General features: G+C 66.2%; 229 protein-coding genes, 5 tRNA genes, 1 other RNA gene and 3 pseudogenes (2 of these 238 only partly in view). 117 read left to right on the forward strand and 121 right to left on the reverse strand.

The genetic code is table 11. The annotated features are described in order from the left end of the window. Both NGM10_RS07140 and NGM10_RS07145 read right to left on the reverse strand, forming a co-directional pair. A protein-coding gene (locus tag NGM10_RS07140; protein WP_253483401.1) for a GNAT family N-acetyltransferase crosses the window boundary here: on the reverse strand, positions 1–276 show its 5' portion. It extends 249 nt beyond the left edge of the window; the window shows 276 of its 525 coding nt (coding positions 1–276); its start codon is at positions 274–276; its stop codon lies off the left edge, out of view. Next, positions 273–641 (reverse strand): universal stress protein, encoded by a 369-nt coding sequence (locus NGM10_RS07145; protein ID WP_253483403.1) that lies wholly within the window; start codon positions 639–641, stop codon positions 273–275. The genes NGM10_RS07140 and NGM10_RS07145 overlap by 4 nt, the downstream gene beginning before the upstream one ends. Before the next feature lie 106 nt (positions 642–747). Between NGM10_RS07145 and NGM10_RS07150 the strand changes: the two genes are divergently transcribed. Beyond that, entirely contained in the window at positions 748–1,488 is a 741-nt protein-coding gene (locus tag NGM10_RS07150; RefSeq protein ID WP_253483405.1) for a DUF5806 family protein, read from the forward strand. 81 nt (positions 1,489–1,569) lie between these two features. Here NGM10_RS07150 and NGM10_RS07155 read toward each other — a convergent pair whose 3' ends face one another. Then, complete coding sequence (locus NGM10_RS07155) at positions 1,570–2,142, reverse strand: DUF7529 family protein (protein ID WP_253483408.1); 573 nt, start codon at positions 2,140–2,142, stop codon at positions 1,570–1,572. 144 nt (positions 2,143–2,286) lie between these two features. Between NGM10_RS07155 and NGM10_RS07160 the strand changes: the two genes are divergently transcribed. The 6 genes from NGM10_RS07160 (at position 2,287) to NGM10_RS07185 (ending at position 10,021) form a co-directional block, all read left to right on the forward strand. Continuing rightward, positions 2,287–4,782 carry an ABC transporter ATP-binding protein gene (locus NGM10_RS07160; protein WP_253483411.1) on the forward strand — a complete coding sequence of 832 codons (2,496 nt, stop codon included), beginning with the start codon at positions 2,287–2,289 and terminating at the stop codon, positions 4,780–4,782. Positions 4,783–4,893: 111 nt separating this feature from the next. Continuing rightward, positions 4,894–6,630, forward strand: a complete 1,737-nt coding sequence (locus tag NGM10_RS07165) for an ABC transporter substrate-binding protein (RefSeq protein ID WP_253483414.1) — start codon at positions 4,894–4,896, stop codon at positions 6,628–6,630. Between the two features lie 68 nt (positions 6,631–6,698). Further along, positions 6,699–7,712, forward strand: a complete 1,014-nt coding sequence (locus NGM10_RS07170) for an ABC transporter permease (RefSeq protein ID WP_253483417.1) — start codon at positions 6,699–6,701, stop codon at positions 7,710–7,712. Then, entirely contained in the window at positions 7,709–8,674 is a 966-nt protein-coding gene (locus tag NGM10_RS07175) for an ABC transporter permease (RefSeq protein ID WP_253483420.1), read from the forward strand. The genes NGM10_RS07170 and NGM10_RS07175 overlap by 4 nt, the downstream gene beginning before the upstream one ends. A gap of 3 nt (positions 8,675–8,677) precedes the next feature. Next, positions 8,678–9,022 carry a DUF7268 family protein gene (locus tag NGM10_RS07180; RefSeq protein ID WP_253483423.1) on the forward strand — a complete coding sequence of 115 codons (345 nt, stop codon included), beginning with the start codon at positions 8,678–8,680 and terminating at the stop codon, positions 9,020–9,022. Between the two features lie 123 nt (positions 9,023–9,145). Continuing rightward, positions 9,146–10,021, forward strand: a complete 876-nt coding sequence (locus NGM10_RS07185; RefSeq protein ID WP_253483426.1) for a DUF8172 family protein — start codon at positions 9,146–9,148, stop codon at positions 10,019–10,021. 300 nt (positions 10,022–10,321) lie between these two features. Here the strand turns inward: NGM10_RS07185 and NGM10_RS07190 are convergent, their stop codons facing one another. Together NGM10_RS07190 and NGM10_RS07195 are read right to left on the reverse strand one after the other, a co-directional pair. Next, positions 10,322–11,599, reverse strand: a complete 1,278-nt coding sequence (locus NGM10_RS07190; RefSeq protein WP_253483429.1) for a dihydroorotase — start codon at positions 11,597–11,599, stop codon at positions 10,322–10,324. A gap of 358 nt (positions 11,600–11,957) precedes the next feature. After that, on the reverse strand, positions 11,958–12,641 hold the full coding sequence (locus NGM10_RS07195) for a lipoate--protein ligase family protein (protein ID WP_253483432.1): 684 nt from the start codon (positions 12,639–12,641) through the stop codon (positions 11,958–11,960). A 54-nt stretch (positions 12,642–12,695) separates the two neighbouring features. On the opposite strand from NGM10_RS07195, the gene NGM10_RS07200 reads away from it, so the two are divergent. The 4 genes from NGM10_RS07200 to NGM10_RS07215 all read left to right on the forward strand — a co-directional run bounded on the left by NGM10_RS07200 (position 12,696) and on the right by NGM10_RS07215 (position 16,329). After that, positions 12,696–13,640, forward strand: coding sequence for a DUF8155 domain-containing protein (locus tag NGM10_RS07200; protein WP_253483435.1), 945 nt, complete (start codon positions 12,696–12,698; stop codon positions 13,638–13,640). Positions 13,641–13,710: 70 nt separating this feature from the next. Continuing rightward, positions 13,711–14,508 carry a hypothetical protein gene (locus tag NGM10_RS07205; RefSeq protein WP_253483438.1) on the forward strand — a complete coding sequence of 266 codons (798 nt, stop codon included), beginning with the start codon at positions 13,711–13,713 and terminating at the stop codon, positions 14,506–14,508. 19 nt (positions 14,509–14,527) lie between these two features. Further along, positions 14,528–15,073: a PH domain-containing protein gene (locus tag NGM10_RS07210; RefSeq protein ID WP_253483441.1), complete on the forward strand. Its 546-nt coding sequence runs from the start codon at positions 14,528–14,530 to the stop codon at positions 15,071–15,073. Then, positions 15,070–16,329, forward strand: a complete 1,260-nt coding sequence (locus NGM10_RS07215) for an outer membrane protein assembly factor BamB family protein (RefSeq protein WP_253483444.1) — start codon at positions 15,070–15,072, stop codon at positions 16,327–16,329. Before NGM10_RS07210 ends, NGM10_RS07215 begins: the two co-directional genes overlap by 4 nt. Here NGM10_RS07215 and NGM10_RS07220 read toward each other — a convergent pair. After that, entirely contained in the window at positions 16,310–17,479 is a 1,170-nt protein-coding gene (locus NGM10_RS07220; RefSeq protein ID WP_253483447.1) for an outer membrane protein assembly factor BamB family protein, read from the reverse strand. The two genes, NGM10_RS07215 and NGM10_RS07220, sit on opposite strands and share 20 nt — an antisense overlap. A 108-nt stretch (positions 17,480–17,587) precedes the next feature. After that, positions 17,588–18,160 (reverse strand): cysteine hydrolase family protein, encoded by a 573-nt coding sequence (locus NGM10_RS07225; RefSeq protein ID WP_253483450.1) that lies wholly within the window; start codon positions 18,158–18,160, stop codon positions 17,588–17,590. A gap of 243 nt (positions 18,161–18,403) precedes the next feature. Between NGM10_RS07225 and NGM10_RS07230 the strand changes: the two genes are divergently transcribed. Continuing rightward, positions 18,404–19,924, forward strand: coding sequence for an Hvo_1808 family surface protein (locus tag NGM10_RS07230; protein WP_253483452.1), 1,521 nt, complete (start codon positions 18,404–18,406; stop codon positions 19,922–19,924). 170 nt (positions 19,925–20,094) lie between these two features. After that, the gene (locus NGM10_RS07235; protein WP_253483455.1) at positions 20,095–21,246 is read left to right on the forward strand and encodes a nicotinate phosphoribosyltransferase; all 1,152 of its coding nucleotides are present in this window, start codon (positions 20,095–20,097) and stop codon (positions 21,244–21,246) included. Between the two features lie 54 nt (positions 21,247–21,300). Here NGM10_RS07235 and NGM10_RS07240 read toward each other — a convergent pair whose 3' ends face one another. Further along, the gene (locus NGM10_RS07240) at positions 21,301–21,903 is read right to left on the reverse strand and encodes a TIGR00296 family protein (RefSeq protein ID WP_253483457.1); all 603 of its coding nucleotides are present in this window, start codon (positions 21,901–21,903) and stop codon (positions 21,301–21,303) included. Positions 21,904–22,099: 196 nt separating this feature from the next. On the opposite strand from NGM10_RS07240, the gene rnpB reads away from it, so the two are divergent. Beyond that, positions 22,100–22,527: RNase P RNA component (rnpB, locus tag NGM10_RS07245), an RNA gene on the forward strand. A 376-nt stretch (positions 22,528–22,903) separates the two neighbouring features. Further along, complete coding sequence (locus tag NGM10_RS07250; protein WP_253483458.1) at positions 22,904–25,441, forward strand: heavy metal translocating P-type ATPase; 2,538 nt, start codon at positions 22,904–22,906, stop codon at positions 25,439–25,441. A 49-nt stretch (positions 25,442–25,490) separates the two neighbouring features. Here NGM10_RS07250 and NGM10_RS07255 read toward each other — a convergent pair whose 3' ends face one another. From NGM10_RS07255 to NGM10_RS07285, 6 genes are all read right to left on the reverse strand, one after another. Then, entirely contained in the window at positions 25,491–25,676 is a 186-nt protein-coding gene (locus NGM10_RS07255; RefSeq protein ID WP_253483460.1) for a hypothetical protein, read from the reverse strand. Positions 25,677–25,717: 41 nt separating this feature from the next. Then, positions 25,718–26,206 (reverse strand): hypothetical protein, encoded by a 489-nt coding sequence (locus NGM10_RS07260; RefSeq protein ID WP_253483462.1) that lies wholly within the window; start codon positions 26,204–26,206, stop codon positions 25,718–25,720. 61 nt (positions 26,207–26,267) lie between these two features. Then, entirely contained in the window at positions 26,268–27,278 is a 1,011-nt protein-coding gene (locus NGM10_RS07265; RefSeq protein WP_253483464.1) for a histone deacetylase family protein, read from the reverse strand. Then, positions 27,275–27,706 (reverse strand): histone family protein, encoded by a 432-nt coding sequence (locus NGM10_RS18230; protein ID WP_303656593.1) that lies wholly within the window; start codon positions 27,704–27,706, stop codon positions 27,275–27,277. The genes NGM10_RS07265 and NGM10_RS18230 overlap by 4 nt, the downstream gene beginning before the upstream one ends. Positions 27,707–27,960: 254 nt before the next feature. Further along, on the reverse strand, positions 27,961–29,418 hold the full coding sequence (locus NGM10_RS07280) for a single-stranded DNA binding protein (protein WP_253483466.1): 1,458 nt from the start codon (positions 29,416–29,418) through the stop codon (positions 27,961–27,963). A 213-nt stretch (positions 29,419–29,631) separates the two neighbouring features. Continuing rightward, positions 29,632–30,108 (reverse strand): hypothetical protein, encoded by a 477-nt coding sequence (locus NGM10_RS07285; protein WP_253483468.1) that lies wholly within the window; start codon positions 30,106–30,108, stop codon positions 29,632–29,634. A 133-nt stretch (positions 30,109–30,241) separates the two neighbouring features. On the opposite strand from NGM10_RS07285, the gene NGM10_RS07290 reads away from it, so the two are divergent. Together NGM10_RS07290 and NGM10_RS07295 are read left to right on the forward strand one after the other, a co-directional pair. Then, a tRNA-Arg gene (locus tag NGM10_RS07290) sits at positions 30,242–30,314 on the forward strand. 1,452 nt (positions 30,315–31,766) lie between these two features. Next, positions 31,767–32,384 carry a DUF309 domain-containing protein gene (locus tag NGM10_RS07295; protein WP_253483471.1) on the forward strand — a complete coding sequence of 206 codons (618 nt, stop codon included), beginning with the start codon at positions 31,767–31,769 and terminating at the stop codon, positions 32,382–32,384. Positions 32,385–32,412: 28 nt separating this feature from the next. Here the strand turns inward: NGM10_RS07295 and azf are convergent, their stop codons facing one another. Together azf and NGM10_RS07305 are read right to left on the reverse strand one after the other, a co-directional pair. Next, complete coding sequence (azf, locus tag NGM10_RS07300) at positions 32,413–33,174, reverse strand: NAD-dependent glucose-6-phosphate dehydrogenase Azf (protein WP_253483474.1); 762 nt, start codon at positions 33,172–33,174, stop codon at positions 32,413–32,415. 59 nt (positions 33,175–33,233) lie between these two features. Further along, the gene (locus NGM10_RS07305) at positions 33,234–33,464 is read right to left on the reverse strand and encodes a DUF8151 family protein (protein WP_253483475.1); all 231 of its coding nucleotides are present in this window, start codon (positions 33,462–33,464) and stop codon (positions 33,234–33,236) included. A gap of 89 nt (positions 33,465–33,553) precedes the next feature. Here NGM10_RS07305 and NGM10_RS07310 point away from each other — a divergent pair, with 89 nt between their 5' ends. Both NGM10_RS07310 and NGM10_RS07315 read left to right on the forward strand, forming a co-directional pair. Then, complete coding sequence (locus NGM10_RS07310) at positions 33,554–33,781, forward strand: DUF7860 family protein (protein ID WP_253483477.1); 228 nt, start codon at positions 33,554–33,556, stop codon at positions 33,779–33,781. 147 nt (positions 33,782–33,928) lie between these two features. After that, on the forward strand, positions 33,929–34,495 hold the full coding sequence (locus tag NGM10_RS07315) for a metallophosphoesterase (protein ID WP_253483479.1): 567 nt from the start codon (positions 33,929–33,931) through the stop codon (positions 34,493–34,495). Positions 34,496–34,698: 203 nt separating this feature from the next. Here the strand turns inward: NGM10_RS07315 and NGM10_RS07320 are convergent, their stop codons facing one another. Beyond that, complete coding sequence (locus tag NGM10_RS07320) at positions 34,699–35,307, reverse strand: translation initiation factor IF-2 subunit beta (protein ID WP_253483481.1); 609 nt, start codon at positions 35,305–35,307, stop codon at positions 34,699–34,701. Positions 35,308–35,385: 78 nt separating this feature from the next. After that, the gene (locus NGM10_RS18180) at positions 35,386–35,511 is read right to left on the reverse strand and encodes a hypothetical protein (RefSeq protein ID WP_256504381.1); all 126 of its coding nucleotides are present in this window, start codon (positions 35,509–35,511) and stop codon (positions 35,386–35,388) included. Positions 35,512–35,612: 101 nt separating this feature from the next. Here NGM10_RS18180 and NGM10_RS07325 point away from each other — a divergent pair, with 101 nt between their 5' ends. Next, a complete protein-coding gene (locus tag NGM10_RS07325) occupies positions 35,613–35,966 on the forward strand; it encodes a dihydroneopterin aldolase family protein (RefSeq protein WP_253483483.1) in 354 nt (117 codons plus the stop codon). Between the two features lie 13 nt (positions 35,967–35,979). Here the strand turns inward: NGM10_RS07325 and NGM10_RS07330 are convergent, their stop codons facing one another. Further along, positions 35,980–36,384: a CBS domain-containing protein gene (locus NGM10_RS07330; RefSeq protein WP_253483485.1), complete on the reverse strand. Its 405-nt coding sequence runs from the start codon at positions 36,382–36,384 to the stop codon at positions 35,980–35,982. Between the two features lie 204 nt (positions 36,385–36,588). Between NGM10_RS07330 and NGM10_RS07335 the strand changes: the two genes are divergently transcribed. Next, on the forward strand, positions 36,589–37,062 hold the full coding sequence (locus NGM10_RS07335) for a DUF5790 family protein (RefSeq protein ID WP_253483487.1): 474 nt from the start codon (positions 36,589–36,591) through the stop codon (positions 37,060–37,062). Positions 37,063–37,535: 473 nt separating this feature from the next. On the opposite strand, the gene NGM10_RS07340 is transcribed toward NGM10_RS07335, so the two are convergent. After that, positions 37,536–38,285, reverse strand: coding sequence for a creatininase family protein (locus NGM10_RS07340; protein ID WP_253483489.1), 750 nt, complete (start codon positions 38,283–38,285; stop codon positions 37,536–37,538). Between the two features lie 84 nt (positions 38,286–38,369). Between NGM10_RS07340 and NGM10_RS07345 the strand changes: the two genes are divergently transcribed. Further along, positions 38,370–38,687, forward strand: a complete 318-nt coding sequence (locus NGM10_RS07345) for a DUF5789 family protein (RefSeq protein WP_253483492.1) — start codon at positions 38,370–38,372, stop codon at positions 38,685–38,687. A gap of 53 nt (positions 38,688–38,740) precedes the next feature. After that, positions 38,741–39,715 (forward strand): ornithine cyclodeaminase family protein, encoded by a 975-nt coding sequence (locus NGM10_RS07350; protein WP_253483495.1) that lies wholly within the window; start codon positions 38,741–38,743, stop codon positions 39,713–39,715. A 7-nt stretch (positions 39,716–39,722) separates the two neighbouring features. Here NGM10_RS07350 and NGM10_RS07355 read toward each other — a convergent pair whose 3' ends face one another. Beyond that, positions 39,723–41,183, reverse strand: coding sequence for an MATE family efflux transporter (locus NGM10_RS07355; RefSeq protein WP_253483498.1), 1,461 nt, complete (start codon positions 41,181–41,183; stop codon positions 39,723–39,725). A 188-nt stretch (positions 41,184–41,371) separates the two neighbouring features. Continuing rightward, positions 41,372–41,444, reverse strand: a tRNA-Arg gene (locus NGM10_RS07360). 323 nt (positions 41,445–41,767) lie between these two features. On the opposite strand from NGM10_RS07360, the gene NGM10_RS07365 reads away from it, so the two are divergent. Further along, positions 41,768–42,223, forward strand: coding sequence for an RDD family protein (locus NGM10_RS07365; RefSeq protein ID WP_253483501.1), 456 nt, complete (start codon positions 41,768–41,770; stop codon positions 42,221–42,223). A gap of 163 nt (positions 42,224–42,386) precedes the next feature. On the opposite strand, the gene NGM10_RS07370 is transcribed toward NGM10_RS07365, so the two are convergent. Then, positions 42,387–42,581: a cold-shock protein gene (locus tag NGM10_RS07370; RefSeq protein ID WP_253483503.1), complete on the reverse strand. Its 195-nt coding sequence runs from the start codon at positions 42,579–42,581 to the stop codon at positions 42,387–42,389. A gap of 348 nt (positions 42,582–42,929) precedes the next feature. Then, positions 42,930–43,003 (reverse strand) — tRNA-Val (locus NGM10_RS07375). A 92-nt stretch (positions 43,004–43,095) separates the two neighbouring features. Between NGM10_RS07375 and NGM10_RS07380 the strand changes: the two genes are divergently transcribed. Together NGM10_RS07380 and NGM10_RS07385 are read left to right on the forward strand one after the other, a co-directional pair. Further along, positions 43,096–43,365 (forward strand): DUF7538 family protein, encoded by a 270-nt coding sequence (locus NGM10_RS07380; protein WP_253483506.1) that lies wholly within the window; start codon positions 43,096–43,098, stop codon positions 43,363–43,365. A 165-nt stretch (positions 43,366–43,530) separates the two neighbouring features. Continuing rightward, entirely contained in the window at positions 43,531–45,489 is a 1,959-nt protein-coding gene (locus NGM10_RS07385) for an ABC transporter ATP-binding protein (RefSeq protein ID WP_253483508.1), read from the forward strand. A 637-nt stretch (positions 45,490–46,126) separates the two neighbouring features. Here the strand turns inward: NGM10_RS07385 and NGM10_RS07390 are convergent. The 3 genes from NGM10_RS07390 to NGM10_RS07400 all read right to left on the reverse strand — a co-directional run bounded on the left by NGM10_RS07390 (position 46,127) and on the right by NGM10_RS07400 (position 49,046). Continuing rightward, positions 46,127–46,528 carry a hypothetical protein gene (locus tag NGM10_RS07390; protein WP_253483511.1) on the reverse strand — a complete coding sequence of 134 codons (402 nt, stop codon included), beginning with the start codon at positions 46,526–46,528 and terminating at the stop codon, positions 46,127–46,129. 83 nt (positions 46,529–46,611) lie between these two features. Beyond that, complete coding sequence (gene otsB, locus NGM10_RS07395) at positions 46,612–47,496, reverse strand: trehalose-phosphatase (RefSeq protein WP_253483514.1); 885 nt, start codon at positions 47,494–47,496, stop codon at positions 46,612–46,614. Between the two features lie 26 nt (positions 47,497–47,522). Beyond that, entirely contained in the window at positions 47,523–49,046 is a 1,524-nt protein-coding gene (locus tag NGM10_RS07400) for an alpha,alpha-trehalose-phosphate synthase (UDP-forming) (protein WP_253483517.1), read from the reverse strand. 368 nt (positions 49,047–49,414) lie between these two features. On the opposite strand from NGM10_RS07400, the gene NGM10_RS07405 reads away from it, so the two are divergent. Continuing rightward, positions 49,415–49,672: a hypothetical protein gene (locus NGM10_RS07405; protein WP_253483520.1), complete on the forward strand. Its 258-nt coding sequence runs from the start codon at positions 49,415–49,417 to the stop codon at positions 49,670–49,672. On the opposite strand, the gene NGM10_RS07410 is transcribed toward NGM10_RS07405, so the two are convergent. Beyond that, on the reverse strand, positions 49,669–50,679 hold the full coding sequence (locus NGM10_RS07410) for a hypothetical protein (RefSeq protein ID WP_253483522.1): 1,011 nt from the start codon (positions 50,677–50,679) through the stop codon (positions 49,669–49,671). The two genes, NGM10_RS07405 and NGM10_RS07410, sit on opposite strands and share 4 nt — an antisense overlap. A 170-nt stretch (positions 50,680–50,849) precedes the next feature. Between NGM10_RS07410 and trpB the strand changes: the two genes are divergently transcribed. After that, the gene (trpB, locus tag NGM10_RS07415) at positions 50,850–52,010 is read left to right on the forward strand and encodes a tryptophan synthase subunit beta (protein ID WP_253483525.1); all 1,161 of its coding nucleotides are present in this window, start codon (positions 50,850–50,852) and stop codon (positions 52,008–52,010) included. Between the two features lie 16 nt (positions 52,011–52,026). On the opposite strand, the gene NGM10_RS07420 is transcribed toward trpB, so the two are convergent. The 3 genes from NGM10_RS07420 to NGM10_RS07430 form a co-directional block, all read right to left on the reverse strand. Further along, on the reverse strand, positions 52,027–52,311 hold the full coding sequence (locus NGM10_RS07420) for a hypothetical protein (RefSeq protein WP_253483528.1): 285 nt from the start codon (positions 52,309–52,311) through the stop codon (positions 52,027–52,029). A gap of 313 nt (positions 52,312–52,624) precedes the next feature. Further along, positions 52,625–52,774 (reverse strand): hypothetical protein, encoded by a 150-nt coding sequence (locus tag NGM10_RS07425; protein WP_253483531.1) that lies wholly within the window; start codon positions 52,772–52,774, stop codon positions 52,625–52,627. 111 nt (positions 52,775–52,885) lie between these two features. Beyond that, a complete protein-coding gene (locus NGM10_RS07430) occupies positions 52,886–53,380 on the reverse strand; it encodes a deoxyuridine 5'-triphosphate nucleotidohydrolase (RefSeq protein ID WP_253483534.1) in 495 nt (164 codons plus the stop codon). Positions 53,381–53,546: 166 nt separating this feature from the next. On the opposite strand from NGM10_RS07430, the gene NGM10_RS07435 reads away from it, so the two are divergent. The 6 genes from NGM10_RS07435 (at position 53,547) to NGM10_RS07460 (ending at position 60,803) form a co-directional block, all read left to right on the forward strand. Continuing rightward, positions 53,547–55,523: an aconitate hydratase gene (locus tag NGM10_RS07435; protein WP_253483537.1), complete on the forward strand. Its 1,977-nt coding sequence runs from the start codon at positions 53,547–53,549 to the stop codon at positions 55,521–55,523. Between the two features lie 288 nt (positions 55,524–55,811). After that, positions 55,812–56,309, forward strand: a complete 498-nt coding sequence (rimI, locus tag NGM10_RS07440) for a ribosomal protein S18-alanine N-acetyltransferase (RefSeq protein WP_253483539.1) — start codon at positions 55,812–55,814, stop codon at positions 56,307–56,309. 75 nt (positions 56,310–56,384) lie between these two features. Continuing rightward, complete coding sequence (locus NGM10_RS07445; RefSeq protein WP_253483542.1) at positions 56,385–56,831, forward strand: DUF5810 domain-containing protein; 447 nt, start codon at positions 56,385–56,387, stop codon at positions 56,829–56,831. A 123-nt stretch (positions 56,832–56,954) separates the two neighbouring features. Further along, a complete protein-coding gene (locus NGM10_RS07450; RefSeq protein ID WP_253483544.1) occupies positions 56,955–57,365 on the forward strand; it encodes a DUF5809 family protein in 411 nt (136 codons plus the stop codon). Between the two features lie 118 nt (positions 57,366–57,483). After that, positions 57,484–58,074 carry a DUF7474 family protein gene (locus NGM10_RS07455; protein WP_253483547.1) on the forward strand — a complete coding sequence of 197 codons (591 nt, stop codon included), beginning with the start codon at positions 57,484–57,486 and terminating at the stop codon, positions 58,072–58,074. 185 nt (positions 58,075–58,259) lie between these two features. Beyond that, positions 58,260–60,803, forward strand: a complete 2,544-nt coding sequence (locus NGM10_RS07460; protein WP_253483549.1) for an efflux RND transporter permease subunit — start codon at positions 58,260–58,262, stop codon at positions 60,801–60,803. Between the two features lie 35 nt (positions 60,804–60,838). Here the strand turns inward: NGM10_RS07460 and NGM10_RS07465 are convergent, their stop codons facing one another. After that, complete coding sequence (locus NGM10_RS07465) at positions 60,839–61,660, reverse strand: hypothetical protein (protein WP_253483551.1); 822 nt, start codon at positions 61,658–61,660, stop codon at positions 60,839–60,841. A 310-nt stretch (positions 61,661–61,970) separates the two neighbouring features. Beyond that, entirely contained in the window at positions 61,971–62,714 is a 744-nt protein-coding gene (locus tag NGM10_RS07470; protein ID WP_253483553.1) for a DNA polymerase sliding clamp, read from the reverse strand. 178 nt (positions 62,715–62,892) lie between these two features. Here NGM10_RS07470 and NGM10_RS07475 point away from each other — a divergent pair, with 178 nt between their 5' ends. Beyond that, positions 62,893–63,651, forward strand: a complete 759-nt coding sequence (locus tag NGM10_RS07475; protein ID WP_253483555.1) for a 23S rRNA (uridine(2552)-2'-O)-methyltransferase — start codon at positions 62,893–62,895, stop codon at positions 63,649–63,651. A gap of 3 nt (positions 63,652–63,654) precedes the next feature. Here the strand turns inward: NGM10_RS07475 and NGM10_RS07480 are convergent, their stop codons facing one another. From NGM10_RS07480 to NGM10_RS07500, 5 genes are all read right to left on the reverse strand, one after another. Next, positions 63,655–63,861, reverse strand: coding sequence for a DUF8132 family protein (locus NGM10_RS07480; RefSeq protein WP_253483557.1), 207 nt, complete (start codon positions 63,859–63,861; stop codon positions 63,655–63,657). A 64-nt stretch (positions 63,862–63,925) separates the two neighbouring features. Next, complete coding sequence (locus NGM10_RS07485) at positions 63,926–64,690, reverse strand: DUF7537 family lipoprotein (protein ID WP_253483559.1); 765 nt, start codon at positions 64,688–64,690, stop codon at positions 63,926–63,928. A gap of 79 nt (positions 64,691–64,769) precedes the next feature. Continuing rightward, positions 64,770–65,498: a queuosine precursor transporter gene (locus NGM10_RS07490; protein WP_253483561.1), complete on the reverse strand. Its 729-nt coding sequence runs from the start codon at positions 65,496–65,498 to the stop codon at positions 64,770–64,772. Between the two features lie 14 nt (positions 65,499–65,512). Further along, the gene (locus NGM10_RS07495; protein ID WP_253483564.1) at positions 65,513–65,686 is read right to left on the reverse strand and encodes a ribbon-helix-helix domain-containing protein; all 174 of its coding nucleotides are present in this window, start codon (positions 65,684–65,686) and stop codon (positions 65,513–65,515) included. A 254-nt stretch (positions 65,687–65,940) separates the two neighbouring features. Next, entirely contained in the window at positions 65,941–68,160 is a 2,220-nt protein-coding gene (locus NGM10_RS07500) for a twin-arginine translocase subunit TatC (RefSeq protein ID WP_253483567.1), read from the reverse strand. Positions 68,161–68,253: 93 nt separating this feature from the next. On the opposite strand from NGM10_RS07500, the gene tatC reads away from it, so the two are divergent. Beyond that, positions 68,254–69,099, forward strand: coding sequence for a twin-arginine translocase subunit TatC (gene tatC / locus NGM10_RS07505; protein ID WP_303656608.1), 846 nt, complete (start codon positions 68,254–68,256; stop codon positions 69,097–69,099). 282 nt (positions 69,100–69,381) lie between these two features. Here the strand turns inward: tatC and larE are convergent, their stop codons facing one another. Continuing rightward, complete coding sequence (gene larE, locus NGM10_RS07510) at positions 69,382–70,266, reverse strand: ATP-dependent sacrificial sulfur transferase LarE (protein ID WP_253483570.1); 885 nt, start codon at positions 70,264–70,266, stop codon at positions 69,382–69,384. 58 nt (positions 70,267–70,324) lie between these two features. After that, positions 70,325–70,663 (reverse strand): winged helix-turn-helix domain-containing protein, encoded by a 339-nt coding sequence (locus tag NGM10_RS07515; RefSeq protein WP_253483572.1) that lies wholly within the window; start codon positions 70,661–70,663, stop codon positions 70,325–70,327. A gap of 136 nt (positions 70,664–70,799) precedes the next feature. Here NGM10_RS07515 and NGM10_RS07520 point away from each other — a divergent pair, with 136 nt between their 5' ends. The 3 genes from NGM10_RS07520 (at position 70,800) to NGM10_RS07530 (ending at position 74,760) form a co-directional block, all read left to right on the forward strand. Continuing rightward, positions 70,800–71,084, forward strand: coding sequence for a hypothetical protein (locus NGM10_RS07520; RefSeq protein WP_253483575.1), 285 nt, complete (start codon positions 70,800–70,802; stop codon positions 71,082–71,084). Positions 71,085–71,163: 79 nt separating this feature from the next. Beyond that, entirely contained in the window at positions 71,164–73,149 is a 1,986-nt protein-coding gene (locus NGM10_RS07525; RefSeq protein ID WP_253483577.1) for a MutS-related protein, read from the forward strand. 477 nt (positions 73,150–73,626) lie between these two features. Further along, on the forward strand, positions 73,627–74,760 hold the full coding sequence (locus tag NGM10_RS07530; protein WP_253483579.1) for an ORC1-type DNA replication protein: 1,134 nt from the start codon (positions 73,627–73,629) through the stop codon (positions 74,758–74,760). A 23-nt stretch (positions 74,761–74,783) separates the two neighbouring features. On the opposite strand, the gene NGM10_RS07535 is transcribed toward NGM10_RS07530, so the two are convergent. From NGM10_RS07535 to NGM10_RS07545, 3 genes are all read right to left on the reverse strand, one after another. Continuing rightward, positions 74,784–75,740 (reverse strand): hypothetical protein, encoded by a 957-nt coding sequence (locus NGM10_RS07535; RefSeq protein ID WP_253483582.1) that lies wholly within the window; start codon positions 75,738–75,740, stop codon positions 74,784–74,786. Positions 75,741–76,069: 329 nt separating this feature from the next. Further along, the gene (locus NGM10_RS07540; protein WP_253483584.1) at positions 76,070–77,311 is read right to left on the reverse strand and encodes an ABC transporter permease; all 1,242 of its coding nucleotides are present in this window, start codon (positions 77,309–77,311) and stop codon (positions 76,070–76,072) included. Continuing rightward, entirely contained in the window at positions 77,311–78,069 is a 759-nt protein-coding gene (locus tag NGM10_RS07545) for an ABC transporter ATP-binding protein (protein WP_253483587.1), read from the reverse strand. Before NGM10_RS07545 ends, NGM10_RS07540 begins: the two co-directional genes overlap by 1 nt. Positions 78,070–78,183: 114 nt before the next feature. Between NGM10_RS07545 and rpiA the strand changes: the two genes are divergently transcribed. Next, a complete protein-coding gene (gene rpiA / locus NGM10_RS07550) occupies positions 78,184–78,870 on the forward strand; it encodes a ribose-5-phosphate isomerase RpiA (RefSeq protein WP_253483590.1) in 687 nt (228 codons plus the stop codon). 86 nt (positions 78,871–78,956) lie between these two features. Here the strand turns inward: rpiA and NGM10_RS07555 are convergent, their stop codons facing one another. Next, on the reverse strand, positions 78,957–79,124 hold the full coding sequence (locus tag NGM10_RS07555) for a DUF1931 family protein (RefSeq protein WP_135823380.1): 168 nt from the start codon (positions 79,122–79,124) through the stop codon (positions 78,957–78,959). Between the two features lie 180 nt (positions 79,125–79,304). Between NGM10_RS07555 and larB the strand changes: the two genes are divergently transcribed. The 3 genes from larB to NGM10_RS07570 all read left to right on the forward strand — a co-directional run bounded on the left by larB (position 79,305) and on the right by NGM10_RS07570 (position 80,742). Continuing rightward, positions 79,305–80,072: a nickel pincer cofactor biosynthesis protein LarB gene (larB, locus tag NGM10_RS07560; RefSeq protein ID WP_253483592.1), complete on the forward strand. Its 768-nt coding sequence runs from the start codon at positions 79,305–79,307 to the stop codon at positions 80,070–80,072. 183 nt (positions 80,073–80,255) lie between these two features. Next, positions 80,256–80,411: a DUF7563 family protein gene (locus NGM10_RS07565; protein WP_253483595.1), complete on the forward strand. Its 156-nt coding sequence runs from the start codon at positions 80,256–80,258 to the stop codon at positions 80,409–80,411. Between the two features lie 61 nt (positions 80,412–80,472). Next, the gene (locus NGM10_RS07570) at positions 80,473–80,742 is read left to right on the forward strand and encodes a GIY-YIG nuclease family protein (RefSeq protein ID WP_253483597.1); all 270 of its coding nucleotides are present in this window, start codon (positions 80,473–80,475) and stop codon (positions 80,740–80,742) included. A 19-nt stretch (positions 80,743–80,761) separates the two neighbouring features. Here NGM10_RS07570 and NGM10_RS07575 read toward each other — a convergent pair whose 3' ends face one another. Both NGM10_RS07575 and NGM10_RS07580 read right to left on the reverse strand, forming a co-directional pair. After that, positions 80,762–81,352 carry an NADPH-dependent FMN reductase gene (locus NGM10_RS07575; protein ID WP_253483600.1) on the reverse strand — a complete coding sequence of 197 codons (591 nt, stop codon included), beginning with the start codon at positions 81,350–81,352 and terminating at the stop codon, positions 80,762–80,764. A 110-nt stretch (positions 81,353–81,462) separates the two neighbouring features. Beyond that, positions 81,463–82,083, reverse strand: a complete 621-nt coding sequence (locus tag NGM10_RS07580; RefSeq protein WP_253483603.1) for a twin-arginine translocation signal domain-containing protein — start codon at positions 82,081–82,083, stop codon at positions 81,463–81,465. A 257-nt stretch (positions 82,084–82,340) separates the two neighbouring features. On the opposite strand from NGM10_RS07580, the gene NGM10_RS07585 reads away from it, so the two are divergent. Continuing rightward, positions 82,341–83,723, forward strand: a complete 1,383-nt coding sequence (locus NGM10_RS07585; protein WP_253483606.1) for a phosphoglucomutase/phosphomannomutase family protein — start codon at positions 82,341–82,343, stop codon at positions 83,721–83,723. A gap of 284 nt (positions 83,724–84,007) precedes the next feature. Here NGM10_RS07585 and NGM10_RS07590 read toward each other — a convergent pair whose 3' ends face one another. The 6 genes and pseudogenes from NGM10_RS07590 to NGM10_RS07615 form a co-directional block, all read right to left on the reverse strand. After that, on the reverse strand, positions 84,008–84,622 hold the full coding sequence (locus NGM10_RS07590) for a hypothetical protein (RefSeq protein WP_253483608.1): 615 nt from the start codon (positions 84,620–84,622) through the stop codon (positions 84,008–84,010). A gap of 58 nt (positions 84,623–84,680) precedes the next feature. Next, entirely contained in the window at positions 84,681–84,881 is a 201-nt protein-coding gene (locus tag NGM10_RS07595) for a hypothetical protein (RefSeq protein WP_253483611.1), read from the reverse strand. A 25-nt stretch (positions 84,882–84,906) separates the two neighbouring features. Then, positions 84,907–85,449 (reverse strand): GNAT family N-acetyltransferase, encoded by a 543-nt coding sequence (locus tag NGM10_RS07600; protein WP_253483614.1) that lies wholly within the window; start codon positions 85,447–85,449, stop codon positions 84,907–84,909. Further along, entirely contained in the window at positions 85,446–86,102 is a 657-nt protein-coding gene (locus NGM10_RS07605; protein WP_253483783.1) for a peroxiredoxin family protein, read from the reverse strand. The genes NGM10_RS07600 and NGM10_RS07605 overlap by 4 nt, the downstream gene beginning before the upstream one ends. Beyond that, a pseudogene (gene samp2, locus NGM10_RS07610) lies at positions 86,079–86,273 on the reverse strand (ubiquitin-like small modifier protein SAMP2); the annotation flags it as partial. The gene NGM10_RS07605 and the pseudogene samp2, both read right to left, overlap by 24 nt. 223 nt (positions 86,274–86,496) lie before the next feature. After that, positions 86,497–87,552: a bactofilin family protein gene (locus tag NGM10_RS07615; protein ID WP_253483617.1), complete on the reverse strand. Its 1,056-nt coding sequence runs from the start codon at positions 87,550–87,552 to the stop codon at positions 86,497–86,499. A 174-nt stretch (positions 87,553–87,726) separates the two neighbouring features. Here NGM10_RS07615 and NGM10_RS07620 point away from each other — a divergent pair, with 174 nt between their 5' ends. The 4 genes from NGM10_RS07620 to NGM10_RS07635 all read left to right on the forward strand — a co-directional run bounded on the left by NGM10_RS07620 (position 87,727) and on the right by NGM10_RS07635 (position 93,271). After that, a complete protein-coding gene (locus NGM10_RS07620) occupies positions 87,727–88,740 on the forward strand; it encodes a replication factor C small subunit (protein ID WP_253483620.1) in 1,014 nt (337 codons plus the stop codon). A gap of 188 nt (positions 88,741–88,928) precedes the next feature. Then, on the forward strand, positions 88,929–89,075 hold the full coding sequence (locus NGM10_RS07625) for a hypothetical protein (RefSeq protein WP_253483623.1): 147 nt from the start codon (positions 88,929–88,931) through the stop codon (positions 89,073–89,075). Between the two features lie 275 nt (positions 89,076–89,350). After that, positions 89,351–92,140 carry an alanine--tRNA ligase gene (gene alaS / locus NGM10_RS07630; RefSeq protein ID WP_253483625.1) on the forward strand — a complete coding sequence of 930 codons (2,790 nt, stop codon included), beginning with the start codon at positions 89,351–89,353 and terminating at the stop codon, positions 92,138–92,140. Positions 92,141–92,302: 162 nt separating this feature from the next. Beyond that, positions 92,303–93,271: a methyl-accepting chemotaxis protein gene (locus NGM10_RS07635; RefSeq protein ID WP_368408652.1), complete on the forward strand. Its 969-nt coding sequence runs from the start codon at positions 92,303–92,305 to the stop codon at positions 93,269–93,271. A gap of 3 nt (positions 93,272–93,274) precedes the next feature. Here the strand turns inward: NGM10_RS07635 and NGM10_RS07640 are convergent, their stop codons facing one another. Together NGM10_RS07640 and NGM10_RS07645 are read right to left on the reverse strand one after the other, a co-directional pair. Next, positions 93,275–94,342 (reverse strand): YhjD/YihY/BrkB family envelope integrity protein, encoded by a 1,068-nt coding sequence (locus NGM10_RS07640; protein WP_253483628.1) that lies wholly within the window; start codon positions 94,340–94,342, stop codon positions 93,275–93,277. Between the two features lie 72 nt (positions 94,343–94,414). After that, positions 94,415–95,584 (reverse strand): HD domain-containing protein, encoded by a 1,170-nt coding sequence (locus tag NGM10_RS07645; RefSeq protein WP_253483631.1) that lies wholly within the window; start codon positions 95,582–95,584, stop codon positions 94,415–94,417. A 93-nt stretch (positions 95,585–95,677) separates the two neighbouring features. On the opposite strand from NGM10_RS07645, the gene NGM10_RS07650 reads away from it, so the two are divergent. Continuing rightward, positions 95,678–96,478: an alpha/beta fold hydrolase gene (locus tag NGM10_RS07650; protein ID WP_253483635.1), complete on the forward strand. Its 801-nt coding sequence runs from the start codon at positions 95,678–95,680 to the stop codon at positions 96,476–96,478. 83 nt (positions 96,479–96,561) lie between these two features. Next, positions 96,562–97,338, forward strand: a complete 777-nt coding sequence (locus NGM10_RS07655) for a DUF7847 domain-containing protein (protein ID WP_253483638.1) — start codon at positions 96,562–96,564, stop codon at positions 97,336–97,338. 20 nt (positions 97,339–97,358) lie between these two features. Here NGM10_RS07655 and NGM10_RS07660 read toward each other — a convergent pair whose 3' ends face one another. Beyond that, positions 97,359–97,499: a hypothetical protein gene (locus NGM10_RS07660; protein ID WP_253483641.1), complete on the reverse strand. Its 141-nt coding sequence runs from the start codon at positions 97,497–97,499 to the stop codon at positions 97,359–97,361. Positions 97,500–97,582: 83 nt separating this feature from the next. Between NGM10_RS07660 and NGM10_RS07665 the strand changes: the two genes are divergently transcribed. The 4 genes from NGM10_RS07665 (at position 97,583) to NGM10_RS07680 (ending at position 101,740) form a co-directional block, all read left to right on the forward strand. Then, positions 97,583–99,067, forward strand: coding sequence for a class I adenylate-forming enzyme family protein (locus tag NGM10_RS07665; RefSeq protein ID WP_253483644.1), 1,485 nt, complete (start codon positions 97,583–97,585; stop codon positions 99,065–99,067). A 92-nt stretch (positions 99,068–99,159) separates the two neighbouring features. Then, positions 99,160–99,876, forward strand: a complete 717-nt coding sequence (locus tag NGM10_RS07670) for a type 1 glutamine amidotransferase (RefSeq protein ID WP_253483647.1) — start codon at positions 99,160–99,162, stop codon at positions 99,874–99,876. Positions 99,877–100,006: 130 nt separating this feature from the next. Next, positions 100,007–100,426, forward strand: coding sequence for a DUF7344 domain-containing protein (locus NGM10_RS07675; protein ID WP_253483650.1), 420 nt, complete (start codon positions 100,007–100,009; stop codon positions 100,424–100,426). A 102-nt stretch (positions 100,427–100,528) separates the two neighbouring features. Next, positions 100,529–101,740: an acyl-CoA dehydrogenase family protein gene (locus tag NGM10_RS07680; RefSeq protein ID WP_253483653.1), complete on the forward strand. Its 1,212-nt coding sequence runs from the start codon at positions 100,529–100,531 to the stop codon at positions 101,738–101,740. A gap of 95 nt (positions 101,741–101,835) precedes the next feature. Here NGM10_RS07680 and NGM10_RS07685 read toward each other — a convergent pair whose 3' ends face one another. Further along, positions 101,836–102,222, reverse strand: coding sequence for a thiol-disulfide oxidoreductase DCC family protein (locus NGM10_RS07685; protein WP_253483655.1), 387 nt, complete (start codon positions 102,220–102,222; stop codon positions 101,836–101,838). 161 nt (positions 102,223–102,383) lie between these two features. Further along, positions 102,384–103,175 (reverse strand): aldo/keto reductase, encoded by a 792-nt coding sequence (locus NGM10_RS07690; RefSeq protein ID WP_253483657.1) that lies wholly within the window; start codon positions 103,173–103,175, stop codon positions 102,384–102,386. 180 nt (positions 103,176–103,355) lie between these two features. On the opposite strand from NGM10_RS07690, the gene NGM10_RS07695 reads away from it, so the two are divergent. After that, positions 103,356–105,473: an acetate--CoA ligase family protein gene (locus tag NGM10_RS07695; protein WP_253483659.1), complete on the forward strand. Its 2,118-nt coding sequence runs from the start codon at positions 103,356–103,358 to the stop codon at positions 105,471–105,473. A gap of 148 nt (positions 105,474–105,621) precedes the next feature. On the opposite strand, the gene NGM10_RS07700 is transcribed toward NGM10_RS07695, so the two are convergent. The 9 genes and pseudogenes from NGM10_RS07700 to NGM10_RS07740 all read right to left on the reverse strand — a co-directional run bounded on the left by NGM10_RS07700 (position 105,622) and on the right by NGM10_RS07740 (position 117,034). After that, on the reverse strand, positions 105,622–106,482 hold the full coding sequence (locus NGM10_RS07700; RefSeq protein ID WP_253483662.1) for an HpcH/HpaI aldolase/citrate lyase family protein: 861 nt from the start codon (positions 106,480–106,482) through the stop codon (positions 105,622–105,624). Then, positions 106,479–108,527, reverse strand: a complete 2,049-nt coding sequence (locus NGM10_RS07705) for a dipeptide ABC transporter ATP-binding protein (RefSeq protein WP_253483664.1) — start codon at positions 108,525–108,527, stop codon at positions 106,479–106,481. Before NGM10_RS07705 ends, NGM10_RS07700 begins: the two co-directional genes overlap by 4 nt. Next, on the reverse strand, positions 108,524–109,438 hold the full coding sequence (locus NGM10_RS07710) for an ABC transporter permease (protein ID WP_253483667.1): 915 nt from the start codon (positions 109,436–109,438) through the stop codon (positions 108,524–108,526). Before NGM10_RS07710 ends, NGM10_RS07705 begins: the two co-directional genes overlap by 4 nt. Then, positions 109,438–110,424: an ABC transporter permease gene (locus NGM10_RS07715; protein ID WP_253483670.1), complete on the reverse strand. Its 987-nt coding sequence runs from the start codon at positions 110,422–110,424 to the stop codon at positions 109,438–109,440. The genes NGM10_RS07710 and NGM10_RS07715 overlap by 1 nt, the downstream gene beginning before the upstream one ends. 76 nt (positions 110,425–110,500) lie before the next feature. Next, positions 110,501–112,330, reverse strand: a complete 1,830-nt coding sequence (locus NGM10_RS07720; RefSeq protein ID WP_253483673.1) for an ABC transporter substrate-binding protein — start codon at positions 112,328–112,330, stop codon at positions 110,501–110,503. Positions 112,331–113,367: 1,037 nt separating this feature from the next. Continuing rightward, positions 113,368–113,460 (reverse strand): annotated as a pseudogene (locus NGM10_RS07725) (IS6 family transposase); the annotation flags it as partial. 4 nt (positions 113,461–113,464) lie between these two features. Then, on the reverse strand, positions 113,465–114,664 hold the full coding sequence (locus tag NGM10_RS07730; RefSeq protein WP_497007321.1) for a hypothetical protein: 1,200 nt from the start codon (positions 114,662–114,664) through the stop codon (positions 113,465–113,467). 237 nt (positions 114,665–114,901) lie between these two features. Continuing rightward, positions 114,902–115,582 carry a hypothetical protein gene (locus NGM10_RS07735; protein WP_253483678.1) on the reverse strand — a complete coding sequence of 227 codons (681 nt, stop codon included), beginning with the start codon at positions 115,580–115,582 and terminating at the stop codon, positions 114,902–114,904. Positions 115,583–115,825: 243 nt separating this feature from the next. Next, a complete protein-coding gene (locus tag NGM10_RS07740) occupies positions 115,826–117,034 on the reverse strand; it encodes an MFS transporter (RefSeq protein WP_253483680.1) in 1,209 nt (402 codons plus the stop codon). A 109-nt stretch (positions 117,035–117,143) separates the two neighbouring features. Here NGM10_RS07740 and NGM10_RS07745 point away from each other — a divergent pair, with 109 nt between their 5' ends. After that, complete coding sequence (locus tag NGM10_RS07745) at positions 117,144–117,401, forward strand: hypothetical protein (protein ID WP_253483682.1); 258 nt, start codon at positions 117,144–117,146, stop codon at positions 117,399–117,401. On the opposite strand, the gene NGM10_RS07750 is transcribed toward NGM10_RS07745, so the two are convergent. Further along, entirely contained in the window at positions 117,398–117,865 is a 468-nt protein-coding gene (locus NGM10_RS07750; protein WP_253483684.1) for a cupin domain-containing protein, read from the reverse strand. The genes NGM10_RS07745 and NGM10_RS07750 overlap by 4 nt on opposite strands. Positions 117,866–118,072: 207 nt before the next feature. Between NGM10_RS07750 and NGM10_RS07755 the strand changes: the two genes are divergently transcribed. Continuing rightward, positions 118,073–118,393, forward strand: a complete 321-nt coding sequence (locus tag NGM10_RS07755) for a 4Fe-4S dicluster domain-containing protein (protein ID WP_253483686.1) — start codon at positions 118,073–118,075, stop codon at positions 118,391–118,393. A 37-nt stretch (positions 118,394–118,430) separates the two neighbouring features. On the opposite strand, the gene NGM10_RS07760 is transcribed toward NGM10_RS07755, so the two are convergent. Both NGM10_RS07760 and NGM10_RS07765 read right to left on the reverse strand, forming a co-directional pair. Continuing rightward, the gene (locus NGM10_RS07760; protein ID WP_253483688.1) at positions 118,431–118,595 is read right to left on the reverse strand and encodes a DUF6757 family protein; all 165 of its coding nucleotides are present in this window, start codon (positions 118,593–118,595) and stop codon (positions 118,431–118,433) included. Positions 118,596–118,694: 99 nt separating this feature from the next. Further along, complete coding sequence (locus NGM10_RS07765) at positions 118,695–119,483, reverse strand: PHP domain-containing protein (protein WP_253483690.1); 789 nt, start codon at positions 119,481–119,483, stop codon at positions 118,695–118,697. 124 nt (positions 119,484–119,607) lie between these two features. On the opposite strand from NGM10_RS07765, the gene NGM10_RS07770 reads away from it, so the two are divergent. Then, positions 119,608–119,892: a DUF5789 family protein gene (locus NGM10_RS07770; protein ID WP_253483692.1), complete on the forward strand. Its 285-nt coding sequence runs from the start codon at positions 119,608–119,610 to the stop codon at positions 119,890–119,892. 36 nt (positions 119,893–119,928) lie between these two features. Here the strand turns inward: NGM10_RS07770 and NGM10_RS07775 are convergent, their stop codons facing one another. Further along, positions 119,929–120,939 (reverse strand): DUF5784 family protein, encoded by a 1,011-nt coding sequence (locus NGM10_RS07775; protein ID WP_253483694.1) that lies wholly within the window; start codon positions 120,937–120,939, stop codon positions 119,929–119,931. Positions 120,940–121,111: 172 nt separating this feature from the next. Between NGM10_RS07775 and NGM10_RS07780 the strand changes: the two genes are divergently transcribed. Continuing rightward, a complete protein-coding gene (locus tag NGM10_RS07780) occupies positions 121,112–121,288 on the forward strand; it encodes a DUF5786 family protein (protein WP_253483786.1) in 177 nt (58 codons plus the stop codon). Between the two features lie 34 nt (positions 121,289–121,322). Here NGM10_RS07780 and NGM10_RS07785 read toward each other — a convergent pair whose 3' ends face one another. Beyond that, positions 121,323–122,234 carry a YkgJ family cysteine cluster protein gene (locus NGM10_RS07785; protein ID WP_253483697.1) on the reverse strand — a complete coding sequence of 304 codons (912 nt, stop codon included), beginning with the start codon at positions 122,232–122,234 and terminating at the stop codon, positions 121,323–121,325. A 264-nt stretch (positions 122,235–122,498) separates the two neighbouring features. Then, a complete protein-coding gene (locus NGM10_RS07790; protein ID WP_253483700.1) occupies positions 122,499–122,825 on the reverse strand; it encodes a HalOD1 output domain-containing protein in 327 nt (108 codons plus the stop codon). Between the two features lie 113 nt (positions 122,826–122,938). Between NGM10_RS07790 and NGM10_RS07795 the strand changes: the two genes are divergently transcribed. After that, positions 122,939–123,139 (forward strand): DUF7561 family protein, encoded by a 201-nt coding sequence (locus tag NGM10_RS07795; protein WP_253483701.1) that lies wholly within the window; start codon positions 122,939–122,941, stop codon positions 123,137–123,139. Between the two features lie 170 nt (positions 123,140–123,309). Here NGM10_RS07795 and NGM10_RS07800 read toward each other — a convergent pair whose 3' ends face one another. Further along, the gene (locus NGM10_RS07800; RefSeq protein ID WP_253483703.1) at positions 123,310–124,209 is read right to left on the reverse strand and encodes a hypothetical protein; all 900 of its coding nucleotides are present in this window, start codon (positions 124,207–124,209) and stop codon (positions 123,310–123,312) included. Between the two features lie 114 nt (positions 124,210–124,323). Between NGM10_RS07800 and NGM10_RS07805 the strand changes: the two genes are divergently transcribed. The 3 genes from NGM10_RS07805 to NGM10_RS07815 all read left to right on the forward strand — a co-directional run bounded on the left by NGM10_RS07805 (position 124,324) and on the right by NGM10_RS07815 (position 127,606). Then, positions 124,324–126,162, forward strand: a complete 1,839-nt coding sequence (locus NGM10_RS07805; protein WP_253483705.1) for a helicase C-terminal domain-containing protein — start codon at positions 124,324–124,326, stop codon at positions 126,160–126,162. 140 nt (positions 126,163–126,302) lie between these two features. Next, complete coding sequence (locus NGM10_RS07810; RefSeq protein ID WP_253483708.1) at positions 126,303–126,521, forward strand: hypothetical protein; 219 nt, start codon at positions 126,303–126,305, stop codon at positions 126,519–126,521. 221 nt (positions 126,522–126,742) lie between these two features. Next, entirely contained in the window at positions 126,743–127,606 is an 864-nt protein-coding gene (locus NGM10_RS07815) for a cupredoxin domain-containing protein (protein WP_253483711.1), read from the forward strand. Positions 127,607–127,797: 191 nt separating this feature from the next. Here the strand turns inward: NGM10_RS07815 and NGM10_RS07820 are convergent, their stop codons facing one another. From NGM10_RS07820 to NGM10_RS07840, 5 genes are all read right to left on the reverse strand, one after another. Beyond that, positions 127,798–128,841, reverse strand: a complete 1,044-nt coding sequence (locus NGM10_RS07820) for a class I SAM-dependent methyltransferase (RefSeq protein ID WP_253483714.1) — start codon at positions 128,839–128,841, stop codon at positions 127,798–127,800. Continuing rightward, positions 128,838–129,962, reverse strand: coding sequence for a 60S ribosomal export protein NMD3 (locus tag NGM10_RS07825; protein ID WP_253483715.1), 1,125 nt, complete (start codon positions 129,960–129,962; stop codon positions 128,838–128,840). The genes NGM10_RS07820 and NGM10_RS07825 overlap by 4 nt, the downstream gene beginning before the upstream one ends. Positions 129,963–130,026: 64 nt before the next feature. Next, positions 130,027–130,731, reverse strand: coding sequence for a hypothetical protein (locus NGM10_RS07830; protein WP_253483718.1), 705 nt, complete (start codon positions 130,729–130,731; stop codon positions 130,027–130,029). Between the two features lie 123 nt (positions 130,732–130,854). Continuing rightward, positions 130,855–132,177, reverse strand: a complete 1,323-nt coding sequence (locus NGM10_RS07835) for an aminotransferase family protein (protein WP_253483721.1) — start codon at positions 132,175–132,177, stop codon at positions 130,855–130,857. 135 nt (positions 132,178–132,312) lie between these two features. Then, entirely contained in the window at positions 132,313–133,053 is a 741-nt protein-coding gene (locus tag NGM10_RS07840; RefSeq protein ID WP_253476847.1) for a CPBP family intramembrane glutamic endopeptidase, read from the reverse strand. A gap of 135 nt (positions 133,054–133,188) precedes the next feature. On the opposite strand from NGM10_RS07840, the gene htpX reads away from it, so the two are divergent. Beyond that, positions 133,189–134,061, forward strand: coding sequence for a zinc metalloprotease HtpX (gene htpX, locus NGM10_RS07845; RefSeq protein ID WP_253476848.1), 873 nt, complete (start codon positions 133,189–133,191; stop codon positions 134,059–134,061). Between the two features lie 24 nt (positions 134,062–134,085). Here htpX and NGM10_RS07850 read toward each other — a convergent pair whose 3' ends face one another. Then, positions 134,086–134,424: a DsrE family protein gene (locus tag NGM10_RS07850; protein ID WP_253476850.1), complete on the reverse strand. Its 339-nt coding sequence runs from the start codon at positions 134,422–134,424 to the stop codon at positions 134,086–134,088. Positions 134,425–134,828: 404 nt separating this feature from the next. Between NGM10_RS07850 and pspAB the strand changes: the two genes are divergently transcribed. The 4 genes from pspAB to NGM10_RS07870 all read left to right on the forward strand — a co-directional run bounded on the left by pspAB (position 134,829) and on the right by NGM10_RS07870 (position 138,212). Further along, positions 134,829–135,434: a PspA-associated protein PspAB gene (pspAB, locus tag NGM10_RS07855; RefSeq protein ID WP_253476852.1), complete on the forward strand. Its 606-nt coding sequence runs from the start codon at positions 134,829–134,831 to the stop codon at positions 135,432–135,434. A gap of 139 nt (positions 135,435–135,573) precedes the next feature. Then, complete coding sequence (gene radA, locus NGM10_RS07860; protein ID WP_253476854.1) at positions 135,574–136,608, forward strand: DNA repair and recombination protein RadA; 1,035 nt, start codon at positions 135,574–135,576, stop codon at positions 136,606–136,608. A gap of 170 nt (positions 136,609–136,778) precedes the next feature. Continuing rightward, entirely contained in the window at positions 136,779–137,774 is a 996-nt protein-coding gene (locus tag NGM10_RS07865; protein WP_253476855.1) for an AI-2E family transporter, read from the forward strand. A gap of 60 nt (positions 137,775–137,834) precedes the next feature. Next, positions 137,835–138,212, forward strand: coding sequence for a DUF8147 domain-containing protein (locus NGM10_RS07870; RefSeq protein ID WP_253476856.1), 378 nt, complete (start codon positions 137,835–137,837; stop codon positions 138,210–138,212). A gap of 36 nt (positions 138,213–138,248) precedes the next feature. On the opposite strand, the gene sufU is transcribed toward NGM10_RS07870, so the two are convergent. Beyond that, complete coding sequence (gene sufU / locus NGM10_RS07875; RefSeq protein WP_253476857.1) at positions 138,249–138,671, reverse strand: Fe-S cluster assembly sulfur transfer protein SufU; 423 nt, start codon at positions 138,669–138,671, stop codon at positions 138,249–138,251. 258 nt (positions 138,672–138,929) lie between these two features. On the opposite strand from sufU, the gene NGM10_RS07880 reads away from it, so the two are divergent. Continuing rightward, complete coding sequence (locus tag NGM10_RS07880; protein WP_253476858.1) at positions 138,930–139,958, forward strand: M48 family metalloprotease; 1,029 nt, start codon at positions 138,930–138,932, stop codon at positions 139,956–139,958. Further along, positions 139,955–141,064: an outer membrane protein assembly factor BamB family protein gene (locus NGM10_RS07885; RefSeq protein ID WP_253476860.1), complete on the forward strand. Its 1,110-nt coding sequence runs from the start codon at positions 139,955–139,957 to the stop codon at positions 141,062–141,064. Before NGM10_RS07880 ends, NGM10_RS07885 begins: the two co-directional genes overlap by 4 nt. A 10-nt stretch (positions 141,065–141,074) precedes the next feature. Here the strand turns inward: NGM10_RS07885 and NGM10_RS07890 are convergent, their stop codons facing one another. From NGM10_RS07890 to NGM10_RS07900, 3 genes are all read right to left on the reverse strand, one after another. Then, entirely contained in the window at positions 141,075–141,521 is a 447-nt protein-coding gene (locus tag NGM10_RS07890; protein WP_253476863.1) for a hypothetical protein, read from the reverse strand. Positions 141,522–141,611: 90 nt separating this feature from the next. Further along, positions 141,612–142,244, reverse strand: coding sequence for an HD domain-containing protein (locus NGM10_RS07895; protein ID WP_253476866.1), 633 nt, complete (start codon positions 142,242–142,244; stop codon positions 141,612–141,614). Positions 142,245–142,284: 40 nt separating this feature from the next. Next, the gene (locus NGM10_RS07900; protein ID WP_253476869.1) at positions 142,285–143,532 is read right to left on the reverse strand and encodes an aminotransferase class V-fold PLP-dependent enzyme; all 1,248 of its coding nucleotides are present in this window, start codon (positions 143,530–143,532) and stop codon (positions 142,285–142,287) included. A 202-nt stretch (positions 143,533–143,734) separates the two neighbouring features. On the opposite strand from NGM10_RS07900, the gene NGM10_RS07905 reads away from it, so the two are divergent. Continuing rightward, the gene (locus tag NGM10_RS07905) at positions 143,735–143,917 is read left to right on the forward strand and encodes a hypothetical protein (RefSeq protein ID WP_253476872.1); all 183 of its coding nucleotides are present in this window, start codon (positions 143,735–143,737) and stop codon (positions 143,915–143,917) included. Positions 143,918–143,939: 22 nt separating this feature from the next. Here NGM10_RS07905 and NGM10_RS07910 read toward each other — a convergent pair whose 3' ends face one another. Together NGM10_RS07910 and NGM10_RS07915 are read right to left on the reverse strand one after the other, a co-directional pair. Continuing rightward, positions 143,940–144,230, reverse strand: coding sequence for a DUF424 domain-containing protein (locus NGM10_RS07910; protein ID WP_253483788.1), 291 nt, complete (start codon positions 144,228–144,230; stop codon positions 143,940–143,942). Positions 144,231–144,232: 2 nt separating this feature from the next. Further along, a pseudogene (locus NGM10_RS07915) lies at positions 144,233–145,018 on the reverse strand (tetratricopeptide repeat protein); the annotation flags it as partial. 117 nt (positions 145,019–145,135) lie between these two features. Between NGM10_RS07915 and NGM10_RS07920 the strand changes: the two are divergent. The 9 genes from NGM10_RS07920 to NGM10_RS07960 all read left to right on the forward strand — a co-directional run bounded on the left by NGM10_RS07920 (position 145,136) and on the right by NGM10_RS07960 (position 149,956). Beyond that, complete coding sequence (locus NGM10_RS07920) at positions 145,136–145,297, forward strand: hypothetical protein (protein ID WP_253476878.1); 162 nt, start codon at positions 145,136–145,138, stop codon at positions 145,295–145,297. Between the two features lie 81 nt (positions 145,298–145,378). Further along, positions 145,379–145,786, forward strand: coding sequence for a hypothetical protein (locus NGM10_RS07925; RefSeq protein WP_253476881.1), 408 nt, complete (start codon positions 145,379–145,381; stop codon positions 145,784–145,786). Between the two features lie 45 nt (positions 145,787–145,831). Beyond that, positions 145,832–146,389 carry an RNA 2',3'-cyclic phosphodiesterase gene (gene thpR, locus NGM10_RS07930; RefSeq protein ID WP_253476884.1) on the forward strand — a complete coding sequence of 186 codons (558 nt, stop codon included), beginning with the start codon at positions 145,832–145,834 and terminating at the stop codon, positions 146,387–146,389. Continuing rightward, the gene (locus NGM10_RS07935) at positions 146,386–147,039 is read left to right on the forward strand and encodes an arsinothricin resistance N-acetyltransferase ArsN1 family B (RefSeq protein ID WP_253476887.1); all 654 of its coding nucleotides are present in this window, start codon (positions 146,386–146,388) and stop codon (positions 147,037–147,039) included. Before thpR ends, NGM10_RS07935 begins: the two co-directional genes overlap by 4 nt. A 61-nt stretch (positions 147,040–147,100) precedes the next feature. After that, positions 147,101–147,253, forward strand: a complete 153-nt coding sequence (locus NGM10_RS07940) for a 50S ribosomal protein L39e (RefSeq protein ID WP_128476843.1) — start codon at positions 147,101–147,103, stop codon at positions 147,251–147,253. Further along, positions 147,253–147,531: a 50S ribosomal protein L31e gene (locus tag NGM10_RS07945; RefSeq protein WP_253476890.1), complete on the forward strand. Its 279-nt coding sequence runs from the start codon at positions 147,253–147,255 to the stop codon at positions 147,529–147,531. The genes NGM10_RS07940 and NGM10_RS07945 overlap by 1 nt, the downstream gene beginning before the upstream one ends. Positions 147,532–147,535: 4 nt before the next feature. Next, positions 147,536–148,201, forward strand: coding sequence for a translation initiation factor IF-6 (locus tag NGM10_RS07950; RefSeq protein ID WP_253476894.1), 666 nt, complete (start codon positions 147,536–147,538; stop codon positions 148,199–148,201). An 88-nt stretch (positions 148,202–148,289) separates the two neighbouring features. Next, positions 148,290–149,273, forward strand: a complete 984-nt coding sequence (locus NGM10_RS07955; protein WP_253476897.1) for a hypothetical protein — start codon at positions 148,290–148,292, stop codon at positions 149,271–149,273. Between the two features lie 2 nt (positions 149,274–149,275). Beyond that, the gene (locus NGM10_RS07960) at positions 149,276–149,956 is read left to right on the forward strand and encodes a hypothetical protein (RefSeq protein ID WP_253476900.1); all 681 of its coding nucleotides are present in this window, start codon (positions 149,276–149,278) and stop codon (positions 149,954–149,956) included. Positions 149,957–150,012: 56 nt separating this feature from the next. Here NGM10_RS07960 and NGM10_RS07965 read toward each other — a convergent pair whose 3' ends face one another. The 3 genes from NGM10_RS07965 to NGM10_RS07975 are packed head-to-tail and all read right to left on the reverse strand — an operon-like array spanning position 150,013 to position 152,068. Further along, positions 150,013–150,471, reverse strand: a complete 459-nt coding sequence (locus NGM10_RS07965) for a low molecular weight phosphatase family protein (protein WP_253476904.1) — start codon at positions 150,469–150,471, stop codon at positions 150,013–150,015. A gap of 21 nt (positions 150,472–150,492) precedes the next feature. Then, entirely contained in the window at positions 150,493–151,677 is a 1,185-nt protein-coding gene (gene arsB / locus NGM10_RS07970; RefSeq protein WP_368408615.1) for an ACR3 family arsenite efflux transporter, read from the reverse strand. After that, positions 151,670–152,068 (reverse strand): ArsR/SmtB family transcription factor, encoded by a 399-nt coding sequence (locus NGM10_RS07975; protein ID WP_253476908.1) that lies wholly within the window; start codon positions 152,066–152,068, stop codon positions 151,670–151,672. Before NGM10_RS07975 ends, arsB begins: the two co-directional genes overlap by 8 nt. A 335-nt stretch (positions 152,069–152,403) precedes the next feature. Between NGM10_RS07975 and rpl18a the strand changes: the two genes are divergently transcribed. From rpl18a to ftsY, 3 genes are read left to right on the forward strand one after another with little or no spacing between them, the layout of a single operon-like run. Next, positions 152,404–152,580 carry a 50S ribosomal protein L18Ae gene (gene rpl18a / locus NGM10_RS07980; RefSeq protein WP_253476913.1) on the forward strand — a complete coding sequence of 59 codons (177 nt, stop codon included), beginning with the start codon at positions 152,404–152,406 and terminating at the stop codon, positions 152,578–152,580. Further along, complete coding sequence (pfdA, locus tag NGM10_RS07985) at positions 152,580–153,038, forward strand: prefoldin subunit alpha (protein WP_368408660.1); 459 nt, start codon at positions 152,580–152,582, stop codon at positions 153,036–153,038. The genes rpl18a and pfdA overlap by 1 nt, the downstream gene beginning before the upstream one ends. Positions 153,039–153,044: 6 nt before the next feature. Further along, positions 153,045–154,142 (forward strand): signal recognition particle-docking protein FtsY, encoded by a 1,098-nt coding sequence (ftsY, locus tag NGM10_RS07990; RefSeq protein WP_253476920.1) that lies wholly within the window; start codon positions 153,045–153,047, stop codon positions 154,140–154,142. A gap of 14 nt (positions 154,143–154,156) precedes the next feature. On the opposite strand, the gene NGM10_RS07995 is transcribed toward ftsY, so the two are convergent. Together NGM10_RS07995 and NGM10_RS08000 are read right to left on the reverse strand one after the other, a co-directional pair. Beyond that, positions 154,157–154,546 carry an OsmC family protein gene (locus NGM10_RS07995; RefSeq protein ID WP_253476925.1) on the reverse strand — a complete coding sequence of 130 codons (390 nt, stop codon included), beginning with the start codon at positions 154,544–154,546 and terminating at the stop codon, positions 154,157–154,159. Between the two features lie 153 nt (positions 154,547–154,699). Beyond that, positions 154,700–154,975 (reverse strand): hypothetical protein, encoded by a 276-nt coding sequence (locus NGM10_RS08000; RefSeq protein WP_253476928.1) that lies wholly within the window; start codon positions 154,973–154,975, stop codon positions 154,700–154,702. Positions 154,976–155,759: 784 nt separating this feature from the next. Here NGM10_RS08000 and NGM10_RS08005 point away from each other — a divergent pair. The 3 genes from NGM10_RS08005 to NGM10_RS08015 all read left to right on the forward strand — a co-directional run bounded on the left by NGM10_RS08005 (position 155,760) and on the right by NGM10_RS08015 (position 158,378). Next, complete coding sequence (locus NGM10_RS08005; RefSeq protein WP_253476932.1) at positions 155,760–157,148, forward strand: signal recognition particle protein Srp54; 1,389 nt, start codon at positions 155,760–155,762, stop codon at positions 157,146–157,148. An 81-nt stretch (positions 157,149–157,229) separates the two neighbouring features. Continuing rightward, the gene (locus NGM10_RS08010) at positions 157,230–157,808 is read left to right on the forward strand and encodes a magnesium transporter (protein WP_253476935.1); all 579 of its coding nucleotides are present in this window, start codon (positions 157,230–157,232) and stop codon (positions 157,806–157,808) included. Beyond that, entirely contained in the window at positions 157,809–158,378 is a 570-nt protein-coding gene (locus tag NGM10_RS08015; protein WP_253476939.1) for a magnesium transporter, read from the forward strand. Between the two features lie 10 nt (positions 158,379–158,388). Here the strand turns inward: NGM10_RS08015 and kynU are convergent, their stop codons facing one another. Further along, a complete protein-coding gene (kynU, locus tag NGM10_RS08020) occupies positions 158,389–159,678 on the reverse strand; it encodes a kynureninase (protein WP_253476943.1) in 1,290 nt (429 codons plus the stop codon). A 60-nt stretch (positions 159,679–159,738) separates the two neighbouring features. On the opposite strand from kynU, the gene lipP1 reads away from it, so the two are divergent. Beyond that, the gene (lipP1, locus tag NGM10_RS08025; protein WP_253476947.1) at positions 159,739–160,722 is read left to right on the forward strand and encodes a LipP1 family hormone-sensitive lipase; all 984 of its coding nucleotides are present in this window, start codon (positions 159,739–159,741) and stop codon (positions 160,720–160,722) included. On the opposite strand, the gene NGM10_RS08030 is transcribed toward lipP1, so the two are convergent. Next, on the reverse strand, positions 160,723–161,172 hold the full coding sequence (locus NGM10_RS08030) for an RNA-binding domain-containing protein (RefSeq protein ID WP_253476950.1): 450 nt from the start codon (positions 161,170–161,172) through the stop codon (positions 160,723–160,725). Then, complete coding sequence (locus NGM10_RS08035) at positions 161,169–161,738, reverse strand: AAA family ATPase (protein ID WP_253476954.1); 570 nt, start codon at positions 161,736–161,738, stop codon at positions 161,169–161,171. The genes NGM10_RS08030 and NGM10_RS08035 overlap by 4 nt, the downstream gene beginning before the upstream one ends. Before the next feature lie 121 nt (positions 161,739–161,859). Here NGM10_RS08035 and NGM10_RS08040 point away from each other — a divergent pair. From NGM10_RS08040 to NGM10_RS08050, 3 genes are all read left to right on the forward strand, one after another. Beyond that, a tRNA-Arg gene (locus NGM10_RS08040) sits at positions 161,860–161,989 on the forward strand. A gap of 372 nt (positions 161,990–162,361) precedes the next feature. Continuing rightward, on the forward strand, positions 162,362–164,251 hold the full coding sequence (locus NGM10_RS08045) for an ATP-binding protein (RefSeq protein WP_253476957.1): 1,890 nt from the start codon (positions 162,362–162,364) through the stop codon (positions 164,249–164,251). Between the two features lie 313 nt (positions 164,252–164,564). Continuing rightward, entirely contained in the window at positions 164,565–164,738 is a 174-nt protein-coding gene (locus NGM10_RS08050) for a hypothetical protein (RefSeq protein WP_253476960.1), read from the forward strand. Between the two features lie 9 nt (positions 164,739–164,747). Here NGM10_RS08050 and NGM10_RS08055 read toward each other — a convergent pair whose 3' ends face one another. Together NGM10_RS08055 and NGM10_RS08060 are read right to left on the reverse strand one after the other, a co-directional pair. After that, positions 164,748–164,897, reverse strand: coding sequence for a hypothetical protein (locus NGM10_RS08055; RefSeq protein WP_253476962.1), 150 nt, complete (start codon positions 164,895–164,897; stop codon positions 164,748–164,750). Between the two features lie 311 nt (positions 164,898–165,208). Further along, entirely contained in the window at positions 165,209–166,303 is a 1,095-nt protein-coding gene (locus NGM10_RS08060; RefSeq protein WP_253476964.1) for an aminopeptidase, read from the reverse strand. Between the two features lie 108 nt (positions 166,304–166,411). Here NGM10_RS08060 and NGM10_RS08065 point away from each other — a divergent pair, with 108 nt between their 5' ends. Next, positions 166,412–167,434 (forward strand): threonine aldolase family protein, encoded by a 1,023-nt coding sequence (locus NGM10_RS08065; protein WP_253476968.1) that lies wholly within the window; start codon positions 166,412–166,414, stop codon positions 167,432–167,434. Positions 167,435–167,446: 12 nt separating this feature from the next. Here the strand turns inward: NGM10_RS08065 and NGM10_RS18185 are convergent, their stop codons facing one another. Next, positions 167,447–167,581 (reverse strand): DUF7859 family protein, encoded by a 135-nt coding sequence (locus NGM10_RS18185; RefSeq protein WP_256504078.1) that lies wholly within the window; start codon positions 167,579–167,581, stop codon positions 167,447–167,449. Between the two features lie 95 nt (positions 167,582–167,676). On the opposite strand from NGM10_RS18185, the gene NGM10_RS08070 reads away from it, so the two are divergent. Beyond that, positions 167,677–168,312: an ArsR/SmtB family transcription factor gene (locus tag NGM10_RS08070; protein ID WP_253476971.1), complete on the forward strand. Its 636-nt coding sequence runs from the start codon at positions 167,677–167,679 to the stop codon at positions 168,310–168,312. Positions 168,313–168,568: 256 nt separating this feature from the next. Here the strand turns inward: NGM10_RS08070 and NGM10_RS08075 are convergent, their stop codons facing one another. Further along, the gene (locus tag NGM10_RS08075) at positions 168,569–169,084 is read right to left on the reverse strand and encodes a metallophosphoesterase (protein ID WP_253476974.1); all 516 of its coding nucleotides are present in this window, start codon (positions 169,082–169,084) and stop codon (positions 168,569–168,571) included. A 141-nt stretch (positions 169,085–169,225) separates the two neighbouring features. Between NGM10_RS08075 and NGM10_RS08080 the strand changes: the two genes are divergently transcribed. Then, entirely contained in the window at positions 169,226–170,206 is a 981-nt protein-coding gene (locus NGM10_RS08080; protein WP_253476978.1) for a cation diffusion facilitator family transporter, read from the forward strand. 19 nt (positions 170,207–170,225) lie between these two features. Here the strand turns inward: NGM10_RS08080 and NGM10_RS08085 are convergent, their stop codons facing one another. Continuing rightward, positions 170,226–170,885: a helix-turn-helix domain-containing protein gene (locus NGM10_RS08085; protein ID WP_253476981.1), complete on the reverse strand. Its 660-nt coding sequence runs from the start codon at positions 170,883–170,885 to the stop codon at positions 170,226–170,228. A 93-nt stretch (positions 170,886–170,978) separates the two neighbouring features. Here NGM10_RS08085 and NGM10_RS08090 point away from each other — a divergent pair, with 93 nt between their 5' ends. Beyond that, the gene (locus NGM10_RS08090) at positions 170,979–172,331 is read left to right on the forward strand and encodes a cytochrome P450 (RefSeq protein WP_253476985.1); all 1,353 of its coding nucleotides are present in this window, start codon (positions 170,979–170,981) and stop codon (positions 172,329–172,331) included. A 27-nt stretch (positions 172,332–172,358) separates the two neighbouring features. On the opposite strand, the gene NGM10_RS08095 is transcribed toward NGM10_RS08090, so the two are convergent. Beyond that, positions 172,359–172,700, reverse strand: coding sequence for a winged helix-turn-helix domain-containing protein (locus NGM10_RS08095; protein WP_253476988.1), 342 nt, complete (start codon positions 172,698–172,700; stop codon positions 172,359–172,361). Between the two features lie 118 nt (positions 172,701–172,818). On the opposite strand from NGM10_RS08095, the gene NGM10_RS08100 reads away from it, so the two are divergent. From NGM10_RS08100 to NGM10_RS08110, 3 genes are all read left to right on the forward strand, one after another. Further along, positions 172,819–173,097: a hypothetical protein gene (locus NGM10_RS08100; RefSeq protein ID WP_253476992.1), complete on the forward strand. Its 279-nt coding sequence runs from the start codon at positions 172,819–172,821 to the stop codon at positions 173,095–173,097. A 63-nt stretch (positions 173,098–173,160) separates the two neighbouring features. Next, on the forward strand, positions 173,161–175,341 hold the full coding sequence (locus NGM10_RS08105) for an ATP-dependent DNA helicase (protein ID WP_253476995.1): 2,181 nt from the start codon (positions 173,161–173,163) through the stop codon (positions 175,339–175,341). Positions 175,342–175,614: 273 nt separating this feature from the next. After that, complete coding sequence (locus NGM10_RS08110) at positions 175,615–177,039, forward strand: amidohydrolase family protein (protein ID WP_253476998.1); 1,425 nt, start codon at positions 175,615–175,617, stop codon at positions 177,037–177,039. Between the two features lie 22 nt (positions 177,040–177,061). Here the strand turns inward: NGM10_RS08110 and NGM10_RS08115 are convergent, their stop codons facing one another. The 5 genes from NGM10_RS08115 to NGM10_RS08135 all read right to left on the reverse strand — a co-directional run bounded on the left by NGM10_RS08115 (position 177,062) and on the right by NGM10_RS08135 (position 182,869). After that, complete coding sequence (locus NGM10_RS08115) at positions 177,062–177,583, reverse strand: NUDIX domain-containing protein (RefSeq protein ID WP_253477001.1); 522 nt, start codon at positions 177,581–177,583, stop codon at positions 177,062–177,064. Continuing rightward, positions 177,580–178,707, reverse strand: a complete 1,128-nt coding sequence (locus tag NGM10_RS08120) for a pyridoxal-phosphate dependent enzyme (RefSeq protein WP_253477004.1) — start codon at positions 178,705–178,707, stop codon at positions 177,580–177,582. The genes NGM10_RS08115 and NGM10_RS08120 overlap by 4 nt, the downstream gene beginning before the upstream one ends. 1 nt (position 178,708) lies before the next feature. Beyond that, a complete protein-coding gene (locus tag NGM10_RS08125; RefSeq protein ID WP_253477007.1) occupies positions 178,709–179,665 on the reverse strand; it encodes a succinylglutamate desuccinylase/aspartoacylase family protein in 957 nt (318 codons plus the stop codon). Between the two features lie 115 nt (positions 179,666–179,780). After that, positions 179,781–180,458 carry a DUF7504 family protein gene (locus NGM10_RS08130; RefSeq protein WP_253477010.1) on the reverse strand — a complete coding sequence of 226 codons (678 nt, stop codon included), beginning with the start codon at positions 180,456–180,458 and terminating at the stop codon, positions 179,781–179,783. A gap of 368 nt (positions 180,459–180,826) precedes the next feature. Next, positions 180,827–182,869, reverse strand: coding sequence for a hypothetical protein (locus NGM10_RS08135; protein WP_253477013.1), 2,043 nt, complete (start codon positions 182,867–182,869; stop codon positions 180,827–180,829). Between the two features lie 113 nt (positions 182,870–182,982). Between NGM10_RS08135 and NGM10_RS08140 the strand changes: the two genes are divergently transcribed. The 3 genes from NGM10_RS08140 (at position 182,983) to NGM10_RS08150 (ending at position 185,760) form a co-directional block, all read left to right on the forward strand. Then, positions 182,983–184,314 carry an MFS transporter gene (locus NGM10_RS08140; protein ID WP_253477016.1) on the forward strand — a complete coding sequence of 444 codons (1,332 nt, stop codon included), beginning with the start codon at positions 182,983–182,985 and terminating at the stop codon, positions 184,312–184,314. Positions 184,315–184,413: 99 nt separating this feature from the next. After that, positions 184,414–185,091: a hypothetical protein gene (locus tag NGM10_RS08145; protein WP_253477019.1), complete on the forward strand. Its 678-nt coding sequence runs from the start codon at positions 184,414–184,416 to the stop codon at positions 185,089–185,091. A gap of 405 nt (positions 185,092–185,496) precedes the next feature. Next, on the forward strand, positions 185,497–185,760 hold the full coding sequence (locus tag NGM10_RS08150; protein ID WP_368408616.1) for a DUF7536 family protein: 264 nt from the start codon (positions 185,497–185,499) through the stop codon (positions 185,758–185,760). On the opposite strand, the gene NGM10_RS08155 is transcribed toward NGM10_RS08150, so the two are convergent. Further along, positions 185,757–186,977 (reverse strand): potassium channel family protein, encoded by a 1,221-nt coding sequence (locus tag NGM10_RS08155; RefSeq protein WP_253477023.1) that lies wholly within the window; start codon positions 186,975–186,977, stop codon positions 185,757–185,759. The two genes, NGM10_RS08150 and NGM10_RS08155, sit on opposite strands and share 4 nt — an antisense overlap. 154 nt (positions 186,978–187,131) lie before the next feature. On the opposite strand from NGM10_RS08155, the gene citZ reads away from it, so the two are divergent. From citZ to NGM10_RS08170, 3 genes are all read left to right on the forward strand, one after another. Then, a complete protein-coding gene (citZ, locus tag NGM10_RS08160) occupies positions 187,132–188,271 on the forward strand; it encodes a citrate synthase (RefSeq protein WP_253477026.1) in 1,140 nt (379 codons plus the stop codon). A gap of 178 nt (positions 188,272–188,449) precedes the next feature. Further along, on the forward strand, positions 188,450–189,520 hold the full coding sequence (locus NGM10_RS08165) for a nitroreductase family protein (RefSeq protein ID WP_253477028.1): 1,071 nt from the start codon (positions 188,450–188,452) through the stop codon (positions 189,518–189,520). Next, a complete protein-coding gene (locus NGM10_RS08170) occupies positions 189,517–190,596 on the forward strand; it encodes a SagB family peptide dehydrogenase (RefSeq protein WP_253477030.1) in 1,080 nt (359 codons plus the stop codon). The genes NGM10_RS08165 and NGM10_RS08170 overlap by 4 nt, the downstream gene beginning before the upstream one ends. A gap of 274 nt (positions 190,597–190,870) precedes the next feature. Here NGM10_RS08170 and NGM10_RS08175 read toward each other — a convergent pair whose 3' ends face one another. Both NGM10_RS08175 and NGM10_RS08180 read right to left on the reverse strand, forming a co-directional pair. After that, complete coding sequence (locus tag NGM10_RS08175; RefSeq protein ID WP_253477032.1) at positions 190,871–192,259, reverse strand: MATE family efflux transporter; 1,389 nt, start codon at positions 192,257–192,259, stop codon at positions 190,871–190,873. Positions 192,260–192,387: 128 nt separating this feature from the next. After that, complete coding sequence (locus tag NGM10_RS08180) at positions 192,388–193,698, reverse strand: MATE family efflux transporter (protein WP_253483794.1); 1,311 nt, start codon at positions 193,696–193,698, stop codon at positions 192,388–192,390. 195 nt (positions 193,699–193,893) lie between these two features. Here NGM10_RS08180 and NGM10_RS08185 point away from each other — a divergent pair, with 195 nt between their 5' ends. From NGM10_RS08185 to NGM10_RS08220, 8 genes are all read left to right on the forward strand, one after another. Further along, positions 193,894–194,181, forward strand: a complete 288-nt coding sequence (locus NGM10_RS08185) for a gamma-glutamylcyclotransferase family protein (protein ID WP_253477034.1) — start codon at positions 193,894–193,896, stop codon at positions 194,179–194,181. 263 nt (positions 194,182–194,444) lie between these two features. Further along, positions 194,445–195,656, forward strand: a complete 1,212-nt coding sequence (ilvA, locus tag NGM10_RS08190; protein ID WP_253477036.1) for a threonine ammonia-lyase — start codon at positions 194,445–194,447, stop codon at positions 195,654–195,656. A gap of 45 nt (positions 195,657–195,701) precedes the next feature. Next, complete coding sequence (locus NGM10_RS08195) at positions 195,702–196,082, forward strand: Rid family detoxifying hydrolase (protein ID WP_253477038.1); 381 nt, start codon at positions 195,702–195,704, stop codon at positions 196,080–196,082. Position 196,083: 1 nt separating this feature from the next. Beyond that, a complete protein-coding gene (locus NGM10_RS08200) occupies positions 196,084–196,290 on the forward strand; it encodes a DUF7981 family protein (RefSeq protein WP_253477040.1) in 207 nt (68 codons plus the stop codon). A 27-nt stretch (positions 196,291–196,317) separates the two neighbouring features. Further along, positions 196,318–196,399 (forward strand) — tRNA-Ser (locus tag NGM10_RS08205). A gap of 441 nt (positions 196,400–196,840) precedes the next feature. Next, complete coding sequence (locus NGM10_RS08210; RefSeq protein WP_253477043.1) at positions 196,841–197,119, forward strand: hypothetical protein; 279 nt, start codon at positions 196,841–196,843, stop codon at positions 197,117–197,119. A gap of 292 nt (positions 197,120–197,411) precedes the next feature. Further along, positions 197,412–199,049 carry a thermosome subunit beta gene (gene thsB / locus NGM10_RS08215; protein ID WP_368408617.1) on the forward strand — a complete coding sequence of 546 codons (1,638 nt, stop codon included), beginning with the start codon at positions 197,412–197,414 and terminating at the stop codon, positions 199,047–199,049. A 258-nt stretch (positions 199,050–199,307) separates the two neighbouring features. Then, positions 199,308–200,303, forward strand: a complete 996-nt coding sequence (locus tag NGM10_RS08220) for an ornithine cyclodeaminase family protein (RefSeq protein WP_253477046.1) — start codon at positions 199,308–199,310, stop codon at positions 200,301–200,303. A gap of 118 nt (positions 200,304–200,421) precedes the next feature. On the opposite strand, the gene NGM10_RS08225 is transcribed toward NGM10_RS08220, so the two are convergent. After that, positions 200,422–200,697, reverse strand: coding sequence for a DUF7535 family protein (locus tag NGM10_RS08225; RefSeq protein ID WP_253477049.1), 276 nt, complete (start codon positions 200,695–200,697; stop codon positions 200,422–200,424). Here NGM10_RS08225 and NGM10_RS08230 point away from each other — a divergent pair. Continuing rightward, the gene (locus NGM10_RS08230; protein WP_253477052.1) at positions 200,696–201,271 is read left to right on the forward strand and encodes a hypothetical protein; all 576 of its coding nucleotides are present in this window, start codon (positions 200,696–200,698) and stop codon (positions 201,269–201,271) included. The genes NGM10_RS08225 and NGM10_RS08230 overlap by 2 nt on opposite strands. A gap of 61 nt (positions 201,272–201,332) precedes the next feature. Here NGM10_RS08230 and NGM10_RS08235 read toward each other — a convergent pair whose 3' ends face one another. Beyond that, positions 201,333–202,613, reverse strand: a complete 1,281-nt coding sequence (locus NGM10_RS08235) for a carboxylate--amine ligase (protein ID WP_253477055.1) — start codon at positions 202,611–202,613, stop codon at positions 201,333–201,335. A gap of 259 nt (positions 202,614–202,872) precedes the next feature. On the opposite strand from NGM10_RS08235, the gene leuS reads away from it, so the two are divergent. Together leuS and NGM10_RS08245 are read left to right on the forward strand one after the other, a co-directional pair. Further along, positions 202,873–205,542, forward strand: a complete 2,670-nt coding sequence (leuS, locus tag NGM10_RS08240; protein WP_253477058.1) for a leucine--tRNA ligase — start codon at positions 202,873–202,875, stop codon at positions 205,540–205,542. A 26-nt stretch (positions 205,543–205,568) separates the two neighbouring features. After that, positions 205,569–206,036 (forward strand): hypothetical protein, encoded by a 468-nt coding sequence (locus NGM10_RS08245; protein WP_253477060.1) that lies wholly within the window; start codon positions 205,569–205,571, stop codon positions 206,034–206,036. Between the two features lie 5 nt (positions 206,037–206,041). Here NGM10_RS08245 and NGM10_RS08250 read toward each other — a convergent pair whose 3' ends face one another. The 6 genes from NGM10_RS08250 to lpdA form a co-directional block, all read right to left on the reverse strand. After that, a complete protein-coding gene (locus NGM10_RS08250; protein ID WP_253477063.1) occupies positions 206,042–206,518 on the reverse strand; it encodes a hypothetical protein in 477 nt (158 codons plus the stop codon). A gap of 111 nt (positions 206,519–206,629) precedes the next feature. After that, entirely contained in the window at positions 206,630–207,082 is a 453-nt protein-coding gene (locus NGM10_RS08255; RefSeq protein ID WP_253477066.1) for a peroxiredoxin, read from the reverse strand. 37 nt (positions 207,083–207,119) lie between these two features. Then, complete coding sequence (locus NGM10_RS08260) at positions 207,120–207,578, reverse strand: Hsp20/alpha crystallin family protein (protein ID WP_253477071.1); 459 nt, start codon at positions 207,576–207,578, stop codon at positions 207,120–207,122. 67 nt (positions 207,579–207,645) lie between these two features. Then, on the reverse strand, positions 207,646–208,452 hold the full coding sequence (gene pheA / locus NGM10_RS08265) for a prephenate dehydratase (RefSeq protein WP_253477074.1): 807 nt from the start codon (positions 208,450–208,452) through the stop codon (positions 207,646–207,648). Between the two features lie 125 nt (positions 208,453–208,577). Continuing rightward, positions 208,578–208,970 (reverse strand): type II toxin-antitoxin system VapC family toxin, encoded by a 393-nt coding sequence (locus tag NGM10_RS08270; protein WP_256504382.1) that lies wholly within the window; start codon positions 208,968–208,970, stop codon positions 208,578–208,580. Positions 208,971–209,296: 326 nt separating this feature from the next. Next, positions 209,297–210,721 (reverse strand): dihydrolipoyl dehydrogenase, encoded by a 1,425-nt coding sequence (gene lpdA / locus NGM10_RS08275; protein ID WP_253477082.1) that lies wholly within the window; start codon positions 210,719–210,721, stop codon positions 209,297–209,299. Positions 210,722–210,979: 258 nt separating this feature from the next. On the opposite strand from lpdA, the gene NGM10_RS08280 reads away from it, so the two are divergent. From NGM10_RS08280 to NGM10_RS08290, 3 genes are all read left to right on the forward strand, one after another. After that, complete coding sequence (locus NGM10_RS08280) at positions 210,980–211,891, forward strand: ABC transporter ATP-binding protein (protein ID WP_253477085.1); 912 nt, start codon at positions 210,980–210,982, stop codon at positions 211,889–211,891. After that, positions 211,888–212,733: an ABC transporter permease gene (locus tag NGM10_RS08285; protein WP_253477088.1), complete on the forward strand. Its 846-nt coding sequence runs from the start codon at positions 211,888–211,890 to the stop codon at positions 212,731–212,733. Before NGM10_RS08280 ends, NGM10_RS08285 begins: the two co-directional genes overlap by 4 nt. Positions 212,734–212,878: 145 nt before the next feature. After that, a complete protein-coding gene (locus tag NGM10_RS08290) occupies positions 212,879–213,280 on the forward strand; it encodes a hypothetical protein (RefSeq protein WP_253477090.1) in 402 nt (133 codons plus the stop codon). 95 nt (positions 213,281–213,375) lie between these two features. On the opposite strand, the gene ilvA (NGM10_RS08295) is transcribed toward NGM10_RS08290, so the two are convergent. The 6 genes from ilvA (NGM10_RS08295) to pdhA all read right to left on the reverse strand — a co-directional run. After that, the gene (gene ilvA / locus NGM10_RS08295) at positions 213,376–214,593 is read right to left on the reverse strand and encodes a threonine ammonia-lyase (protein WP_253477093.1); all 1,218 of its coding nucleotides are present in this window, start codon (positions 214,591–214,593) and stop codon (positions 213,376–213,378) included. 76 nt (positions 214,594–214,669) lie between these two features. Continuing rightward, positions 214,670–216,055 (reverse strand): FAD-binding oxidoreductase, encoded by a 1,386-nt coding sequence (locus NGM10_RS08300; protein ID WP_253477096.1) that lies wholly within the window; start codon positions 216,053–216,055, stop codon positions 214,670–214,672. A gap of 285 nt (positions 216,056–216,340) precedes the next feature. Further along, positions 216,341–216,655, reverse strand: a complete 315-nt coding sequence (locus NGM10_RS08305) for a DUF7979 domain-containing protein (protein ID WP_253477099.1) — start codon at positions 216,653–216,655, stop codon at positions 216,341–216,343. Positions 216,656–216,805: 150 nt separating this feature from the next. Continuing rightward, the gene (locus tag NGM10_RS08310) at positions 216,806–218,350 is read right to left on the reverse strand and encodes a dihydrolipoamide acetyltransferase family protein (protein ID WP_253477102.1); all 1,545 of its coding nucleotides are present in this window, start codon (positions 218,348–218,350) and stop codon (positions 216,806–216,808) included. A 3-nt stretch (positions 218,351–218,353) separates the two neighbouring features. Continuing rightward, positions 218,354–219,355: an alpha-ketoacid dehydrogenase subunit beta gene (locus NGM10_RS08315; RefSeq protein WP_253477105.1), complete on the reverse strand. Its 1,002-nt coding sequence runs from the start codon at positions 219,353–219,355 to the stop codon at positions 218,354–218,356. A 3-nt stretch (positions 219,356–219,358) separates the two neighbouring features. Continuing rightward, a protein-coding gene (gene pdhA / locus NGM10_RS08320) for a pyruvate dehydrogenase (acetyl-transferring) E1 component subunit alpha (protein ID WP_253477108.1) crosses the window boundary here: on the reverse strand, positions 219,359–219,795 show its end. 673 nt of this gene lie beyond the right edge of the window; only the last 437 of its 1,110 coding nucleotides appear in the window; its start codon lies beyond the right edge, outside the window; it ends in the stop codon at positions 219,359–219,361.

Below are 219,795 nucleotides of genomic sequence, written 5' to 3' on the forward strand. Positions count from 1 at the left end.
GTGGCCGACCGCGCGGTCGCCGTGCCACGCGACCACGTTCAGGCCGTCGAGCAGGGCCTCGAACCACTCGCGGACCCGCGACTCGGTCGCCGGGGGGATGCCCTGCGCGCGGTCGGCCGAGTCGAAGTCGACGTACATCTCCACGACCGCCTCGAAGTCGTCATCCTCGTAGGGTCGAATCTCTATCTCCCGGCCCTCCCCGTCGGCGAACGAGACGGGCGGCTCCGGGAGGGGCCCGGCCCGCTCGTCGGGGTAGCGTCGCTCGCTCCGGCTCATCGTACCAGCGTCACGGTGACCGGGGAGTTCAACAGGACGAACTCCGCGATGTGGCCGAGCTTGATCTTGCCCATCGGACTCCGCTGGCCGCCGCCGAGCACGAGCTGGTCGAACCCCTCGCGCTCGGCGAGGTCGACCAGTTCGCTGCCGGGGTCGCCCGGCAGGCGACGGACCTCGGCCGAGAACCCCGCGTCGTCGAGGGTCTCGCGCACGCGGTCCTCCACGTCGTCCGGGTCGCGGTCGCTCTCGGGATTTTCGAGGACGGCGACCGTGAGGTCGTCGCCCGCGGCCTTCGCACGGTCTACGGTCTTCTCTAAGGCGTGCAACGAGTCGTCGCTCCCGCCGATTCCGAGTAGCACGTTCATACGACACCCAACCGGGCCATCCGTGAAAACAGTTGTGCGGGCGACCGAAGCGTGGGAATCGCCGCCAGACGATACGCTTTTCCACCCCGAACCGTAACCCCGATTCATGGCAGACGACCCGTCGCGTCCGCCCGAGAACGACCATCAGGACGCAGAGCGCGAGGCTCCCGAATCCACCGACACCGATTCGGAAGCCGAGTCCGACTCGCCCGAAGCGGATTCCTCCGGCGACGAGACGGTCGAGGAGGCCACCGAATCCGACGAGGGAGACACCGGCCCCGACGAGGAGTCGGTTCCGGAGGACGTGCGCAAGTACGAGCGGTTCCAGAAGATGGACGGCGCGCAGTACGACCGGGTCAACGAGTTCCTCCGGGACCGGACCTACATCACCGCCCGCGAGTGGGCCATCGCCCGGCTCTGTGCCGACTTCCGGACCGAGACGGGCGTCGAGATGACCAAGATCGGCGAGAACCTCCCCGAACTCGTCCCGTTCATGACCGACACCTACACCCCGCAGGCGGTCAATCAGGCCCGGTCGTCGTTCGAGGACAAGGTCCGGCAGGCCGGGGCGACCTTCCTCTACGGCGCGATGTCCGGCTTCTTCACGGCCGAGGAGCTCGACGACATGATGTACGAGGTGACCGAGGTCGCGAAGTTCCTGCTCGAAGTCGAGGGCGTAGACCTCTCGGTCGACGAGGAGCTCGAGGCCGAGGACCGCATCTCGGGCGTGATGCGCGAGGTCCGGTCGGCGAGCGAACAGCTACGCCACGACGAACTGGAGTGCCCGAACTGCGGCACCGAGTTGGAAGCCACGGACGCCGAGACGGCGGTCGAGTCCGACGACTGAGACGCCGTCTCGTCGAACTGGCCTTTTTCGTCGGTCGGGCTCTTCTCGGTCGAGCAGGTCTTTTGCGTCGCTCCGGCTGTCTCACTCCTCGGAGGTCGGCGGCGCGAACGGTTCGGGGTCCTCGTGGGTGAACTCGATGCGGTCGTTCTTGAGCGTCCGGAGGTACGTCCGCATCTCTCCGGCGCGCTCGGCGGCCTCCAGCATCTCGCTGGCGTCCTCGGCGTCGTAGTACGCGGGGTAGAGGACCGCGACCTGTTCGGTCGCGTCCTCCATCGCGACGACGAGGAGCACCAGTCCGTCGGCCATCGCGGTGAACGCCTCGTAGGAGCCGAACGCGACCTCGCCAGCGAGCAGGTCCTCGACCGCCTCGAACTCGTCGCCGGGCACGAGCACGTCGAGGCCGAACCGGTCGTCGTCCCCGTCGGGCGTGCGCGTCGTCACGTCGCCCGGGTGGAGCTGGAGCGTCTCCCAGCCGTCGGCCTCGTACTCGGCCGCGGTCGCCTCCATGTCGGCGACGACCTCGTCCCAGAACTCCATCGCCCGGAGGTTCGCGCCGGGCAGTTCGGTGGACTGTTCGAAGGCGGCCGCGGGGTCGTCGGCGTCCTCGAACGACCCCTCGGGCGCTCCGTCGGGGTCGTCGGCGTCCTCGCTCATGGTTTACGCGCAGTCCTTGCGTGGCAAAAAGCTTCGCACTCGCGCCGGAAGCGACGACTCGGGCGGCGGCGCTCGGGGAGCGAGCGCGCGTGCGAGTTTCAGTAGAAAGGTATTTGCCCGCCGACCGACCACATTCGCGTAATTGTGAGTGACTTGCTATCAATATCGGATTTGCGGACGCAGTTCAACACCGAGCGCGGTGTCGTCGAGGCCGTCGACGACTTCGACCTCACCATCGAGGAGGGTGAGACGGTCGGACTGGTCGGCGAGTCCGGGTCGGGCAAGAGCGTCAGCGCGCTGTCGCTGCTCCAGCTCGTCGACGACCCCGGCGAGATACGGAGCGGGAGCGCGGAGTTCTACCACGAGGAGGTGACCGCCGACTTCGCCGACCGCTACCCCGGCGGTGTCGGGGAGTTCGTCTTCCCCGACGAGGGGTACGTCGACCTCCTGTCGGCCCCCGAGAACGCGATGCGCGAGATTCGGGGCGGCGAGGTGAGCATGATCTTCCAGGACCCGATGACCTCGCTCAACCCCGCGCTGACGGTTGGCGAGCAGGTCGCAGAGAGCCTCCGGCTCCACCAGTACGGCGGCCGGAAGAAGGACTCGTGGTGGAACGCGCTCCGGGAGATAACGCCGAAGCTCGGCGGCAAGGAGGTCGACGAGGCGGTGCTCGCCGACACGGTCGACATGCTCGAACAGGTCGGCATCCCCGAACCCGACTCGCGGGTCGAGGAGTACCCCCACGAGTTCTCGGGCGGGATGCGCCAGCGCGTCCTCATCGCCATCGCGCTGGCGTGTCACCCCAAGCTCCTCATCGCCGACGAGCCGACGACCGCGCTCGACGTGACCATTCAGGCCCAGATTCTCGACCTCATCAACGACCTGCAGGATGACCTCGGGACCTCGGTGCTGATGATCACCCACGACCTGGGCGTGGTGGCCGAGACCTGCGACCGAGTGGCCGTGATGTACGCGGGCGACATCGTGGAGGTCGGCCCGGTCGACGAGATATTCCACAATCCGTCCCATCCCTACACCTACACCCTGCTGGAGTCCATCCCGGACGAGGACAAAGAGCGGCTGACCCCCATCGAGGGGAGCGTCCCCGACCTCATCGACATGCACGAGGGGTGTCACTTCGCGCCGCGGTGTCCGTGGGAACAGCCCGAGTGTACGGGCAACGAGATTCCGAACCTTCAGCACGGCCCCGACGACGCCGACCACCGCGCGAAGTGCGTCCTCGAGGACTTCGACGAGAGCGAATACGGCGAAGACCGCGAGGGCATCGACACCGGCGACCACGAGACGGGCGAGAAGCTCCTGTCGGTCGACGGGATGAAAAAGCACTTCTCGCGGGCCGACGGCCTGCTCGACGAGCTTCTGGCCGACGAGGTAGAGAGCGTCAAGGCGGTCGACGGCGTGAGCTTCGACATCTACGAGGGCGAGACGGTCGGGCTGGTCGGCGAGTCGGGATGCGGCAAGTCGACCGCGGGCCGGACCCTCCTCCACCTCGAAGAGCCGACCGACGGAACCATCGTGTTCCAGGGCACCGACCTCTCGGAACTGGACCGCGAGGACCTGCGCGACAAGCGCAAGGACATGCAGATGATCTTCCAGGACCCGCTGTCGAGCCTCGACCCGCGGATGACGGTCGGCCAAACCATCATGGAGCCCCTGAAGATCCACGACCTGCCCGAACAGCCCCCCGAGGGCGACACCTCGCGCAAGCAACAGCGCAGGGACAGGGTCATCGAACTGATGGAGGCCGTGGGACTCGAACCCGGCCAGTACGACCGCTACCCCCACGAGATATCGGGCGGTCAGCGCCAGCGCGTGGGCATCGCCCGCGCGCTGGCGGTCGACCCCGACTTCATCGTCGCCGACGAGCCGGTGTCGGCCCTCGACGTGAGCGTGCAGGCCCAGATACTGAACCTTCTAGAGGACCTCCAGAACGAGTTCGGGCTGACCTACCTGTTCATCGCCCACGACCTCTCGGTCGTCCGGCACATCTCCGACCGCATCGCGGTGATGTACCTCGGCGAAATCGTGGAGGTCGCCGACACCGACGACCTGTTCGCCGACCCCAAGCACCCCTACACGCGAGCGCTGCTGTCGGCGATTCCCGAACCAGACCCGCGGGCCGACACCGACGACCGCATCATCCTCGAAGGCGACGTGCCCTCGCCCATCGACCCGCCGTCCGGGTGTCACTTCCGGACGCGGTGTCCCGAGATCATCCCGCCCGAGGGGGTGGACATAGAGCAGGACGCCTTCCGCTCGGTGATGGACTACCGCGAGCGCGTCGAGGACCGCGCCATCAACCTCGACTCGGCGTGGGAGGAGGCCGCCGGGGGCGGACCCGCCGACGCCGAGACCGCGACGGCCGCCGACGGAGGCCGTCCTCAGGCCTCGACGGAGGCGTTCGAGGCCGTCCTCTGGGACCGCCTGTTCGAGGTCGAACCCACGGGCGAACCCCGCGAGGTCGTCTCCGAGTCGTTCGACCACCTCGCCGAGGGCGACTGGGAGGCCGCCGAGTCGCTCCTTCGCGAGCGCTTCGAGAGCGTCTGCGAGACGACCAACCCCGTGTTGGGCGACGACGCTCATCCCGCGGCGTGTCACCTCTACGACCAGCCGAGCTGAGGCGTCCGGACCGCGCGACTCGCGGAAACGCTACTCAATATCCGAGTACCGATTTATATCCCAGTCAGTAAGTTCGGCACTCTTATATGGGAGGTCGGTGGATAATGGTCTATGGCGCCAAGTGACAGGCTTAATCGGCGTAGTTTCTTGAAGGCTGCTGGCGGTGCGACCGCGGCGGTCACGCTCGCCGGGTGTACCGGCGACGAAGAACAGGACACGACGACGACCGAGGCGACCGAGGAGACCACCGAGGAGACCGAAACCGAGGCGGGGACCACCGAAGAGCAGGAAGAGGACGGTGGCGACGGAACGCTGCTCACCTACGCTCGCGGTTCGGACTCGTCGTCGCTCGACCCGCAGGCGACCACGTCCGGCGAGGACGCCAAGGTCATGAATCAGGTCTACGACCGGCTCATCCACTTCGAGCCCGGCGAGTCGTCGCTCGTGGCGGGTCTCGCCGAGGACTACAGCCTCGAGGGGACGACCGCGACCCTCCAGCTGCGTGAGGGGGCTACCTTCCACAACGGCGACGAGTTCACCGCCGACGACTTCATCGCGACCTACGACCGGTTCCTCGACGAGGACTACGAGTACTTCGTCGGAACCGAGAACCAGTCCATCTACGGGGACTACCTGCTGGGCGTCGTCGAGAGCGTCGAGAAGGACGGCGACTACACGCTCACGATGGAACTCGGCGAAGAGTACGCGCCGTTCCTCGCCAACCTCGCGGTGTTCGCGCTCGCGGTCCTGCCCCAGTCGGAGATCGAGAGCGAGACCGAGTTCAGCGACAACCCGGTCGGTACCGGACCGTTCGCGTTCGAGGACTGGAACACCAGCGACCAGCAGATCCGGCTGAGCGCGAACGACGACTACTGGGGCGAGACGCCCAACGTCGACGAGGTCGTGTTCACGGCCATCAGCGAGAACACCTCCCGCGCCCAGACGCTGTTGTCGGGCGGCGCAGACATCATCGACGGCATCGGCGCGCAGTCGGCGCAGGTCATCGACGGCGACGACAGCGCCTCCCTCGAGAAGGTGCCCGGCCTGAACATCGGGTACATGGCGTTCAACATGGCCCGCGTCGAGGCGTTCCGCGACAAGCAGGTCCGACAGGCCATCAGCCACGCCATCGACACCCAGGCCATCGTCGAGAACATCTACCGCGGTCAGGCGACCCAGGCCAGCCAGCCCCTCCCGCCGGGCGTGCTGGGACGCGACGACGACATCGACCCCTACGAGTACGACACCGAGAAGGCCCAGAGCCTGCTCGAAGAGGCCGGGTACGGCGACGGCTTCGAGTTCGAACTCGCGACGATGACGAACCCGCGCCCGTACTTCGCCTCGCCGGTCCAGACCGCCCAGACGGTTAAGTCGAACCTGAGCGAGATCGGCATCGAGATGTCCATCGACCAGCAGTCCTCGTGGGACTCGTATCTCACCTACATCGACGAGGGCAAGCACGACGCGTGTTTCATCGGCTGGATCAGCGACAACGGCGACCCGGACAACTTCTTCTCGCCGTTGCTCCACCCCAGCATCTCGACCGACGAGGTGCCCGACGACCAGGACTGGGCGGCCGCCGACGTGAGCGACGACTACAACACCGGCAACTACGCCCGGTGGGCCAACACGGAGTTCATGGATGCCGTCGACGAGGGCAAGACCACGTACGAGGAGGGGACCCGCGAGGAGCTCTACCTCGAGGCCTCCCAGATCGCACACGAGGAGGCCCCGTGGGTCTTCATCACCCACACCGAGGAGCTCCGCGGCGTCAACAACCGAATCCAGAACTTCACCATCGCGCCCATCAGCGGTCCGTACCTCAACCTCGTCTCGATTGACGAGTGATATCGGGCCACAGGACGCCACCGCGGTAACGAGCCTTTTTTCATCCCTGCGTGTTATTCTCCGAGCGAATGATTTCCAAGCGGTTCGTTATCAAACGACTCCTGCTGCTCGTCCCGGTGCTGTTCGGGGTGGCGACGTTCGTGTTCGCCATCCTCCACCTCTCGCCGGGCGACCCCGCGCGAGTCATCGCGGGCCAGCGGGCGTCACAGGAGTTCGTCAACCAGATACGGACGGAACTCGGGCTGAACGACCCCATCTGGGTGCAGTACGGCCGGTTCCTGCTGGAGGCCGCCCAGTTCGACTTCGGCGAGTCCTACCAAGTCCAGCAGGGAACGCCCATCACCGAGATACTCCGTGCCCGGCTCCCGGTCACGCTGGAGATGGCGGTGTACGGCCAGCTGTTCGGCATCCTGATGGGCATCCCGACCGGACTGCTGGCGGCGATCAAGCAGGACTCGCTGAGCGACCACCTCACGCGGGTCGGCGCGCTGACCGGTATCAGCATCCCCATCTACTGGAGCGGTCCCCTGCTCATCCTGCTGTTCGCGCAGATGCTCGGGATGCTCCCGGCGAGCGGTCGCATCGCCTCCGAGTACAGCGTCGACCTCGTCACGGGGATGATAACCATCGACACACTGATCAGCGGCAACTTCGCGGCGTTCCAGTCGGCGGTCAGGCACATGCTCCTGCCGTCGCTGGTCATCGGCATCTACTCGATGGCGCTCATCTCGCGGATGATGCGGTCGTCGATGCTGGAGGTCATCCGTCAGGACTACATGCGGACCGCCCGCGCGAAGGGCCAGGGCGCGCGGATCACCGTGATGAAACACGGCTTCCGCAACGCCCTCATCCCGGTCGTGACCGTCATCGGCATCCAGTTCGGGAGCCTGCTCGGCGGGGCGGTCCTGACCGAGACGGTGTTCGGCATCGGCGGTATCGGCACGCTACTGGTGCAGGCGATACAGGTCGGTGACTACCCGGTGGTCCAGGGGACCGTCCTGACGTTCGCGTTCCTGTTCACGCTGGTGAATCTGGGCGTCGACATCACCTACTCGTACCTCGACCCGAGGATCGAACAATGAGCACGCAAACAGAAACCGAAATCGAGGACGTGGGCGACCGCGGCATCGTCGCCAGACTCCGCGCCTCCCCGTTCCTCTCCGAACTGCTGTCGAACCGACTCGCCCTGATGGGGCTGGCCCTCATCTTCGGGATAACCGCTATCGGACTCTACGCCCGGCTGTTCCTCGACCTCTCGGCGATCACGACCAGCCAGATGGGCACGAATCCCAACCTCGCGCCCCCGAGCTGGTGGGGGCAGAAGGAGACCCAGATAATCACCGACTACGGGACGTGGGCCTACCCGATGGGGACCGACGTTCAGTCTCGGGACCTCTTCCCACGGGTGATGTACGGCGCGTGGCTCGCGATGAAGTACGGCACCATCACGGTCGCGGCCTCGACGGTTCTCGGCGTCGGACTGGGCATCATGGCCGCGTACTACGACGACATCACCGACAACGTCATCATGCGGACGATGGACGTGTTGCTCGCGTTCCCGAGCCTCCTGCTCGCGCTCGCGCTGGTCGCCATCTTCGGCACCGGCCTCTGGAAGGTCGTCATCGCGCTCACGCTGGTCTACACCCCGCGGTTCGCCCGCGTCGTTCGCGGCGCGGCGCTCAAGGTGCTCGAAGACGAGTACATCGAGGCCACCGAGGCGCTCGGCGCGAAGGACCCGCGCGTGCTGGTTCGCCACATCCTGCCCAACTGCCTCGCGCCCATCACGGTCCAGTCGACGCTCAACTTCGGTCTCGCCATCATCGACATCGCCGCGCTCTCGTTCCTCGGGTTCGGCGCGCAGGCCGGGACCCCCTCGTGGGGCCTGATGCTCTCGAACGGCGTGAGCGACGGTCTGCTCACCGGCGACTGGTGGTGGTCGTTCTTCCCCGGCCTGTTCCTCGCCATCACCGTCCTCGGGTTCAATCTGCTCGGCGACGGGATGCGCGACGCGCTCGACCCGCGGATGCGCGAGACGGTCGACTGACCGATGGACCTCCGCGAGCGCGCCCGACTCCTCGGGCGCGCGGTCCTGCTGGGCCTCGCCCTCGGCGCGGTCGGCGTTCCCGTCGCAGTCCTCGCGGGCGAGACGCTCCGGAGCGCCAGCGCGACGGTGTTCGCGCTCGGCGCGTTAGTGTTCGGCTTCGCCCTGCTGGGGTGGTCGGGGTCGGTGTTCGCTGGCGAGGCCGTCGAGAACATGCAGGAGTACATGGACGCCGGGACTAACTGGACGGAGGCCGACTCCCGGCAGGCGATGGCAATTCTGGGGAGCGTCGGGTTCGGCGGGATGGTCGGGTCGAGTCTGGCGACGGCGGTCGTGGGAACCGTGGTGTAGTCGGGGCACTACCCGGACAGTAAGACTTCGAGCCGATCCGTAGCGGTCTCTGACTCGTTAACGTTCGGCTATACTCGAGATATAAATGATATAAGCGAGGGGATAAGATGTAAGTACTAACAGATGGCGAACGTATACTACCACTACCCCGACGATAAGCAGTTCTCCTTGGATTTCGTTAACCCAAATCCGGGAAAGATCGTCGAGCGAATCGTTAATTATGACGGTGACGTTGCCGTCAAAGTGTTAGAATACGACCTGGACCAGCATTTCTACGTTGTATATACGACCCGTGTTGGTGGCGGTGCAGTGAAGGATCTCGAACTAGATTTGAGGGAGAGCATCGAGTCGATGGGTCAGGATAACGGGACGATTGTCTCCCGACTCCTCGAAATCTACGAATCTCTTATCGAGGAAAATGAAAATGAAGAAGGTGTACCGGTCGAGGCCTACAAGGACATCGGCATCGACGAGCTTCCAGATGCCCTCGATCGGACAGATTGGGATGAAACGGCGACTGAAGTTGCAGGCCGATTAGCTTCGAATCTTATATTGAAGCATGCGTTGCCGAACGCCAACCACCGGACTGCTGTCGCTATGATACAGTTCTATCTTCGTCGTGTCGATTCCGACTTCTCGATGCCGAAAACAGCTGTCGAAATCGAACCTGAGGTCTACGACTGGCGTGAGTGGGTGAACAGCTATATCAACGAATCCAAACGTCTGTTGACGATCAGACGGAAGAACGTGAAGTTCAAATACGTTCGTGAACTCGGAGGTACGACGTTAGTCCGAAAACACGATGTCCGTATCCCCCTTTCAGCCTACGAACTGGACATGCCGCCGAGTAGAGCAAAAAAGAGATACACAGAAAAGCACGAACGACTCTGGATAGAATTCGTCGAAGAGGCGGTCGAACGAGCCGGTAAACCGGAACTCAAAGAGCGCGCGGGAGTAACCAAGCCGGAATTTGCGGAGGAAATCCGTAGTCTCGACTGACTATTAATCCTGCAACGTGGCGACTGTTCGCCCGGTTTCCTCTGCTTCTTCACTCCGGGACATCCCGTACGTCGCCAAGGCCATATCGACAGTTTCACCGAGATTCATCGTAGTGGTTGTATTAATACCGGTACTAGTGCTGGTACTGGTATTGGTTTTGATATCGATACTGATACTGGTATCGATATTGGCTGTATTCATATCTAGTTCGCCATAGGTATAAACTCTTTTTCCTCGGATGCGATACTTCTGTAATACTCGTGTTAACTATATCCCGGATTTCGACACTATCGGGACCGATTATCCTCGGACGTTCTCGCCCACGGGGTCGCCGAACTCGCCGGAATCGTAGACCACGTTCCCGCGGACCATCGTGAGTTCGGGGAACACCCCGCGCATTCCCTCGAACGGCGTCCAGTCGCACTTCGAGTGGAGGTCCGCACCGCGAATCTCCCGCGAGGAATCGGGGTCGACCAGCACGAGGTCGGCCATCAGGCCCTCCTCGACGGCCCCCTTTCGCGTGAGTCCGAAGATGTCTGCGGGGTTGGCCGCGGTCAGGTCCCGGACGCGCTCGTAGCTCAGGGTCCCCTTCCGGGCTTCTTCGAGCAGGAGCGCGAGCATGGTCTCGACGCCGGGGACGCCGCTCGGGGCGTCCCAGATGCCCGCCGCTTTCTCCTCGCGGGTGTGGGGCGCGTGGTCGGTCGCCACGATGTCGACGGTGCCGTCGGCGACGCGCTCGAAGAGGGCCGCGCGGCGCTCCTCGCTCCTGAGGGGCGGGTTCATCCGGCCGAAGGTGCCCAGTTCGTCGTAGTCCTCCCGCGAGAGCAACAGGTGATGGGGCGTGACCTCGCAGGTCGCGCCGCCCGCCTTCGCGGCGTCGACCCCCTCGGGCGTGCTGGTGTGGGCGACGTGGATGTCGGCGTCGGCCGCCGCGCCGACCTCGACCGCGCGCTCGACCGCCGCGGCCTCGGCCTCGGCGGTCCGGTAGGCGCTCCACGCGTCGTAGTCGTCGTCCGCGCGCGCTCTGGCGGCCTCCGAGAACAGGTCGGCGTCCTCGGCGTGGACCGTGACGACCCGGTACTCGTCGGTCGCGCGCTCGACCGCCTCCCCGAAGAGGTCCTCCTCGATTCCCATCTCGCCGGTCGAGTCGGCGAGGAACACCTCCCCGAGCGCCAGCACGGGCCGGTCGAACAGCTCGTCGGGGTCCCACTCGGGCGTGACCCCGCCGTTGATTCCGTAGTCGACGTACGACGCCTCGGCGAGGGCGGCCTTCTCGTCGAAGCTCTCGCCGTCGACGGTCGGCGGGTCGGTGTTGGGCATGTCGACGACCGTGGTCACGCCGCCCGCCGCCGCAGACCTGCTCCCGGTCTCCCACGTCTCCTTGTGGTCGAACCCCGGCTGGCGGAAGTGGACGTGGGCGTCTATCGCGCCCGGCAGGAGCAGTTTTCCGGAGGCGTCGATGTCCCGGCCCGACTCGGTGAGCGTCGAGCCGACGGCGGCGATGCGGCCCGCTGACGTGTCGATTCGTACGTCCCGCTGGCGGCCGTCGGCGAGCGTGGCGTTCCGGATGGTGAGCATCTCTCGTCGGTGGGTTCGGGGGTGGGCGTCCTAAGCCTCTCGGTTCTACGACTCGGCGTTCGTCGTGAGGTTTCCGGTTTCTCAACACGAATTAGGACTGCCGGAGTCGAGAACCGCCAGAAAGCCCCCGCCCGCTCGCGGTCGCTCTGCGGGATATTTCGTCGGCGCTCGCTTCGCTCGCGCCTCGAAATAGTGGCCCGCAGAGACGACTAAATGAACGCGAGCGGGCGGCCCCTTTCATTCCCGTGAGCGAAGCGAACGGGAAGTCGAAAGACAAGCAGAGCGCAGTCTTTCGGAAGTCCCACCCCATGGATTGGTTCACCGGCCGAAACGTCGGTCGCCTCAGGCGTCGGAGCCGTCAGTGCTCGCCGACTGCGACGATGTCGGTCTCGCGGTCGCCAACGAGCAGTCGCTCGACGGTCCGGGCGACCTCCTCGGGGTCGTCGGACCCGCCGCCGCGCGCGACGCTCCCGACCGAACCGGGGTCGAAGGGCACGTCGAGCGCGGCGTACACCGGGTCGAGGACGCTCGCTATCTCCTGGTGGTCGCAGACCACGACCACGCCCGAGACGAGGGCGGCGTTCTTCCGGACGCGCTGGGCGATGCCGACGACCTTCCCCTCGTGCTGAAGCGAGTAATCGCCAGCACAGAAGCTCGCCTCGGGTTCGCCCCGGCGTGCGGGCACCCCGAGCTTCCAGAGGGCGCGCTGGACCGCCCGGGTCGTCTCGTCGTAGCGGGCGTCCATCCCGACCCGCATGTCCTCAAGGGGGACCGCCCGCGCGAACGCGACGGTGTTGCCGGTGTACGCGACCGCTCGCCCCCCGACCGACCGCTCGACCGGGTCGAAATCGCTGGCGCGGGCGACTCGCCGAGCGACGTCGTAGTTCTGGGCGCTCGAATCCCGCCGCCCGAACGCGAGCTGGCGGTGGGGTCGCCACGCCCGGACCGCCGACTCGCCGGTCGCGGCGGTCTGTTCGAGCATCGCGGCGGTGGTGTCGCGGTCGGCGTCGGGCGTGGCCGCCCGCCCGCGGAGGACGCGCATGCTCGGGCCTTGCATCCGGAGTACCTAAACCCTCCGGGGTTCGAGGGGAAGGCGATGGTCGTCGTCGCCGAGGGGGTACTCGACCTGTACCCCCGCTTCTCGCTGTACAACTCGCCCTACGTCGCCCACGACGAGGGGTGCGCAATCGACCTGTATCCCCAGTCCGAGGCCGACCGGAATTCGACCGAGCGCGCCACCGCCGCGCCGAGTCCGGTCGCTGGCGAGGTTATCGCCACCCGGACCGTCTCCGCGCCGCCGAAGCCCTACGCCGTCGACCACGACCACCTCGTCGTGGTCGACACGGGCGAGCACCTCGCCCGGATGCTCCACGTCGACCCGGGCGTCGAACCCGGCGACGAGGTGGCGGTCGGCGACTCGCTCGGCGAGATGGTCCGGTCGGGCTTCTTCGCGCCGTGGGTCGACAACCACATTCATCTGGGGTTCCGCGAACGGGACGCGAATCCCTTCCGGGCGTCGGGGTCGCTCCCGGTCGAGGTCGGGGTCGAACCGATTCCGGTCGCGTGGGACGGCCGCGGGACGGTGGTCGAGCGGGCCGACACCTACGTCGTCCTCGACTCGCCCGACCACCCCGCGCCGGGCGAGCGGTTCGCGGGCGTCGCGTGCGACGAGGGGGGTGTCTCGGCGAGCGAAGCGAGCCGAGGCTCGTCGGGCGAGGCGACCGAGTCCGACGGTGTGCTCGACGGGGGACTGGCCCACTACGAGGGCGGCGGCGTTCTCGGTGCTGGTGGTTTCGGTTCCGGAGCGAGCGACGCGAGCGAGACCGCGGCGGTCGCCGCGGTCTCGCTCGCGGGCCAGCGCGTCGGGACCGCCGAGGGACGGACGGTCGCGTGGGACGACGTGACCGTGCTGGCGAACGGGACGCCGATAACTGGCGTCTCGCTGTTCTGCTCGCGCCGGGCGGGATTCGGCGTGAAACTGGTGTGTCCCGACGCGGGGTTCGAGGTGGGCGAGGAAGTCGAGGTGCGTTTCGAGGGGTAGACTCCCCCGGCGTGTCCGGGACCTCTTTGAAAAATTTTATATTGTGTTCCCGACGGTTGCTAACCGTAGCATGTCACGGACGGTTAACGTGGTCTCCGGACTGTACGACGCGGTGTTCCGACCGGCGTCGCTCGTCGAGGCACGCACCGTCCGCGAGCGACAGGGCTCCGTGTTGAATCAGCTCCGGCAGTTCCGACAACTGGTGGTCGTCTACGTCGTCAATCTCGCGGCGTACGCCGGGCCACTCACCGTCGCGGGCTTCGGCCGACAGAACGTCCCCGCGATGCCACCGTGGTTCGAGGGCGCGCTGGCCGGGCTCGGTACGCCCGAGACGTGGGAGCTCCTGTACGCGTTCGCCCAGAACTCGCTGTTCCTGTTGGCCGCGACGGCGCTGACGTTGGTGAGCGTTCACGTTTCGATGGTGTTGACGTTCCAGTCGAGCGGTGTCCTCCGGTCGGCGTACGCGGTTATCTACAGCACGAGCGCGTACCTCGCCGGAATCTTCACCGTGGTCTGGTATCTCTCGACCACACCGGGCGTGACTGCGGCCCGAACCCTCGTCATCGATCTCCAGAAGACGTTCATCTACGCGGTCATCGACTGGTTCGGTGCGGACCTCGGACTCCCCGGCGGGCGACCCGGTGCCCTCGAATTCGGTCAGCTCACCCCACACGGGCAGTCGGTCCTGGCGGTTCTCGCCGTTCTGGTCGCGTACTACCTCTACTCGCTGTACCTCGGCGCGCGAATCAACCACGGGGCGAGCCGGATCGACGGACTGCTCGTGGTCATCGCGGTGGCCCTCTCACCGGTCGTCTACATCGCAGCGTCGATACTCACGTACACCGTCTCGACCGTTCCCGCACCGTGACGCCTTCCACTTCGACACTATGAGTGCCCAAACACCCGACACGCCGGACGAAGACGCACCGACCGACGCAGAGAGCGACGCGACGACGCCGGAGTCGGAGCAGAAGCCGGTCTCGACACCGATACGGACGCACCCGACCATTCGGCCGACGCTGATATGGCTCGGCGTCGTGGCGGTACTCGGGGGCGGAGTCATCGCCGCCATCTGGACCAACACCGATCTTGTCGGCGGTCCGGACGTGGCGAACGTCGTGATTCAGGCCGTAGGACTGCTGACGCTACTGGGCGTCCTCCGGTTCATGACCCGGGTGTACGTGCTCCGCCAGACCAAGTACGTCGTCGACGAGGACACCATCTCGCGCCAGTACGAACTGTTCTTCCGGACGTGGCGACGCACGGTCCCCGTCTCGAAGGTCCGGAGCCACGAACTACGCCAGAGCAGGGTCCAGAAGTTGCTCGGCTACGGGACCATCTCGCTGAATCAGGGGCTGGGTGCCATCGAACTGGAGAACGTCACGAGCCCGCACTCGTTGTACGACGACGTCAGTACCTTAGTCGAGCAATGAGCGACGACTCGGTGTCCCGAGACGGTTCTCGCGTCGTCCCTCGTCGCAACGTCCTCGCGACGGTCGGCTCGCTCGTCGCTTCCTCGGGGTGTCTCCGGCTGACGGCGACCGGGGAGGGAACGACCACTCGGGAGACCCAGTCGGACGACGACACCACGACCGACGAGGGCGCGCCGACCGACACCGAGCAGCCCGACTCGACGACCGAGACGACCGAGAGGACCGAGACGACCCCGGAGTGGGACGTCGAGTTGGACGGCCAGTGGAGCCAGCACTTCGAACCCGGCGAGTACGTCATCGACGGCGACGTGCTGTACGTCGCCGACCGCGACCAGACGAGCGATCTGGGACTGCTCGCGCTGAACGTCGGCGATGGCTCCGAGCGCTGGACGGTCTCGGCACCGTACGCGACGCGGTCGCTCTCGCTGGCTGGCCAGACCCTCTACGCTGGCGTGGGACAGAGAACCGAAAGTGACGGCGCGCTGTACGCCGTCGACGCCGAATCGGGGTCCGCAGAGTCCGTCTTCGACGCCGACCAGTCGCCGACGGTCGGCCCGCCGCTGACCACCGCCGACACCGTGGTCTTCGGGACCACCTACCACGACGAAGGCGAGGACCGCCTCTACGGCCTCTCGCGGGACGGGTACGACGTCTCGTGGTCGTCGAGCGTCGAGGACGGCTACTACACCGGCGGCGTCCTCGCGGACGGCACCGCCTACCTCGGCGGGTTCGACTACCAGTTCGGAGCGCTCGACCCCGAGACCGGCGAGTGGGCGTGGCAGGAGAACTGGCAACTCGCACCCGACACCGACCCCGTGTTCCGAGACGGGTCGCTGTTCTTCGTCGACACCGACCGCGGGCTCGTCCGCCTCGACCCCGAGACCGGCGAGAGCGAGTGGTCCTACGAGGTCGAGCGGGAGACGAACGTCGTCTCGCACGTCTCGGGACCCGTGTTCGACGGCGACGTCGTCTACCTCACGGTCGGCCCGAACGTCCACGCCGTCGAGGTCGGCGGTGACGGTCTGTGGTCGGTCGAACTCCCCGAACCGGTTCGGTACTCGCCAGCAGTCGTCGGGGACGTGGTGTGGGTCGCCACGCAGGACACCGATGTCCTCCACGGTCTCGACGTCGAGACCGGCGAGACGGTGTACCGCGAGCAACTGCCCGCCCGGACCGAGCGGACGGTCGCCGCTGGCGACCGATTGCTCACGTTCCTCGACGACCGGGTGTTGGCGTTCACTGTGTCTCGACCGTGAACGCCTCGACGCCCCGGTCGTGTTCGACGTAGAGGACATCGCCGGAACCGGCGAGCCACTTGCCCTCACCGTCGAGTTCCGTCTCGAACAGCACCTCCTCGTGGGTCGGTTCGACCGCGAGGAGTCGGTTCTCGACCGTGAGAATCCAGACGTAGCCCGCGTGGAACTCCGGCGGAGTCGTGACGTAGGCGTCCTCGCCGGTGTCGACCAGCTTCCGACCGTTCGACCCGTCCGGCTCGACCGCGTAGAGGCCGTCCCAGCCGCCGACGTACAGCGTCCCGTCGGCCAGCGTCGGCGCGGTGTGGAGGTCGCCGTTCTCGAAGTTCCACTCCTCTATTCCGCTGGCGACGTCGAGCGCACGGAGCCCCTCGTGGGCCGTGAGATACGCGATGCCGTCTTCGACGAGCGGACGCCCGCTAATCCCCCAGTCCGTCGAGATGCCCTCCGAACCGTCGTCGAGGGAGTAGGTCGCGAAGTGGTTTGCGTAGCCGACGAACGCGGTTCCGTCGACGATGGTGATGCCGTCGACGCTGTCCTCGGAGAACTGGCTCGCGTCCCACCGCCCTTCGAGGCTCTCGCGGTCGAGCGCGAACAGGATCGGTCCCTCGCGGTCGGACGAAGTCCCGTAGACGCCCGCGAGGACTGCTTCGTCGCCGACAGCCACCGACCGGAGCGAACGGTCGACCTCGGTGCGCTCGCGGACCGCTCCGTCGCCGTCGACCGTCGAGACGACGCCGGTCTCCTCGTCGTCGGCCGCCGCGCCGACAGCGACCACGCCGTCGTCGGTCGGCGCGATTGCCCTGACCGCCGAGTCGGTGGTCGCGGTCCATCGCTCGTCGCCGGACTCGGGGTCGAGCGCGGTCACGCCGGACCCCGTCCCGACGTACAGCACGTCCTCGCCCATCGCGGTAGTCGACGGTCGGTCCGACCACAGCCACGTCGACTCGGCAGAGACGACCTCCGGCGAGTCGCTCGTCGTCGTTTCGCCCGAGTCGTCGTCGGTTGGTCCGGTCGTCTCCGAGTCGTCGACGTTCTCTGTCCCGGTTCCGTCGGCGGTTTCGGTCCCGGTTTCGTCGCCGGTTTCGGTCAGGCGGAGACAGCCGCCGAGTGCCGATAGGCCGGTCACGGCGAGCAGTCGTCTTCGGCGCATCTGATTCGGGATTCAAACCCTCTATAAGTATATCTACTGGTTCCCGAAACGAACGCGCCGGACGGAGACCGACCGAAGCGGACGGAGAGCGAGGCGAGTTCGCCAGCGCTATTCGAACCGGACCTCGTCCGTCGTCGTCACCTCGCCGAACAGCCAGTCGGCGTGTTCGACCGCGTACTCCCTGTGGTCGGCCTCGATGTAGCCGACGGCGTCTTCGAGTAGCACCGGCCGGTAGTCCCGGAGTCCGGCGCTACCCGCGGTGTGGAGGACGCAGACGTTCGCCAGCGTCCCGCAAATGAGGAGGTCGTCTATCCCGTGGGCGTCCAGATGCCCTTCGAGGTCGGTCCGGTAGAAGGCGTCGTACGTGTGCTTCTCGACGACGTGGTCCTCCTCGCGGACGTCGAGGTCGTCGTGGAGTTTCGCGTCCCACGAGCCTTCGAGGACGTGTTCGCCCCACCGTGCGAACTCGTCGTAGTAGTGGTTGCCCTCGAACTGCTCGGGCGGGTGAACGTCCCGGGTGTAGACGACTCGCGCGCCCGCCTCGCGGGCGCGCGAGACCGCGTCGGTCACGTCGGCCAGCGCGTCCTCGCTGGCCGGGGCGTACAGGCTACCGTCGGGGTGACAGAAGCCGTTCTGCATGTCCACGACTACGACCGCGGTCGAGTCGGGTTCGAAGTGCATACGCGACGATAGGGGCGCGCGGCGAGAAAACGCTTTCCCGGACGGTTCGGACGCGGGGGTCGGCAGTTTGGGCCAGCAGGCCTCGGCGGTCTCGGACGAGTGGGCCTCCGGTCTCGGTGGACTCGACCCTCGGGAAGTCGGTCCCTCGGCCCCGCGCGAGTGCGGGGCCGAGGGGCGAGTCGAAAGCGCTCGGGTTTCTTTCAAGAGGTTTTTCATGTAGTAGTCCTACGTAAGCGTATAGGAATGCGTACGAGTCTCACAATTGCGGTCGTTCTGATGCTCGTCCTCGCGGGGTGCGCGCAGGCCCCCGGTTCGAGTACGACGACCGAAACGACTCAGCCAGCGACCGACGAACAGGAGACCGACGACGGTAGCGACGGGGACGGCGATTCGGGCACCGACGAGCGCGAGATAATCAAGCCCGCCGACCCCGAACAGGACGCGCTCGGGTGGGAGGACGGCTACTGGTACAACGAGACCATCAACGTCACTCCCGAGGACGGTCTGAACGAGTCCGAACTCGACAAGGTCGTCGCGCGGTCGATGGCTCGGGTCGAGCGGGTCCGCGGGCTGGAGTTCGACGAGCGCGTGCCGGTCGAGATTCAGACCCGCGAGGAGTTCCGGGCCGAGCAGGGCAACCGCTCGATGTCTCCCGACAGGCGGGTCTTCGACAACACGAAGTTCGAGTCGCTGTTCATGATCGGTGAGGACACAGACTCCATCGCGGTCCAGAACAGCAACTCAGGGTCGGCCATCGGGGGCTTCTACAGCCCGAGCGAGGAGAAGATCGTCGTGGTCTCCGAGAACGCCACCACTCCGCAGCTGAACGAGATCACCCTCTCTCAGGAGCTGTTCCACGCCCTTCAGGACCAGAAGTACGACCTCACGTCGTTCAATCAGTCCACCCGCGAACTTCACAACGCCAAGGACGGCGTCATCGAGGGCGACGGCAACTACGTCGACTACCTCTACGAACGGCGTTGCACGCAGGAGTGGGGCGGCGACTGCCTGACCCCCCAGTCCCAGCCCGGACAGGGCGACGGACTCGCCAACATGGGTCCGTACCTGCTGAAGTTCCAGCCGTACAGCGACGGTCCGGCGTTCGTCGAGGAGGTCTACGAGGAGGGCGGCTGGGAGGCCGTCAACGCCCTCTACGAGGACCCGCCCGAATCGACCGAGCAGGTCATCCACCCCGACAAGTACGGCGAGGACGACCCCGCGGAGTTCTCGGTCCCCGACCGCTCGGGCGACGGGTGGGAGCGGATGACCTTCGACGGGCGGCCGAACTACGCGAGCGTCGGGGAAGCGGGCATCTTCTCGATGTTCATGTACCCCTACTACGACAGCGAGGGTCAGACCCAGATCGTCCCCGCACAGGAGTTCTTCAACATCAACGAGTCGACGGGCGAACTCCGGAGCTTCGACCCGCTGAACTACGAGAGCGACTACTCCGAGGGCTGGGACGGCGACAAGCTGGTCGTCTACACCAGCGACACCACCGAGCAGAACGAGACGGGCTACGTCTGGAAGTCGGTCTGGGACTCCGAGGCCGACGCCGAGGAGTTCGTCGAGGGCTACCGGGAGGTCCTCGACTACAACGACGCGACCGAGGTCGACGGCCGCGAGAACACCTGGCGCATCGAGGGCGAGGCGTTCGGCGACGCGTTCTACGTCCATCAGGACGGCGACACCGTCGTGGTCGTGAACGCGCCGACGGTCGAGGACCTCCCGGGAGTCTGGGAGGACGCCCCGGCCGAGGAGTAGTCGTTTCGAGTATCCGAAGAGTAAGCCTTCGAGTATTCGAGGAGTGAGCGCTTGGAGTATCCGAGGAGGTCGCGTTCGCGACCTCCTCGGGAGCCGACCGCCGGAAACGGGACCTTTTTCGCTCCGGCCGAGGTATCGCCGCACATGAACGTCCTCAGGAGGCGGTGGCGATGAGCGACCGGTTCGACATCGTGTCGGAGGAGGCGATCCGCGACGGGACCGCCACCGACGCGTACTTCCTCCGGACCGAGGAGACGCTGGAAGCCGCCGACCGCAACCCCCGCGTCGTGGTCGAGGTGACCCGCGACCAGTTCCCGACCGGCGAGTTCGACGTGCTGGCGGGCGTGAAGGACGCCGCCCGCCTGCTCGACGGGCTCGACGTCGACGTCGACGCCATCGAGGAGGGTCGGCTGTTCGACGGCGGCCCCGTGATGCGAATCGAGGGGCCGTATCTGGAGTTCGCCCGGTACGAGACCTCGCTTCTGGGCTTTCTCTCGCACGCCAGCGGCGTCGCCACCCGGGCGCTCGAAGCCCGGCGGGCCGCGCCCGAGTCGAGCATTCTGAGCTTCGGCGCGCGCCACGTCCACCCGGCCATCGCGGGGATGGTCGAGCGCTCGGCGCTGGTCGGCGGCCTCGACGGCTTCTCGCATGTCGCGGCGGGCGAGATACTCGGCAAGGAGGCAAGCGGCACGATGCCCCACGCGCTAGTCATGGCCTTCGGCGACCAGGAGGCCGCGTGGGAGGCCTTCGACGAGGCGGTCGGTCCGGAGGTCCCGCGGATCGCCATCTGTGACACCTTCACCGACGAGGCCGACGAGAGCCTCCGGGCGGCCGAGGCGCTCGGCGACGCCCTCGACGGGGTGCGAATCGACACGACCGGCTCCCGGCGAGGCGACTTCAGACACATCGTCCGGGAGGTCCGGTGGGAACTCGACGCCCGGGGCTACGACGACGTGGAGATATTCGCCAGCGGCGGGCTCGGTCCGACCGAGTTGCGTGAACTCCGGGACGTGGCCGACGGGTTCGGCGTCGGCGGCTACGTCAGCAACGCCGACCCCCTGGACTTCGCGCTCGACATCGTGGAGGTAGACGGCCAGGCCGTCTCGAAACGCGGGAAGCTCTCGGGCGTGAAGGAGGTGTTCCGGACGCCCGACGGCGGCCACCACATCGGGCTGGCCGACAGGGCCGACCCCGAGGATGGCGAGCGACTACTGAAGCCACTCGTCCGCGACGGCGAGGTCGTCCGGGAGTTCGACGTCGACGAGGCGGCCGAGCGCGCGCGCGAGGACGCCGACGCCGTCGGCTTCCGGGAAGAGAGCTGAGAGCCGTCTGCTCGGAGGCGTCGAATTCGGAGGAATTAGCGCAGTAACGGCGGCCTAAATCTCTTCGACCGTGCCTTCGGGTTCGCGCTCGCGGAACACCTGTCCGTCGAACAGCGTGACCGTCACGTCGTCGTCCTCCCACGCGCCCCGGGGGAGTCCGGCCTTCCGACAGGTGCGGTCGAGGTACTCGAAGACGTTCCAGTCGTTCTCGCAGGGGAGCGTCGGGTACATCCACGCCTGCTCGCCCCGCCCCTCGACGGCGACGCCGTGGGTGCCGAGTTCGATGTCCTCGACGGGGTCGTCGCTGAGGTTCGTGTCTCGAACGACGCACACCGAAATCTCGAGGTTCGGGAGTTCGGCCGCCTCGACCTCCGAGCCACAGGAGTCGTCGCTGGCGGCGCTGATGGCCGAGTCGACGATGAGGTGTCCGAGTTGGTCGGTCCCCTCGTACGCTCCGTCGCAGCCTCGGAGTCGGCCGCGCCCGCGCGTGGACGCGAGTCGGACGAAGACGCCGGTCCGTGCGTAGAACGCCTCGCGCATGCTTCCGGGCTGTTCCCGCTGGCCGTTGATAACGTAGGATTCGACGGACTCGCGTGCGAGTTCGACGGCGCGCGTGCCATCCTCGTAGGAGAGAGTGACTGCCTGGGCCTGTGCCATACAGGAAACCCGTAGGAGGGGAAGCATCTTCAAGCCTTCCCTTCAATACTAAACACGGTAATGTCCCACTACGTTTCACATGGGAAGCGTTAGCAGGCGGTAACGAGGCGTTAGACCGGGGCTACGCGCGCTTCTCGGCGACCGCCGCGTTCCGCGCACCGAACCCCTTAAACGGGGTCAGGCCCTAGGGAGACACGGCAGAGGGAGCCGAGTTCCCGCGAGCCCGCAGGCGTCGCCTGCGGGCGCGTGAGGAAAGTCCCCCCACCGTCCGGGCGGGCGACCGGGCGCAAGCCCGGAGCGGGAGACCGCTGGCTCTGGAACAGAAACGAGACCCCTCCACCCGACCGATGAGGTGCGCGAACCCCGAGGTAACGAGGGGGAGTCGACCCACCGAGGGCAACGTTCCGACGACGTCGGAACGCAACGCGAGGCGGTGTAACCGCCGACCCGAGGCGTGCTGGCGACGCCAGCACGCAGACGGTGGAGAATGGATGGAACGGCGAATCCTCGCCGGTGCAAGTCCGCGCCGTGCGATGCGCGAGCATCGCTCTGGTAGCCCGGACGTTGGCGCGGACGCTCAGCCGAATACTCGGACGAACAGAAGGGGGCTTACTCCCCTCAGCCGTTTTCGCGCTACAGTACGGCGACGAGGAGCGCCAGCGCCGCCAGCAACTCGACGGTGAGGACAGTGATAGCGGCCCCGATCTTCAGCGTGTCAGTTTCCATTCCCGGTTCGATGGTGCTCATCTCGTCTTCCGCTTGGCCGGGGCTCCCAATAAGTCGGACACAACGTTAGCGACCGTTTTCCGTTTCGACCGATACGCAACGCAATGAACGCTCGTGAACGGTGTCTCGGTATCGGAAATGTGACATTGAAACGGAACGAACTCGGGCGAAGCGAGTATTGATAACTTTCCCGGACCTAGTTATGAATGATCGCCATCTCACGCCGCCGGATTGGTAGTAGAGTTAATAACCCGCGGGCGACTAGTTCGAACCGATGACGACTGACGAGCGCGCGGAGAGGGTCAGGCTCTCGGTCCCCGAGATGGACTGTCCCTCCTGCGCGAAGAAGGTCACCGCGAGCGTCGAGCGCCTCGACGGCGTCGAGGAGACCGACGCCGCGCCGACGACGGGCACGCTCGTCGTGACCTACGACGCCGAGGAGACCGACCCCGCGGCGGTGCGCGAGCGCGTGACCGCGGCGGGGTACGCGGTCGAAGACGACGCCGAGACCGGCGGGACCGTCCGGCTCTCGGTCCCCGAGATGGACTGCCCCTCGTGCGCCGGGAAGGTCGAGAACGCCCTCGACGGCGTGCCCGGCGTCGAGTCGTTCGAGACCCACCCCGCGACCGGCGAGGTGGTCGCGACCGGCGGGGCCGACCCCGAGACCCTCTCGGCGGCGGTCGAGGGCGCGGGCTACGAGGTGGCCGATGCGTCGGGCGACGGCGGCGGTCCCGACGTCGCCGACCCGAGTTCGGTCTGGACGAGCCCCCGCGGCCTGAAGACGTGGGCCGGGGCCGCCCTCATGCTCGCGGGGATGGCCATGGAGTTCGCGTTCGCGGGCGCGAACGCGACGCTGTTCGAGGCGCTCGGCCGGGAGTTCCACGTCTCGGCCGTCCTCCTGCTGGCGGCGGCCGGGGTCGCCGGACAGCCCATCGTCCGGAGCGGCTACTACTCCGCGCGGAACCTGAGCCTCGACATCGACCTGCTGATGGGCACGGGCGTCGTGAGCGCCATCGCGGTCGGTCTCTACGTCGAGGCGGCCACCCTCGCGGTGCTGTACAGCGTCGCCGAACTGTTAGAGCGGTTCTCGATGGACCGCGCGCGCGACTCGGTCCGGGAACTGATGGACCTCTCGCCCGACACCGCGACGGTCCGAAGGGAGAGCGAGGCGCAACGCGCCTCGACAGCGAGCGGGGAACAGCGTGACCCGCGAGCGCGCGAGGAGACCGTCCCGGTCGAGGAGGTCGCGGTCGGCGAGACCGTAATCGTCCGGCCCGGCGAGAAGATACCGGTCGACGGCGAGGTCCGCGAGGGCGAGAGCGCGGTGAATCAGGCCCCCATCACCGGCGAGAGCGTTCCCGTCGACAAGACGCCCGGCTCGGAGGTGTACGCCGGGACGGTCAACGAGGAGGGCTACCTCGAAGTCGAGGCGACCGCCGAGTCCGACGAGACCACCCTCTCGCAGGTTGTCGAACTCGTGGGCGACGCCCAGCGCGACCGGACCGACCGCGAGCAGTTCATCGAGCGGTTCGCGGCCTACTACACGCCCATCATCGTCGCGGGCGCGGTCCTGACCGCGTTCGGACCGCCCCTGCTGTTCGGCGAACCCTTCCGCGTGTGGTTCGTCCGGGGACTGACCCTGCTCGTCGTGGCGTGTCCCTGCGCGTTCGTCATCTCGACGCCGGTGTCGGTGGTGTCGGGCGTGACCAGCGCGGCGCGAAACGGCGTCCTCGTGAAGGGCGGCCCCTACCTCGAATCGATGGGGTCGGTCGAGGCGGTCGCGTTCGACAAGACCGGCACGCTCACCGAGGGCAACCTCGCGGTGACCGACGTGGTCGCGCTCGGCGGCACCGCCGAGCGCGACCTCCTGCGGTGTGCCCACGACCTCGAACGCCGGAGCGAACACCCCATCGCGAAGGCCATCGTCGAGCACGCCCACGAGGTGGCCGACCCCCACGAGGGCGGCGAGGACCGACCCGTCGAGAACTTCGAGAGCCTCACGGGCAAGGGCGTCCGAGCCGACATCGACGGCGTGACCCACTACGCGGGCAAGCCCGCGCTGTTCGAGGAACTGGGCTTCGACCTCGAACACGTCCACCTCTCGACCGACGGGGGAGAGGTGACCGAGGTCGCCGAGAGCAAGTGCGCCGACCGCGAGGACTGTCTGGACCTGCTCGCCGACGTGGTGCCCCGGTTCCAGCGCGAGGGCAAGACCGTGGTCCTCGTGGGGACCGACGAGGAACTGGAGGGCGTCCTCGCGGTCGCCGACGAGGTCCGCGAGGAGGCCGCGACCGCGGTCGAGCGCCTGCAGGCCCGCGGCCTGACCTGCGTCATGCTCACCGGCGACAACGAGGGCACCGCCCGCGCGGTCGCCGAGGAGGTCGGCGTCGATTCGTTCCGCGCGGAACTCCTGCCCGAGCAGAAGGTCGAGGCGGTCGAGCGGCTCACCGACGAACACGAGTCGGTCGCGATGGTCGGTGACGGGGTCAACGACGCCCCCGCGATGGCGGCCGCGACCGTGGGCGTGGCGATGGGCGCGGCCGGGACCGACGCCGCCATCGAGACCGCCGACATCGCGCTGCTGGGCGACGACCTCCTGAAGGTGCCGTATCTCTACCGGCTCTCCCGGAAGGCCAACAGCGTCATCCGCCAGAACATCTGGTCGAGCCTCGCGGTCAAGGCGGTGCTGGCCGCGGGCGCGCCGCTCGGACTGGTGTCGGTCGCGGCCGCCATCGTGGTCGGCGACATGGGGATGAGCCTCGCGGTGACGAGCAACGCGATGCGGCTGGCGGGAGTGAAGCCCGAGGAGTAGCCCTCGCCTCGCTCATACTTCGTCAGCAGTAATACGGAGAATCGGTCGGTTAGCCTTCGATAGTCGCTTCCTCGGAGGCGTCATCGCTCTTCTCGGGAGCGGAATCGAGACCGGCAACCTCGCGACGCCGCTTCAGTTCCTCTACAGTAATCCCCCGACGCCTTGCCACGGATTCGAGAACCTCGTCTCGGCTGAGATGGACGTTCTCCGGCGGGTCCACGACGTGGCGGCTCATACCCATAATTGGGCGATCTCTCCAAAGAAACTTTCGGTCAGCTATACTATCGACGATGGTGGGCGTAGCCCGATTTCTCGCGGGTCGAATTCCGCGACACCGCCCCGGTGAACTTCGAGGAGATACGCTCGCCTCGCCCCGTCCTCGAAGACGTCTCGGCAGTACTCCATCGTCGCGTGAATGCGTTCCGACGGCGGATATCGTTCGGTCAACGCTTCGTAATCGACGCCCGCGGGTGGTGTTGCGAGCCAAACTTTCTCCTTCTCGCCGTTCGGGTACACGTCGATGTGAAATCCGTCTCCAGCCGCCGGATTCCACTCGAAAGCGCTGTGCCCGTTGTGGTCGAATCGGGCTACGTCTTCGAGTACGAGCGTGCCATCGTCTCTCTGATACGCTACTCGTTGAAGCCGAACCGTGAACGCGGTTGGACGGTCCCAATCGTCGACTCCGTAGTAACAGTAGAGGAGTTCGTCAGCCGTCCCCGCCGTAGAAGGGAAGACTCGCGGGTCGTCGAAGGCGATATCCACCATTCGACTATTTCGTCACACAGGCCAATAAAAAGTATATTGGAGTCCCGGCTGGCCGTCCGAGCTACTCGAACACCGGATGCGTCGCCCGGACCTCCTCGATCAACTCCACCACGCCCTCGTCGGCGTCCCCGTCGGGGGTCACCGGGCGCTTGCCGTCGAAGGTCTCGTGGACCTCCGCGACGCTCTCGGCCAGCGTGTCCAGCCCGTAGCCGCCTTCGAGGACGAACCCGAGCGCGGCGTCGATGTCGTCGGCGAGGTCCCGCACGCGCGCGGTCAACATCCCGTAACCGTCGGTCGAGACCCGCATCCGGGAGATGGGGTCGTGGCGGTGGGCGTCGAACCCCGCGCTCACGAGCAGTAGGTCCGGGTCGAACTCGCGAGTCGCTGGCGCGACGAGGTCGTCGAAGGCGTCCCGATACTCGGGGTCGCCCGCGCCCGCCGGGAGCGGGACGTTGAGGGTCGTTCCCTCGCCCGGGCCCTCGCCGGTCTCCTCGATGTCACCGGTGCCCGGATACAGGCCCTGCTCGTGGGTCGAGGCGTAGAACACGTCGTCGGCGTCGTAGAAGATGTCCTGCGTGCCGTTGCCGTGGTGGACGTCCCAGTCGAAGACCGCGACCCGCGAGACCTCGCGCTCGGCGATGGCGCTACGGGCCGCGACCGCGACGTTGTTGAAGAAGCAAAAGCCCATCGCGTCGTCGAAGACCGCGTGGTGACCCGGCGGCCGCCCGAGCGAGAAGGGCGTCTCGCGGCCGTCGGCACCGTCGAGCGCGGTCTCGGCCGCCCACTCGGCGAGCCCCGCCGAGCGCAGGGCGGCGTCCCACGTCGCCTCGACCGCGACGGTGTCGGGGTCCCAGTTGCCGCCGCCCGACTCGCAGAACTCCCGGAACTCCGCGACGTAGTCGGCGTCGTGGACCGCCTCGACCGCGTCGGGGACCGCTGGGTCGGCCTCGACGTACTCGACGCCGTGCTTGCGCGCGAGTCCCTCTCGGATGGCCCGCAGGCGGTCGGGGTTCTCGGGGTGGCGCCCGCCGGTGTCGTGGGCGAGACACTCCTCGCTGTAGCCGAACTTCATTCGAACAGTTTGAAGTACGTCTCGATGTCCTCGGCCTTAACGGTTCGCCGGTCGGCGTGGCGCGCGAGGATGGCCGCAGCGCGGGCGACGTTGTCGGCGTAGTCTTCGAGGATGTCGGCCAGCGCGATGCGGGCGTCCATCGCCACGCGGTAGTCGTCGGCGATGTCGAGGCGCGCGATGCGGTCGACCGGCGCGACCGGGAGTTCGAGGTCGGTCTTGTCGACGACCTGCTCGACGCCGAAGTCGCCGCTCATCAGGGTCTTGCGCCCGTCGGCGCTCGCCTGCTCGGCGGCGTCGACCGCGAGTTCGGCTCCGTGGCGCTGGATGCGCCGGGCCAACTCCTCGGCGGCGTCGGCGCTGACCCGGAGGTCCCCCGCGTTCCGTCGGATGATGGTATCGACAGGTGCAAACGGCAGCTCGACGCTCATACCCAAATCCGGGAATCTCGCTCCCTTAGTTCTTTCCGTAGCGGTTTTGCGGCCGCCTGCGGCGTTTTCGATCCGCCAGCAGGCCGAAACGTCTCGCACGACTATCCCGCGAGATGGGAGAACACGAGCGAGACCCCACGAGGGCGAGCGAAAAGGGAGAGGCCGACGAGCAGAACCCCGACAACCACCGCGACGAGGAGCCGTTCCGGAGCTAGCGGGGGCGTTCGGACCGGAGCCTCCGTTTCGTCGCGCGCTCAGAACACGTCTTCTGCGTCGAGGGTGCCGTCGCGGAGCTGGCCGCGCGCGGTGACCTTCTCGCCGAGGGTCACGTCTGCGCTCGCCTCGACGCTGACCGTCTGCTCGCCGTCGTCGAGGATGATGGGGTCGCCCGCCTGGACGACGGTTCCCGTGAACTCCACGAACTCGGCGGCGTCGGCCTCGTCGGCGCTCGCGCCGTTCGCGCTCGCACCACCGGCGTCGGCGCTCCCGGCGTCACCCGCCGCCGAGTCTCCGTCGCCGCCGAACGAGTCGAGGCCGGTGGTACCGGTCTCGGCGTCGGCGCTCGAACCGCCGCTCCGAGTTCCGCCCGCGGGCGCGTCGGCCTCGCCGAGGACCGTCACGGTGGACTGCCAGCCAGCCGAGCCCTCGATGTCGTCCTCCCAGCCGTCCTGAATCTCGACGTCGGCCAACTGGACCTCGTCGCCCGGTGCGACCTCGGTGTCGGCCTTCTCGCCCCAGAGCGCGACCCGGAGGTCGCCGGTCTCGTCCTGAACCCGGATGTTCCGGACCTGCCCCTCCGAGCCGTCGTCGCGGTCGAAGGTGCGCTTGGGGTCGGTAGAGCGCACGACGCCGCCGATGTCGACCTGATCGCCGATGTCGAGGTCGGCGATGTCGGCGGTCTCGGGGACGTACTCGATGTCCTCCTCGATCTCCTCGACCGCGCCGCGGTTGCCGACGTGGAGTTCGAGGTCGCCGTCGCGCTCGCGGACGTAGCCGTCGACGACCTCCACGGAGACCCCGGCGTCGAGTTCGTCGGCGCGGTCGGCCTTCTCGTCCCAGAGGGTGACCCGGACCCGACCCGTGGGGTCGCCCACCTTGAGGTTCGAGACCTTCCCCTCCGAGCCGTCGTCGCGCGAGAACGTCCGGATGGAGTCGGTGTCGAGCACCTTCCCGCGGAGGTTCACGTCCGAGAGCCCCAGCGAGAGGTCCTCGACCCGGTAGGTGTCTCGAATCTGGATGTCGATGTCGGCCTCGTCGTCGGGTTCGGCCTTGTCGACGTTGACCTCGACGCCGTTGTACCCCTCCTTGGGTCGGCCCGCGATGCGGAGGTCCTCGCCGACTTCGAGTTCCTCCTCGGCGGCGTCGGCCTGCTTGTCCCAGAAGGTGATGCGGATGGAGCCGGTCTCGTCGGCGACCTCGACGTTGAGCACGCGGCCGTCCTCGCGCTCGTCGTCGTCGCGCTCGAAGGTCCGCACGTCGCCGATGCCGACGACCTTCGCGAGGAACTTGACCTCCTCCATGCCGGGTTCGACGTCGGCGACGCTGTCGACCTCGCCCCCTTCCTCGTCGAGCTCGTGGGCGATGAGCATCGCGGCCGTCTCCTCGTCGGCCAGCCCGCCCATCTGTGCGACTTTCTCCTCGACCGCCTCGCGGAATTCCTCCAGGGAGACCTCAGCGTCGAGGTCGGCGTGAACGTCCTCTATCGCGCCCATAATCGTATTAGCGAGCAGGGGTGGCCCGCGCTTAAGCATTGTCTTTGCCGGAAGTGACGGCTCGGGTCGTCGGTATCGGGCGCGTCGGGTGGTTTCGACGCAACGCTCGGTCGGCGCGTCGGCGCGGCGGTGGGCCCGCGTTCCGGGTGGAGTCGTCGGGGGGTCACGCCCCGAGTTGGTCCCGGCTTCGGATATAAGGGTTCGGGCTGGTCCTCACTCGGGGTCGGCCTCGGCGACGGTCGTCGACTCGTCCATCGCCTCGTGGGTGACCGTCACCGACTCGGGGAGGCCGCCCTCGAACTCGAAGGTCGCCTCGTAGTCGATCTCCGCGATGCAGTCGGCGCACGCTTCGTCCTCGCCCCGGTCCTCGACGCTCTCGACCGTCAGTTCGAGCAGTCCGGACGCGGGGTCGTAGCCAGCGTCGGCGAGTCGCGCGACGTGGCAGGCGTTCGACCCCGGGATGGTCCCGGTGACGACGACGGATTCGTCCTCGAACTCGACCGTGGCCTCGTTGGTCTCCGAGCCGCATCCCGCGTCGGTCATCTCGAAGGAGTCGTCGGCCAGTGTCGGTCGGCTCTCGGTCTCCTCGTCGTCGCCCGGAACGTCGTCGGTGTAGCGGCTGAGACAGCCGCCGAGCGATGCGATTCCGAGGAGTGCGCCGGTTCGTGTGAGCAGCCCGCGTCGGTTCATACGTGTGGGAACGGAGCCCTCTTTCATAGGTTTCATGGATGGAAAAATGACCGTTTGAGTTATCGTGCGCCCGCTTGCCAGTGGACACTAAGACCGTAACCCCTATTAGTGGAACCGGCCAACGTAGAGTTGAGTCCTGGTAGGGTAGTGGACTATCCTATTGGCTTGCGGAGCCAGTGACCGGAGTTCAAATCTCCGTCAGGACGTTTTCGCGGCGCAACAACGACGAGCGAAGCGAGGAGTCTGCGCCGCGAAGCTCCATCGCGGAGATTTGAGCAGACGAGTCGCACGCCCGGAACGGCCCGCAGGGCCGCACGCCCGGACCGTCTCGGCGAGTTCAAATCTCCGTCAGGACGTTTTCACGGAACCGACCCGCGAGAGCCGTCTACGGCTCTCGCACGGTGTGGAGTGAAAACTCCACTGCGGAGATTTGAGCAGGGAAGTCGCACGCCCGGAAGCGCAACGAAGTGAGCATCCCGGAACGTCTTCACGAGTTCAAATCTCCGTCAGGACGTTTTCACGGAACCGACCCGCGAGAGCCGTCTACGGCTCTCGCACGGTGTGGAGTGAAAACTCCACTGCGGAGATTTGAGCAGGGAAGTCGCACGCCCGGAAGCGCAACGAAGTGAGCATCCCGGAACGTCTTCACGAGTTCAAATCTCCGTCAGGACGTTTTCGCGGCGCAACGACGACGAGCGAAGCGAGGAGTCTGCGCCGCGAAGCTCCATCGCGGAGATTTGAGCAGACGAGTCGCACGCCCGGAACGGCCCGCAGGGCCGCACGCCCGGACCGTCTCGGCGAGTTCAAATCTCCGTCAGGACGTTTTCGCGGAGCAAGGCCGCGAGAACCCTCTGTGGTTCTCGCACGACTGCGGAGTGAAAACACCACTGCGGAGATTTGAGCAGACGAGTCGCACGCCCGGAACGGCCCGCAGGGCCGCACGCCCGGACCGTCTCGGCGAGTTCAAATCTCCGTCAGGACGTTTTCATGGAACCGACCCGCGAGAGCTATCTCGACGGCTAGAACGACGAGGACGACGAGGACAGCGACGGGACCCGGACCTCGTTTCTCCGGCGCGTACCGCTCGCACGTCACCGATGAGACCGCGCGGCACCGCAACGGCCACACGCCTCCCCAGCCGATTCCCTCGTTCGCGCCTCCGGCGCGTCACTCGGTCATCCCTCGCGCGCTGGTGGCGCGGCTCAAACCACGAGCCGCGCCAGCGCGCGCCGGAAGACAAACCGCGTCTTCCGAGCCTGCGGTCGCACCGTCGGACCTGCGGTCCGACGAGCCTGCACTCGCTTCGCTCGCGCAGACGCCGGGTGGAAGGGTCCACCGGAAACCGGCCGGTGGGAGAGTCAATCGGGCGGGACTGAAAGGGGCCGCCCGCTCGCGTACAGTTTAGTCGCCTCTGCGGGCAACTATTCGCGGGCCGGACGGTGGTCACGCGAGCGAAGCGAGGGTGACCTCGAAGGAGCATCGCTCCTTCGGTGCGGAGAGGCCCGCGAATATCCCGCAGAGCGACCGCGAGCGGGCGGGGGCTTTCGGGGACTTCGGCCACGAATCGTGGTGATGTGACGAGCGCCCGCGAAATCTCTCGGTGGGTTCGTCTTTCGTAGTCCCGAAGACACTTCGCCACGAGCATCCAAGACGAACCCATGAGAGACCACCTCCGGGCGGGAATCGCGGTCTACAACGCCGGGGAGTACCACGCGGCCCACGACGCGTGGGAGGCGTTCTGGCTCGACCTCGAATCCGGGACCGACGACGAGCGGTTCCTCCACGGTCTCATCCAGTTCACCGCGGCGGTCTACCACGCCGCGAACGCGAACTGGGAGGGCGCGCGCGGACTCGCCGAGAGCGGCGCGGGCTACCTCGCCGACCTCCCGGCCGACCACCGCGGGGTGAACGTCGGCGCGGTCCGGGCGTACCTCCGGGCGGTCGCCGCCGACCCCGAGCACGTCGAGCGCGCTGGCCCGCCGAGGCTGACCCACGAAGGGACGGCGATTATGCCCGAGGACCTGCGATTCGACGCGGCCGCAATCGCGGCCGGGATTCTGGCCGAGGAGTACGGCTACGACGAGGAAGTGATCGAGCGAGGAGCCGAGTACGCCCGCGCCGACCTCGATTCGGGGCGGGCGAACAGCGAGTTCGTGACCTTCGTGATGGACTTCGCGAGGGACGCCGCGAACAGGGGCATCATCTTCCAGCGCCTGCGCCAGCACGTCGAGAAGCGCCGCGCGCGCGAGACCGACGTGGACGGCCTGTTCGAGTGAGTACTCGTATCGTGACCTGTCCGACGGCTTACTCCTCGACTCGGGCGTCGGCGAACTCCGCGGAGTTGTCCTGTGGGTCGTAGCCCAGTACCTCCCTCGCGCGCTCGATGGAGTAGTACTTGCGGTCGTTGTCGGAGATGCCGTAGACGATCTCGTAGTCGTAGTCGGCCTGCAGGCATCGGTCGAAGAGGTGGGCGCAGTCGCGGTGGGAGAGCCACATCGCCTGTCCGCGCTCGTAGCCCTTCGGCGGGTGACTCTTGGTGAGGTTGCCGATGCGGACGCAGACCACGCTGAGGTCGTGGGCGTCGTGGTAGTACCGACCCAGAATCTCGCCGCTGGCCTTGCTCACGCCGTAGAGATTGCTCGGGCGGGGGAGTTCGGTGCCGTCGAGCAGGAAGTCGTCGTGGGGCCGGTAGATGTCGGGTTTGCGCTCGTCGGTCTCGAACGACCCGACCGCGTGGTTCGAGGAGGCGAACGCGAACTTCTCGACGCCCGCGTCGACGGCCGCCTCCAGTAGCTTCTGGGTGCCGTCGATGTTGTTGGTCAGGACGCTGTTCCACGGGGCTTCGGGTCGGGGGTCGCCCGCGAGGTGAACAATCGCGCCGATGCCCTCGACCGCGTCGGCGAGCGCCTCCTCGTCGGTGATGTCGGCGGCCACGAAGTCGTGGTCGGTGTCGCGGGTCGGAGGGTCGCGGTCGAGCAGTCGCCAGTCGTACTTCTCGGAAAGGTCCGAGAGGATGGCCTGCCCGACGCGGCCCTCCGCGCCCGTCAGCAGGACTGGGTCGTCCATTCACGTAGAGGGACGGATGGGGGCGATAAGTAAGGTGCGATTCGTCCGAGCGCTCGACCTCAGGACTCCCGGAGTGGGACCAGTTTCTCCCGACCGAGGTTCGCGGCGAACCCCAGCGCGACCACTCCCATGAACGCGAACCAGCCAGCGAGCATCGTCTCCCCGCCGAGGAACTGCTGGACGCCGTTGTACTCCGCGAGGAGACCGATACCGGAGAGCGCCAGCGTTCCGACGGCGTAGACCGCCACCGCGAGTGTCTGACTGGCGAGTTCGAAGAGGCCTTCGAGCATTGGTACGGCGAACGAACCGACCGAACATGTACCTTTCGCGTACCCAGCAGTCAGAAACCCTTTTCGGGGCTCCAGTCGAACCCCGCGACATGGGACGATACGGAGACGTGAACTACGCGTTCTGGACCAAGTACGGGTTCGCCGCGAGCGTGGCGATGCTCGCGCTCGGTGCAGGGGCAGAATTCACAGCGACGGCCATGAACGTCTCGCTCCCGGCGTGGGAACACACCCTGTTCGTGGACATGGAGATACTGGGGATTCTCGGGATGTTGCTGTTCCCGTTCGTGTTCGGTATCGCACTGCCGCTGACCGAGTAGCGAACGCAACCGAGAGAACGGCCGGATATCGTCTTCAGCGGTCACACGTCCGATAGTCCCGGCATCGACGTGACCAAAACGCGTGGGCTGGTGTCTTTTCGCGTATCTCCGAAACGTTTCTTTCGGCCCGAGACGCAACACGACCAGATGGTCCGATATCTCATCTCCGACTTCCATCTCGACCACGGGAATATCATCGACTACTGCGACCGACCGTTCGATTCGGTCGAGGAGATGAACGAGGCGTTAGTCGAGTCCTGGAACGCCGTCGTGGACTCGGGCGACGAAGTGCTGTACGGCGGCGACCTCACCATCCGAACGTCCGCCGGGGCCCTGTTGGACTGGCTCGACGAACTGAACGGTGAGATCGTCTTCCTGCTGGGCAACCACGACGGTACGGTGCTGGAGGGGCTGGACCGGGTCCGGTTCGTCGAGGAGTTCCGGTTCGAGCACCGAGGGGTCCCGTTCCACGCCGTCCACGACCCGGCAGACGGCCCCTCGAACCCGAAGGGGTGGTTGCTCCACGGCCACCATCACAACAACTGGCCGGAGCGATTCCCCCTCGTCGACCACGATACTCGACGCGTCAACTTCTCGGCCGAACTGCTGGACTACCGCCCGCTGGCGACCGACAGACTGGTCGACTACCTGGCCTGCGGCGAGCGGTTCCCCGACAGAGCCGCCGCCGAGCGTGCACTGGAAGCCGCCGACTGAGCCGCCCCGAATCGGCCGGTATTGTCGAGGGCTCCATCGTCGCACTGTTTTCCGTTTCCGACTCGCGTCTCCGGGCGACAGGGACGCACTCCAGCGGTCGAGCCGCGGGCTCACGAACGTCCACCCACGCCACTGCGAAATCCGGAGAGCAGGTCGACCCGATTAGAGAACAGGGGACGACCCGTTTCGAGAGCAGGTCGAGTTCAGGCGAGTCGCGCGAACGCGAGGTTGCCGCTGATGTTCTTGATGTAGATTTGCACCACGTCGCCCTCCTGCGCGCCGGGGACGAAGATGGTGTACTTGCCCTTCTCGGCGACGCCGTCGCCCTTTCGGCCGGTGCCGGTGATCTTGACCTCGTAGGTGTTGCCCTCCTCGACCGCGTCGCGGTTCTGGGTCTGGGTCTGGGTCGAGCGCTTGGTGACGGGCCGGAACGCCCCGCAGGCGTCACACCGGAGCATCAGATTGCGGTTCTCGCGCACGAGGCGGGTGTCGGGCAGGCCGCACTCCGAGCAGAGCACGAACTCCTCGACGTAGCTCTCGATGGCGGCGTCGAAGTCCGACCCGGAGAAGGTCCCGTTGTACCGGGCGCGGCCGTCCTCCAGTTTGCCGTTCGTGCCGAGTTCGCGCTGGAGCGCGCTGTGGATGTGTTCGGTGTCGCGTCCGAGCGCGTCGGCGATGTCGCTCAGGTTGGTGAGTCGGGTGAACGCGCCGTCCTTCTGGGCCTGTGCGTCGGGATAGCTGAATCGCTCGTCGTGGCCCTCGAAGTCGGGAGTCTCGTCCATCGCGCGGTCGAGGCTTGCCGTGTAGTCCATAGGCGAACGAGGTGGCCGACACTAAAAGGTATTCCGTGTCGGTCCGAGACACCCCCGAGAGCGAATCGGTCGTCGAGCCTACTCCTCTTCGACGCGAAGGAGCTGGAGCGCTTGTCGGACGTGGAAGTCCTTCTGTTCGGCGTCTTCGGCGTCTAACGCTTCGCGGAGGTGGTGGACCGCCTCCGCGCTCCCGTTCGAATCCATTGTCGAATCGACTTCACTATCCGTTAAAAAAGTTGGTGTGCGCGTCGGTCGCCGACGAGCGAAAGCGCAGACTCTTAGCCTCCCCGCCGCGTTCTGCGACCATGGAACCGACGGATCGAGACGCCGCCTGCTTCGAGGCGGGCATCAAGTTCGGCGCGCTCTACCACCAGTTCGCGGGCACGCCGGTCAGCCCCCGAAACGCTGCGAGCCTCGAAACCGCGATGGAGGAGGCCATCGAGAACCAGCCGTTCTGCGAGTCCGTGACCGTGGATATCCTGACCGAGGAGCTGGAGGCCGAAATCCAGCAGGGGTACACCGAACTCTCGGGCCACCTCATGGAGGTCGAGGTCGTGGTCGAGCGCGACGGCGTCGAGGTCGTCACTCGGATGGAGATGGACGAGGGATACCCGCTGATGCGGGTCGAATCCGTCCGGGTGGCCGACTCGCGGGAGTAGTCGGCGGGGCCGATTACGAGGGACTGGGCGTCCGGACCGTCGAGAGGTACGCCGCGAGGTCGGTCGTCGAGAGCATTCCGACGACGTTGTCCTCGTCGTCGACGACCGGGAGGTGGTGGAAGCCGCGTTCGAGCAACAGGTCGGCCACGTCGCGGATGGACTCGTTGGCGGTCGTGGTGACCACGTCGGTGGTCATGTACGTCTCGACGGTGGCGTCGGACGCCCACCGCTGTTCGGCCGCGACGTGGACGAAGTCGGTCGCGGTGAGGATGCCTCGGAGTTGGCCGTCGCCGTCGGTCACGACCACGGAGCCGATGCCCTCGTCGAGCATGGTCTCGGCCGCGACGTGGGCCTGCGTGTCGGGACTCACGGTCTCGACGGGCGAGGACATGAGTCGGCCGACGAAGATGTCTTCCATGTCCGCTACTTCTCACCGAGCTGTGATAAATGTTGTCGCGTTCCCTCGGGCGGTTTTTCGGGTGGAGCGGGGTCGGGCGCGAGAGCGGAGGCGGGCGTCCGGGTCGTCGCTTTCGGTTTCGTTCGAGATTCCCGCAGTGCGTCCGGGGGTTTCACTTCCGGTTTCGGGCGTGGTTTTAAACCCGATGGGGACGAATCCGAAAGTATGAGCCAATCGACACTCGACGAGGACGAGCTGTTCGGCGAGGCCGCAAACGAGGTCCGCGAGGACGTGGAGGCCAGCCTCGGAGAGGCCGCGGCGGCGCTCCCCGACGCCGACGACATCTGGGACGTGGACGCCGACAACACCCTCGGCGCGCTCAACGCGCTCCGGTCGGCGCTCGACACGGGCGACGCCGAGGAGCACCTCCGGGACGCCAAGAAGTGGTACACGATGGGCGAGCGCGCCGACGCCTTCGAGGACGCCGCCGACCTCGAAGCCGAGATCGAGCGCATCGAGGGAGCCATCGAGGACGTGGCCGACGCCAAGGAGCAGGTGGGCGACCTGACGAGCACGATTCCGGGGCTGAAGAACGCGCTGGAGGAGCTTCACGCCGAGGACGAGGACGAGGAGGAAGCGGAAGACGACGAGGACGGCGAGGACGGCGAGGACGAGGAAGCAGAAGCCGCCGAGGCGTGACGACGACGCTCGGCTGACTCCGTCGGCACCGAAGGCTCTGGCGTGTCGACGATGGAGAACGCCCCTGCACGCTCGCTAGAAATCGCTGGAAAAAGCGGTCTGGAAGACAGGTCCTCGAAAGCCCCTGCGCGCTCGCGGTCGCTGTGCGGGATATTTCGTCGGCGCTCGCTTCGCTCGCGCCTCGAAATAATGGCCCGCACAGACGACCACGGCCTCCGGCCGCGAGCGCGCAGGCCCTTTCAGTCCGACCGACAGCACTGCGCCGCGACCGCGGGCCACACCCTCCCCAACCGACTGCGGTCCTCGGTCGGTCGCTCCCTTCGGTCGCGCCTTCCCTGCGGTCCTCGTCCCTCGCGCGCTGATGGCGCGACCTCAAACCGCGAGGTCGCGCCGGAAGACAAACCGCGTCTTCCGAGCAATCGCGCCGTCGGCGCGATGACGCCAGCGCGCGCCGACGGTGGAAGGCCGGGACGTTACTTGTGCGCCGGACGGCTCACGTCGCGCTCCTCGACCGCGGCGAGGAGCTTCGCGAGCGCCGCGGCCGCGAGTTCGAGCAGTCGCTCGCCGCGGTCGGCGTCGCCGTCGCCGGGGTCGCCGACCACTCCGTTCCCGGTGAACTCAGCCGAGTCGAACGCGAGGTTGGCGTGGCTGACCCACTCGCCCCACCCGTTGCTCGCCCCCTCGCGGGCGTCCTCGATTCGGTCCTCCCGGATCAGTTCCGGCGCGATTTCGCGGAGGAGCGCGGTTTCGAGGGGTCCCCCGTGGCCCATGTCGTCGCCGTGCTCGCCGACCGCCTCGAACCACGTAAACGGGACGGCGTAGGCGTCGTCCTTCCGGGTGACGGTCCCCGCGACCTCCCGGAGGGCGGCCACGTTGCCGCCGTGGCCGTTGACGAGGACCACCCGGTCCCAGCCGTGGTGGGCGAGGCTCGCGACCGTCTCGCGGACGTAGCGCCGGAAGGTGTCCTCGCCGACCCACAGCGTGCCGGTGAACTGGCGGTGCTCCTCGGCGACCCCGACCGGAATCGCGGGCGCGACGACCACCTGGCCGTCGCGGGCGTCCTCGTACGCCCGCGCGCCAGCCTCCGCGACGGCTTCCGCTGTTCGCACGTCGGTCCCGAGCGGCGCGTGCGGGCCGTGCTGTTCGGTGCTCCCGACCGGGAGGACCGCGAGGTCGGTCTCCGCGGCGTCGGCGTCGGTCCACGTCGCGTCGAAGAGGTCCATACTCGCCGTGAGGACCGGTTCGGACTTGTAGCCGGGGGATTCGGGGCCACCGGCCTTATTCGAGTCGGTGGCGTACCCTCGCGCATGAGCGAATCCGGCGACGACAGCCGCGAACTCGGCATCGAATTCGGCGACCTCGAGGACGACCTCGAAGGCGAGGACTACCCCGTCTCGGCCGACGAGCTCCTCGACCGCTACGGCGACCGGGAGGTCGGGATGTCCGACGGAACCCAGTCGTTCCGCGAGGTGCTGGTGACCGGCGGCGACGAGGAGTTCGAGTCGGCCGACGAGGTCAAACAGACCGTCCTCAACCGGGTCGGCGGCGAGGCCGTGGGACGGCAGGGCTACTCCGACCGCGGGACGGGGAGCGCCGAGGGCGAGGAGAGCGACGAGTCGTTCTAGTCGTCCGACGTTCGCGGGACAAACCCTAACGACCTCGGGCGCGAACCGCCGGTATGGTTCGCGTCCTCTCGGATTCGGCGGTCGCAGACTGTCTCGCGCTCGACGACCTCCTCCCGGTCGTCCGCGAGGCGTTCGTCAGGCAGGGCCGGGGGGAGGTCGAACGACCCGACCGGCCGCACTTCCCGGTCGGGGCGGGGCTCGACGGACCCGACCCCGCGGGAACCGGACTCGTAATGGCCGCCTACGTCCACGGCGCGGCCCACTACGCGACGAAGCTGGTCGGGGTCCACGAGGGCAACGCCGAGCGCGGTCTGCCGACCGTCAACGCCCAGATCGCGCTGACCGAGGCCGACACCGGGCTCCCCGCCGCCTACCTGGCGGGCACCCGAATCACCAACGCCCGGACCGGCTGTATCGGCGGGCTGGCGGCGGCCGAACTCGCCGCCGGTCCCGTGACGCTCGGACTCCTCGGCGCTGGCACGCAGGCGCGCTGGCAGGCCCGCGCCGTCGCGGCCGCGACCGACCTCGACTCGATACGGGTCTTCTCGCCGAGCGACTCCAAGCGCGAGTGCGCCGCCGACCTCCGGGCGGAGCTGGGAGTCGCCGCAAGCGCGGTCGACTCGCCGGAGGACGCCGTCTCGGGCGCGAACGTGGTGGTCACCGCGACCACGAGCACCGAACCGGTCTTTCCCGGGTCGGCGCTCGACCCCGGAACGCTCGTCGTGGCGGTCGGGGCCTACACCGCCGAGATGCGGGAACTCGACCACACCACCTTCGACCGGGCGAGCCGCGTCTTCGCCGACGTGCCCGAGGAGGTCGCCGAAATCGGCGACCTCCTCGGGGCCGAGGTCGACGCCGACGAACTGGTGTCGCTGTCGAGCGTCTTGGAGGGGGACGCGGGGAGAAGCTCCGCCGAGGAGATTCTGATCGTCGAGAGCGTGGGGTCGGCGGTGCTGGACGCCGCGGCGGCCGAACACGTCTTCGAGCGAGCAGAGGAACGGGGAATCGGGACCGAGGTGTCGCTGTAGTCGGCGGTCACTTCCCCTCGGACGCGCCGGGGTCGGGTTCGGCGGTCGACTCACCGGCCCCTGCCGGTGAGTCGGCCCCCTCGTCGATGACCGTCTCCTTCCACGTCCCGCGGGTGAACCACGCCACGGCCGCGATAGCGCCGAGAATGTTGCCAAGCGCCATCCCGACCCAGATGCCGGTCGGTCCCCAGTCGGCGACGAACGCCAGATAGAGGACCGCGGGGACGCGGCCGATCCACAGCGCGACCATCGAGAACGCCATCGCGGTCTTGGTGTTGCCCGCGCCGCGGTAGGCCCCGAGCATCACCTGCAGGACCGCCATGAACCCGAACTCGACCGAGCGGATGCGGAGGTACTCCGCGCCGTGCTCGATGGTCCGAGCGGCGGCGTCGGTCCCCGTCGCCATGAACACCGAGACGATGGGTTCGGGGAACAGCGCGGCGACGACCGCGACGCCGACCATCACGCTCGCGCCGACCTTGGTGGCGAGCCACACCGCGCGCTCGGCGCGGTCGGCCTTGTGCGCGCCGAGGTTCTGTCCGACCATCGTGTTGGTGGCCCGGCCGAGTCCCATCGCGGGCAGGAACACGAGCGACGCGAGCCGGTTCCCGAGTCCGTACGCCGAGACGACCGGCGGCGCGAACTGGACCACCATCGCGGTCAGGGTTATCATCGCGAGCGCGCTCATCGACTGCTCGATGGTCGAGGGGACGCCGATGCGGACGATGTCCCGGATGTACCCGAGGTCGGGGACGAGGTATCCCACCCGCACGTCGGGTCCGGCGCGGGCGACGAACAGGACGTAAAAGCCCAGCAGGCTGGCGACGCCCCGCGAGAAGATAGTCGCCAGCGCCGCGCCCTCGATGCCCATGTGGGGGAACGGTCCCCAGCCGAAGATGAGGAAGGGGTCGAGCACGACGTTGAGCGCGACGCTCACCAGCATCACGCGCATCGGGGTCCGGGTGTCGCCGTAGCCTCTCATCAGCGCCGAGAACACGAAGAAGCCGAACAGGAACGGCAGACCGAGGAAGAACACCTCCATGTAGTCGGCCGCGAGCGGGATGACCTGCACCGTGGTCTGACCCTGACTCGGGAGCGCCGAGAGCATCGGCTCGGTGGCGACGTAGCCGAGGGCGCTCAACAGGACCGCGAGGACCGTGACGAACATCAGAATCTGGCCCGCGACCATCCCCGCCGAGCCCTCGCTCTTCGCGCCGGTGTACTGGGCGACCAAAATGGCCCCCGCGGTGGTGAACCCGCCCGCGATGGAGATGAGCAGGAAGATGAGCGGAAACGCGAGGCTGATGGCTCCGACCGCGTCGGCCGACAGCCGACCCAGCCAGAACGTGTCGGCGATGTTGTACGCGACCTGCAGGAGCTGGATGATCACGATGGGCCACGCCAGCCGGAACATCGGTCGGACCAACCCGCCTTCGGTTATCGAGTCGTCGGGGGTCGCGGGGTCCATTGTGTTTCGAAACGAAGGGAATTGATTTGAAGATTGTGTGTTCGAGGGAGGACGAGTCGCTACTCATCGGTAAATCGTCGACGAGATGCTAAATATGTCTTTGAATATTGGTACCATAGCGCAAGAGGGGCCGTCCAATTCGGCGGGACGCGAGTAACGGAACTGCTACGGGTCGCTCGCGGAAATCACGGGCGGCATGGGATTTGAACCCATGACCTCTTGGTCCGGAACCAAGCGTTCTGTCCGCTGAACTAGCCGCCCTCACTCGTTCGTACTCGACTCGCGGGCTTAACCCTTGTGAAACGCGCAACCCATCGCCCGTCGGCGAGTTCATGTTACGAGGCGAAGTCCCGAGGGTGCGACGTTCGCCGACCGCCCCGGGATGGAGGAGGTGGGCGACATCCTCCACGAGAACCTCGAAGACGGAGAGGAGACGCTGGAGCGACTGAAAGGCCTCACCGAGAGCTACGATTACGAATAGACCGCGGCGGACTGAAGCAACACGTCTCCGGACTATTTTCGCGTCGCTAATCGCTCTTTTGTCGATATATTTTTATAGTTTAGATTTTTCAGGATTCATATCGATGGAACGACATCCCACACCGAACGTCGACGAGTACGCTGGCGTTCTCGACAATCGAATAGAAGCGCTGCTGATAGACGGACTGCTGGTCGCGCTCGTCGCGGGCGCTCTCGGTTACGTCGGGGGGACGCTCGCGGTGGACGGACCGCTGGGCGGTCTCGGCGGTGCGATCCTCGCGCTCCAGTTCGGGACACCCATCGGACTCATCGTCTATCACACGGCGTTCGAGGGCTACTACGGCCAAACGGTCGGCAAGCGTCTCCGGGGCATCGTGGTCGTGAAGCGGGACGGTTCTCCCGTCACATGGACCGCCGCCGTCATCCGGAACTTCCTCCGCATCGTGGACATGCTCCCGATTTTCTACATCGTCGGCGTCGTCGTCGCGTACGTCACCGACGACCGCCAGCGCGTCGGCGACCTCGCTGGCCGGACGGTCGTCGTCCACACGCAGAACTGAGAGCGTAGCCGACTCGGTCGGATTCTCACTGCCCGCGGACTCGGCAGTGACTCCCGAAGTAGCGCGAACGGAGCCATCGCCGAGAATCGCCGTCGGTGTCACTACCGGAGTAGCTTCACGGAAAAACGCACTCTACACCGCCGTCAGGCGGCGTCGTACGCAATTAGACTCGCGTGACGTTCGTCGCGCGCGGACCCTTGGGGGCCTGTTCGATACTAAACTCTACGTCCGTTCCCTCTTCGAGGTCCGGGCCGCCGACATCTTCCATGTGGAAGAACACGTCGTCGTCCTCGTCGTCCGTCGAGATGAAACCGTAGCCGCCTGTGTCGTTGAAGAAATCAACGTTACCTTCTGCCATTGCGAATAGACAGATGTCCGTTACACGGATAAGCCTTTGCAATTTGTTATCCGAAATCGGATTTTGGTGGTCAAACGTCCTTGTAAGACAGGGAAAAGTATTCAAATGTGTCCGGTTGGTCGCGTCGATAGCGAATCGTAGCTAGATTCGTCGGTTTTCTCCGAGAGTCTGTCCGTATCGGCAGTTGCCAGCAGAGGAGACTTGCTCACCGCGATGGCGGTCGATTGCACTGCGGCGAGCACCGCGTAGCGTGTGCTCGCCGCAGTACTCGGCGCGAAATACGGTGGTTCGGGCGAATTCTCACCGGAGCGACGGTCCTGTCGCTCACGGATTGCTCGCGGCAGGAAGTGGGTTCGGGCGGATTCGAACCACCGACTTCGGCCTTGTAAAGGCCGCGTCATAACCAACTAGACCACGAACCCGGTATCGAAACCAAGCCGCTCGCCGGAAATAACTGTTACCTTCTCGGGTCGCATCCGTAACCCCTACCACACCCGCCCTCGACCACTCACGCATGGACGAACGCGTCGAGGCGCTCGTCGAGCAGGACGGTTGGCAAGCCGAGGGGTTCGCGGCCCGCGTCCATTACAAGGGCGGAGACGACTACTACAGCATCGAGTACTACGCTCCGAGCGACTGCGTGATCTACTGGAAGGTGAAAGGCGACGGTGAGACCGCGGTGCCAGTCGGCCGCGACACCGTCCCCGGCCCGCTTCGGGACCGGATACGGCAGGATTTGGTCGAAGCCGACATCGACCCCGAGATAGAGTCCCGGTCGCTGTAGCGCTACAGTCGAACGCTTTTCCCGTGCCACTCACCCCCAAACAGCCGGTAGCGATAAGTCCGACCTCTCCGTCTTTTCTCCCCCGGTGTCGAGCATCGAGGGAGTTACCAGAGTGTTTCGATTCGAAGGAAACATTTTCAAACGGCGAACCATTTCGGAGTGATAATGAGTTTCACAGAGGAAGAAGACGACCCGTTCGAGGAACAACGGGAGAACGCGGAGAATCCGATGAAACGGTTGTTCCTCGAATACGGTGCCAAGAACAAGCTGGCGTTCTTCACGGGGGTCGTCGCGAGCATATTCGCACGGATACTCAACCTCCTGCCGCCCATCATCCTCGGCGTCGCCATCGACGCCCTCTTCGCCGAGGGCGAGGGCGTCGAGTACGCGGTCGCGCTCTCGAACCAGATTCCGGTCCTGTCGGTGGACCTCGCGACGCGGCTCTCGCCCGCGGGGCAGACCGATCAGTTCTGGTTCTCGGTCGCGCTCATCGCGGGCGCGTTCGGCATCGGCGCGGCGTTCCACTGGGCGCGCAACTGGGGGTGGAACTCGTTCGCCCAGAACATCCAGCACGACGTGCGGACCGACACCTACGACAAGATGCAGCGGCTGAACATGGACTTCTTCGCCGACAAGCAGACCGGCGAGATGATGTCCATCCTCAGCAACGACGTGAACCGACTGGAGCGGTTCCTCAACGACGGGATGAACTCCGGGTTCCGGCTCGGCGTGATGGTGGTCGCCATCGCGGTCATCCTGTTCAGCATGAACTGGCAGCTCGCGCTGGTGTCGATGGTGCCGGTGCCGCTCATTGCCGTCTTCACGTACAAGTTCGTCGAGATAATCCAGCCCAAGTACGCCGACGTGCGCTCTACGGTCGGCAAGGTCAACTCCAGACTGGAGAACAACCTCGGCGGAATCCAGGTCATCAAGACGAGCAACACCGAGAGCTACGAGTCCGACCGCGTCGAGGACGTCTCCGACGAGTACTTCGGGGCGAACTGGGGGGCTATCGTCACCCGCATCAAGTTCTTCCCGTCGCTCCAGATACTCTCGGGGCTGGGGTTCGCGCTGACGTTCGTCGTCGGCGGTCTGTGGGTGTTCAACGGGGAAGCGCCGTGGATATTCACGGGCGAACTCAGCCGCGGTGAGTTCGTCGTCTTCATCCTGCTGACCCAGCGGTTCATCTGGCCGATGGCCCAGTTCGGCTCCATCATCAACATGTACCAGCGCGCGTACGCCTCCAGCGCCCGCATCTTCGGGCTGATGGACGAGCCGAGCCGCATCACCGAAGACCCCGACGCCGAGGAACTGGTCGTCGAGGACGGCGAGGTCGTCTACGACGACGTGACCTTCGGCTACGACGACGAGGAGACCATCGTCGAGGACATCGGCTTCGAGGTCGAGGGCGGCGACACCCTCGCGCTGGTCGGCCCCACGGGCGCGGGCAAGTCCACGGTCCTCAAACTCCTGCTCCGGATGTACGACGTCGACGAGGGAGCCATCCGGATCGACGACACCGACCTCCGGGACGTGAGCCTGCCGAGCCTCCGCCAGTCCATCGGCTACGTGAGTCAGGACACGTTCATGTTCTACGGCACGGTCGCCGAGAACATCGCGTACGGGAGCTTCGACGCCGACCACGAGGACATCGTCGAGGCCGCGAAGGCCGCCGAGGCCCACGAGTTCATCACGAACCTCCCGGAGGGCTACGACACGGAGGTCGGCGAGCGCGGCGTGAAGCTCTCGGGCGGACAGCGCCAGCGCATCTCCATCGCCCGCGCGGTCCTCAAGGACCCCGAAATCCTCGTGCTCGACGAGGCGACCAGCGACGTGGACACCGAGACGGAGATGCTCATCCAGCGGAGCCTCGACGACCTCACCGCCGACCGGACCACGTTCGCCATCGCCCACCGGCTCTCGACCATCAAGGACGCCGACAAGATAGTCGTGCTCGAAGACGGCCGCATCGTCGAGCGGGGGACCCACGACGAACTCCTCGACGAGGACGGCCTCTACGCCCACCTCTGGGGCGTTCAGGCCGGTGAGATAGACGAACTCCCCAAGGAGTTCGTCGAGCGCGCGGCGAAGCGGACCGCCCGGACCGACGCCACCGACGACTGAGCGGCCTCACCGACGGCTGACCGACGCCACCGACGACGCCGACTGCTGGCCCACGGGTGGCGCGGTCGAGGTACGGTCGGGGCGCGCGCCGTGCGCGCGCCCCGACCGCACCGCGAGAGCGACCGGGCCGCGTTCACCGCCCTGCGGACTACTTCCGCCGGTATCGGTCGCCGCTCTTGTCCACCTGGAACCGGCGTTGCTGGTCGAACTCGCGGTCCATCTGGCGCTCGTACTCGCGCTGGCCGCGCTCGCTCTCGCTCGACTGACGGCGACCCCGGTTCCAGTCGCGCGGGCCGCCGTACCGCGGGGGCTCGTCTCGCCAACCGTCGTCGGCCTCGACGCCTTCGTCCTCCCGGTCGGCCCCCCAGTTCGCGTCGTCCCCCCACTCCGAGGGCTCCCGTAGCGGTCGGGTCCGCTTGGGCGGGGCTTCGGACTCCGGCCCGAGCGTCGCTCGGGCCGGAGTCCGGGCGGAGGCGTTCCGGTCGAGTTCCCGGGCGTTCGGGCGAGTCGGCCGACTTCCGTGGCGGTTCCCCTTCCGGGGGTTCCGCTCCCTGCTCTCGACGCGAGGTCTGGTCCGGCGGTTGCTCCGCCGGGGGAGACTCAGGGTGGCGCTCCGAGTCAGGCGGTCTGCCCTGCCCTAGAGCGTCCTGCGGCGGCGGGGATTCGTCCGACCCCTGCGGCGGTGCGCCCGACCCTCGGTCCGGTCGGTCGGGCGCTCGGGCATTCGGCGGTCGGGAGCCGTATCGACGCCCGGCCCGCTGGCCCGGCGGCCGACCCCCGAGCCGTACCGGCGGCCCGTCGGCGGGCGCTCGCCTCCGCCCGCGCTCCCGGCCGGGTGGTTCGTTTCGCTCTCTCGCCACGACCGACCTCGCGCGTCGGCGTCCTCCCGGCCGCCGTTCCTGTAGGTCCGGTCGTCGGCCACAGCGCCGGGACCGGGCGCGGATTCGCCCTCGCTCTCGTCTCCAGACTCGCGCTGGCTCTCGTTGCCCGAATCGCCCTGCCGTCGCTCCTCGTCGGTGTCTCGGTCGTCGCTCGCCATGCGCGGGAGTTGACCGATTCGACGCATAAACCGAACCGACCGTTCACACCGTTCCGGCGACCCCGGGCGGATTCAACGCGGCGTTACCTCCCTCCGGGCGAGGCCGTCTCGGGGTCGCGCCGGAGGAACGCGACGCCGTAGGCGGAGAGCCACGACAGCACCGCCCGGACCCCCTCGGGGTCGGCGACCCGATAGGGCGCGTCGGTCGCGGGGTCGTCGCCGACCTTGACGCCCAGACCACGGTCGGTGAGGACGCCGAACGCCGCCTCGTCGGTGGTGTCGTCGCCGACGTAGACGGGAAGCCACCGCTCGTCGTCGGGGACGAGTCGGGCGGCGAGCCATCCGACCGCCTCGCCCTTGTCCCACTCGACCGCGGGCCGGAGTTCGAGCACGTCCTTGCCGGTGGTCAGGCGCACCTCGTCGCGGTCGGCCGCCAGCGTCTCGACCGCTCGCTCGACCGCGGGCACGTCCTCGTCGGCGACGAGTCGATGATGGACCGTCGCGGAGACGCCCTTGTCCTCGACGATGACGCCGTCCACGTCGGCGAGTCGCTCGCCGAGTCGGTCGCAGAGCGCCGAGATGGTCTCCTCGACCTCGCGGGCGGTCGGGTGGACCTCGGACTCCTCGCCGGTGCGCAACTCCAGTCCGTGGTTGCCCGCGTACGAGATATCGGAGAGGCCGACTCGCTCGCGCACGTCGGCCAGTTCGCGACCGCTGACGACCGCGACCTCCGCGTCGGGAAGGTCGGCCAGCGCGGAGACGACCTCGCGGGTCTCCTCGGGCAGGGTCGCCTCGTCCGGTCGGCGCTCGATGTCGGCGAGGGTGCCGTCGAAGTCGAGTGCGACCAGCAGGCCGTCGTGGGCGAGGAGCTCCTCGACCAGCGCGTAGAGGTGGTCGCGTATCGGCGGCGGAGCCTCGGACTCGGCGGTGGGTCGAGTCTCGGACCGTTCGGTGGGCCGGTCGGTCATGATGGGTGGATGGTCGAATCGATTCCTCAGGTGGTTCCGGCGTGGACGGTGTGGCGACCCCGCTCTATCGCGGCGGCGGTCTCGAACGTCGATTCGAGCCACGCGTACACGTCCTCGGCGTGGACCACCCGCTGGAGGTCGGCCATCCGGTGGAGACGCTCGTCCTCCGACAGCGAGAGCGCCTCGTCGATGCCGTCGGCCACGCCGTCGAGGTCGCGGGGGTGGACCGCGACCGCTCGGTCGCCGAGTTGCTCGCTCGCGCCCGTGAGTTCGCTCAGCACGAGCACGCCCGGGTCGCGGGTCTGGGCCGCGACGTACTCCTTGGCGACGAGGTTCATGCCGTCGCGGACCGGCGTGACCAGTCCGACGTCGGCCTCCCGGTAGAGCGCGGCGAGTCCGGGCTTCGGGAGGTGGTCGGTGAGCTGGACCACCGGGGTCCAGTCGTCGGTGCCGAAGCGGTCGTTGATTCGGTCTATCGCGGCGTCCACGCGCTCTTGGAGGGTTCGGTAGGCCTCGATGCCGCTCCGGCTCTCGATGCCCTTCTGGACGTAGGTCAGTTCGCCCCGATACTCGGGGCGCTCCTCCCAGAGGCGTTCGAGCGCGGCGAGGCGCTCCTCGATGCCCTTGGTGTAGTCGAGGCGCTCGACCCCGAGCGCGACGCGGATGTCGCCGTCGTCGAGGCCGTGTTTCGCCCCGAACTCGCGCCAGAACTCGTCGGCGGCGTCGCCGTCGGCGAGTTCGGCCTGCTCGGCGGCGTCGATGCCGAGCGGGAGCGCCCGGACGAAGGTGCGCTCGCCCCGATGGGCGACGCTCCGACTCCCGCGGTCGACGCGGGCGTCGGTCGCGGCCTCCACGCAGTCGAGGAAGTTCCGACAGTACTCCTCGGTGTGAAAGCCCACGAGGTCGTTGGCCAGCAGGCCGTCGAGCAACTGCTCGTACTGCGGAAGAGCGTGGAACGCGTCCCACGACGGCCACGGGATGTGCCAGAAGTGCGCGAGGAAGGCGTCGGGCCGCGCCGCGCGCACGTCGCGCGGCGCGAGCGCGAGGTGGTAGTCTTGGAACCACACCACGGGGTCGCGGCCGGTCGAGTCGAGGACGGCGTCGGCGAACTCCGAATTAGTCTCGCGGTAGCTCTGCCAGAACTCGGGGTCCGGATTCATCTTCGCGGTGTCGAGGTGGCACAGCGGCCACAGCATCTGGTTGCTGTACCCGGCGTAGTAGCCCTCGACCTGCGCGTCGTCGAGCCACACCCGACGGAGGTCGTAGGACGGGTCCTCCGGCGGGACCGAGACGGTGTCGTCCGGTCCGACCACTTCGCGGTCGGCGTCGCCGTCGCCCCACGCGACCCACGTCCCCGCGACGGTCTGCATCACGGGGTCGAGCGCGGCGGTGAGTCCCCCGGCCGGGCGGTCGACCGCGATCTCCCCGTCCTCGCGGTCGTGGCTGTACGGTTCGCGGTTCGATACGACCACCAGCTCGCGGTCCTCACAGAGCGCGGCGACGGTCTCGGCGGCCGATTCGGCTGTCGCCCCTGTCGTGTCTGAACTCATCTGAAGTCGGTCCTCCCGCGGCGGGTCCCCGCCCGCCGTCGGTGAATCTCTACCAGTTCCTTTGCGGAGTGTCCGGGATAACGTAGTCGTCCGTTCAGAATCGTTCGAGAGTTGAAACGATTTCCTGCCGGGATTACTAGGATTCTACCCAACAGTAATCGGTGCTTGATTCGCGGAATCCGGTGGTTGTTACACTCGAACGATGGTATCGGTGTCTGTGAGGATGACGGTCGACTTACGAGGCGACGACCACTCCTATCGAAGAAGCAGGCTCTGCTCCGAAATCGGAAATGGCGGGAGGTAGGGAGAGCCTGAGAGTCGAGCCTATGAGAAGATTTATTACTTCCTTAGCGGATATGGTAGATACCATGCTGAAAACGGAGCCTGCGCTGTACGAGGTGGTGGGACGCAAGAACAACCACCTCTGGCTGGAGGTTCTGGAAGGGGGCGACCAAGGGATTCGAGTTTCCGTCCCGGTTCACAATTCGGAATACGGAGAGAACCTCCAAGCGCAGGTCCTACGGCTGTCTGTCGGTGATGTCCGCAGGTTCGTCCTCGAAAGCGAGGACGAGGGGCGACCTGACTGGCGTATCTGCGAAATCGAAGGACCTCCCGTTCCCGCTTAATCGGTTCCGTCGCTTTCGCTGTCGGTACTATTCGGGTCCTGTGTGCCGGTGTCGCCCGGATTTTCGCCAGAGCAGTGAAGCGAATCGGTTTCAAGCGTCGTGTGTAGATTCCCGGAGATAGCGAGTTCCGTCCCTTCCCCGAGAGAGACCGTGTTCCCCTCACTACCGATTGCGACCGCGTAGTCTGCGAACAGATATTCGATATAGTCCTCCTCGGTCGATTCGAACAGAAGCCAGAAAACGACGACTCCGGCAACGGCGACAACCGCGAGATGCCAGACGGGCGTCCAGTAGTCGAAGTAGGCGGGTCTCGCGTATTCTACTCCGAACGGAGCAACAGGGTCGCCGGGGATTAGGAAGGTATCCACTACTATCGCAATCCCGACCAGAACGAGAGAGTACCACGACGCGAGCCACATGCCGCGATGGAAGTTTCGAATCGCTTGGATGCGGGTCGCTCTCGACGGTGAGCGAGCATCGTCGACCCTGCTCGACATCACATGGTACAGGACGCTGTACGACTCCGTACGGAACGGGATTTCGTGGGTATCGACGAGATGCGTCCAGATTCGGTTCGCCAAGATGCGGTCATCCAACTGTTCACCCCTCCGAGGACGCCACCACCCACAGAGCGGACCGACGAACGGGTGAGACATCCGCCACGCCAACTCGCAGATGTCTCGTCCGTCATTCACGTCTTCCTCGCAGTCATCGTCGTCGGTGCTCTCGGAACCGTCGTCCTCTCGTTGCAGGGACGGGAGGTCCTCGACGCTATCCATCGTTTCGTCGAAATTCTCGCGTCGGCCGACGGCTTTGGACGCGTACGGTTGCAGAATCGCGCCGACGGAAAACGCGATGGCGGTGAAAAGACCGTATTCTCCGAGGTTGCCGGGAATCGGCGGTGAGTGGAGGAAACCCATCGTAACGACAAGCGCGATGACTCCCGGGACGATGTTCCCGAGTAAGTCGTACGCAGTCAATCCGCGGAAGTATCGGCCCACCGGCATACCAAGGAGTCGCCTCGCGACTCCGATTATTCTTTCCATACCATTTTTGCATCAACTTACGGCCGCGCCGCGGCGATGAACCGGGTATTATTCCTCATTATCGCTGTCCTACAATACCCGCCGACGAACACACTCGCACATTTATATTCCCCAAGTACCATTCCGAAATCATGGCAGACGAGTCCGAGTTCGGCGACTTCGGCGGTCGTCACGTTCCCGAACCCCTCGAAGAACCCCTCGAACGACTGGCACAGGCGTTCGACGAGATTCACGACACCGACCGCTTCCGCGAGCGATTCCGGGGGTGCCTCCGGGACTTCGCGGGGCGGCCGACCCCCCTCTTCCACGCCGAGCGGCTCTCGGCGGAGTTCGGCGCGCAGGTCTACCTCAAGCGCGAGGACCTGCTCCACGGTGGCGCGCACAAGATCAACAACTGCCTCGGACAGGCCCTGTTGGCCGACGAGGCGGGCAAGACCCGGCTCATCGCCGAGACCGGCGCGGGCCAGCACGGCGTCGCCACCGCGATGGTGGGCGCGCTGCTGGACATCGACACCGAGATCTACATGGGCAGGAAGGACGCCGAGCGCCAGCGGATGAACGTCTTCCGGATGCGTCTGATGGGCGCGGAGGTCAACGAGGTCACCCGCGGCGGCGAGGGACTCGCCGACGCGGTCGACGCCGCGCTGGAGGACTTCGCGGCGAACGTCGAGGACACCCACTACCTCGTGGGGTCGGTGGTCGGCCCCGACCCCTTCCCGCGGATGGTCCGGGAGTTCCAGTCGGTCATCGGTCGGGAGGCCCGCGACCAGATACGCGAGCGGGCCGGGAAACTGCCCGACGCCGCGGTCGCGTGCGTCGGCGGCGGGTCGAACGCCATCGGCCTGTTCGACGCCTTCCGGGACGACGACGTGGACTTCTACGGCGCGGAGGGCGGCGGCGAGGGGAAGGGCTCGGGCAGGCACGCCGCCCCGCTCTCGGCCGGGACGGAGGGCGTCAAACACGGGATGAAGACCCGCGTCATCGGCGACGACACCGAAGTACACTCGGTGTCGGCCGGGCTGGACTACCCCGCGGTCGGCCCCGAACACGCGATGTTCCGGGCGGTCGGGCGCTGTGAGTACCGCGCCGTCGAGGACGACGCCGCGCTGGAGGCGTTCCGCACCCTGAGCGAGACAGAGGGCATCATCCCCGCGCTCGAATCCAGCCACGCGGTCGCGCTGGCGAAGGAGGTCGCAGAGGGGATGGACGACGAGGACGTGATTCTGGTGAACCTCAGCGGTCGGGGCGACAAGGACATGGCGCAGGCCGCCGAGCTGTTCGACCTCGGGTAGTCCGCGAACGGCCCGGTCACGAGATGTCGTCCGAGCGGTGGGGCGTCCGCGAGGGGAGGACGTTTACGTCTTCGTTCCACGCGAGATTCGCGAGTTTTCCGTCGAGCGAGACGACGTACGTCGTTTCCGAGGCGCGCTCTTGGTTCAACTTCGCCGCGTCGAGGACGAGCGTCCCCTCGTGGAACTTGAAATCGATGGACTCCCACGTTCGATAAAGGTCTTTGACGCCGCTGGCGATTGCCTTCTCTCCCGAACCGTGATTCGTCCGGTTCCACGGATGCGCTCCGTGCAGGACGTACATCTTGGACTCGACGATATCAGTCCAAAATCGGAGTACAGTCGAAGCGTCCTTTTTGCTCCGGACCGACCCGAGAGCCTCCGCGAGAACGTGGGAAGTAGTAAAAACGCCAGCATTTCGTCGGTTCGCTACTCCGAAGACGTAATCGACGACAGGTCGTTGTTTCGGCCGGATGTTCGTGTAGAGCGCGAGGAGCGCCTCCTTCCCGAACGCGAAGTTGACGGGACCCGTTTCGTGAGGGACGAGATCGGATTCGGAGTGGCGCTCCAGTGCTTTCGCTGGTCGACGGTTGCGTGGACGCGACATGAGCGAGAGTTTACTCCGACTCGTCCGTCCCTATCCGCTCGGAATCGTAACGTAGGCCCTCCTCGTCCGAACCGAGTCGGTCGAATTCGAACGTGCTTTCCGGCGTCGAGTCGATGTACTTCCGAACCGCCTCGCTGTGGTCCGATGAATTCTCCGTCATCCCTGAATCCTCCTGACACGCAAGCGTTGTCCGTTCTAATATAAAAACGTCGGGTCGACAACTCCGTGACATCGTATCGGACGAGCGAAAAACCCCGAATCCGGAGCTGACTCAGAACTCGTCGAGGCCGACGTTCTCGCCCTGATACGACCCGGCGTAGGTGCCGTCGTGGTCGGCCTCCGCGAGGACGAGCTGGGCGATTCGCGCGCCCTCCTCGATCTCGACGTCGTGGTGGACTTCGAGCAGGCCCTCGCCCTTGCCCTCGTAGCCCGCGTCCCAGACCGCGGTGTTCAGCATGCAGGAGTTGCGCAGGAGCGACGACCGGGGGTAGATGTAACCGACGTGGCCCTCGGGAATCCGGACGGTCTCGGCGTACTGGACGACGTAGCCGCCCGCGGTCAGGTAGTAGGTCGCAGGGACGTTGTCTCCGACCTGCTCGGATTCGACTTCCTGGCGCGCGCCGATTTCCTTGCCGTCGCGCGCGATGCGGCCGGGTTCGCGTTGCTCGTACACCCCCGCGAGCGTGAGGTCCACGCCGTTGGGCTGTATCTGTTCGTCGGTCGTCTCCCCGACGTGTTCGGCGACGAAGGTGCCGCTCTTGAACATGTTCGTCGGGTGCCGCCCGCGACATATATCGGTGCCGGACTCACGTCGGCGTGGCAAGCGGTCGCGATTCCCGAAAGAATTGCCGTCCGGCGTGCGGATTTACAACCGCTGTCATGAACGGAAACACGCGGGATTTATACGCGAGGAGAGCCGATATCGGGACGATATGGGACAAACGCTAACGGAGAAAATCCTCGATGACCACCTCGTCGAGGGTGAACTCGAAACCGGCGAGGAGATCGGAATCGAGATCGACCAGGTCCTCACGCAGGACACCACGGGGACGCTCGTCTGGCTCCAGTTCGAGGCGCTCGACCTCGAGAACGTCCAGACCGAGCTGGCGGCCCAGTACTGTGACCACCAGACCTACCAGTTCGACTTCAAGAACACCGACGACCACCGCTTCCTGCGCTCGGCGGCGGGCACCTTCGGCGCGCACTTCTCGCGGCCGGGTAACGGCATCTGTCACAACGTCCACAAGGAGAACTTCGCCGCGCCCGGCAAGACGATGCTCGGGAGCGACTCCCACACGCCGACCCCCGGCGGGCTGGGCGAACTCGCCATCGGTTCGGGCGGTCTCGACGTCGCGGTCGCCATGGGCGGCGGCCCGTACTACATCGAGATGCCCGAGGTCGTAAACGTCCGGCTCGAAGGCGAACTCCCCGAGTGGGCGACCGCCAAGGACGTCATCCTCGAGCTTCTCCGACGCCTCTCCGTGAAGGGCGGCGTCGGCAAGGTCCTAGAGTACACGGGACCGGGCGTCGAGAGCCTCACCGTCCCCGAGCGGACCACCATCACCAACATGGGGACCGAGCTCGGCGCGACGACCTCCATCTTCCCGACCGACGAGGAGACCCGCGACTACCTCTCGCGACTCGACCGCGAGGACGAGTTCGTCGAACTCGGTCCCGACGAGGACGCCGAGTACGACGACGAGATCGTCGTCGACCTCTCGGAGATCGAGCCGCTCATCGCCGAGCCGTCGATGCCCGACAAGGTCGTCCCGGTACGCGAGGTCGCGGGCACCGAGGTCGATCAGGTCATCATCGGCTCGTGCACCAACGGCGCGTACGAGGACATCCTCCCCGCAGCGAAGATGCTGGAGGGCCGCGACATCAACAGGACGACCGACATGATCGTCGCGCCCGGTAGCAAGCAGGCCTCCGAGATGCTCGCCCGCGAGGGCTGGGTCGCCGAGATGATGGCGGCCGGAGTCAACTTCTCGGAAGCGACCTGCGGTGCCTGCATCGGCATCGGTCACGTCCCGGCCAGCGACTCCGTCTCGCTCCGGACCTTCAACCGCAACTTCGAGGGCCGGTCGGGCATCGAGGACGACAACGTCTACCTCTGCTCGCCCGAGGTCGCCACCGCGGCCGCCCTCAAGGGCGAGATCGTGGACCCGCGGGACCTCGCCGACGAACTCGGCGACTTGGAGGACCCCGGACTCGAGCTTCCCGACCAGTACATCGGGAGCAACGTCGACCTCATCAGCCCCGACGAGGCCCCCGACGACGAGCTCATCAAGGGCCCGAACATCGGCGACGTGCCGCTGAAGGACCCGCTCGGAGCCGACATCGAAGGCCCGGCCCTGCTGAAGATGGAGGACAACATCACCACCGACCACATCATCCCGGCGACCTCCGACATCCTCAAGTTCCGGTCGAACATCCCGAAGCTCTCGGAGTTCACCCTCTCGCGCGTCGACCAGGACTTCGCCGACCGCGCGCTGGAGGCCGACGGCGGCTTCCTCGTCGCTGGCGAGAACTACGGACAGGGTAGCTCCCGCGAGCACGCCGCGCTGTGCCCGATGTACCTCGGCGTGCAGGGCGTCCTCGCCCAGAGCTTCGCCCGCATCCACAAGGCGAACCTGTTCAACTTCGGTCTCGTCCCGCTCGAAATCGACGAGGAGACCTACGAGAAGATAGAGCAGGGCGACGACGTCGAAATCGTCGACGACGTGGCCGAAGCGGTTCGCTCCGGGAAGGAGGAGCTCACGATTCGCGTGAACGGCGACTGGGAGGCCACCGCGCACCTCGACGCCTCCGAGCGCGAGCGCGAGATTCTGGCCGACGGCGGCAAGCTCCCCCACACGAAGAAGCAGGCAGAAGGCGGCAGTTCCGGCGCGACGCCCGCCGACGACTGACGTTCTCGCCGATCTTTCGTTCTTTTTCGCGTCTCCGTGAGCAACCGTTGTACCGTGGTGCCCGACGTTCTCCGGGCGCATCAGCGAAGCAAGCCGCGAGCCATCGGCTCGCGGCTTGCTGAGTACAGGAACGGGGCGTCATCAAAGGTGGGGGTGGGTGGGGAGATTTCGGGAGCTTGCACCTCCGGCCGGAGAGTGCAGTTACTTCTATCGATTCAGGTTACTAAAGAATTACGGGTTCGGGGTCGGGCATGACACTCATAAGGGTCGGGCGCAAACCCCCGGACAGTGTCATCGACTACCGTGGGGGACGAAGACGACGTGCAGGTCCGGCAGGCAGTCCAGGCCGACCTGCTCGCGGTGCTTCGCATCGAGCGCGCCTCCTTCCCCCAGCCGTGGCCGTTCTCGGCGTTCGAGCGCTACCTCGGCGAACCCGGCTTTCTGGTGGCGGTCGAGGCTCCCGGCGACTCGGGCGGGACCGAGAGCGTCGTGGGCTACGTCGTCGCCGACCTCGTCCCGAACCACGGACAGCCGCTGGGTCACGTCAAGGACATCGCGGTCCACCCCGAGTGTCGCGGCCGCGGGGTGGGCCGGACCCTGCTCGACAGCGCGCTGACCGCCTTGGAGGGCCGCGGTGCTCGGAGCGTGAAGCTCGAAGTCCGGGCGGGAAACGACCCCGCGCTCGCGCTGTACGAGGAGTTCGGGTTCGAACACCTCCGGACCGTGCCCCGGTACTACGACGACGGCGAGGACGCGCTCATCATGGTCGTGGGCGTGGGCGAGTAGGTGTTCGCACCGGGGTCGACGAGGACGCGCGAGTCGAGCGTGGCGCTTTTCGGTCACTGGGACCTACCTCCGGGCATGGGATACGCCTGTCCGGTCTGCGGGACGCCACAGTCCGACGCCGAGCACCTCGCCAACCACCTCGCGTTCACGGCGATGCTGGGCGACGACGACCACGAGGAGTGGCTCGACGACCACGCGCCCGGATGGAGCGACGAGGGGGAGGCCGAACTCGCCGACCGCGTCGCCGACTACGCCGACGAGGAGGAGTTCCCGCAGGTCTTCGAGGACACGACGCCCCACGACCACGGGCACGGCGACGAACCCCGCGGGGGCGACCTCTTCGAGGACGAACTCGAACGCGCGAACACGCGGGGTCGGGGGTCGATGGCTGGCGGCGCTGGCGGGAGTGGTGGCGGCGCAGACGCGGGCGCGCTCGACCCCGAAGCCCGGCGGATTCTACAGGAGGCCCGCGAGATGACCGAGGAGATGCTCGACGACGGGGACGAGTGCGACGAGGAGTGAGACCGACGAGCGACCAGCGGCTTTCTGGGATGTCTCCTCGTCGGTGATTCTGCTGCTGGCTGTCCGGGGTCGTGTCCAGTCGAGGACGAAAGCGAGTAGTCCCCGGCCTCCGAACCCCCGCGCATGGAGACCCACGGATTCCTCGCGCCCGAGACCGACGAGGCGGCCGAGCGACGCTACGAGGCGGTCGGTCCCGCGGCTCAGACGGTCGTCAAGGAGTCGGCGAAGGCGATGGCGTTCGACGCCGACGAGTACGACGAGCGTGTCACCTCCGAGGTGGTCGAGACCGCTCGCGACGCCCTGTTCGCGTCGCTGCTCGAAGTCCGGACCGCGAGCCGCGAGGAGTACGACGAGTGGCTGGCCGACCGCGACCGCGAGGTCATCGAACGCGGGAGCGAGAACGTCTCGCGGGTCGCGTGGCACGACGCGCCCGACGACACCGTGGTCGCCGCGACCTACGAGAACGAGACCGACGCCGCGGTCGCGACCCTCCGGCGACAGGCGTTCGGGAGCGTCTACCGGGACCTGCTGTAGCCCACCGCGAATCCGACGGATTCGCGGTGGGCGTCGCTCCGTCGCGGTGAGCCTCGTTGCCGACCAGTCGCGAACCCAATCCGACACGCTTTGATACCCGGTGCGCGAATTCACGCGCGTGCCGCGGTTCGAGTACCCCTGCCCCGACTGTCGAACGACGAGCAACCTCCACGGCCCCGACTGCCGGTTCGAGGGCGAGGCGTGGTCCGACATCGAGAAGGCCTACACCGACGTGGTCGCGGTCCTCTCGGGCGGCCCCCGAGGGCCCGACGACCTGCGGGAGGCGGTCGACGGCGGGTGGGACGCGCTCCACCAGTCGGCGCTCGAACGCCTGCGCCACGAACAGCGCGTGATGGAGACCGAAAGCGGAGCGCTCGAACTGCTGACCGCCGAGCAGTACAAGGAACACGTCACCGACCCGACCGTCGAACCCATCAAGACCGTCGCCGAGAAGGGGTCGGTGCCGGGTGCCCACGACAACGCGGTCTTCGCCATGATCGCGTGGTACGAGATGGTCGGCCTCTCGTGGGACGAGACCCGCGAGCGCGTGGTCGAGTGGCTCAGGGACACCGGGACGTGGACCCGCGGGGGGTTCGAGGAGTCCTCGCCCGAGGAACTCGTGACCAAGAAGCGCCACGTCTACGAGGCCGGATACGGGTGGAAAGAGAAGGCCGAGGCCGCGAAGGCGGTCATCGACCGGAGCCTGTGAGGTCGGCGACCGGGGCGACCACCGGTCAGGGGCAGTTGCAGACTCTGCAACTGTGGTGGTCCGTTTTTTAAGTCGGGTATCGTCGTCCCGAGCGTCGGGCGTACAACGCGCGAATCCGTCGCGAACGACCCACCTGACGGCTCGCTGGCGACGGCGAGCCTCATCACTCGAATCCCACCCACACAATGGCACGAGACATACCGAATCGGTTCGTCGAGTTCGTAACGACACACAACCGCATCGTCGTCGTGGCGATGTTGCTTCTGACCGCGGTCGTCGCCGGTGGCGTCACCCAGCTGGACCTCCAGAGCTCGGGCGACGCCGACAGCGACGCGTTCGGCGACACCGAGGTCGCACAGAAATCCGAGTACATCAGCGAGCACTACACCCAACGGGAGGACGACCCGGGGAACACGACGACCGCGTCGGTGTACGTCCGCGAGGAGGACGGAAACGTCCTCTCGAAGCGGTCGCTTCTCGAATCCCTGCGGTACCAGCGGGAGGTCCGCGACAACGAATCCGTGAACGCGGCGCTCGCGAGCGAAGACGGCGCTGTCGGCGTCTCGAACGTGATTGCAAAGCGCGCGGCGGGTGACCCGGCCGCCGACCTCGACGCCCAGATCGAGGCGCTCGACGCGGCGAGCGACGACGAGGTCGAGCGACTCGTCTCGGAGACGCTCGCAGAGGGGTCGGCGGCGCTCGGACTGCTACCCGACAGCTACGAGCCGGGGAGCACGACCGCGGAGAGTCGCCGGATCACCTTCGAGTTCGAGGCCGCGGACACCGAGAGCGGCGTCGCCCAACCCCCGGCCGACGCACAGCGGGCGCTGTACGAAGCGGCGTCCGACCGCGGCGGTGAGGGCGACGGCGGCGACTACTTCACGCTGGGGGAGTTCGCCTCGGCGTCGTACTACGAACAGCAGAGCACCGACACAATCGAACTAATTTTGCCCGCCGCACTCCTGTTCATCCTCGGCGCGCTCGGATTCGCGTACCGCGACCTCGCCGACGTCGTCGTCGGGTTCGTCGGGGTCGTCGTCTCGGTGCTGTGGATGTTCGGAATCCTGGGGTGGCTGGAGATTCCCGCCGGGATGACTCTCATCATCGGCCCGGTCCTGATAACGGGGCTCAGCATCGACTACGGGCTTCACGTTTTCATGCGATACCGCGAGCAACGCGGAGCCGACGAGGGCGTCGGCGCGCCGATGACCCGCGCGGTCTCGTCGGTCGGCGTCGCGTTCGTCCTCGTGACCGTCACCGCGGCGGTCGGGTTCCTCTCGAACCTCGCGAACCCCTTCGGGATGATCCGGGACCTCGGCGTGGGCATCACGCTCGGGGTCGTCTCGGCGCTGGTGGTGTTCACCACGCTGGTCCCCGCGCTGAAGGTGAGCGTCGACGGTCTGCTCGAACGGGTCGGGTTCGACCGCCGGAAGTCGCCGCTCGGGACCGGGCGGTACCTCCGGCCGGTGCTCGGCGCGGGCGTCGACGCCGCGCGGAAGGCCGCGCCCCTCGTCATCGTCGTCGCGCTCGTCGCCGGAGCGGGCGGTGCGGTGGCGTGGACCGACATCGACCGCCAGGGCTACCAGACCTCCTCGGAGGTCGCGGAGTGGAAGACCGAACTCCCCGGACCGCTGGCGTGGGAAGCGACCGACGACCCGTACTATCGGAACCAGCAGTACGTCGAGGACGCCTACCAGTCGACCGACCGAAACCAGCGCACGACCACGGTACTGGTCGAGGGAGACGTGACCGACCCCTCGGCGCTCGACCGCGTCGCCGACGGCGTCGACGACGCGCAGGACAGCGACGCGGTGTTCCGGCGGGGCGAGCGCGCCGAGGTCGTCTCGCCGCTGTCGGTCATGGAGTCGGTCGCCGCCGAGGACGAGCGGTTCGCCGGGACGTTCCGCGACGCCGACACCGACGGCGACGGCGTTCCCGACCGGGACCTCGAAGCGGTGTACGGGGCGCTCTACGAGGCGGCCCCCGAGCGGGCCGGGCGGGTGGTCGAACGCCGGGACGGCGAGTACCGGTCGCTGCGATTGCTCGTCCCGGTCGAGCAGGGACTCGAAGTCGACGAGCGCGCGACCGCGATGCACGGCGTCGCGGGGACCGTCGAGGGCGGGCCCCTGACCGCGACTGCGGTCGGGCAGGCGACGTTCTCGAACGCCGAACTCGGCCAGTTGGCCGACGGCATCTTCCGGACGATGCTACTCGCGCTGGTCGCCGTCGCGGTCGTCCTCGCGGTCGGCTTCCGACTCACGGAGGGGAGCGCGACGCTCGGCGCGCTCACCGCGGTTCCCATCGCGCTGGTCGTCGGCCTCGTCCTCGGCGGGATGTACCTCACGGGGACGCCCATCACGTTCGTGACCGCGCTGTTGATGAGCCTCGTCGTCGGTCTCGGCGTCGACTACAACATCCACGTCAGCGACCGGTTCGCGCAGGAACTCGACCGGGGTCGCGACCCCGTCGCCGCCCTCCGGACCGCGGTGACCCGGACCGGCGGTGCCCTGCTCGGCAGCACGCTGACCTCCGGGGGCGCGTTCGCCACGCTCCTACTCCACGTCAGCCCCCAGATCCGCGGGTTCGGGATGCTGGTGGTGCTTGGGCTGTCGCTGTCGTTCGTCGTGAGCGTGTTCGTCCTCCCGAGCATGCTCCTCGCGTGGAGTCGGCGCGTCGGCGTGGCGTCGATGACCGGCCGTCAGGGGGTGGACGCGACCCCCGACGACTGATCGAGCGCCTCGCGAGGTCGCCTCGGCTCGGTCGTTTACCAGCAGTTCGAAGCCGACGCCTGTGACTCGTTGACTCGGAGTAGGGTGTCGCCGTCGTCCTCGGTGTCGGTCTTCCACTTGTACGTCGCGTCGCTGACACTCACGCTGACGGAGGCCGGATACCCGATAGAGATGCCGGTTATCTCTATCGACTCCCACAGGTGCGTGTACGAGCCCTGGATGCGTCGCTCCTCCTCGGTGTAGTCGCCGACAGTCTCGAGGTCGACCGCGAAGAAGTGGTTGTAGTCCTCTTCGTCGTCCAGCATAATCCCGTAATCGTCGACGTCGAACGCGATGCCCGGACCCTCGGACACGGAGCCATCGTGGTAGGAGACGTACTCGCTACTGTAGGTCGTCTCCGAGATGGTGTAGGATTCGAGGTCCCAGCCGTCGGTCCAGCCGAGACCGCTTATGTCCATCGGGTCGGCACCCCCGTCAAAACTACCCCAGTCGTACGTCCACGACTGTTGGGCGGTGTACGTGCCGTCTCCCGAGCAGTCGATGAACAGCGACAGCGTGATGTCGAGGTCGGCCTTGTCGAAGGATTCGGTACCGACCTCTCCAGACGTCGGAATCTGGTAGGTGACCCGGTCGTAAGTGGTGTTGAATCCGCGGTTCCGCAGGAACTCGTGCTGTCGTTCGACGCTACCAGTGGCTTGGAGCACGTCGTGGGACTGCTCGATGATCGCCTCCCTGTCTCGGCCGCTACGGCCACTGACCGCGCCCGAGAACACACCTGCGCCCGCGAGGCCCGCACCGGCCGTTCGAAGTACCGTTCGTCGATTGATGCTGTCTTCGGAGTCTTCGAAACCAGTCATAGGTTCATATAAAATTTAGAGCTGTTTAGTGTTAAATTATTCTGAAGGAACTAGATATAATTATCTATCGGTGAGTATCTGCGGACGTGCCGGGACGTGTCCCCCCGCTCTGGACCGTCGGCGCCCGCCGGTCCGGCCGTGATGTGGCTCCCCCGACGCGCGACGCGGTCAGTATACCCGGTGCGAACCGACGGCATCGAGCCGTTCGACTCCGGAAAGCCCAGTGGTCGAAAGCCGCGCACGAAGGCACGGAGAAATCAGGAGAACTCCCGTGTAGACCGGGTCGGTACTTGCCGCGACGAGCGCGAGGTCAGTCGCTCTGAATCCGCGGGGCCAGCATGAAGGTGACGTTGCCCTGTCCCTCCGCGATGTCGAAGTGGAGCTTGACGGGGAACTCCTCGCCGAGGTCGACGGTGACCTCGGCGTTGCTCGGGATGGCCTTGTTCATGTCCTTGAGGTAGTCGAGGCTGAACAGCGACCGGGCCGGACCCGCCGTGAGGTCGATGAGGTCCTCGCGGTCGAGTTCGAGGCGCACGTCGTCGGTGTCGCCCTCGGCCTCCACGATGAACGTCTCCTCGTCGGCGTCGACCGCCAGCGCGATGTGGTCGCTGACCATGTCGGCTGCCGTGACCGAGCGGTCGATGTCCGAGCCCTCGACCACGATCTCGGCAGGGAGGTCGAGTTCGGGGATGTCGGGCTCCTGTCGGATGGAGTCGGGGTCGATGAGCGCGAGGGTGTACTCCAGCCCGTCGATCTGGATGTGGAGCTTGCGGGTCTCCTCGTCGAGTTCGAGGTGGACCGGCTGGTCGCCGCTCGCCATCCCGGCGATGTCGTCGAGTCGGTCGAGGTTCACGCCGATGATACCGCCGTCGGCCTCGTAGGACTCGAACGCTTCCGCGGAGAGTTCCAGATCGACCATCCCGACGTTCGCCGGGTCTACCGCCCGGATGGCGAGGCCGTCCTCTTCGAGGTGGATCTTACACTCGTCCACCAGCACGCTCACGGAATCGATGGTGTCCCGGAGCGTGTCGGCGCTCACGATAGCCTTAAACATCTTGCCGACTGCTACGAACCCCCGGCATAAAAAACACCCGTTCGGGCGCGCACGCGAGCGAGCGCGTGGAATGAATCATTACCGTTCCCGCGAGCCCGGTTTCGTATCCCGCCCCGCGAGCATTCGCCACGCTTACCCGCGGTGGCGACCTATGGCCCCCAACGACCGAATCGGAACCATGGCAGGGAAAGACCACTACTACAACAAGTCCAAGCAGGAGGGCTACCGCTCGCGCGCCGCCTACAAACTCAAGCAACTCGACCGCGAGGAGAACCTCCTCCACGAGGGCAAGACGGTCGTGGACCTCGGGGCGGCCCCCGGCGGCTGGCTACAGGTCGCCGCCGAGGAGGTCGGCGACGAGGGGCTCGTCGTCGGGGTGGACCTCCAGCGCATCGACCCCGTGGAAGGGGTGGAAACGGTCCGGGGCGACATGACCGACGAGTCGACGAAGGAGGTGGTCCGCGAACTCGCGGGCGACTCGGTCGACGTGGTCGTCTCCGACATGGCCCCGAACATGACCGGCGAGTACAGCGTCGACCACGCCCGGTCGGTCCACCTCGCCCGCCAGGCGTTCGAGACCGCCCTCGACGTGCTCGACTCGGGCGGCGACCTCGTCGTGAAGGTGTTCGAGGGGCCGGACCTCGACGACCTCCGCGAGGAGGTCGACGAGGAGTTCCAGTACGTCCGCACCATGAGCCCCGACGCCTCGCGGGACTCCTCCTCGGAGGTGTACCTCGTCGCGAAGGGTCGGCTGACCGCGCCCGTCGGCGAGGGCGACGAACTGGAAGTCGAGATCGTCGACGAGGGCTCGGAGGGCGACGGCGTCGCCAAGGTCGAGAACTACACCCTGTTCGTGTCGGGGGTCGAGGAGGGCGACACCGTGACGGTCGTGGTCACCGAGATAAAGCCGCGGTTCGGGTTCGCGAAGCCGGTCTGAGGCTCAGAGCCTCGCGCCGATTCCCGCCCACCGGACGAGCCCCCGGAAGAACACGACGATTCCCACGAGGAACGCGGTCAGCGCCGCGAGCATCGCAGTCGGTTCGAGCGCCGGACCGCCGAGGAACGGGCCGCGGACCAGCATCCAGCCGCCCAAGAGGGTGACGCCGAGGCCGAACAGCGCCACGAGACCGCCGAGTAGTTTGAGCATCGTGCGACCCACTGGAATCCGCCGGGAAAACGCTTGTGGCCGGTCGTATCGGCCGATTGACCGCTCAGTTCTCGGAGGAGTTGCGCGCCTCGTCGAGCCACGACGGCTCTTCGACCGTCGTTCCGTTCACGTCCGAGACGTCCATCGAGAGCGAGACGTTCGCGGTCTGGTCGTCCTGCGCGCTCTCGACGGTCACGTCGAGATCGTGGATGACGCCGCGCTCGTCGACGAGCATGGTGGCGTCGTACCCGCGAATCTCCGCCCCCTCGGGCGCGGAGACGTTGCTCCCGTCGGCCCGGAGTTCGATTAGCGTCGTGCCGTCGACCTCGCGGACGTCGGTCGGGGTGAAGTTCGCCCCGGCGCTCGCGCCGAACTGCTCGACGTACGCCGCGCCCGAGTACGACGAGGGGACCATCCCCATCCCGTCGGAGGTCCGCTCGGAGTCGTCGTAGACCGTCCGGTTGTCGGCGGTCACTCGGGTGTACTGGCGGTCCTCGGTCAGGTACATCGAGGTCCGGCGGTCGCCCATCGAGGCGTTCGCGCGGACGCGGTCGCGGTCGTCGGTCACCGCGGTGTCGATGGCGACCGACTGCTCGCCCGCCGACCCGTTCTGGGTCATCTCGACCGCGAGCGCGAAGCTGCTCTCGTTCAGCGCCTCGGCGTGGCCGTCGGCGAGCGTCGAGAGGTCGGTTCCGTTCTCCGAGACGCCGTCGGGGTAGGTCACGTCGTCTTCGGTCGGTTCGTCGGTACCGCCGGGGAGGGTTCCGGTGCATCCGGCCAGCGCGACCAGACAGCACACCGCTATCAGCAGGAGGGCGTTTCGTCGCATGTACGCCCTCGAATCACGGGAGGGCAAAAGAGGTGTCGGAGTCGACGACGGACCCGCGCGGGGGGGCGGTCGCCCCGGGTCAGTCGGCGCTCTGGGGTGCGGGCGCGACGTGGCCCCGACTCCGGAGGTAGCCCACGACCGCGTAGACGAAGGGCGTATCGGCGACTGCGATGAGGAGCTTGAGGAGGTACTGGCCCACCGCGAGACCGGCGAGCGCGCCGAACGCCTGCGGGTCGCCCCCGAGGAGCGCGGGCATGACCCAGAACCCGACGCCCACGAAGATGGCGGTGTCGAGCAGTTGGCTGGTCGCGGTCGAACCCACGTTCCGGACCCAGAGGTGCGCGCCGTCGGTGTACTCGCGGATGCGGTGGAAGACGAACACGTCCCAGTTCTGGCTCACGAGGTACGCCAACAGGCTGGCGACCACGATATCGGTGCTCGCACCCAGCACAGACTCGAACGTCGCGGGGTCCACGTCGCTGAACGGCGCGGCGGGCGCGGCGATGGTCGACCACACCAGCGCGAGCAGCACGAAGTTCATGGCGAACCCGACGGTGACCATCTTGACCGCCTCGCGGGGGCCGTACAGCTCCGAGTAGCAGTCCGACGCGAAGAAGGTGAGCGCGTACGCCAGCGCCGCGCCGGGCATCGCCAGCGAGTCCCCGACGAGCGGCAACGAGACGGGGAGGGAGAACGCCAGTAGCTTCGAGGCGGTCAGCTGTGCGGTCACCAGCGCGGTGACGAACAGCCCGATGATGGCGATGCGGCCGGTGGGGAAGGCCTCGACCTCCCGGTGGTAGTCGGTCATCTCGGAGTCCCCCGTCAGTCGTCCTCCAGTCGCCCGTGGCGCTCGTCTATCTCGTCCAAAACGTCGAGCATCTTGCGGACCGACGCCCGGATGGCCTCGCTCCGATTCACGAACTTCCCGTCGTCGCCGACGTGCTCGTCGAGGTCGGCCAGAAGCTCGTCGGGCACTTCCACGCTTATCTTGCTCATACTCGGGTATTATCGCCCGGTCTTTTAAAGTATTCGAGCGGCGTGCGGGCTGTCGCCGAGCGCTGGCCGAAACGCGCCGCCAGACGGCGGCGCGTTTCGGCGGTCGGGGTCACGTTCGGGTCCAGTGGATTTCAGTACAAACCAGTATGGTTCAGTACAAACCAGTATGGTTCAGTACAAATCGGTATCTCGGTTCAGAAGTCCGTGTAACGCCGGTTTGGAATCGACGGTCGGGGGAGCCGAGCGGAGCCGCGCTACCGCCGCCCGCCGAGCGTCACGACCCACAGCGTCCCGAGCCCGAACAGGTAGGCCGCAGAGAGCGGGATGGCGATGAGGAACATCGTGTAGAGGCTGTCGGGGGTCAGGAGCCCTGCGGCCGCGAAGATGGCGATGGTGACCTCCCGCCACTTGTTCTTCATCGTCTCGAACGAGAGGATGTCGCCCCAGTGGAACAGCCACATCGTGAGCGGCACGTCGGCGAGCAGGCCGATGCCCGCGGTGGTGAAGAACACGAGCCAGAAGAAGTTGCTGACCCGGTAGGAGATTATCATCTCGGCGCGAACGGCGTCGGCGACCAGCCACGAGATGACGCTGGGCGCGACGAACGCGTAGCCGAGCGCGCTCCCGCCGAGCAGGCCGAGCGCGATGGTGCCGCCCCAGACGCCGAACACCCGGCGGTCGCCCGCGGCGAGTCCGCGCTCCTTCATCGCGGGCCAGGCCCAGTAGAGCAGGACCGGCAGGACCGCGACCCCAGCGAGCAGGGTCGATATCTTGACCTCGAAGATGAGCGCCTCGACGGGGTGCAACACCACGATGTCGAGAATCTCCTCGCCCGACCCGGGTTCGGGCCGGACCTCGGCGGGAAGCCGCCGGAGGAAGTCCTCGCGGATGTCGCCGATGCCGCCCATGTAGAGGAACGTGAACACCGAGGCGAGCACGGCCATGAAGATGCCGACCAGCCAGAACATCTTCGAGGTGAGGCTGTCGAGGATGAACCGGATGTCGTAGTACCACCCGCCGATGTCCTCCTCGGTGGTCTCCTCGTCGGTGAAGGCGTCGGCCATGCCCGCGGCGGTGCTCTGGACCGGGTTGTCCGACCGCTCGGGTTCGCGGGGGAAGGTCGCCTCCTCGGTGTCGGCGTCGTCTTCACCCTCGTCGGCTTCGGCCGCCTCGGCGTCCTCGTCCTCGTCGGGATTGAACTCGTCCCAGCGGTCGAGGATGACCTGAGCCTTCTCGCCGTCGTCGTCGTCCATCGCCTGCCGGGCGTGGTCGACGGCCTCGGCCTCGGACATCTCCTCGAAGACCTGCGGCGGGGCCGCCCGGACGCCGCCCGCGTCGAGGCCGTCGAGGTCGATGTCCCCGGGCGACCGACCGCGTCCGGGTTCGGGACCCGTTCCGATCTCGTTGAGCGCGCGGAGGACGTAGTAGGCCACCGCCACCACGAGGGTCAGGACCGCGGCTCCCGCGGCGACCGCGAGGACCGACTGCCCCCGCGGAAGCCCGACCACCGACTCGACCGGCGGAAGCCGGTACGCGGCCGGGAGGCTACCGTTGACGGCCTCGCGCGCCCCGCCGGTCAGGACCATCCGGACGGCGAGGAACGCGAGGACGGGCGCGCCCGCGATTCGAATCCAGTCGTCCCTGAGGACTCCGGCGACGCTCACCCGCTCGCCCGCACGCTTGAGCGTCACCACGACCTTCGTGAGATAGAGGCTGAACGCGTAGAGGAGGATGAGCGGCGTCGCCCACATCAGCTGGGTGAACGGGTCGGGCGGCGACGCGAGCGCGCCGAACACGAAGATGCCCATGATGGCGTAGCGCCACTTGTCGCGGAACGTCTCGTAGGGCACGATACCCGTGTACCCGAGGCCGCTCATCGCGAGCGGGAGCTCCGCGGCGAGGCCGAACGACAGCGAGAGAAAGAGGATGAACTCGGTCCACTTGACGATGGAGTAGTTGGTCTGGAACCCGGCGGTCAGCGCGTTGTCGGCGAGGAACTGGAACATCAGCGGGAAGAAGACCGCGTAGCCGTAGATGACGCCGCCGACGAACAGCCCGAGCGCCAGCGCGACGAGGACCGCTATCTTCCAGCGAGCGATGGGGGCGTCGGGATACCAGTGCTTGTTCCGGAACTCGTGGCGAGCGTAGTAGAGCAGAACCGGAAGCGCGACGAGGACGCCCGCGACGACGCCGATCTTGGCCTGTAACAGGATGACGTCGAACGGCGTGACCGCGACGATGGTGATGCTCTCGGCGATGTCGGGCGACATCTGGGCCGTGGTGACGTCCTTGAGGTACGGCCACCCGACCCCCCGGAGCGCGTAGAAACAGCCCAAGAATCCAATCAAGAAGACTATGAAGACCTTGCGGAGGTGGTCCTGCGCCGTCGAGAGCATCGCGCCGATGGTTTCGCGACCGCTGTTGACGGCGCGGGCAGTGTCCTCGTCGACGATGCTACTTCCAGTTCCGGACATTCCTTGCGAGTGGTAGCTGTGTCTCGGTTATCAATCTTCTCGTCCCTCCAAGAGAAGAAAGCCTATAATGGCGGCGGCGCTTAGCACGACTGAATGGCTGACGAAACGGAGGCGACGGCGGGAGCGGGGAATCTCTCGCCCGCGACCGACGACGCCGCGGTCGACCAGCCCCCGGAACCGGTGAGCGACCGCGAGCGCGAGGTCCCCGAAGAGCCGCTCGAAGACGAGGAGATGCCGCTGACCGAGCACATCGAGGAGATGATAAAGCGGCTCGCGGTCGTCATCGCCGTCGCGGGGGTCGTCACCGCCATCGCGCTTCCGGTCACCGAGGAGGTCATCAACCACCTCTGGTACAACGTCATCCCCATCGACCAGGTCGGCGAGGACGGCCGCCCGCGCATCTACCACCCGCTCGCGCTGGTGCTGACCAAGCTGAAGGTCGCGAGCCTCGCGGGCGTCATCATCGCGCTCCCCGTCTTCGTCTACGAGACGTACCTGTTCATGCGCCCCGGGCTCTACCCCCACGAGCGCCGGTACTACCTCGCGGCGGTACCGACCAGCCTCGTGCTGGCGTTCGTGGGCGTGAGCTTCGCGTACTTCCTCGTCCTTCCCGCCATCTTCACCTACTTCGTCTACTACACGCAGGACGTGGCCATCACGGCGTTCGGGCTGACGAAGACGTTCAACCTCATCCTGATGCTGATGGGGTACCTCGCGGTCGTGTTCCAGATTCCGCTGTTCATAATGCTCGCCATCATGATGGGCCTGACCACCCGCCAGTGGCTCGCCGACCGCCGACTCCTGTTCTGGGGCGGGTTCCTCGGCATCTCGTTCCTGTTCACCCCCGACCCGACCGGGATGGCACCCATCCTCGTCACCGTGACGATGATACTCCTGTTCGAGGGCACCCTCCTCCTGCTGAAGTGGACGGGCAACTGACCCGAACGCCGCCCGTTCCTCTCTCGTCCCCCTCGGCACGCACACCGACGGACCGTTCCGTCGAGCAACGGCGAATTTCTCGCGGCGTAATCGGTGGATAACTAAGGGGGAGGAGCACCTACGACGTGATAGCGTTCGCGCCTGCCACTTAGCTCGCGTGCCAGCAGCTACGAACCGCAGTTCGCGTGCCAGCAAACTGCCACCCTGGGTGCGAACGCCCGTGCCACTTTCTACGAGCGAGCGACCGTCTCGCGAGCGGAGCGAGCGAGACCCCGAAAGTCGCTACTCCGCGGTCGGGTAGTCGGTCGCGAAAACGTCCTCCACGAGCGGTTCGTCCGTCTCGTCGGCGTTCGCCTCCTCGCCCTCGGGGCTGACGCTTCCCGTCCGATACCCGTCGAGGTCGAGCGTGACGTGGTCGAACCCGAGGTCGGTCAGGCGGTCGCGGGCCGCCGCCGCGAAGTCGGGGTTCAGGGCGGCCTCCAGTTCGTCGGCCCCGACCTCGATGCGGGCGAGACCGTCGTGGTCCCGGACGCGGAACTGCGAGAACCCCCACTCCCGGAGGAGCGCCTCGGCGCGCTCGACGCGAGTGAGTTTCTGCTCGGTGACTTCGAGTCCGGTGGGAATCCGCGAGGAGAGACACGCCATCGAGGGCTTGTCGGCGACCGAGAGGTCGTAGCCGTCGGCGAGTTCGCGGACCTCCGACTTCGAGATGTCGTGAGCCAGCAGGGGCGAGTAGGCGTCGAGTTCGTCCACCGCCCGGAGCCCCGGCCGGTGGCCGCAGTCGGCGTCGCTGGCGTTCGTACCGTCGCAGACGACCGAGTAGCCCAGTCGCTCGGCGGTCTCGAACATCTTCCCCAGCCGCATGGTCCGACAGTGGTAACACCGGTCGCCGTCGTTGGCGACGAACTTCGGGTCGTCGAGTTCGGAGAACTCGACGACCTCGTGGCGGATGCCGATCTCGTCGGCGACCCGCCTCGCGTCGTCCAGTTCCGCCGCCGGGAGCGTCTCGCTCTTGGCGGTACACGCCACCGCGTCGTCGCCCAGCGCGTCGCGGGCCAGCGCCGCGACGACGCTCGAATCCACCCCGCCCGAGAACGCGACGACGACGCCGTCGCGCTCGGCGAGGTCCTCGCGGACCGCCTGCGCTTTCTCCTCGACTGTGGCCATGTCCGGGTGCTTGGGGCTTCCGGGAGAAAAGCGCGTTGACCTGCGCGGCGGGAAACGGCTACTCGGACTCGGGGATATGGTCGAGCAGGTCCCACTCGAACTGCGCGAGATCCTCGGCCGCAGGGTTGTCGCGGTTTATCTGGTACATCTGGCTGTTGCCGACCGTACGGGTCTCCTCGACCAGACCGTAGGCCACGAGGTCGTCGATGTGTTCGTAGAAGGTACTGCGGTCGATGCCCGCGAGCCGGGAGATGTCGGTGGGATTGAGATCGCGGTTGTTCTCGCCGAGTAGCACCGTTAGAATCTTCACCTTCGCGTGCGGCACGAGGACGTCGGTCAAGACGGTATCCTCCGCGGCGGCCTCATTGGTTCCATCTTTCGCTTTCGGGGCGCTCATCCTGTCGGATAGATTCACCCCGATGACTTAAAGACTGTGGTTAATATACTATTGTTAGTTGGTTTGTAATACGCGATACTGTTGTTTTATTCCGATAGATATAAACGGCGAGTTTGAGTCAATTGTACCTACGCAGATGAGCGACGAGGAGACGGAATTACGGATTAAAATTGTCAGGAAACTCGCGCGTAAGCGGGTGGTCGGAAGTCACAAGAAGCAGGTGGATACCGTCAAAAACTGGGTTACCTCCGACGAACAAGGGCGAGCGGAGGAACAAATCCGCGAGATGATTCGAGATTCGGAAGCGCCGCTCGAAGGCTACGGCGGTAGCCGAGACAACGTCAGACTGACGAGTATCGAGGACGCGAAAGCGTACATCGAGGACCGTGGCGGCGAACTTCCGTGGGGTCTCCGCGACTGACTCCCGCCCGCGACATCGCACTCAGAGCACGTACCACTCCGCGAATATTTTTAAGCGCGGGATGGGTACTACGGCGCGAATGGAGTTGGAGGCGATACCCGGCGTCGGGTCGAAGACGGCCGACGCGCTCTCGCAACTGGACGACCCCGAATCCGCGCTGGCGGCGGGCGACGTGGCGGAGCTCGCCAGCGCGCCCGGCATCACCGAGGGGCGAGCCGCGAGCATCGCGCGGGCGGCGGTCCGCGAGCGCCACGACGACCCCGGCGGCTTCCTCGCGACCGACCGCGCCGACGAACTCTACCGCGACGTGCTCGGCCTGCTGAAGGACCGGACCGTCACGAGCTACGGCGAGAAGCGCCTCGAAACTCTCTATCCCAGCGGGGCGGCCTCCCGCATCGAGGAGGTTCGGGAGTTCACCGAGCGCGCGCTTGCGCGCGACCCCGACGAGGCGGTGCTCGACGCCCTCGCCGACGTCGAACCCCTCGCCGAGCCCCGGAACGTGACGGTCCGCGACAGGTGTCTGGCGACCGCCGACGCCGAGCGCTACACCGAGGCCCAGCAGGCGATTCCCGAGATGAGCGTCGAGGTGGTAGAGGACGCCCGGGACCTCGCCGACCTCGCCCGCGGGTACTCGACCGTGGTCGCGCTCGACGAGGAGTTCGCGGGCGTGAGCGTCGACGGCGACGTTCGCGTCGAACCCGACGCGCTGGAGCGTCCGGCCGAAATCGTGCCCGAGCGACCCCTCGCCTTCTTCGCGGCGAATCGCGACAGTCTGCGGGCCGCCGCGCGGGTCCACCGCCGGGCGGGCATCGACCCGCCGCTCGACCTCGACGCGCTCGAATCCGCGCTGGAGCGCGTGGATTCGGACGGCACCGTGGTCGGCGACGACGAACTCGACCGACTGGCCCGCGCCATCGACGACCTCGACGCCGCGGTCTCGACCGCCGAGAGCGTCGCCAACGACCACCTCCGGGACGCCATCGAGGAGCGCGACGTGACCGTCGAGGGGTCGGACCTGCTGTCGCTGGTCGAGCAGGGCGCGGGGGTCGATTCCCTGCTCTCCCGGGAGCTGAGCGACGAGTACGCCGCCGCCGTCGCCGCCGCGCGCGAGGAGCTCGTCGAGTCGCTCGACCTCGACGCGGGCGAGGCCGAGGTCGCGCGCCGGGCGTTCCCCGAAGAGCCGACCTTCCCGGTCGAGCGCGAGGAGGAGGCCGTCTCGCGGCTCCGCGAGGACCTCGTCGCCGCCAAGGACCGACGGGCCGCCCGCCGGAAGCGCGAACTCGCCGCCGACCTCGCCGAGAGCCGCGGGGCCGCCGAAAAGCTGGTCCGGACCGCGCTCGAACTCGACGTGGAGCTGGCCATCGCGCGGTTCGCCGAGGACTTCGACTGCGCGATACCGGAGTTCGCGGGCGAGGAGTCGGCGGCGTCCGGATTCGAGATACGGGGCGGGCGCTCGCCCCTGCTCGACGTCGACTTCGCCGACGTGGAGCCGGTCGACTACGGCGTCTCGGACGTGGCACTGCTCTCGGGGGTCAACAGCGGCGGGAAGACCTCGACCCTCGACCTCGTTGCGGTGGTGGTGATTCTGGCCCACATGGGCCTGCCCGTCCCCGCCGAGGAGGCCCGACTGGAGCGGTTCGGCGAACTCCACTACCACGCCAAGACGCAGGGCACCCTCGACGCGGGCGCGTTCGAGTCCACCCTCCGGGAGTTCGCGGAGCTGACGGGAGGCGGGGGCGACAGACTCGTGCTGGTCGACGAACTGGAGAGCATCACCGAACCCGGCGCGAGCGCCAAGATAATCGCGGGCATCCTCGAAGAGCTACGCGGCAAGGACGTGACCGGCGTGTTCGTCTCCCACCTCGCGGCCGAGATTCGGGAGATGGCCGACTACGACGTGCCCGTCGACGGCATCGAGGCGAAGGGACTGGAGGACGGGGAGTTAGTCGTGAATCGGTCGCCCGTCAAGGACCACCTCGCGCGCTCGACGCCGGAGTTGATCGTCGAGAAGCTGGCTGGAGATTCGGACGGGGAGTTCTACGACCGACTGCTGGAGAAATTCTAGCGGCGCGTCGGAGTGGCCGGAATTCCCGGTATTTTCGGGACGATTGGAGCGAACACGGAGCTAGCTACCGCCGGTACCACGGAGTACCGCATCCGCACCGCACGGCACCGCTACCGCAGACCTCGACCCTCCCCAGCCTCTTGCGTTGCTCAGTCGCTTCGCTCCCTGCGCTACCCGTCCACCGTCAGAGCTTCGCTCTGACGAGCCCTCGTTCGCTCCGCTCACGAGGACCTCGCGCGTGCTGGCGCGGCGCGAGAGCTCTCGCGCCGCGCCAGCACGCGCCGAGGGGTCGGACGGGGCCCTCAACAGTCGGAGGTGGAACGCCTCGTCACCGGAGAGGTCGGGCATCTGGTAGTCGGAACGTCGAAGCCGAACCGAACCGACCGAGAGACCCCGAATCGCCGGTTCGAACGCCTCTCCCCCCTAATATTTTCGCCTGCCGAAAGGTTAAGTAGCTGGGACAGCGAGGTGAAAGTGATGGCAGACGACCCCGAGGAGGGTATGCTCTCGTGGGACGAGTCCGTGTTCCGCGACGAACACGTCTTCGAGATTGACTACGTCCCCGAGACGTTCGCCCACCGGGAGAGCCAGATGCAGAACCTCAAGTACGCGCTCCGCCCGGCCGCCCGGGGGTCGCGGCCGCTGAACGTCATCTCGCGCGGCCCGCCCGGCACCGGCAAGACCACCGCGGTCCAGAAGCTGTTCGGCGAGCTGTCGGCCCAGACCGACGTGCGGACGGTCCGAGTCAACTGTCAGGTCGACTCGACGCGCTACTCGGTGTTTTCGCGGGTGTTCGAGGGCATCTTCGAGTACGAACCCCCCTCCTCGGGCATCTCGTTCAAGAAGCTGTTCCGCCAGATAACCGAGAAGCTGGTCGATGACGACGAGGTGCTGGTGGTCGCGCTCGACGACGTGAACTACCTCTTCTACGAGGGCGAGGCCTCCGACACCCTCTACTCGCTTCTGCGGGCCCACGAGGCCCACAGCGGCGCGAAGATCGGCGTCATCGTGGTCTCCTCGGACCTCAACCTCGACGTCATCGAGGAGCTCGACGGCCGAGTCCAGAGCGTGTTCCGGCCGGAGGAGGTGTACTTCCCGGTGTACGACCCCGAGGAGATCGTCGACATCCTCGGCGAGCGCGTCGACCGGGGGTTCCACGAGGGCGTCGTCTCCGCGGATATCCTCGACAGGGTCGCGGAACTCACCGCCGAGAGCGGCGACCTCCGGGTCGGCATCGACCTGCTCCGGCGCGCGGGCCTGAACGCCGAGATGCGCGCCAGCCGGACCGTGAGCATGGAGGACGTCGAGCAGGCCTACGAGAAGTCGAAGTACGTCCACCTCAGCCACAGCCTCCGGGCGCTCAACGACAGCGAGATAGAACTGCTGGAGGTCATCGCCGAACACGACGGCGAGCGCGCGGGCGAGGTGTACGACGCCTTCCACGACCGGACCGGGCTTGGCTACACCCGCTACTCCGAGATAATCAACAAGCTCGACCAGCTAGACATCATCGACGCGACTTACACCAACGTCGAGGGCAGAGGGCGGTCCCGCCAGCTGTCGTTGCGGTACGAACCCGACGCCGTGCTGAACCGGCTCGAAGGGAAGTAGGGCCAGATTCCGGCGCGTAGCGTTCAGGCGCTCTGGCGTAGCATCTGGACCAGTTCGGCGAGCGTCCCGGAGCTACCGAAGTCCTCGACCACGGATTCGCCGTCCCGGGTGACGCTCTCCATCGTGGCCTCGTATCTCGTGTTTCGCATCGCCTCGACCGTGTTGGCGACCGTGACGCCCGAGTCGGCCATCGTCGTGCCGACGGCGTCGAGGGTCAGCGCGCCCTTGGCGGCCAGCCGTCGCATGCGCTCGAAGGCGGCGCGATGGGGTTCGCCGCCCTCCTCGGGCGGCCGGAAGGTCGTGTTCAGGTTCTCGAAGGTGAGCGTTCCCCCCGACCCCTCGATGGTCCCGCCGTCGGACGTGACCGACAGCCCGTTCGAGAACGGTTCGGCCACCACCTCCTCGGCGGTCACGACGACGCCGCCCCGCTGGAGCGCCACGGTGTCGAACTGGGCCGCTCCGAGTTCGACCTCCTCGCCCGTCGCGAACGCGGCCCAGTTCGCGGGGGTGACGTCCCCGACCGTTCCGGTCGCGGTGACCTCCTCGACCAGCGTCCCCGTGTCGGTGGAGACAGTCCCGATTCGGACACCCATCGGAGTACTCGGGTCCACCTCCGCAGCGGCGAGCCCCGAGAGGAGCGGCGACAGCGACCGCTCGTCGTACGACGCCGCCATCGCGTCCCGGACCGCCGCGAAGGTCTCGGCGCTGACGTTCTCGACCGCGACGACAGCGCCGCTGAGCGCCACTTCGCGGCTTCCGTTCGAGAAGACCCACTCGCGCCCCTCGAACACCGCGGCACCCTCGTCGTAGTAGAACGACGCGCTTCCGATATAGAGACTTACGCCGCCCAACTCCAGCGTCGCGTCCTCTAGCGTGATGGGGTCGGTCTGGGCGGTCGCGTCGGTGTCTGCGCTCGACAGGCCGGGGACGCCAGCGAGCGAAATCGTTGCGGTCGCGAGTAGCATTTCTCGGCGCTTCATGGTTCTCACGACGGATTGTATACTGTTGCTTGGATAAATCGGAGATACCGTTTGAACCGTTCAGGCGTATAATCCGGGCCTGTGACGGCCGTAACGGGGGTTCGAGTTGCGGGGACGACTCGCCCGCACCGAGTCGACGCCCGGCCGCCGCCGGTCGATAAGGTAGAGTTATATCGACCGGTCGGCGGCGTAAGCGCGCTTACGCCGCCGACCGGCGCGGTGCGAAGTCTCAGGGGAGCGGCGCGGCGCGGAGTCTCGGCCGACCGGCGCGAAGTCTCGGCAGGGCGGCGCGGAGTCCCGGGTGACTCGTGAGGGGCGAACCCACGGAGTCACTCGTAGCGCAACGCGTCGATGGGGTCGGTCCGGGCGGCGTTCCACGCCGGGTACAGCCCCGACACCGCGCCGACCGCCATCCCCACGCCCACCGCGATGGCGAACCACTCCAGCGGGAAGACCAGTTCGAGCCCGATGTACTCGGCGGCCGCGTACGCCCCGAGGATGCCGACCGGAGTCCCGACGATGGCCCCGAGCGCGCCCAGCATGACCGCCTCCAGCAGGAACAGCTGGAGCACGTCGCGCTTCTGCGCGCCGACCGCCTTCATGATGCCGATTTCCCGGGTGCGCTCGGTGACCGAGACCAGCATGATGTTGGCGATGCCGATGGAGCCGACGACGAGCGAGATGACCGCGATCCCGGTCACGAAGTTGGTGAGAGTGGTCAGCAGCTCTTCGAGTCGGTCGACGAGGTCCTGGTCGGTCTCGACCGAGAACGCGTAGTCGCCGGGCGCGAGCGTCGCGGCGTCCGAGCGGTTGGTGAGGTACGCCCGGGTCGACGCCTGAACGTCCGAGACCGCGCCGAAGTCCTCGGCGACGATGGTCACGGTCGGGTAGACGCGCTGGGACCGGCCGGTCTCGGGGCTCTCGATGGTGGTGTCGTAGAACGGGTCGGTCGGCACGAACACCAGCGGCTGGGAGTCCAGCCCCTCGAAGGGGCCGCCCGACGTCGAGGCGTTGAGCAGGCCGACGACCGTCGCGTTCACCGACTCCCCGGACGCGAGTCGGACGGTGACCTCGTCGCCGACGGTCGCCTGCGTCTCGAACAGCCTCGCGGCGCGCTCGTTCAGCACGACCTCGCGCTGGCCCGGCTCGAAGCCGCGCCCGGCGACGAACTCGCCGGAGTCGAAGTACTCCGGTGAGGTGGCGATCACCTGACGCTGGGCGACCGTGTCGCCGCCCGACGAGACCGCAGCGGTGGGTACCACCCCCCGCGGGACGACCGCCGAGACGCCCGGTAGGTCTCGGAGTTCGGCGAGGTCGCGCTCGGTGAACACCGGCTGTGCGCCCGCGCCCGGCGCGCCGTCCTCGCCCTCGGGGCCCGCCCAGACGTAGACGTTGGGCGTGCGCTCGCCGCCGACCTGCCCGAGCACGTCGGCCCGGAGGCTGGTCCCGAGCGTGACGAAGGTGATGACCGCCGCGACGCCGATGACGACCCCGAGCGTGGTCAGCGTCGACCGGAGCTTGTGACTCCGGATGGCGCGCCCGCTGAGCCGCAGGCTCTCGAAGAGGTCCATCAGACGGTGTCGGTCTCGACCCGCCGGGGCGATTCGATCTCCTCTACGTCCTCTATCGTGCCGTCGAGGACGTGGATGACGCGCTGGGCGTGTTCGGCGATGTGGCGCTCGTGGGTCACCATCAGGACGGTGTGGCCGTCGTCGTGGAGGCGCTGGAACAGCCCCATGATCTGGCGGCCCGTCTCGCTGTCCAAGTTCCCGGTCGGCTCGTCGGCGAGGATGATGGCGGGGTCGGTCACCAGTGCGCGGGCGATGGCGACCCGCTGGCGCTGGCCGCCCGAGAGTTCGTTCGGGCGGTGGCCGGTCCGGTTGCCGAGTCCGACGTCGTCGAGGCGCTCCTCGGCTATCTCGCGCCGGTCGCTCCGCGAGACGCCCTGGAAGACCAGCGGGAGCGCGACGTTCTCTGCGGCGGTCAGCTTGGGCATGAGGTTGAACGTCTGGAAGACGAAACCGATCTCGTCGCCCCGGACTCGCGTCCGCTCGCGGTCCGAGAGGCCGGTGACCTCCGTGCCGTTGACGAACACCTCGCCGTCGGTCGCGGTGTCGAGACACCCGATGAGATTGAGGAGGGTGGACTTGCCCGACCCGCTCGGCCCCATCACGGCGGTGTACGACCCTCGGGGAATCGAGAGCGAGACGCCGTCGAGCGCGTGGACGGGCTCGCCCAGAAGGTAGGTCTTGCGCACGTCGCGGAGCGCCACGGCGTCCTCGCGGTCGGTCGACGCGTCGGACTCGGCGTCCGAGTGGCTGGCGGCCATTGTCTCACGCAGTACGCCCGGCACCGCAAAAACGGTGTTGCCCGTTGCGGGCGGAAACGGACCGTTGTCGCCAGTTCGGTCAGGCTTTTCACGCAGGACGACGGAGGCCCGACCATGAAGACGACCGGCGGAAGCGAACGGGCGAAGCGCGCGGCGGGCGAGAGCGCCGCCGACGCGGTCGAGGACGGTGCGGTGGTCGGTCTCGGGACCGGGTCGACCGCGGCCCACGCCATCCGAGCCATCGGGCGGGCGGTCGACAGCGGCCTCGACGTGCGCGGGGTTCCGACCTCCTTCCAGTCGCGAGAGCTCGCCAAGGAGGCCGGGATTCCGCTGGTCGGCCTCGACGAGGTCGACGGGATAGACCTCGCCATCGACGGGGCCGACCAGTTCTCGGGCCCGCACCTCGTGAAGGGCGGCGGCGCTGCCCACGCCCGCGAGAAGATCGTGGACGCGACGGCCGACCGACTGCTCGTGGTCGCCGACCCGAGCAAGGCCGCCAGACAGTTGGACCACCCGGTGCCCATCGAGGTGCTCCCGGACGCGCGGACGACCGTCGCAGACGAGGTCCGCGCGCTGGGCGGCGCGCCCACCCTCCGGTCGGCCGAGCGCAAGGACGGTCCGGTCGTGACCGACAACGGCAACCTCGTCCTCGACTGCGAGTTCGGCGGAATCGACCGACCGGCCGAACTCGCCGACGACCTCTCGGCGCTCCCCGGTGCGGTCGAACACGGACTGTTCGTCGGGATGGCCGACGAGGTCCACGTCGGGAGCGACGACGGCGTCGAAGTCACTCGGTTCTGACCGCGCGGGGAGCACCCGGTCGCCGGTTCGAGCCAAGCCCGCGGCTACGCGGCGTTGCGCTCGATAAAAGGGAAGTCAGTCCCGGTTTACAGGTCGCGGGGCTGGACGGTCTTTCGGTCGTTGGCCTCGGCGCGGCGGGCGGCCTCGTCGAGGAGCTCGTCGACGCGCTCGTCGAGGGCGTCGTAGAAGTCCGACGCCACGTTCTTGTCGTCCAGTGCGTCCTTGACAGCGGCTTTGACGATGAGGTCTGCCATACGACTTGGTCTTTCCGCGCACCCCTAATAAAGCTTCTCAAATTACCGGATGAACCCCGGCAAGTAGCGCGGTTCACCGTCATCTACGTAGGTAGCCAAAACTTATAAATAATAGTGGGTCGTTTGGCTGCGGCTACCCGGGTCGCAGGATACGAGTACGTAGAGCCCACAGCACCCGACATGCGCGAACTACTCGAAGCGGTCGCCGCGGGAGAGGTGAGCGTCGCGGAGGCCGAATCCCGTCTCTCGGGGTACGCGACCGGTGACGCCGGGCGATTCGACGCCGCACGAGAGACCCGACGGGGCGTCCCCGAGGCCATCCTGGGCGACGCCAAGACCCCCGCGGAGGTCGCGTCGCTCGCGACCACCGCGGTCGAGACCACCGGCCGGGCCATCGCGACCCGGACCGACGCCGACCAGCAGACCGCGGTCCGCGAGCGACTCGCCGAGGACCACCCTGACGCCGGGGTGACGGTCCACGGCCGCTCGGGCGCGGTGGTGGCCCACGCCGACGACTTCGAGCCCCCCGACGTGGACGCGACGGTCGGCGTGGTCACCGCGGGGACCAGCGACGCGGTCCCGGCGGGCGAGGCCGCGGTCCTCGCCCGGGAGATGGGCGCGACGGTCGAGCGCGTCGACGACGTCGGCGTGGCCGCGCTGACCCGCATCGTCGACCAGCTCGACCGCCTCCGTGAGGCCGACGTGCTGGTCGTCGCCGCGGGCCGGGAGGGGGCGCTCCCGACGGTGGTCGCGGGGCTGGTGAACGCGCCCGTCATCGGCCTACCGGTCTCGACGGGGTACGGACACGGCGGCGAGGGCGAGGCCGCGCTGTCGGGGATGCTCCAGTCCTGCACCGTGCTGTCGGCGGTCAACGTCGACGCGGGGTTCGTCGCGGGCGCGCAGGCCGGGCTCGTCGCCCGGGCCGTGGGGGACGCGCGAGAAGGGTAGTCCCGAAGTTCTCCCGTCACAGCCCGGATTACCGCCGAGACGGCGGCAGTTTCCGTGCGACTGACCCGGGCATTACCGAAACAAATCTTCTGTCTTCGGAAAATTGGAATCGATTTTGGGAAGCATTTTTGGTTGTGTAGGACAAACTTTTGGACGCTGGCAGTATCCCTGTCAGCTGTCAACATGCCAGAGTGTGACCACTGTGGTGCGCACGTTTCGGAGCGATTCGCGCGGGTGTTCGCCGACGCCGAGGGGCGGATTCGGGCCTGTCCGGCCTGCTCGGCCAACGCCGGAATCGCCGAGGTTGCGCGCCAGCGCTCCAGAGAAGCGAGAGTATAGCCCACCGAACCGGGGCGGGAACCGAAAGGGCGAAACGACCACCACACGAACCCTGTCGCCCGTGACCGACCACTGGGCGTACGTGATCGAGTGCGACGACGGCAGTTTCTACACCGGCTACACGACCGACCTTGAGCGGCGAGTCCGCGAACACGACCGCGGCGAGGGCGCGAAGTACACCCGCGGGCGCACCCCGGTCGAACTCGTCCACGCCGAGCGGTTCGGCTCGAAGTCGGCGGCGATGTCCCGCGAGTACGAGATAAAACAGCTCTCGCGTGTCCAGAAGGAGCGGTTGGTCGCCGACGAGAGCGAGCGAGCGGCCGACGACTGACCGGTCGCTCGGCGACCGGTCAGTCGTCGGCCGCGGTCTCCTCGGCCTCGGCCTCGACACCCCCGGCGGTCACCTCGGGGTCGATGAAGGCGTACTTCGTGGCCTGCTCGCCGAGTTTCCGAACGCGCGCTTCGATGTCCTCGTCGACGACCTCGTCGCCCGCTATCTTGTCGCTGGCGTTCCTGATGCCGACCTGATGGGGGAGCACCCACGCGTGGACCCCGCGGGCGGTCACGCGCATGTGGTCGAGCGTGCTCCCGAACGACCCGCCGCCCGCCGAGACCAGCAGGCCGACCGTGGTGTCCTCGTACTCGTCCCACCCGCAGTAGTCGTGGACGTTGCGGAACGCCGCGGAGTACGACCCGTGGTAGACCGGACTCCCCCAGAGGACCGAATCGGCCTCTCGAATCTCGCGCTTGAGTTCGGTCGCGGCCTCGGGTTCGGGGTCGTCGGGGTCGAACACGGGGAGGTCGTACTCGCGGACGTCGAGGAGTTCGGTCTCGGCCCCGCGTTCCGCCGCGGCGTCGAGCGCGTGGCGGAGGGCGATTCGGGTGTAACTGCCGTCGCGCATGCTCCCCGCGAGCGCGACGACCGTGGGCGTGGGGCTCATCTTGGAGAGTCGTAGGTGACGGGCGAGCAAAACCCTTTCCGGAACCCGATTTTTGTAATAAATTCGATATCCCGCGTGGTCGCACCGTCCCGGCGCGAGGAGGGTCGGCGTCAGAACGGGTCGTCAGTCACGCTCGGCGCGCTCGCGTTCGCGGCAGTTTCGTTCGTGGCGGTCTCGTTCGCGGTGGTTCCGTCGCCGCCGCCGGTCTGCCACCAGTCCTCGTTCTCGAGGATCTGATCTTCCTCGTCCTCAGGGACGGGACTGGCCTCGACCTCGGTGAGACGCGGATTGTCGCCGAAGGGGGTCCACTCTCGCTCCATCTCGAACAGTTGCGGTTGGTCGCTGTCGTCGTCGGCGTCGGTCACGAATCCGAGGTCGCCGTCGTACTCACCGATTTCGGCGTCCTCCGCCACGAACAGCGGGACGGTCTCGTCGGTGTTGAGCCACCGAATCATCCGCGTGTTGTAGTCCGAGAACCAACTGTCGTTCACGTCGCCGTAGTTGGGCGTCCACTCCACGACGTCCGAGACGAACGTGAACCGGGCCTGCGGATGAAAGTTGTCGACGAAGATGAGCGCCTTCCAGTTGTCGTCGAGGTCGAGGTCCTGTGCGGCCCCGACACCGGTTCCGAGCGCGCTCGCACCGACGGTCGCCACCGCGCTCTTCTTCAGGAACGAACGTCGCGTCTCGTCGTCGACCAGTCGCTGTCTCGTGTCGTTGTCTCGTGTCATAATCAGGTCCTCCGCGGCGGATGTAACCCACGGACTCTGAAAAGGCGCGCGACCGTTCACGGAACCCACGGGGCGTAATTCGGGCATTCGCTCGAACACGTCGGTCGGTTCGGGGCACCCCGGGTATCGTAAGCCGAGCGAGAAATGCGGGAATCGACCGCTAGGCCGTTTCACGTTCGGCCACGTCGTTCCGTTTCGTTCCGTTCGCGAGACCCGTTCGCGGTGGTTTTTTTGGGACCGCGGGAGAGAGTCACCACATGGAGACGCCGATTTCGTTCGGAACCGACGGCTGGCGAGCGACGCTGGACGAGTTCACCGCCCCTCGCGTCCGGATGGTCGGACAGGCGGTCGCCGACTACCTCCGAGAGGTCGAAGACCGCGACGGTGGCACCGTCGCGGTCGGCTACGACGCCCGCGAGACCTCGCGGGGGTTCGCCGAGGAACTGTGTCGCGTGCTGGCCGCCAACGGCTTCGACGCCCTGATTCCGCCCCGGGACTGCCCGACGCCACTCGCGGTCTGGACCGTCGCCGACCGCGACCTCGCTGGCGCACTCGTGGTGTCGGCCAGCCACAACCCCCCGAACTACAACGGCGTGAAGTTCTTCCCCCACGACGCCGCGCCCGCCCTGCCCGAGGTCACCGACGAGATAATGGCCCGCATCGGCGAACCCCGCGCGCTCCCCGACGACGAGCAGGGGAGCGTCCGCGAGGAGGACCTGCTCGAACCCTACGCCGAGCACCTGTTCGACCTCGTCGATGCCGACTTGGACGGTCTCGAAGTCGTCTACGACGCGATGCACGGGTCGGGCCGGGGATTCACCGACGAACTCCTCGAACGCGCCGGGGCCGACGTCGAGCGCCTGCGCTGCGAGCAGGACCCCGAGTTCGGCGGCACCAACCCCGAACCGAGCCCCGAGAACCTGCAGGGCCTCGTGGACGCGGTACGGGAGGGCGACGCCGACCTCGGCATCGCCAACGACGGCGACGCCGACCGCATCGCGCTCGTCACGCCCGAGCGGGGCTTCCTCGACGAGAACCTCTTCTTCGCGGCGACCTACGACTACCTGCTCGAAGACGACTCGGGTCCGGCGGTCCGGACCGTCTCGACCACCTTCCTCGTCGACCGCGTGGCCGAGGCCCACGGCGAGGAGGTCGTCGAGACCGCGGTCGGCTACAAGTGGGTCGCCGAGGCGATGGGCGACCACGACGCGCTCGTCGGCGGCGAGGAGTCCGGCGGCTTCTCCATCCGGGGCCACAACCGCGAGAAGGACGGCGTGCTGATGGCGCTACTCGCGGGGGCGGTCGAGAGCGAGCGCTCCTACGACGACCGAGTCGACGCCCTGCTCGCGGAGTTCGGCGAAATCCACCAGAGTAAGGTGAGCGTGGACTGTCCCGACGACCGCAAGGAGGGCGTCCTCTCGGACCTCGAAGCACGGCTCCCCGACGAGGTGGCGGGCGAGCACGTCGAGAACGTCAACACCACCGACGGATTCAAGATTCTGCTCGAAGACGGGTCGTGGTTGCTGGTCCGGCCCAGCGGCACGGAACCCAAGATGCGGGTGTACGCGGAGGCGGCGAGCGCCGAGCGCGTCGAGGAACTGCTCGATGCGGGTCGGGGGCTGGTCGAGCCGCTGGTCTAGCCTCCGTATTTACCGCCCTCTCTGTACGGTCTTCGCTAACCGGATACTGGATTGGAGGAGAAACCGCGAACGGAACCGGAATTATCGGTCGAAAACGCGCGCTAAGAGGGCCGACCAGTCCGGACGATTCGTCCGGACACGGCCTTCCGACTCTTTCACTTCCTCCCGGTGGCGTTCGGCCTCAGACATATGTACAGATACGTATTTGGCGGACATATAACTTTGGTTCGCTCCCGACGGGGTCTCGCGCCGTGCGGAAAATCATGTGGCGCGTAACGCTATGTTTAGGATTTGACGACGGCAACGAAGAGCGAGAAACAGACTCCGACGAGACATCCGATAGCGAATGTGACTCCGAGAATCGCGTAGAAATCGAACGTTCGATTACTGATGAAAGACACGCCGCTACCAGTCACGGAGACGACGGAGAGCACTAGCAAAGCCTGCGAAATGGAAAGGAGCGCCTTGTCCTTATTGAGTCTCGTATCGTTTCGGTCGATGTAGTTCGGATAGGTCTGTGCGAACGTAGAGAGCATTTCTTTCCGTCCGAACGTGGCCTGCTTGTTGATGTCCGAGACTTCGACTTCGGTCTCTATCTTAGTGTGGTAAATGGTCGCAAAAGCCGCGAACACGCTCAAAATTCCGAACAGGAGTCCCGCGTAGGTCAGGGGATTGTCGAGCGTTCCGAGAGCGGTTTGGTCGCGTTGACGGGCGATATAGTAGGTGATTGCGGCGGCCACTCCGGAAAACGTGAACGCTACTCGAAGCAACGACATCGCTTTCCTGTCGATATGTTCCGCTTCACTCACCTGTTCTGCGAGGGTCTCGTTCAGTTTTTCGTGCGTGAGCCGTAGCGAGTACAGAGAGTCATCGGCCGTCAGATGTTCGTCGTCGCTCACGATCTATTTATTACGTTCGTGATTGCGTATATAACCGTTCGCACTCGGGATTAGCGCTCTACTCCTCGGTCCCGAAGTCCAGCACGCCGCCCGGGTTCGCGTAGTAGACGTACGCCAGCGCCGCGCCGAGCGCCATCAGCAGGACGCCCAGCAGGTCGCCGAGGTCGGCGGCGAACCCGTCGGCGAACGTGACGTACCCGATGGCGAGCACGAATCCCGACCAGATGACCGCGAGTCGGTTGCGTCGCTTCTGCTCCATGGTCGGACTTCGGACACCGAGCGGTTCAGCCTTCGGTTTCGAGGACGCCCCGGAGTCGGTCGCTCTCCTCGCCTCCGACCGGAGCCACCTCGAACCCAAGCGACTCGTAGAAGGGCCGGACGTTCGGGTCGAACTCGGCGGTGAGTCGGGGGTGGCGCTCGGCGGCCGTTCGGACCAGTTCGGCACCGATTCCCCGCCCGCGCCGGGAGCGTCGAACCGCCACGGCGTCGACGCGCGCGTCGACGCCGCGGCGGTCCGAGTCGCGGGTCCGACCGAGAGGGACCAGCACGAGCGCGCCGAGAATCGGGGCGTCGCGTCGGTCCTGCCCGGCGTCCTCGTCGCCTCGCGGTTCCACCGCTCGGCGTTCCGAGGCGTCTCCGCGAGCGACGCTCGCGGCGGCTCGGGAGTGCTCGTCTCTCCCGGCGCTTCGCGCCTCGCTCGCGACCAGCGCGTCCCCCGCCGCTATCCGCTCGGAGAGGTCCTCGCCGACTTCCAGCATCGCGGCGTCCAGCACCCGACGAATCCCGAGTCGGTCGCCGGGTGTCGCCTCGCGGACTCGAACGCTCATTCGTCGGCGAGCATCCGGTCGACCATCGCCAGCACGTCGTCGACCGAAGGCCGGTCGCCGGGCGAGTCGCCGCGGTGGACCGCGTACAGTTGCGGGTCGTCGCGTACGTCGAGAATCGCGACCTGCGGCATCCGGCCCGCGAGGTCGATGCGCTTGCCGAGCGCCCCGAACCGCACCGGCTGGCCGTACCGGTCGGCGACGCGCGTGTCCTCGTCTGCAACGAGGGCGAAGGGGAGGTGATACTTCTCCTGCCACTTCTCGGCTTTCGCCTTCGACTCGGGCAGGACCGAGACGACCGCGGCGTGTCTGTCGCGGAACTCGTCGTAGCGGTCGGCGACCGCTTGGACCTGCTCGCGGCAGTTCCGACAGTGGTAGTCGCGCTGGAAGAACAGGACGACCGCGTCGTTTCGGGGCGTCGTCTCGCGGCGCGGCGCGGGCCGACCGACGCCGTCGGTCGGCCCCGCCGCGAGGTCGGCCAGCGAGAGCGGGTCCGGGCCGGTCCCCGCGTTCGGGAGTTCGAAGTCGAGGTCCGAGACCCCCAGCGCGTCCCGCTCGCGGTCGAACTCGGGCACGGGTCCGGTGTCGGCCTCGTCGCCCGCCGCGAGGCCGGTTCCCGCTTCGTCGTCGCTACCGCCCTTGATGAGTCGAAGCACTTTGACGTGGTCGGTCTCGACCGGCTGGTCCTCGGGCACCGGTCGGCCCTCGACCATCACAGACACCTCGTGGGGGCTGAGGCCCACCTCCGCGAGGAGGTCGGCGTAGGTCGGGTCCTCGACTTCGAGGTCGTGGCTCCCCTCGCCGACGACCTCGACGGTCACGTTCATGGGAGTTGGTTTCGGCGCGCGGGTGGTAAGCGTGTCGGGGATTTCTCGGATTCGTCAAGACGGGGGAATTGGAGGGACGTGGCCGGTCAGAAGGCCCTCGTTCGCACTGAAACTGGAACGGCGGAGTCAGCAACAGCCAGAAAGCCCCCGCCCGGAGGACGATTCACCGGCCGTGTCGTGGCGGTTGGTCAGTCGGCACGAAATCCACCAAGTACGCCCCGGGCTACGGCATATCGGAGCCGGTCGGCGCGCCGGTCCGGCGCGCCGACCGGCGATTCCGGTACCGGTTCCGGATGCCCAGCGCGAGCGCGCCGAGGCCGACGAGCAGGACGAGGAAGCTGACCAGACCGCCGAGGAAGGGGACGCGACCGACGAGGGCGACGCCCACCACCCCGACGACGAGCGCGAGCCACCGGCTCCCGGCGTCGGCCAGCGAGACGAGCCACGTCCCGACCGCGAACGAGCCGTACACGGTCCCCAGCCAGAGCGCCACCGCGTACAGCAACGCGCCGAACAGCGACAGCGGGATGCCGACGATGGTGATGGCGAGCAGGACGAGCGCGACCGGGACGGCCACGAACAGCAGGAGTCCGACTCCCCCGGTGCGGACCGGGTCGTCGACGGCGCGCGCCGCGAGGTCGTCGGAGAACGCGGGGAACACGAGCAGGACGACCGCGCCGAGCAGGAGGTTGACCAGCACGCCGTACGCCCAGCCGAGCCACCCCGGGACGACGGGCCCCGTGACGCCGACCTCCAGGTCGTCGCTCTCGCGAACCTCGCCGCCGACGCTCGCGCCCTCCGCGAGGTCGAGATCGCCGCCGTACACGAGGTCGCCCCCGACGCTCGCGGTGGACGCGACGGTGACGGTCCCCGCCCCGAGGCGGGCGTCTTCGCCGACCTCGCCTTCGAGGGCGACGTTGCCCGCGGCAGCCTCCAGTTCCCCGCCGACTCGCGCTCCGTCTTCGAGGAAGACGTTCCCGCCGACCGCGTTGGCGTCGCCCGTCACGGTCCCGTTGAGTCGGACGTTGCCAGCGAACCCGTCGAAGTCGCCGCCGACCTCGCCGTCGACGCGGACGTTTCCGGCGAAGACCGTCAGGTCGCCCTCGACCGTCCCGCGAATCACGGCGGTCCCCGCGAAAATCGTCAGGTCGTCCTCGACGGTCTCGTCGGCCTCGACAACGACGGTGCCGCCCGTCCGGGTCTCCTCGGCCGCGACCGGCGCGGGCACGGCCGCGAGCAACAGGACCGCGACGAGGAGGAGGGCGAAGGCTCGTTTCATACCGCACGTATCGACAGTTCGATAGAAAACGATTTCGCCGGTATCGCCGCTTACTTCGAGTAAGCGCGTCTTATACGGGCCGTAACTTCGATTCCGGGGTCCGAGGACCGTCGCCGTCGCTCCTCGCCGGGGGACCTCGCGGGCTTTAAGACCGGCAAGCGCCTCGTGTGTCACATGAGCGAGGTCGAGAGCGAGGCCGAAGACGAGGCCGACGAGGCACCCGACGCGCCCGAGCCGGGACGACAGGAGGTCTGGATAGAGAAGTACCGCCCCCAGACCTTGGACGAGGTGGCGGGCCACGACGACATCACCGCGCGCCTGAAGCGCTACGTCGAGCGCGACGACCTGCCCCACCTGCTGTTCTCGGGGCCGGCGGGCGTCGGGAAGACGACCTCCGCCACGGCCATCGCCAAGGAACTCTACGGCGACGACTGGGAGGGGAACTTCCTCGAACTCAACGCATCCGACCAGCGCGGCATCGACGTGGTCCGGGACCGCATCAAGAACTTCGCGCGGTCGTCGTTCGGGGGCCACGACTACCGAATCATCTTCCTCGACGAGGCCGACTCCCTCACGAGCGACGCCCAGTCAGCGTTGCGCCGGACGATGGAGCAGTTCTCCGCGAACACGCGGTTCATCCTGTCGTGCAACTACTCCTCGAAGATCATCGACCCCATCCAGTCGCGCTGCGCGACCTTCCGGTTCGGCCCCATCGACGACGAGGGCGTGGCCGACCAGATTCGGAAGATCGCGGCCGAGGAGGACATCGAGACCACCGAGGACGGCATCGACGCGCTCGTCTACGCCGCCGACGGCGACATGCGCAAGGCCATCAACGCCCTGCAGGCCGCCGCGGTGATGGGCGAGGTCGTCGACGAGGAGGCGGTCTACACCATCACCAGCACGGCCCGTCCCGAGGAGATCGAGGAGATGGTGCGCCACGCGTTCGACGGCGACTTCAGCAAGGCCCGCTCGGTCCTCGACGACCTGCTCACTAACAAGGGGATGGCGGGCGGCGACATCATCGACCAGCTCCACCGTTCTGTCTGGGAGTTCGACCTCGACGACGAGGCCGCGGTCCGGCTGATGGACCGCGTGGGCGAGGTGGATTACCGCATCACCGAGGGCGCGAACGAGCGCGTCCAGCTGGAGGCCCTGCTGGCGTCGCTGTCGCTCGAAGACCGTTAGCCCGCGGCTTCCCGCGAGCAATCGGGCGTTTCGTCGGCGGTCGGATTCGCGAGAGCAGTCGGCGGCGCGAAAACCCCGCGTTGTACCGTAAAACGGTCCGAAACGGCCGCCCCGCTTATACCTCCGTCTCCCGTATCTGGGCCAGAGTTACTATGGGACGCTATCCGCGAGAGGCCCGGGACGCGCGCATGAAGTGTATCGAGTGCAACGCGCCCGTGGTCGAGACGGTCGAGGGGTCGTACGCCTGCGTGAGTTGCGGGTCGTCGCCGATCAGTTCGCGGTCCGGGGAGAGTCGGCCGACGACCGAGGACGCCGTCACGACGGCCGACGACTGAGGACGGTTTCTACCCCGCGGTCGCCGCGAGCGACTCGGTCGCTCGCGGCGACCGCAACGAGACGGAGCGGACTCGATACCGAGGCGGAGACCGACCCGACGCCGAGGCGGAGACCGACCCGACGCCGAGGCGGAGACCGACCCGACGCCGAGCCAAATTCGACTCGATACCGAGACGAAGACCGACTCGACACCGAGCTGCAACCGGGTTGGGCGCATCGCGCCCAACCCGGTTGCGGAACTGTTTTACGCTCTCGTTGGCGAAATACGAACAATATGAGCGAACTCGAGGAGGAGTACCGCCTCGATTATTTCGAGGACAACGACTTCGTCCGAAAGGAGTGCTCCGAGTGCGGAGTCCACTTCTGGACGCGCGACCTCGACCGGGAGACCTGCGGGGAACCCCCGTGCGAGGAGTACGGCTTCATCGACAACCCGGGGTTCGACGAGGAGTACAGCTTAGAGGAGATGCGCGAGGCGTTCCTCTCGTTCTTCGAGGAGAACGACCACGAGCGCATCGACCCCTACCCCGTCGCGGCGAACCGGTGGCGCGACGACGTGCTGCTCACGCAGGCGTCCATCTACGACTTCCAGCCGCTGGTCACCTCCGGGGAGACCCCGCCGCCCGCCAACCCCCTGACCATCAGCCAGCCCTGCATCCGGATGCAGGACATCGACAACGTGGGCAAGACGGGCCGCCACACCATGGCGTTCGAGATGATGGCCCACCACGCGTTCAACGCCCGCGAGGACCTCGAAGACCCCGACGAGTACGCCTATCAGGGCGAGGTCTACTGGAAGGACGAGACGGTCGAGTACTGCGACGAGTTCTTCGAGTCGATGGGCGCGGACATCGAGGAGATCACCTACATCGAGGACCCGTGGGTCGGCGGCGGAAACGCCGGGCCCGCCATCGAGGTCATCTACCGCGGCGCGGAACTCGCCACGCTTGTCTTCATGTCGATGGAGCAGGACCCCGACGGCGAGTACGAGATGAAAGACGGCAACCGCTACTCGAAGATGGACACCTACATCGTCGACACCGGGTACGGGCTGGAGCGCTGGACGTGGATGTCCCAGGGCACCCCGACCGTCTACGAGGCCATCTATCCCGAGATGATCTCGTTCCTCAAGGAGAACGCTGGCATCGACCACACCGACGAGGAGGCCGAACTCGTCCATCGGGCCTCGAAGCTCGCGGGCCACATGGACATCGACGAGGCCGAGGACATGGAGGCCGCCCGCGACAACATCGCCGACCAGCTCGGCGTCTCGACGCCCGAACTGGAGTCCCTGCTCGAACCCCTCGAAGACATCTACGCCATCGCCGACCACTGCCGGACGCTGGCGTACATGCTCGGCGACGGCATCGTGCCCTCGAACGTCGGTACGGGGTATCTCGCCCGGATGGTCCTGCGCCGGACCAAGCGCCTCTGCGACAACGTCGGCGTGGACGCGCCACTTGACGAACTCGTGGACATGCAGGCCGACCGACTGGGCTACCAGAACCGCGACACGGTTCGGGACATCGTCCGGACCGAGGTCGAGAAGTACCGCGAGACGCTCGAACAGGGCGGTCGCCGGGTCGAGCGCCTCGCCAAGGAGTACGCCGAGAAGGGTCAGCCGATTCCGACCGACGAGCTGGTCGAGCTGTACGATTCGCACGGCATCCAGCCCGACATGGTCGAGGAGATAGCGGGCGACTTCGGCACCGAGGTCGAGGTCCCCGACGACTTCTACAGCCTCGTGGCCGGACGCCACGACGGCGGGCAGGCCTTCGAGGAAGAGACCGACGAGGACGAGCGACTCGCCGACCTGCCGAAGACCGACCGCCACTACTACGAGGACCAGTACGGCACCGACTTCGAGGCGGTCGTCCTCGACGTGTTCGAGCGCGACGAGGAGGGCGAGGCGGTCTACGACGTGGTGCTCGACCAGACGATGTTTTATCCCGAGGGCGGCGGCCAGCCCTCCGACCGCGGGACGCTCTCGACCGACGACAGGAGCGTGCAGGTCCGTGACGTCCAGATTCGGGACGGCGTCATCCTCCACCGCACCGACGACGAGGTCGACAAGGGCGACATCGTCCGCGGGAAGATAGACGCCGAGCGCCGCCGTCGGCTGATGCGCCACCACACCGCGACCCACATCGTGGTCCACGCCGCCCGCGAGGTGCTGGGCGACCACGTCCGGCAGGCGGGCGCACAGAAGGGCATCGATAGCTCGCGCATCGACGTGCGCCACTACGAGCGCATCGACCGCGAGACCAGAAACGAGATCGAGATGGTCGCAAACGAGCTCGTGATGGAGAACACGTCGGTCCAGCAGGAGTGGCCCAACCGCCACGAGGCCGAGGAGGAGTACGGCTTCGACCTCTATCAGGGCGGCATCCCGGCCGGGACCAACATCCGGCTCATCCACGTCGCCGAGGACGTGCAGGCCTGCGGCGGGACCCACGTCCGGCGCACGGGCGACGTCGGCACCATCAAGATACTGAACACCGAGCGCGTTCAGGACGGCGTCGAGCGCATCACGTTCGCGGCGGGCGAGGCCGCGGTCGAGGCGGGCCAGCGCACCGAGGCCGCGCTGGCCGACGCCGCCGAGGTGCTGGACGTCTCGCCCGACGAGGTGCCCGAGACCGCCGAGCGGTTCTTCGAGGAGTGGAAGGACCGGGGCAAGCAGATCGAGGACCTCAAAGAACAGCTCGCCGCCGCCCGCGCCTCCGGCGGGGGCGGCGGCGAGGAGGTCGCGGTCGGCGACGCCACCGCAGTAATCCAGCGCATAGACGCCGACATGGACGAGCTCCGCGCGACCGCCAACGCGCTCGCCGACGAGGGCAAAATCGCCGTCATCGGGAGCGGGGCCGACGGCGCGCAGTTCGTCGTCGCGGTCCCCGACGGCGTCTCGGTCAACGCCGGGGAGGTCGTCGGCGAACTCGCCGCGAGGGTCGGCGGCGGCGGGGGCGGTCCGCCGGACTTCGCGCAGGGCGGCGGTCCCGACGCCGACAAACTGGACGAGGCGCTGGAGGACGCTCCGGACGTGCTGAAGCAGGTCCGGAACGCGTAGCGACGACACCGACGTACCGCCCGACCGACGGGGGAGACCGGGCTGTTGTGACGGTCGGGCGGAAGGTGTCGGGCAACGAGCCCGGCGGAGGGCGTTCGCCACGCCGTTCGGAGAGTGCGCCGATACCTGACTAGTCATGTGCCGGTCTCTTCACCGGTGGGTGTGAACGGTACCGACGTGAGCAAGCAGGAATTACGCAGAACCCGAGACCACGACCGGACCGACCGGGGCGCAGACGACGATTTCGACGCCGAAATCGACGAGAACGGTGAGTACGGCGACGAGGCCGCGAACGAGGTCAAGACCTCGCTCGTGGAACTCCACGACTCCTCGAAGGAGATATCGGGTCAGACCCACGAGATAACCGACCTCGCTCGCGAGCAGTCCACCGGGATGGCGCAGGTGGCCGAGGAGGTCTCGGACCTCAGCGCGGCGGTCGAGGAGATCGCGTCCTCGACCGAGGAGGTGTCCTCGGCGGGCAGACAGGCCCGAAAGCGGGCCGAGGACGGCCAAGAGTCGGCCGAGCGCGCGGTCGAGACGATGGAGGCCATCCGAGAGGCCGCCGAGAGCGTGGCCGAGGATGTTCAGACCATCCGCGAGAGCGTCGCCGAGATCGACGACATCGTCGAAGTCATCGACGGCATCGCCGAGCAGACCAACCTCCTCGCGCTCAACGCGAACATCGAGGCCGCCCGCGCGGGCGAGGCGGGCGACGGTTTCGCGGTCGTCGCCGACGAGATCAAGACGCTCGCCGAGGAGTCCCGACAGCAGGCCAGCGAGATAGAGGCGAAGGTCGGCGGCATCCAAGACGACACCGAGACCGCGGTCGAGAGCCTCGAGGACGGCACCGACCAGATAGACGAGGGCATCGACACCGTCGGCGAGGCGGTCGAGAGCCTCGACGAAATCTCGGGCGCGGTCACGGAGGTCAGTCACGGTATCGAGGAGGTCGCGACTGCGACCGACCAGCAGGCCGCCAGCACCGAGGAGGTCGCCAGCATGGTGGACCAGACCGCCGCGAACGCCGAGGAGATCGCCGACCGGACCGACGAGATCGCCGGGGAGATAGACGACCAGACCGACGAGATACGCGAGATCAACCGGGCGGTCGAAGACCTCGTCGAGGAGTGAGCGTCACCGCCCGAACAGCCACCGCTTCGCCCGGGTCCACACCGGCCAGCGACGCCCCCGGAGTCGCCGGGCCAGTCGGGCGTTCTCGCGCTTGAGTCGCTCGTTCTCCTCGTCGAGCGACTCGACGCGCTCGCGGAGGCGGCGGTTCTCGGCGTCGAGTTCCTCGTGGGCACGAGCGAGTTCGTCGTAGGCGCGAGCGAGTTCGGCGCGCTCGCGGTCGACGCGTTCGCGGCCCGCCCGCTCGCGGTCGGCGCGGGCCGCAGACGCCGCGGGACTGGCGGGCCGGTCGTCGGTCCGGCCCGCCAGTACGACGTTCACCACCGCGCCCAGCAGGAGGACGAGACTGCTGAAGTACAGCCACACCACCACGAGGAGGGCGCTCCCGAGCGCGCCGTACGCCTCGAACCGCGCGGAGTAGACGACGTAGCTCTGGAACGCCGACTGGAGGAGCGCCCACGCCACCGCCGCGAGGAGCACGCCGGGGACCACCTCCCGCACCGACAGGTCCACGTCGGGGAAGACGTAGTAGATGGGGAAGAACGCCACCGCGAGTCCCGCCACGACGAACAGGGGGCTGAACGCTCGCCCGTACGGCAGGTCGGGAAACAGGGTGAGCGCGACGCTCGCGGCGGTCACGACCCCGACCGCGACCGCCAGCGCGAACACCACGACCAGTCCCTCCCGAATCTGCACGACCACCGACTCCTCGACGTCGGTGCCGTAGAGGTCGGCGAAGGTGACGTTCAGCCCGCGGAATATCTTGAACAGCCCCCACACCAGTGTCGCGCCCCCGAGGATGGACACCCGGGTCCGGGCCTCGTCGTCGGTGAGCGATTCGGCCAGCACCGCCTGCGCTCGCGGCGTGAGCACCGAGTCGGTGAGTTCGACGAGGGTGGCGGTGAGCGTCGCGCTGTCGACCACCGAGAGCGCGAAGACGAGGAGGACCAGCAGCGGGAGCAGCGAGATGAACGCGTGGTACGCGATGCTGGCCGCCATCAACGAGACGTCGTGTGCGCGTATCTCGCGGGCGACGGCCCGACCGAACCGCCAGAAACGGCCCCGAACCCCCATTAGAGCGTATCACGGCGTCGAGGCCCAAAACGTCTCCGCTCGTTCCCACTCGTCGGGGCGTCTCTCCCGTCTCTATTCGTCGAAATCCAGACCGAGGACGCGCTCTGCGGCCGCGCCGACCTCCGGAACCCTCTCCTCGGGGGCGTACACGCCGAGTCGCCACTGCGCGCGGCCCGCCGCGCGCAGGCCCTCGACCAGCGGCGACTCGTCGGCGAGTCGCCGCACCTCGCCGTCGACGACCACGCGGGTCGAGGACTCGGGCATGCCGGGTTCGCCGGGCGTGTCCACGAGGACCTGCTCGGGAGCGACGCCCGCCGCGTCAGCTATGTCGCGCTCGAACGCCCGGACGCTCGCGTGGTCGGCGGTGACGACCGACTCGGGCACCGAACCGAGGTCGGTCCAGACTGCGCGCTTGTAGAGGTCCCGGCGTTCGAGTCTGCGGGCGGTGTCGGCGGTCGCCTCGCAGTCGCGCAGGGCCCCGAGCAGGCGGTCGTCGGTCATCCGGGCGAACGCCTCGGCGTCGAGGTCGGTCGAGTCGAGGAGGCGCTCGCCCGCGCGTTCGAGCATCGCGCCCGCGATGCGCGAGACGTGGTGGCGATAGACCGTCGCGTTCATCAGCGCGCGAGCGACCAGCGTGCTCTCGGCGGTGTGGACGTTTCCCGAAGAGAGCACGAGTTCGCCGTCGCGGAACCGGAGCGCCGCGAGCAGTCGGGAGTGGTCGATGGTGCCGTAGGGCACGCCGGTGTGGTGGGCGTCGCGCACGAGGTAGTCCATCCGGTCGACGTCGAGTTCGCCCGCGACCAGCTGGCCGAGCTTCCCCTCCCCCGCCACGAGGTCTGCGACCTCGCCGGGGTCGAGCCCGTGAGATTCGAGAACGTCGGCGATGGGTCCGTCGGCGAGCAGGTCGTCCACGTCGTCGTGGTGCCTGCCGAGCCTGCGCTCGATGATGCCCTCCGTCTGGTGGCCGTAGGGACCGTGGCCCACGTCGTGGAGCAGGGCGGCCGCCCGGACCGCCTTCGCGCGGTGGGCCTCGATTCCGAGGCTGTCGCACGCCTCGCGCGCGAGGTGGTAGACCCCGAGGCTGTGCTCGAACCGGGTGTGGTTGGCCGACGGGTAGACCAGCCGGACCGTGCTGAGCTGTTTGACGTGGCGCAACCGCTGGAGGGCGGGCAGGTCGACCAGGTCTCGCGCGAGGTCGCAGACGGGGATGTGGTCGTGGACGCTGTCCTTGATGGCTTCCATGACACCGCGTTGACCCACCCGCGACAAAAATCGTCCGTCTCCGGGTCGCTCGGGAACGAACGACTCAAACGCCGCCGCGCCCAACCGCCGGTCATGCCGACAGCCGACAACGACGGCGTCGCCGTCGAGTACGAGGTCGCCGAGTCCGGGGACCCCGACGCCGAGACGGTCGTCCTGCTCGCCGACGCGGGCTACGGCCCGTGGCTCTGGAGCTGGCAGTACCCCGCGCTCGCCGGACCCTACCGCGTCGTGGTGCCCAGCCCCCGCGGAACCGGCGGCTCCGAGGACCCCGGAACGTACGCCGTCGCCGAGCAGGCGGCCGACCTCGACGCCGTCCTCGCCGACTGCAACGCGCGGAAGGCTCACCTCGTCGGCGCGGGACTCGGCGGGATGGTCGCGCTCCGGTACGCGCTGGACTTCTCTCGCGCGCGGAGCCTGACCCTGCTCGGGACCTCGGCGGGCGGCCCGCGAGCCGACCCCGTCCCCGACGACGTGCGCGAGCGCCTGCTCGTCGGGAACGACGACCCCGAGGCCCTCCGGCGGTCGCTCGAACCGGTCGCGAGCGAGGAGCTACTGGAGACCGACGACCTCGTCGAGCGAATCGTGGCGTGGCGGCGCGCCGAGGACGCCGACCGGGAGGCCCGGCGGGGTCACCTCGACGCGATGGCGGCCTTCGACGCCAGCGACGACCTCTACGAGGTCACGATTCCGGCGCTCGTGATGCACGGCCGCGAGGACCGGGTGGTCCCGGTCGAGGACGGCCGCCTGCTCGCGGAGGGACTTCCGAAGGGCGAGTTCCGCGAGTTCCCCGGCGGACACCTCTTCTTCGTCGAGCGCTCGAAGGAGGTCAACGACGCGCTCGTGGGCTTTCTGGAGGAGCACGGCGAGGAGTGAGCGGGAGGGCGAGTGGAGCAGGGGGACCGACGCCGAGATTATGTTCGGATGGATTTATAAGTCTTCAGAGGCGTGATGCTGTCATGTCTCTCCAACTCGGACGAGCAATCGTAGACGGGAGCACGCGGGTCTTCACCCGGGCCGGTGCGATGCTCCTCGTGGGTCTGGTCGCGCTCCAGTTCCTCGTACAGAGTTCGGTCAACACGGTCGTCGCCGGGCTCTTTCCCCCCGAGGCGGCGGGCGAACTGAACCAGATGCTCGGGCTGACGCTCCCCGTCCCGGGGAGCGTCGCTGGCGGCCTGTTCGTCCTCGCGCTCGTGCTCACCTCGGCGTACTACGTGGTGCTCGCCCGGGCGTTCGTCCGACCGACGAGCGAGCAATCCGCGCTCCCCGCCGACCTCTACACCCGCCGAATCGGGCGCGCGACGCTCTCGCAGGTCGTCGGCGGAATCTTCGTCGGGTTCGCCGTCGGGGTCGGACTGGCGTTTCTCATCCTGCCCGGGCTGTTCCTGAGCGTCTGCTTCCTGTTCTTCGGCTTCGCGGTCGCCGTCGAGGACCGCGGCATCCTCGACGCGCTCAGGCGGAGCTGGGGCCTCTCGCGAGGCAACCGATTGAAACTCGCGGTCCTCGTGGTCCTGACGGGGGTCGTGGGCGCCGTCATCGGCGTCACGGGGTCGGTGTTCGACATGGCGAACTCGCCGGTCGTCGGTGAGGCTCTCGTGAACGTACTCGGTAGCGTCCTGTACGTCTTCCTCTACGGGGTCATCGCGGCCGCATACCTCCAAGTCCGGGAGGACTCCGAGGGGTTCGACGGCCCGGAGACGACCGGGACGCCCGACGACGCGTTCGTCGCCGAGTAGGTCCCGCGCCTCGCCGTCGGCTACACCCCGAGGAATCGCAGGAAGAGCCCGACGAGCAGAAGCGCTCCCCCGGTAATCGACCCGACGAACGGCGGCAGGACCGGAATCGGAATCACGACCAACAGCAGGCCGACCGCGACGACCTTCGTGGAGAGTCTCATACCTCCCCTTCGCTCGCCTCGCGGAAAGTAGCATCGCCGGACCCGCAACAACGCCTACGTCGGGGCGCGTCGAACCCCCGGTCATGACGCTCTCGCTCGAACGCCGGGCCGACCTCTGGGGGGACAGGACGGCGGTCGTGGACGCGGGCGACGACCGGCGGGTGAGCTACGCCGACCTCGACCGACTGGCCGACCGGTTCGCGGGGGCGCTCGCCGACCGCGGGGTCGGCGAGCGCGACGCGGTGGCGGTCGTCTCGCGCAACCGGGTCGAGCTGCTGGCCCTGCTGTTCGCGGCCCGGCGACTCGGGGCCGCGCTCGCGCCGGTTTCCCACCGACTGACGCCCGCGACCGTCGAGGGACCCCTCGACGTCGTCGACCCCGCGCTTGTGGTCCACGAACCCGCCCAGCGCGACCTGATTCGGGAGGTCGGAGACGAGGACGCCCGCTCGTTCGGCGAACTCCGGGCCGAGGCCGAAGGCGAGCCGAAGGGCTACGAGCGGGTCGACACCGACCCCGAACGCTCGCTGTTGTATCTCCACACGAAAGGAAGGGCCGACGTGAGAGGGGACGACTCGGACCCGGACCAGGTGACCGCCGAGCGCGTCGTGGACCTCCCCGAGCGCGCGGTCGAGTGGAACTGCATCACCGCGGTCGCGGCGTGGGGTCTCGGCAGGGGCGACTGCGCGCCGACGCTGCTGCCCCTCTCGGACACCGACGGTCTCCACCGACTCGTGCTCCCCCTGCTGTACGTCGGCGGCCGGGTCGTCGTCCTGCGGGCGTTCGACCCCGAGCGCGCGCTCGGGGTCGTCGAGGACCGCGGGGCGACCCACCTCTTCGCGGGGGCGACCGAGTACCGCGAACTGGTCGCCGACGGGGCGTTCGAGCGGACCGACTTCGGGGGTGTCGAGTGGTTCGGAACGCGGTCCCCGCTCCCGACCGACGCCCGCGAGGCGCTGGCCGACCGGGCACCGGTCGTCCGCGCCTACGGCCGGGTCGAGACCGGGCCGAACGACCTCTACCTCCCGGCCGAGCGAGCGAGCGCGAGCGCCGACCCCGACCGCGTCGGGCGACCGTTCCCCGACTGCGAGGCCCGGATCGTCGGCGACGCCGACGCGACCGTCCCGGAGGGCGAGGTCGGCGGCCTCGAACTCCGCGGGCCGGTGACCGCCCGCGGCTACGTCGACGGCGAGACCTTCGGGGAGTGGGTGCCGACCGGCGACCTCGCGTACCGCGAGGGCGGCGACTACCACGTCCTCGGACCGACCGCGGAGGCCGCCGAGGGCGAGGGGGAGCGAATCCACCCCCGGACGGTCGAGCGCGCGCTGGAGGCCCACGAGGGCGTGACCGAGGCCGGGGCCGTGGTGGACTCAGAGGGAGCGCTCGCGGCGGTCGTCGGCGACGCCGACCCCGGCGAACTCCGGGCGTTCGTCGCCGACCGGCTCCCCGAGCGGGCGGTTCCCCGCGAGATATCGGTCGTGGAGTCGTTGCCGCGCCGGGCGACCGGCGAACCCGACCGGGCGGAGATTCGACGGCAGTTGGGCGGGGAAGAGCGGTTCGAGACCGAGTGAGTCCCGGACCGGAGTTTGCCAGCGGTCCGGAGTACCGGCAGAACTCCCCGTAGCGGAACCTCTTTTGTCCGAGAGGTGCATCGTAGCGCACGATGAGTCGACTTCGCATCGCGTTCATCAACGCCGCCCACGAGGGCGAGTCCACCCGGCGGAACTTCCGGCGGGAGCTGGACGCCGACCTCGTGGAGTTCGACGCGACCGGCGGCGACCTGCCCGAGACCCTCGAATACGACGGGGTCGTCATCTCCGGGTCGCGCTCGTCGGTCTACTGGGACGAGGAGTGGATACCGCCGACCAAGGAGTGGGTCGGCGAGGCCGTCGGGGCGGGACTCCCCTGTCTGGGCGTCTGTTGGGGCCACCAGCTCCTCGCCGACGTGCTCGGCGGCGATGTCCGGGACATGGGCGAGTACGAGATCGGCTACCGCGAAGTCGAGCACACCGGCGACTCGCAGCTGTTCGAGGGAATCGACGAGCGGTTCACCGTGTTCACGACTCACTCGGACGCCGTGGTCGAACTTCCGCCCGACGCGACGGAAATCGCGTCGAACGACTACTCCAACCACGGGTTCCGGAAGGGCCACGTCTTCGGCGTGCAGTTCCACCCCGAGTACGACATGGCGACCGCCGAGGAGGTCACGAAGGGCAAGGACCTGCCCGACGAGCGGCTCCGAAAGGTGCTCGACGGCATCCACGACGAGAACTACGGGAGGGCCTGCGAGGCCAAGACCCTCTTCGAGAACTTCTGTGACTACGCTCGCGAGGTCCGAGACGCCGACACCGAGTTCGAAGCCGACGCGACCCCGGCCTGACCCGACGCACCCGCGCCGTCCTTCCGTCCTCGGACCCCGGTTCTGTCTCGCGATTCGGTCGAGACGGGGTTTAAACACCATTACCAGTGAACCAGCAAGCACACCCCCCTTCGCGACTTACGGTAGGGAAATGAAAGACGGAATCGCAGACGGGAGCGGGGAGTCGGACGGTCAACGCACCGTTACCCCGCACCAACCGAACGCGAACGCTTCGCCGCTGTCCCAAGACAACGTCTTCGATGCGCTGGCATCGAGACGGAGCAGGTACGTCCTCACGTTCCTGCGGGAGGCCGACGAGCCCGTCGACATGGAGGACCTCGTCGAGACCGTCGCGACGTGGGAGACCGGCAAGCCCATCGACCTCGTCTCGAAGGAGCACTGCGAGCGGGTGTTCACCTCGCTTCGCCACTCGCAGTTGCCGAAGCTCTCGATGATGGGGATGGTGGAGTACGACGAGGACGACGACGTTGTCGTTCGGGGTCCCCACGCCGAGCAGGTCGACGCGTACCTCGATATCGCGACGAGCAGGGACGACAACGTCGAGCTGTAGTCGGGCCCGAATCCCACCGCTCTCCCGACCGCAGGTGCCACGCACCGGCAGAGCGGTACGCGAGTAGGAGCGTTTTTCACGGTCGGGGTCCCACCGTCACCCATGCTCGATTACGTTTCGCTGGAGGAGGACCTCGGCGAGGAAGAGCGGATGATCCGAGACACCGCTCGGCGATTCGTCGAGGAGGAGGTCAAACCCGACGTGGGCGACCACTGGATCGAGGGGACCTTCCCGACCGACCTCATCCCCGAGATGGGCGAGATGGGGTTCTACGCGCCCAACCTCGACGGGTACGGCCTGCCGAACGTCAGCGAGAAGGCCTACGGCCTGCTGATGCAGGAACTGGAAGCCGGTGACTCCGGCCTGCGCTCGATGGCGAGCGTTCAGGGCGCGCTCGTGATGTACCCCATCTACGCCTACGGCTCCGAGGCCCAGAAAGAGCGGTGGCTCCCCGGCCTCGGCACCGGCGAGCTCGTCGGCTGTTTCGGCCTCACCGAGCCCGAACACGGCTCGAACCCTTCGGGGATGGAGACCTACGCGGAGAAGCGCGAGGCGCGGAGCGCCTCGGAACGGAGCGGTACCACCGCGGAGAAGGAGGGCGACGAGTACGTCCTCAACGGCTCGAAGACGTGGATCACCAACTCCCCCATCTCGGACGTGGCGGTCGTGTGGGCCCGCGACCGCTCGGCCGAAGGGAATCCGGTCCGGGGGTTCCTCGTCGAGACCGACAGGGACGGCGTCAGTACCAACAAGATAGACGAGAAGCTCTCGCTCCGGGCGTCCATCACGGGCGAGATCGGCCTGAACAACGTCTACGTCCCCGAGGACGCCGTCCTGCCGGGCGTCGAGGGGATGAAGGGCCCGCTGTCGTGTCTCACGCAGGCCCGCTACGGCATCGCGTGGGGCGCGGTCGGCGCGGCCCGCGACGCCTTCGAGACCGCCCGCGAGTACGCCACCGAGCGCGACCAGTTCGGCGGCCCCATCGGACGCTTCCAGCTCCAGCAGGAGAAGCTCGCGGAGATGGCGACCCAGATAACCACGAGCCAACTGCTCGCCCACCGACTCGCCGACCTCAAGGAGCGCGGGGACCTCCGACCGCAGCACGTCTCGATGGCCAAGCGCAACAACGTCCGGATGGCCCGCGACCAGTCGCGCATCGCCCGCGAGATGCTCGGGGGCAACGGCATCACCGCCGACTACTCGCCGATGCGCCACATGGCGAACATGGAGACGGTGTACACCTACGAGGGCACCCACGACATCCACACGCTGATTCTGGGCGAGGACCTCACCGGAATCCCCGCCTACGAGTGACCCGATAGGGTCCGAGTAAAGCGGGGATTCCGGTGAGCGACCGGAATCGCGGCGTGCGAGTGACCCGATAGAGTCCGAGTGGGACCGCAATCCCGTCAGCGACGAAGCCGACCGCTACGCACCAGTTTCCCGAACCACGCGCGGTGGTCGGCGACCCACCGGTACAGCGGGTCGCGGACGCGCTCGCTCGCCGGAATCCGGCGGAACGCGCGGGCCGCGAGCGCGACCGGCGAGTCGAGCCGAACGAGTATCTCCTCGGTCGCCTCGCCGCAGGAGTAGACGCCCTCGTCGGTCAGGAGGTGGGCGCACTCCCGGTAGCCGTCGGGAAGTCGAGCGCGCTCGGCGTCCGAGAGTTCCGAGAACCCCAGCACGTCGAACTCCCCGCGGCGGTCGGCGAACGCGACGCTCCACGCGCAGAAGCCGCAGTCGTCGTCGTAGACGATGACGGGCAGAGAGTCGGACTCGGGTTCGGAGTTCGACACGGGCGAGCAATGGGTCCCCAGCCGATTAAATCGCGGGGGAATCGCGCGTCGAATCCGGCCGTCGGCCGGATTCGACGCGGAGCTATCGGGTCCGGGCAGGGCGATGGGGTCCGGGCAGGGCGATGGGGTCCGGGCAGGGCGGTGGGGTCCGGACCACCCCGTCAGTTCCACGCCGCGCCGTCGGGGTCGACGAGGCGCTCGCGGTCCTCGATTGCGTCGATTCGCGCGACCTCCTCGGCGGTGAGGTCGGGCGCGTCGAGGTTCGCCCGGAGGTGCTCGCGGCCCGTGGCCTTCGGAATCGGGACGACGCCCTCGCGCTGGGAGAGCCACGCGAGGCTGACCGCCTCGGGCGTGGTGTCGTGGGTCTCGGCGACGTCGGCCAGCGCGTCCACGCGCCCGGCTTCGCCCTGCATCAGGGGCGCGTAGGCGACGAGGGTGATGTCGCGCTCGCGGCAGTAGTCGAGCAGGTCGTCCTGCGGAAGGAGGGGGTGGCACTCGACCTGATTCGCGACGATGGGCGCGTCGAGAATCTCGCGGGCCTCTTCGAGCAGTTCGACCGTGAAGTTGCTCACCCCGACGTGGCGGGTCACGCCCGCCTCGCGGAGGTCGTCGAAGGCCGGAAGCGTCTCCTCGGGGTCGTAGGCCCGCATCGGCCAGTGGACGTAGAAGAGGTCGACCGCTTCGACGCCGAGTCGGTCGAGGCTCTCGCGGGCGGTCGTCGCCACGTCGTCGGGCGCGAGGTTGGTCGGGTGGACCTTCGTGGCGAGGAACACGTCCTCGCGCGGGACCTCGCTGGTCGCGATGCCCTCGCCGACGGCCGCCTCGTTGTCGTACATCTGGGCCGTGTCGAGGTGTCGGTAGCCGAGTTCGAGCGCGGTCCGGACGCTCTCGGCGCACTGGTCGGGGTCGTCGTTCCCGGAGGTGCCGAGGCCGGGACTCGGGATGGTCGTCATGGTCGTGACGTGTTCGGGCGGGCGGAAAAAGCTACGCGCGTCGGCAAGCGAAGCGGCGAGGGCGCGAGCGGGGAGGCCGGACGGATGTCGACTACGAACACGCCCCGTATAGAAGAACGGAAACCGGCATCACATGTGTCCGATAGCGGGATTTATGCGCCGGTCACGAGTGGGTGTCCCATGGGAGATTCCGTACCACTCGACCCGCTGTTTTCGCCCGACTCCATCGCGGTCGTCGGCGCGAGTCCCGACTCGTTCTACTCGGCGAACCTCATCGACAACCTCCTCGACTACGGCTTCGACGGGGAGTTCTACCCGGTCAATCCCAGCAGGGACGAGGCGTGGGGACGGACGTGCTACGACTCCATCGAAGAGGTGCCCGAGACGGTCGACCTCGTCGTCGTGAGCGTTCCGCGCGAGTACGCCGTCGGCGTGGTCCGCGAGGCGGGCGAACTCGGCGTCCCGGCCGCGCTCGTCATCACCGCGGGGTTCGCCGAGGCCGACGAGGAAGGCGAGCGCCTCCAGTCGGAACTCGCGGCGGTCGCCGACGAGGAGGACATCCGGGTCTGCGGACCCAACTGCATCGGACTGGCGAACGCGGTCGACAGCACCGTGCTGACGAGCACCTGCTCGCGACCGCCGGAACCGGGCTCCATCGGACTGGTCAGCCAGTCGGGCGCGCTGGCGTTCACCACCTTCTTCGAGCGCGCGGCCGACGAGGACGTAGACTTCGCGTACCTCGCCTCGACCGGCAACGAGGCCGACCTCACGGTGAGCGACTACGTCGAGTACATGGCCGACCAGCCCGAGGTCGAGGTCATCTGCGCGTACGTCGAGGGGCTGGCCGACCCCGACCGGTTCATGACGGTCGTCGACCGCGCGGTCCGAGAGGGGACCCCCGTGTTGACAATCAAGATCGGCCAGTCCGAGACCGCCGAGGCCGCGACGCTCTCGCACACCGGGTCGCTGACCGGCGACGACGCCGCGTGGAACGGCGCGTTCGCCCAGACCGGCGTCGAGCGCGTCCCGGACATCCCCGACCTGCTGGGACGCGCGAGCGTCCATCAGGCGTTCGACCCGCCCGCGTCGAACCGGGTCGCAATCGCCTCGACGAGCGGCGGGCTGGCGAGCCTGCTCGCCGACATGGCGGCCGAGCGCGGCCTCGAACTCCCCGACATCGACGGCGAGACCGAGCGCGCGCTCGTCGAACACGACGACCTGCTCACCTTCGGCGAGATGCACAACCCCGCCGACATCCGCGGCTACGGCGCCGACGTGTTGCCCGACATCGCCGAGGTGCTGTTCGCCGACGACAGCTTCGACGCCTACGTCTTCGCGCTCGGACTGTCGGCGGTCGACGAGCGGGCCGACCGCATCGTCCCCGACGTGCTGGAGGTCGCCGAGGGGACCGACGACCCGGTGGTGTTCCTGTGGACCGGCCGCAAGGAGCCCGACGAACCGACCGACGGCCTCCCCTACGAGCGCGTCCGGGAGGAGATTCCGCTGTTCTACGACCCCGAGCGCTGCATGGACGCGCTCGCCTCGCTCGTGGACTTCGGCGAGGTCAGAGACCGGGTGAGCGAAAAGCCCTCGCGCTCGGAACTCCGGTCGCGGACTCGCGTCGAGGAGCCGCCGGAACTTCCCCCGGGCGGGGTGCTGGGCTGGTCGGACGCCGAGTCGCTGCTCGACGAGTACGGCATCGAACCGGTCGAGACCCGACTCGCGACCGACGCCGACGAGGCGGCGGCCATCGCCGCCGAGGTCGGCTTCCCGGTCGCGATGAAGGTCGATTCGCCCGACCTGCCCCACCGGACCGAGGCGGGTGCGGTCGAGACGGGCATCGACGGGGAGGCGGCCGCCCGCGAGGCGTTCGAGCGAATCGTCGGGAACGCCCGCGAGTACGCGCCGGACGCCGCAATCGCGGGCGTCCTCGTCCAAGAGCAGGTCGAGGGCGGCGTCGAGGCGCTGGTCGGGGCCTCGACCGACGAGGTGTTCGGGCCGCTCGTGACCGTCGCGCCGGGCGGGACGCTGGTCGAACTGCTCGACGACCGCGCGGTCCGAGTTCCCCCGATATCCGGCGACGACGCACGGGAGGCCGTCGAGGCGACGAAGCTCGCGGCGCTCCTCGCGGAGCGCCGCGACGGCCCGCCCATCCCCGTCGAGCCGCTGGCCGACCTCCTCGAACGCGTCGGCGACCTCGTGGTCGAGAACCCCGAGGTGCGGGAGGTCGACCTCAACCCCGTCATCGTCCGGGAGGACGGCGCGGCCGTCGTTGACGTGCTCGTCAGGACCGAGTAGCGGGCGTCCCGCTCGGCGGCGGTCGGCGGAACCGCCGACCGCCGCGTCGGGCGTCGGGAAGAACGACGGGTGAGGAAAAATTAGGGGTGGGAAAAAGCGGTGGGAAGAAGGGGTGGGAAAAAGCGGAAACCGAAAGCGAGTACCGCGGTCAGTGGTCGCTCTCGATGCGCTCGGCGACCGCCACCACGTCGCGATACCGGTCGACGGTGGCGGTGTCGAGGAACACCCCCTCGACCAGCAGCGAGTCGGAGTCGGAGTCGTCGAACGCCCGGACCAGCCGTCGCGCCTGGGCGACGCGCTCGTCGCTCGGCGTGAACACCTCGTTGATGGTCGCGAGCTGTCCCGGGTGGATGGCGCTCATCCCCGCGTAGCCGAGTTCCCGGGCGCTCTCGGCGCGCTCGCGCAGTCCCTCCTCGTCGTCGACGTCGAGGTGGGGCGAGGCGAACGCGTCGAGGCCCCCGAGCGCGGCACAGCCGCGGATGCGGTGTTCGAGGAACTCCCGGACCCGCGCGGAGATGTCGGGCGCGCCGATCTCCCGGCAGTAGTCGGCGATGCCGAACGACATGCCGACCACCTCCGGAGCGTCCTCGACGCGCCGAGCGATGTCGTCGGCCGCGAACACGCCCGCTGGCGACTCGAACCCGAGCCGAACCGCGGGCGGGTCGTCGGTCGCGTCGTCGAGCGCTCCGAGGAGCGTCTCGACTCCCTCGACCGACTCGACCATCGGAACCGCGACCGCGTCGACGCCCGCGGCCACCGCGGCGTCTACGTCCTCGCGCCAGTGGTCGGTGCCGACCGCGTTGATTCGCGTCCCGACCTCTGTGGCTCCGAAATCGACCTCGTCGAGGACCGCCACGAGGTTCTCGCGCGCGAGGCCCTTCCTGTCGGGCGCGACCGCGTCTTCGAGGTCGAACGTGAGCGCGTCGGCGTCGGTGTCGGCGGCCTTCTCCATCATCGAGCGCTGGTCGGCGGGCGTGAACAGCGCCGACCGTCGGACGGTGGTCGTCATCGGTACTCCGCGAGCACCTCCTCGTCGACCTCGTCGACCGGGAAGTAGCAGGCCGCGCTGTGGTCGCCCCCGTCGACCGATTCCAGTTCGGGGTCGGCCGACAGACACTCCTCGCGTGCCTTCGGACACCGCGGGGCGAAGTTACACCCGTCGGGCAGGTCGACCGGACTCGGGGGCTCGCCGGGGAGCAACACCCGGGTGCGCTCGACCCGCGGGTCGGTCTTGGGCGACGCCGACAGCAGCGACGCGACGTAGGGGTGTTTCGGCCCGGCGATGACCTCCCGGGTCGGTCCCTGCTCGACGATCTGCCCGAGGTACATTATCGCCAGCTTGTCGGCGATCTGGGTGAGGCTGGCGAGGTCGTGGGAGATGTACATCACCCCGAGGTCGCGCTCGTCGGCGAGCCGTCGCAGGATGTTGAGTATCGACGCCTTCAGCGAGACGTCGAGCATCGACGCGGGCTCGTCGCAGATGAGCAGTTCGGGCTCGACCACGAGCGCCCGGGCGATGGCGACCCGCTGGCGCTCCCCGCCGCTCAGCTGGTGGGGGTAGTTGTCGAGGTACTGCTCGGGGGGGTTGAGTCCGACGTCTTCGAGCGTCCTGTCGACCTGCTCGTCGATGCGCTCGGCCGACCATCCCTGTATCTTCAGGGGTTCGCTCACGATGGACCGGACCTTCTGGCGCGGGTTCAGCGAGTCGAACGGGTCCTGGAAGATGAACTGGAGCTTCGACCGGAACTCCTTGGGGTCCTCGTCGAGGTACTCGTCGACCGGCCGCCCCTTGAACGATATCTCGCCGTCTGTCCGGGAGTTGAGCAACGCGACGGTCTCCGCGAGGGTCGACTTGCCACAGCCGCTCTCGCCCGCGATGCCGAGGATTTCGGACTCGCGAATCTCCAAAGACACGTCCTGGACCGCCTTGACGTAGCTGGGCTCCTTCCCGCTGAGTTGGTCGAGCAGCGGCTGGGACTGCTCGTACCACTTCGAGAGGCCCTTGGTCTCCAGTATCGTCTCGCCCAGTTCCCGCGAGTCGCGTTCCTCGACCGACAGCCCCCACGTCTCGGGGTCGGCCGCCGCCGAGCGCATCTCGGCGGCGGCGTCGGCGTGGTGACACGCCGTGTGGCTCTCGCCGACCTCGACGAGGTCGGGATGGCTCTGCTGGCACGCCTCGGTCGCGAACGGACACCGCCCCGCGAACACGCACGAGGCGGGGTCGTCGTCGAGGACCGGCGACGACCCCGGAATCGTGATGGCGTACTCGTCGAGCTTCTCGATGTCGGGAAACGAGTTCTTCAGCCCCATCGTGTAGGGGTTCGACGGTTCGGCGAGCACCTCGTCGGTGGGGCCCTGCTCCATCACCTTGCCGCCGTAGAGGACCGATATCTCGTCACTGGTCTCGGCCACGACGCCGATCTCGTGGGTGATGAGGAGCAGGGAGCTGTCGACCTGCTCCTGAATCTCGAGCATCTTGTCGATGATCTTGTCCTGAACGATGACGTCGAGGCCGGTCGTCGGCTCGTCGGCGATGATGAGGTCGGGTTCGAGCGCGAGCGCCATCGCGATGGTCACCCGCTGGCGCATCCCGCCCGAGAACTGGTGGGGGTAGTCGTCGATGCGGTCGGTCTCCAGCCCGACCATCTCGAAGACCTCCCGCGTTCGGTCGCGGGCCTGAGACTTCGAGACGTCGCGGTGTTTCCGGATGGCCTGCACGATCTGGGCCCCGACCGACATCACGGGGTCGAGCGAGTCCATGGCGCTCTGGGGGATGTAGGCGATCTCCTCCCAGCGGAGCTGTCGGTACTCCTCGTCCGAGAGTTCGAGGAGGTTCTCGCCCTTGAACCGTATCTCGCCGCGCTCGATTCTGGCGTTGTCGTCCAACAGTCCGAGGACCGACAGCGCCAGCGTGGACTTGCCACAGCCGCTCTCGCCGACCAGCCCGTAGTTGATTCCGGCGTCCATCGAGAGCGAGACGTCGTTGACCGCGTGGACCGCACTGTCCTCCGTTTCGTACGTGATCTTCAGATCCTCGATTTCCAGTAGCGTCATTGATCGCCCTCCGTCTGAATCTCGGGGTTGATTATCTCTTCGAGCGACCGGCCCACCAGGAACACCGACGTCGTGATGGCCGAGATACCGATGGCGGGCGGCAGGACCCACCACCACGCGTCACGCATGTCACCCGACTCGAACACCTCCTGAAGCATCGTGCCCCAGCTCGTGGTCGTCGGGTCGCCGAATCCGAGGAACGACAGCGACGCCTCGACAGCGATGGACCACGAGACCGCGTAGGCGGTGTACAGGAAGCCGACCGCCAGCACGTTCGGCGCGACGTGGTAGAACATCGTCCGGAGGTGGCCCGCGCCGCTGGCGCGGGCCGACCGCACGAACGTCCGGTTCTTCACCGACATGACCTCCGACCGGATGACCCTCGCGGGCATCTTCCAGAGGAACGTCACGAGCACCAGCACGATTATCGGGGTGCTCGGCTGGACGAACGTCAACACGAGCAACGCCATCGGCAACAGCGGGAGCGCGAACGTCAGGTCGGTCAGCCGCATCAACACCTCGTCGACCCGGCCGCCGAAGTAGCCGCTCACCAGCCCCACGAGGAAGCCGACGATTCCGGTCCCGATACCGCCGAACAGGCCGACGAGGAACGTCGGCCGCGCGCCCGCGAGGAACTGGCTGAACACGTCCTTGCCGAACGCGGTGGTCCCCATGAACGCCTCCTCGCTGGGTGCCTCGGTCCGGAGCGGCTGATTGTCCTCGCCCCGGAGCGTGTCCCTGATGGGGTCGTGGGGAGCGAGGGCCGGTCCTAGGATGCCCAGCGTCACGAACAGCACGATGACGACGAGTCCGGCCGCCGCCCACCGGTCCTTGACGATGACGCCGAGGACGTTTTTTGCCTTCCCGCCGAGTTCGCTGACCCGCTCGGTCGAGAGCGATTCGACGCTCATCAGCTCTCACCTCCCTCGGCCACGGTCGGGTCGAGGCGCGCGTAGGTGACGTCGGCGAGGAGGTTCGCGAGGATGACCGCGAGCGCCATGATGAACACCGCGGCCTGCACCGTGGGGTAGTCCTGTTGGTTGATCGCCCGCACGAGCGCGCGACCGATGCCGGGCCAACTGAAGACCACCTCCAGCGTGATGACGCCCTGGAACATCATGCCCATCCGGAGCGCGAAGTAGGTCACGACCGGGAGCAGGGAGTTTCGGCCCGCCCGCATCAGCTGTTCGGTGTCCGAGAGGCCCTTCGCGGCGTGGAGGTTCAGGAACTCCGAGCCCTTCCGCTCGACCACGTTGTTGCGCGCGAGCAGGAGGAAGTCGCCGCTGAAGTACAGCACCGACGTCAGGAACGGGATGAAGTAGTGCATCGCGAAGTCGGCCGAGACGTACGTCTCGTACCAGCCCTCCGGGTTCGCGGTCGGCGACCGCATGCCGTAGGCCGGGAAGATTCCGAGCGCGTACGACAGCACCATCAGCAGGAAGATGCCGGTGACGAACGCGGGGGTCGACCGGAAGAACGTCGTGAGCACGATGCTGTACTTCTCGAAGCGCGAGCCGCGGTTCCAGCCCGCGTACATGCCTGCGAGCGTGCTCACGACCGCGGTCGCGACGAGCGCCGGAATCAGCAGTATCAGCGTGGCCACGAGGCGCGGGCGGATGACCGCCCACACCGGCTGGCTGTTGGTCAGCGAGTAGCCGAAGTTGAACGTCAGCAGATTGACGACGTACTTGTAGTACTGGACGTAGAGCGGTTCGTCGAGGCCGTACTGGGCGCGAATCGCGTCGACCTGTTCGGTCGTCAGCCCGCCGCTCGCCACGAGCGAACTGAACGGGTCGCCGGGAAGCATCCGGAGCGCGACGAAGATGACCGACACCGCGACGAACGTCAGCACGACGGCGATGGTGATTCGCTTGATGAGGAATCGTCGGAAGCTCATTGGTATGGTTTCATCGAAAGGGTAGTTTCACACTCCGCGAGTCGGTTGTGGGTGAACGCTGGCAACGGTCGGGGAATCAGGAGAAGTCGTCCTGTTCGAGTTCCTCTCGGGTGGCGTGACCGTCCTCCAGTCGGTCCATGAACGCGTCCCACGCGTCGCCCTCGGGCCAGACGAGCATGTCCTCGTCGTCCCACGTATAGCCCGCCTTCTCGAGCATCTCCCTGCCGAGTTCGGGGTCGTACTCGTAGTCGTCGGGCTCGTAGTACCAGTCCTCGACCAGCGGCGAAATGAGGTTGTTGCCGGGGGTGACCGTCGCGTTCCCGTCGAGGACGTCGTCGGTGAACCCCTGCTTGTTGATGGAGTGAGCGACCGCCTTTCGAATCACCTTGTCGCGCCAGACCGGCACGATGTGGTTGATGTGAACGTCCAGCGGCGCGAAGTTCTCCGAGACCTGCTTGTCGATGCCGTCGTTCTGCGCGAGTTCGTCGGCCTGCTCGTTGGTGAGGATGGAGTCGACGGCGTCGATGTCGCCGCCCTCCAGCGCGCCGAGCAGGGCGTCGGTGTTGCCGACGTTCGACCAGACGATGCCGTCGACGCCCTCGCCCGGTTCGAAGTACTCGCCGAGTATCTCCTCGCGCTCGTCCTCGTCCCACATCCAGTGGTCCTCGAACTTCTCGACCTCCATGCGCGAGCCCTGGTCCCAGCTAGCGAACTGGAAGGGGCCGGTCCCGACCGGCTCCTCGGGGTTGTGATTCGCGGGGTCGTCGACGTCCTCCCACTTGTGCTTCGGGATGATGGCGCTCATCACGACCCGCTGGGTCATGAACGAGGCGTCGGGACCGTCGAGGTTGAACCTGACCCGCCCGCCGAGGCCCTCCTCGACGACCTCGACGCTGTCGATGGGGTCGGTGAACACCGCCATGTCCGGCGCGTCGTACTCCTGGAACAGTTCGACCGAGAACTTGACGTCCTCGGGCGTGAAGTCCTCGCCGTCGTGCCACGTCGTCTCGCGGAGGTCCATCTCGATGGTGGTGTCGTCGACGATCTCGTGGTCGGTCGCGAGCGCGGGTACGACTTCGAGTTGCGGCGAGGCGTCGTACAGTCCGTCGTAGATGACGGTCATACGCTTCGCGGCTTCTCCGCCCGCCGACCACGGGAGGTTCAGGCCGTTCATCTCGGTGGTCACGCCCTTGACCCATGTGGTGTCGTCGCCCTGGGGCTGGAGGTTGACGTGGGTCCAGATGAACGAGTCGCGGTTCGTCCCGTTGCCCGGCGTCGGGACGTACCCCGACCAGTTGGCCGTGTTGGCGGCCTGAATGACGTCGGGGAAGTTGATGGAGTAGCAGAAGACGTCCTCGCTCATGATCTCCTGGAGTTCGTGGACGGTCTCCCGGCGAGCGTCCTGGTCTTCGACCTCCGCGCTCTCCTCGTCGATGAGGTCTCGGACCTCCTCGTCGTAGTAGTTCATGTAGTTCCCGGAGTCCTCCGGATGCATCCGGAGCAGGAACGCGTTCGGGTCGAGCCCCCGCTGGGGGTCCGGCCCGTGGGTGTTCATCGAGATGGGGACGATGTGGCCGGTGTCGGCGGGCCAGTACTCGTCGTACAGCCGATTGAGCGGCACGTCGTCCATCTCGGTCGGGATGCCGAGTTCCATGAGACTGGACTCGATCATCACCGCGTGTTCCTCCATCCACGGCTCCTCCTCGCTGGAGTAGTTGATGGTGACCGGGTCCAGCGTCTGGCCCTCGGTCGCCGTGTAGTCGACCGGGACGTTGTCGTTGTTCTTCGTCTCTACGGGCCAGTCCTCCCAGAACTGGGTCTCGACCGACTCGGCGTCCTCGTCGGCCTCGCCGCTTCCGTTTCCACCGCCACCGAACATCCCGCTACAGCCCGCGATACCGGCCATCCCGGCGACCGCGGAGGCACTGATAAACCGTCGCCGGTTCAGTCCCGTGTGGTTCGAATGAGAACGTGACTCTCGGCCGTCATTACCTGACATGGTTGGCGAACGCATGGTAGTAGTTTCCAAACTTAAGCATTCCGGTGTGACAGGAAAGATAGTCAGGAAGAACCAAGTATTGCCAATAGAGCTTAGAGTTATTTCGGTTTTAAATTAAATTCTTTAACCTATAATCCGGTGTCGGTTCGAGGTCGTTCCGCGGGTCCGACCGGCGACGAAACCGCCCGAACGGTCGCGATTCCCGCGAGGAACACCGCGCCGAGGACCCCGACCGCGAGGACGGGCGTGGCGGCGTCGGCGACGACGCCGCCGAGCAGGTAGAGCGGGAGCCGGACCAGCGCTGGCCTCGCGCAGGTGCTCGTGACGATACTAACGGTCGGCGCGCTCGGACTCGCGTGGGGGCGGATACGAACAGAGGGGAACGTGGAATAAACAGGAAGTCCGCTTCGTCTTACCGTTCGGAATCACGAGCCAACGGCCAGATCCTCGATTTCATCGATATCAGTGACTTCTAGAACCGTATCTTCTACTCCATCATCGACGAAATCGCGGGGATTGACAGTGGCAAATACTGTCTAGCCGTTCCGGGAACGCCCGAGGTCGTGTGCTTCGATACAAATCTGTCGGTCGTTACCGGGAATCATACTCAGAGAGGCTTCGATGGCGTCGTAACGCTGGTCACATTTCCAGACGGAAACGTTCGAGTCGATTTTCTGCTTTCGTTCAAGTGGGAACGGTTCGATTTCTGGGGCCATCGTTCGAAGTCGGTGACACAGTTCCGACTTCTGAATAAAGTTTCCGATACTCTCCCCGTAAAAGTCGTAGAGGAACTGATAGGCGTCGTTATTCCGAGCTAGAACTCGGTTCTTGAGTCGGTTAAGGTCCACCGGTCCGAGTTGGCCTTGAGACTCATCGCGTTTTACAGCTCGAACGCGCCTCCGGACTCCGTTTGCCAACCGTTGGCTCAGGTCGATTGCAACCTACACCCAAGATAACTCTCCGTTCACCCGGACAGCGGTCTCGTCGACTGCGACCCGCGACAGCGTTGCCGTCGACGGGTCGCCGACGCTGTCACTCTAATTATGCACTTCCATCTGCTGAGACCGTTATATTCTTGTCGTCTTTAGTTACCATGACGGATTCAACGAACGTCTCGTTCCCGGTGACTACTGCGACTGTCCGTTCATCGATGGTAGATAGCCGATAGCGATCATTGTCAACGGTCCAGCCGTCAGCGGTCTTATTCCCCCGAGCGTCAAGGTAGTCGGCAAACGCGCTCTCGAACCCATCGGCGTCAGTCTCGGTGTCCCAGCGTAGCACCCAGACGTATCCCTCGGTGTCGCCCGTGACGGTGAGGAGTCGGTCGTTGCCCCAGCCAGCCGCGGCGTCAGCGGCACGGTCCTCGCTCAGTTCAACGCCAAGGACGGTCCGAATGAACAGTTCGCCCTGTCGCTCCATCGTGGCCGGCGTGGTCCAGTCCCTAGGCGTCTTGTCGACGACCGTGAGGTTTCTTGGTTGGTCGGTACTCTCGGGGTGGAGCACCTGTTCGGTCGTATTAGGTAAGCGGAGATCCGGATCAAGGAAATCGCTCGGCGAGTCGAGCGTTTCGGCGAAGTACTCGCCACCGAAGCAGTACGACTGCTGCCAGTTTCGGGCGTACGGTGAGCCATTCCGGTAGCGTTCACACCGGCGTTCAATCGACGAGAACCCGAGGAATTCCCGCGTGTAGGTGTCCTCAATGTAGACGGCTCCGCCCTCGATTACGCTCCCGTGTGCGGCACCGTGGGGTGCTCGTTCATTCAGCCCGATCCGCGATTGGATAGCGTGGGCAAACTCGTGGACAAGTATGCGCTCAACGTTGTTTCTGGATCCGTTCCGGGGGAAGAATACTACCCGATCCTCATTCGGGAGGTACTGCCCACCGGCTGTCCCATCCGTGTAGGAATCGGCACCTTCTCCGAGGCCGAGGTGGGCCGCCAGCGGACGCGCCATTGGCTCTCCACTCCGTTGCTGAACTATCACGGATGGCGGCTCGTACGTTTCTCCGAACAACGACTCAAGGCGCTCCCAGACAAGCGAGGCGTTCACCGCGAGGTCACCATAGACGGAGACTCGATTGTCCGTGGTAGCTGTCCGCTCGGGCGTCGACGAATTCGCGTTCGTCGTCGTCGACGCTGTTTCCGGTGTCGCAGTCGGGGATTCTGAGCCACCGAACGCGCCGCAACCAGCCAATACTGTTGCGGAAACCACTACCAATGCCGCCAGTACTTGTCGATTCATCGTTATCACCGTGTTGATTGATTGGGCATGGTATAATACAAACCGTGTAGAGGTTTAGCAACCTCGATTGAATAGAATTTGGTTAATAACTTCATACGGTAAACCGTACTTTTCAGCAATCAGCTGTTTTACCCCTCCCTCACATACGCAAAGTTATATTTAAACTGTGCTGATATAACGACGCCTTGACCATGGTTAATTCTTATTGAAATTCAGGTCTGCTGGTAACCTAGAGATCTAACAGGGGCTAGGATCATCTATGCTACACTCTTGACAGGTTTGGTCAGTTTGGTGTTCAACACAGCCGGAGGGGCAGTCATAAACCTCGTAAATATAGCAGATTGTGTCGCCACCACCGGCATATCCTCCGTAACAGGTTTCATAATTTGTATAGCAATCAGCAGTCCCGTGAGCAGTTGTCCCGACACTATCATCTGATTCAGAGCCAGATTGTAGGTCATCAGACGTTATAATCTGTGGTCCATCTTCTCTCGACACCTTACCATGTGAGCTCTTTTCGCTAGGTTCTACCTGAATTGTGACTAATTCATTTACCTCAATCCTCAGAAGTGCGCGCCAACTATCTCCGTTAGGCACAACAAGAGTATCTGTCTTCTCAGATTCAGTAGGGTCTTCGACTATTTCGCTCACATCTGTTGTCGAAATATCGCCTCGAGAGTGTAGCTCATCAACGACGCCTGATGCATGCGTTTGCACAGCCTCGACGTAGCTTTCTTTAGAGCTGTAACTCTCATAGAGATCTCGCGCTTCTTGGTCAACTTCGATCTCAGAAGCGGCGACAGACTGCCCAGTTGCCCCGATTAGTCCTGCAACCGCTCCGGCACCCATCTTAGCTAAGACAGACCGTCGCCGAATTTTGCTATCCATGCTTGAATTACCTTCATTCATCTTTGCCATTACAATCCACTATTTTCATGGCATGTATTAAAGTCTTTACATACGAATATATACTTATACAAATATCGAAATAATCAATAATATTTCATATAATCCAGCGTTTATGGCCTACTCAACAGGAGGTGAGAAGCTTCTCACAACGGTCGAGTCGTTCCTCGGCGCATTATTGATGGCGTTGCTGGTGTTCGTTCTCGGACGCCGAGCGATGTGGTGACTCTCGTATCCCCATCGCTCTGGCTCAAATCATCCCGACGTAGGACCGGAATCGACACCGCCGACCGGAGAGGAGACCGACCGCACGACAGCGACCCCCGCGAGGAACACCGCGCCGAGGACCCCGACCGCGAGGACGGGCGTGGCGGCGTCGGCGACGACGCCGCCGAGCAGGTAGAGCGGGAGCCGAACCAGCGCGTACGCCATCGACACCGCGCTCAGGACGGTCGCGCGCCCGACCGACTCGACGTGGTCGTTGACGTGCTGGGTCACGATGGGGTGGAGCAACGACCGCGACCCCTTGAGGGCGAAGAACGTCGGGAACGCCAGCAGGGGCCACGCCACGGGCGCGAGGAGGGAGACTCCGAGCGCGACCGGGACGGCGACCATCGCGCCCCGGACGCCGAGGCGGTCCTTGACCGCCCCGGCGTAGTAGCTCGCGACCGCCGAGACCCCGGTGAAGGCGGCGTACAGCAGTCCCATCGAGGCCACCGGAACCCCGAGCGTCTCGGTGCTGATGGGCTGGACGTAGGTGTTGGCCGCCTCGACCACGCCGAAGAACAGCGCGGCGTAGAGGACGAACGACCGGAGGGGCGGGCGGGTCAGCCGGTCGCGGAGGACCGGCAGGGCTTCGAGGACGGTGAAGTGCGTATCATCCTCGTTACCGTCGGCGTACTGGCGGTTCTTCGGGAGCGCGAACAGGACGAACACCCCCGCGCCGTTCAGGACGCCCGACGCGACGAAGGGGTAGGTCGGGTCGATGCCGTAGAGGACCCCGCCCGCGAGCATCGCGACCACGGTCACGGCCTGCCGGACCGACTGGCCGCGCCCCCGGACGTGGGCGAACCGGCCCTCGTCGAGTTCGGCTTCGAGGGTGTCGTAGAGCCACGCGTCGCCCGACCCCGAACGGAACACGAGCGAGAGGGTCCACAGGACGTACAGCGCGGCGAGACCGAGGTACGACTCCACGACCGCGAACCCGAAGATGGAGACGGTCATGAACGCCGACCCCGCGAGGAGGCTGTTGCGGCGGCCGATGCGGTCGCAGACGTAGCCGGTCGGTATCTCGCCGACGACGGTCAACACGGCGTACAGCATGCTCAGCGACGAGATGGCGGTGTAGGTCAGCCCCCTGTCCAGCAGGAACAGGGTGAAGATTGGCGAGAAGAACCCGAACGAGACGGTCGCCTGATAGCAGTAGTACTCGAACACGGGCGACGGCGGGCGGCGGTCGAACACGGCGTTCTCGGACCGGAATTGTCCCCCACCAGTCAAAAGCACTCGCTGAATCGAATTCCTGTAAGTAGTCAGACAAAAAGGAGAAGGCCGTGGACGAGAATCGTCGGGTATGGTCGAACGCGAGAAGTCGTGGACCGTCCTCGGACTGGGCGGTGCGGCGAGCCTCTGCTGTCTCGGGAGCGCTCTGGTCGGCGGTGCGGCGGTCGGGGGCGCGGCGCTCACCACCGGCGCGGTCGCCGGAGGACTCGGCGCGGGCCTCGCGCAGGTGCTCGTGACGATACTGACGGTCGGCGCTCTCGGACTCGCGTGGCGGGTGTTCGGCGGGGGAGCGAGCGGGGACGGCGGGCGAGCGTGTCGTCGCCGCTAGTCGAACCGGCCCGTCTCCGCGCCGCACTCGACGCACCGCGTGAGGAGAGCGTCTGCGTCCTCGGCGCGCGATATCTCGTTCGACGTTCGCTCACCGCACTCGGGACACTCTCGGCGCATGTCGAGGTCGCCGCTCTCCCGGGGCGCGCCGACGGCGAGCGCGACGACGCGCTCGCCGTCGCGATTGACTCCTCGCTGGTACTCGCCGGGTGCGAACCGGACGACCTCGCCCGACTCGACCGCGACCTCGCCGTCCTCGGTCTCGAAGGTGACCGTCCCCGACCGGACGCAGAACACCTCCTCCTGGCCGGAGTGTGCGTGATACCCGAACGCGAAGCTGTCGCCGGGCGCGAGCTCGAAGTAGTTCATCGAGAGGTCGGTCGCGCCGAGCGCGTCGGTCAGGGGCCGCTTCACGTCGGCCGGACCCGGTCGCGACCGGACCTCCTCGATTCGGACCTTCTCCATGTCGGGGGATATTCGCCCGACGACAAAGCCGCTTGGGTGGACGGTTCTGACTTAAAGTTCCGCCGGACGCTCGGGAGGTCGCACCGACCCACCCCATCACGTCCCGCGTTTTTAGCCCGACCTAAACCTCTCGCGTCGTCGACAGTTTTAAGTTAGGGACCTTGTTTTAAGTACCCGCTCGGCGTGTGTTCTTGCAGGTGAACTAGCATGGCTATCGATCCGCAATTCCAAGAGAACCGCGAGAAGGTCGACACGCACGAGGGACACGACGTCTGGGGTCCCGTGGACGAACCCGAGAAGCTTGGCATCCACGGCACCCACGTCGCCGTCGACTTCGACATCTGCATCGCCGACGGCGCGTGTCTGGAGGACTGCCCCGTCGACGTGTTCGAGTGGGTAGACTCCCCCGACCACCCCGAGAGCGAGCGCAAGGCCGACCCGGCCAACGAGGCCCAGTGCATCGACTGCATGCTCTGCGTCGACGTCTGTCCGGTCGACGCCATCGACGTGGACGCGGGCCGGGTCTGATCCGGCGATTTTTCGGCGAACGACGGGGCGAGAGTCGCTACTCCGGCCGGTCCACGTCGAGTTCCTGTCGGAGCGACGCGAGCGCGTCGGTCTCGGCGAGGTTCTCGAACTGCTCGCGGAAGTGGCGGTCGCAGAGGCCGACCCTGACGCCGCCTTTCTCGGGGGCGAACGTGGCTTCCCGGTCGCAGTAGTGACACCGCATACCTCGGGATACGTCCTGCATCGAATTGAACCCTGCGCTCGGACCCCTTGAACCCACCGCCGATAGCGACCGCACCGACAGCGACACCGCCGGGCCCGCTTACAGCGACACCGCAGACCGGAAGTGGCGGTACTCGGGCTTCGAGAGGCCAGCGCGCCCCAGAACGTCGTCGTGGGCGTCGCTCCCGCCCGTGGGAACGAGGTCGTGTTCGGCGACCGCGCGCTCGACCGGTCGCTCGTCGACCTCCCGGTCGTAGGGGTAGTAGCGCTCGACCGCGCCGAGGTGCTCGGTGAGTTCGAGCGCGGCCTCTGGGTCGTCGTACCGGTAGGGGTGGGCCAGCCCGACCAGCCCGCAGGCGTCGGTGAGGAGTTCGACGCCGCGCTCGAAGGAGGTCACCTCACGGCCGACGAAGCAGGGGCCGTCGTTCCCGATGAGTTCGTCGAAGGCTTCCCCGTAGTCGTGGCCGCTGTCGGGATGCTCGTCGATGGCGCGGGCGATGTGGGGCCTGCCGAGCCCCTCGCGGGCCTCGATACCGAGGTCGACGCCGAGGCGCTCCTCGACGTTCTCGATAATCTTCCGACCGCGCTCTTCGCGGTCGGTCTGGATGCGGTCGAGTTCCTCGACCAGTTCGGGCGTCGGGGTGACGCCGTAGCCCAGCAGGTCGACTCGCTCTCCCCCCTCGGGCTCGACTCGGAGTTCGATGCCGTGGACGACGGTCACGCCCTCCAGCACGCCGACGGGCGTCGGGAGGTCTGGGTGGAGACGGTCGTGGTCGGTGACCGCGACGACCGAGACGCCCGCGTCGCGGGCGGCCGACGGCAGCCCGGAGAGTTCCAGCTCGCCGTCGGAGTTGGTCGTGTGGACGTGGAGGTCGGCGAAGACGCTCATACGCCCCGATGGAAGCCGAGTACCGAAAGCGCTTCGGGACGAAAACGCGCCATTAAACGACCTTAAGGACTACCCTACCGTATGGCGGCAACCTTTATCATTAACTTCCATGTAGAATACGTCGATGTCACTGAAACAGGCGACGACCCTGCTCGACCGCCACGACTACCCCGCGACCTCCGCCCAGCTCGCCGACTCGTACGGCGACTACGAACTCGACCTCCCCAACGGCACCGAGACCCTCGGCGAGGTGTTCGCCCGGGTCGATTCGGAGACCTTCGCCGACTCCCGGGAGGCCGAGGAGACGATGTACTCCGCGGTCAGCCGCAAGGCCATCGGCCGCGAGGGGTACAGCGACCGCGACCCGACGGTGCTCGGGACCGACGGGCCGGGACAGGTCTCGTTCTGAATCGAGAGGACAGTCGGACCCCGTTTTTTCGGAGACTCACACCCGCTTCACGGCCCCGCCAAGGTCCAGCGGCACCGACCCCTTGCTGTAGGCCTCGACCTCGCCCGAGGGCCGGGCCCGGAACACCACCGCGGGCCGGTGGTGGACGCCGGGCTGTTCGCCCTTGACCGCACGCCACTCGTCGTCGCGGAAGCTCGAACAGTCCACGAACAGCACCGCGCCGCCGCCGTGCTTCTTGAGCTGGCCGGAGGTCTTGGTCTCTGCCGTCTCTCTGACCGCGGCGACAGGGGTGCTCGCGTTCCGGCGGGTCGGCGGGCGCGGCCGGGTCACTTCCACGAGGGGCGACTCGCCGCCCTTGGGCGATTCCGCGTGGAAGTCGAGCGAGTGGCCGGTCGTGACCTCGATTTCCGGCGTGACCTCGTACCCCGCGTCGGTCAGCAGTTTCGCGGCGGTGAACTCGGTCATCGCCGAGGCCATCCGGACGGGGTCGACCTGCGGGCTGGTCCCGAGCTTCGAGGACATGGTGTACCGGTAGTCGTCGAGCACGCCGGTCGAGAGGAACTCCTCGTAGAACGAGAGGGCCCCCTCGCGGGTCGCGTCGGGGAACCCGGCGGCGTGTTCGCGGAAGAACCTCCGGGTGGACTCGCGGCCGTCCTTCGAGAAGAAGACGGGGAGGAAGAACCACGAGAGGTGGTCGTACTCGGCCAGCCACGGGTCCTCGACCTGCAGGTCGGCGAGGAGTTCGCGCTGGGCCCACCGCGCGACGGGGTAAGGGACCTCGTCGAAGGTGTACTTCTCGGTGCGCCAGAGGGTCGAGGGCGTCTCGGTGTTACCGAGCCAGAAGGCCGCCTCGTCGTTCCATGTGAAGAGCGCGAGGTCGCCGTTTCCCATCTCGATGCGGCGGGTCTCGTAGCCGTTCGGCCCCGCGTAGTGGGGCGTCAGGAGGTCTGCGCCGAACTTCTCGTCGAGGGGCCGAAGCAGGTCGCGTTCGATTCGGTCGTCGGTCCACCGCTCCATGGAGCGGCGAAAGCGGAGCGGGCTTGCCACGCCTCGTGGTAGTCGGCCGAGGGATTTACGTGTTGTGTCGCTCGCGAGCGAGACGGCCGCCCGCGTGAGGTCCCCGCCGGTGGGGCATTTCGACATCATTTCGACGAGTGGAAAGAATGTGATTATCCGTTACATTCATTACCTCTCCTTCCCAAGCATGAGTGTGGTTGTCATGTCAATGGGTGCCTATGACGAAGACGAACACGAGCGCCGGGAACGGAAGAACAACACGGTCGACGTCAGCGACGACGACGACCGGACGACCTACCACGGCACGGTAGAGTACGATTCCGGCGACTCCGCGGAGGACCTGCTCGACCAGTTCCAGCAAATCAAGTCGGGCAAGTAGCTCTGAATCCTGTCCTGCGTCTCGCGTCCTTCCATCATTCCTGCCAACCGGGCGTCCCGGGAGCGCCGCGGTCGTCCTCGACGCGCTCGGCGACCACGGGGTCGGGAGCGCTCGCGCCGGATTCTCCGGCGCGGCGCTCCCAGTCGGCGACGGCCCGCCCGACCCACGAATCGGCCTCGCGGGCCTCGGCGAGCGCCGACTCGAACGTCTCGTCGTCGACCGCCCCGGTGCCGGGCGCGGAGGCGACGGCGGCCGCGACGAACAGCGCGCGGTCCTCGTCGGTCGGGTCGTCGCGCGCGATGCGCGCGACGACGCCCTCCAGCCGGTCGGGGTCGGGGAAGGCGAACACCTTCTGGCCGACCGCCTGCGGGCCGAACAGGAGCGCCGAGAGGTCTTCTGGCGGGTCGTCGTCGAGCAGGCGCTCACCGCCGTCGGACTCGTCCGACGAGACTCGGGAACCGTCGGTTCCCTCACCCCCGAACGCCTCCTCGACGCGCTCGCACTCGGTCTCGCTCCCGAGTTCGAGGTTGTGGCCCGGGTACTCGGAACACTCCTCGGGGTAGGTCTCCTCGCCGTGAATCCGACACTGGAGGGTCGTCGGGTCGAGGAACGCGCAGGTGGGGAGCCACGTCGGTTCGGTCCCGAAGGGGCCGACCGGCTTGGGTGGCTTGCGGAGTCCGAGGAAGAAGACGGGCCGCTCGGCGATTGCGGCGACCGAGACGCCGTCTATCTCGACGCCGTCCTCGTCGCGCCAGAGCCGGGGCGTCGTCGCGTCGGCCAGCCCCGCGTCGAGGAGCGCGCGGGCGTCGTCGCGGGTCAGCGGGACGAGGTTGTACGCGTCGTCCAGCGGGGTCCGCGGCCCCCTGCGCTCGTGGTCGCTGGGGTCGGGCGCGATGGGTCGCCAGTCGATGCAACAGCCAGCACAGCCCTCGCAATTCACCTCCATGTCCCGCGGCGGTACGCGTCGAGAGAGCATAAGCGTAGGGCGGCGAGAGAGCAGAGGCGTAGGACGAGGCCCGCTCGCGACCGAGACCCGCTCGTGCGACCGATGTGCGAACCGCAAGCGGCGAACCGCGACCGTCCGGCATGGAGCCGAATCGGACCGCCGGGACCCGAACACGGTCGCCATCGAGGTGTCTGCCGACCGGCGCGAGCGCTACGTCGCGGAGGCGGGCCGGTTGGCCGACCGCCACGGCCCCGACGACGAGGTCTAGACCACCCGGCGGACGAAGACGCGCCCGTCGGCGTGGACCGTCACCGCGAACTCGCCGACCGCGAACGAGACGCGCCCCTCGTCGCGGCGCGCGCCGCGGCGAGTCGGTTCGAAGAGGGCGTCGAGCGCGTCGGGGTCGACGCTGTCGTAGAGCCGGACGCTCATCTCGTCGGCGGGACGGTCGGAGGCGTCCTCCAGCGCGTCGAGGACCGTCGCGACGAGCGACCGGTCGCTCGTCGCGTCGTGGTGCGCCTGCGAAACGTTCGAGGTGTGTTCGCCGAGCGCGGCCGCCGTCTCGGTCGGGGAGTCTGATTCGTGGCTCATTGGTTTCTCCGTCGGACGGACCGACACTGATACCCAGTCTCACAACGAACCCGTATAAATACGGTTCGGAATCCGTCGGCAGGGCTTTCACCCTGCGCCCGCACTGGGGAGACATGGCCACGCAGACCTGCGAGGGGTGCGGCGACCGGGTGACCATCGCGGGGGGCATCGCCAACCTCTGGACGCTGGAGAAGGAGTCGACCGGCGGGATGACCCTGGAGTTCGAGGGCGACGGGACCGAGCACTTCCTGTGTTTCGACTGCGTCGAGCGACTGCCCGACGACCCGAGCGCCGAGGACGTGGCGGCGCTTTGATGCAGGAACGTGGCCGACGTTCCAGTATGATGAATTGAATATTTAGAAACATTTTTGTCGAGCGAAAACATAGTATACGATGAGGATGCGACGTTGGCGGTTAGCGTAACGCGCCGCCGCGTCGGCGAGGGCAGTGAGGTAGTAGCTCACGGCCCGATGACATCCGGTTTTCAGAACTCGTCGAGTAGATAATCACGCACAGTCGAGTCCGGGAGCCGTTTGACCTGTTCACGAAACGGGTCGTAGCCGCTCGGGTCCGGTTCCGGGGGGATGGCCCGTCCCATCAGCCAACACAGGATTCGAGACCGGAGCTCTTTTTCTTCGACTGGGCGGAGTGATTCGAGACGGTAGACCGGTGTCGGAGTGCCCGCTTTCCGAATCCAGGACGAGTCCAACTCGTGGACGGTCTCGTGTTCTATACCCTCGACAGTCCCGTTATTCGACAGTTTCTTCCGGAGATAGCCCGCGATGTAATCTGCGGCGTTCGACTGCGGATAGGTCCGATCAGCGTCCTGTAGGAAGGTGAGATAGACCGGGCAGATTGCCTGCTGGAAACTCGTATCGAACTCCATGGCGAGTTGCTTCCGGAGATGTTCACTGTAGGAACTGTATCCATCTCGTTTGCCATCGTGAAGCAGGACTGCGGGGTCGCTCTTACCGTCGAATATTCTTTGGTCGAGCGCATCCGTCATCGCCTTCTTGGTGGCGACACTCACCGCCGTTGCTCGGTCCTCTTGGTCGAAGCCGCCCGCACAGACGACTGCGGCCCACGTAATCGGAGTCGTCGAAAGTGCGTCGACGAAGCTTCGAACGCTGCGTTGACGCTCGGCCTGGTTTGCTGGACCGTGTCGGACGAGGGTCGATGATTTGTGTTCGAACGGCTTGAGGCCGTTTTCGATCATCGTCCGAACCAATTGTACGTCGTTCTCGCGATGGGTTCGGACTGCAACCGTCACACAGAGGCCATCCGAGGACGCCTCGTTTCCGGACTCATCGACACCGACGAGGTGGTTTGCACGGACATGATGGTCTTCGTTCGTAATGCAAACCGGGCGGAGAGAGGGTGGCATTCAGGCTACCGAACACTAATCCGATACGTTTCCTTTAGTTGTTCGTCTTCCGAACGATGGTCGAACCACCGGAACCAGCAGGCTTTATCCATCGCACTCTCGTGAATTAGGACAGTGAACCCCGAGCGGATATTCGAGGAGTTCCCCGCGCCCTCCTTCCGCGGCAACCAACGCGAGGCGCTCGCCGACATCCGGGACGCCTTCGCGGCGGGCAACGACGTGGTGCTGGTTCGCGCGCCCACCGGGAGCGGCAAGTCCCTGCTCGCCCGGTCAATCGCGGGGTGCGCCAGACGCCCCGACGAGGCCGCGCCGAGCGACGCGACCGGCGCGTACTACACCACGCCGCAGGTCTCCCAGCTCGACGACGTGGCCGAGGACGACCTGCTCGACGACCTCAAAATTATCCGGGGCAAGCGCAACTACTCCTGTATCCTGCCGGGCGAGACCGACACGCCGGTGAATCGGGCCCCCTGCGCCCGCGAGAAGGGCTACGACTGCTCGGTCAAGCACCGGTGTCCGTACTTCTCGGACCGCGCCATCGCGAGCAACCGAGAAATCGCGGCGATGACGCTGGCGTACTTCATGCGGACCGCGGGGTCGGAGGTGTTCCGAAAGCGCGACGTGGTGGTAATAGACGAGGCCCACGGCCTCGCGGAGTGGGCCGAGATGTACGCCACCATCGACCTGAACCCCCGGACGGTCCCCGTCTGGGACGACCTCAAGGTGCCCGAGATCACCGGACTGGACCGCGCGGTCCGGTACGCAGACAATCTGGTCGAGACCCTTCGACACCGCAAGGACGACCTCGTCGCCAAGCCGGAACTCGACCCCCACGAGGCCGCCGAGCGCGACCGCCTGCAGGAACTCATCGGCGAACTCGACTGGTTCGTCGAGGACTACCGCGATGCCGAGAGCGCGACGACGTGGGTCGTCGACCAGCAGGACGAGAGGGGCGGAGGCGGGAGCGGGGCCGACGGGGGCGGCCCCATCACCATCAAGCCGATGAACCCCGAGCGCTACCTCAGCCACACCGTCTGGGAGCGCGGGAACAGGTTCGCGCTCCTCTCGGCGACCATCCTCAACAAGGAGGCGTTCTGTCGGCAGGTGGGGCTCGACCCCGACAACGTCGCGCTGGTCGACGTGGGCCACACCTTCCCGGTCGAGAACCGGCCGCTCTACGACGTGACGCAGGGCAAGATGACCTACGAGCACCGCGAGGACACCCTGCCGGACATCGCCCGCGTGCTGGTCCGGGTGATGCAGGCCCATCGGGGCGAGAAAGGGATAGTTCACGCCCACTCCTACGCGATTCAGGAGCGACTCGCCGACCTGCTCGACCGGTTCGGCGTCGGCGACCGAATCCGGACCCACGGCAAGGACGACCGCGACGCCCAGCTGGAGTCGTGGAAGGCGACCGACGGCGAGGAGGTGTTCCTCTCGGTCAAGATGGAGGAGGCCCTCGACCTGAAGGGCGACCTCGCGCGCTGGCAGGTCATCTGCAAGGCCCCGTTCCTCAACACGGGCGATTCGCGGGTCGCCCACCGCCTCGAAGACGGACAGTGGGCGTGGTACTACCGGGCCGCGCTCCGGACCGTGATTCAGGCCTGCGGTCGGGTGATTCGAGCCCCCGACGACCACGGCGCGACCTACCTCGCGGATTCGAGCCTCCTGCAGGTGTTCGACCGCGCGGCGAGCGACACTCCGCCGTGGTTCACCGAGCAGGTCGAGCGGATGAGTCGGCCCGACCTCCCGGAGTTCGACCCCGCGAGCGCGAGCGAGTCGGCGGGCGGTGCGGGCAGAAGGTCGAGGAATCGTCGGCGCTCGCGGTCGGAGTCGAGAGCGGGGTCGGAATCGCGCTCGGGGTCGCAGTCGGGGACCAGTTCGCGGTCCGGGTCGTCGGGCGGAACGAGCAGGAAGAGTCCGATGGCCGACGTGTGGGACGACAGCATGTGAGTTCTCGCGGTGACGCGGTCCACGCGAATCGGCCGATGACGCAAACAACGGGGTGGGAATGAAAGGGGCCGCCCGGTCGCGTACAGTTTAGTCGCCTCAGCGACCCCTATCCGCGGCGGGCTGTGCGGAGAGCCGCGGATATGTCGCTGAGCGACCGCGACCGGGCGGGGGCTTTCGAGGACCTCACGGTGTTTTCTGTTCAGTCACGTAGCGACCGGGCGGGGGCTTTCGAGGACCTCACGGTGTTTTCTGTTCAGTCACGTAGCGACCGGGCGGGGGCTTTCGAGGACCGATTCGCGTCGTATCCCCTGATGAAACTGATTCTCACGCGAGACGCTAGCTACTCCCGGTACCTATGAGACCGCGACCGCACAGCACCGCCACTGCACCGCACCGCGCCCCGTGCCTCCCCGCGTACGCGCTCGGTCGCGCCCGCACCGCAATCGCGACCGAGCGCGCGGCGCATCCGGTGGTGAAAGGCCGGTTTCGCGGAAACCGGTTGGCGGAGTTCCACTCGGAACACTCGCGTCCGACCCGTGACGTAGCTTTATGGCCATCGGTAGCGAACCGCACTCCGACCATGGGGGGTTTCCGAAACGACACCGAGAGGGGAGAATCGACCGCGAAACGCCGAAGCGTCCTTCGCGCGCTCGGAGGCGCGGGGGCCGTCGCGGCGCTCGGGAGCGCGGGTGCGGCCGCCGCGGGCACGCCCGCGGCGGCGCGAGCGCGGGCCAGACAGGACGGCGAGATAGACCCGGTGTACGGCTATCCGGCCCAGTCAGGGGAGGAGGAACCGCCGGTCAGCCCGAACGTCGAGGTGACGCTCGAAATCCGGCCCCGGGACGCGCCGATTCCGGAGTTCGTCTTCGAGCCGACCGGCCTCTACCTCGAACCCGGCGACACGGTCCGGTTCAGCTACGAGTCGCCACACCACACGGTCACCGCCTACCACCCCGAGTTCGGGTACGTCCCGCGCGTGCCGGAGGGGGTCCCGCCGTTCTCGGCCCCGCCGCTCCCGGTGGGCGGGTACTGGCTGTACACGTTCGAGCAGGAGGGCGTCTACGAGCTCCACTGCGCGCCCCACGAGATATTCGGCCACGCGATGCGCATCGTCGTCGGGTCGCCGAGCGGCCCGGCCGCCGACCCCCTGCCAGACGTGTGCGAGACGGCGGGGACGGCCACGACCGAGGAAACGGAAGCGGAGACGGCCACGGCCGAAGGGATGGATACCGAGACGACGGAGGTGGAGACGACGCCCGACGAAGGCGGGGGAGAAGGCGAGGAAGAGGGACCGGCGCTACCGCGGTTCGGCGCGTACACCGTCCTGCGCGACCCGGCGCTCGAACCCGACAACATCGTCGACGAGCGCCGGGTCAGGTGGGACGACCTCGACCCGGAGAGCAAGCGGTTATTCCTCCGCGTCGAAGGGTTCCCGCCCTGCTGAGTCGGATCGACCGGAGCGCCGCGCGGGCCACGGTGGTCGCTCGCGCGGGCGCGACGCCGCTCAGAAGAACGAGGCGGCGTAGGCGACCCCCGACGTGATCATCAGTAGCACGAGGAACAGCGAGATGAGCTTCTGGCGCGTGTCGTCGTCCATATTCGACCGGAGCGTATCGAGCGAAATAATTCTTCGGGTCAGTCGACGCGAGCGTCCACGACGACGTGCCAGACCCCTTCGCTGTGGCTCTTGACTCGGCGGCGGTCGAGCACCTCGACCTCGCGGCCGCGCTCGCTCGCGGCCGCGTGGAGGCGCGAGACCGGCCGATTCCAGAGCAGTTCCTCGGGCGTTGCCTCGTGGAGGTGGACGACGCCGCCGGGTTTCAGCGCCGCGAGCGCCGAATCGAGGTACTCGTGGGCTTCGTAATAGCCCATCACCACGCGGTCGGCGGCGGGGTCCAGTTGCACGTCCCGGCAGTCGGCGCGGAACGCCGAGACCCGGTCGGACACGTCGTTGAGCATCGCGTTCTCGATGAGGTAGCGGAACGACGCGGGGTTCTTCTCGGTCGCGGTCACGTCGGCACCCGCGCGGGCCATCGGGAGGGTGAAGTAGCCGATGCCCGCGAACATGTCGAAGACGCGCTCGCCGGGGGCGACGACCTCGCCCATCCGGGCGCGCTCGGCCTTGTTGCCCGGCGAGAACATCACCTCCGAGAAGTCGAGCGCGTACCGGGTGCCGTGCTCGGCGTGGACCGTCTCGGTGTCGCCAGTCCCCGCGACGACCTCGACCGAGGGCTCGCGGAGTTCGCCGGAGACGCCCTCGCGGGCCAGCACGGTGTCGGCCTCGCCGTGGAGGTCGAGCAGGGCCTCGCCGACCTCTCCGCGGTCGAGGTCCCCCCGGTCGGGGTCGAACGCCGCCCCGTCGAAGGTCACGAGGACCACGCTCCCGACGACCGCCCACGACCCCGGCGCGCGCGCTATCTCGTCGTCGGACCACCCGCGCTCGCGGAGGTGGGCGTCGAGGTCCGGCAGTCTGCGCTCGGGAGCGACCTGCTCGACCACGTCCAGCACCGCGGTCTCGGTCGGCGGGTCGGTGACCGGGAGTTCGACCGTCTCGTCGTCGCGCTCCCGGACCTTCCGGGCCGGGTCGTAGACGCCCTCCTCGCGGAGCGCGGCGATGATCGCCTCGCTCTCGGGCTTGCCGACCACCGCGGCGAGGGCCGGGTCGGGACTGCTCGTCATCGCTCGGGCACGACGTGGAGGCCCGCCCGCGTCTTGACCACCGGCACGGTCTCGGCGTCGGGGTCGAGGTAGTCTGGGCGGGCGACCGTCTCGGCGCGGTACGTCTCGGGGTCGAGCACCTGCACCGCGCGCTCGTCCTCGACCGTGACGAGGGTCGTCTCCGCGGCGTCGTCGAGGTCGGCGAGGCGACGCGCCTCGGGCGCGTCGCCCTCCTCGAACGACGCCTCGTAGGGTTCGCCCGTGGTGAGTCTGGTCCCCTTGAGGTTCCCGCGGACGCTCCGGACGAGGACCGGGCCGTCGCCGTCCTCGGGGTCGATTATCTCGCCGGGCGCGTACGGCGGCAGGCGAATCGCGTAGGTCACCCGGTAGACCTCGTTGCCGTCCTCGTCCTCGGTGACCAGCGTCTCCGAATCCGAGTAGCTCCCGCCGAACTCCTCGACGACCTTCCGGGCGACCTTCATCCCGATTTTGTTGGTCGAGACCTTGAGGTCGACGCCGTCGTCGGTCTCGTTGACCTCGGTCACGAACGCGTCGCGGTCGCCGGTCGCCTCCATGTCGGCGACGATTTCGTGGGCGATCTCCTCGGCGCGCTCGACCTCCTCGGCGGTCGGCGTCCGGTCCTCGGCGCGGACCTGCACGATGCTGGCGTAGTAGTCGCCCGCGATGCGACCGCATCGGGTGCAGGTCTCTCTGGAGATTTTCACGGGGACGACGACCTCCTCCTCGACGAAGGTGTCGCGGACGAGTCCCGAGAAGCGACAGTGCATCCGGATGGTGTTCTGGTCGACCTGCTCGGGGTCGACCTGCCACGACACGTCGCGGGCATCGAGGTGGACCCCGAGCGACTCGCTGACCGCCTCGATGGCGACGTCGGTGTAGTCGCGGGCGTCCACGTCGACCCAGCGGTTGCCGCGGTGGACCGCCCCGCAGCGCGAGCAGACCCGGACCTCGATGCGGTCGGGCGCGTCCACGAGGTCGAACCGGTCGAAGTAGCACGCGTCGCAGAGCTTCTGCTCCTTGCCCCGCATCCCGGCCGCATCCGGTACCACCGGGCGCTCGGCGGGGTCGTTCTCGATGGGGTCCCCGCAGTTCGGGCAGAACTCGCGGGTCTCTGTCGTCATGGTGCGCGGTAGGGGTCTCGCGGGTTTAAGTCTGAAGAAGCGGTCGGAACGGTGTACGACGGGGTCAGTCATCTTCGGCCGGGTCCGAGTCCTGAAGGGAATTCAACGTATGCCGAACGCGGGCGTATCCGAAAAACGAGAGAACGGCGACCGTAAACGAGAAGACGGTTAGCACTCGCTCCCAGTTGCTCAGGAGCCAGTCGGCGGCGTTCGAGAGCGCGCGCGACAACCGGCACGGAATCCTGCAGTCGTCGCGTATCCGAACCGTCGCCGTCGCGTTCTCCCTCGTGAGGGTCGACTCTTCGACGTAAATGGCCGTGGCGTTCATCGTGTGCGTTCCCTCGGAGGAATCGCCGTACACGGTCATCGGAAACACGCGGGAACCGCCGGGTGTCAGATCGAACTGGAGGAGTGTGCCGTACATCTGCTGGTACGGGGTATCCGGAGGGGTCGCCGCTACCGTCACGTTGATCGAATCGGGAGGGGGTTCGTATCCCGCGTAGAGAAACCCGGAGACCTGCTCGTCGTTGTCCGGCGGGTTCGAGACGACCAACTGGAACGATTTCGAGCGACTCCACAGGTCGGTCTCGGGGCGGTCCAGTTCCACTTCGACCGGGGTGAGACGCACTTCCAGAGAGCCATCCGAAGCGTAGGCGGTCCCCTGTCTCGGTTCCGCGTCAGAGCCGACTGCTGAAGAAGCCCCACCGGGAAGAATCGGGTACCCGAGGACTATCAAACCGAGCAGAAATAGCGCCACGGTTCGATTCATCTAGTTCCCCAAGCGCTCTAGTGCGACATTATAGGATATTAACCTTTTGCGACCGGGCAGACGCTCGATACGTTCCCGAAGAGAGCCGAAGCGAGTACCGCCGGAACCGTCCAGACTCTCGCCCTACCCGAACACCTCGCCCACGGCGTCGCCCAGCACGCCGACTGCCTCGCGAATCTCGGCCTCGCCGACGCACAGCGGCGGCGCGATTATGAGCTGGATGTCGGGCCGCCCGCCGCCGACCAGCACGCCCTTCTCCGTGGCGACCTCCCGGACCTCGGCGACGGGGTTGTCGCCCTCCTCGCCCTGGTCGCCCGCCCACGGGTCCACGAAGGGGTCGCCCGTCTCGGGGTCGGCGAACTCGACGCCCCAGAGCAAGCCCCTGCCGCGAACGTCCGAAATCGCGTCGTAAGCCTCCGCGAGGCCGCGGAGTTCGGATTCGAGGACGGGCGCGAGGTCCCGACAGTTGTCGACGAGGCCGTCGTCGTAGGCGTCCATCGCGGCGACCCCCGCGGCGCACGCGACCGGGTGGCCCGCGAAGGTCTGGCCCAGGTCCACGCCCTCGGCGCGGAGTTCCGCGCCGAGGGCGTCGTTCACGAGGACGCCCGCGAGCGGCGCGTAGGCGCTCGTGACGCCCTTCGCGAAGGTGATCGCGTCCGGAGTCACGCCCTCGGTCTGGATGCCGAACCAGTCGCCACACCGGCCGAATCCGGTGATGACCTCGTCCGAAATCAGGAGGACGTCGTACTCGTCGCAGATGTCGCGGACGCGCTCGAAGTAGCCCGGCGGCGCGGGGTAGGCCCCGCTGGTCCCGCCGATGGGTTCGGTGAGGACCGCGGCGACCGAGTCGGGACCCTCGTTTCGGATCACGAATTCGAGGTGGTCGGCCGCCTGCTCGGCCAGTTCTTCGGGCGTCTCGGCGTCGAACGCGCCGGGAAGCGGCGGGAGGAACTTCCCGGACCCCGAGGTCGCGGCGTGGCGTTCGAGGGTCGCGCGCGTGCCGGGGTCGCCGGTGAGCGCGCCAGCGCCGTAGGTGCCGCCGTGGTACGACCGCCAGCGGGTCAGGACCTTGTGGGCGTCCTGATGGGCGCGGGCGAACTGGACGGCCGACTCGTTGGCCTCGCTTCCGGAGACCGCGAAGTACACGTCCGAGAGGCCGTCGGGCGCGACCTCCGCGAGTCGGTCGGCCAGCGCCGAGCGCGCGTCGTTGTGCTTCGACGAGGAGACGTACGGAATCCGGCGGGCCTGTTCGGCCATCGCCTCGACGATGGCGTCGTTGCTGTGGCCCGCGTTGACGCAGTAGAGTTGCGAGAGGAAGTCGAGGTACTCGGTGCCCTCCTCGTCGTAGACGTACGCGCCCTCTCCGCGGGTGACGGTCGGGACCTCCCCGTCGCCGTCCGACCAGTGCGGGACCGGGCCGGTGGACGTCGCCAGTTGCTCGCTCATAGCCACATGTTGACGTACGACCCGATAAGTATTCTCGACCGGACAGACGGCGGCAGGCAGGTACGAGACCCCTTCGGAGCGACGGTCAGGCGACCCCTTCGGAACGGCGGTCGAGCGACCGCTCCGGAGCCACGGTCAGGCGACCACCGTCGGAAGACCGTCCGAGGAGAGGGCCGCGTACGCCAGCGCGAACAGGAGAGCGTCGTAGAAGCCGTGGACCAGAATCGGCACGAGGAGGTTGTCGGTCCAGACGTAGAGGTAGCCCAGCAACATCGACAGGCCGAACAGGATGGCGAGGGTCACGCCCACCGCGAGCGGGTCGGGCGTCGCCACGAACGTGGTCGGGACGTGGACGAGCGCGAACAGGACGCTGGCGAGCGCGACCGCGCCGAACTCCGGGAGCGACTCGGCGAGGTACCGCTGGACCACGCCGCGGAACAGGAGTTCCTCGGCCGGGCCGATGACGAGTATCGACAGCGGGACCAGCGCGAGCAGGGTCACCAGCAGGCCCTCCTCGGCGAGCTGGGTGACAGAGTTGCCCGCGAGCGGGAGGCCCGCCGCCTGCGCGGCGAGGATGGCGGCGATACGAAAGACGAACAGGCCGACGGTCCCGGCGATGACGAATCCGAGCGCCCGGCGGTCCAGCAGTCCGATATCGAGGTAGCCCAGCCCCCGACGCGTCACGCGGAGGAAGACGAGCGCGGCCGCCACGAATCCCAGTTCCGAGAGGACGAGCGCCGCGACGAACTGGGTCACGAGGTCGAGCGAGACCACGAACACGGGAATCGACAGCAGGACGCTGAACACGACCCCGAGGGCCGAGACGCCGGTCGCGGTGGCGATGCTCCGGACCGGCCCGGCAGTGCGGTGGGACATCGTGACCCTTCGACGACGTGTGCGGGTAAATACGTTCGGCGGGTCGTCGCGGCGATGGGAGAGCGGCCGAAAATCGGGGGAGAAAGCCCGTCTCGGCGACGAACGTTTAAAAGGTGCTGACCCCTATGGTCGAACATGAAGTGGAAAGCAGACTGGGGACTTCGGGCACGCATGGTGCTGACGATGTTCCTGCTGTTCGCGCTGTACATCGTCTTCATCGGCGTGCTCTCGCGGTTCGCGAGCCTGCTCGGACTGGTGCTGGTGATGGGCGCGTTCTCGCTGGGCCAGTTCTTCTTCAGCGACAAGCTCACGCTGTGGAGCATGGGCGCGAAGGAAGTGAGCGAAGACGACTATCCGGAACTCCACCGGATGGTCGGGCGGCTCTCCCAGCAGGCCGACCTGCCCAAGCCGAAGGTCGCGGTCGTCGACAGCCGGGTCCCGAACGCGTTCGCCACGGGGCGCTCGCAGAAGAACGCCGCGGTCGCGGTGACGACCGGGCTGATGCGGTCGCTCGACCAGGAGGAGTTGGAGGGCGTGCTGGCCCACGAGCTCGCCCACGTCAAGAACCGCGACATGATGGTGATGACCATCGCGTCGTTCCTCTCGACCATCGCGTTCCTCGTGGTCCGGTGGGGCTGGTGGTTCGGCGGTGGCGGCGACAGTCGGAATCAGGCCCCCGTGTGGGTCGCCATCGTCGCCTCGCTCGTGGTGTGGGTCGTGAGCTTCTTCCTCATCCGGGCGCTCTCGCGGTACCGCGAGTTCGCGGCCGACCGGGGCGCGGCGACCATCACCGGCAAGCCCGCGGCGCTCGCGTCGGCGCTGATGAAGATCTCGGGCGAGATGGACAAGGTGCCGAAAGACGACCTCCGCTCGGAGTCGGAGATGAACGCGTTCTTCATCATCCCCATCAAGAGCGGTCTCATCAGCAAGCTGTTCAGCACCCACCCTGACACAGAAAAGCGCATCGAGGCGCTGCGTGACCTCGAACGCCAGATGGAGTCGGCCTGAGACGACGGTTCGATTTTCGCGGTTTCACGGCACCTTGACGTAGGCGTGGCCGTCGGCCTGCCGTTTGACTACTTCGCCCACGCCCGCGGGCACGCGCTCGACCCCGTCGAGCAGGTCGGCCTCCGAGAGGTCCCGACTCTTGAGGCTGTTCGCGCAGGCGCGCAGGGCCACGCCCGCCTCGGCCAGCGACTCGACCGACCCCGGGTCGGTCGAGTCGCTGGTGAGCAGGGCGACCCCGTCGCCGTTCGCCACGAGGACGACCGACTCGACCGCGGTCGAGTCGTCTTCGAGGAGGTTCCGGGCGTTCGCAATCGCGTGGGCCTGCTGGCTCTCGTCGCCGCTGAAGTGGAGTACCGCGTTCATGGCGCTCACTAGGTCGGTTTCGATGGCCGTGGTCGTTTCGGCCGCGTTCGAGGAGTCTCGAAGGGAAACGACCGGCCGAACAGTCAACGGAAGCGCTATCCCGGCATCCACCATCGACGCGAATCCTCACTAGCCGTCGTCTGGGTGGACTGGAAGGGGCCGCCCGCTCGCGCACAGTTCAGTCGTCTCAGCGACCCCTATCTCGGCCGGGTGGTGCGGAGAGGCCGAGATATGTCGCTGAGCGACCGCGAGCGGGCGGGGGCTTTCGGGGTGTTCGCGTCTTCTCTGAAATTCGCAGTAGCAGTGGGTGTTTATCTAACTCTGGACGACGTATCAACGGATTAGAATCAGTCTGTCACCCATAGGACGCCTCCCTTTTTATCGACGCCCCCATACACACGCCCATGGGACTGTTCGACGGAATCCGGGAGGTGCTCGGCATCCGCGCGGAGGCCGACGCGACCCGGAACGCCGACCCCGAGGACCTGTTCGGGATGAGCACGGCGTACATCACGATGGAGGCCGAACTGGGCTACGAGGCGGTCGGCGAGGCGGCGCTGTGCTTCTCGGAGGTGGACAACACCGACTTCCGGGCCGCCGTGGACGAGGTCCACGAGATACTGGAGTTCGGCGCGGAGGAGACCGGCACCGAGGCCGAGGGCCACACCGACGACTACGGCTACTCGTGGGTCGTCCTGCGCGACGACGACTACGAGGACCTCGTGACCAGCCTCCACTTCGCGGCCGACACGCTCATCGAGCACGGCTACGGCTCGCGACTGCTCGCGGCCGTCTTCGGATTCGAGCGTGACGGCGACCCCGCCTACTGGGTGTACTCGTTCCGCAGGGGTTCGTACTACCCGTTCGCTCCGACGGGGACGAGCGACCGCGACTCGGGCGCGGAGTTCAAACTGGAGAGCAACCTCGACGGCGAACTCGAGGTCGAGAGCGACAAGGAGTACTGGTACCCGCTGTGGCCCGACGCGCCCGGCAAGCACCCCTGGGAGTGAGCGGTCGCGTCCCTCGCCGCCGACTCTTCTCGTTTTAAATGCCGTCCGACGTTCGTCACACCCACGCCGCCGTCCGGCATTTTCACTTTCACTCCCCTGTTAACGGGGGTTTATATGACGAGGGGCACAAGCGGAGAGTATGGCAGCAGACGAAGACCTCGAGGAACTCCCGGGCGTCGGCCCGGCGACCGCAGAGAAGCTCAGAGACGCAGGTTTCGACTCCTACCCCGGACTCGCGGTCGCGAGCCCCGGCGAGCTCTCGAACACCGCCGACGTGGGCGAGTCGACCGCCGCCGACATCGTACAGGCGGCCCGCGAGGCCGCCGACGTGGGCGGCTTCGAGACCGGCGCGGCCGTGCTGGAGCGCCGCGAGAAGATCGGGAAGCTCGAATGGAAGATCGAGGAGGTCGACGAACTGCTGGGCGGCGGCGTCGAGACCCAGTCCATCACCGAAGTGTACGGCGAGTTCGGTGCCGGGAAGTCTCAGGTCACCCACCAGCTCGCGGTCAACGTCCAGCTCCCGCGCGAACACGGCGGGCTCGGCGGGAGCGCCATGTTCGTCGACAGCGAGGACACCTTCCGGCCCGAGCGCATCGACGACATGGTCCGGGGACTCCCCGACGAGGCCATTCAGGCCGCGATGGACGAGCGCGAGATCGACGGGTCGCCCGGCGACGACGAGGCGATGGAGGCGCTGGTCGAGGACTTCCTCGACAAGATTCACGTCGCCAAGGCGTTCAACTCCAACCATCAGATGCTGCTCGCGGAGAAGGCACAGGAACTCGCGAGCGAGACCCAGGACGACGAGTACCCCGTCCGACTGCTCTGCGTCGACTCGCTCACCGCCCACTTCCGCGCGGAGTACGTCGGCCGTGGCGAACTCGCCGAGCGCCAGCAGAAGCTCAACAAGCACCTCCACGACCTCGACAAGGTCGGCAACCTCCACAACACCGCCGTCGTCGTGACGAATCAGGTCGCCTCGAACCCCGACTCGTTCTTCGGCGACCCGACCCAGCCCATCGGGGGCAACATCCTCGGCCACAAGTCGACCTTCCGCATCTACCTCCGGAAGTCGAAGGGCGAAAAGCGCATCGTCCGGCTGGTGGACGCGCCGAACCTCGCCGACGGCGAGGCCGTCATGCGCGTCGAGGACGGCGGGCTGAAGCCCGAGTAGACCGACCGGTTCTCCCGGCCCCGTTACCGCGCGAAGAATCGCGGCTCCGCCGCGATTCTTCGCGACGAGCTCGCTGGTCGCTCGCGTGACGCTCGCATCCCGACGGCAGAGCCGACCTGATCGCCGATCCGGCCGGTTCGCCTTTACACCGAACCCTCGTGTTTTCAGACATGAAAGCGCGAACGGGGTTCGCAATCGTCGTGGTCGGGACGCTGGCGATACTGTCGTTTCTCGTCGTGCGACCGTTCCTCGGCTACGTCCTCGGGGCGATACTGCTGGCGTTCGTGTTCACTCCCCTCCAGCGGCGGCTGGCTCCCGCGGTGGGCAAGCAGGTGTCGGCGGTCGTGCTCGTCGTCCTCGCGGCGGTGCTCGTCATCGGGCCGGTCGTCGGCCTCGTGGCGGTCGGGCTGGTGGAGGTCGAGAGCATCCCGACCTCCGTCGACGACCTCCGCGGATTGCGGTCGGTGCAGGAAAGCGTCGAGTCCCTCCTCGGAATCCAGCTCGAACCCATCATCGACCGGGTGTTCTCGGGGCTCACCGCGGGAATCGGAGAGCAGACGTCCCGTATCGCGGAGGCCGGAGTCCACGCGTTTCTGGGCCTCCTCCTGCTCGTGTTCCTGCTCTACTACCTGCTCAAGGACGGCGACGAGTTCGTGGCGTGGACCAAGCGCGTCACGCCGCTCCCCCGGGACGTGCAGGACGAACTCTACGCGGAGGCCGAGGACGCGACGTGGGCCGTGCTGAAGGGCCACATCTTCGTCGCACTGGTGCAGGGGTTCGTCGCGGGACTGGGTCTGTTCGCGACCGGCGTGCCCAACGCCGCGTTCTGGACCGGCGTGATGGTGTTCCTGGCGCTGGTCCCCATCGTCGGCGTCGCACCGGTGCTGGGCGGGGCGGCGGTCTATCTGGCGATAGAGGGCAGACCGCTCGCGGGCGTGCTGGTCGTGGTGTACGGACTCACCATCGTCGCGCTCGTCGACGACTACCTGCGGGCGATGGTCATCGAGAAGGGGTCGTCGCTCCACTCGGCGGTGATACTGCTGGGCGTGTTCGGCGCGGCGTACTTCCTCGGCCCCATCGGGCTGTTCGTCGGGCCGATAATCCTCGCGCTGTTCAAGGCGACCGTCGAGGTGTTCAGCGAGTACTACGGCCTGTCGGCGTTCTGAGGCCGGACCGAGCGTCGTCGCGCGGGGAATCTATTTCAGCCCTCCGAGAGATGACCACTCGTGACTCGCCGAACCGCCCTCCTCGCGCTCGCCACCGGGCTGTCGGCGTTCCTGGTCGTCGGCGTCGCCGTGACCGAACTCCTCAGCGCCCGCATCTGGCCGTCGCTGTTGGTGGGGATTCCGGTGGGAATCGCGGCCGGACTCGCCGGGGCCGCGTTCGTCTACGGGGGTCTCGTCCCGGAGAGCCCGCGGCCGCGACGGCGGTTCGCCGTCGCGGCCGCGGGCTTCGGCGTCGCGTTCCTCGCGGTCCTGCCGGTCGCGGCGCTCGGACTGGGAGTACGGAACACCGTCGCGCTCGTGCTCGCTGGCGGGGTCGGCGCTGTCGTCGCCCTCGCGGCGTACGCTCGCCCGTCGGTGGTCGAATCGCGAGTGGGATGAAAACCGAGAACCGGTGAAACGGTCGGAACCGCCCGCTCAGTCCTCTTCGGTCGTCGTCTTGTCCAGTTCCTTCTCGCCCTCGTAGATCTCCGCGCCGTCCTGAACGACCTTCTCGGCGAGAACCGCGCACTTGACCCGCATCGGGCTGATGTCCACCCCGAGCATGTCGATGACGTCGTCGCGGTCCATCTCGCGCATCTCCGCGACCGACATGCCCGCCAGCTTCTGGGAGAGCATGCTCGCGCTGGCCTGACTGATGGCACAGCCGTCGCCCCGGAAGGCGACGCGTTCGATGGTCTCCTCGTCGTCGTCGAGTTTCACGTCGATGGCGATCTCGTCGCCGCACATCGGGTTCTCGCCAGCGTGGGAGTAGGTCTTCTCGTCCAGTTCCCCGTAGTTCCGGGGGTTCTTGTAGTGGTCGAGAATCTGCTGGCGATACATGTCCGAGCCCATGCCCATTGTTGGTAGCGAGTAGGCGAGTCGGGCGTAAAAGCCTACCGCCAACCGTTTCCTGTGCTCCGGGCCCGCCACCCGTTTCCTGCGCTCCCGGCCGCGCTCGGCGCGGCCGGGAGCGCAGGAAAATCGAGAGCGCGCCCACCGCGACGGCGACTGGACAGAGGGAAGACTTATGATAGCCACCAGTCAGGTATCGGATATGGTCCCCGAAATTCCCCTCCGCGAGACGACCAGCAGACGCGCCGGGCGGTGGTTCCCGGGATGAACTGGGAGTCCGACAGGAGCCTGCAGGTCCGGATGGTGCTGACGCTGGCGTTCGTCCTCGCGCTCCCGTTCGGGTTCGTCTACACCCTCCTGTTCCTGCTCAACACGGTGGGGCTGGACCTCCTCGAATTCGCCACGAACGAGCCGTGGAACGGGCAGTTCTACGTGAATCCGGTCGTGCTCACCGCGGTCGTCCTCGGCGGGTTCGCCGCGCAGTACGCCTTCGGTCGGCGCGTCGCGCTCCGGTCGGCCGGTGCGCGGGAGGTCGACGCCGAGGAGTACCCCGACCTCCACGCGACGGTGACGCGGCTCGCCGCCCGTCTCGACCTGCCGACGCCGACGGTGGCGGTGAGCCGGACGGCGGTCCCGAACGCCTTCACCGTGGGTCGGTCGCCCGAGAGCGCGACGGTGGTCGTGACCGAGGGCCTGCTCGACCGACTCGACGACGAGGAACTGGCGGCCGTGCTGGCCCACGAACTCGCCCACGTCAAGAACCGCGACGTGGCGGTGATGACGCTCGCGTACTTCCTGCCGACGCTGACCTACTTCGTGGCGATGGGCGCGTACTTCGTGCTCAAGGGCGTCTTCCACGGTCTCGGCGGGATGGGCCGGAGCAACGGCGACGGCAAGGGGCTCGCGGTCGCCGTCGTCGTGCTCGTGGTGAGCAGCGTGCTGACGCTCGCGGTCTCGGCGGCGTTCTGGGTCGGGAGCTTCCTCTTTTTCCGACTCCTCTCGCGGTACCGCGAGTTCGCCGCCGACCGCGGTGCCGTGAGCCTCACGGGCGAGCCGCTGGCGCTCGCGAGCGCGCTGCGGACCCTCGACGACACGATGACCGAACTCCCCGACCGGGACCTCCGCGAGCAGGACGGCGGCCTCGAAGCGCTCTACGTCGCGCCGATAGACGCCCCGAAGTTCGGCTCCGACCGGGAGCTGATAAGCCGCGACCTGTTCCCCGAGACCCACCCCCCGACCGCCGAGCGCATCGAGCGGCTCCGGGACCTCGACGCGGAGCTGGAAGGGCGATGACCCCGCACCCCTCCCGACGTCGGTTCCTCTCGCTGGCGTCGCTCGCCACCGCAGGAATCGGGGCACTCGCTGGCTGTGGCTACCGACCCGGCGGTGGCGACGTCCGGTGGGAGGGGGGAATCGGCACGGGAAGCTACCTCCCCGACGACGTGCTCGCCGGAGCCGACGGCGAGACGGTGTTCACCGTGAGCCGGTCCTCGCGGGACTTCGACTGGGAGACCGAGGAGTGGGGCCAGTACGCCGACCTCGCGGCCCGAGACGCCGCCACGGGCGGGGTTCGCGGGGAGAGCCAGACCGAACCGGTCGGGGCGGTCGCGGTCGGGGACGGGACGCTGTACGTCGGCCACGAGGACGGCGGGCTGTCGGCGTTCGCCGCCGACGGCGAGGTCGGCTGGCGGGTCGAGACCGACGACGTTATCCGGGAACTCGCGGCGAGTGGCGACCGCGTCTACGCCGCGACCGACGGCGGTGAGCTCGTCGCGTTCGCGGCCGACGACGGCGACCCGCTCTGGAACACCGAACTGGAGGTTTCCGAACGCGGGGTCGCGCTCGTCGCGTCCGGAGACGGCGCGTTCGCCCACCGGGAGGACACCGCGACCTCGACGGCGGTGACGGCGTTCGGCTCGGACGGGCGAGAGCGGTGGCACGCGACCCTTGCGGACGACGGAGTCGGGAACGACCCGCCGGTCGCCGGGAGCGACGCGCTCTACGTCCCGACGCGAGGGAAGCTGTTCGCGGTCGGCCTCGGAGACGGCGAGGAGCGATGGTCGCGGGAACTCGACCGTCGTCGCGGTCGGCCCGCCGTCACCGACGGCGCGGTCGTTTCCGCCGACGACGAGACGCTCTACGCCTTCGACCCCGGCGACGGCGAGGAGCGCTGGCGCTTCCGGCCGGAGGGCCGGTGGCCGGACGTGACCCCGCCGGGCGCGGCCGAGGGAGTCGTCTGCGTCGGCGGAAGCGACGACCTCCACGCGCTCGACGCCGCCGACGGGAGCGCGCGCTGGCGGGCCGAGAGCGAACCGGTGGAGGGCGAACCGGTCGTCGTCGGGGAGACGGTGGTCGTCGCGACCGACGACGGCCACTTCAGGGGCCACTGGCGGGAGTGAGGCCGAGACCTCACACGACGTAGCCGATGACGGAGGCGTTGAGAACGAGCAGGGTGGCGACCAGCGCGTTCGTCCGGAACGACATCTTGAGCCGGGTCGGGAGCGCCGAGACGCCGTCTTCGCGGGCGTTCTTCGTCTCCCACCACGACCAGAGGCTGGTCAGCGCGAAGACGCCGTAGAGGGACATCATCGCGATGAGGGCGGTCCCGCGCGCGCCCTCGGGGAGGCTGTTGTCGTAGATGACCCAGACCGCCGCGCCACCCGACGCGCCCATCAGGACGACGCCGCCGAGCGCGAACCACTTCAGCGAGTCGAGCACGTCGAGCGCGAACTCCGGGGCGTCGTGTCGCCCGGCCGCGGGCACGACCAGCATCGACGTGACCAGATAGCCGCCCGCCCAGAGGACGGCCATCAGCGTGTGCGAACCCATCACGGCGGCGAGAGTCCAGTCTACCATGTTCGGGAACAGGTACTTCTCGGATAAAATACGGCCGGTTCGCGGTCGCGGCGGTGGCTGGCGTCGGGGGCGCTGACGGCCTGCAGCGTCTCAGACCTCGCCGCCGACTTCGCGCTCGAAGCGGTCGAGGAACTCGACGACGAACGCCCTGCGTTCCTCGGCGAGTTCGCGACCGGCCTCGGTGTACATCCGGTCGGGGAGACGGAGGATCTTCTTGTGGAAGTGGTTGAACTGGGTCGCCCCGGCGGTCGAGTCGTCGGCCTCGGGCGGCAGGTCGGGGTCGTGGAGGGTCTGGCCGAGTTCGCCGCCGTACGCGAAACACCGCGCGATTCCGACCGCGCCGAGCGCGTCGAGGTTGTCGGCGTCCGAGAGGAGTTCTGCCTCGCGGGTCCGGGGTTCCACGTCGTTCGAGAAGCGATGTGCCCGGATGCAGTGCTGGACCGCGCCGACGGTCTCGGCGCGAGCGCCGAGACCGTCGGCGAGGATCTCGCCCGCCTCCCGCGCGCCCCACTCGGCGTGGTCCTCGATTTCACCGCGGTCTTCCCTCGCCCGGCCGATGTCGTGGAGCCACGTCGCGGCGAACAACACGGTCTCGTCGACCTCGTACTCCTCGGCGAGCGTCGTCGCGAGCGCGGCGACGCGCTCGACGTGGTACCAGTCGTGGGCGGGAGCGATGTCGGCGTCGAAGTAGGTCTGGGCGCGCGCTCGGACTTCTTCTAACATGTCTGACACGGCGGCTACCGGAGACAAAAAGCAATCGACTTCAGGCGAACAGCTCTCGGGCGTCGTCCATCGCGTCCAACAGCACGTCTATCTCGTCGGTCGTGTTGTAGACGTAGAACGACGCCCGCGCGGTCGCCGCCACGCCGAGCTTGTCGTGGAGGGGCTGAGTGCAGTGGTCGCCCGCCCGGATGGCGACGCCGTGGTCGTTCGTGATGGAGGCCAGGTCGTGGGCGTGGACGCCGTCGAGGTTGAACGAGACGAGACCGCCGCGGTCGGTCGGGTCGTCGGGGCCGTACACCTCGATGTCGTCGAACTCCGCCATCCGGTCGAGCGCGTACGCCGCGAGGTGTTCCTCGTGGCGCTTGACCGACTCCATGCCGATGTCTTCGAGGTACTCGACCGCCTCGGCGAAGCCGACCGCCTGCGCGATGCTCGGGGTTCCGGCCTCGAACTTCCACGGCAGGTCGTTCCACGTCGTCTCGTCGAACGAGACCTTCCGGATCATCCCGCCGCCGTAGAGGTACGGCTCCATCTCCTCCAGAATCTCCTCCTTGCCGTAGAGCGCGCCGATGCCGGTCGGTCCGGCCATCTTGTGGGCCGAGAAGGCGTAGAAGTCAGCGTCGATGGCCGCCACGTCCACCGGGCGCGTCGGCACCGCCTGCGCGCCGTCGAGGAAGACGTAGGCGTCGTGGTCGTGGGCGAGGTCGGCGAGTTCCCGCGCGGGGTTGACGGTCCCGAGGGTGTTCGAGACGTGGACGGCGCTCACCATCGCGGTGTCGTCGGTGACGAGGTCTGCCGCGGCGTCCATGTCGAGGGTGCCCTCGTCGGTCACCGGGATGTACTTCACGTCGGCACCCGCGCGCTCGGCGATCTGCTGCCATGTGACGAACGACGAGTGGTGTTCCATCTCCGTGAGGACCACCTCGTCGCCCGGGCCGAGTTCGTTCAGGCCCCACGAGTAGGCCACGAGGTTCTCGGCCTCGGTGGTGTTCTTGGTGAAGACGATCTCCTCGCGGCCGTCGGCACCGACGAAGTCGGCGACCGCGTCGTGGGCCTCCTCGTAGGCGATGGAGGCCTCCTGACTGAGCTGGTGGATGCCCCGGTGAACGTTGGCGTTGTACGTCCGGTAGTACTCCGAGATGGCGTCGACGACCCGGTCTGGCGTCTGGGTCGTCGCGCCGTTGTCGAGGTAGACCAGCGGCCGACCGTCGCCGACCTCCCGTTCGAGGATGGGGAAGTCCTCCCGGATGCGCTCGACGTCGAGCGCGTCTGATTGCTGAAGTCCCATTACCCGAAGAGAGGGGTTCGAGCAAGAACATTCCTTCGGTCTCGACACTCTCGCGTAACTGGAATCGGTTTCGTCGGGGCCGGGAACGCGGAACCGAAGGGAGAACGGAACCGAAATCGCTCGGGGCGCGCTCGGAGGCGAGCCTCCGAGCGCGCCGCCCGAGCAGGGACGCCGTTAAGGGACTCGGCTCCAAGGTGAGGATATGGTCTCGAAGCGACGGCTCGCCGCGAGCCTCCTGCTCCTCGGACTCGTCTTCGTCGGCGCGTTCCACGCGGTACTGGCGGTCGCGTTCGACACCGGACTCGCCTCGGTCGGTCTGGGACTGGTGGGACTATCGATGCTGACCCTGCTGGTGGTCAATCTCCCCGCGCTCGGGGAGGGGTAGAGGAGAGACCGGCGGTCCGACGCTACATCCGGAGGTACTGGGCGTGGCGGGTCGACTCTATGTCGAGGACGTTGGCCTCGTCGACGAACCCCTCGCGGACCGCGAGTTCGACCGCCTCGGTCCCCACGAGGTTCGCCACCGACGCGCGAGCGAGGCTGGCGACCACCGCCTGCTCGTCGGCCTCCTCCCCGCCGTAGAACTCCTCGGTGACGGTGAGCGAGACGCCGTCTTCCTCGAACGTCTCGCCGAGGACCTCGGCGTCGCAGACCGCCACCAGCAGTCCCTCGTCGGTCTCGCGCTCGGTGAGTAGCATCATTCCCGTCTGCTCTCGATGAGCTCCTGCTCGGCCTGCTCGCGCATCTGTTCGGCCTCCTCGGCGATCTCCTCGGCCTCGTCGTACTGGCCGAGTTCTTCGAGCGCGCGGGCCTTCTCGTCCAGCACCTCGGAGTTGCGCAGGCCCAGCCGGATGGCGTTCTCGATGCTGTTCAGCGCGTCCTCCGCCAGCCCGCGCTCCAGCAGGAAGAACCCGCGGTTGAACCACGCCTCGGCGAACCGCTCGTCGATTTCGACCGCGCGCTCGGCGTGTTCGAGCGCCTGCTCGCTACGGCCCGACTCCCACAGCGCGTAGGCGAGGTTGGTCTCGGCGGTGGCGGCGTGCTCGCCTGCTCGCGGGCGTTGCCCGCTCTCGTTCGAGGCGCGTCGCGCCTCGCCGTCCTCGTCGACGTGGAGGGCCTCCCGATACGCGCCGATGGCCTCGTCCCACTCCTCCAGTTCGGCGTGGGCGACGCCCTTGTTCGTCCACGCCTCCTGTTCGAGCGCGCTCCCGTCGGGAGCGAACTGGGCGACCCGCTCGAAGGTGTCGGCGGCCTGCTCGAACCGGTTTATCTGCATGTAGTTCAGGCCCACGTCGAGGAGTTCCTCGACGTCGACCTCGTCGGCCGGGACGTTCCCCTCGTCGAGCAGGTCGGCGACGACCCGCGAGTCGACGGGGTCGACCTTGTCGGGGTCGACGTCGAGCTCGGGCGGGTCGAGGTCGAACGCCTCGTAGGGGTCGTCGAAGCGGTCGCCCTCGGAGAAGTCGTGGTCCTCTGGGTCGGTCATGTGACCGGATTGGCGTCGAGCGGTGTTAAGGCCTACGCCATGGGGATTCGGGACAAATTCTGCGACGATTCCCCCTAGTAAAGACTTATAAAGTTCTGCGTGGTAACTGGAATCAGCATGGCCTACTCGTCCGAGTCACCCGACCGCGAGACGGAAGTCAGAGACGACGAGGAGGACTTCGACTCCGAGTACGTGGTCGAACCCGGACGGATGCGCGAGGGCGATTTTAAGACGCTCGACGACGTGCGAGACGCTCTCGACGACGAGGAATCCGACTGAGGAACGTCGGCTATACGACGACTGATTCGTTTAGTCGAAATCGACAATATTTTTCGTCGGTCGCCGACTACAGTCGAGTAGATGGGCGTCTGCTACGTACTCTCGGACGCGTTCTACGAGAAGCTGGTCAAGCGCATCGACCCCAGAGAGGCCAGCGAACTCGTCGATGGGCTCGAAGCCCGGAAGCGAAACGCAGACGAAGCCGAAGAGATACTCGAATCGAAAACGCTCCGAGGGACGAAGCACGTTCGGCAGATGAAAATCGGCCAGTGGCGTATCGCTTCGCTCTACGTCAGAGGTATCGAAATCGCCGAAGTAGTGCAGCTCTGCTACCTCTACAACAAGAACAAGAACACCGAACCCGACCGGAGCGTTCTGCAGGAAATCGACGCCGCGGCGGAACGGCTCTTCGCCGAAGCGCCTGACTGGCCGCCGGACGAAGAATCCGAATACCTCGAAGCGATGCAGACCCAGCTTCCTGAAGTGTAGTCACGCCCACCAACCTTCAAGCCCGGACCCGCCCAACGTCACCCCATGCGACTGTTCGTCAGCATCGACCTGCCCGACGACCTCGCCGACGAGGTGCGGGCGGTCCAGGAGGAGTTCGCCGGGGCCTCCGGCCTCGACTTCACCGACCCCGAGCAGGCCCACGTCACCCTAAAGTTCCTCGGCGACGTGACCGCCGGGAAGACCTCGCGCGTCAAGAACGCCCTCCGGCGGGCGGTCGAGCAGGCGGGCGTCGGACCGTTCGAGGCGTCTTACGAGGGGCTGGGCGTCTTCCCCAGCATGGGGTACATCAACGTCGTCTGGCTCGGGGTGAGCGAGGGCAGCGAGCAGATGACCCGGCTCCACGAGGCCGTCGAGCGCGAGGTGACGAGGCTCGGCTTCGACCCCGAGGACCACGACTTCACCCCCCACGTCACCCTCGCGCGGATGAACCACGCGGGCGGCAAGGAGCTGGTCCAGGAGAACGTCGAGGAGCTGGAGCCGACCGTGGGCACGGCCGAGGTGACCGAGATTCGGCTGACCGAGAGCGTCCTCACCGACGAGGGGCCGGAGTACTCGACCGTGGAGGCGTTCGAACTCGGATGAGGATTCGGCTCGCGGAGGAGGCCGACGCGCCCGCCCTGCGGGACATCTACGCGCCCGTGGTCGAGGAGACCGCCGTCTCCTTCGAGGAGGAGCCACCGAGCGCGTCGGCGATGCGCGAGCGCATCGCCGACGCGCGTCCGGCGTATCCTTGGGTGGTCTGCGAGCGCGATTCCGAAATCCTCGGCTACGCCTACGCGGGCCAGCACCGAACGCGCCCCGCCTACCGCTGGTCGGTGGACGTGTCGGTGTACGTCGCCGCCGAGCACCGCCGGAGGGGAGTCGGCCAGGGACTCTACGAGTCGCTGTTCGAACTCCTCCGGCTTCAGGGGTTCTACAACGCCTACGCGGGAATCGCCCTCCCGAGCCCCGCGAGCGTCGGCCTCCACGAGTCGCTGGGGTTCGAGCGGGTGGGCGTCTACGAGTCGGTGGGGTACAAGCGGGGGAAGTGGCGCGACGTGGGCTGGTGGGGGCTACGGTTGCAGGACCCGGCCGCGTCGTCGGCTGATGCCGACGACGCGGCCGACTCGGACGACCGCGTCGATTCGGACGACCCCGCCCGCCCCGCCGACCCGCGCTCGGTCGCCGAGGTTCGGGACGACGCGGCGTTCCGGGCGGCGCTGTCGGCGGGCGAGGAGTCGGTGGGCGGCTGACGCGACCGAACGGCCTCAAAGGAACAAGATTTTAAGCCACGGCGGGGAAACTTGGGGTACCATGAGCAAGAAGTCGAAGGCGAAGAAAAAGCGCCTCTCGAAACTCGACCGGCAGAACAGCCGCGTTCCCGCGTGGGTCATCATGAAGACCGACCGAGAGACGCAGCGCAACCCCAAGCGCCGCAACTGGCGGCGTAACGACACCGACGAATAATGAGTGCGAGCGACTTCGAGGAGCGCGTCATCACGGTGCCGCTCCGGGACGTCAAGGCCGAAGCGAAGCACAAGCGCGCCGACAAGGCGATGTCGCTGATCCGCGACCACCTCGCCCAGCACTTCAAGGTCGACGGCGACGAGGTGCGCCTGGACCCCTCCATCAACGAGGCCGTCTGGTCGAGAGGCCGCAAGAAGCCCCCGAGCAAGCTCCGCGTTCGGGCCGCCCGATTCGAGGAAGAGGGCGAGACGGTCGTCGAAGCGGAACACGCCGAGTAGAGCTTTGCTCCGCGCCGCCTTTTTCGGTTCGTCGTACGTCGGCGTGTTCGCCCGCGCGACCGACGAGTACCTGCTGGTCCGGCCCGACCTCGACGACGGACTGGTCGCCGACCTCGGCGACGAACTCGGCGTCGAGACCGTCGAGACCAACGTGGCCGGGTCGGCGACGGTGGGCGCGCTCGCGGTCGGCAACGAGAACGGCCTGCTCGTCAGCAGTCGGGTCACCGACCGCGAGCGCGAGTTCATCGAGGACGCCGTCGACGCGACCGTGACCGAACTCCCCGGCCGCATCAACGCCGCCGGGAACGTCGTCCTCGCCAACGACGAGGGCGCGTACGTCCACCCCGACCTCCCGCGGGAGGCGGTGCAGGCGGTACAGGAGGCGCTCGACGTGGACGTGACCCGCGGCGAACTCGCGGGCGTCCGGACCGTCGGCACCGCCGCCGTCGCGACGAACGACGGCGTGCTCTGTCACCCCAAGACGACCGACGACCAGCTCGACCGACTGGAGGACGCACTGGGCGTGCCCGCCGACATCGGTACCGTCAATTACGGCGCGCCGCTGGTCGGGTCGGGCCTGCTCGCGAACGAACACGGCTACGTGGTGGGTCAGGAGACGACGGGTCCCGAACTCGGCCGTATCGACCAGGCGCTCGGCTACATCGAGTAATCGCGCGCCGGTGCCGACTGTCTTTCCGCCGAAGAAGACAGATCATAGCAAGATACTTGTCGAATCGTAAGTAACGTTTTCACCAGTAATGTCTATGGATAGCCGGGACTCCCGCGAAAGCGATGTCGGTGGTAGTCGAACGGAATCTGCCAGCGACAAGGGTTCGGAAAGACTGGGTCCACCGGAGTTCCTTGGCTATCGAATCATTCGAGAACGAGAAGAACAGGACGAAAGTCCGACTTCCCGTTCGAAGTTTTGGAAACTCTGCTGTATCGCTGACCGATATTTAGTTGAAGAACTAAACCACGACATCGGATTCCCTCGGCATTGGTATAAGTACGGGGAGGTCGGTGAGCCTCACTCGGTCAACCGTGGGTTTCTGAACGCTCCGAGAGCCCGATTTTGGGAAGGTCAAGAATTATTCTCGGACCGGAAGATTCCGATTACAGAATTCGATATTTCGGGGGAAGATCAACGACTGATTCGGAGAGCGGCATCCAAAATCGTGGGCGAATTTGGTAAACGCCCCACCAAAGAACTCAAAAAACACCAATATAACAACGATGCGCCGGAGCCATTTATTGAGGCATACAGTAAGCTCCGTGCACAATTCGAGGCAGTTGACTTGGACCAGCAAAAACTCTTGCCCGATTACAGTCAAGGGCCTTCAAGCACCATCGAAAATTTGCTCGATGAGATGTTAGTGACATATCCGTGTGATAGGTATGAAGATGTCTATGGTATGTACCTAAACTGGGACGACACGATGCGGCTTATGTACGAGACCGGAGGAACTGCTCCGGAAATGAAGTCCTTCCTTGAATTTTTCGTAGAGAAAATAAGCGAGATTACGCTTCGGTTCGAACACAATCGTAATATTCCGGAAGATAGGCTCGATAGTTGGCGGGAAGAGAGAGAAGAGAAGATAAGAGTACTCGACACAGGGATAGAAGAGACTCGTCGAGCACTCTTAGAAGGATACGAGCCGCCCGAGGTACTTGAATCCGTTTCCGATTCGTTCGACCGGTCGATGACCGAAGAGTTGGATGAATTGAATCCCGCCGAAGAGTAACAATGGTGGACACCTCGTTTCTTGACAAAGGAATCCTTCTCGGGTACTGTTTTACCGTTCACACTCATCACGAGAAGTGCGAAGAGTACCTATCGGATGCTGATGCCGTATTTTACGTCACGAAGTACATCGATGACGTGTATGAGGAGAAGAAACGGGAAGTAATCAAGCAACATCGGACCGCAATTTTAGATCACATTACGAGACTAAAGCGCGCAGATGAGTTCTCGGAGGAACTCGACCCAGACGATATAGACGAAATCCGAAGATGGATGATAACTACAGCGAACGACGCTTGGCGGTATCTCCGTGATTACTATGACGGTTTGTCGTATACAACAGTGCGCGACGTGGAGAATGACCTACGTAGTCTCGCCAGAGAATTGGATAAACTCACTAGGAGAAGGAAAGAGAAGTTCGACAGTCGAGTGGAGAGTTGGACGCGAGACCGTGAGTATCCGGGGCTCGAAGATAATCTGGGCGATTTGAAACAGGAAGAAGAAGAGGATTACTGGGTTTGTATCGACGCTCACGACCTAGCTTGTAGAACGCCAGGTACGACGGAACTCGTAACGAACAATCCATCGGACTTCGGAGAGCAAGCCTACGGGTCGGTGATTAAACAAGTGACGGATATTGACAAAATAAGAATACTTGTGGCAAATCCAACGACCAAAGCGTGATAAGTTGCAGCCACCCTGTACACGGTACCTGAATTGAGAACGAATCCGACAGGCGGCTATTCTGCGACGACCTCGTCGAACAGGTCGCTCACGCGCGCTTCTATCTCGTCGCGTATCTCGCGGACTCGCTCGGGGTCCTTCCCGTCGGGGTCGTCGAGCGCCCAGTCGCGCACGTCGACGCCGTCTCCGACCGCGCCGACGTCGAGCGTCGAACAGCCCATCGTCGCGACGTAGTCGCAGGACCGGAGTTCCTCGGTCGTGATCTCCCGCGGGGTCCGGTCCGAGAGGTCGATTCCGACCTCGGCCATGGCTTCGATCACCCCCTCGTGGACGCGGTCGGCCGGGAGCGTCCCGCCCGTCAGGAGTTCGATCCGGTCGCCGAGGCCGCGTCGGTCGCGTTCGCGCTCGGCGAACGCGACCGACATCTGAGAGCGACCGGCGTTCTGAACGCAGACGAAGGCGATGCGAGTCGGGTCGGTCGAGTCGGTTTCGTCGGAATCGGGTTCGGTGGACATGGTTCTCGATTTGGATGCTCGTCAGTCGTCGTTCGCGGTCGTCTCGCGAGCGGTCGAATCGGGTGCAGGCGTCGATTCGCGCCAGTCGAACTTCCGCTGGAAGTACAGCGCGACGTTGACCAGCGCGAGCAGGACCGGGACCTCGATGAGCGGCCCGACGACGGTCGCGAACGCGACTCCGGAGCCGACGCCGAACACCGCGACCGCGACCGCGATGGCCAGCTCGAAGTTGTTGCTCGCCGCGGTGAAGCCGATGGCGGTCGTCGTCGAGTAGTCGGCACCGATACCCCTTCCCATCCCGAAGCTCACGAGGAACATCACGACGAAGTAGATCGTCAGCGGGACGGCGATGAGCAGGACGTCTCCGGGGGCGGCGACGATGCTCTCGCCCTGCGTGGCGAACATCACGACGACGGTGAACAGCAGTGCGACCAGCGTCAGGGGGTCGATTCTGGGGACGAACTCCTCGTCGTACCACTCCTCGCTCTTGGCCCGGGTCCCGACGTACCGGGTCAGGAAGCCGCCAGCGAAGGGGATGCCGAGGAAGACCACGATGGCCTCGAACACCTGCATCGGCGTCACGTCGAAGGTGGTGATGCCCGCGACGAGCGTCTCCATGCCCAACAGCGGGGGGAGGACGAGGCCGAAGAACCAGACGTACACCCCGTAGGTGACGATCTGGAAGAGGCTGTTGAACGCGACCAGTCCGGTGACGTACTCGGTCGAGCCCTCCGCGAGCTCGTTCCAGACGAGCACCATCGCGATACACCGGGCCATCCCGATGAAGACGAGGCCGAGGAAGAACTCCGGACGGGCCGGGAGCCCGGGGACGACGCCGCCGAAGAAGACCACCGCAAGTCCGAACATCAGGGTCGGGCCGATGAGCCAGTTCTGGACGAGGCTCAGCCCGAGGACTCGCCAGTTGCGGAACACGGTCGGGAGCCGCGAGTAGTCGGCCTTCGCCAGCGGCGGGTACATCATCACCACGAGCCCGATCTCCACGAGGTGGAGGTCCCGAATCGGCTCGGTCACCGACGGCGCGACGAACCCCAGCCCGACGCCGACAGCCATCGCGCCGAATATCCAGAGGGTCAGGTACTTGTCGAGGAAGTCCATCGAGCGCGGGTCGCCACAGCTCTCACAGCCGCAGTCGGGCCCGTGGTCGTGCCCCCCGTCGTGCCCGCCGTCGTGGGTAGCGCTACTCATCGTCCACGCTCCCTTCGAGGACCGTGACGAGCGCGACGGCGCGGTTGGTCGCCCGGTACTTCTTCCAGCGGCCGTCCTTGCGGGCCGAGACGAGGCCCGCCTCGACGAGCGCCGAGAGCGCGTGGCTGAGCCCGCTCTCGGTCACGTCGACGACCGCGTTCAGCTCGCAGACGCAGAGTTCCTCGCGCGCCGCGACCAGCACCCGGACGAGCGTGTAGCGCGTCTCGTTGGCGAGCGCCGAGAGCACGTCGAGTTCGGCGTCGAGACGCGCGGTTCCGAGCGTCGATTCGAGGGTTCGGAGTTCCGCGAGTCGGCGCTCGACGTCTTCGCTTCGACACGCGCCGAGTTCGTCGTCGAGGTATCGCCGGAGTCGGTCAGTGGCTTGTCCCATCGAGAATCAATTGAGTATTCTCTCAAATAATGGTTCCGGCATCCCTCGGTGGCTGTTCGATATAGTGGCTTCAAAAGCAGTATATAGTGAGAATACCGGTATTGATTCGTCCCCCGCCGATAGATGATTGAGATATTTCTAAACTGTCTCTGCGGACCAGAGCGAGCCGGGAGACGCGAAGCGTCGCCCGGTCCGGCGGAATCAGGCGGTACGAGCCAACGGGAGCCCGTCCCCGGAACCACGCCGGAGTCGGCGAATTAGAATCCTCCGACGGAATCGAGGTCCAGCGTCACCGAGTAGGAAAATACTTCCCTCCGCGTACCCCACGTTGGCCCATGAGCGAGTTCACTGTTCGCGGTCGCTTCAAGTCCCGAGACGGATGGCAGGAGTTCGAGACGGAGGTCGACGCCGAGAACGAGGACGTGGCGCGCGAGCGCACCTACGCCAACTTCGGCGGACGCTACAGCCTGAAGCGTACCCAGATCGAGGTCGAGGAGGTAGAAGCCCGATGATGGGCGGTGGCGGCAACCCCGAACTTCAGGAGCTGTCCCAGCAACTGCAGGAACTCGAACAGCACAAGGAGGAGCTCCAGGCCGAAATCGAGAGCCTCCGCGAGGAGAAGACGGAGATCGACGAGGCCATCGAGACCATCGACGCGCTCGAAAGCGGGTCGGTCGTTCAGGTCCCCCTCGGCGGCGGCGCGCACGTCCGCGCGGAGGTCGAGGACCTCGACGAGATAATCGTGGAGCTCGGCGGCGGGTACGCCGCCGAGCGCGAGGAGGACGACGCGGTCGGGACCCTCGAAACCAAGCAGGACACCCTCGACGAGCGCATCGCCGACCTCCAAGACGAGGTCGGCGAGGTCGAAGACGAGAGCGCCGAACTCGAAGAGAGGGCCCAACAGCTCCAGCAACAGCAGATGCAACAGCAGATGCAACAGATGCAACAGCAGAGCGACGACGACGAGTAATCGCCGATGTTCGACAGCCTGAAGGACAAGCTCGGGAGTTTCCGCGAGGACGTGGAGGAGACGACCGAGGAGAAGGCCGAGGAAGCCGAAGCCGCGGAGGCCGAAACCGAGGAAGCCGAGGCAACCGAAACCCCGGCGGCTTCGGCCGAACGGGACGCCGCGGCGTCCGAGACGAGCGAGCCGGAGGGCGAGGAGAACGGAGGCGGCTCCGTGAACGGGTTCGCCAAGAAGGCAAAATCGTTCGCGAGGGGCGAGATCGTCATCGAGGAGCAGGACCTCGAAAACCCGCTCTGGGAGCTGGAGATGGCGCTGTTGGAGAGCGACGTGGAACTCAGCGTCACCAACGAGATCATCGAGAGCATCCGCGAGGACCTCACGGGCGCGACCCGGTCGTTCAGCGACGAGACCGCCGACGTGGTCGAGCAGGCGCTGGCCGACTCGCTGTTGAAGGTCATCTCGGTCGGCCAGTTCGACTTCGACCGGCGCATCGCCGAGGCCGACAAGCCGGTCACCATCATCTTCACCGGCGTCAACGGCGTGGGCAAGACGACGACCATCGCGAAGCTCTCGAAGTACCTCGAAGACCGGGGCTACTCGACGGTGCTGGCGAACGGCGACACCTACCGCGCGGGTGCCAACGAGCAGATACAGGAGCACGCCGACAACCTCGACAAGAAGCTCATCGCCCACGAGCAGGGCGGCGACCCCGCGGCGGTCATCTACGACGCCGTCGAGTACGCCGAGTCCCACGACGTGGACGTGGTGCTTGGCGACACCGCGGGTCGGCTCCACACCGACGAGGGACTGATGGACCAGTTGGAGAAGATCGGTCGCGTGGTCGGCCCGGACATGGTGCTGTTCGTCGACGAGGCCGTCGCGGGACAGGACGCGGTCCAGCGCGCCGAGAAGTTCGACGAGGCCGCCGAGATCGACGGCGCGATACTCACGAAGGCCGACGCAGACTCCCAGGGCGGGGCGGCCATCTCCATCGCCCACGTCACGGGCAAGCCCATCCTCTTCCTCGGCGTCGGGCAGGGCTACGACGACGTAGAGAAGTTCGAGCCCGAGCGGTTGGTCGACAGCCTGCTCGGGGACGGGGAGTAGTCGGGCGGGGCGTCTCAGAACGCGCCGTCTTCGACGGTCACGTCGGCACGGAGCGACGGTTCGAGCGAGTTGTTGACGTGACAGTATTCTTCGGCGGCTTCGACGAGAGCCTCGGGGTCGTCGAGGTCCGCCTCGACGGCCAGCGTGAAGGAGGTCGATTCGAGGCCGTCGTCGCTCTGTTCGGCGACTGCGTCTATCTCGATGCGGCCGACGTCGCGGATACCGTTGCGCTTCGTGGCCATACGGAACGCCGCGAGGAAGCAGGAAGTGTACGTGGTGACGAGCATCTCGACCGGCGAGGGCGCGTCGGCTCCGCCAGCGTCGATGTGAACCTCGTGGTCGCTGACTGTGGATAGCGTCTTGTACCCCTCGTCCGATTCAGTCGTGACTTCGATGTCGGACATAGTTGTGCGTATTATCCACTATACTGCGAACATTTGAGTCCGTCGACTTCGTCGGGGTCGCGTGACGTGCGAACGTTCGACAGGGAGAGTTGCGACGCCGGACTGCTCGACGAGGGCCGGGAGGCCCGTCGTTCATCCGGGCGTCACGTCGTCCTACCGGTACCAGCGCCGTACCGCCACTAGCCCGTTCACCGCGGCGAGGACCACGGCGGCGAGTCCGAGCGTGAACAGCTCCACCGGGAGTCCCCGGAAGAGCAACCAGTACGACAGCGAGAGGATGGCGAGCGCCACCACGATGTTGTAGGTGTCGGTCGCCAGTTCGCCTGCCAGTTCGCCGGGCGACCGTCCTCGGGGTTCGCCCGTCACTTCGGTGCGGTCACCGTTCGTTGCTACCGAGTCGTTGCGTGCCTTGTTTAAATCGCGTGCCATGCATTGAATGAGGACGGGCGTGGATTTCCGAGGAACCATTATAAGTTTATCGGCCACCTTGAAGGAAGGTTGGGTCGCCGACCGTCGTAACGTTTATCGACGGTTGAACCTTCCACGAACGACGAAATCCGGCTCCAAAGGAGACACTTGGCCGTTCTCGTGAGCGTCGAAAGCGGCTACGGCGCGAACTCCAGCACCGCCGCTACGAAGGGTCTAAAGTTAGAACTAGCCAAGTCATTGGATAGAGAACCCGCGCGGTGCTAGGACACCGCGCAACCGTGATGGGATAGTTCTACTTCTGGTTGCGACGACTAAGTCTGTCTTAGTCTTCGGCTACAGTGTAGCGTACATCTCGATGATTTATATCTCTTTCGGCGTCATACGAGATTCACGTTAGATGGCGTAATAAAGAAGACTGGGGCATAGAGGCCGCACAGAAGACTTAATAAAAGAATAGGAGAACCGCACTAATGCGCGGTGCTAGGACACCGCGCGTGAGAAGTCGATGATATGGATACTTCTACTTCTGGTTGCGACGACTATCGTCGGTGTTCTTAGTCTTCGGCTCGTGCCGAAGCGTTGGGACAGCGTTGACGTGAAGGTCAGGCCATGGGGTCTGACCGTGTCGGCGGACAGCGACCCCGAGAACCCCGAGTAGGGCGAGGGGTCTCCGCCTTGGTCGGTTTCACGGGGGCGAGCGACGTTTTCGAGCGATTCGACGGGACCACCCAACTCGCGGGCTAGAAAAAGCCTTTAACGACTACGCGGTCTAACTTCACTAAGAATGGTACTCGACGACTTGGGCAACTCTCTCCGCGACTCCCTCGGCAAACTCAGCGGGCAGTCCCGCGTGACCGAGGAGGACGTAGAGGAGATTGTCAAGGAGATTCAGCGGTCGCTCCTGCAGGCCGACGTGGAGGTCAGCCTCGTGATGGAGCTTTCGGACTCCATCAAGGAGCGCGCGCTGGAGGAAGAATCACCTGCCGGAACCTCGGCGCGGGACCACGTCCTCAGCATCGTCTACGAGGAGATGGTCGACCTCGTGGGCGACAGCACCGACCTGCCGCTCGAAGAGCAGACCATCCTGCTCGCGGGGCTCCAGGGGTCAGGGAAGACCACCACGTCGGCGAAGATGGCATGGTGGTTCGCCAAGAAGGGCCTGCGGCCCGCGGTCATCCAGACCGACACCTTCCGGCCCGGCGCGTACGACCAGGCCAAGGAGATGACCGAGCGCGCCGAGGTCGACTTCTACGGCGACCCGGACTCCGAGGACCCGGTCGAAATCGCGCGCGAGGGACTGGAAGCCACGAGCGAGGCCGACGTTCACATCGTCGACACCGCGGGTCGCCACGCGCTCGAAGACGACCTAATCGCCGAAATCGAGGAGATAGAGGGTGTCGTGAACCCCGACCGGAGCCTGCTCGTCCTCGACGCCGCCATCGGGCAGGGCGCGAAAGACCAGGCCCGCCAGTTCGAGGCGTCCATCGGCATCGACGGCGTCGTCATCACGAAACTCGACGGGACCGCGAAGGGTGGCGGTGCGCTGACCGCGGTCAACGAGACCGATTCGTCCATCGCGTTCCTCGGGACCGGCGAGACGGTCCGGGACATCGAGCGCTTCGAACCCTCGGGGTTCATCTCGCGCCTGCTCGGGATGGGCGACCTCAAACAGCTCACCGAGCGTGTCGAACGCGCCATGCAGGAGACCCAGGAACAGGAGGAGGACTGGGACCCCGAGGACATGCTGAAGGGCGAGTTCACCCTGAAGGACATGCGCAGACAGATGCAGGCGATGAACAACATGGGACCGCTCGACCAGGTCATGGACATGATTCCGGGGATGGGTGGCGGTCTGATGGACGAACTCCCGGACGACGCGATGGACGTGACTCAGGACCGGATGCGGCGCTTCGAGGTCATCATGGACTCGATGACCGAGGCCGAACTCGAACACCCCCGCGCAATCGGCGCGAGTCAGGTCGAGCGCATCGCGCGCGGGAGCGGGACCGACGAGGAGACGGTCCGCGAACTCCTCGAACAGCACAAGATGATGTCCCAGACGCTCAAGCAGTTCCAGGGGATGGGTCAGGGCAACATGGAGCGCATGATGAAGAAGATGCAGGGCGGCGGTGGCGGAGGCGGCGGCATGGGCGGGATGGGTCCGTTCGGGTAGTCGACCGGCGGAGTCCACCGAGTTCCGACCCCACGGGCCGACGCATCGCTTTTTTGGTCCGGGAACGCGACGTACCGAGAGATGTCCGTCCGCGACGTGGCCGAGCGGGCCTACCGCGAAGCCCTCCCGGTGCTGGCGGCGAGTGCGGTCGGCGGCCTGTTCGCGGGGCTCGTCCTCGGCGGCATGCAGTCGGACCTCCGGTCGGTCTCCGGCCTGCTCGCGCTCGTTCCCGCGCTGTTGGCGACCCGCGGCAACGTCTACGGCGCGATGGGCGCGAAGCTCTCGACCGCGCTCCACCAGGGGCTCATCGAGCCCCGTCCCGTGCCCGACGACCGCCGGGTGTACGCCGCGGCGACCGCGGCGATGCTCAACGGGGTCGCAATCAGCGTGTTCGCCGCGGTCGTGGCCTACGCGGCGCTGGTCGCGCTCGCTCGCCCCTCGGCCTCGCTCGCGACGCTGGCCGCGGTGGCGCTCGTGGCCGGAGTCCTCTCCGGTATCGCGCTGACGGTCATCGTCGTCGCGGCCGTCTTCGCGGGCTACCGGCGCGGGCTCGACCCCGACACGCTGGTCGGGCCCGTGGTCACGACCACGGGCGACGTGTTCGGGATGGCCGCGCTGCTGGTCGCGGTCCGACTCGTGGTCTCGCTCGGGGGTGGGTAGATGGCGGCCCAGTCGCACGCGACGTGGACCGTCCGGGAAATCACCCGCGCGATGGCCCCCCTGCTCGTGGTGCTGGCGGTCGTCGAGGTCGGGAGCGGCCTCGTCCTCGACACCTTCGAGAACCAGCTCGTCCGGTATCCGTCCCTGCTGATTCTGGTGCCGGTGATGATCGGCACCGCGGGCAACCTCGGGAGCATCCTCGCCGCGCGACTCTCGACCGCGTTCCACCTCGGCACGCTGTCGTTCGACCCCACCGACGACGAGCTCGCGGGCAACGCGGTCGCCACCGTCGCGCTCGCCGCGACGGTGTTTCCGGCGGTCGGCCTCGGCGCGTGGATTCTGACGTTTCTCACTGGCGGCGCGCGACTGTTCGTCGGCACCGTCGTCGCGGTGGCGCTGGTCTCGGGAGTCGCGCTCGCGGTCGTGGCGGTGGTCGTGACGCTCCTCGCGGCCTACGCCGCCTACCGGTTCGAACTCGACCCCGACGACGTGGTGGTTCCGGTGGTGACGAACGTCTGCGACGTGCTGGGCGTGGTGGTGTTGCTCGGGGTGGTTCGGCTACTGGTGTGAGTCGGGCGAGTCAGGTCACTCCACCACCGCGCTTCTCGAACGCCTCGTACTCCGCGTGTTCCAGCACCGCGCGCAGTTCCTGCACCATCTCCCACACGTCCTCGTAGCCGACGTACAGCGGCGACGGGCAGATTCGGACCACGTTCGGCGGCCGGAAGTCGACGACGACGCCCCGAGCCTTGAGGGCCTCGCTCACCCGGTAGGCCTCGGGATGCTCTATCGCGACGTGGCCGCCCCGGCGGTCGGGGTCGCGGGGCGACCCGACCGCGCAGTCGTCGAGGAGCTCGTCGGCGAGGAAGACGAGGTACTCGGTGAGCGCGACCGACTTCTCGCGGACCGCCTCGACGCCGGTCCGGACGCTCCCGTCCCCGGCGTCCTCGAACACGTCGAGCGACCCCGCGAGCGGCGCGGCCGAGAGGACGGGCACCGTGCCGATCTGGTAGGCCCCGGCGGTCTCGGCCGGGGTGTAGGTCGGGTTCATCTCGAACTGGGTCTCCTTCTCGTGGCCCCACCACCCCGCGAGGGCGGGCGTCTCGCCGAAGAACCGGTCGTTCACGTACAGCCCCGCGATGGCTCCGGGTCCGGCGTTGAGGTACTTGTAACTGCACCAGACCGCGAAGTCGACGCCGACCGAAGAGAGGTCGTGGGGGACCGCGCCGACCGAGTGGGCGAGGTCGAAGCCCGCGAGCGCGCCGCGCTCGTGGGCGGTCTCGGTGATGCGTTCGAGGTCGAGCAGCTGGCCGCTCCGGTAGAGCACGGAGGGCATGAAGACGATGGCGGTGTCGTCGTCGATGGCGTCGATCACGTCCTCCTCCGCGACGGTCCGGCCGTCACGGCTCTCGACCACGGTGAGCGCCTCGTCGGGGTCGGCACCGTGCTGGCGCAACTGGGCGCGAATCGCGTAGTGGTCGGTCGGGAAGTCGAGTTCGTTCACGACGACCGTCGACCCCTCCGCTCGGTCGTAGAAGGTCCCCACGAGCGTGTGGATGTTGACCGTCGTGGAGTTGGCGACCACGACCTCTTCGGGGTCCGCGCCGACGAGGGGCGCGAGGCGGGCCCCCAGTTGCTCGCCGTAGCGGAACCACGGCGGGTCGGCGTCGGTCCACCCGCGGATGGCGAGGTCGCGCCACTCCTCGACCGCCGAGTCGAGCGCCGCCTCGGCGTCGGCCGAGAGCAGGCCGAGCGAGTTGCCGTCGGCGTACAGCGCGTCGTCGGGGTCGTAGAACCGGTCGGCGAGACCCGCGAGCGGGTCTCGCTCGTCGCGGCGGGCCGCGAAGTCGGCCCCGAGTTCGAAGTCCATGCCGGAATCGAGCGCCGCGTCGGGCATAGTCCTTTGGCAATCGGGCGTCTACGCCGAGTCATGACCGAACCCCTGCGCAGCGAACTGGACCCGGAGGCGGCCGCCGTCGTCCGGGAGATCGAAGCCGAGGGCGTCCCCGAGTGGTCGTCGCTGTCGGTCGAGTCGGCCCGGCGAGTCGAGGACGAGGTCTTCTCGGGCGGCGACCCGCCCGAAGTGGAGTTCGTCCGCGACCTCTCGATACCGGGTTCCGAGAGCGAGATTCCGATCCGAGTCTACCGGCCCGGGGTCGCCTCGGGCGACCCCGGGCCGGAAGGTACCGACTCCGCCTTCGGCGACGACCTGCCCGTCCTCGTCTACTACCACGGCGGTGGGTGGGTCCTCGGGACGCTCGACTCCATCGACGGGGTGTGTCGCCGACTCGCCCGCCGCGGGGAGTGCGTGGTGGTCTCGGTCGACTACCGACTCGCGCCCGAACACCCCTTCCCCGCGGCGGTCGAGGACGCCCGCGCCGCGCTCCGGTGGGTCGCCGAGAACGCGGGAGCGTTCGGCGGCGACCCCGAGCGAGTCGCGGTCGGCGGCACGAGCGCGGGTGGGAACCTCGCGGCGGTCACCGCGCTCGGGGCCCGAGCGTCGGGAGGCCGACCGACCCCCGCCCGACAGTTCCTGTTCTACCCCATCACCGACCGCGCCTTCGACACCGATTCGTACGCCGAGAACGCCGAGGGCCCGCTCCTGACGCGGGCCGACATGGAGTGGTTCTGGGACCACTACCTCCGCAGCGAGGTCGACGCCGCGAACCCCTACGCGTCGCCGCTGCGGGCGCGGGACCTCTCGGGGCTTCCCCCGGCGACGGTCCTCACCGCCGGGTTCGACCCCCTCCGCGACGAGGGAATCGCCTACGCCGAGCGACTCGCCGACGCTGGCGTCGAGGTCCGACACGACCACTACCCCGGCATGGTCCACGGCTTCCTCAGCGCGAGCGAGTCGATAGCGGTCGCCGACGAGGCGCTCGACGAGGTCGCAGAAGAATTGCGCGCGCTGTGACTACCGGTCGGTGTCGGGGGACGAGTCGCCGGGGACCGTCCCGTCGTCGGTGACGGGCTTTCCGTCCTCGGTCGGAGGCGCGATGAAGTCGACGAACTCCTCGACGCTCGGGTCCTCGACCCGGACCCGGACGTGGATGTCGCCGAGTTCGTCGGGGTTGCCGACCGCGAAGTTGACGACGCCCTGGAAGGCGGCCTGCTTCTTCAAGTCGAACGAGAAGGTGTCTCCCCGCCGGGACCCGAAGAACTCCCCGCGGGCGGTGTCGAGTATCTCCCGGCGGTGGAGCAGTTCCGAGAAGTGGTCGAGCGAGTGGGTCTCGGCGACGAGTTCGCCGTGGCCCTCCTCTATCTCTGCGCCGGGGAAGACGTTCGTGACGGCGTCGGCGACGCGGTCGGGTATCTCGGTGTCGTTGACGGGCGCGGTCACCTGCACGTCGACGCTGTATATCATGGCGTCTCCGTGGGTTCGAGCGCCTCGACGCCCTCGGTCAGCAGGGCGCGAATCTCCTCGTGGAACGATTCGAGCGACGAGGTGTTGCGAATCGACACGTCGGCGCGCGCGATGGCGTCGTCCATGCCGAACCCGCGCTCGCGCTCGTCGCGCTCGTGCAACGACTCGCCGTCGTCGGTGTTGTCCCGACCGCGCTCGGAGACGCGCTCGGCCCGGAGGTCGAATGGGGCCTCGATGCTGACCAGCACGAACGCGCCGCCGAACGCCTCCTCGAACCGCTCGACCTCGACGCCCGCGCGGATGCCGTCGACGAGGACGGTGTCGCTGTCTTCGAGCGCCTCCTCGATGACGGGCAACGAGCGCTGGGCGATGGCGTCCGGCCCGTTCTCCTCGCGGAGCGCGGAGGCGATCTCGCCGTGGTGCTCGGCCGGGTCGAGACCGCGGTCCCGACACTCCCGGCGAATCACGTCGCCCATCGTGACCACCGGAACGCCGAGGTCCTCGGCGACCGAGGCGGCCTCGCTCTTGCCGCTTCCGGGCAGGCCCACGGTTCCGATTACTCTCATCGGGTTGGGATAGTGCGGAGTTGGGCATAAGCGCTGTGTTCCGGCGTCCCGGGAACGCCCCGTTCCGGGAGGAAGTGGAATCCTAAGACCTTTTGACGGGGCGGTCCGAATGAAGCGGTGAGGGCACGTAGCTCAGTCTGGATAGAGCGTCGGACTTCTATCCCGGTCGGTGTCTGTGAGGCGATTCTCGCCTCGCCGTTCCGGACGGGGAAGACATCCGACGGTCGTGGGTTCAAATCCCATCGTGCCCGTGCAGGACACTCTTATTTTGGATTTCGTTCATTAGTTGAAAAGTGCGGCCCACTCTGTTCGTTGCAGTGCTTTGACCGCTGGACTGAGGAGTATTTGCAGTAGAACTTGACCATGATATGGAGGAGATTGTTGATCACTTGTACGCCTCATGAAAATCAAGTGTTCCTCAGGAAAATGTTGAACGTATGGTTCAGAACGGTGGTGATATCTCCCTATCTTGATAGTCAGGGTAGAAATTCAAAGGCGACGGAGTGGTCAACTACCATATTAAAGACACCACCTACAATCACTGGCTCGAGCACTAGATGGTTTCTATAAGTGAGGTTACAATACAGGCTAGTTTTATTGACCCCTTGTACGTCAGAGAGGTCATGGATGAGTTTGAACGATTTGATCCGCTAGAGAAAGCGAGGGAAGGACTTCAAAAGGAAGCAATGAAACAGCGGGTAAAAAACATTATCCGTAGTTATCGGTCAGCGGCGGACGTATTAGCAGAGCCTGTTCAAAACGCGATGGACGAATTGGAAAGGGCACAGAACGAAGGCTTAGATGATGCTGACCGGATTGAAGTCCGCATTAACGTCCAGAAAAATGAGATTGAAGTAGTGGACACTGGTCGCGGAATGGCTTCAGAGAACCTCCAAGAATGGATTGCGCCGGATTTCACAGATAAGCGATCACTTTTTCGGGAAGGCAGAGTTAGGGGCCATAAAGGCGTAGGAATGACTTTTCTGGCGTATGGTTTTAACCACTTTGTTGTGGAATCAAAGACTAATTCAGAACATTATAGACTACGATTGGAGGATGGAAGGTCCTGGGTGGAAAATCCAGACGATACTGCGCCTGCGCCAGAAGCCGAAATCGAACGAGATATCACAGACGGGCTTGATACTCATGGCACACTTATCCGCATTAGGACAGATAATCAATCTCAACCCAGTAACCTTCCCAAAACTTTCAATAACGTAGACATGACCGCGGCCCTGATAGAGCGTCAAACAGCTATCGGGGTTGTCTCCCCACCCAACCGATATGAAGCAAATGTTGAAGCAAATCTAGTATATACTGATAGCAGTGGTGATACCGAAAGTAGGGAACTAAATGCAGAATATCGCTATCCTCATCAAAAGATTCCGGAAGAATGGGAGGCATTTGATCTTGGCAAGTATATCGAATCATTGACTGAAGAAGAGAATATCGAGCCAGATACTAAGGATAAGAATCGCTACAGAGCAGTCTATCGGTATTTCAAACCAGAGAAACTTAAGGAATATGTTGGTGAATCTGAGGGGGAAGAACTGGGAAGCCCAGAAGAGATTAAGAACTATATTGACAAACATGAAGTACACGCTTATGTTTTGTTCGCATACAGTGTGAATTATAGAGAAAGGATAGAAGAATACTGGGAGGTCCCAGGGAATAGACGGCTTCATTATCCCGGTGTAAGAGTCGCTACGGACGGAATGGTATCATCTTGGAGACGTGACGTGAGTTTAACTCGAGCTGCGGGGAACAAGGACCGCACTTGGATTGTCTATCATTTCAGAGATGTCGAACCAGACTTAGGAAGGAAGAATTTCCCCCAAGAGGTACATGACATAATCGCTACAACCCAGCAACGATTTGTGAGGGAGATGGTTAATAAGGGACGTGTATTCTTACTCCCTGCTCGTGATCCAACCGGACCGCCGGAACCCGAAGACGAGGACCCACCAGCTGTCAAAGCGTATAAACGTAGAGAGACTCCATTAACCCCCACCCATATTACAGAGATCGGTGATATTTACTATGGTTCAGAGCCAAAAAAAGAACAAGATGTGATCGCACTTTTCAATCAATTAGTTGGAATGGGGTTTTTAAATGGCTACCAACCAGTTTACTTTGATGAAACCTACACATATGATTCATATATTGACTTTTCTTATGAGAAAGTCCACTCTAAGATCCTTGACACTCTCCCAGGGGATGATGACAGAGACGGTGCCGAACTGGTCACAGAATTCAAATATAACGGCTCGTCTATTCTGGATGATATAGTTAACCAAACGAAGGATTGGGGGGACATAGATCTGTTAGTGTGCTGGAATGTCGAACGGAAGAAACGTTCAACTAGCGGTGATGATATCGAATTTATCCATCCTACATCACCAACGGAGCGTGAATTCCCGGGTGTAACTCATGTTGCAACAGTAGGAAGCAAAGGTGATGAACCAGTATATACAATTAGTCTAAAAGAATTATTGGAGACAACCACTTCGTAGTAGACGAGTCTTCATTCTCTATCCATTATGTATTTTGTTGTTATCTGTCGTTAAAGTCTGCTGATCTTTCTTGCACTCCAAATCAGAGCGTAGTCGCTCGTTTTGGAGAGGACCGTCGGCGTTGCGGACGGCGCGCCGTACACCGCGAGATACCGAATCGGCGGGACGGTGACCTAACTGGTTCGAATGGAGGTCGGCAGAAACGCTACGACCACCTTTGTCGCGGGCTGACGGTCGCCGTGAGAGGGAGAGCGATAGCGGGTCGTTCCGGCAGAACAGAAAGCTTACGTTCCGACTGTGGGACGCCTCGCGAGTGTCCAGCCCTCCCGATTCCCGCTATCGATTCAGCACCGCCACGCTCGACTGGGCGCGAGACGAACACGCGACGCTTCGCGAGTGGCCCGCCCGACGCGCCGACCCCGACAGCCTCCGAGCGGAACTGTTGGCGCGGTCGCTCCGGTCGCTCCTCGACCGACTGCGCCCCTGAGTCCGGCCCTCAGAGCAGTCGGCCGATGTCGTCGATGTCGGACCGACAGAACGGGCACCGATAGTTCGTCTGGAAGTCGTTGCGCTGGGCGACGGTCCGGGTTTCGAGTTCGTGCATCGCGATACTGCGACCGCAGTCGGGACACGATACCTTCGTCACGGAACAGGCGTCTCTGGCCCAAACACTTAAATTTGAGTGTAAGGAATGCAGAGGAATCTCGCGACGGAGGATTCGATTCGCCCGCGAGAATCGGGGAGTCCTCGGGGCCGGTCGTGATAGAAGTCCTTGGAATCGTCTCGGGCCCCAACGTCCGGCTGGCTTGGACGACTCGCCCCCACCGTTCGAGACCGAGGAGGGAACGCTCAGCCCTCGAAATCGTCTTCGAACCGGAAGGTCCCAGTTCGACCTTTTTCCTCGTCGAGTCGCCTTCGGCGACTCTCCTCGCAAAAACGTCGATGAAAAAGACCGCCCTACTCCTCGAAGCCGTCTTCGAACCGGAACGTCCCGTTGCGCTGGACGATTTCGCCGTCGACCGCGATGTACGAGTCCTCGGCCATGTCCACGATCATGTCGACGTGGACCGCCGATTCGTTGCCCGTCTCGCCCTCGGGCAGGCACTCGTCGTAGGCCCGACCGACCGCGAGGTGGACGGTGTCGCCCATCTTCTCGTCGAACAGCATGTTGTAGGTGAACCGGTCGATGTCGCGGTTCATCCCGATGCCGAGTTCGCCCAGACGCCGCGCGCCCTCGTCGGTGTCGAGCACGGAGGCGAGCACCTCCTCGTTCTTGCTGGCGGCGTGGTCGACGACCTCGCCGCCCTCGAACCGGAGGTAAGCGTCCTCGACCTCGTGGCCCTGATGGATGAGCGGCTTGTCGAACAGCACCTCGCCTTCGACCGAGTCGGCGACCGGTGCGGTGAACACCTCGCCGCCGGGGAGGTTGTTCTTGCCGTGGTCGTTGATGGTGGTCATCCCCTCGACGCTCATAGTGAGGTCGGTGGTGTCGCCCGAGACGATGCGGACCTCCTCGCCCGCGTCGAGGATGTCGACCATCCGCTGTTGGTGTTCCTTCTGTGCCTCCCAGTCCTTGCCGACCGCCGACCAGACGAACTCCTCGTACTCCTCAGTGGACATCTCTGCGTTCTGGGCGTCGGCTGGCGCGGGGAACTGGGTCAGCACCCACGTCGTGTCCAGAATCTCCTCGCGGATCGGCAGGTGGGCCTTCTGGAACGCCGACATCGTCTCGCCGGGCACGTCACTCATCTCGGCGACGTTGTCGTGGGCCCGGGCGTGAATCCACACGTCTGCGGCCTCCGCCAGCGCGAGTTCGTGGTCCGGCGTGTCGAGGCCGTCGGGGTCGACGGCACGCAGGAACGCCGCGCGGGTCGCATCCTTGCGGTACGAGACGTGGAGCGGGAACCCGCCGCGCTCGCCGACGACCTCGCTGAGCGCGAGCGTCAGGTCTTCGGCCGCGGGCGGCGCGCTGATGACGACGTTGTCGCCCGGCTCGACTTCCGTGGAGTGGTCGACGACGGTTTCGGCGTGTTCTCGAATCCGAGGGTCCATGCAAAAAAGTGCGACCGAGGGCAGGAAACCGCTTTCGGTATCGGGCGTCGCGGTCGGAGGTCCGCCGCCATCGCGGAGTATTTGACGCGCCGCGAGCAAGGGAGAGCCATGATAGACCTCCGGAGCGACACCGTGACGAAACCCGACGACGCGATGCGGGAGGCCGCCCGCGACGCCGAGGTCGGCGACGACGTGTACGGCGAGGACCCGACGGTCAACGAACTCGAAGCCCGCGCGGCCGACCTCGTGGGCTTCGAGGACGCCCTCTACGTCCCGACCGGAACCATGGGCAATCAGGTCGCGGTCCGAACCCACACCGACCGGGGTCAGGAGGTGCTGACCGAGCGCGAGAGCCACGTCGTCAAGTGGGAACTCGGCGGCATGGCCCAGCTGGCGAACCTCCAGGTCCGGACGGTCGACGGCGGCCCGCGCGGGATTCCGACGCCCGAACAGGTCCGCGAGGAGTACGTCGAGGAGGACCTCCACCGGCCCGGGACCGGCCTCCTCACCCTCGAAAACACCCACAACAGCAAGGGCGGGGTCGCGGCCGCGCCCGAGAAGGTCGACGCGGTCGCGGAGGCCGCCCACGACCTCGGCGTGCCGGTCCACCTCGACGGCGCGCGGGTGTGCAACGCCGCGGTCGCCAACGACGTTCCGCCCGCGCGGATGACCGAGTGCGTCGACTCGGTGATGTTCTGCCTCTCGAAGGGTCTGGGTGCGCCCGTCGGGTCGATTCTCGCGGGTGACGCCGAGTTCGTCGAGCGCGCCCGGCGCAATCGGAAGCTGTTCGGCGGCGGGATGCGACAGGCCGGAGTCATCGCCGGGCCGGGCCTGCTGGCGCTGGAGAACGTCGAGCGGCTCGCCGACGACCACGAGAGCGCCCGCGAACTCGCCGAGCGACTCGGGGAGGTCGAGGGCCTCGACGTACAGGAACCCGAGACGAACATCGTCCTCGTGAACACCGAGGGCGCTGGCCTCACCGCCGAGGAGTTCCTCGGGGCGTGCGAGGACGCGGGCGTGGCGGGCGTCGAGTTCGACACACACGTCGCGCGCTTCTGTACGCACTGGGACGTCGACGGCGAGGATGTCGCCGAGGCGGCCGAGCGCGTGCGCGAGGCGGTCGAGAACTGAGTTCGGTCTCCGTTATCGGCGACCGTTCTCCATGCCCTCGCGGAACCCGGTGACGGTCCGACGGATGAACAGGTACGCGAACAGCACGACGAGGAGCAGAAGGCCGACGAAGCCGAGGAAGAGTGGATCGTTGAACACGGATTCCATACGTCGGTGTATCGGTTCACTAACCAAATTCGTTTCGACGCCCGACCGGCAGAAGTGTAACAACATTCATGGGACGGGGGTGTCTAGACCGACGCATGGCTGATCTGTTGCCCTCCACGTCGGACGCGACAGCACCCCAGACCGCGGAGCCGCGGGTCATCGGGGTCGACAGCGACGACGCCGACGACCTCCTCGGGGCGCTCTCCTCGTCGACGGCCCGAGAGTTGCTCGCCGCCCTCCACGAGGAGCCCGCCACCCCCTCCGCGGTCGCCGACGACGTCGACACCTCGCTCCAGAACGCCCAGTACCACCTCGGCAAACTCGAAGAGGCAGACGTCATCGAGGTCGTCGACACCGTCTACTCCGAGAAGGGCCGCGAGATGAAGGTGTACGCGCCCACCGACCAACCGCTCGTCGTGTTCGCCGGGAACGAGGAGGACACGACCGGACTGAAGTCGGCGCTCTCGCGGCTGTTGGGGGCGTTCGGTGCGCTCGGCCTGCTGAGTCTCGCGGTCCAGTACGCGGTGGGCGACGGGCTGGACGGCTTGCTCGGCGGGGGTCAGGAGACCTCCGGGTCGGCCGACGTGCAGATGTCGGCCGAGAGTACCGACGCCGTCCAGCAGTCCGCCGAAGCCGCAGGGAGTGCGGTACCGCCCGGCCTCCTCTTTTTCGCAGGGGGCGCGCTCATCCTCGCGCTCGGGTTCGCGTGGTGGTACTACGCGAACCGATGAGCCGATTTCGACTACTCCGACGATAACTAAAACGGGATTTTGAGCTTACGGGAAGTACTTGGTAGTAGCCACTGTAGGAGGAAGTGGACCCGCCCGGTTCGGCCCTCCGCGCCGATTGGTCCCCGCGCTGCCGCGGTCTGCCCCTCCAATCGATTCGGTCCCCCGCGCGCTTCGGCCCTCCCACACCATTGTCACCCCCACCATTGTCGACCCACACACCACTGTCAACTTCGCCACCATCATCGACCCCGACATCTCACCGAGACGTCCCGATCTCGAATGCTTCGACGACTGACCCGTCGCGGTGGCGTATCTCCCCGTCGAGACGCCCGTCCGCGGGCCGGAGTTCGACGTGAGTCGGCAGTCCGCCCCGCGGCTGGGCGTGACTACCGGGATTCAGTAACAGCACCTCGCCAGCGTCGGTGACCCCGTGGCGGTGGGAGTGGCCGAACACCACCGCGTCGGCGTCCTGCTGGCGGCCCAGCAGAGAGAGGCCGGTCGCACTCCGGCCGTCGCCGTGGGTCACCACGAACCGGACGCCCTCGGCCTCGAAGGTGCGCTCGGGCGGCAGGCGGTCGCGGACGCCGGGGGTCGCGTTGTTCCCGTAGACCGCGAAGAGGCGGTCGCTTTCCCCCTCGAAGGCGTCGAGGACCGACTCGGTGACGAAGTCCCCTGCGTGGACCACGAGGTCGGCCTCCCGGACCGCCTCGGCGGTCCGTCCTTCCAGTTGGTGGCCCGACCTGCTGTGGGTGTCCGAGACGATGGTTATCATCGTCCCGGGGTTGGGCCGCCGCCTTCCTGAGGGTTCCGCTCGCGGGCCACGCGCTCGGGACACCGGCCTCGGTGAGCGAGCGCGGGCCGCTCGGCGGCCCGCGCAATCACTTTCATATCCACCGGTCGAGAAGGCAGAGCAATGGCAGAGAGCAAATCGGTCGTCGTCGCCGCGTTGATAGCCAACGGCGCGATAGCGGTGTTGAAGTTCTTCGGATTCCTGCTGACCGGGAGCGCGGCGATGCTCTCGGAGACGTACCACTCCATCTCCGACACGGGCAATCAGGTGTTCCTGCTCATCGGCATCCGGTACAGCAACCGGGACGCGAGTCGCGGCCACCCCTTCGGGTACGGGAAGGCCGAGTTCTTCTACAGCTTTCTGGTGAGCGTCCTCCTGTTCGGCATCGCCGGGTGGGAGTCGGCGAAGCACGGCTACGACGCCATCACCCACCCCGGCGGCCACGGCGGAGCCGAGGCCGCCACCCTGCTGGGGTACACGTTCCCCTCGGTGTACGTCAACTACGTCGTCCTGCTCGGAGCCATCGCGTTCGAGACCTACGCCCTCAAGAAGGCGTGGGAGGGGATGAAGGCCGACATCGAGCAGCACGAGTGGAGCGGCCTGCGCGAGGCGTTCCGGAAGACCAGCAACGTGACCACCCTGACCGCGTTCACCGAGGACACCATCGCGCTGGTCGGGGCGGGCATCGCGCTGTTCGGCGTCTACCTCACGCGAGTCACGGGCAACTACATCTACGACGCGGTCTCGGCCCTGCTCATCGGCCTCATGCTGATGGGGTTCGCGCTCGCGCTGGCGTGGGAGAACAAGCGTCTCCTGCTTGGCGAGAGCCTCCCGAAGGACGAGGAGCGGAAACTCCGCCGCATCGTCGAGGACTGGGACGGCGTCGAGCGCATCGTCGACTTCCGGACGGTGTACTTCGGCCCGGAGCAGGTGATGCTCGCCACCGACATCGCGTTCGAGAGCGGCATCGCCACGGCGGAGATGGACGAGCGAATCACGGACCTAGAGCACGCGCTGATGGAGGCCAACGAGAGCCTGTTCAAGGTGTACGTCGAACCGGAGGGCAGGTCGGTGAACAGGGCCGACGTGGACCCGAGTCGCTAGTCGACGTGGAACCGAATCGCTAGTCGACGTACAGCGAGACCAGCTTCGACTCGATCCGCTGGAGGTGTTCGCCGACCGTCCCGGGAGCGACGTCGAGCTTCGCCGCGAGTTCGCGCTGGGTCGTCTCCCGGGGGACCTCGAAGTACCCCGCCGCCACCGCGAGTTCGAACAGTTCGAGCTGGCGGTCGGTCAACACGCCCGAGAGCCGACCGGTGTCGGGTTCGTACTCGCCGATGCGTTCGAGCGAGAGGTCGACGCCCTCCGGAAGGCTCGACGTAGCGCGCTGGATCGCCCTGCTCGTCCCGATGACCGTGAGCCGGAGACCGCGCGCGTCCTCGGTAGCGGTCGCGCGCATCGGCCAGTCGAGCACGATCTCGTGTTCGCGCAGGATGGCGAGGAGGTCGTCGACGAGACCGGCGGACCGACACTGGACGTACGCGAGGAGCCGACCGTCGGTACCGGTGACGTCGAACGTGACGACCTCCGGGCTGTCTGCGAGCATGGACGCCGCGGTCTCGCGGTCGCCCCGGAGTTCGAGGAGTTCGACGTACTGCCCCTCGTGGACCGGGCTGACGTACCGGATCGCGTCGAGTCCCACCGCGTCGGACGCGGCGAACACGTCGTCGAGGGGGTGGACCGACACGTCGGTCCACGTCAGGGTCACGGTCGCGTATCGCATCGTGGAACGCCGCGAGCTACGGGCCAAGTATTTAAATACACCTAGGATGCTCGGATACAGACGTAGATTCGTCGCTCCGCTAGGTCCACACGAATGAGTTCCGAGACGCCACCGAGTCGCGACGAGACGCCGCCGGGTCCGGATGGTCTCCCGATACTCGGCAATCAGCTCGCGTTCATCAGGGAACCCTACGAGTTCATGACACGGAACGCCCGGGAGTACGGCGACATCGTCCACTGGGAGGACCCGGGCGGGCCGGTCTACCAGCTCAATCACCCAGAGTACATCGAGCGGGTCCTCGTCCAGAACAACCAGAACTACGTCAAGGGCGAGAACTTCCAGAACATCCTCGGGCCCATCACTGGCGAGGGCATCCTGAACAGCGAGGGCGAGGTCTGGCGGCGGAACCGCCACCGCATCCAGCCCGCGTTCCACCCCGACCGCATCCGGGAGTACGCCGAGATGATGACCGACGAGACCGAGGCGCTCCTCGACGACTGGGACGACGGCGAGACCCGACTCGTCCACGAGGACATGATGACGGTGACCCTGCGCATCGTCGCGCGGGCGCTGTTCGGGGTCGACATCGGCGACCGGCTCCACACCGTGTCGTCGGCCCTCGACGAGTTCATGGACGCAACCGAGAGCCTCGCGAACTTCGTGTTGCCCCCGAGCGTCCCGACCCCCTCGCGGCGGCGAATCCGGCGCTCGCGCGAGCGCCTCGACCGGGTCGTCACCGAGATGATCGACAAGCGCAGGGCCGACCCCGGCGACGACGTCATCTCGATGCTACTCGAAGCCAGCGACGAGGAGGGTGTCGCGATGTCCGACGACCAGATCCGCGACGAGGTGACGACGCTCTTGCTCGCGGGCCACGAGACGACCGCGCTCTCGCTGACGCTGACGGCCCACGTCCTCGCGCGCCACCCCGAGGTCGAGGCGAAGCTACTCGCCGAACTGGAGTCGGTCCTCGACGGTCGGACGCCGACGATGGAGGACCTCCCGGAGTTGACCTACACCGAGCAGGTCGTCGAGGAGTCGATGCGGCTCTACCCGCCGGTGCCGGGAATCGTCCGCGAGCCGGTGAAACCCGACGTCATCGGTGGATACGAGATTCCGCCCGGGGCGACGGTGCGGATGCACCAGTGGGTGGTCCACCGCGACCCTCGGTGGTACGACGACCCCCTCGCGTTCCGGCCAGAGCGCTGGACCGACGACTTCGAGGGGTCGCTCCCGAAGCTGGCGTACTTCCCGTTCGCCGCCGGGCCCCGGCGGTGCATCGGCGACCGGTTCGCGATGCTAGAAGCCCGGCTCATCCTCGCGACCGTCTACCAGCGGTACCACCTCGAACTCGAACGCGGGACCGACCTCGACCTGATGGCGACCATCACCGCGCGCCCGAAACACGAGATTCCGATGACCGTTCGCGAGCGGCCGGTCGAGTGAGCAGGGCCGACGTTGCGGAGCAAACCGTTACGAGTCGTCCATCTCGAAGAGGCGCGAGAGGGTCACGCCCTCCAGTCGGACGAGCTCCTCGGCGATGTCGCTGTCCTCGTTCAATTGGTACATCGGACTTCCCCCCACGTCTCGGGTGTGTTCGACGACGCCGAGTTCCTGCAGGTCGTCGAGGTGGTCGTACACGGTGCTTCTGGCGACCCCCGCGAGCTTGGCGACGTAGCTCACGTTGAGGTCTCGGCCGCGCTCGCTCACGAACGCGGCGAGGATTTTGGTTCTGGCGGGCTGGCCGAAGAGGGGCGTGAAGGGACTGTCCTCGGCGTAGGAATCCAGGTCACCGTCTTCGTTTGCGAGAGCCATTTATACGTATTTCTGTAGATGCACGACGACTAAAGTGTTTTCCTTAAGCTACTCTATTGTATTGTAGAAGCAACAGACCTATAAACCATAATTGAGTCAATTGTGACTATATGTGAAAATGAAAGACCAGCATATCAGGAATCGAGTCGTGGAGAAACTCCTCCGCAACAGAGTCATCGGAAACCACAAAATCCGCGTCGATACCGCGGTCAATCGGTATCTCCCAAGCCACGAGCAGGGACGCGGCAAGGAACTCGTTCGAGAGATGATTCGCGACCCGGAAGGCCCGATTAAAGGCTACGGCGGAAGCCGGGACAACATTCGGCTCACGAGCAAGGAGGACGCGGTGGAGTTCCTGAAGAACAACGACGGCAACGTGCCGTTCGGCTTCGATTAGCTCCCCCCTGCACTTCCGCTACAGAGCGAGACTTTAAACCCCAAGACGAGCAAACCCTACGCCGTGGCAGAGACGAACGGGTACACGCGGTTCTTCCCCTACGAGGAGCCGTACGACAACCAGCGGGAGGCGATGGACCGCATCTACAACGCCTTCTCCCGGGGGCAGGACGTGCTGTTCGAGGGAGCCTGCGGCACGGGCAAGACGCTCTCCTCGCTGGTGCCCGCGCTGGAGTACGCCCGCGAGGAGGACAAGACGGTGGTCATCACCACCAACGTCCACCAGCAGATGCGCCAGTTCGTCGCGGAGGCCCGCGAGATAACCAAAGAGGAGTCGATCCGCGCGGTCGTGTTCCGCGGCAAGGGGTCGATGTGTCACATCGACGTGGGATTCGAGGAGTGTCAGGTCCTCCGCGATAACACCTACGAGGTCGTCGACGCCGAGCGCGATTTGCGGGAACTCGAAGCGCGCCAGCAGGAACTGCTCGAAGCCGGTCAGGACGGCGACGAGCGCGCGATGGAGGCCCGGAGCGCGGTGATGGACGAGTTAGAGCAAGTCGAGGAGACCGTGGCGAGCCTCGGCGAGCAGAACACCTGCGAGTACTACTACAACAACCTCGTCGGCGACAACGAGGAGTTCTACTCGTGGCTCTACGACGACGTGCGCACGCCCGACGACATCTACGAGTTCGCCGACGAGCAGACGCTCTGTGGCTACGAGCTCCTGAAGGACGGCATCGAGGGCGTCGACCTCGTGGTGTGCAACTACCACCACCTGCTCGACCCGATGATCCGCGAGCAGTTCTTCCGGTGGCTGGGTCGGGACCCCGAGGACGTCATCGCCATCTTCGACGAGGCCCACAACATCGAGGGCACCGCCCGGGAGCACGCCTCCCGGACCCTGACCGAGAACACCCTCGACTCGGCGCTCGACGAGCTACAGGAGTCGGACGACGCCCGGGCCGAACCCGCCTACAACGTCCTCTCGGCGTTCCGACGGGCGCTCGAAGAGACCTACGAGGATTCCTTCGGATTCGGCGACAGGGAGAGCGTGGGGGACAACTGGGAGGACGTGCCCATCTCGAACGACGACAGGCGCGACGACCTCACGCTCGAATTCCTCCAGCAGTACACCGGAAAGGGAATCGACACCGAACTCGAACTCGCGGTCCACCTCGGCCGGGAGCTGGACGAGGAGTACGAGGAGGCGTACAAGGACGGCGAGGCGACCACCCGACAGGAGTGTCAGACCCTGCAGGCCGCGAACTTCGTCCGGGACTTCATGGCCGAGGGGACCGAGTTGGGCCAGTACCCCGTCGTCTCCGTGCGCCGCGACGAGGCGACCGACGAGGTGTACGGCCGGGCGGAGCTGTACACCTGCATCCCCCGCGAGGTCACCGCCGACCTCTTCGGGGAGGTGTACGCCACGGTGCTGATGAGCGCGACCCTCCGGCCCTTCGACGTGATCGGGGACGTGCTGGGCCTCGAAGACCCCGTCTCGATTGCCTACGGCCTCCAGTTCCCCGAGGAGAACCGCCGGACCTTCGCGGTCGAGACGCCCGCCCTGTTTTCGAGCGAGCGCAACGACCCCGACACCCAAGCGTCCGTCGCGGGCGTCCTCCGAGACGCCGTGGAGTTCACCGCCGGGAACACCCTGCTGTTCTTCCCGAGCTACGCCGAGGCCGAGCGCTACCACGACCGACTCAACCGCGACCTCGACTCGACGGTCTACATGGACGAGCCCGGAATCTCGGTCGAGGAGCTCCGCCAGCGGTTCGTCGCCAGCGACGACGCCGCGCTGTTCACCTCGCTGTGGGGGACCCTCGCGGAGGGCGTGAGCTTCGACGGCGACGACGCCCGCACCGTGGTCGTCGTCGGGGTCCCCTACCCCCACCTGAGCGACCGGATGGAGGCGGTCCAGGAGGCCTACGACCGGACCTTCGCCGACCGCTCGGGCCGGGACTCGGGGTGGGAGTACGCGGTCGAGATTCCGACCATCCGGAAGACGCGTCAGGCCCTCGGCCGGGTCATCCGGTCGCCCGAGGACTTCGGCGTCCGGGTGCTCGTGGACAAGCGCTACACCCAGGCAGGCAGGCGCGAGATGGGCAAGTACAGCGTCCGCGAGACGTTCCCCGCCGAGGAGCGCGGGGAGATGATAGACATCGCGCCCGAGAAGCTGAAGTTCGCCATGCTGAACTTCTTCACCGACAACGACGCGTGGGAGGGCGGCCACCCGACGCCGTGAGCGGGCGGTGAGACCGTTCGAGAGCCGATTCTCGGCCGAAGGCGCTCCCGACGAGCGCGCCAGCGCTCGTCGGGAGCGCCTTCGGCCGGGAGGTCCGGGGCGGGAGCGCCTTCGGCCGGGAGGTCCGGGGCGGGAGCGCCTTCGGCCGGGAGGTCCGGGGCGGGAGCGCCTTCGGCCGGGAGGTCCGGGGCGGTCGAGCGACCGCCGGGCGACCGCCGAGCGCCCCGTTCCGCCACCCCGAAACCTAAGCCGCGTCTCCCCGAGGGTTCGGACATGGACACCCTCGTCCGCGACACCACGCTCCTGACGTTCCGCGACGACGCCCTCGGCATCGTCGAGAACGGCGCGTTGGGCATCTCCGGCGACGAAATCGCGTACGTCGGCCCCGCCTCGCAGTTCGAGGGGAGCGCCGACACCGTAATCGACGGCTCGGGCGCTGTAACGATTCCCGGCCTCGTGAACGCCCACGCTCACACCCGCCACACCCTCCTCCGGGGCGGCGCGCAGGACGTGCCCGAAATCGAGTGGATGAACCGCGCGCTCGGGCCGCTGGCGAACCACGCGACCCCCGAGGACGAGGTGGTCGGCTCGCGACTCGGCGTGCTGGAGGCGGTCCGGGGCGGCGTGACCACGATAGCGGAGTACTCGGGCGAGGTCGGCCGCCTCGTCGAGGAGGTGTACCGACCGCTCGGCGTCCGGACGGTCGCGGTCGAGACCGTAAACGAGGTGCCGGACGACCGCGCCGACCTCGGCCCCCGAGAGCTCTACCCCTTCGACCGCGGGAAGGGCGAGGCCGCGCTCGACCGCGCCGAGGCGCTGTTCGAGAGGTACGGAGACGACCCGCTCGTCGCCCCGGCCTACGGTCCGCAGGCGCTCGACATGGTCTCGGCAGACCTGCTCGCCGAAATCTGCTCGCGGGCGCGCGAGTACGGGCGAGACGTTCACATGCACGTCGCGCAGGGCGAGCGCGAGCGGTTGCAGGTCGAGGAGCGCTACGGGCGCGAGGAGTCCACGGTCTCGGTCCTCGACGACATGGGCGTCCTCGACGACTTCCTCGTCGCGGTCCACTGCCACGGGACGACCCCCGGCGAGCGCGAGCGACTGGTCGAGGGCGGCGCGCGGATGGTCGCCAACCCGAGTTCCATCGGGATGATAGACGGCGAGGTGCCGCCGGTCGCCGACTACCTCGACCGAGGCGGAATCGCGGGCGTGGGGACCGATCAGGCACCCGGACCGGGCCACCACGACCTGCTCCGGGAGGCCCGGACCGCCAGCCTCCTCTCGAAGGTCGAGTCGGGCGACCCCACCGCGCTCCCCTCGTGGAAGGCGCTCCGACTCGCGACCGTCGAGGGCGCGGAGGCGCTGGGCATCGCCGACGAGGTCGGCACGCTCGAAGAAGGCACGAAGGCCGACATCGTGACCGTGGACGTGGAGTCGCTGGGCATCGCGCCGACCGTCTCCGAGCCGTTCCACACCGCGGTACCGAACCTCGTCCACTCGACCACCGGCCGCGAGGTCCGGGACGTGTTCGTCGCCGGAGAGCCGATTCTCCGAGACGGCGAGTTCGTGGACGCCGACCCCGAGGCCGTCGTCGCGGAGGCGACCGAGCGCGCGACCCGAATCTTCGCCGACGCAGAGGACGACTGGCGCGCGGCCGACTCCGAACTGGTCGCGCGGGCCGACGAGGGGTGGCTGTAGGCAGACCGACGGACAGGTCGAATCAGACCGCGTCGAGCGCCCGCTCGACGCGGTCGGGGACGTGAGGCCGGAACGAAAACGCCTCCTCGCCGACCTCTCGGGGCGCGAAGAACCGAACGTCGGCGGCGTCGGACCCCGCCGTCGGCGTCCCCTCGGTCTCGGCGAACGACACGGCGTACACGATGGAGACGGCGCGCTTGCCCCTGAAGGGCGCGAGCAGTTCGGCGTCGACCAGCGAGAGCGCCGAGGGGTCGACGCCGACGCCGGTCTCCTCCCGGAGTTCCCGCGCGGCGGCGACTTCTGGTTGCTCGTCGACCTCCATGTGACCGCCGGGAATCGTCCACTCGCCGACCCCCGGCGGGACCGCGCGCTCGACCAGCAGGACCGACTCGCCGTCGACCACCGCGACCGCGGCACAGGGCGCGGGGTTCTGCCAGATGACGCGCTCGCAGGACGGACAGTAGCGTCGCTCCCTCTCCTCGATTTCGCGGGCGGTGGTCGCGCTACCGCAGTCCGGGCAGTAGTCGGCCGGTCGGACCGTCACGACTTCAGACCACTCCCCGTCAGCGGAACCACCACGTCGTCGTCGGGGTCGAGGACGCCGCGCTCGCGGAAGGCCGCGAGCGCGGCGGGCGCGACCGCCGAGGTCGGTTCGACGTAGAACCCCCCGCGGTGAAGGCGGTCGAGCGCGTCGGCCACCGGCGCTTCGCCGAGCGCGAGGGCGTCGCCGTCGGTCGCGTCGATGGCGTCAAGGATCTGGTCCTTCCGGGTGGGGTCGAAAATCTGGATGCCGTCGGCCACGTCGTTGTCGCCCGCGGCTTCGTCGGGACCGTGGAGTTCGTCGGCGATGGGGGCGTACCCCTCTGCCTGCGCGCCGAGCAGGCGGGGCATCCGGTCGGTCCAGCCCGCGTCCATCAGGGCGCGAAAGCCCCGGTAGGCTCCCAGAAACAGCGTGCCGTGTCCGAGCGGCGTCACCACGGCGTCGGGCACGTCCCAGTCGCGCTGGGCCGCGACCTCGAAGGCGAACGTCGCGGTGCCCGCGAAGAACGCGGGGTTCCACGCGTGGCTGGCGTACCACGCCTCGTCGTCGGATTCGACCGCCTCGACGCACGCGTCGGTCACGTCCTGTCGCGACCCCTCGATTCTCACGGGGGTCGCGCCGACGCGCTCGACGGCCGCGAGCTTCGAGGGCTTGGCGTCGGCCGGAACGTAGATGTCGGCGTCGATGCCCGCTCGGGCGGCGTACTGGGCGACGGCCGCGCCCGCGTTGCCCGAGGAGTCCTCGACGACGCGGGAGACGCCCAGTTCGGCGGCCCGCGAGAGCGTGGTGGTCGCGCCCCGGTCCTTGAAGCTCCCCGAGGGGAAGACGTACTCCAGTTTGAACTGGACGTTGGGGGCCCAGTCCGCAGTATCGGGGCGCTGGAGCGGGGTAAAGCCCTCGCCGAGCGTGACGCGCTCGGAGAACGGGAGGAAGTCGGCGAACGCCCACAGGCCCTCCCGAGCGTCGAGTTCCGAGAAATCGGGCGCGGGACCGTCCGGGAGGGGTCGGTCGGCGAGTTCGAGGGGGTGGCCGCAGTCGCATCGCCACGGCTCGTCCGGTCCGGCGTCGTAGGTGCGGCCGCAGGCGGGGCACGCGAGGTCGGACGGAGCGGTAGAGGCGGGAGCCATCTCAGAATTCGTCGACGTTGGTCCCGACCGAGCAGACGTACTCGCCGGTCGCGACCTGCGGGAGGCGGCGCGACCGCCAGAAGATGCCCGAGTCGTCGGCCGAGACCTCTGCCTTCAGCCGACCGAACGGGTCGGTCACCTCGAAGAGCACGTCGCCGGGCTCGACCTCGTCGCCGAGGTCCTTCCGGAAGTCGACCAGACCGCCGACGGGCGAGCCGTAGCGGTCGAAGCCGGTCGCACGAGTCTGGGGGTCGGTCTCGACCTCGCCGTCGAGGAAGCCGTAGTGACGCAGGACGTTGAACACGCCCTCGACGCCGTACCGGATGCTCTCGTCGTCCCACCCGATACAGCCGCCGAGTTCGGGGTCGATGGTCGGGATGCCCTCGTCGGGGCCGACCCGGGCGAGCTGGCCGTCGGGACCCTTCTGGTCGAGGACGTGGCCGCAACCGAACACCTTCGCGAGTTCGAGGCAGTCGTCGTGGAGGCGGTGGCGCTGGCCGCACCGGACCCGGACCTCGTTTATCATCCGGCTGGTCGACCCCTGATGGAGGTCGAGGATGTAGTCGGCGCGGGTCGCGGCCTCGAACGTCGCGGCCGCGATGCGCTCGCTGGAGGTCCCCGACTCGTTGCCGGGGTAGGCCCGGTTCATCTTGGTGTCGTCGATGGGGTTGCGGTGCTCCGCGACCTGGAACGCGTGGTAGTTCACGATGCCCACCACCAGAATCGTCCCCGAGAGCTCCGCTGGCGAAATCTGGGGAATCGCGCGCTGGAGCACGCCGAGTCCGTTGAGTTCGTCGCCGTCGCTGACCGCCTGCAGATAGAGCGTCGGGCCCTCCTCGGCCCCGTTCAGGACCGCGACCGGAAGACCGAAGTCGCTTCCGTCGCGCGTTTCGCCGACCTGCAGTCGCCCGGTGTCCATCTCCCCGGGGGCCGCACTCGCCGTTCCGAGCGTCGTCATTACCCATAACGGACGGCTACTCGCCCTTTAGCGGTTCGGTATGGGCGAAATGATAATGACAACTAGATTAGAATTACGGCGGGTGTCGAGCGTACCGAGGGCCGCGGGGTCGAGCCTACAGTCCGACCCACGAGGTCGGGTCGGCACATCCGGGGAGGTGCCAGCGTTGCTCGGGTCGGCCGTTCTTCTCGCGGAGTTCGATTCGGGCGTCGAAGAGGGGAGCGAGGCGTCGGACGGTCTTCGAGTCGTCGGGGAGCGGGAGGTGGTAGTGGGCCATCCCGGACGAGCCCTCGACGTGGTCGCCGACGGCGGTCACGAACCGCTCGACGGCGGCCGTGTCGTGGCGGTTCACGAGGAACGAGAGCGTGAACAGCGAGACGCGGAGTTCGGCGGAATCGAACCCCGAGTTGGCGATCTTCGCGGTGGCGATGGCGTTGCAGAGTCGCGTCTGGAGGTCGTTCAAGTCGCTTCGCGACCACCCCGGGCCGGTCGGACGCGCCGACTCGGCCGACGCCGACCGCGTCCCGAACTCGGGGTCGACGACGTGAACCGCGTCGTCCGACGGCGAGACGCCAGCGGGCAGGAGGTTCGGCACGTCCCCCACATCTTGGTCGGTGAGCGCGAGGACCCGCGTTCGCGGGAGTTCCGAAGACCCCATGAGTTTGCGCGTCATCCGCTGAGAGACCGCTTCTCGCACCTCACCGGTGACCAGCAGATTACAGCCTCGTCGTTTCAGGGCCCGCAACCGTTCGTGGAAGGTCTCGCTTCCGGCACCCGCTCGGTCGTCGTTCATTTGCGTGGTGAGAGGACCCGATACGGTTTAAAATTTTTTACTTTCTCAATAGATTAAATAGTTCGAAGACACACAGATATGCTTATTTTGAGTAGTGTATTCTCGAATAGAATAAACCATATGAGAACCTGAGTCAATAGTGTTGGATAAACCAGAAGTATTGAGCGAAGGATTTAAATTACGTTATGATGAGTTCGTTACGGAAAGTATTTTTTGGCCGGTCGTTCAACCGGGAATATGGTCAAAGAGCGGGTTCGTGATTGGATGAAACGCCATCCACGGGTGGTTAGAGTGGCGTTTTTGGCGGGGGTTTATTTAATGGATGTTGTTGAACCGTTGGGATGTAATCGATGCGATACTATCGGACCTTAAATGTCCATTGCGGAGATGTCGTCCGACCAGACAATTTCTCCATCTAGTTCGACGGGGTGTGTTGATTCGGCGAAGAATTCATCTAAGGCTTCTCGATTAACGGCTTTCTGGAAGACAGCATAATTGAGCGATGGAATCTGTTGACCATTGATTTTGGTCGTAGTAAAACCTCCAGTAGGAGAGTTAATCGTAGGATAGGGATCAAATTCCAGTAAAATCCCATCTTCTGTCTTTTCGGGTTTGAGAATAGCGGGCGTTCCACATTTGGAACGGACAAGCTCAAGACTACCGTCCCCCACGATGACGTACCGCTGGTCCACGGATTTCACGTCGGTCACCACCGACAGCGCGCTCTGCATGGAGAAACCGTGATTCAACAACCGAGCTAATTCTTTCCCCACGTCCGTCGCCGGTTCGTTCCCGACCTTCGCCAGCGTCACCACGCCGACCTGACTCCCCTTCTCGACCAGTACCTCGCCCTGCTCGTAGGAGCGACAGCCGTTCAGAATGAAGCTCCGGACGCCCGACGTTTCGAGCGTTCCGGCGTCGAGCATGCCGTCCGGACACCGAATCCCGTCGTCGTCGACGTGGCCGATGTAGTGGAGAAAGTCCGTCCCGGATTCGAGCAGGTCCCGGAGGTCGCCAGTCGCGAGATTGTTGTGGACCGAGACCTCGAAGTCGTAGATGTCCCGCGTGCCGTAGATGTCGCCGACCACGTCCTCCTCGCGCATTCGGTCGTCGTTGCAGACCACGTCCACCGAGATGTGGCGTTTCGGCGTCACGTCGAGGCGGCGCTTGAGCGCCTCCGGGGTCGCCTTGCTCGCGCCGAGGGGCATCTCGTCGCCGACCCAGACGTGTTCGATGGTGTCGACTGGGTCGGGCTGAATCACGTCGCTCGCGGGGCCATCGCCCTCGTTGGAACTGCGGTAGAACGACCCCAGTTCGCGGGGTTCGGGGTCGACGACCGAGGGGTCCGGCTCGTCGGGGCACCTGACGAGCGCGAGTTCGTCGGCCGCGAACGGCAGGACCGCGACGTTGTCGTGGGTCGGGGACACGTCCATCGTGACCTTCCACTGCGGGAGGTGGGGTTCGACCACGTCGAACGGGACTTGGAGGTAGCGCTCGACCTGCTCGGCGAGGGGCGCGTCGTACAGGTCGGCGAAGTCGAGGTCGACCTCGGGTTCGAGACGCTCGCGCTCGCGGAGGTCCACCTGATAGTAGCCCTCGGTGCGAGTCACGCAATCGAGGAAGAACACCTGCTGGAGGACGCGCCGGACCGCCTCGTGGAGTCGGCCCGACGCGTCGAGCGGGCGGGCGAAGTCGTCGGTGACCAGCCGCGGCTCGTCGCCCGGCACCACGTCGGCACCGAGGTAGTACGCCAGCGGCGCGGCCTCGTACACCGACTCGCGGTCGGCGGGCACCTCGATTCGGATTCCCGTCTCCGGCCGGACGACCTCCCCCTCGACCGCGAACTCCTCGCAGGGTTCCAGAAGTGGCGGGTGTCCGCGTAGCGTGGGAAACGACCGCTCGCACGACGTGGTCTTGAGCGCCGAGCCGAGCAACGAGACGGCGTCCATCGTGGCCCCGATGTCGTCGGGGACCGTGATGGTTCCGGCGGGGCGCTGGTGGAGCGACCGCGCGCCGACCTCGACGCGGGTCTCTCCCCCGAACGAGACGGTGACCGCTTCGGTACTCCCCGAGACCGAAATCTCGCTCTCGACCGCCAGATACACCTTCATCTGCGTGTTCGCGAGTTCGAGGTTGTACGCGCCCAACGGGAGTTTCAGGTCCGACCCCGTGCCGGACTGTCCCACGAGTTCGCCGTCGGTGTCCCGGACGTACACGTCGAGGCCTTTCGTGGTCCGGAGCGACCGCGTCTGTACCGCGGCCGCGACGTCGACCGGGAAGTAAAACGAGTCCGTGTCGGTCAGCGTGGGCGAGACGGCAGACGGCGCGTAGAGGTCGAACTGCGTGCGCTCGATGGAGTCCGTGAGGCGGATTCCATGGGGTTCGACGAGCGCGGTGATTTCCGGCTTCATTGTTCGTTCGTTGCGTGTTCAACTCACGCATCAGACACTTAGTTGTTTATCTCGGGGCGGGACACGAAAGAGCCACCCGAGACGTTTTGTAACTCCCGTCGAATGGCTCGCATATGGCAGGAGAACGGGCGGAGGCCGCGGGACCCCTCGACGCGTTCCGGCAGTTCTTCGGGCTCCAGCGGGACGTGCTGGTCCTCTCGCTCGCGATGTTCGCGTTCAGTCTGGGGTTCCAGATGACCAACCGGTTCCTCCCCGAGTACGTGGTCGCGCTCGGCGCGTCGGGGTTCGTCGTCGGCCTGTTCGGCACCTTCGGGAACGTCATCTCGGCGGTCTACCCGTATCCCGGCGGCGCGGTCTCGGACCGCATCGGCTCGCGGTACGCGCTGACGCTGTTCGGCCTGCTCTCGACGGTCGGGTTCGCGGTCTGGCTCCTCGCGCCCGGAATCGGGACCGTCGAGATCGGGGGCGCGACCGTCGAGCCGTGGCTCTGGATTTTCGTCGGCCTGCTCCTCGCGCAGGCGTGGAAGTCGTTCGGCCTCGGCGCGTCGTTCGCGGTCGTCAAGCAGGCCACCGACCCCTCGCGGCTCGCGGCCGGGTTCGCCAGCACCGAGACGTTCCGCCGGACCGCGTTCCTCGTCGGCCCGGTACTGGCGGCGGTCCTCATCGGCCTCCACCCCGAGTTCACGGTCAGCTTCCGGTACGTGCTCGCGGTCGCGGTCGCCTTCGGCGCGCTCGGGACGGTCGTCCAGCACGTCCTCTACGACGCCAGCGAGGACACCGTCGGAGGGTCCTTCGAGGGAATCGCACAGATACGGCGGGACCTCCGGGAGATGCCCGGCGAACTCCGGCCCCTGCTGGTCGGTGACACGCTGGTCCGATTCGCCAACGGCATGGTGTACGTCTTCTTCGTGCTCGTGGTCACCCGGATATTCGAGGTCGGACTGGACGCCACCGTGTCGCTCGCCGGGTTCTCGTACGCCGTCGACCTCTCGCCGGAGGCGTTCTTCGGCTACCTGCTCGGCGTCGAGATGCTGGTCGCGTTGCTGGTGATGGCACCCGCCGCGAAGGCCGCCGAGCGCGTGGGGCTCAAGCCCGTCGTCGCGCTCGGGTTCGGGGTGTACGCCGTCTTCCCGGTCGTCCTCATCTACGCGCCCGAAACCGCACCTGCCATGATTCTGGTGTTCGCGTTCTCCGGGCTTCGGTTCGCGGGCCTGCCCTCCCACAAGGCGCTCATCGTCGGCCCCGCCGAGCGAGGCGCTGGCGGGCGCGTGACGGGGACCTACTACCTGCTCCGGAACGCGGTCGTCATCCCGAGCGCGGCGCTCGGGGGCTACCTCTGGGAGTTCGTCAGCCCGGAGGTCGCATTCACCATCGCCGCCGCCATCGGCGTGGTCGGCACGGGGTACTTCCTCGTCTTCGGCGAGGAGTTCGAGGCGTATCGGTAGTCGGGACACGTCAGAATCCAGTCCGACGATAATTCGCTCTTTCAACTATATCGGATATAAAACCTAATACGAGAGGAGCGCGACCATCGGAATCGAACGATGTCGAGTCGGGACCCCGACAAATTACGTGCGGAGTTGAAATCGGTCGATTTCGGTGGCGACCCGAAGCTACTGTCCGAACTCCGTTCCGAAGCACGGGAGACGGTCGACGTTCAGAAAGAAACGCTCGCCGACATCGATACGAAAGCGAGTCGAATACTACGTCTCAACGTTCTTCTCATCGGTGTCATCGTATCGGCGCTGTCTATCACGACACGAAACGGTGATTCCGGTACCACATGGTTCGGCGTCGATTCGCTCGCAAACGTGTACACGACGCTCGGGATAGGATCGTTGGTCCTCTCTACGGCGCTGGCCGCCACGACCTACACCGCCTCGGAACTCGACGTGGGCGTTAATTCGGATAATCTTACTACCCTTCTCAGGGCAGATCTTCCGACACAGGAGGCTCAGGAGCTTCTCGTGAAGAACTACATCGTCCGAATCAATTTCAACAGAAGTACGAACATCCGGAATATTCCGTTGATAACTTCGACGGTCGTATTCGTCGTCTTCGGTATCGTGTTCCTCTCGCTTGGAGCGTTCGAAGCATTCCTCCGACCGGTTCCGTGGTGGCTTTCTCTGCCGTCGTTCCTCCTGCTTTTCGGACTTATTTGGGTGTCGGGTCTTATCAAACAGACCCGGCGGGCCATCGAGGACCTGCGCGAATGGCGGTGAAGAGCCAAAAGACTATCAGGACGGCTCGATTATCGAAATACATGAGCGAATCCGAAGACGAGCAGTCGGACCGACGACGAGCGGAGGAGAGTCTCCTCGGCGGCGGGGAGCGCGTCGCAAAAGGCCGACAGCGCTCGAGTTCGGACGAGGACGAATAGCGGGACACCCGGCCTCGTTCGACCCCCGGGTTTCCGAATCGAACGGCGTTCCTGTAGGTTGTGTTGTTCCGGTTCCCGAACTCCGTTCGCGCGACCGAGAAGACCACCAATCGAACCCGCTTCGCACCGTCTTCGACAGCGTCTGCGGTCCGACCGCGGCCGACGGCACGAGCGCGAGGACGCCAGCTCGCGACCGAACTCGCGCCACATCGACGCGCCTTTGACCCGCCGCTCCGAACCCCCGAACGTGTCCCGAAGCGTCCCAGACCGCCCGCGGGCCAACTTCGCGGAGGCGCTGAACGTCCGGCGGAACGCGATGGTCGGGTTCGCGTTCGCCCTGCTCGTCACCGCGGGAGTGTTCTCGCTGTTCGTGTTTGGACCGGGAACCCACCGACCGACCCCGTACTATCTCGCGCTTGGCTTCGTCCTCGCCAGCGCGCTCGGCGCGCTGGCGACCGCGGTCCTGACGCTGTTCTCGGCGTATCGGTTGGCTCAAGAGCAGGACCTCTAACTCGCCGATTCCGACCCGGTCAGCTCCGCGAGTCGCTGTGCACCAGACCGGGTCCCCTTCGCGAGCAACACGTCGCCCGACCGGAGTTCGGTGTCCGGTCCGGGCTGGATGACCCAGTCGCCGCTCGCGGGGCCGTCGCCGGGACGACGGACCGCGATGACCCGCATCCCGGTCTCGGTCTGCACCTGCCGGTCGCCGAGGGTGACGCCGTCGAACTCGCTGTCCGGCGCGACCGACTCGCGAACGATGACCTCGTCGCTCTCCTCGACCGCGCGCGCGACCACCGGATGGGTTCCCAGCCCCCGGAGGACCCCCTCGCTGATCTCGACCGCGGCGTCGCTGATGACCTCCGTCGCGTTGGCGAGGTGGACCAGCCCCCGTAGCGAGACGGGGTCCTCGACCCGGGAGGCCGCCCGGAGGGTCCACGCCTCGAATCGCGACTGGAGGGCGTCGACCTCGGCTTCGAGTTCGACCACCTCCTCGGCGACCGCCTCGCTGTCGAACAGGACGCTACCGTACGCCAGATCGACCGCGAGTTCGCTGATGTTCTTCATCAGGACGATGGAGTCGACCGCGCGTTCGAGGTCGTCGGTCCCGGGCTCGGGCGAGTCGGGCGGTTCGTAGCTCTCGCCGGTCGCGCGCCGGTACACGTCGGCGATTCCCTCCTCGGTGCCCCGCAGGAGGACGGTGTCCCCGGCTTCGAGGCGAGTGTCGCGGTCGGGGTTGGTGATCCAGCTCTCGCCGCGGTGGATGGCGATGACGCGCACGCCGGTCTCGGTCTCCAGATTGAGGTCGCCGAGCGTCCGGCCCGCGAGTCCGGCGTCGGGTGCGACCTCCGCGCGGACGAGCGTCTCGACCGCTTCGGGGAGGGCGGCCCGCATCGCCTCGGGGAGGCCGATGTCTTCGAGGACGACCTTGGCGATGTCGCCCGCGGCGTCGCTTATCTTCTCGGCCGCCCCGACCACGCCGAGGACCGGCGCGAGCCCCTCGGCGTCCTCGGGGCTTCTCGCGGCCAGCAGGAGGCTCATCCGCGCCCGGAGTTCGAGCACGTCCATCCGGGCTTCGAGGTCGAGCACCTCGCGGGCGATGTCGTCGCTTCCGTGTAGCACCGCCGAGAACGAGAGGTCGATGAGCAGTTCGGCGGTGTCTTTCATCTCCGCCAGCACCTCCTTGACGCTGACGGGCTCGTACTCGACATCGTCCCCGGACGGGTCCATACCCCGACGTTCTGCGCTATACGGTAAAAACGTTCGTGGGCCGGACCCCGTGGGAAGACCCCGACGTCGCCGTGCGTGGGAGCGTTCCGTGGGACGGCGGGACAACGGAAACGAAAGATAATCCTTTTCCCGACATGCCGAGAAGTATCAGGGTATGTCAGACGAGGTCAAGAAAGGGTTAGAGGGCGTCGTCGTCGCCGAATCGGGACTCAGCTACATCGACGGCGACGAGGGACGGTTGATCTACCGCGGGTACGCGATAGAGGACCTCTCCCGGAACGCGAGCTACGAGGAGGTCCTCTACCTGCTCTGGCACGGCGAACTCCCCACCGAGGACGAGCTCGGCGAGTTCGCCGACGCGATGTCGGCCGAGCGCGAACTCGACGACGACGTGCTCGACACGGTCCGACGGCTCGCCGAGGCCGACGAGGACCCGATGGCCGCGGTCCGGACCGTCGTCTCGATGCTGTCGGCCTACGACCCCGACGACTCGACGGCCGACCCCACCGACCGCGAGGTCAACCTCCGGAAGGGACGGCGCATCACCGCGAAGGTCCCGACAGCGGTCGCGGCGTTCAAGCGCATCCGGAACGGCAACGACCCCGTCGAACCCCGCGAGGACCTCGGCCACGCCGAGAACTTCCTCTACATGCTCAACGACGAGGAACCCGACGAGGTGCTGGCCGAGACGTTCGACATGGCGCTGGTGCTCCACGCCGACCACGGCCTCAACGCCTCGACGTTCTCCTCGATGGTGACCTCCTCGACGCTGTCGGACCTCCACAGCGCGGTCACGAGCGCTGTCGGCACGCTCGCCGGACCGCTCCACGGCGGCGCGAACGCCAACGTGATGAAGATGCTGAAGGAGATAGACGACAGCGGCAAGGACCCCAAGACGTGGGTCGACGACGCCCTCGACCGCGGCGACCGGATCATGGGCTTCGGCCACCGGGTCTACAACGTCAAGGACCCGCGCGCGAAGATACTCGGCGAGAAGTCCGAGGAGCTCGGCGAGGCCGCGGGCGACACCAAGTGGTACGAGATGTCGGTCGCAATCGAGGAGTACATGCAGGAGTCGAAGGGGCTGGCCCCGAACGTCGACTTCTACTCGGCCTCGACGTACTACCAGATGGGCATTCCCATCGACCTCTACACCCCCATCTTCGCGATGAGCCGTGTCGGCGGCTGGATCGGCCATGTGCTGGAGCAGTACGAGGACAATAGGCTGATTCGGCCGCGCGCGAAGTACACCGGGTCGAAGCAGGAAGAGTGGGTGCCGATTAGCGAGCGGTAGAACTGTGAACGAAACGAACGAGTAGACCGACGAACCCTCAAGGAGAGGACGACTTCTGCGTTGCTTTTGATAGATATCGCGCGGAAAACACAACGATAGTGAGACGAGGTTGTATCTCGAATTCTACTATTTTAATCACCCATTCATTTTATATTTTATTAGTTATGAATGGGTTAGTATGAGTGAGCAGTACAGTACGAATCTAGCGGCGCAATTCAAGTGGGGTCCGTCGTCGGGGAAGCCTGGTTCACCACTCACAGCTGTTGTAGCGGGCAGTTCGTCAGGGAACCGGGCAGTTCAGGATATCCGCACCGTCGAACTTCTCGAATACGCGCTCGATGGAAAGACGAGAGAAACCCTCTGTAGCTATCTGGTCGAGAAACACGACCTCGTGCGCGCGGAAGCAGAGCACGAAGTGGAGGAGTTAATCGAGAGCGGCCTCCTGCTTGAGAATCATCAACAGGTGGAGGGAGGACAAACGTGGTTCGAACACGACTGGGACAGGTCGCTGTATTATCATCTTTCTACGCGTGATGAATCCGTCATTGAACCGCGAGTCTACGAACAGGAATTGGAGACTGCCACTCAAGGCGACAGGGACGTAATCGAACTCCCGACCCCCGAGGAGGTTCCGGACGAACCACTCGACAAAGTGCTACTGGACCGAAGGACGTGCCGTGACTTCGACGGGTCTCCCATCGATAGTACGGACCTGTCCTCCATACTGTATCACGCCCTTGCGCCGATTCGAAAGGCGACCCGAGACGACGAACAGAACGTTTCGGACGGGGCATCATTTTTCGAAGCCTCACGATTTCCGCTCACCATCTATCCCGTCGTGGCCCGCTCTCCCGATGTTGAGTCCGGCGTATACCGATACGAACTTGAGAGGCATTCTCTACGGAACCTCGACACAGAATACACTGAGAAAGAAACCGACGATCTCTTGCAGAGCATCGTTGTCAATCAGCCCTTCATTGAGGACGCTCCGGTCACGCTCGTGATATCGACTGATATCCAAAAATTCCGCCATATCCATCCACAGTCTATGGGGTTACGCCATCTGTTCACAGTCGTTTCGACACACGCCCACCGACTGTTACTGACGGCAAATGCCTTCGGCTTCGACGTATTCCAGTGTGCAGCATTAAAAGACAGTCTGGCGGATGGAGTAGTCGGTGCAGACGGATTCGACGAAGCAGTCGTCTACACGCTCACCATCGGTCGAGAAACGGAGGAAGACGAATGACGGCGAGCGAGGTCAGAACGAATCCATTTATCAGCGTGATGCCTCACTTCGAGGAGGACAGATCTAGATACATTATCAGGGACTTTCACCGGAACAGAAGCTATGAGATACCGAACTACGGACTTCTCGGACTCCTCGGGGAGGCGAGCGAGTGGATCGAACGTGAGGAATTGAAAGTACTCGCCGAGCAGAAGCACGAGTTGTCAAAAGAAGCCGCCGAGTCGGTCGTCGAAATGCTCGAAAGCAAGAATATCCTCGCTTCACCGGATTCGGAAGTATTCGACCTCGAACGTGAACGAAAGCAATGGGAGGAATTCGGATGGGGTGTCGCATTCGATTACTACGTCTGCATCCGTGACTACCCGTACTACGACGACAACGACTCGGAATCGATCTTAGAACGAGTTGTGAAGCGATCAGAGCGTCACGGGCCTCCACCAGCGTTGTACAAAGAGTACGAAGACGTGCCGCGAGTCGAACTCGGGGAAGTTGACGACGACGAGACGCTCGAATCGATAGCCACCGTACTGGCGGAAGACGGTCGGAAACCAACCCGAAACGAGAGTACTGTCGATGCTGAAACGCTTTCAGAAGTGCTGTTCTACTCATTTGGAGAAACTGGACGACAAACGTTAGAGGGTGTTGGAGAGTTCCTGTTAAAGACGAGTCCCTCTGGCGGGTCCCGTCATCCGACAGAAGCGTACGTCGCTGTGCTTGATGTGGATGGAATCGAACGAGGAGTCTATCATTACTCGGTCAAGGAGCACGGTTTAGAACGGATAGGAACCGCAAAGGGCGTCGTAGAGTCGTTGCGGCGCGCTACCGGAAGCACACCCTCGTTCGTCGTCGTCTTCACGTCTGTTCTCGCGCGGGACATGTGGAAGTACCGTGACCCCCGTGCCTTCCGAATCCCGAACCACGATGTTGGACACCTGATGGAAACGTTTCGGCTCGTCTGTGTCGCAACCGATTTGAACGTTATGTTCGAGCAGGAGTTTGACAAGCAACAACTGGCGGCGGAGTTAGAAATCGACCGACTAACGGAGCCAATTCTCGTGTGTGCAAGCGTGTACTGACTTTCCTAAAAAGAGTAGTTTCGAGACGGTACTAGTTAGTAGGGTCGCATGTGAGGGTACAAGCCCGCTTCTCGGACTCGATTTCGTTCATTTCCCATGCTTCTGCGGTTTCATCACTCATTATTGTCACCTCCATCAGAAAAACAGATGGCTATTATTATTAATTTTTCTTCTATTATAGATCCTAATAATTACCATGAATATAAATTATTGTTTATATAATATAGAGGACTCATTTTTATAGTGGAATATAGTGGCTACTATGAAGGCCACCCTAGCGCGTATCCCCACTTCCGCGCTGTATCATCATTTCCGTAGCACGGTCTGCCCACGTACCTCGATAAAATTCTGTACCGGCAGCGACCATCAGCCAAACGTAATAAACGACGATGGCCGCGTAAACCCCACTCAGGCCATATCCCAGCGCAACGGCCACAACGTAGGCCAAACCGAGTCTCAGAATAACCAGACCGACTGTCTGAATAAAAAGCGGTGTCCGGGTATCGCTCCCTCCCTGCAATCCCCCCACAAACACGAGATAGAGAACGAGGAGCGGGGCGATGAGGCCGTAGATTTGGGTAAATTCTGTCGCGTACCGTATTGTAGTCGAATCAGAAGTAAACAATAGAACAATTTGGTTAGCGTATAGGTGCAGTCCAATTCCGAAGAGTCCAACGGTCGAGAGTCCTAACCCAGCAGTTGCCCAACCGTTGAAGTGCGCATCGTCAATGTTACCCTCACCGACGGCTTGTCCGACGAGAACGCTTGACGCGACACTGTATCCCCGTGAGAGCGGTGCATTGAGTTGTTGGTAGATTCGTCTTGCGACCTGATACCCGGCGTTGACGTTCGTCCCGAACATGAGTAAAATAGCGTTGAACGGAAATTCTGTGATAGTAACAACCCCGGCTTCAGCGATACGTGGCACACTAACAGAAAACAACTGACGAGTGATCGTGAAATCTGTCGGGCGAGTGAATCCGATTGGCGTCCGGTTGCTCCAGAGGATGGCCACCATCACAGTTGCCGAGAACACGTTTCCAACAGCGGTCGCGATTCCGACACCGACGATTTCGAGTTCAGGAAAGAAGCCTAAACCGAGTCCCAGCGCGACCGTGCCAGCAATATTGAGGAGATTCGAAGCGACGTTGATGTACATTGGAGTTCGAGCATCACCGATTCCCTGAAGTGAGCGAGTACCGATTAGTGTGAGGTGGCGAGCGGGCGTCGTCGCAAAGATGATAGCAAGATACGTTCCTCCCATTGTGACCACATTTTCGGGAGCACCCAGCATCGAGATGGCGACATCGCCGAACGTGACACCGAAAATTACGAATGGAACGCCGAATAGGATACCGAGGAGCAACGCCTGTGTAACGGCCTCGTCGCGGTTCTCGGTTGCACCGCTTCCCGTGTCTTGACTCGAAAGTGCAATAGCACCGCCGCCTATACCCATCCCAATCCGATACGGAAGTCGACCGTAGAGGTCTGCGAGTCCGAGTGCCGCAATTGCTGCAGGCGAAAAGAGACCAGTCACAAGAACGTCAGTCGTTCGCATAAGATTTCGAAGAACTTGCTCGGTCGCTACTGGCCAAGAAAGCTCAAACACCCGCCGCCAAACGGAAACCAAACGCGAGCGGCGACGGACGAGTTCCCTGATCATGTTTCCGTATTTTGTATATCTATAGAATTAAATATTTTTTTTTTTTTTTTGTTCTACATTCATTATTATCTATATCGTGGCTCAGCCGCGGTCGAGAGAGGAGAGCGAGCGTCGAAGCGAGAAACACGTCAGGCCTCCTCGACGCTCCCGCGCTCCTCCATCATCTTCGCGGCTCGGTCGGCCCATCCGCCCCACCGGAACCCCGCGGCGACGACCGCGAGCGCCCAGACGTAGTACAGGAAGATACCGGCGTAGACGCCGACCACGCCGTAGTCGAGGTGGACGCCGACCACCCACGAGAAGCCGACCAGCAGGCCGAACATCCCGGTGGTCCGGGCGACGAACGGGGTCGTGGTGTCGCTGCCGCCCTGCAGTGACCCCGAGAGGACGACGAACAGCGCGAGGAACGGCGCGGAGAGGCCGTACACCCTGGCGAAGTCGGCGGCGTAGTCGAGGGTCGCGGCGTCGTCGGTGAAGAACTCGACGAACCAGTCGGCCCCGAAGAACAGCACCACGCCGATGGCCCCGACCGTGAGCAGGGCGAGCGCGCCGGTCGCCCACCCCTCGAACCGCGCGCGGTCGGGGTCGCCCTCGCCGAGCGCCTGCCCGACCACCACGCTGGAGGCGACGCTGTAGCCCCGCGAGAGGGGTCCGGTGACCTGCTGGTACATCCGGCGACCGATCTGGTAGGCGGCGTTCACGTCGGTCCCGAACGCGAGCAGGATGGAGTTGAACGGGAACTCCGCGACGGTCGCGACGAGGCCCTCCGCGATTCGCGGCGCGCTGACCGTCAGGAGCTGGCGGGCGATGGTGAGGTCGCTCGGCCGGGCGAACGACGCCTCGGTCAGTCCCCAGCGGATGGCCGCGACGAGCGCCACCGCGGTGAAGAGGTTGCCGAACGCGGTGGCGACGCCGACGCCGACGATCTCCCAGCGCGGGAACGGGCCGACCCCGAGGCCGAGCGCGACCGTACCGCCGATGTTGAGGAGGTTCGAGACGACGTTGACGTACATCGGCGTGCGCGTGTCGCCGGTCCCCTGCAACGAGCGCGCGCCGACGAGCGCGACGTGGCGAGCGGGCGCGGTGGCGAAGATGACCGCGAGGTAGGTGCCGCCCATCTCGGCGACGTTCGAGGGCGCGCCCAGAATCGATATCGCGGTCTCGCCAGCGAGGAAGCCGAACAGGACGAACGGAATCCCCGAGAGCGCGCCGACGAGGATGGCCTGCGTGACGGCCTCGTCGCGGTTGGCGGTGGCGTCGCTTCCCGTATCCTGACTGGAGAGGGCTATCGCGCCCCCGCCGAGACCGAGGCCGATTCGAAGGGGGAGGCGGGCGTAGAGGTCGGCGAGGCCGATGGCCGCGACCGCCGCGGGGGAGAACAGGCCGGTGACGACGATGTCGGTGGTCCGCATCAGGGTGCGCAACACCTGCTCGGCCATCACCGGCCACGACAGCGAGAGGACGCGCCCCCAGACCGCGAACAGGCGGGCGCGCAACGAGACGGACATCGTAGTCGTTCCGAGGGGCGTGAGCGTTTTGAGTGTAGGGATATCCGGAGCGTTTGCCCGTTCGGCGGAGTCGCGGCCGGTTCGACTTCCCGAAAGACCAACTGCGCGCCGGTCCGAGACGGCGGTATGGACGCGTTCGTCTACGGCACGCTCACCGACCCCGAGCGGGTCGCGCGAGTGGTCTCGGCGTTCGAGTTTCGCGGCGACGCGGTCCTCGACGGCCTCCACAGGGTCGAGGGCGAGTACCCCACGCTCGCGCCGGGCGGGTCGGTCCGCGGCCGCATCCTCCGCACGCCCGACGTGGAGGCGCTGGACGCCGAGGCCGAGTGGCCCGGGAACGGACCCTTCGCCGGGCGAGTCCGGGCGTTCGTCGGCGAGCGCGAGGTCGTCGTTCGACCGCGCGGCCGTGAATGACACCTGTCACGCCCGCGTCAGACGCCGCGTGCGCCGCCCGTCTGACGGTCGCATCACCCCGCCGCCGTCTTGCACTTTCACTTTCAGTCCGTCCACCGGGGGTTTAAGTCCCACGCGTGACACTCTCCGAGTGCGCGTCACACGCTTCGCGCCACTTCCTCACATTCCCCCCTTGGAACCGCCCGCCCGAGAGCGGGGTGTATCCGTACCGACGCGTCTTCGGGTTAGAAAAGCGTAAAGACGCCCGTCGAGTAGGCTCCGCCATGTTAGAACTCGCCGACGTTCTCGACGCCCGCGTCCGGGTCGAGGAGACCGCCCGGCGGACGCCGCTGGACTACAGCCACACCTTCTCGGACATGACCGGCGCCGAGGTTCACCTGAAACTGGAGACCTTCCAGCGCACCGGGTCGTTCAAGATACGGGGTGCGACCAACCGCATCGCGACGCTCTCCGAGGAGGAGAAGTCGGCGGGAGTGGTGACCGCCAGCGCGGGCAACCACGCGCAGGGGGTCGCGCTGGCGGCGACCAAGAGCGGAGTGGACTCGAAGATCGTGATGCCCGAGAACGCTCCAATATCGAAGATAAAGGCGACGCGAAGTTACGGCGCGACGGTCGTCCTCCACGGCGACGACTACGACGAGGCCGCCGAGAAGGCCCACGAACTCGAAGCCGAGGAGGGCCGGACCTACGTCCACGCCTTCGACGACGACATGGTGATGGCCGGACAGGGGACCATCGGACTGGAGATACTCGAGGACCTCCCCGACCTCGACACGGTGGTCGTTCCCATCGGCGGCGGGGGACTCATCGCGGGCGTCGCCACCGCCGTCAAGGCCCAGAAGCCCGACGCGCGGGTCGTTGGCGTTCAGGCCGAGGGCGCGTCGAGCGTCGCCGCCTCGCTGGAGAAGGGCGAGGTCCACGCCCTCGACGCGGTCGACACCATCGCAGACGGCATCGCGACCCGGAGCGTCGGCGAGCGAACCTTCGAGGTCATCGACGAGCGCGTCGACGAGGTGGTCACGGTCTCGGACTCCGAGATCGCCGTCGCGGTCACCCACCTGCTCGAACGCGCGAAGACCCTCGTCGAGGGCGCTGGCGCGGTCCCGCTGGCGGCGCTGCTGTCGGGGGGCATCGACTACGAGGACGGCGAGACCATCGTCCCCATCCTCTCGGGCGGGAACGTCGACATGAACACCCTCACGACGGTCATCATGCGCGGGCTGGTCGAGACCGGCCGGTACGTCAAGATACGGACCGTGCTCAAGGACCGGCCCGGCGCGCTCGACGACCTGCTCGACGTCATCTCGGGCCAGCAGGCGAACATCTACGGCATCCAGCACGACCGCACCTCGCGGGACATCGCGATGAACGCCGCGGAAGTCGAGCTGGACCTCGAAACGCGGGGAACCGACCACGTCGCGGAACTGCTCGCGGCGCTACGCGAGGAGGGCTTCGACGTGGAGGTCATCGCGTAGGGCGCACTCACCCACGTTTAAGTCACAGCGCGAGAAGTGGTCGGTATGAAGCGAGTTATCAGCACGAACGAAGCCCCCGCGGCGGTCGGGGCCTACAGTCAGGCGACCACCAACGGCGACCTCGTGTTCACCGCGGGCCAGATTCCGATGACGCCCGAGGGGGACCTGCTCGACGACGAGGAGATCGAGGTCCAGACCCGCCAGAGCCTCGAAAACGTCAAGGCCATCCTCGAAGAGGAGGGCCTGACCATGCAGGACGTGCTGAAGGTCACGGTCTTCCTCGACGACATCGAGGACTTCGACGGGATGAACGCCGCGTACAAGGAGTACTTCCAGGACAACCCGCCCGCCCGGAGCGCAGTCGAGGTCGCCAACCTCCCGAAGGGCGTCGGCGTCGAGATCGAGGCCATCGCGACCGGCGAGTGACGTGAATCCGCGCACGAAATCCAGCCTCCTGTGGGGCGTCGTCGGGCTTCTGGCCTTCCTCGTCCTCTTGCAGGGGTACGAACTCTGGTCGGGGTACCGCTACGCGCTCGGCGTGAAGGGCGGGGTCGCGCTCGCGGTCGGCGTCGGCGCGACGGGCGTCTCGTACGTCGCGGAACCGGTGGTGTTCGAGACGAAAGGAAGGACTTAAACGCGGGACGCGACTACGTTCGGACGGGCCGGGATGGCCGAATGGCAAAGCGCACGCCTGGAAAGCGTGTCCCCTTACGGGGTTCTGGGTTCAAATCCCAGTCCCGGCGTTTCTTCGACCGCTACGCTGTGAGCGACGCGTAGCGGCGCGAACAAACGGAGGTCGGAGAAACCCATCGGAGTGGATTTGAAGCCCTGTCAGTCGTACGCCCGGAATGGCGCGAAGCGCCACATGCCCGGACCGTCTTGCTCCGGGTTCAAATTCCGAAAGACGCGAGCGCCTTTCGGCGTTCGCAGACCGCCGGTCTGCTCACTCCCAGTCCCGGCGTTTCTTCGACTTCCACCCCGCGAGCGACGCGTCGCTCGCGGGGTGGAAGTCACGGAACCGAGGGCGAAGGAATCGCCCGTCGGTCCCGCGCCCGCACGATGTATTCGAATCTTGCCCGCCGGTGGCTTCGACCCCCACCCGGTGTATCGCAGAAGATTAGGTCACATAATAGAGACTAGAAAATAAATATGTGTGTAGTTAGTAACTTTATACGACTGCAGTCATGAACCGACGAAAACTCCTCAAGAGTCTCGGTGCTGGCGCAACGCTCGCGATGACCGGAACCGCGGCCGGGAAGACCGGAGACCGGCAGGTCTCGTTCAACGACGCGGACCGGACGCTGGCCCTCGAAGACGCCCGGTTCGTCAAGACGGCGTCCGGTGAAGTCCTCACGATAGAAGAGTACGACGGCGAAGTCGGGACCGCCGACACCTGCGGGTGTTACGAGTGCTGTGACGACTGTCCCCCGGGTTGTACGTGCTGTTGCGGCGGGGACTGCTAGGCGGGAAGGCGGGACGGCTACCCGGCGCGTATTTTCACCGATTCCGTCGCGCCAGTGTTCGGCGGCGGTGAGGCCGAACGGGGCGGAAATCCGCGGGACGCGAGTCATATAAACCACCGTCACGACCGCATCCGTCCGGCGGCCTCTCCATGCGAACCGTTCACAGTCAATCCGCGGATGTCACGTTTCTCCCTCGTGATTCCGGGAGGTGGCGTGGGATCGATACCCGCGGTATGCCACACCCTAAAAGCAAACTTTTATATAGAAGCACAATCATATCTTCGTCTGAACCATGAGTCAGCGAATGCAAGGCCAGCCGATGATCGTAATGTCCGACGAGTCCCAGCGCGTCAAGGACAAGGACGCCCAAGAGCACAACATCACCGCGGCCCGCGCGGTCGCCGACGCGGTGCGCTCCACGCTGGGGCCCAAGGGGATGGACAAGATGCTCGTCGACTCGATGGGCGACGTCACCATCACGAACGACGGCGTCACCATCCTCAAGGAGATGGACATCGACAACCCGACGGCCGAGATGATAATCGAGGTCGCCGAGACCCAGGAAGACGAGGCGGGCGACGGCACCACGACGGCCGTCGCTGTCACCGGCGAACTCCTCAAGAACGCCGAGGACCTCCTCGAACAGGACATCCACCCGACCGCCATCATCAAGGGCTTCCACCTCGCCAGCGAGAAGGCCCGCGAGGAGATCGACAACGTCGCCGAGGATGTCGACACCGACGACGAGGAGCTCCTCCGGAAGGTCGCCGAGACCTCGATGACCGGCAAGGGCGCTGAACTCAACAAGGAAGTTCTCAGCGACATCATCGTCCGCGCGGTCCAGCAGGTCACCGTCGAGGGGACGGTCGACCTCGAATTCATCAAGACCGAGACCCAGACGGGCCGCTCGTCTGGCGAGTCCGAACTCCTCGAAGGCGCGGTCATCAGCAAGGACCCCGTCCACGACAACATGCCCACGAGCGTCGAGGACGCCGACGTCCTCCTGCTCAACGAGGCCATCGAGATCGAGGAGACCGACGTCGACACCAGCGTCAACATCGAGAACCCCGACCAGCTCCAGAGCTTCCTCGACCAGGAGGAGGCCCAGCTCCGCGAGAAGGTCGACCAGATCGTCGAGACCGGTGCCGACGTGGTCTTCTGTCAGAAGGGCATCGACGACATGGCCCAGCACTACCTCGCGAAGGAGGGCATCCTCGCGGTCCGCCGGGTCAAGAAGAGCGACGTCGCCTTCCTCAAGGAGGTCCTCGGCGCGAACGTCGTCTCGGACCTCGACAGCGCCAGTAGCGACGACCTCGGTCACGGCGACGTGACCCGCGACGAGGGCGACGAGCTGTTCTACGTCGAGGGCGACGACAGCCACGGCGTGACCCTCCTCCTGCGCGGCTCGACCGACCACGTCGTCGACGAGCTCGAACGCGGCGTCACCGACGCGCTCGACGTGGTCGCCCAGACCGTCTCGGACGGCCGCGTGGTCGCGGGCGGCGGTGCCATCGAGGTCGAGGTCGCGCGTCGCCTCCGCGACTACGCCGACTCGGTCTCGGGCCGCGAGCAGCTCGCGGTCGAGGCGTTCGCCGACTCGCTCGAACTCGTCCCGCGCGTGCTCGCGGAGAACGCGGGACTCGACTCCATCGACACCCTCGTGGACCTCCGCGCGGCCCACGAGTCCGACGAGGAGCGCGCTGGCCTCGACGTGTACAGCGGCGAGGTCGAGGACACCTTCGACGCGGGCGTCGTCGAGCCCGCCCACTCGAAGGAGCAGGCCGTCTCCAGCGCCACCGAGGCCGCGAACCTCGTGCTCAAAATCGACGACATCATCTCGGCCGGTGACCTGTCGACCGACAAGGGCGACGACGAGGGCGGCGCACCCGGCGCGGGCGGCATGGGCGGCGGCATGGGCGGCATGATGTAAGACGGCCGGTTACTGCACTCGGAAATTCGCCTCCGGCGAATTTCCTCGCTGGTAAAAGCTCGACCAAAGTTCGTCGCCACCCCCTTCAGTCGTAAGGCGGTGCGCTCCGCGCACCGCCACTGCGGCCGAACTGCGAATCGCCTATCCGTTTTGAAGTTCCTGTTTCTTCAGCGTTCTCGCTCGAACGGACGTGCTAAAAGTTCGCGGTCGAGAGACCGTTTAGGTAATTTATAGTGGGACGGGCCGAATCCCTCGAACATGGACACACTCCTGCTGAACCAGGACGCCGTAGACGAGAACACCCAGATGGAGGAGGTCATTCGGGCGGTCGAGGACGCGTTCGCCGCGTACGCGCTCGGTGACGCCCAGATGCCCGCGAAGTCCTACATCGACCTGCCCCAGTACAACGGCGACTTCCGCTCGATGCCCGCCTACCTCGAAGCCGACGACTGGGACGCCGCCGGTATCAAGTGGGTCAACGTCCACCCCGACAACCCCGACAACTTCGACCTGCCGACCGTGATGGGGACGATGGTGTACAGCGACCCCGAGACGGCCTTCCCGCTGGCCATCATGGACGGCACCGAACTCACGATGAAGCGGACCGGCGCGGCCGCGGCGGTCGCGACCGACCACCTCGCAGTCGAGGACGCCACCTCGCTGGGCATCGTCGGCGCGGGCGTCCAGTCGTACACTCAGTTGGAGGCCATCTCGGAGGTCCGGCCCATCGAGGAGGTCGTGGTCAGCGACCTCGACGAGGAGGCCGTCGCCGACTTCATCGACTACTTCGAGGGCGAGTTCGACGTGCGACCCGGCTCCATCGAGGAGGCCGCCTCCTGCGACGTGCTCTCGACGGTCACCCCGGTCGAAGAGCCCATCGTCTCCCGCGACGCCGTGGGCGAGCACACCCACATTAACGCCATGGGTGCCGACGCCGAGGGCAAGCACGAACTCGCCGACGACATCCTGCTCGACGCCAAACTGGTCATCGACGACCACGCCCAGACCACCCACTCGGGCGAGATCAACGTCCCCTACCACGAGGGCGTCCTGACCGACGAGGACATCTACGGCGACGTGGGCGACATCGTGGTCGGCGACCTCGCGGGCCGGACCGACGACGACGGCATCACGGTCTTCGACTCCACCGGTCTCGCGATTCAGGACGTGGCCGCGGCCCACGTCGTCTACGAGCACGCCGACGAGAACGACAACGGCTACCCCTTCGACCTCATCGGTTCGGACGTACAGTAGCGCCCGGACCGACCGCGGGAGGCGTCCGCCGGACGCCTCCCGCGTCGCCCGAGACGGTGCCTCCAACCACGCCGAACCCTCCCGCAAAGACCCGACCCCTACCGCAAAGACCCGACCCCTACCGCGAGGACCCCCCGCCGGGGAGTCGGTCGGTCGGCGCTTTGCGGGCGACCCTGCCCGTGAGCTTCGAGATGACCCAGACGATGACGATGAACGGCAGGAGCGGAATCAGCAGGACGACCAGCCCCAGAGCGTACGCGGTCCCGACGAGCGTCATCTCGGCGTCCGGCCGCCCGCGGTAGGGCGGCGTGACGGTCCGCAGGACCTTCTTCGCGGGTTCGGGTACCGTCCCGTCGTTCGACGCTTGGCTCGCTTCGGAAGCCCCCTTGCTCATGGAAGCCATCTCGACGAGCGAGCGGATAAGGGTTCGTGCGCGGATACTGTTGGCGGGACAAGATATTTGCCCGCGCCCCGGGGATTCACACGGAGTGAAACGGAGACGGGAAATCCTGTCGTGGAGTTCGCTCCTGATCGGAGCCGGACTCGGTGGCTGTCTCTCCGGCTGGGGAACAGACACTGACGACGACGCGACGGCTACCACGAACGGGACCGCCGGGACGAGTTCGGAACAGGCGTCTCAGACGACGACCGAGTACTCTGTCGACGACTTGCTCGTGTCGAACTGGACGGACGACCCGAGAGCGGTCGAGCTGGAGGTCTCGCCGACCGACGGGACGGTCGAGTCGTTCACGGACGACTTCGAACTCGAACCGAAAGCCGACGACGCGGAGTACACGAAGGTGTACCCCGACGTGGAACAGATGTCCCACGAGGCGCAGGTAACCCTCGACGTGTCGGGGTTCGACCCCTGGGAGCACGCGTGGGAGGGTGACGCCGAGAGCGACCACAGGGGACTGCATGTGTACATCGAGGAGGACGGCCTCGAAGTACACGGGAAAGTGGTGTGAAGAGAGCAGAGACGGTTCGGTCCGGTCGCTCTCGGAGCGTGCTACGGGACCGGAGGCCGCCTCACCCCCGCGAGAACAGTTGCCCGAGTGCCGCCGTCGGCGAACTCGCGCGCCGAGGCGCTCGGATTCGCGGGAAGCTCCCGGTACCCAGCGCGTCCTCGACGACCCTCTCGAAGTCGCGGACGAACGGACCGGGGTCGTCGGCCGAGAGGTAGTCGAACCGGGGGGAGTCGGCGACGGAGCCGAGAACCTCGGAGGCGGTCTCGGCGAACGACGGTCGCTCGACCAGCGGGTAGTCCTCGAACAGGATGCTGTGGAGGTGGAGGAGTTCGCCCCGGAGGAGGTGGCCCGCGATGCCGACCTCGTACTCGGGCGGGTCGTCGGGCAGGTCGCCCTCGGCCATCGACCGGTAGAGGTCCGGGAAGTCGACGCCCGCCTGCACCGTGAACGGGAGCGACGACCAGAACCGGGGGTTGACCTCCATGAGTTCAAACGCGCCGGTCTCGGGATTCCGGAGGAACTCGACCATCGCGAGGCCGTGCCAGTCGAGTTCGTCGAGCAGCGCCCGTCCCGCCGCGTCGAGTTCGGGGATATCGACCGACTCGCGGTACGCGCTCGGGCCGCCGCAGTACTTGTAGCCCCTGCGCTGGCGGTGCTGGAAGGTCGCGACCGCCTCGCCCTCGTCGTAGAGCGCGAAGAAGCCGTACTCGCTGGTGTCGGGCACGTACTCCTGAACGAGTGGGACGTGGCCCATCTCGGCGACCAGTTCGTCGCGGTCGGGCGTTCGGCCGGGTTCGACGTAGGTGGTCGAACGCTGGGGGAACGCCGACGCGGCCTCCTTGCCGACGTATTCGGGCGTGGGGAGCGTGTACCGCGGTTTGACCACGACCTCCACGTCCCAGTCGGTCCAGTCGTCGAAGCTCGCGGTCTCGGGCGCGGAGACGCCCGCCTCGGCGGCGGCCTCGAAGAGTTCGATTCGGTCCTGCGCGCCCCGGAGCGTGTCGAGGTCGGGCCACGGCGTCTCGACGTGGGCTTCGAACGCCCCCCGGCGTTTGGCCAGCGCGAACACGTCGGTCTCCCGGAGCGGGACTATCGTCAGCACGTCCTCGCGCTTCGCGAGCGACAGCAACGCCTCGGCGTACGCCGAGATGTCCTCGCACGGGTCGGGCGTCGAAACGGTCTCGTCGGCGTACTTCGAGCGGAACCCCGGCGGGTCGTCGAGTTCCGAAACAGCGATGGTCCGAATCCCGCTCCGGCCGAGTGACCGAAGGCAGGCCGTGCTACTCGCCACGTCGATAGCGGGCACGACGACGCTGGTGTCGTGGTCTCGACTCGTCCCCATTACCACCGGATTGAATATGTGTTATCTTTGTTATAGGCCACCTACGCGCGGAAGGCAACGCGAAGTCGGGGGAGAAAGGACCACCTACTCCCGCGAACGCCACGTCAAACGGTGTCTACCGGGGCGACTCCGGTCGGTTCGAGTGGGCGCTCGCGGAGGACTCCGCGCGGGCGGCCGACCGCGCGGGCCGCGAACTGCCAAACTGGCATATTGAAAGACCTTTGCCGCTCGGTTCCCTACCATCGCCCACGAGCTACGCATGGGACGACAAGAAGGGTTCGACCACGAGCAGATAGAGCGACGCTGGCAGAGCCAGTGGGACGACGCCGACGTGTTCCGGGTGCCCGACGACGCCGAGGACCCCGAGTACGTGCTGGCGATGTTCCCGTACACCTCGGGCCAGCTCCACATGGGTCACGTCCGGAACTACGCCATCACCGACGCGTTCGCGCGATACCGGCGGATGGGCGGCGAGGAGGTCCTCCACCCGATGGGGTGGGACTCGTTCGGACTTCCGGCCGAGAACGCCGCCGAGGAGCGCGACACCAACCCCCGCGAGTGGACCGAGCGCTGCATCGAGCAGATGCGCGAGCAGTTCGAGTCGCTGGGCTTCGGCTACGACTGGGACCGCGAGGTGACCACCTGCGACCCCGACTACTACCGGTGGAACCAGTGGATATTCAACCGGTTCCGCGAGGCGGGGCTGGTCGAACGGCAGGCCGCCACCGTCAACTGGTGTCCCTCCTGCGAGACGGTGCTGGCCGACGAGCAGGTCGAGGGCGAGGCCGAACTCTGCTGGCGGTGTGACACCCCCGTCGAGGAGCGCGACCTCGACCAGTGGTTCTTCAAGACCACCGAGTACGCCGACGAACTCCTCGACGCCATCGACGACCTGGACGGCTGGCCGACCAACGTCCGGGACATGCAACGCAACTGGATCGGCAGGACCGAGGGGGCAGAGGTGCCCTTCGACCTCGACACCCCCGAGGGGACCGAGACGGTCCGGGCGTTCACCACCCGCATCGACACCATCCACGGCGCGACGTTCTTCGCGCTCGCGCCCGACCACCCGCTGGCGGAGGCCGCGGCCGAGCGCGACGACGAGGTGGCCCACTTCGTCGACCACGTCGCCGACCCCGAGGGCGACGAACCGCAGGGCGTCGCGACCGACATGACCGCCCGCAACCCCGTCACGGGCGAGGACCTGCCGGTGTTCGTCGCCGACTTCGTCCTCTCGGACATCGGCACCGGCGCGCTGATGGCGGTGCCCGGCCACGACGAGCGCGACCACGCGTTCGCCGAGGACCACGACCTGCCCATCCGGCAGGTGATCGCGCCCGAGGACGACGAGGCCGACGAGGAAGTCGACGTGCAGGAGGCCCCCTACACCGAGGACGGCGTCCTCGTCGACTCCGGCGAGTACGACGGCCTGACGAGCGAGGCGGCCCGCGAGGAACTCACCGCCGACGTCGAGGGTGCGGAGTCGGCGGTCCAGTACCAGCTGCGCGACTGGGGCGTCTCCCGCCAGCGCTACTGGGGGACGCCCATCCCGGTCGTCCACTGCGAGGAGTGCGGCCCCGTTTCGGTCCCCGACGAGGACCTCCCGGTCGAACTCCCCGAGTTCGTCCACACCACGGGCAACCCCCTCGACGCCGCCGAGGAGTGGAAGCACACGGAGTGTCCCGAGTGTGGCGGCCCGGCCGTCCGAGAGACCGACACGATGGACACCTTCGTCGACTCGTCGTGGTACTTCCTGCGGTTCACCTCGCCGGACCTGGAGGACGCCCCCTTCGACGTGGAGCGAGCCAACGACTGGATGCCGGTCGACGAGTACGTCGGCGGCGTCGAACACGCCGTGATGCACCTGCTGTACTCGCGGTTCGTCACGAAGGCGTTCGCTGACCTCGACATGCTCGACCACCGCGAACCGTTCGAGGCGCTCACCACCCAGGGGATGGTGCTCGGCGAGGACGGCGCGAAGATGTCCAAGTCCCGGGACAACGGCGTCTCGCCCGAGCGCATCGTCGAGGAGTACGGGGCCGACACCGCGCGCCTGTTCGTCCTGCGGGCGGCCCGCCCCGACAAGGACTTCCCGTGGAGCGAGGAGGGCGTCCGGTCGTCCAACGCGTTCCTCGAACGCCTGCTCGGGATGGCCCGCGCGGTCGAGTCGGGGTCCTCGCACGAGGACCCCGACTCGACGGCAGACCCGGCCGCCGAGTACGTCGCCCGCGAAATCGCCGCCACTGTCGACGCCGCCACCGACCGCTTCGAGGAGATGGAGTTCAACATGGCGGTCCAGGCGGTCGACGAGATGGTGTCGCTGCTGGTCCGGTACCGAGACCGCGACGACGCCGATTCCGGCGTCGTCGCGCGAGGGGTCGAGGCCGCCGTGAAGCTCCTCGCGCCCATCGCGCCCCACGTCTGCGAGGAGTGCTGGGAGGCGCTGGGCGGCGAGGGCTTCGTCGCCGAGTCGGCGTGGCCGACGCCCGACCGCGACGTGAGCGACCACGAGCGAGAGACCCGACTGGTCGAGCGGACCCGCGAGGACGTTCGGGACATCGTGGAGGTCGCGGGCATCGAGGACCCGACCGGCATCGACGTGGTGACCGCCCCCGAGTGGATGTACGACGCGCTCGAAATCGCCCGCGACGCCGACGGCGACGTGGTCGGCGCGGTGATGAGCGACGAGGACCTCCGCGGGCGCGGCGAGGCCGCCGCCGACTACGCGAAGGACCTCGCCGCCGAGGCCCCCGCGCTCCCCGACGCGTTCGAACCCGACCGCGAGCGCGCGACCCTGAATCGGGCCGCGTGGCTAATCGAGTCGGAGTTCGACGCGCCGGTCGGCGTCCTCGCCGCCGAGGAGGCCGACGACGACCTCGCGAGCAAGGCCGAACCCGGTCGTCCCGCGATCCACGTCCACGAGGATTGAAGTGACCCCCGCGAGTCGGCCAGCTCGTGGGCGCGTTCGCCGACGCCGTTCGCGACAGACTCCGGGACGCTCTCGCACAGCGACGGCCCTCGCTCGACTGGGAGACCGAGTACCGCGTCCGACGGACGCCCGTGGACGTGACGGGCCGAACCCGCGAGCGATTCGTCGCGGTCGAACTGGAGTGGCGGCGGGCCGACCCGGCGAACAACACCGCGAAGCTGTTCTACTACGCCGACGAGGGTGAGTTCGACGAGTACGAGGAGGTCGTCGTCTGCCAACTGTTCTCGGGCTACTACGACCTCGCCTCGGGGCAGGTGTCCTCGAAGCGCGAGGTCGCGGAGTTCGTGGGCGAGACCGCCGCCGAGTCGTGCGCGCGCGTCTCGTACCACCCCCTCCGACTCCCGATAGACCCGCCCAAGCGCGGCGGCGAGCGCCCCGAGGACTGGCGGGCGCGGGCCGACGAGGCGGCCGCGGAAATCGCGGCGCGTCTCTGAGCGCGTCACTCCCCTCGGTCGGGACGCTCGCGGCGACCGAGGACGGGCCGCACCCCGAGTCCGTACACGAGGCCGTACGACAGGGCGAGCGCCAGCGCGTACGCGACGCCGAACTCGAACAGCGGAAGCGGCGTCGTCGCCGGACCCAGTCGCTCGCGGAGGACCGACGCTCCGAACGGGAACGCGAAGCCCAGCACCAGCAGGACGACGGTCACCTCGACCCGGCGCGCGTGGGCGCGGGCGGCCGCCGACGCCGACCGCGAGGGAAGCGCGACCCAGAGGTACCCCGCGACGAACGCCGCGACGAGGACGACCGGGAACGCCCGCGACGCGTCGAGCGAGACCAGCGTCCGGTTGGCGTAGAGGTACCACACGACGGCCAGGAATCCGATCAGGAACGCGTACCCGGCGGTTATCGACCACTGGAGGCCGCCGAGGAGTTTCTCGCGGAGCGTCGGGTCGTAGCCGCCCGGGTCGGCCATACCCGACCCTCGACCCCCCGGAGAAAAACCCTATCGGCGTTCGGTTCGCGCGGCGAACGCCGCGCGAATCGAACGCCGATATCGGTTCAGTCGAGCGCGAGGAATCCGGGGTCAGTCGAGCGCGACGAGACCGTCGTCGAGCATGTCGCCCAGCACGTCGCGGGCGTGGCCGTCGGGGTCGACGCCGTCGTAGACCGCCCGCACCTCGCCGTCGGCGAGGACGAAGGTCGTGCGCGCGGCCGCGCCCCGGGCGGTGTCCACGCCGAAGGCGTCGGCTATCTCGGCGTCGGGGTCGGCGAGCAGGTCGAAATCGAGGTCGTACTTCTCCGCGAACGCCTCGTGGCTCGCCACGTCGTCGGTCGAGACGCCGTAGACCGCGACGTCGGCGTCGCGGTACGACTCGATTTCGGCGTCGAACTGCTCGGCCTCGACCGTGCATCCGGGCGTGTCGTCGCGCGGATAGAAGTAGACGACCGTCGGTTCCGCGAAGTCGAGCGCGACGGTCTCGTCGCGCTGGTTTCGTGCCTCGACCGTCGGTGCGTCGTCGCCGGTTTCGAGCGTCATACCCGGGCCTTTTCGACGCGCGTCCAAGGCGTTTGCGTTACGAGATGTCGATGTGGTGGGAGTCGTCGCCCTCCACCATCTTCGGGAGCGTCACGGTCAGCACGCCGTTTCGGTACTCCGCGGAGACGTTGCCCTCGTCGACCCCCTCGGGAAGGGTCACCGAACGACTGACCGACTGGTGGCGGCGTTCTCGGCGGATGTACCGGCCCTCGTCGCCCTCGTCGCCCTCGTCACCCTCCTCGGTGGCCTCCTCGCGGTCGGCTTCGATGCGGAGCACGTCGTCGCGGATGGAGACGTCCATGTCGTCGGTGTCGAAGCCGGGGAGGTCGGCGGTGACCACGTACTCGTCGCCGCGGTCGGCCACGTCGACGGACATGCCGCTTCCCACCCGGAGGCCTTTCTGCCAGTCGCCCCCACCCATCGACTCCTCGAACTGTCTGCTCATTCGGTCTATCATCTCTTCGAGTTCCTCGAACGGATTTCGTCGTCGTGCCATAGTTCCCCCACGGGCGTTCTCGCCCCGAGAGGGTTCGACGCGTTCGACCTTAAAAATTCAGTCCGGTTCAGTAGAGTACGTGCTCGGTGTCGTACGACCCCAGCCGCCGGACCCAGCCGTTCTCGGCGAGGTCCTCGACCTCGGCGATGGCCTCCTGCGTTCGGTCCTCGTAGAGGCCCGCCGCGATATCGACGTGGAAGACGTAGTCGCCGAGTCGCTCGCCGCTCGGTCGCGACTCGACACGGGTGAGGTTGATGTCGCGGTCGGCGAACGGTTCGAGGAGTTCGAGCAGGAGTCCGGGGTAGTTGGCGTTGGGGTAGACCACCAGCGAGGACTTCCCGCCCGCGTCCGAGCGCTGGTCGGCGGGCGCGATGACGAAAAAGCGCGTCGCGTTCGAGGTGCGGTCCTGGATGCCCTCGGCGACGACCTGCAGGTCGTCGCCCGCGTTGTCCGGGTGGCCGATGCCCGCCACGTCGGGGTTCTCGCGGGCGTACTCGACGCCGCGGGCGGTGCTGGCGACCGCTTCGAGGTCGGCGTCGGGGTACTCGGATTCGAGGTACGACCGGCACTGCGCGAGCGCCTGCGAGTGGCTGGCGACCACCGAGAACTCCTCGCCCCGCGCGAGCAGGGCGTGGCGGATGGGCGTGACTATCTCCCTGACGGTGGCGACCTCGCGGTCGGTCAGCGCGTCGAGCGTCTCGGTGACGCTGCCCTCGATGCTGTTCTCGATGGGGACGACCCCGCGGTCGAACTCGCCGTCGGCCACCGCCTCCACGATGGCGGTGACCGACTCGCGGAACGCCACGTCGTCGGCCACCGCGCCCGCTGCCCGGTGGGAGTAGGTGCCCGCCGGACCGAGCGTGACTGCCTTCATGTGTCGGGTGGTTTCGGCGTGGCGGATAAAAGGCCGTCGGGTGTGACAGAATTCGTCGGGGGAATCACTTGCTTGCGCTTCGACTCCGGTCGTGCTGGCGCAAGGCCGCGGTCACGCGCGACTTCTCATGATAGAAGTTCGTCCGGTGAGCGTGCCCCGTTTTCCAGCAGTTCGGAATCGAACGTCACTAGCGGCGCGTCTTCGCCCTCGGCCATGGCGAGAATCACGCAGTCCATCGGATAGAGGAGTGTCTCTTCTTGAAGATTGTATGCATCGATTACGTCACCCAGTTCCGGGGCGTAAACGTCCACCGACTCGAAGATGTCATCGAGAATACCCTCTACACGACTCTGTTCGACTCGCTTCTTCTTTGCTAACACCGTGCGGAACTCCATGACGTTGAAAATCGTCGTACAGTACTCGTACTCCTGATTCAGGAACTCAGTGGCTAAATCTCCGCGTCCCGGCTCGTCCACCGACGAAGCGATAAAGACGTTCGTGTCGACGAAGACCTTCAGTCGCGTTCGCGTATGTCACGAACCGCCTCAACAGAGTCGACAGAAACGTCTTCGAGTCTGCCCTGAAGTCGGTCTCCGAGCCGGGAACGTGAGCCGTTATCCGACAACGAGACGGAGTTCTCGTCCGAGGACTCGCTCTCCGACGGTCGAACGAAATTGGCGACCTTGCGGATGGAGGTTCCCATACTACCTAACGCTTTAAAGTCGAAGACGATAACCGTTGCCCCGTAACTATCGACCGTGGTACTCGCTCGGTCACAGCGGGACATCAGCCGACCTTGATAGCAGAGAAGACGAGGATACGAGTCAGTTCGAGCGACAGGCGCTTACCGATTCAGCGTGTGAATCGCGTGACCCAGCGCGTTCTCGGCGGCCTCCATCACGGCCTCCGAGAGCGTCGGGTGGGTGTGGATGGTCGAGGCGAGGTCCTCCAGCGTCGCGCCCATCTCGATGGCGAACCCGAGTTCCGCGATGAGCTCCGAGGCCTCCGGGCCGACGATCTGCGCGCCGAGCAGGAAGCCGCTGGGTTCGTCGGCCACGATGCGGACGAAGCCGTCTGCGTGGCCCGTCGTCAGGGCCCGGCCCGAGGCGTTGAACGGGAACTTCCCGACCGCGGGTTCGAAGCCCTCGTCCTCGGCCTCCTCCTCGGTCATCCCCACGGTGCCGATTTCGGGGTCAGTGAAGACCGCGGCAGGGACCGCCTGATAGTCGAGCGCGGAGGGCTCGCCCGCGATGACCTCCGCGGCGACCTGCCCCTCCTTGCTCGCCTTGTGGGCGAGCATGGGTTCGCCCGCCACGTCGCCGATGGCGTAGATGTGCTCGACGTTCGTCCGCGCGCGGTCGTCGGTCGGGATGAAGCCGTTATCGTCGGTCTCGATTCCCGCGTTGTCGAGTTCGAGGGTGTCGGTGACCGGCGAGCGACCCACCGCGACCAGCACCTTCTCCGCGCCGAACTCCGAGACCTCGCCGTCCTCGTCCTCGGTCCGGACGGTGATGCCGTCGCCCGACTCCTCCCACTCGCTTGCGGCCTCGCCGAAGTGGAACTCGATGCCCAGTTCCTCGGCGCGCTTCTTGACGGGGCGGGCGAGGTCGTCCTCGTAGCCCGGCAGGACCGAGTCGAGCATCTCCACGACCGTCACGTCGGTGCCGAGCTTGGCGAACACGCCCGCGAGTTCCATCCCGATGTAGCCTGCGCCCACGATGACGAGACTCTCGGGCACCTCCTCCAGCGCCAAGGCCTGCCGGGAGTCGAGGACCGGGTCGTCGTCGAACGAGAAGCCCGGAATCTCGATGGGGCGGCTTCCGGTCGAGACGATGGCGTGCTCGAACTCGACGGTCTCGGCACCCTGACCCTCGCCGCCGTGGACGACCCTAGCGGAGTTCTCGTCGGCGAACTCCGCGCGGCCGTCCATGAGTTCGACGCCGTTTGCCTTGCAGAGTTTCTCGACGCCGCCCGTCAGCTGGTCGACCACGCCGTCCTTCCAGCCGACCATCTCGGGCATCTCGACCTCGGGGTCGGCGTAGATGCCCATCTCCTCGGCGTCGCCCGCCTCGTGGGCGAGGTCCGACGCCGTTATCATCGCCTTCGAGGGGATACAGCCGTAGTTGAGGCAGGTCCCGCCGTAGGCGTCCTTCTCGACCAGAGTCACGTCGAGGTCTAGCTGTCCCGCGCGGATGGCGGCGACGTAGCCGCCCGGTCCCGCGCCGATTACCAACACGTCCGTTCCGGTCGAGATGTCTCCGACGACCATATGTTTAGCCGGTCGGGCTTGTGGGTGAAAAATGAGGTGGATTTTGCCATGGGAATGGAATGGTAACAGTTCACTCGGAGTGTCGGAAAGCGTCTCGGTGATAGATTCGACTAGGTGAACAAACAGTAATCAATCGGCAAGGGTGCGCAGGCACACACAAAGGATGCGTCCGAAGCGCGTGGGCGATGAACAACGCAGACCGAAACAGAGTGCAGACAGTTCAACGAACTTTTATTTCCTGAATATGTATTCCTGAATATGGCCGCCATCGAAACTTGTTCGCTGACGAAGCGGTACGGCTCCCTCCACGCCGTCCGTGACGTTGACCTCCAAGTCGAACGAGGTGAGGTTTTCGGGTTTCTCGGGCCAAACGGCGCTGGGAAATCCACGACTATTAACGTACTTCTTGATTTTGTTCGACCAACGTCCGGCACCGTGTCTGTCCTCGGGTACGACCCGCAAGTGGAATCTCGGGCAGTCCGTGAACGAGTCGGTGTCCTTCCGGAGGCGTCGGGTTACTACGACCGAAACACGGCCCGTGAACACGTGGAGTTTGCCATCGAGATGAAACGTTCCACTGACAACGTAGATGCAATCTTAGAGCGTGTGGGTATCACAAAGCACGCAGATCGGCCCGTCGGAGAGTTCTCGAAAGGAATGCGCCAGCGGTTGGGCCTCGGGATAGCACTAGTCGGACAACCTGATTTGATTATCCTCGACGAACCGCTAGGGGGACTCGACCCGGCGGGAGCGAGGCTGCTTCGCGAAATCGTCCTCACGGAGCGTGACCGCGGTACGACTGTATTCTTCTCGAGTCACATTATGGACCAAGTCGAGATGCTTTGTGACCGGGTCGGAATTATGAACGACGGCCAACTCGTCGTCGTAGACACCGTCGATCAGTTACGTTCGGTCGCGGAACGGCCCGACGAGCTCGTCGTTTCTGTTGACTCTGTCCCTGAACATCACGGTATCGGTTCGTTGGACGGCGTATCTAACGTGGTAGTTCAGAACGAAACGCTTCGAGTATCTTGCGCTGATCCGACAGTCAAGAGAGACGTCATCCGTCGCCTTGAACAGGCAGGGGCGACCGTCGTCGATATCGATAACGAACGGCCATCGCTAGAGCAGATGTTTCGAGAAATCACCGAAGCGAAGGTGATCACATGAACTCACGCACGCTGACAATTGCTCGAGAAGATTTTAGGCGAGCACTCCGTAGCCGATTGCTATGGGGTACGTTCACTCTGATATCTCTCCTGATGATTCCAACGTTCTGGCAGAGTCTACGCGGGGGCACGTTTACCGTCCGAGAGAAAATCACCTACATCCCATACGATTTTCGAATGTACGTCGTGATTCTGGTGGCCGTAGTCACATACAACGCCATCGTCAGCGAGCGTGAGAAGGGGACTATACGGTTGCTCATCGGTCTTCCAGGAACGCGCCGCGACGTCATACTTGGAAAGCTGATATCTAGGGTGTCGCTAGTGCTCATCACTCTCGTTCCGATTCTATTTATCTTGGACGTGATTCTTGCAGTGAAGTACGGGACACTTTATTTGGACACGTATTTGCCCATTGCCTTCTGGATTATCGCGTATGGAGTGTTATGGTCGGGTTTCACTGTCGGCCTCTCCGCGATGTTCTCCTCACGATATCGCACGCTTGCGGCACTCACCTGTACGTATCTCTTCTTCAGTTCGATGGTAGACATTTGGAGTACGCTCGTCCTCCCCGTCTTCTCGTTCTTGTTCACCGGAACGTTTTCGACGAGGTGGTACTCGTCGCTCGGGACGGGAACCGAACCTCTGTGGGTCGGCTTTACAGGACGGTTAAATCCTATCTCGGCTTTCTTAGCCGGAAGCGAGTGGATTGTCTCGCTCACGACTTCCACGATCTCGACTACACACCTTCTACCGAATCTGTTTGGTATCATGGTTCTGGCTTTCTTTGGAGGTGGTCCGCTTATCGTCGGCTACTGGCGGTTCTGTCAGGTCGATTTGACCTGACACTGAACATCTAATCTGTCCCCGCCTGATTACTGAACTCGATCTGCGCTCGGAGCTACTCGACATTGTGTCTGTAATTTAGAATTATTATATTAATGTTAGATAGATAAAGTTTAAGTATATATGACTTGTATTATTGGATGCAATGTCGCAAGACATTCGCAGTTCGACTCGGCGTACCGTCCTGAAAAAAGCAGGTGTGACGGTCGCTCTCTTCACTGGAGCGACTAGCTCTGTAACCGCTCAGGCGGAGACTCAAGACTCCAAAGAGCACTACCTCCGATTCGAAATCGACAACGGTGATGGCACTGGAGAATACTCTGGCGAATTGCCTGATCCGAACCCCGACACCGAAAACCTCGAGAGCGGTGAAGATGAAGTCACGACGTACGACGACCATTCCCATTACTCGGGCGAGGTCGACGGTTCTTGGCAACCCCGATATGACGAGTACCGGTTTGACGGGAGTCTGGACAGTCCTGACTTCTCGTGGGACGCCGACTCAAACGTCCGCGTGATTCTCGACGGCACTGTGGTCCAAGGATAGCCAGACGAGATCGGTAAATCGAGCGAACCACTGTCCGTTTTCTCAATATTTTCGGTCGGTAGTGTGTAGCCGCTATATCTTTTAATCCTCAGAACTCACGCCACCCGTTCGACCTCGTAGCCCTCCTCGCGAACCGTCTCGATGATGTTCTCGGCGTGGCCGGTCCCGCTCGTCACGACCTGAAACACCAGATACGCCTCGCCCACCCGGAGGTCGTCCACGGCGCGGTCGTGGCGGACCGTCCGGATGTTCGCGCCCTTGTCGGCGATGATGCCCGAGAGCTTCGTCATCTCGCCGGGTTCGTCCTCGATTCGGACCCGGAGGCGAACGAGCTGGCTGCGCTCGGTCAGCGCCTGCGTGAGGACGGTCTGGAGCATCGACATGTCGATGTTGCCACCCGAGAGGACGGGGACGACCGTCTCGCCAGCCACGTCGAGGTCCGGCGAGAGGATGGCGGCGACCGACGAGGCCCCGGCGGCCTCCACCAACTGCTTGGCGCGTTCGAGCAGGAGGAGTTCCGCGCGAGCGATCTCGTCGTCGGTGACGGTCACGACCTCGTCGACGTGGTCCTCGATGAGGCCGAGGGTCAGCTCCGAGATGCTGCCGGTGGCGATGCCGTCGGCGATGGTCGTGGGCGATTCGACCGAGGCGGGGATGCCCTTGTCGAGGCTCTCGGGGACCGTGGCGGCCTGCTCGGCCTGCACGCCGACGACTCGGACCTCGGGGTCGAGTTCCGCCAGCGCGGCGCTCACGCCCCCGATTAGCCCGCCGCCGCCGATGGGGACGACCACGGTGTCGACCGCGGGCATCGTCTCGTGAATCTCGATGCCGATGGTTCCCTGTCCCGCGACGATGGCGGGGTCGTCGTACGCGTGGACGAACTCGACTCCGTCGTCCTCGGTCAGCGACTGGGCGTAGTCCATCGCGGCCCGGAAGTCCTCGCCCCGGAGTTCGACGGTCGCGCCGTACTCGCGGGTGGCCTCGACCTTCGCCTGCGGGGCGTTCTCGGGCATCACGATGGTCGAGTCGATTCCGGCGTTCGTCGCGGCCAGCGCGACCCCCTGTGCGTGGTTGCCCGCGCTCGCGGCGACGACCCGGTCGGCCGCCCCGCGCTCGACCACCTCGCGGATCTTGTTCGACGCCCCGCGGGTCTTGAACGACCCGGTGCGCTGGAGGTGTTCCATCTTGAGGTGGACCTCGGCGTCGACCATCTCGCTGAGCGACCGACTCCGCTCGACCGGCGTGCGCTGGACCACCGACTCGTCGAAGCGCTCGCGCGCGGCCTCGATGTCCCGAAGCGTGACTTCGGCCATGTTTGCCAGTGGCGGGAGCGAGCGTATATCAGTTTCTCAGTCGGCCGAGTCGGGCGAGGTGCCGACGCGCCTCGCCTCAGGCGGCTGGCTCGACGTTCTGATTTACGTGGAAGAAGTTGTCGGGGTCGTACTTCGCCTTGACCTCCTGCAACCGCTCGTAGTTGTCGCCGTAGGTGGCTCGAATCCGGTCGGCTCCCTCGTCCATCATGAAGTTGACGTACGCGCCCTCCGCCGAGTGCTCGTGGAGCGCCTGCCAGTAGTCGCGGGTCCACTCCGTGAGTTTCTCGCGATTGGCCGGGTCCGGGTCGACCCCCACGATGACCATCGACCAGTTGGCGTCGCGGTAGTTCCACGCCGTCTCGTCCGGCGCGACGCGGTGGACCGCACCGTCGATGGGATAGAGGTGCATCGACGACTTGGGGGTGGGTACCTCGGCGAAGCGTCGGTGCTCCGCGATGGCGTCGTCGCTCAGGTCGCGCACGAAGTCGCCCTTCCAGTACCACTGGTCGCCCGGCGGATAGAGGTCGTCGAACATGCGCTGGAGCGCCGGATAGGGAATCGACTCGATGTGTTCGAACACCGGTTCGGCGACGTTTCGGGCGGGTTGGACCACCTCATCGATTCGGTCCTCCGGACCCAGATAGCACCACATCAGCCCGCAAACGTTCTCGCCGTGCAACGCCTCGGGGAACGGGTCGCCCGGAATCTCGGCAGTCATGTAGAACGCGTACACGTCCTCGGGGGCCTGCGGGAGCCACTCGCGGTACCAGCGCATCACGCTTTCGAGGTCGTCGATGCGCCAGAACATCGGCCCGGCGACGACCGTCTCGACCGGATGCAACGCGAACTCGAACGAGGTGACCACGCCGAAGTTGCCGCCACCGCCGCGCAACGCCCAGAACAGGTCGGGGCTCTCGTCCTCGCTCGCGCGGACCAGTCGTCCGTCGGCCAGCACGACGTCGGCGCTCACCAGATTGTCGATGGTCAGGCCGTGCTTGCGGGTCAGGTAGCCGTGTCCCCCGCCGAGGGTGAGCCCCCCGACGCCCGTCGTGGAGATGACCCCGCTGACCGTCGCCAGACCGAACGCGTGCGTGGCGTGGTCGACGTCTCCCCACGTACATCCGGCTTCGACGCGCGCGGTCTCCGACTCGGGGTCGACCCGGACGCTCGTCATCTCCGAGAGGTCGATGACCAACCCTCCGTCCACCAGCGACAGGCCGGGTCCGTTGTGGCCGCCGCTACGGATGGCGGTGTCGAGGTCGTTTTCGCGCCCGAATTCGACCGCTCCGATTACGTCCGCGACGTTCGCGCATGTGACGATCAGCTCCGGGCGCTTGTCGATCATCGCGTTGTAAATCGTTCGCGCGTCGTCGAACGTCGGGTCGTCGGGACGTATCAGTTCGCCTCGCAGCGTTCCCGCGAATCGCTCTATCTCCGCGTCGTCGGTTGGTGCTGTTGCCATGGTTTTCCCTCCGTTCCGGTAGACGGTCGCCAGCCCTCGATTTCGTGGGTCGCGTTACCGAGGAACGTCTGGGTTACCACTTCGGGAATCAGATAGCTAACTGGTGGCGTTCCGGTAGCCAGTGACTTCCGCGCAGACGATGCAACGCGGTCACTCACTGCGAGTTGGGAGTTCTCTGCTGTGTGGATAGTCTCTTCACCCCTCGATACACTCACTCACGGGACTCTGTTGAAATCCATAGCCGTTGGCAGTTTTCAACCCTTTTTGACCAGTGTAGGATAATACTCAACAAATCCCGATTGTAATCGAGTAGTAGGTTTCTTCGTGGTGGATAATCCAATTGTATTCCCAATTCGATTGGCTCTCGATTTCCGTGTACCCGTTATCGAGTGCTCGTTCGAACTCCTGCTGTTGGTGCCGAGATAGGTTCTCGAACTCAATAACCGTTTCATTAGCGGTTTCAGTCCCGTTTTCAACCGTCTCTGTAGAAAGCGTTGCAGGGCAGTTTGAAAACGATCCAAATTGAATATAGACCACTATTCCGAAGGCAGACAAGAGAAGTACGCAGATAATCGCGAATACGGCCCACTTTTGTTTCACACCCATAAATACTATTTGAATTATATAATTCTTCTGTGATTGGTTCGAGACGTTCACCGTACTTATCAGCTGTTTTCCACTCGATCATGTCTGGACGAGAGGGTTTCAACGGGGCGATCCACGGCGATTGCCGAAAAGGAAGTCTCGAAGCTACTCCAGAAGCAGGAGTTCGGGGTTCTCGACGTAGTCGATGAACGTGTTGGCGAACGACGCGGCGTCGGCACCGTCCACGATGCGGTGGTCGATGGACAGCGAGATGGGCAGGGTGTACTTCGCCACGACCTCGCCGTCCTCGACCACGGGGCGCTGTTTGAGTTCGCCGATGCCCAGAATCCCCACCTCGGGGTAGTTGAGGATGGGCGTCGCGTACTCGCCGCCGATGGCCCCGAAGTTGGTGACGCTGAACGTCGAGCCCTGAAGCTCCTCCCGGGAGATGGAGCGGTCGCGGGCCTTCTGGACGACCTCGTTGACCTCGCTGGAAATCTGGAGCAGGCCCTTGCCGTCCACGTCGTCGACGACCGGCACCATCAGTCCGGCGTCGGTCGCGGTCGCCACGCCGACGTTGTAGTAGTTCTTCCGGAGGATTTCACCGGCCTCCTCGTCCAGCTCGGCGTTGAGCTTGGGATGCTGTTTGAGCGCGGCGACGACCGCCTTCATCACGAACGGCATGTAGGTCAGCCGGATGCCTCGCTCCTCGGCCTCGGGCTTGAGGCGCTCGCGGGTGTCGACGAGGTTGTCGACGACCGCGGTGTCGTGGTGGGTGACGTGGGGCGCGGAGAACTTCGAGTTCACCATCGCGTCGCCGATGGTCTTGCGCACGCCCTTGTACTGGATGCGCTCGACGCGCTCGCCCGGCTCGCTCGTGCCGGACGCGGCGTCAGCACGCTGGGCCTGCTGTTGGGCCTCGGCGTACTCCATCACCGCCTCGGGCGTGACGAACGCCTCGCCGTCGCGCTCCTCCGTGGCGGGCACGGCGTTCAGGTCGACACCCTGCTCTTCGGCGATACGCCGGGTCGCTGGCGCGGCCAGCGTCCGGTCGCGGTCGGCCGACTCGACCGACGCGGAGTCCGGACCGCCGGAACCACCCGCCGCCGAGGAGGACGATGGACCGCCCGCGGCGTCGGTCGGCGCGGGACCGCCCGAACCCCCGGAGCCGTCCTCGGGCTCCGGCGAGTCGGTCGCGGGGGATTCGTCGCCCGAGTCGGCCGCGGCGCGCACGTCCTGCTCGGTCACGCGACCGCTCGGGCCGGAGCCCTCGACCACGGCGATGTCGACGCCGAGTTCGCGGGCGAGTCGGCGTGCGCTCGGCGCGGCGAACACCCGGCCTTCGCCGGTCGAAACTTCTTCGGTCTCGCCAGCGTCGGCGGCTTCCGTGTCGGATTCCGGACTCGTCTCGGCTTCGGATTCTGCGGCCCTCGCGGCTTCGCCCTCGGTCTGGCCTTCCTCGACCGGCTCACCCTCCACGTCGAAGGTGATGATGACGTTGCCGACCGGGACGACCTCGCCCTCCTCGGGGATTATCTCTCGGACCGTGCCGTTGACGGGCGACGGAACCTCGACGATGGCCTTGTCGGTCTCGACCTCCGCGACCGCCTGGTCCTCCGAGACCGCGTCGCCCTCCTCGACCAGCCAGCTCACGATCTCGCCCTCGCTGACGCCCTCGCCGACGTCGGGGAGCTTGAACTCTCGTACCATGGCTCAGAACCCCACGGCGTCGCGGATGCCTTCCTTGATGCGGGCGGGCTCGGGCAGGTAGTAGTCTTCGAGCGCGTACAGCGGGAAGGGAGTGTCGAACCCGGTGATGCGCTCGACGGGGGCCTCCTGATAGAGGAGGGCCTCCTCCTGGATGATGGAGGCGATCTCGCCGCCGAGGCCGCCGGACTTGGGAGCCTCGTGGACGACCGCCGCGCGGCCGGTCTTCTTGAACGACTCGACGATGGTCTCCTCGTCGAGCGGCGAGACGGTCCGGAGGTCGACGACCTCCACGTCGATTTCGCCCTCCAACTGCTCGGCGGCCTCGACGGTCGGGCGGGTCATCGCGCCCCAGGTGAACACCGAGATGTCGGTGCCCTCCTTCCGGACCGCGGCCTCGCCGATGGGAACCTCGTAGGACTCGGTCGGCACGTCGCCGCGGAACGCCCGGTAGATGAGCTTCGGTTCGAGGAACATCACGGGGTCGGGGTCCCGGATGGCGCTCGTGAGCAGGCCCTTGGTGTCGTAGGGCGTGCTCGGGATGACGACCTTGAGTCCGGGCTGGTGGGCGAAGAAGGCCTCGGTGGACTCGGAGTGGTGTTCGGGCGCGCGGATGCCGCCGCCGTACGGCGCGCGGATGACCATCGGGCAGGTGAACCGCCCTCGGCTCCGGGTGCGCAGGCGCGCGGCGTGGCTCACGATCTGGTCGAACGCGGGGTAGATGAACCCGAGGAACTGGATTTCGGGAACGGGCTTGAGGCCGTAGGCCGCCATGCCGACGGCGGTCCCGACGATGCCGGACTCGGCGAGGGGCGTGTCGATGACGCGGTCGTCGCCGAACTCCTCGTAGAGGCCCTCGGTGGCGCGGAACACGCCGCCGTTCTTCCCCACGTCCTCGCCCATCACGAGCACGTCGTCGTCGCGCTTCATCTCGGTGTACAGTCCGTCTCGAACCGCCTGCACCAGCGTGAGGTTCTCTGACTCTTGCTCTTGGGTTGCTTGACTCATGTCTCAGTCCTCCAGAAGTGCCTCGTCGCCGTACTGTTCGCGGACGCGCTCGAACCAGTCGAGCTGTTCCTGCAGTCGCTCGGGCATGCCCTCGTAGACGTGCGCGAACATCTGCTCGGGGTCGGGGCGCTCGACCTCCTCGGCGGCGTCGATGGCGTCGGCGACCCGCTCTTTGTTCTCCTGCTCGATGGCCTCGACCGTCTCGTCGTCGAGCACGCCGCGGTCGCGCAGGAACGACTCCAGCCGCGGGATGGGGTCCTTCTGCTTCCAGCGCTCGACCTCCTCGTCGTCGCGGTAGACCGAGGGGTCGTCGGCGGTGGTGTGGGCACCGAAGCGGTACTGGACCGCCTCGATGAGGGTCGGCCGACGCTCGTCGTCGCCGGGGTTCTTGGCCTTCTCCACCGCGTCCTTGGTCACCTTGTACACCGCGAGCGGGTCCA

This window comes from Halorussus salilacus, from assembly GCF_024138125.1.
Taxonomy (GTDB): Archaea; Halobacteriota; Halobacteria; order Halobacteriales; family Haladaptataceae; genus Halorussus; species Halorussus salilacus.

What these genes read in the sequence shown, in the direction of transcription:
- NGM10_RS07690 (WP_253483657.1), bottom strand. Translation starts at nt 103,175, where the DNA reads ATGACGACCATCCCGAGTCCCGGCCTCGGCACCTCCGGGAACGACGAC.
- NGM10_RS07310 (WP_253483477.1), top strand. Translation starts at nt 33,554, where the DNA reads ATGGGACGATACGGAGACGTGAACTACGCGTTCTGGACCAAGTACGGG.
- NGM10_RS07465 (WP_253483551.1), bottom strand. Translation starts at nt 61,660, where the DNA reads ATGACTGGTTTCGAAGACTCCGAAGACAGCATCAATCGACGAACGGTA.
- NGM10_RS07655 (WP_253483638.1), top strand. Translation starts at nt 96,562, where the DNA reads ATGTCTCTCCAACTCGGACGAGCAATCGTAGACGGGAGCACGCGGGTC.
- NGM10_RS08000 (WP_253476928.1), bottom strand. Translation starts at nt 154,975, where the DNA reads ATGGCACGCGATTTAAACAAGGCACGCAACGACTCGGTAGCAACGAAC.
- NGM10_RS07325 (WP_253483483.1), top strand. Translation starts at nt 35,613, where the DNA reads ATGGAACCGACGGATCGAGACGCCGCCTGCTTCGAGGCGGGCATCAAG.
- NGM10_RS08070 (WP_253476971.1), top strand. Translation starts at nt 167,677, where the DNA reads ATGGCTGATCTGTTGCCCTCCACGTCGGACGCGACAGCACCCCAGACC.
- NGM10_RS08145 (WP_253477019.1), top strand. Translation starts at nt 184,414, where the DNA reads ATGTCGAGTCGGGACCCCGACAAATTACGTGCGGAGTTGAAATCGGTC.
- NGM10_RS07150 (WP_253483405.1), top strand. Translation starts at nt 748, where the DNA reads ATGGCAGACGACCCGTCGCGTCCGCCCGAGAACGACCATCAGGACGCA.
- NGM10_RS07815 (WP_253483711.1), top strand. Translation starts at nt 126,743, where the DNA reads ATGGGGGGTTTCCGAAACGACACCGAGAGGGGAGAATCGACCGCGAAA.
- kynU (WP_253476943.1), bottom strand. Translation starts at nt 159,678, where the DNA reads ATGGACTTCGAACTCGGGGCCGACTTCGCGGCCCGCCGCGACGAGCGA.
- NGM10_RS07940 (WP_128476843.1), top strand. Translation starts at nt 147,101, where the DNA reads ATGAGCAAGAAGTCGAAGGCGAAGAAAAAGCGCCTCTCGAAACTCGAC.
- rpiA (WP_253483590.1), top strand. Translation starts at nt 78,184, where the DNA reads ATGAAGACGACCGGCGGAAGCGAACGGGCGAAGCGCGCGGCGGGCGAG.
- NGM10_RS07840 (WP_253476847.1), bottom strand. Translation starts at nt 133,053, where the DNA reads ATGTCCCACCGCACTGCCGGGCCGGTCCGGAGCATCGCCACCGCGACC.
- NGM10_RS07175 (WP_253483420.1), top strand. Translation starts at nt 7,709, where the DNA reads ATGAGCACGCAAACAGAAACCGAAATCGAGGACGTGGGCGACCGCGGC.
- lipP1 (WP_253476947.1), top strand. Translation starts at nt 159,739, where the DNA reads ATGACCGAACCCCTGCGCAGCGAACTGGACCCGGAGGCGGCCGCCGTC.
- NGM10_RS07480 (WP_253483557.1), bottom strand. Translation starts at nt 63,861, where the DNA reads ATGCTCAAACTACTCGGCGGTCTCGTGGCGCTGTTCGGCCTCGGCGTC.
- pfdA (WP_368408660.1), top strand. Translation starts at nt 152,580, where the DNA reads ATGGGCGGTGGCGGCAACCCCGAACTTCAGGAGCTGTCCCAGCAACTG.
- NGM10_RS08005 (WP_253476932.1), top strand. Translation starts at nt 155,760, where the DNA reads ATGGTACTCGACGACTTGGGCAACTCTCTCCGCGACTCCCTCGGCAAA.
- NGM10_RS07255 (WP_253483460.1), bottom strand. Translation starts at nt 25,676, where the DNA reads ATGAGCCGCCACGTCGTGGACCCGCCGGAGAACGTCCATCTCAGCCGA.
- NGM10_RS07365 (WP_253483501.1), top strand. Translation starts at nt 41,768, where the DNA reads ATGGAACGACATCCCACACCGAACGTCGACGAGTACGCTGGCGTTCTC.
- NGM10_RS07615 (WP_253483617.1), bottom strand. Translation starts at nt 87,552, where the DNA reads ATGAAACGAGCCTTCGCCCTCCTCCTCGTCGCGGTCCTGTTGCTCGCG.
- NGM10_RS07500 (WP_253483567.1), bottom strand. Translation starts at nt 68,160, where the DNA reads ATGTCCGGAACTGGAAGTAGCATCGTCGACGAGGACACTGCCCGCGCC.
- NGM10_RS08300 (WP_253477096.1), bottom strand. Translation starts at nt 216,055, where the DNA reads ATGGCAACAGCACCAACCGACGACGCGGAGATAGAGCGATTCGCGGGA.
- NGM10_RS07600 (WP_253483614.1), bottom strand. Translation starts at nt 85,449, where the DNA reads ATGAGCGTTCGAGTCCGCGAGGCGACACCCGGCGACCGACTCGGGATT.
- NGM10_RS07200 (WP_253483435.1), top strand. Translation starts at nt 12,696, where the DNA reads ATGGTCGTCGTCGCCGAGGGGGTACTCGACCTGTACCCCCGCTTCTCG.
- NGM10_RS08130 (WP_253477010.1), bottom strand. Translation starts at nt 180,458, where the DNA reads ATGAACGACGACCGAGCGGGTGCCGGAAGCGAGACCTTCCACGAACGG.
- trpB (WP_253483525.1), top strand. Translation starts at nt 50,850, where the DNA reads ATGGCAGACGAGTCCGAGTTCGGCGACTTCGGCGGTCGTCACGTTCCC.
- NGM10_RS08235 (WP_253477055.1), bottom strand. Translation starts at nt 202,613, where the DNA reads ATGGGGACGAGTCGAGACCACGACACCAGCGTCGTCGTGCCCGCTATC.
- NGM10_RS07295 (WP_253483471.1), top strand. Translation starts at nt 31,767, where the DNA reads ATGAGAGACCACCTCCGGGCGGGAATCGCGGTCTACAACGCCGGGGAG.
- NGM10_RS07710 (WP_253483667.1), bottom strand. Translation starts at nt 109,438, where the DNA reads ATGAGCGTCGAATCGCTCTCGACCGAGCGGGTCAGCGAACTCGGCGGG.
- NGM10_RS08185 (WP_253477034.1), top strand. Translation starts at nt 193,894, where the DNA reads ATGGACGCGTTCGTCTACGGCACGCTCACCGACCCCGAGCGGGTCGCG.
- NGM10_RS07735 (WP_253483678.1), bottom strand. Translation starts at nt 115,582, where the DNA reads ATGGCAAAGATGAATGAAGGTAATTCAAGCATGGATAGCAAAATTCGG.
- NGM10_RS07975 (WP_253476908.1), bottom strand. Translation starts at nt 152,068, where the DNA reads ATGGGACAAGCCACTGACCGACTCCGGCGATACCTCGACGACGAACTC.
- NGM10_RS07520 (WP_253483575.1), top strand. Translation starts at nt 70,800, where the DNA reads ATGAGCGACGAGGAGACGGAATTACGGATTAAAATTGTCAGGAAACTC.
- NGM10_RS08080 (WP_253476978.1), top strand. Translation starts at nt 169,226, where the DNA reads ATGGCAGAGAGCAAATCGGTCGTCGTCGCCGCGTTGATAGCCAACGGC.
- NGM10_RS07345 (WP_253483492.1), top strand. Translation starts at nt 38,370, where the DNA reads ATGAGCGAATCCGGCGACGACAGCCGCGAACTCGGCATCGAATTCGGC.
- NGM10_RS07715 (WP_253483670.1), bottom strand. Translation starts at nt 110,424, where the DNA reads ATGAGCTTCCGACGATTCCTCATCAAGCGAATCACCATCGCCGTCGTG.
- NGM10_RS07580 (WP_253483603.1), bottom strand. Translation starts at nt 82,083, where the DNA reads ATGACACGAGACAACGACACGAGACAGCGACTGGTCGACGACGAGACG.
- htpX (WP_253476848.1), top strand. Translation starts at nt 133,189, where the DNA reads ATGAAGTGGAAAGCAGACTGGGGACTTCGGGCACGCATGGTGCTGACG.
- NGM10_RS07390 (WP_253483511.1), bottom strand. Translation starts at nt 46,528, where the DNA reads ATGGCGAGCGACGACCGAGACACCGACGAGGAGCGACGGCAGGGCGAT.
- NGM10_RS07755 (WP_253483686.1), top strand. Translation starts at nt 118,073, where the DNA reads ATGGCTATCGATCCGCAATTCCAAGAGAACCGCGAGAAGGTCGACACG.
- NGM10_RS07335 (WP_253483487.1), top strand. Translation starts at nt 36,589, where the DNA reads ATGAGCCAATCGACACTCGACGAGGACGAGCTGTTCGGCGAGGCCGCA.
- NGM10_RS07405 (WP_253483520.1), top strand. Translation starts at nt 49,415, where the DNA reads ATGCTGAAAACGGAGCCTGCGCTGTACGAGGTGGTGGGACGCAAGAAC.
- NGM10_RS07515 (WP_253483572.1), bottom strand. Translation starts at nt 70,663, where the DNA reads ATGAGCGCCCCGAAAGCGAAAGATGGAACCAATGAGGCCGCCGCGGAG.
- NGM10_RS07620 (WP_253483620.1), top strand. Translation starts at nt 87,727, where the DNA reads ATGAGCGAGGTCGAGAGCGAGGCCGAAGACGAGGCCGACGAGGCACCC.
- NGM10_RS18185 (WP_256504078.1), bottom strand. Translation starts at nt 167,581, where the DNA reads ATGGAATCCGTGTTCAACGATCCACTCTTCCTCGGCTTCGTCGGCCTT.
- NGM10_RS07430 (WP_253483534.1), bottom strand. Translation starts at nt 53,380, where the DNA reads ATGTTCAAGAGCGGCACCTTCGTCGCCGAACACGTCGGGGAGACGACC.
- NGM10_RS08090 (WP_253476985.1), top strand. Translation starts at nt 170,979, where the DNA reads ATGAGTTCCGAGACGCCACCGAGTCGCGACGAGACGCCGCCGGGTCCG.
- NGM10_RS08290 (WP_253477090.1), top strand. Translation starts at nt 212,879, where the DNA reads ATGTCGCAAGACATTCGCAGTTCGACTCGGCGTACCGTCCTGAAAAAA.
- NGM10_RS08260 (WP_253477071.1), bottom strand. Translation starts at nt 207,578, where the DNA reads ATGGCACGACGACGAAATCCGTTCGAGGAACTCGAAGAGATGATAGAC.
- NGM10_RS07215 (WP_253483444.1), top strand. Translation starts at nt 15,070, where the DNA reads ATGAGCGACGACTCGGTGTCCCGAGACGGTTCTCGCGTCGTCCCTCGT.
- ilvA (WP_253477036.1), top strand. Translation starts at nt 194,445, where the DNA reads ATGTTAGAACTCGCCGACGTTCTCGACGCCCGCGTCCGGGTCGAGGAG.
- NGM10_RS07750 (WP_253483684.1), bottom strand. Translation starts at nt 117,865, where the DNA reads ATGGAGAAGGTCCGAATCGAGGAGGTCCGGTCGCGACCGGGTCCGGCC.
- NGM10_RS07955 (WP_253476897.1), top strand. Translation starts at nt 148,290, where the DNA reads ATGTCTATGGATAGCCGGGACTCCCGCGAAAGCGATGTCGGTGGTAGT.
- thsB (WP_368408617.1), top strand. Translation starts at nt 197,412, where the DNA reads ATGAGTCAGCGAATGCAAGGCCAGCCGATGATCGTAATGTCCGACGAG.
- NGM10_RS07530 (WP_253483579.1), top strand. Translation starts at nt 73,627, where the DNA reads ATGGCAGACGACCCCGAGGAGGGTATGCTCTCGTGGGACGAGTCCGTG.
- NGM10_RS07280 (WP_253483466.1), bottom strand. Translation starts at nt 29,418, where the DNA reads ATGGGCGCGATAGAGGACGTTCACGCCGACCTCGACGCTGAGGTCTCC.
- NGM10_RS07220 (WP_253483447.1), bottom strand. Translation starts at nt 17,479, where the DNA reads ATGCGCCGAAGACGACTGCTCGCCGTGACCGGCCTATCGGCACTCGGC.
- NGM10_RS07165 (WP_253483414.1), top strand. Translation starts at nt 4,894, where the DNA reads ATGGCGCCAAGTGACAGGCTTAATCGGCGTAGTTTCTTGAAGGCTGCT.
- NGM10_RS07145 (WP_253483403.1), bottom strand. Translation starts at nt 641, where the DNA reads ATGAACGTGCTACTCGGAATCGGCGGGAGCGACGACTCGTTGCACGCC.
- NGM10_RS18180 (WP_256504381.1), bottom strand. Translation starts at nt 35,511, where the DNA reads ATGGATTCGAACGGGAGCGCGGAGGCGGTCCACCACCTCCGCGAAGCG.
- thpR (WP_253476884.1), top strand. Translation starts at nt 145,832, where the DNA reads ATGCGACTGTTCGTCAGCATCGACCTGCCCGACGACCTCGCCGACGAG.
- NGM10_RS07835 (WP_253483721.1), bottom strand. Translation starts at nt 132,177, where the DNA reads ATGAGCGAGCAACTGGCGACGTCCACCGGCCCGGTCCCGCACTGGTCG.
- NGM10_RS07340 (WP_253483489.1), bottom strand. Translation starts at nt 38,285, where the DNA reads ATGGACCTCTTCGACGCGACGTGGACCGACGCCGACGCCGCGGAGACC.
- NGM10_RS07730 (WP_497007321.1), bottom strand. Translation starts at nt 114,664, where the DNA reads ATGAATCGACAAGTACTGGCGGCATTGGTAGTGGTTTCCGCAACAGTA.
- NGM10_RS08045 (WP_253476957.1), top strand. Translation starts at nt 162,362, where the DNA reads ATGGATGAGTTTGAACGATTTGATCCGCTAGAGAAAGCGAGGGAAGGA.
- NGM10_RS07565 (WP_253483595.1), top strand. Translation starts at nt 80,256, where the DNA reads ATGCCAGAGTGTGACCACTGTGGTGCGCACGTTTCGGAGCGATTCGCG.
- NGM10_RS07790 (WP_253483700.1), bottom strand. Translation starts at nt 122,825, where the DNA reads ATGAGCCACGAATCAGACTCCCCGACCGAGACGGCGGCCGCGCTCGGC.
- NGM10_RS07595 (WP_253483611.1), bottom strand. Translation starts at nt 84,881, where the DNA reads ATGGAGCAGAAGCGACGCAACCGACTCGCGGTCATCTGGTCGGGATTC.
- leuS (WP_253477058.1), top strand. Translation starts at nt 202,873, where the DNA reads ATGGGACGACAAGAAGGGTTCGACCACGAGCAGATAGAGCGACGCTGG.
- NGM10_RS07825 (WP_253483715.1), bottom strand. Translation starts at nt 129,962, where the DNA reads ATGACGACAGAGACCCGCGAGTTCTGCCCGAACTGCGGGGACCCCATC.
- alaS (WP_253483625.1), top strand. Translation starts at nt 89,351, where the DNA reads ATGAGCGAACTCGAGGAGGAGTACCGCCTCGATTATTTCGAGGACAAC.
- NGM10_RS07745 (WP_253483682.1), top strand. Translation starts at nt 117,144, where the DNA reads ATGGTCGAACGCGAGAAGTCGTGGACCGTCCTCGGACTGGGCGGTGCG.
- NGM10_RS08220 (WP_253477046.1), top strand. Translation starts at nt 199,308, where the DNA reads ATGGACACACTCCTGCTGAACCAGGACGCCGTAGACGAGAACACCCAG.
- NGM10_RS07495 (WP_253483564.1), bottom strand. Translation starts at nt 65,686, where the DNA reads ATGAGCAAGATAAGCGTGGAAGTGCCCGACGAGCTTCTGGCCGACCTC.
- NGM10_RS07485 (WP_253483559.1), bottom strand. Translation starts at nt 64,690, where the DNA reads ATGCGACGAAACGCCCTCCTGCTGATAGCGGTGTGCTGTCTGGTCGCG.
- NGM10_RS07895 (WP_253476866.1), bottom strand. Translation starts at nt 142,244, where the DNA reads ATGTTAGAAGAAGTCCGAGCGCGCGCCCAGACCTACTTCGACGCCGAC.
- rpl18a (WP_253476913.1), top strand. Translation starts at nt 152,404, where the DNA reads ATGAGCGAGTTCACTGTTCGCGGTCGCTTCAAGTCCCGAGACGGATGG.
- NGM10_RS07945 (WP_253476890.1), top strand. Translation starts at nt 147,253, where the DNA reads ATGAGTGCGAGCGACTTCGAGGAGCGCGTCATCACGGTGCCGCTCCGG.
- NGM10_RS07545 (WP_253483587.1), bottom strand. Translation starts at nt 78,069, where the DNA reads ATGGCCGCCAGCCACTCGGACGCCGAGTCCGACGCGTCGACCGACCGC.
- NGM10_RS07195 (WP_253483432.1), bottom strand. Translation starts at nt 12,641, where the DNA reads ATGCGCGTCCTCCGCGGGCGGGCGGCCACGCCCGACGCCGACCGCGAC.
- NGM10_RS07355 (WP_253483498.1), bottom strand. Translation starts at nt 41,183, where the DNA reads ATGGACCCCGCGACCCCCGACGACTCGATAACCGAAGGCGGGTTGGTC.
- NGM10_RS07850 (WP_253476850.1), bottom strand. Translation starts at nt 134,424, where the DNA reads ATGAACGCGGTACTCCACTTCAGCGGCGACGAGAGCCAGCAGGCCCAC.
- NGM10_RS07660 (WP_253483641.1), bottom strand. Translation starts at nt 97,499, where the DNA reads ATGAGACTCTCCACGAAGGTCGTCGCGGTCGGCCTGCTGTTGGTCGTG.
- NGM10_RS07180 (WP_253483423.1), top strand. Translation starts at nt 8,678, where the DNA reads ATGGACCTCCGCGAGCGCGCCCGACTCCTCGGGCGCGCGGTCCTGCTG.
- larB (WP_253483592.1), top strand. Translation starts at nt 79,305, where the DNA reads ATGCGCGAACTACTCGAAGCGGTCGCCGCGGGAGAGGTGAGCGTCGCG.
- NGM10_RS07460 (WP_253483549.1), top strand. Translation starts at nt 58,260, where the DNA reads ATGGCACGAGACATACCGAATCGGTTCGTCGAGTTCGTAACGACACAC.
- NGM10_RS07450 (WP_253483544.1), top strand. Translation starts at nt 56,955, where the DNA reads ATGGAGACCCACGGATTCCTCGCGCCCGAGACCGACGAGGCGGCCGAG.
- ftsY (WP_253476920.1), top strand. Translation starts at nt 153,045, where the DNA reads ATGTTCGACAGCCTGAAGGACAAGCTCGGGAGTTTCCGCGAGGACGTG.
- citZ (WP_253477026.1), top strand. Translation starts at nt 187,132, where the DNA reads ATGTCAGACGAGGTCAAGAAAGGGTTAGAGGGCGTCGTCGTCGCCGAA.
- NGM10_RS07410 (WP_253483522.1), bottom strand. Translation starts at nt 50,679, where the DNA reads ATGCCGGTGGGCCGATACTTCCGCGGATTGACTGCGTACGACTTACTC.
- NGM10_RS08035 (WP_253476954.1), bottom strand. Translation starts at nt 161,738, where the DNA reads ATGAGAGTAATCGGAACCGTGGGCCTGCCCGGAAGCGGCAAGAGCGAG.
- NGM10_RS07910 (WP_253483788.1), bottom strand. Translation starts at nt 144,230, where the DNA reads ATGCTACTCACCGAGCGCGAGACCGACGAGGGACTGCTGGTGGCGGTC.
- NGM10_RS07575 (WP_253483600.1), bottom strand. Translation starts at nt 81,352, where the DNA reads ATGAGCCCCACGCCCACGGTCGTCGCGCTCGCGGGGAGCATGCGCGAC.
- NGM10_RS07670 (WP_253483647.1), top strand. Translation starts at nt 99,160, where the DNA reads ATGAGTCGACTTCGCATCGCGTTCATCAACGCCGCCCACGAGGGCGAG.
- NGM10_RS08285 (WP_253477088.1), top strand. Translation starts at nt 211,888, where the DNA reads ATGAACTCACGCACGCTGACAATTGCTCGAGAAGATTTTAGGCGAGCA.
- NGM10_RS07960 (WP_253476900.1), top strand. Translation starts at nt 149,276, where the DNA reads ATGGTGGACACCTCGTTTCTTGACAAAGGAATCCTTCTCGGGTACTGT.
- NGM10_RS08155 (WP_253477023.1), bottom strand. Translation starts at nt 186,977, where the DNA reads ATGGACCCGTCCGGGGACGATGTCGAGTACGAGCCCGTCAGCGTCAAG.
- NGM10_RS07900 (WP_253476869.1), bottom strand. Translation starts at nt 143,532, where the DNA reads ATGGGACTTCAGCAATCAGACGCGCTCGACGTCGAGCGCATCCGGGAG.
- NGM10_RS08065 (WP_253476968.1), top strand. Translation starts at nt 166,412, where the DNA reads ATGATAGACCTCCGGAGCGACACCGTGACGAAACCCGACGACGCGATG.
- NGM10_RS07935 (WP_253476887.1), top strand. Translation starts at nt 146,386, where the DNA reads ATGAGGATTCGGCTCGCGGAGGAGGCCGACGCGCCCGCCCTGCGGGAC.
- lpdA (WP_253477082.1), bottom strand. Translation starts at nt 210,721, where the DNA reads ATGGTCGTCGGAGACATCTCGACCGGAACGGACGTGTTGGTAATCGGC.
- NGM10_RS07445 (WP_253483542.1), top strand. Translation starts at nt 56,385, where the DNA reads ATGGGATACGCCTGTCCGGTCTGCGGGACGCCACAGTCCGACGCCGAG.
- NGM10_RS07230 (WP_253483452.1), top strand. Translation starts at nt 18,404, where the DNA reads ATGCGTACGAGTCTCACAATTGCGGTCGTTCTGATGCTCGTCCTCGCG.
- NGM10_RS08165 (WP_253477028.1), top strand. Translation starts at nt 188,450, where the DNA reads ATGAGTGAGCAGTACAGTACGAATCTAGCGGCGCAATTCAAGTGGGGT.
- arsB (WP_368408615.1), bottom strand. Translation starts at nt 151,677, where the DNA reads ATGAGTAGCGCTACCCACGACGGCGGGCACGACGGGGGGCACGACCAC.
- NGM10_RS08100 (WP_253476992.1), top strand. Translation starts at nt 172,819, where the DNA reads ATGAAAGACCAGCATATCAGGAATCGAGTCGTGGAGAAACTCCTCCGC.
- NGM10_RS07965 (WP_253476904.1), bottom strand. Translation starts at nt 150,471, where the DNA reads ATGTCCACCGAACCCGATTCCGACGAAACCGACTCGACCGACCCGACT.
- larE (WP_253483570.1), bottom strand. Translation starts at nt 70,266, where the DNA reads ATGGCCACAGTCGAGGAGAAAGCGCAGGCGGTCCGCGAGGACCTCGCC.
- NGM10_RS07695 (WP_253483659.1), top strand. Translation starts at nt 103,356, where the DNA reads ATGGGAGATTCCGTACCACTCGACCCGCTGTTTTCGCCCGACTCCATC.
- NGM10_RS07350 (WP_253483495.1), top strand. Translation starts at nt 38,741, where the DNA reads ATGGTTCGCGTCCTCTCGGATTCGGCGGTCGCAGACTGTCTCGCGCTC.
- NGM10_RS07370 (WP_253483503.1), bottom strand. Translation starts at nt 42,581, where the DNA reads ATGGCAGAAGGTAACGTTGATTTCTTCAACGACACAGGCGGCTACGGT.
- NGM10_RS07995 (WP_253476925.1), bottom strand. Translation starts at nt 154,546, where the DNA reads ATGTCCGACATCGAAGTCACGACTGAATCGGACGAGGGGTACAAGACG.
- NGM10_RS07400 (WP_253483517.1), bottom strand. Translation starts at nt 49,046, where the DNA reads ATGAGTTCAGACACGACAGGGGCGACAGCCGAATCGGCCGCCGAGACC.
- NGM10_RS07800 (WP_253483703.1), bottom strand. Translation starts at nt 124,209, where the DNA reads ATGCCACCCTCTCTCCGCCCGGTTTGCATTACGAACGAAGACCATCAT.
- NGM10_RS07905 (WP_253476872.1), top strand. Translation starts at nt 143,735, where the DNA reads ATGGTCTCGAAGCGACGGCTCGCCGCGAGCCTCCTGCTCCTCGGACTC.
- NGM10_RS07210 (WP_253483441.1), top strand. Translation starts at nt 14,528, where the DNA reads ATGAGTGCCCAAACACCCGACACGCCGGACGAAGACGCACCGACCGAC.
- NGM10_RS07540 (WP_253483584.1), bottom strand. Translation starts at nt 77,311, where the DNA reads ATGGACCTCTTCGAGAGCCTGCGGCTCAGCGGGCGCGCCATCCGGAGT.
- NGM10_RS07265 (WP_253483464.1), bottom strand. Translation starts at nt 27,278, where the DNA reads ATGAAGTTCGGCTACAGCGAGGAGTGTCTCGCCCACGACACCGGCGGG.
- NGM10_RS07420 (WP_253483528.1), bottom strand. Translation starts at nt 52,311, where the DNA reads ATGTACGTCCTGCACGGAGCGCATCCGTGGAACCGGACGAATCACGGT.
- tatC (WP_303656608.1), top strand. Translation starts at nt 68,254, where the DNA reads ATGGCTGACGAAACGGAGGCGACGGCGGGAGCGGGGAATCTCTCGCCC.
- NGM10_RS07920 (WP_253476878.1), top strand. Translation starts at nt 145,136, where the DNA reads ATGGCCTACTCGTCCGAGTCACCCGACCGCGAGACGGAAGTCAGAGAC.
- NGM10_RS07885 (WP_253476860.1), top strand. Translation starts at nt 139,955, where the DNA reads ATGACCCCGCACCCCTCCCGACGTCGGTTCCTCTCGCTGGCGTCGCTC.
- NGM10_RS07385 (WP_253483508.1), top strand. Translation starts at nt 43,531, where the DNA reads ATGAGTTTCACAGAGGAAGAAGACGACCCGTTCGAGGAACAACGGGAG.
- NGM10_RS07470 (WP_253483553.1), bottom strand. Translation starts at nt 62,714, where the DNA reads ATGTTTAAGGCTATCGTGAGCGCCGACACGCTCCGGGACACCATCGAT.
- NGM10_RS08085 (WP_253476981.1), bottom strand. Translation starts at nt 170,885, where the DNA reads ATGCGATACGCGACCGTGACCCTGACGTGGACCGACGTGTCGGTCCAC.
- NGM10_RS07665 (WP_253483644.1), top strand. Translation starts at nt 97,583, where the DNA reads ATGACGCTCTCGCTCGAACGCCGGGCCGACCTCTGGGGGGACAGGACG.
- NGM10_RS07795 (WP_253483701.1), top strand. Translation starts at nt 122,939, where the DNA reads ATGGCCACGCAGACCTGCGAGGGGTGCGGCGACCGGGTGACCATCGCG.
- NGM10_RS07330 (WP_253483485.1), bottom strand. Translation starts at nt 36,384, where the DNA reads ATGGAAGACATCTTCGTCGGCCGACTCATGTCCTCGCCCGTCGAGACC.
- NGM10_RS07240 (WP_253483457.1), bottom strand. Translation starts at nt 21,903, where the DNA reads ATGGCACAGGCCCAGGCAGTCACTCTCTCCTACGAGGATGGCACGCGC.
- NGM10_RS07225 (WP_253483450.1), bottom strand. Translation starts at nt 18,160, where the DNA reads ATGCACTTCGAACCCGACTCGACCGCGGTCGTAGTCGTGGACATGCAG.
- NGM10_RS07830 (WP_253483718.1), bottom strand. Translation starts at nt 130,731, where the DNA reads ATGAATCGAACCGTGGCGCTATTTCTGCTCGGTTTGATAGTCCTCGGG.
- NGM10_RS07880 (WP_253476858.1), top strand. Translation starts at nt 138,930, where the DNA reads ATGAACTGGGAGTCCGACAGGAGCCTGCAGGTCCGGATGGTGCTGACG.
- NGM10_RS07625 (WP_253483623.1), top strand. Translation starts at nt 88,929, where the DNA reads ATGAAGTGTATCGAGTGCAACGCGCCCGTGGTCGAGACGGTCGAGGGG.
- NGM10_RS07260 (WP_253483462.1), bottom strand. Translation starts at nt 26,206, where the DNA reads ATGGTGGATATCGCCTTCGACGACCCGCGAGTCTTCCCTTCTACGGCG.
- NGM10_RS07780 (WP_253483786.1), top strand. Translation starts at nt 121,112, where the DNA reads ATGTCAATGGGTGCCTATGACGAAGACGAACACGAGCGCCGGGAACGG.
- NGM10_RS08110 (WP_253476998.1), top strand. Translation starts at nt 175,615, where the DNA reads ATGGACACCCTCGTCCGCGACACCACGCTCCTGACGTTCCGCGACGAC.
- NGM10_RS07820 (WP_253483714.1), bottom strand. Translation starts at nt 128,841, where the DNA reads ATGACGAGCAGTCCCGACCCGGCCCTCGCCGCGGTGGTCGGCAAGCCC.
- NGM10_RS07305 (WP_253483475.1), bottom strand. Translation starts at nt 33,464, where the DNA reads ATGCTCGAAGGCCTCTTCGAACTCGCCAGTCAGACACTCGCGGTGGCG.
- NGM10_RS07810 (WP_253483708.1), top strand. Translation starts at nt 126,303, where the DNA reads ATGTCGCTGAGCGACCGCGACCGGGCGGGGGCTTTCGAGGACCTCACG.
- NGM10_RS07315 (WP_253483479.1), top strand. Translation starts at nt 33,929, where the DNA reads ATGGTCCGATATCTCATCTCCGACTTCCATCTCGACCACGGGAATATC.
- NGM10_RS08230 (WP_253477052.1), top strand. Translation starts at nt 200,696, where the DNA reads ATGGAAGCCATCTCGACGAGCGAGCGGATAAGGGTTCGTGCGCGGATA.
- NGM10_RS08015 (WP_253476939.1), top strand. Translation starts at nt 157,809, where the DNA reads ATGGCGGCCCAGTCGCACGCGACGTGGACCGTCCGGGAAATCACCCGC.
- NGM10_RS07435 (WP_253483537.1), top strand. Translation starts at nt 53,547, where the DNA reads ATGGGACAAACGCTAACGGAGAAAATCCTCGATGACCACCTCGTCGAG.
- NGM10_RS08095 (WP_253476988.1), bottom strand. Translation starts at nt 172,700, where the DNA reads ATGGCTCTCGCAAACGAAGACGGTGACCTGGATTCCTACGCCGAGGAC.
- NGM10_RS07650 (WP_253483635.1), top strand. Translation starts at nt 95,678, where the DNA reads ATGCCGACAGCCGACAACGACGGCGTCGCCGTCGAGTACGAGGTCGCC.
- NGM10_RS07555 (WP_135823380.1), bottom strand. Translation starts at nt 79,124, where the DNA reads ATGGCAGACCTCATCGTCAAAGCCGCTGTCAAGGACGCACTGGACGAC.
- NGM10_RS08195 (WP_253477038.1), top strand. Translation starts at nt 195,702, where the DNA reads ATGAAGCGAGTTATCAGCACGAACGAAGCCCCCGCGGCGGTCGGGGCC.
- NGM10_RS07170 (WP_253483417.1), top strand. Translation starts at nt 6,699, where the DNA reads ATGATTTCCAAGCGGTTCGTTATCAAACGACTCCTGCTGCTCGTCCCG.
- NGM10_RS07185 (WP_253483426.1), top strand. Translation starts at nt 9,146, where the DNA reads ATGGCGAACGTATACTACCACTACCCCGACGATAAGCAGTTCTCCTTG.
- NGM10_RS07490 (WP_253483561.1), bottom strand. Translation starts at nt 65,498, where the DNA reads ATGACCGACTACCACCGGGAGGTCGAGGCCTTCCCCACCGGCCGCATC.
- NGM10_RS07680 (WP_253483653.1), top strand. Translation starts at nt 100,529, where the DNA reads ATGCTCGATTACGTTTCGCTGGAGGAGGACCTCGGCGAGGAAGAGCGG.
- NGM10_RS08010 (WP_253476935.1), top strand. Translation starts at nt 157,230, where the DNA reads ATGTCCGTCCGCGACGTGGCCGAGCGGGCCTACCGCGAAGCCCTCCCG.
- NGM10_RS08280 (WP_253477085.1), top strand. Translation starts at nt 210,980, where the DNA reads ATGGCCGCCATCGAAACTTGTTCGCTGACGAAGCGGTACGGCTCCCTC.
- NGM10_RS07380 (WP_253483506.1), top strand. Translation starts at nt 43,096, where the DNA reads ATGGACGAACGCGTCGAGGCGCTCGTCGAGCAGGACGGTTGGCAAGCC.
- NGM10_RS07535 (WP_253483582.1), bottom strand. Translation starts at nt 75,740, where the DNA reads ATGAAGCGCCGAGAAATGCTACTCGCGACCGCAACGATTTCGCTCGCT.
- NGM10_RS07705 (WP_253483664.1), bottom strand. Translation starts at nt 108,527, where the DNA reads ATGACGCTACTGGAAATCGAGGATCTGAAGATCACGTACGAAACGGAG.
- NGM10_RS08210 (WP_253477043.1), top strand. Translation starts at nt 196,841, where the DNA reads ATGAACCGACGAAAACTCCTCAAGAGTCTCGGTGCTGGCGCAACGCTC.
- NGM10_RS07475 (WP_253483555.1), top strand. Translation starts at nt 62,893, where the DNA reads ATGGCAGGGAAAGACCACTACTACAACAAGTCCAAGCAGGAGGGCTAC.
- NGM10_RS07675 (WP_253483650.1), top strand. Translation starts at nt 100,007, where the DNA reads ATGAAAGACGGAATCGCAGACGGGAGCGGGGAGTCGGACGGTCAACGC.
- NGM10_RS07585 (WP_253483606.1), top strand. Translation starts at nt 82,341, where the DNA reads ATGGAGACGCCGATTTCGTTCGGAACCGACGGCTGGCGAGCGACGCTG.
- NGM10_RS07865 (WP_253476855.1), top strand. Translation starts at nt 136,779, where the DNA reads ATGAAAGCGCGAACGGGGTTCGCAATCGTCGTGGTCGGGACGCTGGCG.
- NGM10_RS08315 (WP_253477105.1), bottom strand. Translation starts at nt 219,355, where the DNA reads ATGAGTCAAGCAACCCAAGAGCAAGAGTCAGAGAACCTCACGCTGGTG.
- NGM10_RS07640 (WP_253483628.1), bottom strand. Translation starts at nt 94,342, where the DNA reads ATGGGGGTTCGGGGCCGTTTCTGGCGGTTCGGTCGGGCCGTCGCCCGC.
- NGM10_RS08075 (WP_253476974.1), bottom strand. Translation starts at nt 169,084, where the DNA reads ATGATAACCATCGTCTCGGACACCCACAGCAGGTCGGGCCACCAACTG.
- NGM10_RS07765 (WP_253483690.1), bottom strand. Translation starts at nt 119,483, where the DNA reads ATGAGCGTCTTCGCCGACCTCCACGTCCACACGACCAACTCCGACGGC.
- NGM10_RS07285 (WP_253483468.1), bottom strand. Translation starts at nt 30,108, where the DNA reads ATGAACCGACGCGGGCTGCTCACACGAACCGGCGCACTCCTCGGAATC.
- NGM10_RS07770 (WP_253483692.1), top strand. Translation starts at nt 119,608, where the DNA reads ATGTCACTGAAACAGGCGACGACCCTGCTCGACCGCCACGACTACCCC.
- NGM10_RS08255 (WP_253477066.1), bottom strand. Translation starts at nt 207,082, where the DNA reads ATGACGCTCGAAACCGGCGACGACGCACCGACGGTCGAGGCACGAAAC.
- NGM10_RS08135 (WP_253477013.1), bottom strand. Translation starts at nt 182,869, where the DNA reads ATGAAGCCGGAAATCACCGCGCTCGTCGAACCCCATGGAATCCGCCTC.
- NGM10_RS07155 (WP_253483408.1), bottom strand. Translation starts at nt 2,142, where the DNA reads ATGAGCGAGGACGCCGACGACCCCGACGGAGCGCCCGAGGGGTCGTTC.
- NGM10_RS18230 (WP_303656593.1), bottom strand. Translation starts at nt 27,706, where the DNA reads ATGAGCGTCGAGCTGCCGTTTGCACCTGTCGATACCATCATCCGACGG.
- NGM10_RS07925 (WP_253476881.1), top strand. Translation starts at nt 145,379, where the DNA reads ATGGGCGTCTGCTACGTACTCTCGGACGCGTTCTACGAGAAGCTGGTC.
- NGM10_RS07250 (WP_253483458.1), top strand. Translation starts at nt 22,904, where the DNA reads ATGACGACTGACGAGCGCGCGGAGAGGGTCAGGCTCTCGGTCCCCGAG.
- sufU (WP_253476857.1), bottom strand. Translation starts at nt 138,671, where the DNA reads ATGGGCATGGGCTCGGACATGTATCGCCAGCAGATTCTCGACCACTAC.
- NGM10_RS08140 (WP_253477016.1), top strand. Translation starts at nt 182,983, where the DNA reads ATGGCAGGAGAACGGGCGGAGGCCGCGGGACCCCTCGACGCGTTCCGG.
- pheA (WP_253477074.1), bottom strand. Translation starts at nt 208,452, where the DNA reads ATGAAGGCAGTCACGCTCGGTCCGGCGGGCACCTACTCCCACCGGGCA.
- NGM10_RS08125 (WP_253477007.1), bottom strand. Translation starts at nt 179,665, where the DNA reads ATGACGACGCTCGGAACGGCGAGTGCGGCCCCCGGGGAGATGGACACC.
- NGM10_RS07235 (WP_253483455.1), top strand. Translation starts at nt 20,095, where the DNA reads ATGAGCGACCGGTTCGACATCGTGTCGGAGGAGGCGATCCGCGACGGG.
- NGM10_RS08170 (WP_253477030.1), top strand. Translation starts at nt 189,517, where the DNA reads ATGACGGCGAGCGAGGTCAGAACGAATCCATTTATCAGCGTGATGCCT.
- NGM10_RS08060 (WP_253476964.1), bottom strand. Translation starts at nt 166,303, where the DNA reads ATGGACCCTCGGATTCGAGAACACGCCGAAACCGTCGTCGACCACTCC.
- pspAB (WP_253476852.1), top strand. Translation starts at nt 134,829, where the DNA reads ATGGGACTGTTCGACGGAATCCGGGAGGTGCTCGGCATCCGCGCGGAG.
- NGM10_RS07525 (WP_253483577.1), top strand. Translation starts at nt 71,164, where the DNA reads ATGGAGTTGGAGGCGATACCCGGCGTCGGGTCGAAGACGGCCGACGCG.
- NGM10_RS08225 (WP_253477049.1), bottom strand. Translation starts at nt 200,697, where the DNA reads ATGAGCAAGGGGGCTTCCGAAGCGAGCCAAGCGTCGAACGACGGGACG.
- NGM10_RS07760 (WP_253483688.1), bottom strand. Translation starts at nt 118,595, where the DNA reads ATGCGGTGTCACTACTGCGACCGGGAAGCCACGTTCGCCCCCGAGAAA.
- NGM10_RS08250 (WP_253477063.1), bottom strand. Translation starts at nt 206,518, where the DNA reads ATGGCCGACCCGGGCGGCTACGACCCGACGCTCCGCGAGAAACTCCTC.
- ilvA (WP_253477093.1), bottom strand. Translation starts at nt 214,593, where the DNA reads ATGGCCGAAGTCACGCTTCGGGACATCGAGGCCGCGCGCGAGCGCTTC.
- NGM10_RS07645 (WP_253483631.1), bottom strand. Translation starts at nt 95,584, where the DNA reads ATGGAAGCCATCAAGGACAGCGTCCACGACCACATCCCCGTCTGCGAC.
- azf (WP_253483474.1), bottom strand. Translation starts at nt 33,174, where the DNA reads ATGGACGACCCAGTCCTGCTGACGGGCGCGGAGGGCCGCGTCGGGCAG.
- otsB (WP_253483514.1), bottom strand. Translation starts at nt 47,496, where the DNA reads ATGACCGACCGGCCCACCGAACGGTCCGAGACTCGACCCACCGCCGAG.
- radA (WP_253476854.1), top strand. Translation starts at nt 135,574, where the DNA reads ATGGCAGCAGACGAAGACCTCGAGGAACTCCCGGGCGTCGGCCCGGCG.
- NGM10_RS07720 (WP_253483673.1), bottom strand. Translation starts at nt 112,330, where the DNA reads ATGGCCGGTATCGCGGGCTGTAGCGGGATGTTCGGTGGCGGTGGAAAC.
- NGM10_RS07890 (WP_253476863.1), bottom strand. Translation starts at nt 141,521, where the DNA reads ATGGTAGACTGGACTCTCGCCGCCGTGATGGGTTCGCACACGCTGATG.
- NGM10_RS08120 (WP_253477004.1), bottom strand. Translation starts at nt 178,707, where the DNA reads ATGGCTCCCGCCTCTACCGCTCCGTCCGACCTCGCGTGCCCCGCCTGC.
- NGM10_RS07320 (WP_253483481.1), bottom strand. Translation starts at nt 35,307, where the DNA reads ATGGACTACACGGCAAGCCTCGACCGCGCGATGGACGAGACTCCCGAC.
- NGM10_RS07700 (WP_253483662.1), bottom strand. Translation starts at nt 106,482, where the DNA reads ATGACGACCACCGTCCGACGGTCGGCGCTGTTCACGCCCGCCGACCAG.
- NGM10_RS08030 (WP_253476950.1), bottom strand. Translation starts at nt 161,172, where the DNA reads ATGATATACAGCGTCGACGTGCAGGTGACCGCGCCCGTCAACGACACC.
- NGM10_RS08175 (WP_253477032.1), bottom strand. Translation starts at nt 192,259, where the DNA reads ATGATCAGGGAACTCGTCCGTCGCCGCTCGCGTTTGGTTTCCGTTTGG.
- NGM10_RS07205 (WP_253483438.1), top strand. Translation starts at nt 13,711, where the DNA reads ATGTCACGGACGGTTAACGTGGTCTCCGGACTGTACGACGCGGTGTTC.
- NGM10_RS07785 (WP_253483697.1), bottom strand. Translation starts at nt 122,234, where the DNA reads ATGGAGGTGAATTGCGAGGGCTGTGCTGGCTGTTGCATCGACTGGCGA.
- NGM10_RS07425 (WP_253483531.1), bottom strand. Translation starts at nt 52,774, where the DNA reads ATGACGGAGAATTCATCGGACCACAGCGAGGCGGTTCGGAAGTACATC.
- NGM10_RS08310 (WP_253477102.1), bottom strand. Translation starts at nt 218,350, where the DNA reads ATGGTACGAGAGTTCAAGCTCCCCGACGTCGGCGAGGGCGTCAGCGAG.
- NGM10_RS07190 (WP_253483429.1), bottom strand. Translation starts at nt 11,599, where the DNA reads ATGCTCACCATCCGGAACGCCACGCTCGCCGACGGCCGCCAGCGGGAC.
- NGM10_RS08180 (WP_253483794.1), bottom strand. Translation starts at nt 193,698, where the DNA reads ATGGCCGAGCAGGTGTTGCGCACCCTGATGCGGACCACCGACATCGTC.